The 207,437-nt window shown below is 72.0% G+C and carries 188 protein-coding genes, 4 tRNA genes and 1 riboswitch (1 of these 193 cut by a window edge); of the genes, 134 read left to right on the top strand and 58 right to left on the bottom strand.

The genetic code is table 11. From position 1 onward, the window contains the following. The 3 genes from PZ894_RS17930 to PZ894_RS17940 all read left to right on the top strand — a co-directional run. Positions 1 to 2,466, top strand: the 3' portion of a protein-coding gene (locus tag PZ894_RS17930) for a LuxR family transcriptional regulator (RefSeq protein ID WP_275746891.1). Its footprint begins 312 nt before the window's first position; the window shows 2,466 of its 2,778 coding nt (coding positions 313–2,778); its start codon lies off the left edge, out of view; the stop codon is at positions 2,464 to 2,466. A gap of 121 nt (positions 2,467 to 2,587) precedes the next feature. After that, positions 2,588 to 3,286 carry a sigma-70 family RNA polymerase sigma factor gene (locus PZ894_RS17935; protein WP_275746893.1) on the top strand — a complete coding sequence of 233 codons (699 nt, stop codon included), beginning with the start codon at positions 2,588 to 2,590 and terminating at the stop codon, positions 3,284 to 3,286. Between the two features lie 36 nt (positions 3,287 to 3,322). After that, the gene (locus PZ894_RS17940) at positions 3,323 to 6,139 is read left to right on the top strand and encodes an AAA family ATPase (protein ID WP_275746895.1); all 2,817 of its coding nucleotides are present in this window, start codon (positions 3,323 to 3,325) and stop codon (positions 6,137 to 6,139) included. Here PZ894_RS17940 and PZ894_RS17945 read toward each other — a convergent pair. Further along, positions 6,133 to 7,038 carry an alpha/beta hydrolase gene (locus PZ894_RS17945; protein ID WP_275746897.1) on the bottom strand — a complete coding sequence of 302 codons (906 nt, stop codon included), beginning with the start codon at positions 7,036 to 7,038 and terminating at the stop codon, positions 6,133 to 6,135. The genes PZ894_RS17940 and PZ894_RS17945 overlap by 7 nt on opposite strands. A gap of 108 nt (positions 7,039 to 7,146) precedes the next feature. Here PZ894_RS17945 and PZ894_RS17950 point away from each other — a divergent pair, with 108 nt between their 5' ends. The 3 genes from PZ894_RS17950 to PZ894_RS17960 all read left to right on the top strand — a co-directional run bounded on the left by PZ894_RS17950 (position 7,147) and on the right by PZ894_RS17960 (position 8,475). Then, a complete protein-coding gene (locus PZ894_RS17950; RefSeq protein ID WP_275746899.1) occupies positions 7,147 to 7,368 on the top strand; it encodes a hypothetical protein in 222 nt (73 codons plus the stop codon). Positions 7,369 to 7,444: 76 nt separating this feature from the next. Beyond that, positions 7,445 to 8,131: a sigma-70 family RNA polymerase sigma factor gene (locus PZ894_RS17955; protein ID WP_275746900.1), complete on the top strand. Its 687-nt coding sequence runs from the start codon at positions 7,445 to 7,447 to the stop codon at positions 8,129 to 8,131. Beyond that, positions 8,128 to 8,475: a DUF3040 domain-containing protein gene (locus tag PZ894_RS17960; RefSeq protein ID WP_275746901.1), complete on the top strand. Its 348-nt coding sequence runs from the start codon at positions 8,128 to 8,130 to the stop codon at positions 8,473 to 8,475. Before PZ894_RS17955 ends, PZ894_RS17960 begins: the two co-directional genes overlap by 4 nt. Here PZ894_RS17960 and PZ894_RS17965 read toward each other — a convergent pair whose 3' ends face one another. The 12 genes from PZ894_RS17965 to PZ894_RS18020 all read right to left on the bottom strand — a co-directional run bounded on the left by PZ894_RS17965 (position 8,476) and on the right by PZ894_RS18020 (position 20,284). Continuing rightward, a complete protein-coding gene (locus PZ894_RS17965) occupies positions 8,476 to 8,709 on the bottom strand; it encodes a hypothetical protein (RefSeq protein WP_275746902.1) in 234 nt (77 codons plus the stop codon). It abuts the gene before it with no gap. Next, a complete protein-coding gene (locus tag PZ894_RS17970; RefSeq protein ID WP_275746904.1) occupies positions 8,706 to 9,293 on the bottom strand; it encodes a nucleotidyltransferase domain-containing protein in 588 nt (195 codons plus the stop codon). Before PZ894_RS17970 ends, PZ894_RS17965 begins: the two co-directional genes overlap by 4 nt. A gap of 659 nt (positions 9,294 to 9,952) precedes the next feature. After that, positions 9,953 to 10,162 carry a hypothetical protein gene (locus PZ894_RS17975; RefSeq protein WP_275746906.1) on the bottom strand — a complete coding sequence of 70 codons (210 nt, stop codon included), beginning with the start codon at positions 10,160 to 10,162 and terminating at the stop codon, positions 9,953 to 9,955. 492 nt (positions 10,163 to 10,654) lie between these two features. Further along, on the bottom strand, positions 10,655 to 11,449 hold the full coding sequence (locus PZ894_RS17980; protein WP_275746907.1) for an MgtC/SapB family protein: 795 nt from the start codon (positions 11,447 to 11,449) through the stop codon (positions 10,655 to 10,657). Next, positions 11,446 to 12,327 (bottom strand): inositol monophosphatase family protein, encoded by an 882-nt coding sequence (locus PZ894_RS17985; protein WP_275746909.1) that lies wholly within the window; start codon positions 12,325 to 12,327, stop codon positions 11,446 to 11,448. The genes PZ894_RS17980 and PZ894_RS17985 overlap by 4 nt, the downstream gene beginning before the upstream one ends. Before the next feature lie 2 nt (positions 12,328 to 12,329). After that, positions 12,330 to 13,661 (bottom strand): phytase, encoded by a 1,332-nt coding sequence (locus PZ894_RS17990; protein WP_275746910.1) that lies wholly within the window; start codon positions 13,659 to 13,661, stop codon positions 12,330 to 12,332. Positions 13,662 to 13,774: 113 nt separating this feature from the next. Then, a complete protein-coding gene (iolD, locus tag PZ894_RS17995) occupies positions 13,775 to 15,676 on the bottom strand; it encodes a 3D-(3,5/4)-trihydroxycyclohexane-1,2-dione acylhydrolase (decyclizing) (protein WP_275746911.1) in 1,902 nt (633 codons plus the stop codon). Between the two features lie 2 nt (positions 15,677 to 15,678). Then, positions 15,679 to 16,551 (bottom strand): 5-deoxy-glucuronate isomerase, encoded by an 873-nt coding sequence (iolB, locus tag PZ894_RS18000; RefSeq protein WP_275746912.1) that lies wholly within the window; start codon positions 16,549 to 16,551, stop codon positions 15,679 to 15,681. Then, on the bottom strand, positions 16,548 to 17,429 hold the full coding sequence (locus tag PZ894_RS18005) for a hypothetical protein (protein WP_275746914.1): 882 nt from the start codon (positions 17,427 to 17,429) through the stop codon (positions 16,548 to 16,550). The genes iolB and PZ894_RS18005 overlap by 4 nt, the downstream gene beginning before the upstream one ends. Next, the gene (iolC, locus tag PZ894_RS18010) at positions 17,419 to 18,390 is read right to left on the bottom strand and encodes a 5-dehydro-2-deoxygluconokinase (RefSeq protein ID WP_275746915.1); all 972 of its coding nucleotides are present in this window, start codon (positions 18,388 to 18,390) and stop codon (positions 17,419 to 17,421) included. The genes PZ894_RS18005 and iolC overlap by 11 nt, the downstream gene beginning before the upstream one ends. Beyond that, the gene (locus PZ894_RS18015) at positions 18,387 to 19,286 is read right to left on the bottom strand and encodes a TIM barrel protein (protein ID WP_275746917.1); all 900 of its coding nucleotides are present in this window, start codon (positions 19,284 to 19,286) and stop codon (positions 18,387 to 18,389) included. The genes iolC and PZ894_RS18015 overlap by 4 nt, the downstream gene beginning before the upstream one ends. Continuing rightward, positions 19,283 to 20,284, bottom strand: a complete 1,002-nt coding sequence (locus PZ894_RS18020) for a Gfo/Idh/MocA family oxidoreductase (RefSeq protein WP_275746918.1) — start codon at positions 20,282 to 20,284, stop codon at positions 19,283 to 19,285. Before PZ894_RS18020 ends, PZ894_RS18015 begins: the two co-directional genes overlap by 4 nt. 108 nt (positions 20,285 to 20,392) lie before the next feature. On the opposite strand from PZ894_RS18020, the gene PZ894_RS18025 reads away from it, so the two are divergent. Continuing rightward, on the top strand, positions 20,393 to 21,130 hold the full coding sequence (locus tag PZ894_RS18025) for a GntR family transcriptional regulator (RefSeq protein WP_275746920.1): 738 nt from the start codon (positions 20,393 to 20,395) through the stop codon (positions 21,128 to 21,130). A gap of 16 nt (positions 21,131 to 21,146) precedes the next feature. On the opposite strand, the gene PZ894_RS18030 is transcribed toward PZ894_RS18025, so the two are convergent. From PZ894_RS18030 to PZ894_RS18055, 6 genes are all read right to left on the bottom strand, one after another. Continuing rightward, positions 21,147 to 21,935, bottom strand: a complete 789-nt coding sequence (locus PZ894_RS18030) for an HAD hydrolase family protein (RefSeq protein WP_275746921.1) — start codon at positions 21,933 to 21,935, stop codon at positions 21,147 to 21,149. A gap of 20 nt (positions 21,936 to 21,955) precedes the next feature. After that, the gene (locus PZ894_RS18035; RefSeq protein ID WP_275746922.1) at positions 21,956 to 22,813 is read right to left on the bottom strand and encodes an inositol monophosphatase family protein; all 858 of its coding nucleotides are present in this window, start codon (positions 22,811 to 22,813) and stop codon (positions 21,956 to 21,958) included. Continuing rightward, complete coding sequence (locus PZ894_RS18040; RefSeq protein ID WP_275746923.1) at positions 22,810 to 23,625, bottom strand: HAD-IA family hydrolase; 816 nt, start codon at positions 23,623 to 23,625, stop codon at positions 22,810 to 22,812. The genes PZ894_RS18035 and PZ894_RS18040 overlap by 4 nt, the downstream gene beginning before the upstream one ends. Further along, complete coding sequence (locus tag PZ894_RS18045; RefSeq protein ID WP_275746925.1) at positions 23,622 to 24,758, bottom strand: ABC transporter ATP-binding protein; 1,137 nt, start codon at positions 24,756 to 24,758, stop codon at positions 23,622 to 23,624. Before PZ894_RS18045 ends, PZ894_RS18040 begins: the two co-directional genes overlap by 4 nt. 12 nt (positions 24,759 to 24,770) lie before the next feature. Further along, positions 24,771 to 26,618 (bottom strand): iron ABC transporter permease, encoded by a 1,848-nt coding sequence (locus PZ894_RS18050; protein WP_275746927.1) that lies wholly within the window; start codon positions 26,616 to 26,618, stop codon positions 24,771 to 24,773. Positions 26,619 to 26,711: 93 nt separating this feature from the next. Next, complete coding sequence (locus PZ894_RS18055) at positions 26,712 to 27,863, bottom strand: ABC transporter substrate-binding protein (RefSeq protein WP_275746928.1); 1,152 nt, start codon at positions 27,861 to 27,863, stop codon at positions 26,712 to 26,714. 273 nt (positions 27,864 to 28,136) lie between these two features. Between PZ894_RS18055 and PZ894_RS18060 the strand changes: the two genes are divergently transcribed. After that, positions 28,137 to 29,639 carry a CoA-acylating methylmalonate-semialdehyde dehydrogenase gene (locus PZ894_RS18060; protein ID WP_275747178.1) on the top strand — a complete coding sequence of 501 codons (1,503 nt, stop codon included), beginning with the start codon at positions 28,137 to 28,139 and terminating at the stop codon, positions 29,637 to 29,639. Positions 29,640 to 29,992: 353 nt separating this feature from the next. On the opposite strand, the gene glnA is transcribed toward PZ894_RS18060, so the two are convergent. After that, positions 29,993 to 31,411: a type I glutamate--ammonia ligase gene (gene glnA, locus PZ894_RS18065; protein ID WP_275746929.1), complete on the bottom strand. Its 1,419-nt coding sequence runs from the start codon at positions 31,409 to 31,411 to the stop codon at positions 29,993 to 29,995. 186 nt (positions 31,412 to 31,597) lie between these two features. On the opposite strand from glnA, the gene PZ894_RS18070 reads away from it, so the two are divergent. Beyond that, positions 31,598 to 32,008 (top strand): RDD family protein, encoded by a 411-nt coding sequence (locus PZ894_RS18070; RefSeq protein WP_275746931.1) that lies wholly within the window; start codon positions 31,598 to 31,600, stop codon positions 32,006 to 32,008. Positions 32,009 to 32,083: 75 nt separating this feature from the next. After that, complete coding sequence (locus PZ894_RS18075) at positions 32,084 to 32,971, top strand: LppX_LprAFG lipoprotein (RefSeq protein WP_275746932.1); 888 nt, start codon at positions 32,084 to 32,086, stop codon at positions 32,969 to 32,971. Between the two features lie 15 nt (positions 32,972 to 32,986). On the opposite strand, the gene PZ894_RS18080 is transcribed toward PZ894_RS18075, so the two are convergent. The 5 genes from PZ894_RS18080 to lipB form a co-directional block, all read right to left on the bottom strand. Beyond that, on the bottom strand, positions 32,987 to 33,709 hold the full coding sequence (locus PZ894_RS18080; RefSeq protein ID WP_275746933.1) for a DUF4191 domain-containing protein: 723 nt from the start codon (positions 33,707 to 33,709) through the stop codon (positions 32,987 to 32,989). A 45-nt stretch (positions 33,710 to 33,754) separates the two neighbouring features. Further along, entirely contained in the window at positions 33,755 to 34,693 is a 939-nt protein-coding gene (lipA, locus tag PZ894_RS18085; RefSeq protein ID WP_275746934.1) for a lipoyl synthase, read from the bottom strand. Positions 34,694 to 34,737: 44 nt separating this feature from the next. Continuing rightward, on the bottom strand, positions 34,738 to 35,667 hold the full coding sequence (locus tag PZ894_RS18090; protein ID WP_275746935.1) for a hypothetical protein: 930 nt from the start codon (positions 35,665 to 35,667) through the stop codon (positions 34,738 to 34,740). Next, positions 35,664 to 36,587 (bottom strand): ATP-binding cassette domain-containing protein, encoded by a 924-nt coding sequence (locus tag PZ894_RS18095; protein ID WP_275746937.1) that lies wholly within the window; start codon positions 36,585 to 36,587, stop codon positions 35,664 to 35,666. Before PZ894_RS18095 ends, PZ894_RS18090 begins: the two co-directional genes overlap by 4 nt. 172 nt (positions 36,588 to 36,759) lie before the next feature. After that, a complete protein-coding gene (gene lipB, locus PZ894_RS18100) occupies positions 36,760 to 37,476 on the bottom strand; it encodes a lipoyl(octanoyl) transferase LipB (protein WP_275746939.1) in 717 nt (238 codons plus the stop codon). Positions 37,477 to 37,543: 67 nt separating this feature from the next. Here lipB and PZ894_RS18105 point away from each other — a divergent pair, with 67 nt between their 5' ends. Next, positions 37,544 to 38,011, top strand: a complete 468-nt coding sequence (locus tag PZ894_RS18105; RefSeq protein WP_275746941.1) for a hypothetical protein — start codon at positions 37,544 to 37,546, stop codon at positions 38,009 to 38,011. On the opposite strand, the gene PZ894_RS18110 is transcribed toward PZ894_RS18105, so the two are convergent. The 3 genes from PZ894_RS18110 to lpdA form a co-directional block, all read right to left on the bottom strand. Beyond that, on the bottom strand, positions 37,957 to 38,856 hold the full coding sequence (locus PZ894_RS18110; RefSeq protein ID WP_275746943.1) for a TIGR01777 family oxidoreductase: 900 nt from the start codon (positions 38,854 to 38,856) through the stop codon (positions 37,957 to 37,959). The two genes, PZ894_RS18105 and PZ894_RS18110, sit on opposite strands and share 55 nt — an antisense overlap. A 13-nt stretch (positions 38,857 to 38,869) precedes the next feature. Then, a complete protein-coding gene (gene sucB / locus PZ894_RS18115) occupies positions 38,870 to 40,648 on the bottom strand; it encodes a 2-oxoglutarate dehydrogenase, E2 component, dihydrolipoamide succinyltransferase (protein ID WP_275746944.1) in 1,779 nt (592 codons plus the stop codon). Positions 40,649 to 40,724: 76 nt separating this feature from the next. Next, positions 40,725 to 42,104 (bottom strand): dihydrolipoyl dehydrogenase, encoded by a 1,380-nt coding sequence (gene lpdA / locus PZ894_RS18120; protein WP_275746945.1) that lies wholly within the window; start codon positions 42,102 to 42,104, stop codon positions 40,725 to 40,727. A gap of 156 nt (positions 42,105 to 42,260) precedes the next feature. Between lpdA and PZ894_RS18125 the strand changes: the two genes are divergently transcribed. After that, complete coding sequence (locus PZ894_RS18125) at positions 42,261 to 42,587, top strand: hypothetical protein (protein WP_275746946.1); 327 nt, start codon at positions 42,261 to 42,263, stop codon at positions 42,585 to 42,587. Here PZ894_RS18125 and PZ894_RS18130 read toward each other — a convergent pair. Beyond that, positions 42,584 to 44,080 carry a leucyl aminopeptidase gene (locus PZ894_RS18130; protein WP_275746948.1) on the bottom strand — a complete coding sequence of 499 codons (1,497 nt, stop codon included), beginning with the start codon at positions 44,078 to 44,080 and terminating at the stop codon, positions 42,584 to 42,586. The genes PZ894_RS18125 and PZ894_RS18130 overlap by 4 nt on opposite strands. A gap of 54 nt (positions 44,081 to 44,134) precedes the next feature. On the opposite strand from PZ894_RS18130, the gene gcvT reads away from it, so the two are divergent. From gcvT to PZ894_RS18210, 16 genes are all read left to right on the top strand, one after another. Further along, positions 44,135 to 45,238, top strand: coding sequence for a glycine cleavage system aminomethyltransferase GcvT (gene gcvT / locus PZ894_RS18135; RefSeq protein WP_275746950.1), 1,104 nt, complete (start codon positions 44,135 to 44,137; stop codon positions 45,236 to 45,238). Between the two features lie 2 nt (positions 45,239 to 45,240). Further along, positions 45,241 to 45,498: a hypothetical protein gene (locus PZ894_RS18140; RefSeq protein WP_275746951.1), complete on the top strand. Its 258-nt coding sequence runs from the start codon at positions 45,241 to 45,243 to the stop codon at positions 45,496 to 45,498. A 33-nt stretch (positions 45,499 to 45,531) separates the two neighbouring features. Beyond that, positions 45,532 to 46,017 carry a sigma factor-like helix-turn-helix DNA-binding protein gene (locus tag PZ894_RS18145; RefSeq protein ID WP_275746953.1) on the top strand — a complete coding sequence of 162 codons (486 nt, stop codon included), beginning with the start codon at positions 45,532 to 45,534 and terminating at the stop codon, positions 46,015 to 46,017. Then, complete coding sequence (locus tag PZ894_RS18150; protein WP_275746955.1) at positions 46,014 to 47,090, top strand: hypothetical protein; 1,077 nt, start codon at positions 46,014 to 46,016, stop codon at positions 47,088 to 47,090. Before PZ894_RS18145 ends, PZ894_RS18150 begins: the two co-directional genes overlap by 4 nt. Before the next feature lie 29 nt (positions 47,091 to 47,119). Continuing rightward, complete coding sequence (locus tag PZ894_RS18155; RefSeq protein ID WP_275746957.1) at positions 47,120 to 47,935, top strand: PhzF family phenazine biosynthesis protein; 816 nt, start codon at positions 47,120 to 47,122, stop codon at positions 47,933 to 47,935. A 26-nt stretch (positions 47,936 to 47,961) separates the two neighbouring features. Further along, positions 47,962 to 48,771 carry a thymidylate synthase gene (locus tag PZ894_RS18160; RefSeq protein ID WP_275746958.1) on the top strand — a complete coding sequence of 270 codons (810 nt, stop codon included), beginning with the start codon at positions 47,962 to 47,964 and terminating at the stop codon, positions 48,769 to 48,771. A gap of 16 nt (positions 48,772 to 48,787) precedes the next feature. Next, positions 48,788 to 49,264 carry a dihydrofolate reductase gene (locus PZ894_RS18165; RefSeq protein WP_275746960.1) on the top strand — a complete coding sequence of 159 codons (477 nt, stop codon included), beginning with the start codon at positions 48,788 to 48,790 and terminating at the stop codon, positions 49,262 to 49,264. 31 nt (positions 49,265 to 49,295) lie between these two features. After that, positions 49,296 to 50,216 carry an LLM class F420-dependent oxidoreductase gene (locus PZ894_RS18170; protein WP_275746962.1) on the top strand — a complete coding sequence of 307 codons (921 nt, stop codon included), beginning with the start codon at positions 49,296 to 49,298 and terminating at the stop codon, positions 50,214 to 50,216. Between the two features lie 26 nt (positions 50,217 to 50,242). After that, complete coding sequence (gene dapA, locus PZ894_RS18175) at positions 50,243 to 51,142, top strand: 4-hydroxy-tetrahydrodipicolinate synthase (RefSeq protein WP_275746964.1); 900 nt, start codon at positions 50,243 to 50,245, stop codon at positions 51,140 to 51,142. Between the two features lie 67 nt (positions 51,143 to 51,209). Beyond that, the gene (locus PZ894_RS18180; RefSeq protein ID WP_275746966.1) at positions 51,210 to 52,895 is read left to right on the top strand and encodes a ribonuclease J; all 1,686 of its coding nucleotides are present in this window, start codon (positions 51,210 to 51,212) and stop codon (positions 52,893 to 52,895) included. Between the two features lie 199 nt (positions 52,896 to 53,094). Beyond that, positions 53,095 to 55,704 carry a DNA translocase FtsK gene (locus tag PZ894_RS18185; protein WP_275746968.1) on the top strand — a complete coding sequence of 870 codons (2,610 nt, stop codon included), beginning with the start codon at positions 53,095 to 53,097 and terminating at the stop codon, positions 55,702 to 55,704. Then, positions 55,701 to 57,353: a RodZ domain-containing protein gene (locus PZ894_RS18190; RefSeq protein WP_275746969.1), complete on the top strand. Its 1,653-nt coding sequence runs from the start codon at positions 55,701 to 55,703 to the stop codon at positions 57,351 to 57,353. Before PZ894_RS18185 ends, PZ894_RS18190 begins: the two co-directional genes overlap by 4 nt. A 54-nt stretch (positions 57,354 to 57,407) precedes the next feature. After that, complete coding sequence (gene rimO / locus PZ894_RS18195) at positions 57,408 to 58,817, top strand: 30S ribosomal protein S12 methylthiotransferase RimO (RefSeq protein WP_275746970.1); 1,410 nt, start codon at positions 57,408 to 57,410, stop codon at positions 58,815 to 58,817. A gap of 49 nt (positions 58,818 to 58,866) precedes the next feature. Beyond that, positions 58,867 to 59,478 carry a CDP-diacylglycerol--glycerol-3-phosphate 3-phosphatidyltransferase gene (gene pgsA, locus PZ894_RS18200; protein ID WP_275746971.1) on the top strand — a complete coding sequence of 204 codons (612 nt, stop codon included), beginning with the start codon at positions 58,867 to 58,869 and terminating at the stop codon, positions 59,476 to 59,478. A gap of 209 nt (positions 59,479 to 59,687) precedes the next feature. Beyond that, positions 59,688 to 65,348, top strand: coding sequence for an ExeM/NucH family extracellular endonuclease (locus PZ894_RS18205; protein ID WP_275746972.1), 5,661 nt, complete (start codon positions 59,688 to 59,690; stop codon positions 65,346 to 65,348). Positions 65,349 to 65,512: 164 nt separating this feature from the next. Next, entirely contained in the window at positions 65,513 to 67,807 is a 2,295-nt protein-coding gene (locus tag PZ894_RS18210; protein ID WP_275746973.1) for a bifunctional UDP-sugar hydrolase/5'-nucleotidase, read from the top strand. Positions 67,808 to 67,839: 32 nt separating this feature from the next. Here the strand turns inward: PZ894_RS18210 and PZ894_RS18215 are convergent, their stop codons facing one another. Then, a complete protein-coding gene (locus PZ894_RS18215) occupies positions 67,840 to 69,618 on the bottom strand; it encodes a glycoside hydrolase family 15 protein (protein WP_275746974.1) in 1,779 nt (592 codons plus the stop codon). Positions 69,619 to 69,643: 25 nt separating this feature from the next. Here PZ894_RS18215 and PZ894_RS18220 point away from each other — a divergent pair, with 25 nt between their 5' ends. Together PZ894_RS18220 and PZ894_RS18225 are read left to right on the top strand one after the other, a co-directional pair. Beyond that, positions 69,644 to 70,132: a CinA family protein gene (locus tag PZ894_RS18220; protein ID WP_275746976.1), complete on the top strand. Its 489-nt coding sequence runs from the start codon at positions 69,644 to 69,646 to the stop codon at positions 70,130 to 70,132. 41 nt (positions 70,133 to 70,173) lie between these two features. Next, positions 70,174 to 70,476, top strand: coding sequence for a helix-turn-helix transcriptional regulator (locus PZ894_RS18225; protein WP_275746978.1), 303 nt, complete (start codon positions 70,174 to 70,176; stop codon positions 70,474 to 70,476). A gap of 7 nt (positions 70,477 to 70,483) precedes the next feature. Here PZ894_RS18225 and PZ894_RS18230 read toward each other — a convergent pair whose 3' ends face one another. From PZ894_RS18230 to PZ894_RS18245, 4 genes are all read right to left on the bottom strand, one after another. Beyond that, complete coding sequence (locus PZ894_RS18230; protein WP_275746979.1) at positions 70,484 to 71,242, bottom strand: DNA-formamidopyrimidine glycosylase family protein; 759 nt, start codon at positions 71,240 to 71,242, stop codon at positions 70,484 to 70,486. After that, a complete protein-coding gene (locus PZ894_RS18235; protein WP_275746981.1) occupies positions 71,235 to 75,785 on the bottom strand; it encodes an ATP-dependent helicase in 4,551 nt (1,516 codons plus the stop codon). The genes PZ894_RS18230 and PZ894_RS18235 overlap by 8 nt, the downstream gene beginning before the upstream one ends. A gap of 63 nt (positions 75,786 to 75,848) precedes the next feature. Further along, the gene (locus tag PZ894_RS18240; RefSeq protein ID WP_275746982.1) at positions 75,849 to 77,357 is read right to left on the bottom strand and encodes a SulP family inorganic anion transporter; all 1,509 of its coding nucleotides are present in this window, start codon (positions 77,355 to 77,357) and stop codon (positions 75,849 to 75,851) included. 83 nt (positions 77,358 to 77,440) lie between these two features. Then, on the bottom strand, positions 77,441 to 79,678 hold the full coding sequence (locus tag PZ894_RS18245) for a lipase maturation factor family protein (RefSeq protein WP_275746984.1): 2,238 nt from the start codon (positions 79,676 to 79,678) through the stop codon (positions 77,441 to 77,443). Between the two features lie 100 nt (positions 79,679 to 79,778). Between PZ894_RS18245 and PZ894_RS18250 the strand changes: the two genes are divergently transcribed. Next, complete coding sequence (locus PZ894_RS18250; protein WP_275746986.1) at positions 79,779 to 80,141, top strand: HNH endonuclease signature motif containing protein; 363 nt, start codon at positions 79,779 to 79,781, stop codon at positions 80,139 to 80,141. Positions 80,142 to 80,207: 66 nt separating this feature from the next. Here PZ894_RS18250 and PZ894_RS18255 read toward each other — a convergent pair whose 3' ends face one another. Then, complete coding sequence (locus PZ894_RS18255; RefSeq protein WP_275746988.1) at positions 80,208 to 80,381, bottom strand: hypothetical protein; 174 nt, start codon at positions 80,379 to 80,381, stop codon at positions 80,208 to 80,210. 116 nt (positions 80,382 to 80,497) lie between these two features. After that, positions 80,498 to 81,139 (bottom strand): class I SAM-dependent methyltransferase, encoded by a 642-nt coding sequence (locus PZ894_RS18260; protein ID WP_275746989.1) that lies wholly within the window; start codon positions 81,137 to 81,139, stop codon positions 80,498 to 80,500. A gap of 145 nt (positions 81,140 to 81,284) precedes the next feature. Here PZ894_RS18260 and PZ894_RS18265 point away from each other — a divergent pair, with 145 nt between their 5' ends. From PZ894_RS18265 to PZ894_RS18285, 5 genes are all read left to right on the top strand, one after another. Beyond that, on the top strand, positions 81,285 to 81,788 hold the full coding sequence (locus PZ894_RS18265; protein WP_275746990.1) for a cupin domain-containing protein: 504 nt from the start codon (positions 81,285 to 81,287) through the stop codon (positions 81,786 to 81,788). A gap of 131 nt (positions 81,789 to 81,919) precedes the next feature. Beyond that, on the top strand, positions 81,920 to 82,834 hold the full coding sequence (locus PZ894_RS18270) for an ABC transporter ATP-binding protein (RefSeq protein WP_275747179.1): 915 nt from the start codon (positions 81,920 to 81,922) through the stop codon (positions 82,832 to 82,834). Then, complete coding sequence (locus PZ894_RS18275) at positions 82,834 to 83,637, top strand: ABC transporter permease (protein WP_275746993.1); 804 nt, start codon at positions 82,834 to 82,836, stop codon at positions 83,635 to 83,637. Before PZ894_RS18270 ends, PZ894_RS18275 begins: the two co-directional genes overlap by 1 nt. Then, a complete protein-coding gene (locus PZ894_RS18280) occupies positions 83,637 to 84,449 on the top strand; it encodes an ABC transporter permease (RefSeq protein WP_275746995.1) in 813 nt (270 codons plus the stop codon). The genes PZ894_RS18275 and PZ894_RS18280 overlap by 1 nt, the downstream gene beginning before the upstream one ends. Then, complete coding sequence (locus tag PZ894_RS18285; RefSeq protein ID WP_275746996.1) at positions 84,446 to 84,805, top strand: hypothetical protein; 360 nt, start codon at positions 84,446 to 84,448, stop codon at positions 84,803 to 84,805. The genes PZ894_RS18280 and PZ894_RS18285 overlap by 4 nt, the downstream gene beginning before the upstream one ends. Here the strand turns inward: PZ894_RS18285 and PZ894_RS18290 are convergent. Continuing rightward, complete coding sequence (locus PZ894_RS18290) at positions 84,789 to 85,295, bottom strand: GNAT family N-acetyltransferase (RefSeq protein WP_275746998.1); 507 nt, start codon at positions 85,293 to 85,295, stop codon at positions 84,789 to 84,791. The genes PZ894_RS18285 and PZ894_RS18290 overlap by 17 nt on opposite strands. A gap of 69 nt (positions 85,296 to 85,364) precedes the next feature. Here PZ894_RS18290 and PZ894_RS18295 point away from each other — a divergent pair, with 69 nt between their 5' ends. Genes PZ894_RS18295 through PZ894_RS18315 form a run of 5 tightly spaced genes read left to right on the top strand, consistent with a single transcriptional unit; the run spans position 85,365 to position 89,207 of the window. Further along, a complete protein-coding gene (locus PZ894_RS18295; RefSeq protein ID WP_275747000.1) occupies positions 85,365 to 85,919 on the top strand; it encodes a DinB family protein in 555 nt (184 codons plus the stop codon). After that, a complete protein-coding gene (locus PZ894_RS18300; protein ID WP_275747002.1) occupies positions 85,916 to 86,110 on the top strand; it encodes a DUF3046 domain-containing protein in 195 nt (64 codons plus the stop codon). Before PZ894_RS18295 ends, PZ894_RS18300 begins: the two co-directional genes overlap by 4 nt. Before the next feature lie 10 nt (positions 86,111 to 86,120). Further along, complete coding sequence (locus tag PZ894_RS18305) at positions 86,121 to 87,380, top strand: MFS transporter (protein ID WP_275747004.1); 1,260 nt, start codon at positions 86,121 to 86,123, stop codon at positions 87,378 to 87,380. A 4-nt stretch (positions 87,381 to 87,384) separates the two neighbouring features. Next, a complete protein-coding gene (locus PZ894_RS18310) occupies positions 87,385 to 88,173 on the top strand; it encodes an S-methyl-5'-thioadenosine phosphorylase (protein WP_275747006.1) in 789 nt (262 codons plus the stop codon). After that, on the top strand, positions 88,170 to 89,207 hold the full coding sequence (locus PZ894_RS18315; RefSeq protein ID WP_275747007.1) for an NAD-dependent epimerase/dehydratase family protein: 1,038 nt from the start codon (positions 88,170 to 88,172) through the stop codon (positions 89,205 to 89,207). Before PZ894_RS18310 ends, PZ894_RS18315 begins: the two co-directional genes overlap by 4 nt. 12 nt (positions 89,208 to 89,219) lie before the next feature. On the opposite strand, the gene PZ894_RS18320 is transcribed toward PZ894_RS18315, so the two are convergent. Both PZ894_RS18320 and PZ894_RS18325 read right to left on the bottom strand, forming a co-directional pair. Further along, positions 89,220 to 89,507 carry a hypothetical protein gene (locus tag PZ894_RS18320; RefSeq protein WP_275747010.1) on the bottom strand — a complete coding sequence of 96 codons (288 nt, stop codon included), beginning with the start codon at positions 89,505 to 89,507 and terminating at the stop codon, positions 89,220 to 89,222. 135 nt (positions 89,508 to 89,642) lie between these two features. Further along, positions 89,643 to 90,977: a hypothetical protein gene (locus PZ894_RS18325; protein ID WP_275747012.1), complete on the bottom strand. Its 1,335-nt coding sequence runs from the start codon at positions 90,975 to 90,977 to the stop codon at positions 89,643 to 89,645. Between the two features lie 101 nt (positions 90,978 to 91,078). On the opposite strand from PZ894_RS18325, the gene PZ894_RS18330 reads away from it, so the two are divergent. The 12 genes from PZ894_RS18330 (at position 91,079) to PZ894_RS18385 (ending at position 100,111) form a co-directional block, all read left to right on the top strand. Next, on the top strand, positions 91,079 to 91,738 hold the full coding sequence (locus tag PZ894_RS18330) for a glycosyltransferase family 2 protein (protein ID WP_275747013.1): 660 nt from the start codon (positions 91,079 to 91,081) through the stop codon (positions 91,736 to 91,738). Continuing rightward, positions 91,735 to 92,391 (top strand): DUF2064 domain-containing protein, encoded by a 657-nt coding sequence (locus PZ894_RS18335; RefSeq protein WP_275747015.1) that lies wholly within the window; start codon positions 91,735 to 91,737, stop codon positions 92,389 to 92,391. The genes PZ894_RS18330 and PZ894_RS18335 overlap by 4 nt, the downstream gene beginning before the upstream one ends. Next, positions 92,388 to 92,954, top strand: coding sequence for a class I SAM-dependent methyltransferase (locus PZ894_RS18340; protein WP_275747017.1), 567 nt, complete (start codon positions 92,388 to 92,390; stop codon positions 92,952 to 92,954). The genes PZ894_RS18335 and PZ894_RS18340 overlap by 4 nt, the downstream gene beginning before the upstream one ends. After that, entirely contained in the window at positions 92,951 to 94,102 is a 1,152-nt protein-coding gene (locus tag PZ894_RS18345; protein ID WP_275747019.1) for a molybdopterin-dependent oxidoreductase, read from the top strand. The genes PZ894_RS18340 and PZ894_RS18345 overlap by 4 nt, the downstream gene beginning before the upstream one ends. Continuing rightward, on the top strand, positions 94,099 to 94,509 hold the full coding sequence (locus PZ894_RS18350; protein WP_275747021.1) for a hypothetical protein: 411 nt from the start codon (positions 94,099 to 94,101) through the stop codon (positions 94,507 to 94,509). Before PZ894_RS18345 ends, PZ894_RS18350 begins: the two co-directional genes overlap by 4 nt. A gap of 2 nt (positions 94,510 to 94,511) precedes the next feature. After that, positions 94,512 to 95,195 (top strand): response regulator transcription factor, encoded by a 684-nt coding sequence (locus tag PZ894_RS18355; protein ID WP_275747023.1) that lies wholly within the window; start codon positions 94,512 to 94,514, stop codon positions 95,193 to 95,195. Then, positions 95,185 to 96,318, top strand: a complete 1,134-nt coding sequence (locus PZ894_RS18360; protein ID WP_275747025.1) for a HAMP domain-containing sensor histidine kinase — start codon at positions 95,185 to 95,187, stop codon at positions 96,316 to 96,318. Before PZ894_RS18355 ends, PZ894_RS18360 begins: the two co-directional genes overlap by 11 nt. A gap of 189 nt (positions 96,319 to 96,507) precedes the next feature. After that, complete coding sequence (recA, locus tag PZ894_RS18365; protein WP_275747027.1) at positions 96,508 to 97,560, top strand: recombinase RecA; 1,053 nt, start codon at positions 96,508 to 96,510, stop codon at positions 97,558 to 97,560. A gap of 3 nt (positions 97,561 to 97,563) precedes the next feature. Beyond that, positions 97,564 to 98,160: a regulatory protein RecX gene (locus PZ894_RS18370; protein WP_275747029.1), complete on the top strand. Its 597-nt coding sequence runs from the start codon at positions 97,564 to 97,566 to the stop codon at positions 98,158 to 98,160. A 70-nt stretch (positions 98,161 to 98,230) separates the two neighbouring features. Then, complete coding sequence (locus tag PZ894_RS18375; protein ID WP_275747031.1) at positions 98,231 to 98,932, top strand: GNAT family N-acetyltransferase; 702 nt, start codon at positions 98,231 to 98,233, stop codon at positions 98,930 to 98,932. Positions 98,933 to 98,939: 7 nt separating this feature from the next. Then, complete coding sequence (locus PZ894_RS18380; RefSeq protein WP_275747032.1) at positions 98,940 to 99,734, top strand: HipA family kinase; 795 nt, start codon at positions 98,940 to 98,942, stop codon at positions 99,732 to 99,734. After that, on the top strand, positions 99,731 to 100,111 hold the full coding sequence (locus tag PZ894_RS18385; RefSeq protein WP_275747033.1) for a DUF3037 domain-containing protein: 381 nt from the start codon (positions 99,731 to 99,733) through the stop codon (positions 100,109 to 100,111). The genes PZ894_RS18380 and PZ894_RS18385 overlap by 4 nt, the downstream gene beginning before the upstream one ends. Here PZ894_RS18385 and PZ894_RS18390 read toward each other — a convergent pair. The 9 genes from PZ894_RS18390 to PZ894_RS18430 all read right to left on the bottom strand — a co-directional run bounded on the left by PZ894_RS18390 (position 100,104) and on the right by PZ894_RS18430 (position 108,937). After that, positions 100,104 to 101,285 carry an acyl-CoA desaturase gene (locus PZ894_RS18390; RefSeq protein WP_275747035.1) on the bottom strand — a complete coding sequence of 394 codons (1,182 nt, stop codon included), beginning with the start codon at positions 101,283 to 101,285 and terminating at the stop codon, positions 100,104 to 100,106. The genes PZ894_RS18385 and PZ894_RS18390 overlap by 8 nt on opposite strands. A 42-nt stretch (positions 101,286 to 101,327) precedes the next feature. Then, the gene (locus PZ894_RS18395) at positions 101,328 to 102,005 is read right to left on the bottom strand and encodes a response regulator transcription factor (RefSeq protein WP_275747036.1); all 678 of its coding nucleotides are present in this window, start codon (positions 102,003 to 102,005) and stop codon (positions 101,328 to 101,330) included. Beyond that, positions 102,002 to 103,264 carry a histidine kinase gene (locus PZ894_RS18400; RefSeq protein ID WP_275747037.1) on the bottom strand — a complete coding sequence of 421 codons (1,263 nt, stop codon included), beginning with the start codon at positions 103,262 to 103,264 and terminating at the stop codon, positions 102,002 to 102,004. The genes PZ894_RS18395 and PZ894_RS18400 overlap by 4 nt, the downstream gene beginning before the upstream one ends. A 26-nt stretch (positions 103,265 to 103,290) precedes the next feature. Beyond that, positions 103,291 to 104,229 carry a D-alanine--D-alanine ligase gene (locus PZ894_RS18405; RefSeq protein ID WP_275747038.1) on the bottom strand — a complete coding sequence of 313 codons (939 nt, stop codon included), beginning with the start codon at positions 104,227 to 104,229 and terminating at the stop codon, positions 103,291 to 103,293. Continuing rightward, the gene (alr, locus tag PZ894_RS18410) at positions 104,226 to 105,374 is read right to left on the bottom strand and encodes an alanine racemase (RefSeq protein ID WP_275747040.1); all 1,149 of its coding nucleotides are present in this window, start codon (positions 105,372 to 105,374) and stop codon (positions 104,226 to 104,228) included. Before alr ends, PZ894_RS18405 begins: the two co-directional genes overlap by 4 nt. A 96-nt stretch (positions 105,375 to 105,470) precedes the next feature. Further along, positions 105,471 to 106,214, bottom strand: a complete 744-nt coding sequence (locus tag PZ894_RS18415; RefSeq protein WP_275747042.1) for a sirohydrochlorin chelatase — start codon at positions 106,212 to 106,214, stop codon at positions 105,471 to 105,473. A gap of 91 nt (positions 106,215 to 106,305) precedes the next feature. Next, entirely contained in the window at positions 106,306 to 107,052 is a 747-nt protein-coding gene (locus tag PZ894_RS18420) for a phosphoadenylyl-sulfate reductase (protein WP_275747044.1), read from the bottom strand. Continuing rightward, positions 107,049 to 107,213, bottom strand: a complete 165-nt coding sequence (locus tag PZ894_RS18425) for a hypothetical protein (RefSeq protein ID WP_275747045.1) — start codon at positions 107,211 to 107,213, stop codon at positions 107,049 to 107,051. Before PZ894_RS18425 ends, PZ894_RS18420 begins: the two co-directional genes overlap by 4 nt. Next, positions 107,210 to 108,937, bottom strand: a complete 1,728-nt coding sequence (locus PZ894_RS18430) for a nitrite/sulfite reductase (RefSeq protein ID WP_275747046.1) — start codon at positions 108,935 to 108,937, stop codon at positions 107,210 to 107,212. The genes PZ894_RS18425 and PZ894_RS18430 overlap by 4 nt, the downstream gene beginning before the upstream one ends. A gap of 409 nt (positions 108,938 to 109,346) precedes the next feature. On the opposite strand from PZ894_RS18430, the gene PZ894_RS18435 reads away from it, so the two are divergent. Continuing rightward, the gene (locus tag PZ894_RS18435) at positions 109,347 to 110,795 is read left to right on the top strand and encodes a glycine hydroxymethyltransferase (RefSeq protein WP_275747047.1); all 1,449 of its coding nucleotides are present in this window, start codon (positions 109,347 to 109,349) and stop codon (positions 110,793 to 110,795) included. Between the two features lie 29 nt (positions 110,796 to 110,824). On the opposite strand, the gene PZ894_RS18440 is transcribed toward PZ894_RS18435, so the two are convergent. The 3 genes from PZ894_RS18440 to PZ894_RS18450 form a co-directional block, all read right to left on the bottom strand. After that, complete coding sequence (locus tag PZ894_RS18440; protein WP_275747049.1) at positions 110,825 to 111,883, bottom strand: tartrate dehydrogenase; 1,059 nt, start codon at positions 111,881 to 111,883, stop codon at positions 110,825 to 110,827. 2 nt (positions 111,884 to 111,885) lie between these two features. Beyond that, positions 111,886 to 113,502: a DASS family sodium-coupled anion symporter gene (locus PZ894_RS18445; protein ID WP_275747051.1), complete on the bottom strand. Its 1,617-nt coding sequence runs from the start codon at positions 113,500 to 113,502 to the stop codon at positions 111,886 to 111,888. A gap of 86 nt (positions 113,503 to 113,588) precedes the next feature. After that, positions 113,589 to 115,229 (bottom strand): acyl-CoA dehydrogenase family protein, encoded by a 1,641-nt coding sequence (locus PZ894_RS18450; RefSeq protein WP_275747053.1) that lies wholly within the window; start codon positions 115,227 to 115,229, stop codon positions 113,589 to 113,591. Between the two features lie 17 nt (positions 115,230 to 115,246). Here PZ894_RS18450 and PZ894_RS18455 point away from each other — a divergent pair, with 17 nt between their 5' ends. Genes PZ894_RS18455 through PZ894_RS18465 form a run of 3 tightly spaced genes read left to right on the top strand, consistent with a single transcriptional unit; the run spans position 115,247 to position 119,446 of the window. Next, positions 115,247 to 116,239 carry a YihY/virulence factor BrkB family protein gene (locus tag PZ894_RS18455; protein ID WP_275747055.1) on the top strand — a complete coding sequence of 331 codons (993 nt, stop codon included), beginning with the start codon at positions 115,247 to 115,249 and terminating at the stop codon, positions 116,237 to 116,239. Between the two features lie 10 nt (positions 116,240 to 116,249). Continuing rightward, positions 116,250 to 117,356: a potassium channel protein gene (locus PZ894_RS18460; protein ID WP_275747057.1), complete on the top strand. Its 1,107-nt coding sequence runs from the start codon at positions 116,250 to 116,252 to the stop codon at positions 117,354 to 117,356. Between the two features lie 50 nt (positions 117,357 to 117,406). Next, positions 117,407 to 119,446 carry an ATP-binding protein gene (locus PZ894_RS18465; protein WP_275747058.1) on the top strand — a complete coding sequence of 680 codons (2,040 nt, stop codon included), beginning with the start codon at positions 117,407 to 117,409 and terminating at the stop codon, positions 119,444 to 119,446. Positions 119,447 to 119,459: 13 nt separating this feature from the next. Here PZ894_RS18465 and PZ894_RS18470 read toward each other — a convergent pair whose 3' ends face one another. From PZ894_RS18470 to PZ894_RS18485, 4 genes are all read right to left on the bottom strand, one after another. Further along, entirely contained in the window at positions 119,460 to 119,660 is a 201-nt protein-coding gene (locus PZ894_RS18470; RefSeq protein ID WP_275747060.1) for a hypothetical protein, read from the bottom strand. Between the two features lie 77 nt (positions 119,661 to 119,737). Next, positions 119,738 to 119,812 (bottom strand) — tRNA-Val (locus tag PZ894_RS18475). Between the two features lie 28 nt (positions 119,813 to 119,840). Then, positions 119,841 to 119,914: transfer RNA gene (locus PZ894_RS18480), tRNA-Cys, on the bottom strand. A 31-nt stretch (positions 119,915 to 119,945) separates the two neighbouring features. After that, positions 119,946 to 120,018, bottom strand: a tRNA-Gly gene (locus tag PZ894_RS18485). A 122-nt stretch (positions 120,019 to 120,140) separates the two neighbouring features. On the opposite strand from PZ894_RS18485, the gene PZ894_RS18490 reads away from it, so the two are divergent. Beyond that, positions 120,141 to 120,983 (top strand): aminotransferase class IV, encoded by an 843-nt coding sequence (locus PZ894_RS18490; RefSeq protein WP_275747061.1) that lies wholly within the window; start codon positions 120,141 to 120,143, stop codon positions 120,981 to 120,983. Here PZ894_RS18490 and PZ894_RS18495 read toward each other — a convergent pair. Beyond that, positions 120,961 to 121,389 (bottom strand): SsgA family sporulation/cell division regulator, encoded by a 429-nt coding sequence (locus tag PZ894_RS18495; RefSeq protein WP_275747062.1) that lies wholly within the window; start codon positions 121,387 to 121,389, stop codon positions 120,961 to 120,963. The genes PZ894_RS18490 and PZ894_RS18495 overlap by 23 nt on opposite strands. 103 nt (positions 121,390 to 121,492) lie before the next feature. On the opposite strand from PZ894_RS18495, the gene PZ894_RS18500 reads away from it, so the two are divergent. The 6 genes from PZ894_RS18500 (at position 121,493) to PZ894_RS18525 (ending at position 126,697) form a co-directional block, all read left to right on the top strand. Beyond that, positions 121,493 to 121,564: transfer RNA gene (locus PZ894_RS18500), tRNA-Val, on the top strand. A 67-nt stretch (positions 121,565 to 121,631) separates the two neighbouring features. Next, positions 121,632 to 122,270: a sulfotransferase family 2 domain-containing protein gene (locus tag PZ894_RS18505; protein WP_275747063.1), complete on the top strand. Its 639-nt coding sequence runs from the start codon at positions 121,632 to 121,634 to the stop codon at positions 122,268 to 122,270. Positions 122,271 to 122,371: 101 nt separating this feature from the next. Then, positions 122,372 to 124,369, top strand: coding sequence for a threonine--tRNA ligase (thrS, locus tag PZ894_RS18510; RefSeq protein WP_275747064.1), 1,998 nt, complete (start codon positions 122,372 to 122,374; stop codon positions 124,367 to 124,369). A gap of 2 nt (positions 124,370 to 124,371) precedes the next feature. Further along, positions 124,372 to 125,367: a hypothetical protein gene (locus PZ894_RS18515; RefSeq protein ID WP_275747065.1), complete on the top strand. Its 996-nt coding sequence runs from the start codon at positions 124,372 to 124,374 to the stop codon at positions 125,365 to 125,367. A 23-nt stretch (positions 125,368 to 125,390) separates the two neighbouring features. Continuing rightward, on the top strand, positions 125,391 to 125,915 hold the full coding sequence (locus PZ894_RS18520) for an HIT domain-containing protein (RefSeq protein ID WP_275747066.1): 525 nt from the start codon (positions 125,391 to 125,393) through the stop codon (positions 125,913 to 125,915). Beyond that, on the top strand, positions 125,912 to 126,697 hold the full coding sequence (locus tag PZ894_RS18525) for an inositol monophosphatase family protein (protein WP_275747067.1): 786 nt from the start codon (positions 125,912 to 125,914) through the stop codon (positions 126,695 to 126,697). Before PZ894_RS18520 ends, PZ894_RS18525 begins: the two co-directional genes overlap by 4 nt. A 7-nt stretch (positions 126,698 to 126,704) precedes the next feature. Here PZ894_RS18525 and xylA read toward each other — a convergent pair whose 3' ends face one another. Then, complete coding sequence (gene xylA / locus PZ894_RS18530) at positions 126,705 to 127,883, bottom strand: xylose isomerase (protein WP_275747069.1); 1,179 nt, start codon at positions 127,881 to 127,883, stop codon at positions 126,705 to 126,707. Between the two features lie 204 nt (positions 127,884 to 128,087). On the opposite strand from xylA, the gene PZ894_RS18535 reads away from it, so the two are divergent. The 16 genes from PZ894_RS18535 to PZ894_RS18610 all read left to right on the top strand — a co-directional run bounded on the left by PZ894_RS18535 (position 128,088) and on the right by PZ894_RS18610 (position 144,256). Then, positions 128,088 to 129,233 (top strand): substrate-binding domain-containing protein, encoded by a 1,146-nt coding sequence (locus tag PZ894_RS18535; protein ID WP_275747071.1) that lies wholly within the window; start codon positions 128,088 to 128,090, stop codon positions 129,231 to 129,233. A gap of 123 nt (positions 129,234 to 129,356) precedes the next feature. Next, complete coding sequence (locus PZ894_RS18540; RefSeq protein ID WP_275747073.1) at positions 129,357 to 130,169, top strand: ATP-binding cassette domain-containing protein; 813 nt, start codon at positions 129,357 to 129,359, stop codon at positions 130,167 to 130,169. Beyond that, positions 130,166 to 131,410: an ABC transporter permease gene (locus tag PZ894_RS18545; protein WP_275747074.1), complete on the top strand. Its 1,245-nt coding sequence runs from the start codon at positions 130,166 to 130,168 to the stop codon at positions 131,408 to 131,410. Before PZ894_RS18540 ends, PZ894_RS18545 begins: the two co-directional genes overlap by 4 nt. Before the next feature lie 4 nt (positions 131,411 to 131,414). Beyond that, positions 131,415 to 132,599, top strand: a complete 1,185-nt coding sequence (locus PZ894_RS18550; RefSeq protein ID WP_275747077.1) for an ROK family transcriptional regulator — start codon at positions 131,415 to 131,417, stop codon at positions 132,597 to 132,599. Positions 132,600 to 132,623: 24 nt separating this feature from the next. After that, a complete protein-coding gene (pgsA, locus tag PZ894_RS18555; RefSeq protein WP_275747078.1) occupies positions 132,624 to 133,244 on the top strand; it encodes a phosphatidylinositol phosphate synthase in 621 nt (206 codons plus the stop codon). A 2-nt stretch (positions 133,245 to 133,246) separates the two neighbouring features. Next, positions 133,247 to 134,164: a pyridoxal 5'-phosphate synthase lyase subunit PdxS gene (gene pdxS / locus PZ894_RS18560; protein ID WP_275747079.1), complete on the top strand. Its 918-nt coding sequence runs from the start codon at positions 133,247 to 133,249 to the stop codon at positions 134,162 to 134,164. After that, a complete protein-coding gene (gene pdxT, locus PZ894_RS18565) occupies positions 134,158 to 134,772 on the top strand; it encodes a pyridoxal 5'-phosphate synthase glutaminase subunit PdxT (protein ID WP_275747180.1) in 615 nt (204 codons plus the stop codon). The genes pdxS and pdxT overlap by 7 nt, the downstream gene beginning before the upstream one ends. 14 nt (positions 134,773 to 134,786) lie before the next feature. Further along, positions 134,787 to 135,566: a YebC/PmpR family DNA-binding transcriptional regulator gene (locus PZ894_RS18570; protein ID WP_275747081.1), complete on the top strand. Its 780-nt coding sequence runs from the start codon at positions 134,787 to 134,789 to the stop codon at positions 135,564 to 135,566. 100 nt (positions 135,567 to 135,666) lie between these two features. Continuing rightward, a complete protein-coding gene (gene ruvC, locus PZ894_RS18575) occupies positions 135,667 to 136,179 on the top strand; it encodes a crossover junction endodeoxyribonuclease RuvC (protein WP_275747181.1) in 513 nt (170 codons plus the stop codon). Continuing rightward, positions 136,176 to 136,772: a Holliday junction branch migration protein RuvA gene (ruvA, locus tag PZ894_RS18580; RefSeq protein ID WP_275747083.1), complete on the top strand. Its 597-nt coding sequence runs from the start codon at positions 136,176 to 136,178 to the stop codon at positions 136,770 to 136,772. The genes ruvC and ruvA overlap by 4 nt, the downstream gene beginning before the upstream one ends. Before the next feature lie 4 nt (positions 136,773 to 136,776). Further along, on the top strand, positions 136,777 to 137,886 hold the full coding sequence (ruvB, locus tag PZ894_RS18585; RefSeq protein ID WP_275747085.1) for a Holliday junction branch migration DNA helicase RuvB: 1,110 nt from the start codon (positions 136,777 to 136,779) through the stop codon (positions 137,884 to 137,886). Positions 137,887 to 138,014: 128 nt separating this feature from the next. Next, on the top strand, positions 138,015 to 138,365 hold the full coding sequence (yajC, locus tag PZ894_RS18590) for a preprotein translocase subunit YajC (RefSeq protein ID WP_275747087.1): 351 nt from the start codon (positions 138,015 to 138,017) through the stop codon (positions 138,363 to 138,365). A 1-nt stretch (position 138,366) separates the two neighbouring features. Next, the gene (secD, locus tag PZ894_RS18595; RefSeq protein WP_275747089.1) at positions 138,367 to 140,112 is read left to right on the top strand and encodes a protein translocase subunit SecD; all 1,746 of its coding nucleotides are present in this window, start codon (positions 138,367 to 138,369) and stop codon (positions 140,110 to 140,112) included. Then, a complete protein-coding gene (gene secF / locus PZ894_RS18600) occupies positions 140,112 to 141,368 on the top strand; it encodes a protein translocase subunit SecF (RefSeq protein WP_275747091.1) in 1,257 nt (418 codons plus the stop codon). The genes secD and secF overlap by 1 nt, the downstream gene beginning before the upstream one ends. 9 nt (positions 141,369 to 141,377) lie before the next feature. After that, positions 141,378 to 141,929, top strand: coding sequence for an adenine phosphoribosyltransferase (locus PZ894_RS18605; RefSeq protein ID WP_275747093.1), 552 nt, complete (start codon positions 141,378 to 141,380; stop codon positions 141,927 to 141,929). A gap of 95 nt (positions 141,930 to 142,024) precedes the next feature. After that, entirely contained in the window at positions 142,025 to 144,256 is a 2,232-nt protein-coding gene (locus PZ894_RS18610) for a bifunctional (p)ppGpp synthetase/guanosine-3',5'-bis(diphosphate) 3'-pyrophosphohydrolase (protein ID WP_275747182.1), read from the top strand. Between the two features lie 101 nt (positions 144,257 to 144,357). On the opposite strand, the gene PZ894_RS18615 is transcribed toward PZ894_RS18610, so the two are convergent. Beyond that, the gene (locus PZ894_RS18615; RefSeq protein ID WP_275747094.1) at positions 144,358 to 145,599 is read right to left on the bottom strand and encodes a DUF349 domain-containing protein; all 1,242 of its coding nucleotides are present in this window, start codon (positions 145,597 to 145,599) and stop codon (positions 144,358 to 144,360) included. A gap of 90 nt (positions 145,600 to 145,689) precedes the next feature. On the opposite strand from PZ894_RS18615, the gene PZ894_RS18620 reads away from it, so the two are divergent. The 54 genes from PZ894_RS18620 to ribH all read left to right on the top strand — a co-directional run bounded on the left by PZ894_RS18620 (position 145,690) and on the right by ribH (position 207,241). Further along, a complete protein-coding gene (locus PZ894_RS18620; RefSeq protein ID WP_275747096.1) occupies positions 145,690 to 146,361 on the top strand; it encodes an MBL fold metallo-hydrolase in 672 nt (223 codons plus the stop codon). 1 nt (position 146,362) lies between these two features. After that, entirely contained in the window at positions 146,363 to 147,715 is a 1,353-nt protein-coding gene (gene hisS, locus PZ894_RS18625; protein ID WP_275747098.1) for a histidine--tRNA ligase, read from the top strand. After that, positions 147,712 to 149,481 (top strand): aspartate--tRNA ligase, encoded by a 1,770-nt coding sequence (aspS, locus tag PZ894_RS18630; RefSeq protein ID WP_275747100.1) that lies wholly within the window; start codon positions 147,712 to 147,714, stop codon positions 149,479 to 149,481. Before hisS ends, aspS begins: the two co-directional genes overlap by 4 nt. Before the next feature lie 327 nt (positions 149,482 to 149,808). Continuing rightward, positions 149,809 to 150,825, top strand: a complete 1,017-nt coding sequence (locus PZ894_RS18635; RefSeq protein ID WP_275747102.1) for an ABC transporter permease — start codon at positions 149,809 to 149,811, stop codon at positions 150,823 to 150,825. 88 nt (positions 150,826 to 150,913) lie between these two features. After that, complete coding sequence (locus tag PZ894_RS18640; RefSeq protein ID WP_275747104.1) at positions 150,914 to 152,662, top strand: ABC transporter substrate-binding protein; 1,749 nt, start codon at positions 150,914 to 150,916, stop codon at positions 152,660 to 152,662. A gap of 187 nt (positions 152,663 to 152,849) precedes the next feature. Next, the gene (locus tag PZ894_RS18645) at positions 152,850 to 153,866 is read left to right on the top strand and encodes an ABC transporter permease (RefSeq protein WP_275747106.1); all 1,017 of its coding nucleotides are present in this window, start codon (positions 152,850 to 152,852) and stop codon (positions 153,864 to 153,866) included. 13 nt (positions 153,867 to 153,879) lie between these two features. Beyond that, complete coding sequence (locus PZ894_RS18650; protein WP_275747107.1) at positions 153,880 to 154,929, top strand: ABC transporter ATP-binding protein; 1,050 nt, start codon at positions 153,880 to 153,882, stop codon at positions 154,927 to 154,929. Then, positions 154,926 to 156,215, top strand: coding sequence for a dipeptide ABC transporter ATP-binding protein (locus PZ894_RS18655; protein WP_275747108.1), 1,290 nt, complete (start codon positions 154,926 to 154,928; stop codon positions 156,213 to 156,215). The genes PZ894_RS18650 and PZ894_RS18655 overlap by 4 nt, the downstream gene beginning before the upstream one ends. A gap of 29 nt (positions 156,216 to 156,244) precedes the next feature. Continuing rightward, on the top strand, positions 156,245 to 157,609 hold the full coding sequence (locus tag PZ894_RS18660) for a replication-associated recombination protein A (protein ID WP_275747111.1): 1,365 nt from the start codon (positions 156,245 to 156,247) through the stop codon (positions 157,607 to 157,609). 82 nt (positions 157,610 to 157,691) lie between these two features. Beyond that, positions 157,692 to 158,186 carry a hypothetical protein gene (locus PZ894_RS18665; protein ID WP_275747112.1) on the top strand — a complete coding sequence of 165 codons (495 nt, stop codon included), beginning with the start codon at positions 157,692 to 157,694 and terminating at the stop codon, positions 158,184 to 158,186. A gap of 70 nt (positions 158,187 to 158,256) precedes the next feature. Next, positions 158,257 to 158,559 (top strand): DUF6167 family protein, encoded by a 303-nt coding sequence (locus tag PZ894_RS18670; RefSeq protein ID WP_275747113.1) that lies wholly within the window; start codon positions 158,257 to 158,259, stop codon positions 158,557 to 158,559. Then, on the top strand, positions 158,559 to 161,231 hold the full coding sequence (alaS, locus tag PZ894_RS18675) for an alanine--tRNA ligase (RefSeq protein ID WP_275747114.1): 2,673 nt from the start codon (positions 158,559 to 158,561) through the stop codon (positions 161,229 to 161,231). Before PZ894_RS18670 ends, alaS begins: the two co-directional genes overlap by 1 nt. Positions 161,232 to 161,245: 14 nt before the next feature. Further along, complete coding sequence (ruvX, locus tag PZ894_RS18680; RefSeq protein ID WP_275747116.1) at positions 161,246 to 161,716, top strand: Holliday junction resolvase RuvX; 471 nt, start codon at positions 161,246 to 161,248, stop codon at positions 161,714 to 161,716. Next, positions 161,713 to 162,891 (top strand): endolytic transglycosylase MltG, encoded by a 1,179-nt coding sequence (mltG, locus tag PZ894_RS18685; RefSeq protein ID WP_275747118.1) that lies wholly within the window; start codon positions 161,713 to 161,715, stop codon positions 162,889 to 162,891. The genes ruvX and mltG overlap by 4 nt, the downstream gene beginning before the upstream one ends. An 11-nt stretch (positions 162,892 to 162,902) precedes the next feature. Further along, positions 162,903 to 163,718: a shikimate dehydrogenase gene (locus tag PZ894_RS18690; protein ID WP_275747120.1), complete on the top strand. Its 816-nt coding sequence runs from the start codon at positions 162,903 to 162,905 to the stop codon at positions 163,716 to 163,718. Beyond that, positions 163,715 to 164,425, top strand: coding sequence for an A24 family peptidase (locus PZ894_RS18695; RefSeq protein WP_275747122.1), 711 nt, complete (start codon positions 163,715 to 163,717; stop codon positions 164,423 to 164,425). The genes PZ894_RS18690 and PZ894_RS18695 overlap by 4 nt, the downstream gene beginning before the upstream one ends. Before the next feature lie 40 nt (positions 164,426 to 164,465). Further along, positions 164,466 to 165,644 carry a chorismate synthase gene (gene aroC / locus PZ894_RS18700; RefSeq protein ID WP_275747124.1) on the top strand — a complete coding sequence of 393 codons (1,179 nt, stop codon included), beginning with the start codon at positions 164,466 to 164,468 and terminating at the stop codon, positions 165,642 to 165,644. Continuing rightward, complete coding sequence (locus PZ894_RS18705) at positions 165,641 to 166,141, top strand: shikimate kinase (protein WP_275747126.1); 501 nt, start codon at positions 165,641 to 165,643, stop codon at positions 166,139 to 166,141. Before aroC ends, PZ894_RS18705 begins: the two co-directional genes overlap by 4 nt. Beyond that, positions 166,138 to 167,229, top strand: a complete 1,092-nt coding sequence (gene aroB / locus PZ894_RS18710) for a 3-dehydroquinate synthase (RefSeq protein WP_275747128.1) — start codon at positions 166,138 to 166,140, stop codon at positions 167,227 to 167,229. The genes PZ894_RS18705 and aroB overlap by 4 nt, the downstream gene beginning before the upstream one ends. Continuing rightward, on the top strand, positions 167,226 to 167,666 hold the full coding sequence (locus PZ894_RS18715) for a type II 3-dehydroquinate dehydratase (protein ID WP_275747129.1): 441 nt from the start codon (positions 167,226 to 167,228) through the stop codon (positions 167,664 to 167,666). The genes aroB and PZ894_RS18715 overlap by 4 nt, the downstream gene beginning before the upstream one ends. A gap of 205 nt (positions 167,667 to 167,871) precedes the next feature. After that, positions 167,872 to 168,435, top strand: a complete 564-nt coding sequence (gene efp / locus PZ894_RS18720) for an elongation factor P (protein WP_275747131.1) — start codon at positions 167,872 to 167,874, stop codon at positions 168,433 to 168,435. Beyond that, entirely contained in the window at positions 168,435 to 168,842 is a 408-nt protein-coding gene (gene nusB / locus PZ894_RS18725; RefSeq protein ID WP_275747133.1) for a transcription antitermination factor NusB, read from the top strand. The genes efp and nusB overlap by 1 nt, the downstream gene beginning before the upstream one ends. A 16-nt stretch (positions 168,843 to 168,858) precedes the next feature. After that, complete coding sequence (locus PZ894_RS18730) at positions 168,859 to 170,232, top strand: NAD(P)/FAD-dependent oxidoreductase (RefSeq protein ID WP_275747134.1); 1,374 nt, start codon at positions 168,859 to 168,861, stop codon at positions 170,230 to 170,232. Continuing rightward, a complete protein-coding gene (locus PZ894_RS18735; RefSeq protein ID WP_275747135.1) occupies positions 170,177 to 171,007 on the top strand; it encodes a DUF1206 domain-containing protein in 831 nt (276 codons plus the stop codon). The genes PZ894_RS18730 and PZ894_RS18735 overlap by 56 nt, the downstream gene beginning before the upstream one ends. Before the next feature lie 13 nt (positions 171,008 to 171,020). Then, positions 171,021 to 172,313, top strand: a complete 1,293-nt coding sequence (locus PZ894_RS18740) for an NAD(P)/FAD-dependent oxidoreductase (protein ID WP_275747136.1) — start codon at positions 171,021 to 171,023, stop codon at positions 172,311 to 172,313. Between the two features lie 80 nt (positions 172,314 to 172,393). Then, the gene (locus PZ894_RS18745) at positions 172,394 to 173,698 is read left to right on the top strand and encodes a hypothetical protein (protein WP_275747137.1); all 1,305 of its coding nucleotides are present in this window, start codon (positions 172,394 to 172,396) and stop codon (positions 173,696 to 173,698) included. A gap of 14 nt (positions 173,699 to 173,712) precedes the next feature. Then, on the top strand, positions 173,713 to 174,726 hold the full coding sequence (locus PZ894_RS18750) for an NADPH:quinone reductase (protein ID WP_275747139.1): 1,014 nt from the start codon (positions 173,713 to 173,715) through the stop codon (positions 174,724 to 174,726). A 61-nt stretch (positions 174,727 to 174,787) separates the two neighbouring features. Continuing rightward, a complete protein-coding gene (locus PZ894_RS18755; protein WP_275747140.1) occupies positions 174,788 to 174,964 on the top strand; it encodes a hypothetical protein in 177 nt (58 codons plus the stop codon). 91 nt (positions 174,965 to 175,055) lie between these two features. Next, a complete protein-coding gene (gene pyrR, locus PZ894_RS18760) occupies positions 175,056 to 175,652 on the top strand; it encodes a bifunctional pyr operon transcriptional regulator/uracil phosphoribosyltransferase PyrR (protein WP_275747141.1) in 597 nt (198 codons plus the stop codon). Beyond that, on the top strand, positions 175,649 to 176,590 hold the full coding sequence (locus PZ894_RS18765; RefSeq protein ID WP_275747142.1) for an aspartate carbamoyltransferase catalytic subunit: 942 nt from the start codon (positions 175,649 to 175,651) through the stop codon (positions 176,588 to 176,590). Before pyrR ends, PZ894_RS18765 begins: the two co-directional genes overlap by 4 nt. Then, positions 176,587 to 177,909: a dihydroorotase gene (locus PZ894_RS18770; RefSeq protein WP_275747143.1), complete on the top strand. Its 1,323-nt coding sequence runs from the start codon at positions 176,587 to 176,589 to the stop codon at positions 177,907 to 177,909. The genes PZ894_RS18765 and PZ894_RS18770 overlap by 4 nt, the downstream gene beginning before the upstream one ends. 137 nt (positions 177,910 to 178,046) lie before the next feature. After that, the gene (locus PZ894_RS18775) at positions 178,047 to 183,719 is read left to right on the top strand and encodes a peroxidase family protein (protein ID WP_275747145.1); all 5,673 of its coding nucleotides are present in this window, start codon (positions 178,047 to 178,049) and stop codon (positions 183,717 to 183,719) included. A gap of 191 nt (positions 183,720 to 183,910) precedes the next feature. Next, complete coding sequence (locus tag PZ894_RS18780; RefSeq protein ID WP_275747146.1) at positions 183,911 to 185,317, top strand: BTAD domain-containing putative transcriptional regulator; 1,407 nt, start codon at positions 183,911 to 183,913, stop codon at positions 185,315 to 185,317. A gap of 124 nt (positions 185,318 to 185,441) precedes the next feature. Further along, positions 185,442 to 186,686, top strand: coding sequence for a glutamine-hydrolyzing carbamoyl-phosphate synthase small subunit (carA, locus tag PZ894_RS18785; RefSeq protein WP_275747148.1), 1,245 nt, complete (start codon positions 185,442 to 185,444; stop codon positions 186,684 to 186,686). Continuing rightward, on the top strand, positions 186,686 to 189,997 hold the full coding sequence (carB, locus tag PZ894_RS18790; RefSeq protein ID WP_275747150.1) for a carbamoyl-phosphate synthase large subunit: 3,312 nt from the start codon (positions 186,686 to 186,688) through the stop codon (positions 189,995 to 189,997). Before carA ends, carB begins: the two co-directional genes overlap by 1 nt. Then, complete coding sequence (locus PZ894_RS18795) at positions 189,994 to 190,992, top strand: quinone-dependent dihydroorotate dehydrogenase (protein WP_275747152.1); 999 nt, start codon at positions 189,994 to 189,996, stop codon at positions 190,990 to 190,992. Before carB ends, PZ894_RS18795 begins: the two co-directional genes overlap by 4 nt. An 85-nt stretch (positions 190,993 to 191,077) precedes the next feature. Beyond that, positions 191,078 to 191,890: an orotidine-5'-phosphate decarboxylase gene (pyrF, locus tag PZ894_RS18800; RefSeq protein WP_275747153.1), complete on the top strand. Its 813-nt coding sequence runs from the start codon at positions 191,078 to 191,080 to the stop codon at positions 191,888 to 191,890. Continuing rightward, a complete protein-coding gene (locus PZ894_RS18805) occupies positions 191,887 to 192,318 on the top strand; it encodes a hypothetical protein (protein WP_275747155.1) in 432 nt (143 codons plus the stop codon). The genes pyrF and PZ894_RS18805 overlap by 4 nt, the downstream gene beginning before the upstream one ends. A 100-nt stretch (positions 192,319 to 192,418) precedes the next feature. After that, entirely contained in the window at positions 192,419 to 192,739 is a 321-nt protein-coding gene (gene mihF / locus PZ894_RS18810; protein WP_275747157.1) for an integration host factor, actinobacterial type, read from the top strand. Beyond that, positions 192,732 to 193,313, top strand: coding sequence for a guanylate kinase (gene gmk, locus PZ894_RS18815; protein WP_275747158.1), 582 nt, complete (start codon positions 192,732 to 192,734; stop codon positions 193,311 to 193,313). The genes mihF and gmk overlap by 8 nt, the downstream gene beginning before the upstream one ends. A 9-nt stretch (positions 193,314 to 193,322) precedes the next feature. Continuing rightward, positions 193,323 to 193,646, top strand: a complete 324-nt coding sequence (gene rpoZ, locus PZ894_RS18820) for a DNA-directed RNA polymerase subunit omega (protein ID WP_275747160.1) — start codon at positions 193,323 to 193,325, stop codon at positions 193,644 to 193,646. 15 nt (positions 193,647 to 193,661) lie between these two features. Further along, the gene (gene coaBC, locus PZ894_RS18825; RefSeq protein ID WP_275747183.1) at positions 193,662 to 194,867 is read left to right on the top strand and encodes a bifunctional phosphopantothenoylcysteine decarboxylase/phosphopantothenate--cysteine ligase CoaBC; all 1,206 of its coding nucleotides are present in this window, start codon (positions 193,662 to 193,664) and stop codon (positions 194,865 to 194,867) included. 85 nt (positions 194,868 to 194,952) lie between these two features. Then, positions 194,953 to 196,143, top strand: coding sequence for a methionine adenosyltransferase (gene metK / locus PZ894_RS18830; protein ID WP_275747162.1), 1,191 nt, complete (start codon positions 194,953 to 194,955; stop codon positions 196,141 to 196,143). An 87-nt stretch (positions 196,144 to 196,230) separates the two neighbouring features. After that, positions 196,231 to 198,258 carry a primosomal protein N' gene (locus tag PZ894_RS18835; protein ID WP_275747163.1) on the top strand — a complete coding sequence of 676 codons (2,028 nt, stop codon included), beginning with the start codon at positions 196,231 to 196,233 and terminating at the stop codon, positions 198,256 to 198,258. 13 nt (positions 198,259 to 198,271) lie between these two features. Then, a complete protein-coding gene (gene def / locus PZ894_RS18840; RefSeq protein WP_275747164.1) occupies positions 198,272 to 198,826 on the top strand; it encodes a peptide deformylase in 555 nt (184 codons plus the stop codon). Beyond that, positions 198,826 to 199,749: a methionyl-tRNA formyltransferase gene (gene fmt, locus PZ894_RS18845; RefSeq protein WP_275747165.1), complete on the top strand. Its 924-nt coding sequence runs from the start codon at positions 198,826 to 198,828 to the stop codon at positions 199,747 to 199,749. The genes def and fmt overlap by 1 nt, the downstream gene beginning before the upstream one ends. Beyond that, the gene (locus tag PZ894_RS18850; protein ID WP_275747167.1) at positions 199,746 to 201,074 is read left to right on the top strand and encodes a transcription antitermination factor NusB; all 1,329 of its coding nucleotides are present in this window, start codon (positions 199,746 to 199,748) and stop codon (positions 201,072 to 201,074) included. Before fmt ends, PZ894_RS18850 begins: the two co-directional genes overlap by 4 nt. A gap of 110 nt (positions 201,075 to 201,184) precedes the next feature. Further along, positions 201,185 to 202,177, top strand: coding sequence for a non-homologous end-joining DNA ligase (ligD, locus tag PZ894_RS18855; RefSeq protein WP_275747168.1), 993 nt, complete (start codon positions 201,185 to 201,187; stop codon positions 202,175 to 202,177). Between the two features lie 21 nt (positions 202,178 to 202,198). Beyond that, positions 202,199 to 202,867: a ribulose-phosphate 3-epimerase gene (rpe, locus tag PZ894_RS18860; protein ID WP_275747170.1), complete on the top strand. Its 669-nt coding sequence runs from the start codon at positions 202,199 to 202,201 to the stop codon at positions 202,865 to 202,867. A gap of 61 nt (positions 202,868 to 202,928) precedes the next feature. Continuing rightward, positions 202,929 to 203,086: riboswitch (FMN riboswitch) on the top strand. 73 nt (positions 203,087 to 203,159) lie between these two features. Continuing rightward, positions 203,160 to 204,203: a bifunctional diaminohydroxyphosphoribosylaminopyrimidine deaminase/5-amino-6-(5-phosphoribosylamino)uracil reductase RibD gene (gene ribD / locus PZ894_RS18865; RefSeq protein WP_275747171.1), complete on the top strand. Its 1,044-nt coding sequence runs from the start codon at positions 203,160 to 203,162 to the stop codon at positions 204,201 to 204,203. 1 nt (position 204,204) lies between these two features. Beyond that, the gene (locus PZ894_RS18870) at positions 204,205 to 204,816 is read left to right on the top strand and encodes a riboflavin synthase (RefSeq protein WP_275747173.1); all 612 of its coding nucleotides are present in this window, start codon (positions 204,205 to 204,207) and stop codon (positions 204,814 to 204,816) included. Then, complete coding sequence (gene pnuC / locus PZ894_RS18875) at positions 204,812 to 205,498, top strand: nicotinamide riboside transporter PnuC (RefSeq protein ID WP_275747184.1); 687 nt, start codon at positions 204,812 to 204,814, stop codon at positions 205,496 to 205,498. The genes PZ894_RS18870 and pnuC overlap by 5 nt, the downstream gene beginning before the upstream one ends. After that, positions 205,495 to 206,757 carry a bifunctional 3,4-dihydroxy-2-butanone-4-phosphate synthase/GTP cyclohydrolase II gene (locus PZ894_RS18880; RefSeq protein WP_275747174.1) on the top strand — a complete coding sequence of 421 codons (1,263 nt, stop codon included), beginning with the start codon at positions 205,495 to 205,497 and terminating at the stop codon, positions 206,755 to 206,757. The genes pnuC and PZ894_RS18880 overlap by 4 nt, the downstream gene beginning before the upstream one ends. Before the next feature lies 1 nt (position 206,758). Beyond that, entirely contained in the window at positions 206,759 to 207,241 is a 483-nt protein-coding gene (ribH, locus tag PZ894_RS18885) for a 6,7-dimethyl-8-ribityllumazine synthase (protein ID WP_275747175.1), read from the top strand. Positions 207,242 to 207,437: the final 196 nt, after the last annotated feature.

A 207,437-nucleotide genomic window follows, 5' to 3' on the forward strand; every position in this document is an offset into this window, starting at 1 on the left:
ATGGCCGCCGGTGACCCTCCGGATCGGTTCCTGGTCGGATTGGCGGTGCTGACCCTCCTCACTCGCGTCTCCGAGGCCCGACCGGTGCTGGTACTGGTCGACGATGCCCAGTGGCTCGACCAGATCTCGCGGCAGACGCTGGAGTTCGTGGCCCGACGACTGCTCGCCGAGGCCGTCGCGATCGTGTTCACCGTCCGGGATCCCGAGGGGGAGGGAGCGCTGACCGGGCTCCCCGAGATGCGGATCGGTGGCCTCGACGTGAGGGCGGCCGGCGAGCTGCTGGAGGCGGCCGCGGAGGGGCGCATGGACCCCCGTGTCCGCGACCGCCTCGTGGCCGAGACGCACGGCAATCCGCTGGCCCTTCTCGAGCTGTCCCGGGGCCGCAACGCGGCCGAGCTCGCCTACGGTCTCGACGCGACTGCACCTGTCTCGGTGATGACCCGGGTCGAGCAGGACTACCGGCGCCGCATCGCCGAACTGCCGGACCACACCCGGACCCTGTTGCTCCTGGCTGCCGCGGAGCCGGTGGGCGACGCCCAGCTCCTGATGAGCGCGGCCGACCTCCTCGGCATCACCCCAGAGGTCGCACCAGCCATGGAGGCGGGGCTCGTCGAGCTCGGCGAGACGCTGCGCTTCCGGCATCCGCTGGCGCGCTCAGCTGTCTACCACGAGGCCAGCGCCGAGCAGCGCCGAGCCGTGCACCGGGCGCTGAGCGAGGTCACGGACCCGGTCCTCGACCCGGACCGGCGAGCGTGGCACGCCGCGCAGGCCTCGGACGGTCCGGACGAGGAGGTGGCCGCCGGCCTCGAACAGGCCGCCGACCGCGCGCGCCAACGCGGTGGCTTGGCCGCCGAGGCGGTGCTGCTCGAGCGAGCAGCCGCTCTCACGCCCGATCCGTGGCTGCGTGGCCGCCGGGCGCTCTCCGCAGCCGAAGCACACTTCTCGGCCGCCGCCCCCCAGCAGGCCACGGAGTTGGCCGCGCTCGCCGACCTGTGCCCGCTCGATCCCCTCGACGGCGCGCGGCTCGCCCGGCTGCGCGGACGGATGCTGTTCGGACGCAGTCGCAGCGACGAGGCGGCGCCCCTCCTGCTCGACGCCGCGGCCCGCTTCGCCGTCGAGGATTCGCCGCTGGCGCGCGAGACCTATCTCGAGGCGATCAGCGCCACCGTCTTCGCCGGTCTGGTGCACGGACCGCACGGTGCGCGCGCCGTGGCCGTGGCCGCGCGGTCCTCGGGAGCGCCCTCCTCGAGGTCCGAGGCATTGGACCTGCTCCTCGACGGCGTTTCCACGCTACTCGCCGACGGCAACGAGCTGGGCGTACCGGCCTTGTCGCGAGCGTTCGAGCCGTTCGCCCACGAGGAGCTCGCCGGCCGGGACGCGGTGATGCGCTGGCTTTACGCGGTGCCGGTGGCGCTCGAGTCGTTCATCCATCATCGCTGGGATCTGCCCGCCTGGGACGTGTTGTCCGCCCGCGCGGTCCGCAAGGCACGCGACATCGGTGCGCTCAGTGTGCTGCCCTCGGCGCTGATCTACGCCGGCGGGGTCCAGGTTCACTACGGTGACTTCGCTGCCGCCGCCCGGATGATCGAGGAGGCCGACGCGATCTCCAGGGCGGCCGGCCAAGCACCGCATCGCTACGCCGCCCTGGTCCTCGCCGCGTGGCAGGGTGACGAGGATGCGGCGGCAGGGCTCTTCGAGGAGGCGCGGATCAGCGCCACCGAGCACGGCGAGGTCTCGCTGCTCGGGGTGACGAGCTACGTGCAGGGGGTTCTCTACAACGGTCTCACCCGCCACGAGGACGCACTCGTGGCCGCGCGAGCCGGCATCGAGCACGACGGCTACAACTTCACTGGGCTCTCACACGTCGAGCACATCGAAGCCGCGGTCCGGTGCGGCGAGCTCGCCGAGGCGCGCGAGTCGTATGACCGGCTGGTCCGACTCACGCGGACCGCCGACACGGGCTGGGCGCGTGGCGTCCAGGCGCGGTGCCTGGCACTGCTGTCCGACGATGCCCCAAAGGCCGAGCGCCTCTACCGGACCTCAATCGACGAGCTGAACCTCGACCGGCTGGCCGTGGAGGTGGCGCGCACCCACCTGATCTACGGCGAGTGGCTGCGGCGTGAGCGCCGTCGTGCCGACGCGCGCGAGCAGCTGCGCACCGCCCACCGCATGTTCGCAGGCATGGGGTCACAGGCGTTCGCCGAGCGGGCCCGGACAGAGTTGGCCGCCACCGGCGAACAGGTGCGTGCACGTCAGGCCGACCCGGCCGCGCCACTGACCACCCAGGAGGCGCAGATCGCCGCACTGGCGGCCACCGGGATGACGAACCCGCAGATCGCGGCTGAGCTGTTCCTCAGCCCGCACACCGTCGAGTGGCACCTCCGCAAGGTGTACACCAAGCTCGACATCGGCTCGCGACGCGAGCTCGCCGGGGCCCTCGCCGGGCACCGGGCGACCAACGCATAGTCCGCCGTCGTTTCGACCACGGTGCGTGGTCCACCCCCCCACGCGGTCACCACGCACTGACCACGGACTCTCGTGGCGCGAGGCGCCGTCCGGTGGATCCACGCTGGAGACATCGCACCGTTTGGGTGTCGTCCACGAAGAGGAGCCAACTGATGTCCACCCCAGGCCCGCAGGCACACCCCACACCGACGCGGACCTCGACGGGGCGCTCGAGGTCTTCCTCGCCGAGCGCACGCGCCTCTTCCGGGTCGCCCGGCGCGTCACCGGCGACATCGGCAGCGCCGAGGACGTGGTCCAGGAGGCGTGGATGCGGTGGCAGCGGACCGACCGCAGCGCCATCAGCAACCCAGCGGCGTTCCTGACCACAGCCACCACCCATCTCGCGATCAACGTCATCCAGTCCGCGCGCTACCGCCACGAGGCTCCCACGGACTCACCGGTTGCCACCCTGGTGGATGCACAGGACCCGACGCGGTTCGCGGAGCGGACCAGCGAGGTCGAGGAAACGCTGCATCTGCTGATGACCAGGCTGCGCCCGGCCGAGTTGGCGGCGTACGTGCTGCGCAGGGGCTTCGACTACCCCTACCGGGACATCGCAGCCCTGTTACACACCAGCGGCGCGAACGCACGCCAACTGGTACGTCGGGCCCAGCAACACCTCGACGGTGAGCGTGAGCAGGAGGTCTCCCCGGGCGCCCACGGCGAGCTCGTCGCCGCCTTCCTGGCGGCCGCGCGCCACGGAGACCTCACCGACCTGGAGCGGCTGCTGCAGGGTGCCGCCCGTTGCCCACATCGGCGCTCGCGGCTTCGGGTCGCGTGAGGTCCTGGTCCGCGACGAGGCCCTGGCCCACGCCCCGTGAGGCGGCTCGATCGGCACTATCGTATGGAGTCCGAAGTACCACGTGCCGTGATAGAGCCGCCCATGATCCCGCCCTTCTCGCCCGCAGCCCTGCTGGGTCGTGACCGCGAGTTGTCCGAGCTGCTCGCGCTCGTCCGGCAGGCTCGCGAGGGTCGGAGCGGCACGCTGGTCGTCACCGGTGGCGCGGGGATCGGCAAGACGGCGCTGCTCGACCGGCTGGCCGGCCTGGTCGGCCAGGGCGTGCGCGTCGTGCGCATGGTCGCTGCTGAGAGCGAGATGGAATTGACCTGTGCGGGTCTGCAGCTCCTGTGCGGCCCGCTCATGTCCTCGTCCGACGATCTTCCGGCGCCGGAGCGTGAGGCGCTGGAGTCCGCGTTCGGGCTGCGCGGCTCCGACGCGCCCAGTCCGCTCGTGCTGAGCCTCGCGGTGCGCGACCTGCTGACGCGCGCGGCCGGTGCCGGCGCCTTGCTCTGCGTCATCGATGACGCCCAGTGGCTCGACGACGTGTCCGCGCGGACGATCGCGTCGGTCGCCCGCAGACTGTCCGTCGAGAAGGTCGCGTTGGTGATGGCCAGTCGTCAGGAGGACCCTCGCTTCGACGACCTTCCCCACCTGGTCGTCGAGGGCCTGGCGGACCACGACGCGCGGGCGCTGCTCCGGGGCGCCCTGGCGGGCTCGATCGATGAGCGGGTCGCTGACCAATTGATCGTCGAGTCGCGCGGGAATCCGCTCGCCCTGCGAGAGCTTCCCCGGTCGCTGGGTCCATCGGAGCTCGCCGGCGGGTTCGCTCTGGCGAGCTCAATCCCGCTCGAGAGCCGTATCGAGCAGAGCCTGCTTGCCCAGCTGGAGCCGCTCCCCGCGCCGACCCGTACGCTGCTGCTGCTCGCTGCTGCCGACCCGACCGGCGACACAGGGCTGTTGTGGCGGGCGGGCGCCATCCTGGGCATCGCGCCCGAGAACCTGGACCTCGCTCAGCAGGCCGATGCGCTCGTGGTCTCGGGGCGGGTCAGCTTTCGGCACCCGCTGATCCGTTCCGCCGTGTACCGATCGGCAACACCGGCCGAGCGACGGGCAGTGCACGCCGCGCTGGCCGACGCAACCTACGAGGACAGGGACCCCGACCGACGCGCCTGGCACCGCGCCAGTGCGACGGTCGCACCGGACGAGGCGGTAGCCGGCGCTCTCGTGCGGTCGGCCGACCGCGCCCGGGCCCGGGGTGGGGTCGCGGCCAGCGCGGCATTCCTGGAGCGGGCGGCCGGGCTCACCCCCGATCCGGACGTGCGCGCCGATCGGATGCTCGCCGCGGCCGAGGCGAAGCTCGATGCCGGGGCAGCCGCGGACGCCCTCCGTCTCCTCGGCACCACCCGCGACCTGGCGACGCCGCTCCAGAAAGCCCTGGCGGGACGTCTGCGGGCGCGTGCCGAGTACGCGCTATGGAGGGATCGGAGCGCACCGCGCCACCTGCTCCGTGCGGCGCAGACCCTCGAGCCGCACGACGCACAAATGGCCCGGGACACCTACATGCTCGCCTTGACGGTCGCGATCTATGCGAGCCGGCTCGGCGAGCCCGGCGCGACCGAGGAGATCGCGCAAGCGGTCCTGGCGGCGACGGCCGGTGACCGGTCACCGACCGCGGGTGATCTCATCCTGCGCGGCCAAGCGTTGCTGTGCAGCGAGGGTCCTGCAGTTGCGCGTTCGACGGTGCGAAGGGCAATCACTGCCTTCCAGACCGAGCCGGTCGGCCCGAGCGACCTGCAACGGATGTGGATCGGCGGCCGCGCCGCGCAGGACGTGTGGGACGCCGACGGACTTCGCACCCTCGCTGAACGACAGGTGCAGGTGGCCCGCTCGACCGGGGTCCTGACGGTGCTGCCGATGGCGCTCAACCTCCTGATGGTGGTCCGGACCTTCGACGGCGACCTGGATGAGGCCGAGAGGATCTGCGACGAGATCGACGCCATGCTCCTCATCACGGGACACCCACTGCCGCCGTACGGGCGGATCTTCATCGCGGCCTACCGTGGTCGAGTGGAGGAGGTCGAGCGCCGGGCCGCCGAGCTCCGCGCCGACGCGCACGCTCGAGGAGAGGGTTATGCCCTCACCGTGGCGAACATGGCCGAGGCACTCGTCTACAACGGCGCCGGCCGCTACGACGAGGCGCTCGCATCTGCCCGGGGCGAGCTCCCCTATGCCCACGAGCTCGGCCATGCGATGCGCACCCTGCTCGAGCTCATCGAGGCGGCGTCCCGAGTCGGGGAGGGGACGCTGGCGGAGGAGGCGCTCGAGCAGCTCACGCGGGTGACGCCACCACAGGGTGAGAGCGACTGGGCCGACGCCTTCATGTCGCTGGCGCAGGCGCAACTGCGCGAAGGCGACGAGGCGGAGAGGCTCTACCGGCGGGCGATCGAGCTCTTCGACCGCATCCGCGTCCCGATGCTGCGGGGCCGCAGCCAGCTACTGTACGGCGAGATGCTGCGCCGGCAAGGGCGTCGGGTCGACGCCCGTGAGCAGCTCCGCGCGGCAGTCGACGTGCTGACGGCATGCGGAATGACGGGGTTCGCCGATCGGGCGCAGCGAGAACGGAATGCGACGGGAGAGAAGGTGCGCGCGCGGACCGCGACTACGCCCGACGCGCTCACCGAGCAGGAGCTCAACGTCGCCCGCCTAGCCCGAGAGGGCCTGACCAACCGCGAGATCGGCGCTCGACTCTTCATCAGCGCGCACACCGTCGACTGGCACCTGCGGAAGGTGTTCACCAAGCTCGCCATCAAATCGAGGAACGAGCTTCACGTCGCGCTGCCCGATCCTCACTGAGAGTCGGAGAGGTCGGCTACCGAGAGTACCGCCCTCGCGAACGCCTCGGGAGCCTCCTGCGGCAGGTTGTGCCCGGCGCGGGGCACGCGCTCGTGGCGCCGCGGTCCGGTGAAGACGTCGGTGTCCGGGACATCGACGGACACCGGGAAGTTCCCGTCCGCCTCCCCCTCGAGACTCACGGTCGGAACCCTGATGGACGGCCGAAGGGCGAGCGCCCGCTCGAGCTCTTCGTATCGCGGATCGCCTGGTACGTGCCCGAGCCGGTGCCGGTAGGAGTGCAGCACGACGTCGACGTAGTCCGGGTTCGCGAACGCCTCGGCAGCGCGGTCCAGCGTCTCCTGGTCGAAGTCCCACGCCGGGGAGTTCCGACGCCAAATGACCTCGGCGATCTCGCGACGGTGAGCGGTCAGCCCGGCCCGACCGCGCTCGGTGAGGAAGTAGTAGAAGTACCAGAACCCGGCCTCGAGGTCGGGCCGGATGGGTCGGCCGGCAGCCGCGATGTCCTGGATCAGGTACCCGTTGACGCTGACCAGCCCGGTCACCCTCTCGGGCCACAGGGCCGCGACCACGCACGCGGCCCGCCCGCCCCAGTCGTAGCCAGCGAGGACGGCGTCGGAAATGTCGAGCGCGTCGAGCAGGTCAAGCACGTCGGCCCCGAGGGCTGCCTGCTGCCCGGACCGAGGCGTCTCGCCGTCAAGGAAGCGCGTGGCGCCGTGGCCACGCAGGTGAGGCACGATTGTCCGGAACCCCAGCCCGGCCAGCCGTGGAGCGACCTCGACATAGCTGTGCACGTCATATGGGTAGCCGTGCAGCAGCACGACGGGTCGCCCGGATGCAGGTCCGATCTCGGCGTACGCGACGTCGAGGACCGGGGTGCGGGCGAACTTCAGGGGTGTCATGGCGATGTGTCCTGTCACGGTTCCGACGGTGATGCGGTCGTGAACTGCGACCGAGTGTCGAACCCCTGCGTGACAGTCGCCGGGTCGTGCCGGCGGGAGGCGTGAACCATGAACGAGAGCACGAACAACTGGCCCGGACCGAGCCCGCGACGCAGCACCAACGAGGTGCTCGCCGCGATCCGAGCCGATGTCGAGAACGAACTCGCCCACCTCGAGGCGAGTGCGGACCTCCCGAACGACGACGAGCCCGCGAGGGAGTACTTCGAGACTCGGATTCGCAGCCTACGGGACGCCACCGCTGCGCTCGAGCAGGCTCCCGAGGAGCGCTGAGCCGCGCCGACTGCCTGTCACGACAGCCGTCGCAGCGCGGTCGGTCTTGGCGACATCCCCCACGTAGGAGGCACGGATGAGCACCACGGAACGCGGCGCCCGGAACGCGGCACTGACCGCCCAACTCCAGCAAGCGGGCAACGCCGAGCGCGACGGCATCATCGACGCCCTCGTGCTGGGCAACCTCGACATTGCACGCTCCGTCGCTCGGCGATACGCCGGCAGGTCTGGGTTCGGGCAGGATCTCGAGCAGGTCGCCTCCTTGGCCCTCGTGCGCGCCGCCCAGGAGTTCGACCCCGCGCGGGGCCATGAGTTCCTCACGTACGCGATGCCGTGCGTGCGTGGCGCCGTCAAGCACTACTTCCGAGACTCGGCCTGGGTGGTGCGACCCCCACGCGACGTGCAGCAACACCACGTCGCCCACAGTGGCGTGACCGACCACGTCACGGACGGCGTCCAGGTCGAGAGCTGCTTCCGTCCGTGGAGCCTGGACGCTCCGATGCCGGGCGACGAAACCCCCCTCGGGGCGACGCTCGAGGACGACGCGGATCGGTCCTGGGAGAGGGCCGAGGACCGGCTGTGGCTCTGGCCGCAGCTGAGCAGTCTGCCACCGCGAGCGCAGCGCATCATCTTCCTGCGGTTCTTCGAGGACCGGACGCAGCAGCAGATCGCCGATGAACTGGGGATGACACAGTTCCACGTCTCCCGGCTGCTGTCCCGGCACCTGGCCGAACTGCGCGAGAAGATGGCTGAGGCAGCGTGAGGACCCGGGACGCCGTACCGATGTTGGACGACTGGGAGGCCCAAGAACTCGCGGCCATCGAGCGCGAGCTCAGCTCGGACCCCGCGCTCGTCCGCAGACTGGCCGGCCCGACTCGCCGCGAACGTCGCTGGTGCAGACTCGAGCGACGGTTCTACCCGCTTGGGTTCCTGCTCTGCGCGGTCGCCTACATGCTCATGGCGTTGGGCAGCGGTCAACTGCCACTTGTGCTCGAATCCGCTGCCGTCGGTCTCGCCGCCTGGGTCGTGCTCGAAGCCAGGGCCGTCGGCATACGTGAGTTCGTCGGAGCCGGTCTGCAAGGCATGGGGAGGTGGCTCCATGGGTGATCACCACACCACCCTGACGACTCCGTTCACTGGCCGCGCGACCGCGGACGAAGTTCTCGCCGGCGTCGACCTCTCAGGGACGATGGCGTCCTTGGCGCTGATGCCGGCATGGATGGCATCGCCTGCAGCGGGTGTCGCGCGCTCGAGGTCACGGTTGTCGTGAGCGGAGGCGAGATATTCCTGGGCCTTCTGCAGGAAGCTGCGTGCGTGGTTCTTGCTCTGCGCGCTCGTCATGAGGCGGCCCGGGATGGACGGGGCAGGCGGCCGAGGAGAGCGACGCCGTCGCGAAGGATCTCCGCGACGACAGGCTCGCGGGTTGCCGCGTCTTGGGAGAACTGCTCCGGAGTGAGGTGGAGGACGTCGCAGTTGTTGCCGAGCCGGGTGCGGACGCTGTCGGCGAGCGCGACGCGACCATCCCAGTCCTCGGGGCCGACGACGGCGAGGTCGATGTCGCTGTCGGCCTGGGCCTCGCCGCGCGCGGCCGAGCCGAAGAGGATGACGGCGTCGACGCCGCTCGCGGTCTCCGTGACGACGTGGGTCAGCATGGCGAGTGGGCTGGCGAGCAGGCGCAGGGGAGCGACGGCATCGTGGTGGTCGTTGATCCGGTGGACGCCCGCGCGGCCGACGGTCTCGGTGGTGATGATGCCGATCTGCTCCAGGTCCCGCAGCGCCTGCTGGACGGCGCCGAGGCTGTGACGGTCGCCGACCAGCGCGTGGACGCGGCGCCCGGTCAACGGCGCGCCGGTGCGCAGCAGGGCCGCGAGCACCGCGCCGCGGGCTCCTGGCATCAGCCCCCCGAAGGCCTCACCGAAGTTCACGTGAACAGAATAGTGATCATATGAGCGGCTGCCTAGTCAACGCACGTTGGTGCAGCAACGGCCCTCGCGGGTCGTCAGCAACCGTTCTGGTGGATCTCCTGCGGTATTTCTGCGGTATCTGGCCCGATTCGGGCCAGCGAGAAGGGCCTCCGACACTGCATCGCTGCAGGTCAGAGGCCCTTTTCTGGTTCTAAGGCGTCTCAGATGTCGTAGTACTGACTGACTGACCCGTGCTGACCTGCGCAAACGTCGAGATCCCCCGGAGGTTTGTACCGGGCTTGTAACGGACTAGCTCTTCGCGTAGGGCTCTTGCAGCGACGCGGTCCACCTAGATTCGGCTAGAAATCGCCCACTCTCTAGGTCCTACCGAGCGGCGGCACGCACCACTCACAGCAACAGTGGAGGCGGTGCTGACGCACAGGGGTCAGCGGCTGGTTTGGCCCCATGAGTGCAGCCAACCGCAAAGGATCGCGCTGACGCTCACCACGATGTGTGGCTTCCCGATGACCAGCGATGTGGAGTGCGTCGCGCTGGTGGAGAGAACCAATCCTGACCTGCGGTGACGCGTTCACAGGGCGATGGGAGCCGTGAGTCGTGGAGGTCTCTCCTCGAGAACCACCCCGTGGCGGCGCAGGACGTCGAGGAGCTCCTGGCGGTGCTCAACGACACGACGACCCGTCGGACCGGAAAGCGGTCCGCGGATCGGATGAGCCGTTGGAGCCATGGAAGAAGGGATTCGGCTCGAAGGAATCCAAGTTGAGCACTTGCCGCGCGACGTCGGCGAAACTGGTGAAGGAGTGCGCGTGCGCCAGTTGGCGCGCGAGACCCCTCGCGTCGATGTCGGCGAGCTCGGTCAGATGGTTCAGCATCGCGAACCCGTCGCCCTCCGGTCTCCGCGGCGGTGAACGACGGGACCGTGCAGCTCGCCGAGCCGCTGAGGCGAGAAGGTGCTCTTCATCCAGGAGGCGCGCCGGGGGCGGTTGACGCTGCGGCGCAGGACGACGAGTCCGCGGATACCGCGGGCGATCTCGCTCAGCTCGATCGCGAGGGAGCAGCACCGCACTCGGTATGTGCGACGGCTCAGCCATCGTCTGTCGGACCCCGAGGATCGGTGCTATGGCCGGACCAAAGGCGCCTGCGCAGGCTTTCTCAAACCGTTGTGAGAAGTTGCGCGATCAGCCGCTGCTTCGTGGCTCGGCGCGCCTGAGCTCGACCCGGCCGTTGGGCGGAACCGGACGCCCTCGGCTCGAAGGATGCCGGATGCCGTGGCGCCGTGGTAGGCGGCGCCCGGTGCGGCTGACGACGGGGCCTCCAGGCAGTACGCCTAACGGAGGAGTGCCCACCCGCCCCGAGCCCAGAGCTCAGTCGGCGACGTCGTCCGGGTCTCCGCCCCGGACGGTGATCAGTCCAGGGATGTCCGAGATCGACGCGATCAGCGTGCTGAAGGGCAGCTTGCCACGCAGCAGGAGCGTCACGCGCGTGCGGTTGTCGAGGGTCGCACGGCCGAAGCCCTCGTCCTCCTCGCGCAGACGCTCCTCACGGAGTACGTCGAGCCGGGATGCGGAGCTTCGGTCCACGGAGACGTCGGCGACGATGTACCCGTGCTCGGTGCATGTCGAGAGGACCCGGGCTAGTACGAGGTGGCCGGGTTCGTATGTGAGTGCCAGTTGCGTGGCGATGTCGCTGCCGGTCGGCAGCGTCCGTGCGACGTGGACCAGCCCGAAGGTGATCACGAAGTGCCCGATGGTGGCAGCCAGGGCGAGCACGTACAGGTGCGCGCCGCAGGCCATGCCGACCGCGCAGGTGACCCAGATGGTGGCTGCGGTTGTCAGTCCCCGCACGGCGTCCTTGCGCACGAAGATCAGTCCGCCACCGAGGAACCCGATGCCGGACACGATCTGTGCGGCGACCCGCGCCGGGTCGTATCGCGTGATGCCGTCGTACATCACGTCGGCGAATCCGTACTTGCTCACGAGCACGAACACGGCCGTCCCGAGCCCGACCAGGGTGTGGGTGCGCAGTCCGGCGCTCTTCTGGTGGTACTCCCGCTCCAGGCCGATCAGAGCGGACAGGCCGAGAGCCACCAGCAGATCGACCAGCTGCCACCAGGTGTTCGTTTCGATGCTGGATTCCAGGACGGTCAGGTAGGGGTTCATTCGTGGGAGAGCCCAGCTGGCAGTGCGATCCGGTCGGCCGAACGCGTCGGGTCGACCTGCTCGAGGATCGGCCCGTGTAGCCGACCGTTGCTGGCCACCATCGTGGTGTCACCGGGACGCCATTCGTCGCCGTCGTACGTCGTGACGGACCCGCCGGCCTCACGGACCAGGAGGGCGCCGACCGCCCAGTCCCACGGGCCATCGTCGTGCTCCCAGTAGCCGTCGAAGAGACCGCAGGCGACCCACGCCATATCGAGACCGGCGCACCCAAGGCGGCGGACGTCGCGTACCAGCGGGGTGATCCGGCCGAAGGCCGCGAGGTTGTTGCGCGCCGGGTTGACGGCTCGGTCGTAGGGGAAACCCGTCGATAGCACGGACTCGCTGAGCCGCGAGGTCGACGCCACGTGCACCCGCGTGCGACCGACGAAGCTGCCCCGGCCCGCTTGGGCCCAGTGGATCCGCCGGCGCACCACGTCTGCGGTGGCGCCGACGAGCATCCGCTCGCCGTCCCAGAAGCCGATGTTGCAGGCGAAGTGCGGGACGCCGCGGAAGTAGTTGGTCGTCCCGTCGACCGGGTCCAAGAACCAGGTGGGACGACGCAGATCCACGCCCGCCGAGAGGTCCGCGGACTCCTCGGCGACGATGGCGTGCATCGGGTAGACGGCCGCGATCCGCCTGCGCAGGAAGGCCTCCACGCGTAGGTCGGTCGCGGTCAACAGGTCAGCAGTGGAGCTCTTGGTGCGCGCCCGGGTGGGGCGGGCGGTACGCCGGATCCGCCGCGCGGCTTCCCGCGCCAGCTCGAGCGTGAACGCGCGCAGCGCGCGACGTTCCGACCGCTCCTGCGCCAGACTGGGCTGGCTTCCCCGGACGCGCACCATCCTCAGGACCCGGTGTTGATGGTCAGGTCGAGCGGGCGGGCGATCCGCTCCCAGCCGACGAACTTGAAGTTCGTCTTCTCGCGGGTCTCACCCTCGGAGTCGACCTCCTCGGGCGTGTCGTGCCCGTCGTGGGCGATGAACAGGCCGCGGTCGAAGCCGCCCAGGGACAGGTTGCTCACCGTCGAACCGTCGGACGACTCGACCTGGTCGTCGCCGAACCAGACCTCGAAGCTGCCCAGGAACTGGTGCCGGCCATCTCGCTCGTAGGCCACGAACGTGTTGTCGCCCTGGCTCGACGCCAGCAGGTAGCCGTCCTCGTCATCGTCGCCGTCGTAGTAGATCGACAGACCCTCGGCGTCGGCCGCGATGTGCTTGCCGCCGTAGCCCGGGTCCTGCGAGAAGTCGTGCAGGCACTCCTCCTCGACGGGGTCGTAGGTGTAGGGCACGCCGTACTCCCGGACCTTGTCGACGAGCGCGGGGCGGCCGCTGCCCAGCAGCGGGAAGGACCAGATGCCGACGTCCTCCTGGGCCGCGTATACGACCTGGGTGTCCCGGTCGATGACCATGCCCTCGACCTGCGGGCCGTCGCCGGGGTCCTCACAAGGGACCCAGGTCGTGCCGTTGGGCAGGGGGAAGGACTCGGGCAGCGTCACGGTGCGGACGGCCTGGTAGCTGACGCCGCTGGAGGTCGAGACGAGCCGGAAGATCCGCACGGCGCTGGTGTGCCGCTGGCTGACCGCGGCGTACACGCGGCCGGTGTCGGGGTCGAGCCAGGCCGCGAGGCCGTATGCGGTCTCCTGGTCGCGGACCTGCTCGCGCGTCGTGGCGAAGGCGTACGGCGCGTTGGGCGCGGTCACCTCGGTGAGCGGCTGCGCGGCGTGACCGTTGATGACGTAGGTGCGGATCAGGTCCGCGCCCCGGTCGCTGACGACCGCGAGGTCGACCCGGCTGCCGCCCAGTCGGGCGCCCTGCACGATGTCGACGTTGTTGAAGCGGCCGGGCTCGTCATCGGGGCCGGCGCCGGGCGGCACGGGTGCGGGAATGCTCTGCACGACCTGACCCTGGAGGTTGTAGACGTCGAGGCCGCCCTCCTTCTTCGTGCCCACGACCAGGCTGTGGCGCGAGTGCGCCCGGTCGGCCCAGATGGCCGGGTCGTCGCCGTTGGCATTGCCACCGGCCTCGTCGTCGTACAGGGCTGGCGTCTCGACGGTGGCCGCGGCCCGCACCGGCGCGGCCGATGCGTGATGGCGATGGCCGGCTGCGGCGGTAGGGGCGGCGAGCACGAGAGCGGTCAGGCTCAGTGCGACTGCCGGGACTACGACTGGACGGTTCATGTGTCCTCCGAGTGGGCGTGTTCTGGACGATCACTATGCACAGAGCCTTAGATAAGATGTCAAGACATATGGAGTTAAGAACGAACGTCTGGAAGACGAACGTGCGGCGACCCTCAGGTGCGCTGCTGACGCTTGCTGACCTCGTACGCCGCACGGGCCGCGCGGGTGGAGTCGAGCTCCGACACCTCGGCCACGGGGACCTCCCACCAGGCGTCGCTTGACGGTGCCGGCACCGAGGGGTCGGCAGGCACCCGGATGACCACCGGCCCGCCGACGTGCGCACGCGCCTCCTGCAAGGCTTCGCGGAGCTCGGGGATGGTGTCGGCACACAGCACCCGGGCGCCCAGGCTCGCGGCGTTCGCCGCGAGGTCGGTCGGGAGCACCTCGCCGGTGAGTCCGCCGGCCGCGGCGTCGCGGTAGCGGTACTGGGTGCCGAACCGCTGCGAGCCGAGGGACTCGGAGAGCGCACCGATCGAGCCGAACCCGTGGTTGTCGACGAGCACCACGATCAGTTTCACCTGCTCGGCGACGGCGGTGACGAGCTCCTGCGCCATCATCAGGTAGGAGCCGTCGCCGACGAGGACGAAGACCTCACGGTCCGGTGCCGCCATCTTGACCCCGAGGCCGCCGGCGATCTCGTAGCCCATGCACGAGTAGCCGTACTCGACGTGGTAGGTGCGCGGCAGCCGGGCGCGCCACAGCTTGTGCAGGTCGCCGGGCAGCGACCCGGCCGCACCGACCACCACGTCGCCGGGCTCGGCTGCCTCGTTGACGGCGCCGATGATCGCCGACTGCGCCGGCACCGGCCGGTGGTCGAGGTGGGTGGCCGCATCGACCACGCCGGCCCAGGCATGTGCGAGGCCGGAGTACTCGGCCCGATAGTCCGCCGACGCCCGCCAGCCCTCGAGGCGCTCCCGCAGGGCGTCGAGGATCAGACGGGCGTCGCCGACGACGGCCAGCCCGGTCTGCTTGACCGCGTCGGAGGCCGTGACGTTGATGTTCACGAAGCGGGTCTGAGCGTGGCCGAGTCCGGTGCCGGAGGCCGTCGTGAAGTCTGTGTAGCGCGTGCCGACGCCGATGATCAGGTCGGCCGAGCGCGCCACGGCGTTCGCCGCGGTGGTCCCGGTGGCGCCGACCGAACCCAGCGCCGCAGGGTGGTCGTGGGGGAGCGAGCCCTTGCCGGCCTGGGTGTCGGCGACGGGGATGCCGGTCGCGTCGACGAACTCGCGCAGGGCGTCGGTGGCATCGCTGTAGATGACGCCGCCGCCGGCGACGATCAGCGGGCGGGTCGCCGTGCGCACCAGCTCGAGCACGTCGGCCAGCGACGCGGGGTCGGGCGCTGGGCGGGCCACCCGCCAGACGCGGCGCTCGAAGAGGGAGACCGGCCAGTCGTAGGCCTCGGCCTGGACGTCTTGGGGCAGACAGATGGTCGCGGCGCCGGTCTCCGCCGGGTCGGTCAGGATCCGCATGGCGCCGAGCAGCGCGGACGGCAGCTGCTCGGGCCGGTCCACCCGGTCGAAGAACCGCGACAGCGGCCGGAAGGCGTCGTTGACCGTGACGTCGGGCCCCACGGGGTACTCCAGCTGCTGGAGCACCGGGTCGGCGGGACGGGTCGCGAACGTGTCGCTGGGCAGCAGCAGGACGGGGAGCCGGTTGATGCTGGCCAGGGCCGCGCCCGTCAGCATGTTGGTGGAGCCCGGTCCGACGGACGCCGTACAGGCCAGGGTGCTGAGGCGGTTGGTCATCCGTGCGTAGCCGATCGCGGCGTGCACCATGCCCTGCTCGTTGCGGGCCAGCCAGTACGGCATGGCGGCCGGGTCCTGCTGGTGGCTCTGCAGCAGCGCCTGGCCCAAGCCGGCGACGTTGCCGTGCCCGAAGATCCCGAAGCAGCCGGGCACGAGGCGGGTGACCTGGCCGTCACGCTCGCTGTGCTGCTGGCGCAGGAACTCCACCACGGCCTGGGCCACGGTGAGCCGGCGCGTCGTGCGGCCGGGTGAGACCTGGTGCTCCGTCATCGTCACGACCCCTCTCTCGGGTGTCCAGAACAGCGGTCGGTGTCGGCGAGCAGCCGCCCGTCGACCGGTGTGTGCTCCCACGTCTCCCGCAGCCAGCCGTGGTCGGGGTCGTCGACCACCCGCCACGCCCGCTCGGGGCCGGGCCCCGCCATCACGTTCAGGTAGTAGAGGTCGTGGCCCGGCGCGGCCATGGTCGGCCCGTGCCACCCGTGGGGCACGAGCACCACCTCGCCGCTGCGGACCTCGGTCAGTACGTCGATCTCGCGGTCGGCGTGGCCGTAGACCCGCTGGTAGGCGAGGCCCGGGGCGCCGCCGGGTCCGGCCGCGACCTCGTAGTAGTAGATCTCCTCGAGCTCGGTCTCGTCGGCGGTCGTGGCGTCGTGCTTGTGGGGCGGGTAGGACGACCAGTTGCCCGACGGCGTGACCACCTCGCAGACCATCAGCGTGTCGGCCTCGAGCTGCCCGGGCATGCAGAGCGCGTTGACGCGCCGGCTGCAGTTGCCGGCACCGCGCAGCTCGCTGGTCGTGCCGGCGGCCGGCACGTGGCGTAGCGGCAGCCGGCGGGCAGCCCGAGAGGTGGCGATCGCGACGCGGCCTCCGCCGCGAGCGATGACCCGGGCTCGGCTGCCCTCGGGCAGGTAGACGACGTCGGTCCGCTCGCAGTGCGGGCAGTCCCGACCCGCGAGGCGTACGTCGGTGCCGTCGCAGGCGACGTCGTAGGCCCCGGTGAGCGGCACCACCAGCGCCTCGCGGCCGTCGAGCACGAGCTCGTCGATGTCGCCGTCGTCGAGGTCGACGACCCGCAGCCCGGTGAAGCCCCACTGCGCCGACGCCGGGGTGACCTCGGCGACGACGTGGGCCGGCGTGCGGCTCATCGGACCAGGGAGACCGCGGAGTCGACCGCCGAGGCCACGTCGCCGTCGGGCGGGAAGAGCAGCGTCCGTCCGGCCACCAGTCCTCGTGCGGTGGGGTGCTCCAGCGCCGCGCGCCAGGTCTCGAAGGTCTTCGCCTGGTGGGAGCTGACGGGCCCGCCGAGGAGCAGCACCGGCAGGCTCGTGGCCGCGAGCACCTCCGCCATGCCCTCGACGACCGGGAGCTTCAGCCAGAGGTGGGCCGAGTTGCCGCCGAGGCCGGCGGCCACCGTGCAGGAGCGCACGACGGCGTCGGTCGACAGGTCGTTGCTGACCCGGCCGTCGATGCGCCGGGAGATGAACGGCTCGACCATGCTCATCAGGCCACGCTCGGCGAGCTCGGCGACCGCACGTCCGCACGCCTCCATCGTGGAGGCCGTCGCGGGGTCGTCGGGGTCGATCCGGAAGAGCATCTTGCCGCCCTGCCACCCGGCGCGCTCGATCTCGTCCGCGGAGCAGCCCGTGAAGCGGTCGTCGATCTCGAACGACGTGCCGGCGAGGCCGCCACGGTTCATCGAGCCGATCACCACCTTGTCCTCGAGAGCGCCGAGAAGCAGCAGGTCGTCGATCACGTCGGCGGTGCCGAGCACTCCGTCGACCCCGGGCCGGGCGAGCGCGACGCACAGCCGGCCCAGGAGATCGCGGCGGTCCGACATCGCCATCCGGTCGGGCCCGGCGCGAAGCGCGCCGCGCGCCGGATGGTCTGCGGCGATCAGCACCAGGCGCCCGTCCTCCGCGGTGCGGCGCTTGGGGCGTGACCGCGCTGCGGCGGCCTCCTCCACGCGCTCGGGGTGGAAGACCCGTGTCTCGACGAGGTCGGCCCACTGTCGGTCATCGAGCATGAACGCTCACCTCTTCTTCTCCCATGAGGCGACGTACCTCGTCGGTGGTCGGCATGGCGTCGGCGCACGCGACCTGGGTGGTCACGTGCGCGCCGGCCGCGTTGCAGAATGCGAGCAGCTCGGGCAGCTCCCACTCGTCGAGCAGTCCATGGCACAGGGCGCCCCCGAAGGAATCTCCCGCACCGAGGCCGTTGACGACCCGGACCGAGAGCGGCGGCTGTTCGACGATCTCCACGCCGCGTCGACTGCGTTGTGCGGCGAGCACGCCCTCCGGCCCGCGCTTCACGATCGCGAGCTCGACGCCGTGCTCGAGCAGGGCCAGGGCCGCGGCCTCGGGATCCGTCTCGCCCGTGGCGACGGCACACTCCTCCATGTTGCCGACGGCCACCGAGGCGTGGGCCAGGGCCTTCCGGTAGCGCTCGGTCGCCATCTCGGGGTCCGCCCAGAACATCGGTCGGTAGTCGAGGTCGAAGATCGTCCGGCCCGACTGTCGGCACTCCAGCGCGGCCATGGTGGCCGACAGGCTCGGCTCCTGGCTCAGCCCGGTGCCGGTGAACCAGAAGATCCGCGCGGCACCGATGGCAGCCAGGTCGAGGTCCGCGGGCCCGATGCCCAGATCGGGTGCTGCGTGGCGGTAGAAGTAGAGCGGGAACCGGTCCGGCGGGAACATCTCGCAGAACGTCACCGGGGTCTGCCCTCCGGCCTTGGTCTGCACGAACGAGTCGTCGACCCCGAAGCCGTGCAGCGCCCTGCAGACGAACTCCGCGAACGGATCGTCGCCGACGGCGGTCACGACGGCCGAGCGCCGGCCGTGCCGGGCCGCGGCGACGGCGACGTTGGTCGGCGACCCGCCGAGGTACTTGCCGAACGTCGTGACGTCGGCCAGTGAGACCCCGACCTCGTCCGGGTAGACGTCGACGCCGACCCGACCCATGGTGATGACGTCGAACCGCCCGGTCATGCCGCACCCAGCACGGAGACGAGATGCGCGAGGCTGCGGCGTACGTCGTCGATCGGGTCGGCCCGGTCCTCCGGTGCCTCGTCGAGCATCACGTCCTGCTCCAGCACGTACCAGCCCTGGTAGCCGACCGCCTCCAACGCCCCGACGATGCCGGGGATGTCGACGTCCCCGTCGCCGAGGGGTGTGTAGAGGCCGCGTCGGACCGCCTCGGCGTAGGTGAGGTCACCGCCGCGGACCAGCTCGGCCAGCCCCAGGCGGACGTCCTTGAGGTGCGCATGCACGATCCGGTCGGCGTGGTCGCGCGCCAGGGCCACCGGGTCGGAGCCCCCGACGAGCAGGTGTCCGGTGTCGAGGCAGAGCCCGATCTGCGATCGGGCGAGCACTCGGGCGACCTCGTCGGCCCGCTCCACCATCGTGCCGACGTGCGGGTGCAGGGAGGCCGTGATGCCGCGTGCAGCCGCCAACCGGTCGACGGCGTCGAGGTTCGCGAGCAGGCAGGCCCAGCCGTCGTCGTCCAGCTCGGGCCGGTCGTCGTAGCCGTCGAGCCCGGTGCTGGCCGCGAGCACGATGGCGTCCGCGCCGGCGGCCAGGCAGTCGTCCACGTAGCGGTCGGCCTCGGGGATCGGGTCGTGGGAGGGGTCGTGCAGCACCAGCGGGAGGAACCCCCCGACTGCGCGCAGCCCGTGGGCGTCCAGCAGCCGGGCCCGGTCCTGTGCCTCGGCAGGCAGGAATCCGTCGGGGCCGAACTCCGTGGCGGCGAGACCCAGCTCAGCCATCTGGGCCAGGACCACCTCGGGGTCGAGCTGCCAGCCCCAGCCCGGCACCTCGCACACGCCCCACGAGATCGGCGCGCCGGCGACGCGGGCTGCTCGCCCGTTCTTCTCAGCGGTGCTCACGCGCGCACCTCCGCCAGGCTCACGGGCCGACCCTTGGTCAGCGAGAGCTGGGCGGCCTCGGCGACGTAGAGCGCCTCGAGGGCGTCCTGCGGCCCGCAGGCCGGTGCCGCCGTGCCCGCGACGACGTCGAGGAAGCCCGCGACCTCGGCGTAGTACGCCGCTGCGAACCGCTCCTGAAACCCGCTCCAGGCGGGTTCCGAAGGCCGGGGAGCACCGGGCTCGACGGCGGCGAGCGGCGTGCGCTGGTCGAGGCCGACCGCGACCGAGTCGCGTTCGCCGAGGAGCTCGAGCCGGACGTCGTAGCCGGCGGCGTTCTGGCGGGCCAGCGACACCGAGCACATCGGCCCGTCCTCGAGTTCGAGCAGTGCGACGGCGGTGTCGACATCGCCGTACGTCGCGAACACCGGGTGCTGACGGGCAGAGCCGTGAGCGTAGACGCTGTGGACCTCGCGGCCCGTCACCCAGCGGATGACGTCGAAGTCGTGGACGCCGCAGTCGCGGAAGATCCCGCCAGACAGGGGGATGTACTGCTCCGGCGGGGGCGCAGGGTCGAGGGTGCAGGCGCGCACCGTGTGCACCGCGCCGAGCGCGTCCTCCTCGACGAGCGCGCGGGCCCTGCGGTAGCCGGCGTCGAACCTGCGCTGGAACCCGACCTGCACCGGCACCCCGCTGGACTCGCCCGCGCGCACGACCCGGAGCGTGCCGGCGACGTCGACGGCGAGCGGCTTCTCGCAGAGCACCGGGACCCGGTGCTCGATCGCCGCCAGCACCAGGCTCTCGTGGGCTGCCGTGGCGCTGCAGATCAGCAGGCCGTCGACCTGCTCGCGGAGGAGGTCGGCGACGGAGTCGACGGCGCGGGCGCCGACGTCGTGCGCCAGCGCCGTGGCTGCCGGCGCGTGCTGGTCGGTGACGACCAGCTCGTCGACGCGATCGAGTGCGACCAGCGAGCGCGCATGCACGCCCCCGATCCGTCCACAGCCCACGAGGCCAAGTCTCACGCTCACTCCTTCGTCGTCGGTCCCCGAAGTATCAAAGCGGGGTGTGCGCGGTGTCAAGCATTTGTCCGGACATACTTACGTATGAACAACTCTTGGTACGATGCTGCCGTGCCGCTTCCAGTGATCGACGTCGACCGGTCGAGCCCCATCCCGCTCTACTTCCAAGTTGCCGAGCAACTCGAGCGCGCCATCACCGAAGGCCGGCTCGCGCCGGGGGACCGCATCGACAACGAGATCACGATGGCTCAGCAGCTCGGTCTCTCCCGACCGACGATGCGGCAGGCCATCCAGGTGCTCGTCGACAAGGGACTCGTCGTGCGCAAGCGTGGCGTCGGGACCCAGGTGGTGCACGGGCAGATCCGGCGGTCCATCGAGCTCACCAGCCTCTACGACGACCTCGTCAGGGCTGGGAGCGTCCCGGAGACCACGGTGCTCAGCTTCGAGCGCTCCACGATCGACGCGGGGTCGGAGGAGCTCGTCCAGCTGCCCGACGGCACCGAGGTCTGGAGGTTCGAGCGGCTGCGCACGGTCGGCGGCAAGCCGCTCGCCCTGCTCTACAACGTGGTCCCGGTGTCGGTCGCCGACCTCTCGAGCGCATCGCTCGACAAGAGCGGCCTCTACCAGGCACTCCGCTCCGCCGGTGTGCACCTGCGGGTCGCCGACCAGCAGATCAGCGCCCGGGGCGCGACGACGCGCGAGGCTCGACTGCTGGAAGAGCGGAAGGGTGCACCCCTGCTGACGATGCGCCGCACGGCGTACGACGACGAAGGGCGCATCGTGGAGTTCGGCAGCCACGTCTATCGGCCGGAGCTCTACAGCTTCCAGATGACGCTGGTCGATCGCTGATCCTCCGCGCCGGCCATCAGTGCGATCGGCTCGCCGTCGCGCCGGAGATCGCCTCGACCGCGTCGGCGACAGCACCTGAAGCACAGGGTCCGACGACCAGATCGGCCGATGCCACCACGTCGGGATGGCCGTCGCCGACTGCGATGCCCAACCCCGCGACCTCGATCATCGGGATGTCGTTGGGGTTGTCGCCGATCGCTGCGACGTCCGCGAGGTCGACGCCCCGGTCCGCTGCGAGCCAACGGAGGGCGGTGCCCTTGGTGGCGTCCGCCGGTAGCACCTCGAGGTAGGTCGGCTCGGAGGCGACGACGACGAGCTCCGGGCAGACGGCGCGCACCCGGTCGGCCAGCGCGTCCATCGGCGGGGCCGGCACGATGAGCATCACCTTGGTGACCTCGGCATCGTCGGCGAGGGGGTCGTGCAGCAGCGCGATCCGATCTCGGCGGGCGTAGTCGGTGAGCGCAGGAGCGTCACGGACGACGATCGCCCGGTCGTCCACGAACGCGACGGCGCCGACGGTCGGCGGCAGGGTGGACAGCACGTCTCTGCGTAGCGTCGGCCAGGCGTCGCCGAGGGTCCTCGACAGCAGCACCTCGCCCGAGGCGGCGACCACCCGAGCGCCGTTGAAGAGGATCATCGGCGACTGCAGGCCCAGGGCCGCGTGGTAGCGCCGGGCCGACTCCTCGTTGCGTCCGGTGGCGACGATGCACTCGTGCTCGTCGTCGATCCAGGCGCGGATCGCCACCGCGGAGCGGTCGACCAGCTCCAGGTCGCGAGCGACCAGGGTGCCGTCGAGGTCGGTCACCAGCCACCGGTAGCCGCGGCTCACAGGGCCGTGTCCGCGACGCCGAGGGACAGCGGCATCTCCGCGACCAGGTCGTGGAGCAGCCGTGGGTTCAGGTCGGCCACGTGGGCGAGGTAGCCCGGCGCATCGATGTCACGGGCGGGCGTCGTGCCCGCCTCCCACAGCGGGAGGTAGGTCCCACCGGCCCGGCGCAGGAGCAGCTGTGCGGCGGCGACGTCCCAGGGGTTGACGCCCACGCCGAACGCCGCGTCGGCCCATCCCGCCGCGACGTGGGCGAGCGTGAGCGCGGCGCTGCCAACCCGGCGTACGGTCGCGTAGCCGTCGATCATCCGACCGAGTCGCTCGAGGGCCTCCGGCCCGTGGCTCTGGAGCAGGCGCGCGCTCGGATAGCTGGTGAGCAACAGCGCCCGCCGCTCCTCGGCGGCGCCACGGGACTGCAGCGGCTGGCCGTTGAGCCAGGCGCCGTCCGTGCTGGCGGTGAACATGTCGCCGGTCATCGGGTCGTGGACCGCGCCGGCGACGGGCTCACCGTCGACCACTGCGCCCACGGACACGCAGAAGAACGCCAGCCCGTTGGCGAAGTTGGCGGTGCCGTCGATCGGGTCGACGTACCACTCGACCTCGCCGGCGCCACCGGCACCGTCGGCGCCACCCTCCTCGCCGATCACGACACTGTGCGGCATCCGCCGCCGGATGACCTCGCGGATCACCTGCTCGGCCCTGCGGTCGTGCTCGGTGACCGGGTCGTGGTCGTCGCGCTTGTGCTCGACGGTCATGGGGGAGCGGAAGGCACGCCGCAGGTCGTCGGCGACGGACCTGGCCGCCTCCGCCGCCACGTCGACGGCCTGGTGAGCGAGCCGCTCGGCAGCCGCGGTCATGAGGCACCGCCCGTCGTGGTCGAGGCCAGCGACGAGGTCAGCATGGCCGTGAGCTCGGCGGGCTCCGCGACGACGGCGTCGGGCGTCTCGCGCACGGTGTAGGGCACGCGATAGGTGCTGCGTGCCTCCATCAGGATCGCTGCCCCCACACCCGCCCGGCGACCGGCGACGACGTCGCGGTCGAAGTTGTCGCCGACGTACCAGGTCTGGCCCGGCGCTACACCGAGGGCGCGGCACGCCATCCAGATCAGCTCCGGATTGGGCTTCCGCAGCCCGACCTCGTCGCTGTAGACCTGCAGCGCGAACCGGTGCGTGAGGTCGTGGTCGGCGATGAAGTCGCGGTGGACCACTCCGGCCAGCGCGTTGGACACGATGGCCACGGGGATGTCGCGCTCCTCGGCCGCCGCGAGCAGCTCGGGGATGCCGGGGCGCACGCGCCGCTCGCTGCGCCGCTCACCCATGAGCTGGCAGAGCCAGGTGGCGTGCGCGATGACGATCTCGCGGGCCTGGAGCGGCCAGTCGGCCGCGACGAACTCCCCCCAGAAGCGACGGTGCGTCATCTCCTCGGGGGCGGCCGGACGCGACATCGCGTCCTTCCACGCCTTGTCGGCCGCGCAGCCGGCAAGGAGGTCGATGAGGACGTCCTCGACGCTCAGCTCGAGGCAGCCTGCGGCCTCCAGCTGGCCGTGCACGATCTCGGCGACCTCGCGCGACCAGGTCTCGCGACGGGTCGTCTCCGCGACGACCCCGCCGAAGTCCAGCAGCAGTGCCTGCGGGGTGACGGTCGGTCGGACGCTGTCGGCGCCGCTCACCGGATCGCCTCGACCGGCTCGTCGCCCGCGACCCGCTCGTGCCGGGCGGTGAGCCGGACGCCGGCGTCGTCGAAGACGTGCAGCCGCTCCCGGGGCACCCAGGCGACGACCTCGTCGCCGACGCCACCGACGGGCGGCGTCGACGTCACGGCGAACATCTCTCCGCCCGGTCCGTCGAGCGACACGATCCACGTGGACCCGGTCGGCAGGACGGCCGTCACCGTGACGGGGAAGGCGAGGCAGCCCTCCGGCACCGCCAAGTGGTCGGCCGCGAGCATGATCGACTCCGGTCGGATGCCGATGGTGCCCGCCTGGACCGCGAGCTCGGGGTCGGTGGCCGCCACGAAGTCCCAGATGGCCGCCGCGCCCGGAGCCGTCTCGCGGTCGAGCATGCACATCGGCGGCGACCCGACGAACTCGGCCACGAACGTGTTCGCGGGGCGCTCGTAGATCTCCATCGGCGCGGCGAGCTGCTGCAGCTCGCCGTCCTTCATCACCGCGATGTGGGTCGCCATCGTCATCGCCTCGAGCTGGTCGTGCGTCACGAAGACGACCGTGTGGCCCAGCTCGGCGTGCAGGCGCTTGAGCTCGGTCCGCATCTCGAGGCGGAGCGCCGCATCGAGGTTCGAGAGCGGCTCGTCGAGCAGCAGCACGTCGGGGCTGACCGCCAGCATCCGAGCCAGGGAGACGCGCTGCTGCTGGCCTCCGGAGAGCTGGGCGGGGTAGCGGTCGGCGTACTCCTCGATGTGCAGCGCCCGCATCGCCTCCGCGACCCGGCGCTCGCGCTCGGGTCGCGAGCACTTGCGCAGGCGCAGGCCGAAGTCGACGTTGCGTCGGACGGTCAGGTGCGGCCAGAGCGCGTAGCTCTGGAAGACGAATCCCATCTCGCGCTTCTCGGGTGGCACGAACCGGCCCTGTGCGACGGAGTCCAGCACCCGGTCGCCGACGCGGATCTCACCGGCGTCTGGCTGTTCGAGCCCCGCGATCATCCGCAGGGTGGTCGTCTTGCCGCACCCGGACGGACCGAGGAGGCAGGTGAAGGAGCCGTCGGGCACCTCCAGGTGCAGGTTGCGAACGGCCAGCTGGCCGGCGACGTAGCTCTTCTGTACGCCGCTCAGCTCGATGGTCGGCATGTCAGTCCTTCCTCAGCCTTGCAGACCGGCAGCGAGGCTCGTGCCGGTGAGTCGTTGGGCGATGTAGGTCATGGTGAACGAGACGAATGCGATGACGAGCACGACGGCGTTGGCGAGCTGGGTGTAGCCGTACTCGACCAGGTCGACCGAGAGCGTCGTGAGCAGCTGGGTCCCGCTCGTGGCGAGCATGATCACCACCGACAGCTCCTTGATGCCCGAGATGAACGGCATCACGACACCGACGGCGAGCGACCCCTTCTGGATCGGCATCACCACGCGGGTCGTACGCCGCCACCAGCCGGCGCCGCAGACCTGGGCGGCCTCCTCCGGTTCCCGGCCCAGCTGCATCATCGCGCTGATGCCGGCCCGGGACGAGAACGGGAGCTGGTTGACCACCATGGCCAGCACCAGGATCGTGAACGTGCCGTACAGCGCCGGGATCGGGCCGCGGGGCACCGCGAAGAGGGAGAGGTACGCCGCGGCGAAGGCGATGCCGGGCACCAGGTAGGGCAGGAACGCCGCCTGGCGCAGGAAGCTCGACAGCCGGGTGCCGGCCAGGCGGACGACGACGTAGCCGACCAGCAGGCCGAGCACCGCGCAGATGATCGACGCCAGGCCGACGATGCGCACGCTGTTCCACGCAGCGGTGTAGAGCTCCTCGCTCACCAGGATCCCCTGCGGGAAGCCCACGCTGTCCAGGTCGTCGCCGATCCAGAAGTCGAGCGTGAAGTTGGAGAGCTCGAAGCGCCCGGGCACCACCATGATCGTGCTGAGGAAGAGGGTGCCGAGCGGCACCACCACGCACAGCGTGAACACGCCGGCCGCCGCGAGGAACGCGGGGAGTCGCCACCGGCCGAGCCGGTTGACGCGGCCCATCGCCCCCTTGCCGCCGATCGTCACGAAGCGCCGGTACTCACGCACCAGGCGTGCGTCGATCAGCAGGATGCTGACGCCGATCACGACGATGGTCGCGGCCAGCACGGCGCCGACGCCGGTCTGGCGGGAGTTGATGCTCTGGTAGAGCGAGGTCGCCAGCACGTTGTAGTCGACCGGGAGGCCGAGGATGTACGGCGTGCCGAACGTGCCGATCACCTTCGCGGTCACCAGCAGGATGGCCGACGTCAGCGCCGGTCGCACCAGTGGCAGCACGATCTTGCGGTTGATCGTCCGGCGCGGTGCGCCGAGGATGCGCGCCGAGTCCTCGAGCTGGGAGTCCAGCCGGCGCAGCGCGTTGCCCACGAGCAGGAGCACGAACGGGAAGTAGTGCATGCCGAGGGTGATGATGATCGGCACCCGGCCGTAGGCCAGCCAGTCCGGGGGAGTCGCCCCGAGGGCCTCCATCAGGCCGAGCTGTCCACCGACTCGCCGGTTCTTGAAGATCGTGAGCCAGGCCAGCGCGAACGTCCAGGAGGGCAGGATGTAGGGGACGACGAGCGCGGTGGCGAACCACTTGCGCCCGAACATGTCGGTGCGGGCCAGGAGCCACGCCATCGAGCCGCCGAGCAGGAGTGCGATGACCGTCGTGCCGACGACCACGACGAGCGTGTTGACCAACGGCTCCCAGAAGAGGAGCTCCGAGATCGGTGAGCGGAAGACGCGCCACAGATAGTAGGTCGTCCACTCCCCGGGATCCTTCTGCGCCCGCTGTTGGTCGCCGTACTGGACCTGCAGGCCGTCGATGACCAACGTGATGATCGGCACGACGACGAGGTAGGCAAGGACCGCCGTCAGCACGATGCCGATGGCCAGTGTCGGGTCGTGGCGCGCGACGTTCAGTCTGTAGCGCAGCCGGGCCACCCGCGACGGGCGGTCGGGCGGCTCCTGCGTCGCGTTCGGCCGTTCCCGGGCCTCGACGGACATGTTCACCTCTCGGGGGTTGGGCGCGCGAGGGCGCGCGATCGAACTCGAACGAGTGCTGCCCGGGACGGGCGACCCCGCCCCGGGCAGTCGCGGTCAGCCGGAGTAGCTCAGCCGCCAGAAGTCCTGCATGTCAGGACGGATCTGGCCGTTCGCCTGAGCCGTGTCGGTCCCGAAGACCAGCAGGTCCTCGAGGTACTCCGACACGCCGGACGGGTCGTCGGCAGCCAGCGGAACATCGCTGTTGCCGGAGATCTTGCCGTCGCTGACCTGGGGCTCGATGCCCTCGGCGGTCATCATGTAGTGGATCCAGAGCTTCGCCGAGTTCGGCGCTTCGGTGCCCGTGGCCATCACGATCGACTTCGGGTAGGCGTAGCCGACCCACGGGGAGACCTCACAGATCTCCAGCGCATAGTCCTTGTCCTCCAGGTCGCGGAACTTGGCGACGCTCATCAGACCGATCGGCGGGTCGTCCTGCCCGCGGACTCCGACGGACGCCACCAGCGTCTCCTCGTCGGCGAAGATCTTCGGCTGGTTCTCGCCGAGCCGCTTGATCCACTCCCACGCGGCGTTCTCCTCGCTGGTCTCAAGGGTCTCGTCGTACTGGGAGGCATAGGCGCCCTCGAGGTCGTCGGCACCGCGGATCGTGAGCTCGCTGAACCAGTCGGTCAGATCCGGCTCGTTGAGGGGGTCGCCCATGGCGAAGTTGCCCTGCCACTCGTCCTCGGTGAGTTCCCAAATGTTCGAGATGGGGCACTCATCGGGGTAGGTCTCATTGTTGTAGACAAACACGGACGGGCTGACGACGGCCACCAGCGGGTTCTTCTGCGGGATGGTGTCGGCGAGGTCCGGCGGGATCCAGTTGGTGGCGACTTCCTGGGGGAAGAGCTCGTTGACGATGCTCGCGATGTCCGAGATCACGGCGACGTCCACGGTGACGTTGTCGGCCTGCGCCTCGCGGATCATCTTCTCGACGGTGTCGGGGGCGTCGGACTTGATGCCCTCGGTCTCGATGCCGTACTTCTTCTCGAAGTTGGCCGCGATATCCTCCACTGCTCCCGTGCTGTCGTAGACGGTGAGCTTCTTGCCCTCCGCCTGCGCGGCCTCCACCAGCTCGTCCAGGTCGAAGTTCTGATCGATCTCGACCGTCGGACTGGCTGCCGACGTCTGTCCGGTCGCCTCGCTGCCCTCGTCCTCGCTGGACGGCGCACACGCGGCGAGTGTTGCTCCCGAGAGGGTGGCAGCCATCACGACCCCCGTGATGCGAATCCGTGCTCGTCTCATATGTCAGTTCCTCGTTCTCGGGTCACGAGCGCCAAGCAGAGACGGAGCCGGGTCCGAATCTCTCCTAGACACACCGCGACATGACGTGCCTCACACCTTCTAGCCACTCCGACCCTTTGTCAAGACATACGTACTAATGCACGCAGTGAGGTGGCCATCCGCGATGGAGACGAGTGCGCCGGCGAACACAGCGGTGTGTTATTGTCCGAATGTCAGGACAAAGATCGAAAGGACATCATGGCTGCCCTTGCTCGCGTCACCCACTACATTGACGGCTCTTCATGGGACGGTCCAGCTGAACGTTCGAGCACGATCTACAACCCGGCGACCGGCAGGGCCACGAGCGTCCTCGACCTGGCCGACTCCGACGTCGTGGATACCGCCGTGGCCTCGGCGAGGCGAGCGTGGCAGGACGGCTGGGGCACGATGTCGCTCACGAAGCGGACGAAGATTCTGTTCCGGTTCCACGAGCTGCTCGATCGCGACAAGGAGCGCATCGCCGCACTCATCACCGCCGAGCACGGCAAGGTTCTGGACGATGCCCTCGGCGAGGTCGTCCGCGGCCTTGAGGTGGTGGAGTTCGCGTGCGGCATCCCGCAGCTGCTCAAGGGCGGATTCAGCGTGAATGCCTCGACCAACGTTGACGTCTACTCCACCCGTCAGAGTCTGGGGGTGGTTGCCGTGATCTCGCCGTTCAACTTTCCCGCCATGGTCCCGCTCTGGTTCGTCCCGGTCGCCGTGGCCTGCGGCAACGCTGTCGTCGTCAAGCCGAGCGAGAAGGATCCCAGCGCCACCATCGCGCTTGCCGAGCTCTGGCGCGAGGCCGGCCTGCCGGACGGTGTCGTCAATGTTGTCAACGGGGACAGGGAGGCCGTGGACGCACTGATCGCCCATCCCGAAGTCAAGGCCGTGTCCTTCGTAGGCTCGACCCCGATCGCGAGGTACGTCTACGAGACGGCCACGGCGCATGGGAAGCGGGTCCAGGCGCTCGGTGGGGCGAAGAACCACATGCTCGTGCTCCCCGATGCCGACCTCGACCTGGCCGCTGACGCGGCGGTCAACGCCGGATTCGGATCCGCGGGGGAGCGGTGCATGGCGATCTCGGCGCTCGTCGTCGTCGACACCGTCGCGGATCGGCTTGTCCGCAAGATCAAGGAGCGCATGGGTGCGCTGCGGATCGGCGACGGCACGCGCGGATGCGACATGGGGCCACTGGTGACCAGCGAGCATCGAGACAGGGTCCGCTCGTATGTCGATGCCGGCGCCGAGGAAGGCGCTGAGTTGGTCGTCGACGGTCGCGTCGGCGTCTTCGACGCAGACGGTGACGGGTTCTTCTTGGCGCCGACGCTCTTCGACAAGGTCACGGCCGACATGTCGATCTACGCCGACGAGATCTTCGGCCCCGTGCTGTCGGTGCTCAGGGTTTCTTCCTACGAGGAAGGTCTCGACCTCATCAATGCCAACCCCTATGGCAACGGGACCGCGATCTTCACCAACGACGGCGGGGCCGCCCGCCGTTTCCAGAACGAGGTCGAGGTCGGGATGGTCGGTGTCAACGTCCCGATCCCGGTCCCGGTCGCCTACCACTCGTTCGGCGGCTGGAAGGACAGCCTCTTCGGTGACACGCACGCTTACGGCACCGAAGGTGTGCACTTCTTCACCCGCGGCAAGGTCGTCACCTCTCGCTGGCTCGGCCCCAGCCACGGTGGACTCGATCTCGGCTTCCCCGCACACGACTGAACCCGGGAAGCTGGACTGGCTCGGCCCGACCGCCCGTGTATCCGGGCCGACCGGACTGGCCGGGGCATCCAGCTCGCCGGCCGCATTCGGCCGCGCGTCCGTGCTCCCTGCCAGGCTCGAGCGGCGCATCTACGGTCGAACTTTGCGACACTCGGTCTTGGGCACCTCGGTGAGGACGACGGGTCGGCCAAGACCCCGCTGGACACGTACAGCCACCTGTGGCCGGACAGCGACGACAGCACGCGAGCCGCCATCAGCGCTGTGATGGCGGCTCGTGAGCTGGAACTTGCGGGCTCTGCGGACTGACGAGGGTCAGTAGAAGCGTTTTCCGCTGGTCAGAGGCCTAGTGGACTCTAGATGTCGTAGTAGAGCTCGAACTCGTGCGGGTGCGGGCGCAGCTGCACGGGGGCGATCTCGTTGGTGCGCTTGTAGTCGATCCAGGTCTCGATGAGGTCGGGCGTGAAGACGTTGCCGACGGTGAGGAAGTCGTGGTCGGCCTCGAGGGCGTCGAGGACAGCGCCCAGGGAGGTCGGGACCTGGTCGATCTCGGCCATCTCGTCCGGCGGGAGCTCGTAGATGTCCTTGTCGATCGGCGCGGGCGGCTCGACCTTGTTCTTGATGCCGTCGACACCGGCGAGCATCAGGGCCGAGAACGCGAGGTAGGGGTTCGCCGACGGGTCGGGGAAGCGGCACTCGACGCGCTTGGCCTTCGGGTTCGAGCCGGTGATCGGGATGCGGACCGAGGCCGAGCGGTTGCGCGAGGAGTAGACCAGCGAGATCGGGGCTTCGAAGCCCGGCACGAGCCGATGGTAGGAGTTCACCGAGGGGTTGGTGAACGCCAGCAGTGACGGGGCGTGCTTGAGGATGCCGCCGATGTACCAGCGCGCGAGGTCGGAGAGGCCGCCGTACCCGGTCTCGTCGTAGAACAGCGGGTCGCCGTCCTTCCAGAGCGACTGGTGGACGTGCATGCCCGAGCCGTTGTCGCCGAAGATCGGCTTCGGCATGAAGGTCACGGACTTGCCGGCCTCCCACGCGGTGTTCTTGATGAGGTACTTGAACTTCATCACGTCGTCGGCGGCCTTGAGCAGCGTGTCGAACCGGTAGTTGATCTCCGCCTGGCCCGCGGTGCCGACCTCGTGGTGGGAGCGCTCGACGAGGAGGCCGCACGCCTCGAGGTTCTTCACCATGTCGTCGCGCAGGTCGCCGTAGTGGTCGTACGGCGCGACCGGGAAGTAGCCGCCCTTGAAGCGGGTCTTGTAGCCGCGGTTGTCGCCCTCCTTGCCCGAGTTCCACCAGCCCTCGACGGAGTCGATGTGGTAGAAGCCCTCGTTGGCGGCGGTGGAGTAGCGGACGTTGTCGAAGATGTAGAACTCCGCCTCCGGCGCGAAGAACGCGGTGTCCGCGATGCCGGTGGTGTTCAGGTACGCGAGCGCCTTGCGCGCGATGTTGCGCGGGTCGCGGGAGTAGGCCTCGCCCGTGATCGGGTCGTGGATGAAGAAGCTCAGGTTCAGCGTCTTGGCGGTGCGGAACGGGTCGACGTACGCCGTGGACGGGTCCGGGAACAGCGCCATGTCGGACTCGTTGATCGCCTGGAAGCCGCGGATCGAGGACCCGTCGAAGGCGAGGCCGTCCTCGAAGACGGAGGCGTCGAACGACGACACGGGCACGGTGAAGTGCTGCTCGATACCGGGCAGGTCGACGAAGCGCACGTCGACCATCTCGACGCCCTCGTCTTTGATGAACTTGAGCAGCTCGTCGCTGTTCTGGAACATTCGTCCTCCTTGGCTGCCCGGGCGGGCGGCCGGCGTGGTGCGGGTAGACGACCGCAGCGACGCTGCCACGGGCGGATGTCCGGCAACGTATGCACGGGCAGTTTCTCGACCGTATCTGGTTTGTTTCCGGCATGTAACAGATGCCCGATGGCCGGTCAGGGACCGCCGCCGCCTACGCTGGCGCCCGTGTCAGCGCCCGACGTCCTTCCCTACGAGACCGCGTCCTGGGGGCGCCGCGCGCTCGCGCTCCTGGTCGACTGGTTCGCCTGCGTGGCGGCGGTCAGCCTCTTCACGCCGGTCTTCGGTACGACGGGCGGGACGGGCAGCTTCTGGACCCTGCTCGTCTTCGTCGTGGAGTCGGCGCTGCTGACCACGACGGTCGGCGGGTCGTTCGGCAAGATGCTGACCCGGCTGCGGACCGTCCGGGTCGACGGCGGCGGCCGACTCGACCCGTTGCGCTCGCTCGCCCGGGCCATCCTCGTGGCCCTCGTAATCCCACCGCTGGTGTTCCGGCCCGACCGGCGGGGCCTGCACGACCTCGCGGCGGGCACCGCGACGGTCACGCTCCAGGAGGCCGCCACCCGTCCGGGACAATAACCCGGCCGGAGGTTTCGGCATTTGGCCCCGGAGGAGATGCTGGACCCACCACCACCCGCTCCAGGAAGGCACGCCGTGATCGTCTCGACCACCGCCCGACGTACCCTCGCCGCCGCGGCCATCGCACCGCTGCTGCTCACCGGCTTCGCCGCCTGCGGCGACGACGGCGACGACTCGGGCTCCGGCGCCGACTCGGGCGGGAGCGCCGCCGGCTCGCTCATCCTCGCGGACCTCTCGGAGGGCGAGGAGGTCGCGCCCGACGAGTTCGTCGACACGGTCGCGGCGGGACTCGAGGAGTCCACGACCGCCCACATGGAGATGACGATGTCGATGGGCGAGCAGTTCTCGGCGGAGTCCGAGGGCGACCTCGACTACACGTCCGACCCGCCGTCCATGCAGATGTCGATGGACATCCCCGGCGTCGGCGACATGGAGATGGTCATGGTCGACGGGGTCATCTACATGAAGTCCGCGGCGATGAGCGGCGACAAGTACTGGAAGATCGACCTCTCCGACCCCGACAGCCCCCTGGGGAAGATGGGCTTCGACAAGCTGCTCGAGCAGTCCGACCCGGTCGGCGCGCTCGAGTCCATGAAGGACGGCATCGACACGGTCACCTTCGAGGGCAGCGAGGACGTCGACGGCCGCGAGCTCGACCACTACGAGCTGACGATCGACATGCAGAGCGCGATGGACACGCTGGGTGGCGACCTGCCGAGCGAGGCGACGAAGGCCATGCCCGAGTCGGTCACCTACGACCTGTGGCTGGACGACGAGGACCGGTTCGCGCAGATGCAGATGGAGACGCCGGTCATGGACCAGACCATGGACATGGAGATGTCCCTCGACGACTGGGGTCAGGACGTCTCCGTCGAGGCGCCGCCCGCCGACGAGATCACGGACATGCCCGACCTCGGCCAGATGATGGGCGGTACGTCGAGCGGCAGCGCGCTGGCGGGGTAGCGGCTGCCTCCCGGCTCACCGCCCGCGCATCTGCGAGCGCATGCCCTTCATGTTGGTCGGCACCGGGCCCTTGGGCAGCGGGATGTTGGACCGGTTGGCGTCGAGCGCCTTGAGCCGGTAGAGCACGTCGGTCATCTCGGCGGGCTTCACCTGGCGGCCGAGCTTCTGCACGTGGCGCGTCAGCTTGGGCAGCGGCACCTCGCCCTCGCCGTTCCCGCAGATCACCTCGTGGATCGGCACGTCGGCGGCGACCCGCTCGTGCTTGCGACGCTCGCTCAGCATCAGCTGGCGCAGCCGGCTGGCGTTGCCCTCGCCGACGAGCACGATGCCTGGAGGCCCGACCACGCGGTGCACGACGTCCTGCTGCTTGGTGAAGCCGATGACCGGCTCGGTCTTCCAGCTGCGGCCGCGGAGCATCCGCAGCGCCGCGGCGGCGGCGCCGGGCTGGCCCTCCATCTGGGAGTACGCCGCCTTCTGCGCGCGCCGGCCGAAGATGATCATCGCGAGCAGGGCCCCGAGCAGCACCGCGCCGACGACCGTGATGATGATGCCGAGCACGCCGCTGGTCGGCAGCAGCAGCCAGAAGATCGCGAAGCCGACCGCCGCGCCGAGGACGAACGACCCCAGGATCCACAGGCCCAGGCGCGGGTCGGACCGCTTGGCCATCCGGTAGGTCTCGACGAACTGCGCGCGCCGGCTCATCTTGTCCGCGTCGCCGGGCTTCGGGTCCTTCGCCATCGTGGGGTGCGCCTCGTTCTTCGGTGTCGGATTCGGGGGTGTGGATCAGGCGGTGGCGGCGCCCGCGCGGGCGTCCATCGCCTGACGGTACAGCCGACCGGCGCGGTACGACGAACGGACGAGCGGTCCGGAGAGCACGCCCGCGAAGCCGATCTGGTCGGCCTCGTCCTTGAGCTCCACGAACTCCTCGGGCTTCACCCAGCGCTCCACCGGGTGGTGCCGCACCGACGGGCGGAGGTACTGGGTGATGGTGACGAGCTCGCAACCCGCGTCGTACAGGTCGCGCAGCGCCTGGGAGACCTCCTCGCGGGTCTCGCCCATGCCCAGGATCAGGTTGGACTTGGTCACCAGCCCGAACTCGCGGGCCCGGGTCAGGACGTCGAGCGACCGCTCGTAGCGGAACGCCGGCCGGATCCGCTTGAAGATCCGGGGCACGGTCTCGACGTTGTGGGCGAGCACCTCGGGCCACGACTCGAAGACCTCGCGCAGCAATTCGGGCTTGCCGTTGAAGTCGGGGATCAGGTTTTCGACGCCCGTCTCCGGGTTCAGCTCGTGGATCGCGCGCACCGTCTCGGCGTACAGCCACGCGCCGCCGTCCTCGAGGTCGTCGCGCGCGACGCCGGTGATGGTCGCGTAGCGCAGCCCCATGGTCTGCACCGACTCGGCGACCCGGCGCGGCTCGTCGCGGTCGAGCGGCTGCGGCCTGCCGGTGTCGATCTGGCAGAAGTCGCAGCGGCGCGTGCACTGGTCGCCGCCGATGAGGAACGTCGCTTCCCGGTCCTCCCAGCACTCGAAGATGTTGGGACAGCCGGCTTCCTGGCACACGGTGTGCAGACCCTCGGACTTCACGAGACTCTGCAGGTGCTTGTACTCCGGACCCATCTTCGCGCGGGTCTTGATCCACTCCGGCTTGCGCTCGATCGGGGTCTCCGCGTTGCGCACCTCGAGCCGGAGGAGCTTGCGTCCTTCTGGGGCTAGCGTCACGTGGACCAACTGTACGCGCGCGGGGTTGCCGGACCCAGCCGGGATCAGGGCACGTCGCGGAGCCGGAACGACACCACCGAGGCCCCGACGGTCGCGACCAGGGCGACCCCGTAGTAGCCGATCCCGTGCCAGATCGGAAGGTCGCGCTCGGCGTAGTCGTTCCCGGCCTGCTCGTAGTACGTCGTGCCGTCCTTGACGATCGCGGCGACGTTCTTCTGCGGCTGCCACTGCTCGCCGATCCCCAGCACCGCGAGCACGATGCCGCCGGCCACGGACACACCGAAGAGCACCCCGACGGTCGCCACGGTGCTGCGGCCGAGCATGGTGAGCGCGTAGCCGCCGAGCGCCGCGGCGGCGGCGAACCCGGCCCCGCGCAGCCCGTAGAGCAGCGAGTCGGCCAGCGACCCGTCGAGCACCGGCAGGTCCCGGGCCTGCATGACGGCCCACAGTCCCAGCCAGTACGCCGTGCTCACGACGGCCGCGAGCGCGAAGGCCACGCCGGTGACCGCCAGCGCCTTCGCCGCCCAGAGCCGGCGGCGCCGCGACTCGAAGAGCAGCTGGTTGCTCATCGAGCCGCTGTTCCAGTCGTGGCCGACGAACGTCGTGCCGGCGAGCAGGAGCAGCGCGGTGAGGACCGCCACCACGCCCATCCCGGAGCCGCCGTTGCGCTCGCTCGCGAGACTGAGGGGCTGGCGGTAGGGCTGCCACCCGGACATGTTCCGGGTGCAGCGGGCCCGGATCCGCTCCGGGTCCTTCGTGCGGACGCCCCACTGCCGCGGATGCTCGACGCAGTCGGCGATCTGGTCCTCGACCTGCGAGTGGAACTCGGTGAGCTGCGCCTCCGAGAGAGGACGGGTCGACCACACCCGGGCGACGCCGATCAGGACCGGGATCACGATCGCGAGCACGAGCAGGGCGATCACGGCACGCCGCCAGCGCATCCGGGTCAGCTCGACCCGCGCCAGGGCGATCATCGCTCGCCTCCCAGCTCGGCGCCGGCGGTGAGCTCGAGGAAGACCGACTCGAGGTCGCGGCGCACCGGCGTCAGCCCGGTGAGCCAGATGCCGGCGCCGCCGAGGCTCCGGGTGACGTCGCCGGGCCGGTCGGTCTCGACGACGAGATCGTCGCCGACCGTGAAGCCCGACTCGCGCAGCACCCGGCGTGCGGCGTCGGGGTCCGGGACGTCGACGCGGTAGGTCGTGCTCGCCCCGACGAGCTCGTCGACCGGGCCGGAGGCCAGCATCCGGCCGTTGCCGATGATCGTTGCCGAGGTGCACACCTGCTGCACCTCGGCGAGGATGTGGGAGCTGAGCAGCACGGTCACCCCGGACGCGCCGAGCCCGCGGATCGTCTCGCGGATCTCGCGGATGCCGGCCGGGTCGAGGCCGTTGGTGGGCTCGTCGAGGATCAGCAGCTCGGGCTCCTTGAGGAGCGTGGCGGCGATGGCGAGCCGCTGCTTCATGCCGAGCGAGTAGGACTTGTAGCGGTCCCGGTCGCGGCCGGCCAGCCCCACGGTCTCGACGGCGGTGTCGACCCGGGAGTCGGGGGCGCCGATCGAGCGGGAGAGCAGCAGGAGGTTCTGTCGTCCCGAGAAGTGCGGCGAGAACTTCGGGCTCTCGACGACCGCGCCGACGCGGTCGATGACGGCCGGGAGCCGCTGCGGCACGGGCTCGCCGAAGAGCCGCATCGTGCCGGCGGTGGCGTGCGCGAGGCCGAGCAGCATCCGGATCGTGGTGGTCTTGCCGGAGCCGTTGGGGCCCAGGAAGCCGTGGACGCCGCCGGCGGGCACGGCCAGGTCGAGGTCCTGCACCGCGACGCGGAGCCCCCGCCGGGAGCGGAACTCCTTGCGGAGCCCGCTGGTCTCGATGACGTGGCTGGTGGGGGCGTCGGTCACCCGCCAGACCTTAGGGCGTGGCTCCCAATTCTGGCCTGCTACGCGCCGTCCATCACGCACCCTCGCTGCGTTGCCGTCGCTCGAAAGACGATTTGGGTATGCCTTCGCTCCGGCGCCTTGCGAGAGCACGCGCTGGACGACGCTCGCGACGGCCCCAATTGGGAGCCAGACCCTAGGGGGTCAGGATCTCGATCCGTGGGTGCTTCGCCGGATCGGGACGCGCGTCGTAGTCGGGCGTCGCGTCGTAGGGCTCCCAGGCGAGCAGCGTGCGCAGGTGGCGCTCGACGTACGGCGTGACCTCGGCGACCGTGACGTCGCGCTCGAGCTCGCGGCTGAGCGAGGTGACGCCGGCGTCGGAGATACCGCACGGGACGAACCGGTCGTACCACCCGAGGTCGACGTCGCAGTTGATCGCGAAGCCGTGCATGGTCACGCCGCGACTGACCCGCAGGCCGATGGCGGCGATCTTGCGCTCGGGGCCGCGCGAGTCCGCGCGGAGCCACACGCCGCTGCGACCGGGCACCCGCGCCGTCGTGACGCCGAGGTCGGCGCACGCCTGGATCAGCGCCTCCTCGACCCGGCGCACGTAGTCGACGACCTTGACGTGGTCGGGCAGCACGACGATCGGGTAGCCCACCAGCTGCCCCGGGCCGTGGAAGGTGATCTTGCCGCCGCGGTCGACGTCGATGACCGGCGCGCCGCCGGGGTCGAGCGGCCGCTCGTGCGGCTCGGTGCGCTTGCCCGCCGTGAACACGGGCGGGTGCTCCAGCAGCAGGACGGTGTCGCCCTGAGCGCCCTCGGCCACCCGCTGGTGCACCTGGCGCTGCAGGTCCCACGCGGCCAGGTAGTCGACGGTGCCGACGTCTTCGAGCTTCAGGCGGTCAGTCACGCGTCGAGCGTACTGCGGCTGTGGAGAGCCGCCGCCGGCGGACGCGAACGAGGGTAGGAGTGGAGCCATGAACCCGCTGCACCTGCTCCTGCCGGTCCTGCTGGCCGCGCCGACCCCACAGCCGGAGACAGCGGCCGCGACGGTGCTGCACGCATGGGACGAGCGGCGCGCGGAGGCCTGGGCCGCGGGTGACGTGGCGGCTCTCCGCTCGCTCTATGCCCCGGGGTCGGCCGCGGGACGCGCCGACGCGCGAATGCTGCACGAATGGCTGGCGCGCGGGCTGCGCGTCGAGGGGATGCAGATGCAGCTGCTGCGCGTCGACGTACGCCGCGGCGGCGACCGCCGGCTCGTGGTGCTGGTCGCGGACCGTCTCGTCGGGCCCGTCGCCGTCGGCCCCGGGGTGCGGGTGCCGCTGCCGCGCGACGAGGTGTCGACGCGGCGGCTGGTGCTGGTGCGGGCGGCTCGGCGGTGGCGCGTCGCTCAGGCGAGCCCCGCGCGGACGACCTCGTGGACCGTGCGGTCGCGGAAGGAGTAGTCCGCCGCCTCCAGGACGGTCGGCCGGGTGTCGATCGAGCCGAGCGCCTCGGGGGCGAGCCGGCCGGCCCCGAGCCGGACCGCGAACGCGGGCGCGACCAGGAAGGTACGACGGTGCAGGGCGCGCGCGAGCGCCTCGGTGAACTCCGCGTTCGTGGGCGTCCGGGGCGCGCAGAGGTTGACCGGGCCGCTGAGGTCGTCGCGCTCGACGAGGTGCGCGACCCCACCGACCCAGTCCCGCAGGCTCACCATCGGCATCCGCTGCCGGCCGTCGCCGACGCGCGCGCCGAGCCCGGCCAACGTGGCCAGCCGCAGCTGCTTGAGCGGCGCGGCGCGCCCGTCGATCACCGGGGCGGTGCGCAGGTGGCAGACCCGCGCTCCCGCCTCGACGGCCGGCGCCGCCGCGTCGTGCCACGCCCGGCACACGGTGGTCATGAAGGTCTCGCCGCGACTCTCGGACCGCTCGGTGACGGGTTCGCCGCCGTGGTCGCCGTACCAGCCGACGGCGTTGCCGGCGAGGAACGCCGGCCGGCGCTCACTCGCCGCGATCGCCTCGGCCAGCACCCGGGTGGTGGTGACCCGGCTCTCCCGCAGGCTGCGCGCCCAGCGCCCCGAGTGCGGATTGCCGAACGTGGGCGAGCCCGCCACGTTGACCACGACGTCCGCGGCCTCGATCACCTCGCGGTCGAAGGTGCCGGCGTACGGGTCCCACGTCGACTCGTCCGGAGCCGACGTCGGCCGCCTGGTCAGCGCGACCACCGCATGACCCCGGTCGACGAGCCCCTCGCTCAGGTGCCGCCCGAGGAAGCCGGAGGCGCCCGCGATCACGACGGACCGTCCGCTCATCGCGGGCCCTCGCTCAGATCTCGAACTGGCCGGCCTCGAGACGCTGCTTGACCTCCCGCAGGAACCGGCCCGCGTCGGCACCGTCGATCAGCTGGTGGTCGTAGGTCAGCGACAGGTAGACCATGTAGCGCACGGCGATGGTCTCGCCGAGGTTCGGGTCGTCGATGACCACCGGGCGCTTCACGACGGCGCCGGGGCCGAGGATCGCCACCTGGGGCTTGTTGATGATCGGGGTGTCGAAGAGCGCCCCGAAGCTGCCCAGGTTGGTGATCGTGAAGGTGCCGCCGGAGAGCTCGTCGGGGCCGATCTTGTTGGAGCGGGTGCGCTCGGCGACGTCGGCGATCTTCTTCGCGAGACCCGCCACCGACAGGTCGCCGGCGTCCTTGACCACCGGGGTCAGCAGGCCCTTCTCGGTGTCGACGGCGAACGCGACGTGCTCACGGTCGAAGTAGGTGACCTCGCCCGCCTCCATGTCGATGGTCGCGTTGAGCGCGGGGTGCTGCTTGAGCGCGTCGATCGCCGCCTTGGCGAAGAACGGCAGATAGGTGAGCTTCGCACCCTCGCGGGCCAGGAAGTCGTCCTTCACGGCCTCGCGCAGCCGGGCGATCTTGGTGACGTCGACCTCGACGACCTGGGTCAGCTGGGCCGAGGTCTGCAGCGACTCGCGCATCCGCTGGGCGATGATCTTGCGCAGCCGAGACACCTTCTCGGTCTTGCCGCGCAGCGGCGACGGCGACACCGGGACCGCCGCCGCAGGGGCAGCCGGTGCGGCAGCGGCGGCCGCAGAGGCCGCGGCCGGGGCAGCCGGGGGCGCCTGGCGGGCGTCGAGGACGTCCTGCTTGCGGATCCGACCACCGACACCGGTGCCCCGGACGGACGCCAGGTCGACACCGTGCTGCGCCGCGAGCTTGCGCACCAGCGGGGTCACGTAGCCCGGACCGCCCGCGTCGCCGGAGTCGCTGGCCGCCGGCGCGGAAGGCTTCGGCGCCTCGTGCTTCGGCTCCTCCCGGGCCGGCTCCGGCTCGGGCTGCTTCCCGGGCTCCGGCTCCTTCTCGGGCTCGGGCTCCTTCTCGGGCTCGGGCTCCTTCTCGGGCTCGGGCTCCGGCTGCTTCTCCTCGGCCGGCTCGTCGCCCTGGGCCGGCGCGGCGGAGGCGTCGCCGATCACGGCCAGCTCGGCGCCGACCTCGACGGTCTCGTCCTCCTGGACCTTGACCTCGAGCAGCGTCCCGGCCACCGGAGAGGGGATCTCGGTGTCGACCTTGTCGGTGGAGACCTCCAGCAGCGGCTCGTCGACCGCGACCTCGTCGCCGACCGACTTCAGCCAGCGGGTGACCGTGCCCTCGGTCACCGACTCGCCCAGCGCGGGCAGGGTGATGGACGTCCCGCCACCGCCGCCGGACGGCTTCGTCTCCGCCGCGGGCTTCTCGGCCTCCTCGGCCGCGGGTGCGGGCTCCTCGGCGGCCTCCGGCTCCTGGGCCTCCTGCTGCTCCGGCTCCGGCTGCGACTCCGGCTGCGCCGGCTCGCCGCCACCGCCGGACTCCCCGGTCGACTCGCCCTCGTCACCGATCACGGCGAGGACCGCGCCGACCTCGACGGTGTCGTCCTCGTTGGCCTTGATCTCGAGCAGCGTGCCCGCCACGGGCGAGGGGATCTCGGTGTCGACCTTGTCGGTGGAGACCTCCAGCAGCGGCTCGTCGACCGCCACCGTGTCGCCGACCTGCTTGAGCCAGCGGGTGACGGTGCCTTCGGTGACGGACTCGCCGAGTGCCGGGAGGTTGACTTCGGTGGCCATGGACTTCCTTCGCTTCGAGTGCTGAGTCTGTTGCTGAGTCTGTTGCTGAGTCTGTTGCCGGTCTGGGTCTGGTCTATCAGGCGTGCGCGTGCAGCGGCTTGCCCGCGAGCGCCAGGTGCGCCTCGCCGAGCGCCTCGTTCTGCGTGGGATGGGCGTGCACGAGCGGTGCCACGTCGTCGGCGTACGCCTCCCAGTTGTAGATCAGCTGGGCCTCGCCGATGAGCTCTCCGACCCGGTCGCCGACCAGGTGGACGCCGACCACCGGGCCGTCCTTGCGCCGGACCAGCTTCACGAAGCCCTGCGTCCTGAGGATCTGGCTCTTGCCGTTGCCGCCGAGGTCGTAGGTCACGGTCTCGATGCCGTCGTCGCCGTACGTCGTCGCCGCCGTCGCCTCGTCGAGGCCGACGGACGCGACCTCGGGGTGGGAGTAGGTGACCCGCGGGATGCCGGACTCGTTGATCGGCTGCGGGTCCAGACCCGCGATGTCCTCCGCGACGAAGATGCCCTGCTGGAAGCCGCGGTGCGCGAGCTGGAGGCCCGGGACGATGTCGCCGACGGCGTAGACGCCGTCGAGGTTGGTGCGGCAACGCTCGTCGGCGAGCACGAAGCCTCGGTCCATCGCCACGCCCTGCTCGTCGTAGCCCAGGCCCTCGGTGACCGGCCCGCGGCCGACGGCGACCAGCAGCAGCTCGGTCTCGATCGTGTCGCCCCCCTCGACGGTGACGACGACACCGGTGTCGGTGGTCTTCACGCTCTGGAAGGGCGTGCCGGTGCGGAACGCGATCTTCCGCTTGCGGAACGCTCGCTCGAGGGCCTTCGACGACGCCTCGTCCTCCGCGGCCAGGAGGCGGGGCAGCGCCTCGACGATGGTGACCTCGGCGCCGAAGCTGCGCCAGACGCTCGCGAACTCGCAGCCGATCACGCCGCCGCCGAGCACGACCACGGAGGCCGGCACCCGGTCGAGCCGTAGCGCCTGCTCGGAGGTGATCACCCGCTCGCCGTCGACCTCGAGGCCGGGCAGGCTCCGCGAGTAGGAGCCCGAGGCGAGCACCACGTGCCGACCCGTCCAGGCGCGACCGTCGACGGTGACCTCGCGCGGGCCGGTCAGCCGGCCGGCGCCCTCGACCACCGTGATGCCGCGGCCCTTGATCAGCCCGGTCAGGCCCTTGAACAGTCGCGAGACGACGCCGTCCTTGTAGGCGTTGACTCCCGTCATGTCGACGCCGTCGAGCGTCGCGCGGACGCCGAACTGCGCGGACTCGCGGGTCTGGTCGGCGACCTCCGCGGCGTGGAGCAGGGCCTTCGTCGGGATGCAGCCGACGTGCAGGCAGGTGCCGCCAAGGTCGCCCTTCTCGACGAGCCCGACGCTCAGCCCCAGCTGGGCGGCACGGAGGGCACAGGCGTAACCACCCGAGCCGGCGCCGAGGATGAGTACGTCAAAGTCGGGTTCGGCCACGTCCCCATCCTTGCACTTCCGAGCGGCCGGTCCACACCGCCCTCCTGCTACCGGAGGGTCACAACCGGCGCGGATCCTCGGCGCTGCGTGGGGAGTGTTGGCACACTTGACCCCATGTCATGGATGGACCGCTTTCGCCGGGGCTCGAAGGCGCGCATGAGCGCTCCCGCGCGCGATGCCTCGCGCACCGGCTCGACCCGCGTGCGCGCGTCGGACTCGATGGACACCGGGCACCTCTTCACCTGGGTCACCGAGCGTCGCGGCGTGGAGGGCTTCGTCGAGCCGCGGACGGCGGTCAGCGACGTGACGCTGCTCCTGGTCGCCCACGACGGCGAGTGGACGCGCCGCAGGGTGCCGTCGGCGAAGTGGGCCCACGACTTCTGCAACAAGCAGCACATCCCGTCCTACGACGCGGCCGTCGTCGGCATCCCGCAGCGGATGCGCGACTACAACCGCCGCAAGAAGCTCCAGGGCGAAGCCTAGGCCACCAGCGCCCGCGCGTAGTCGACGAGCGTGCCCACGGCGACGCCGGTGCCGCCACTGGTGACGTGGCCCCACGGGCCGCCGGAGTTGAACGACGGGCCGGCGATGTCGAGGTGTGCCCACGGCAGGCCGCCGGTGAACTCGCGGAGGAACGCCGCGGCGTAGAGGCCGCCGCCCCAGCGGATCCAGTCGTGCTGGGAGAGGTCGGCGATCTTGCTGCTGTGGATCCGCTCGTCCATCGCCTCGGGGATCGGCATCGGCCACATCTCCTCGCCGGCGGTCCCCGCGGCGGCGAGCACGTCGTCGACGACGTCGGGCGAGCCCATCACGCCCGCGACGCGGTCGCCGAGCGCGACGACCATGTGGCCGGTCAGCGTCGCCACGTCGATCAGCACGTCGGGGCGCCGCTCGGTCGCGCGGACGAGGGCGTCGGCGAGGATCAGCCGGCCCTCGGCGTCGGTGTTCTGGATCTCGACCGTCGTGCCGCCGTACTGCGTGAGGACGTCGCCCGGGCGCATCGCGCTGCCGGAGACCATGTTCTCCGCCATCGGCACGAACGTGCTGACCTTGATCGGCAGACCGAGGGTCGCGATCGCGTACGTCGCCTGCACGACGGCGGCAGCGCCCGCCATGTCGGACTTCATCTCGCCCATGCTCTGCGCCGGCTTGATGGTCAGGCCGCCGGAGTCGAACGTGATGCCCTTGCCGACCAGTGCCAGGTGGCGCTCCGCGCCGCGCGGGGAGTAGCTGAGCTCGACCAGCCGGGGCGGCGCGGCGGAGCCGCCGCCGACGCCGAGGATGCCACCGCAGCCCATCTCGGCGAGCGCCTGCTCGTCGTGGACCTTGATCGCGATCTTCGGGGCGCCGCGGCCCCTGGTCAGCTCCCTGGTCGCGGCGGCGACCGTGTCGGCGAACGCCGGCGGAGTCAGGTCTCCCGGCGGGACGTTCACCCAGTCGCGGGTCACGGCGACGGCGCGGGCGACGACCTGGGCCTCCTCGAACGCGGCGACGACCTCCTTGCGGCGCGCGGCCTCGCAGAGCACCACGACCTCGCCGGGGGCGGTGCTCTTCGACTCCTTCTTGTACGTCGTGAAGGTGTAGCCGCCCAGCACGTGCCCCTCGGTGACCGCCCGGACGAGCTCGGCGGAGCCGGCGGGGAGCGCGAGGCCGACGGACGCCGCGTTGCCGACCGATCGGGCCGCGACCCCGGCGGCGCGGCGTACGGCGGTCGCGTCGACCACCTTGCCGAGCCCGACCAGGACGAGCAGGGGTGAGCCGAGTGTGCCGGCGGTCGGGACCTTGACGGTCTCGCCGGTCTTACCGGTCACCCCGAGCGTCGCGAGGAGGGGACGCAGCTTGCGTCCGTAGGCCTTGCCGACGTCGGTCGCGCCGTCGGCGAGCTCGGGCCCCTTCGCGCCCTGCACCACGCCGACGACCACCGCCTCGCACCTGGTCTTGGCGGGGCTGGCGCTGCGCAAGGTGTACGTCGTCACCGGGGCAGGATAGTGCGCGACCCCGTCGATCCACGCTGAGGTAGGTTCCCGGACATGGCCGACCTGCTGCGCTCACCCCTCCACGACCGGCACGAGGCGCTGGGGGCCAAGTTCGCGGCGTTCGGTGGCTGGTCGATGCCGCTGGAGTACCCCACCGGCGTCGTCAAGGAGCACACCGCCGTCCGCGAGGCCGTCGGCATCTTCGACGTCAGCCACCTCGGCAAGGCGGTCGTCGCCGGCCCGGGGGCCGCCGACTTCGTCAACGCGACGCTCACCAACGACCTGGGCCGGATCGGGCCGGGCCAGGCGCAGTACACGCTGTGCTGCGACGACGAGACCGGCGGCATCGTCGACGACCTGATCGCCTACCTGTACGACGACGAGCGGGTGCTGCTGGTCCCGAACGCGGCCAACACCGCCGAGGTCGTGCGCCGGCTCGCCGCCGCCGCGCCGGAGGGTGTGAGCGTCACCGACGAGCACCGCGACCACGTCGTGCTCGCGGTGCAGGGCACGAGGTCCGACGAGGTGCTGGCCGCGGCCGGCTTCCCGGTCGGCCATGACTACATGTCGTTCGTCCTCGCCACGTTCGAGGGGGCAGACGTCGTGGTCTGCCGCACCGGCTACACCGGCGAGCGCGGTTACGAGCTGATCGCGCCGAACGCCGTGGCCGGTGCGCTCTGGGACGCGATCGTCGCGGCCGGTGCCGCGCACGGGATCGCGCCGTGCGGCCTGGGCGCGCGCGACACCCTGCGCACCGAGATGGGCTACCCGCTGCACGGGCAGGACATCGCGCCCGACGTCACCCCCAACGAGGGCCGGGTCGGTTGGGCCGTCGGCTGGAAGAAGGACGCGTTCTGGGGGCGCGACGTGCTGACCGCCGAGCGGGAAGCCGGACCGAAGCGTGTGCTGCGCGGCATCGTGGCCACCGGACGTGGCATCCCGCGCCCGCACATGACGGTCAGCCTGACCGCCGACGTGCCGGTCGGCGAGGTCACCTCCGGCACGTTCTCGCCCACGCTGCGCAAGGGCCTCGGCCTCGCGCTCGTCTCGTCCTCCGTCGCGCCCGACGCGGAGGTGGGCGTCGACGTCCGTGGCCGCCGCGAGATCTTCCAGCTGGTGAAGCCGCCGTTCCTCGACCCGTCCGTGCGGGAGGACTGACCGTGAACCTGCCCGAGCACCCGCCCACCTTCCGCTCGCCCAGCCCGGCCGAGCGGCCGTGGTGGTGGCGCCTGGAGACCGCCGCCGGCGCCGAGGTCGCCGTCGAGGGAGACCTCGCCGACCAGCGGTTCGCCAGCCAGGCCGACGCCGAGTCGTGGGTGGGGGAGATCTGGTCCGACCTCGCGGCCGTCGGCGTCGACGCCGTCACGCTCTTCGAGCACGAGCGGCAGGTCTACGGACCGATGTCGCTGCACGCCTGACCGCGGCACGCCCGATGGCGACATGATGTCGCCATGCCCGCGGACGACGCCGACTTCGCCGCCTACCTGACCGCTCGGTGGCCGGCGGTCGTCCGCACGCTGGTGCTGCTCGGCACCTCGCGCTCGGACGCGGAGAGCACCGGTCGAGAGGCCCTCGCGGGGTGCTACGGCTCGTGGCAGCGGGTCCGCCACGAGGACGACGTGGACGCGCACGTCTACCGCGCCGTCCTGTCGTCCTGGCGGCGCGGCCGCCGCCAGCGGATCGAGCCGAACGAGCCGACCGAGGCGACCGAGGCGAACGACCCGGCCGATCCGGTGCCGCTGCGCCGGGCGCTGCGGGCCGAGCTCGACCGGTTGCCCGTCGAGGAGCGCGAGGTGCTCGTGCTGCGGTTCGTCGCCGAGCTGGACGACGTCCAGGTGGCCGACGCGCTCGACGTGCCCCTGGAGGTGGCGCGCGACCGCCTGGCGGACGGGCTCGCGAGACTCGACCTCGACGCGTTGCAGGAGCTCGGCCCGTGACGCGCGAGCAGACGGCCGCGGACGTCTTCCGCCGGGCCGCCGCGTCGATCGAGGTGACGTCGGCGCCGCTGGCCGACGTCGTCGCCGTGGCACGGGCGAGGCGCGGCAGGCGGCGCCGGATCGCGATCGCCGGCGCGGCCGTGGCCGTGCTGGTCGTCGGTGGTGGCACCTGGCTGGCCGCGCGGTCGTCGCCGGAGTCCGACGAGCTCGCGCGGCTCGACGTGAAGCCCGCGCCGAACCCGGTCGACGTCGCGTGGTACGCCAACGGCCGCCTGCACCTCGACGAGATCAGCGTCGCGCTTCCGCAGCTGACCGGCATCGTGGAGGTCGACGGCGGCGCGGCGTACGTCGACGTCGACGGCACGGTCGGCTTCGTGTCGGCCGACGGCGACCACCGCCGGCTCGGCAGCTCGGATCCGGACACCCTGCTCGTCGGCTCCACCGAGACCGGCTGGGCCGCCTGGATCGAGCCCGGCCGCGCCCGGCTGGTCGTCCACGACGTCGGCACCGGCGAGGTCGTCGGCAGCAGGGACCTCGCGTCCGCGGACGCCCAGCTGATCGCGATCGACCAGCACCGCGTCTTCTACCGCGAGGCCGGCGACTCCTACGCCTGGACGCCCGGGGTGGAGAGTCCGGAACGCCTCGTCCGCCGAGGGCTCGTCGACGTCGAGTCCGCCACCCGGCTCTACCAGGAGGGGCGGCGGATCGTCATGGTGCAGTCGCTCTTCAGCGTCGAGTTCGCGCGACCGGGGCTCGGCGGCACGCTGTCCTCGGGCGGCACGTACGTGCTGACCCGGAGAGCGGACGGCGACGTCGCGCCGGTCGGCGATCCCTACCGGCCGCTGATGTACGATGCCCGCTCCGGCGACCGGATCCGCACCGGCGTCGGGCCCGGCGAGCTCGCGGTCGACGCGGCGTTCGGCGACAACAACACCGTCACCTACCTGGTCGCCCCGGCTGCCGACCTCGACGGCGACCCACTCCTGGTGCTGCGCAGCTGCACACTCGGCGGGGACTGCAACGACGTCGCCCCGGTGCCGACCGGCACAGACCGACCGCTGCTGGCGCACTGATCCGTGGACGCGGCGCTACTGTCCCCGGCATGCGCTTCAGCCAGGTCGACGTCTTCTCCAGCGAGCCGCTGCGCGGCAACCCGGTCGCGGTCGTGCACGACGCGGACGGTGTCAGCGACGAGCAGATGGCGGCGTTCGCGCGGTGGACCAACCTGTCCGAGACGACGTTCCTGCTCCCGCCGACCGACCCCGCTGCCGACTACCGGCTGCGGATCTGGACGCCGGGCGGCGAGCTGCCGTTCGCCGGGCACCCGACCCTCGGCAGCGCGCACGCGTGGCTCGAGGCGGGGGGAGCACCCGGCGGCGAGGACCTGGTCCAGGAGTGCGGAGCCGGCCTGGTGCGGATCCGCCGTCGAGACGGGCTCTCGTTCGCGGCACCCCCGCTGGTCCGGTCCGGGCCGGTCGACCCCGCCGACGTGACGCGGGCGTGCCGGGCGCTGGGGATCGCCGAGGCCGACGTCGTCGCGTCGGAGTGGATCGACAACGGGCCGGGCTGGCTGGGCGTCCTGCTCGCCGACGCCGCCGCGGTGCTCGCCCTCGAGCCCGACTGGGCGGCCTTCGGCGACCTGAAGATCGGCGTCGTCGGCCCGTACGACGAGGGCCCGCTCGCCGTGGAGCTCCGGGCGTTCTGCCCCGGCTACGGCATGCCGGAGGATCCGGTGACCGGCTCGCTCAACGCCGGGGTCGGCCAGTGGCTCGCCGGCGACCGCCTGCCCGCGTCGTACGTCGCGTCGCAGGGCACGGTCCTGCAGCGGGCCGGTCGGGTGCACGTGCTGCGGGAGGGGCAGGAGGTGTGGGTGGGCGGCGACACCCGGACCACCGTGACCGGCACCGTCGACCTCTGAGGTCCGGGGACGTCTAGGGTTGGGGCGTGCAGCAGTACCTCGACCTCCTCCGGCGCGTCCTCGACGACGGTGTCGAGAAGGGCGACCGCACGGGCACCGGCACGCGCTCGGTCTTCGGGCACCAGATGCGCTTCGACCTGGCGGCCGGGTTCCCCCTGGTCACGACGAAGAAGATCCACACACGCTCCGTCTTCGGCGAGCTGCTGTGGTTCCTGCGCGGCGACACCAACGTGAAGTGGCTGCAGGACCGCGGCATCACCATCTGGGACGAGTGGGCCGACGACGACGGCGACCTCGGGCCGGTCTACGGCTACCAGTGGCGGTCGTGGCCGACGCCCGACGGCCGGCACGTCGACCAGATCGCCGCCGTCGTCGACCAGATCCGGAGCAATCCCGACTCGCGCCGGCACCTCGTCTCCGCCTGGAACGTCGCGGACATCCCCGACATGGCGCTCGCGCCCTGCCACGCGCTCTTCCAGTTCTACGTGGCTCCCCAGGACGACGGGCCGGGCAGACTCAGCTGCCAGCTCTACCAGCGCTCCGCCGACGTCTTCCTCGGCGTGCCGTTCAACATCGCGTCGTACGCCCTGCTGACCCACATGGTCGCCCAGGTGACCGGCCTCGAGGTCGGCGACTTCGTCCACACGCTCGGCGACGCGCACCTCTACCTCAACCATCTCGACCAGGCGCGCCTCCAGCTGACCCGCTCGCCGCGGGCGCTGCCCACCCTGGTGCTGGATCCCTCGGTGACCGAGCTCGACGCCTTCGACCTCGAGCACATCGCCGTCGAGGGCTACGACCCGCACCCCGGCATCAAGGCCCCCATTGCCGTCTAGGGGTGGGAGTCGGGTCGTGCTCGTCGCCGCCGTCGCCCGCAACGGGGTGATCGGCAACGGCCCCGAGATCCCGTGGAGGCTGCCCGGGGAGCAGGCGTTCTTCAAGTCGTTCACCCTCGGCCACACCCTGGTGATGGGCCGCACGACGCACGAGTCGATCGGCCGGCCGCTCCCGGGCCGCACCACGATCGTGCTCACCCGCTCGCCCTCCTGGTCGGCGGCCGGCGTCCTCGTCGCGCACTCGGTCGAGGAGGCGCTCGACCTCGCCGACACGCTGCCGGCCGGAGCGCAGGTGATGGTCGCGGGCGGGGGAGAGGTGTACGCCGCCGCCCTTCCGCACGCGGACGAGCAGGTGCTGTCGCTGGTCGACCTCGAGCCCGAGGGCGACGCGTTCTACCCGTCGTACGACCCCGCGGAGTGGCTCGAGACCGCCCGCGAGACCCACGACGGCTACGACCGGGTCTTCCTGGTGCGGGCGGCCGACCGCCTGTAGGGCTCTTGGCCGACCCTGACAGGCTTGGCCCATGGAGCTGCGCGTCTTCACTGAACCCCAGCAGGGAGCCACGTACGACGACCTGGTCGCGGTCGCGAAGGAGGCCGAGTCGCTCGGGTTCGGGGCGTTCTTCCGCTCCGACCACTACCTCGGGATGGGCACCGACGGGCTGCCCGGGCCCAGCGACGCCTGGATCACGCTGGCCGGCATCGCGCGGGAGACCAGCACGATCCGGCTCGGGACGATGATGACCAGCGCGACGTTCCGGCTGCCCGGCCCGCTCGCGATCAGCGTGGCGAACGTCGACCAGATGTCGGGCGGACGCGTCGAGCTCGGCATCGGGGCGGGCTGGTTCACCGAGGAGCACACGGCGTACGGCATCCCCTTCCCGGACACCGGTGAGCGCTTCGACCGGCTCGAGGAGCAGCTCGCGATCATCACCGGGCTGTGGGCCACCGAGGGTGGCTTCGGCTTCGAGGGCGCCCACTACCAGGTCGCGGACAGCCCCGGGCTGCCGAAGCCGACCCAGTCCAAACCGCCGGTGCTCATCGGCGGGCTCGGCAGGAAGCGGACGCCGGAGCTGGCGGCGCGCCACGCCGACGAGTTCAACCTGCCGTTCGTCGACGTGGACACCACGAAGGCGCAGTTCGCCCGGGTGCGCGACGCCTGCGAGGCGCAGCAGCGCGACCCCGCGACCATGCGGTGGTCCAACGCGCTGGTCGTCTGCATCGGTGCCGACGAGGCCGAGGTCGAGCGCCGGGCCGCGGCGATCGGCCGCGACAAGGACGAGCTGCGTGAGAACGGCGTGGCCGGCACCCCGCAGGAGGCGATCGACAGGCTCCGGGCCTACGCCGACGCGGGCGCCGAGCGCGTCTACCTGCAGTTCCTCGACCTCGCCGACCTCGACCACCTGCGCCTCGTCGCCGCAGACGTCATGCCGCACGTCGGCTGAGGCACCGGAGCGATAGCCTTGTGCCCATGACCTCTGCCGCACCTGCTGCGCCGTTCGGACGCATGCTCACCGCCATGGCGACCGCGTTCGGTCCCGACGGGAGCCTCGACCTCGACGGTGTCCAGCGGGTGGCCAAGCACCTCGTCGCCACCGGTCACGACGGGCTCGTGGTCTCCGGCACGACCGGCGAGTCGCCGACCACGACCAAGGAGGAGGACGGCGAGATCCTCGCCGCCGTGCGCGCGGCGGTCGGCCCCGACATCACGCTGGTGGCCGGCGTCGGCACCAACGACACCGCCACCTCGACGTACCTCGCGCGCCAGGCCCGCGAGCGCGGGGCCGACGGCGTCCTGCTCGTCTCGCCGTACTACAACAAGCCGGGCCAGCGCGGCATCGTCCAGCACTTCCGCCAGGTGGTCGACGCCGCCGAGCTGCCGGTCATGCTCTACGACGTCCCTGGGCGCACGGGCAGCCAGATCGCGCTCGAGTCCTACGCCGAGATGATCGCGTGGGAGCCCGTCGTCGCGGTCAAGGACGCCGTCGGCGACATGCCGCGGGCGGCGAAGCTGGCACAGCTCGGGTACGCCGTCTACTCCGGCGACGACGTCAATACCCTCGGCTTCCTGACCCACGGCGCCTGCGGGCTCGTCTCGGTCGTCGGCCACGCTGCGGGCAAGGAGCTGGCGTCGATGATCAACACCTACCTCGCCGGCGACCACGCCGGCGCCCTCGAGACCTACCTGCGGCTGCTGCCGGCGTTCGAGGCCGTGATGGGCGTGCCCAACTACGGCGCCACCACGGCCAAGGCGTCGCTCGAGCTGCTCGGGGTCCTCGACAACCGCCGCGTCCGCTCACCGCTCGCCCCGCTCGACGACGACGAGGTCGCGGCGCTGCGGCAGGGGCTGGAAGCGGCGGGCCTGCTGTGAACACCCCACCAAGTTGCACGCTCCGCTCGCTGCGCTCGCTCCGCGCACAACTTGTCGGGGACCCCGCATGAGCCACCCGCACCCCGAGCTGTCCGCCCCCGGCCCGCTGCCGCAGGGAGGCCTGCGGGTCACCCCGCTCGGCGGGCTCGGCGAGGTCGGGCGCAACATGACCGCCTTCGAGTACGACGGGCGGCTGCTGCTCGTCGACTGCGGCGTGCTCTTCCCCGAGGACCACCAGCCCGGCATCGACCTCATCCTCCCGGACTGGTCCGCGATCCGCGACCGGCTCGGCGACGTCGAGGCGCTGGTGCTCACCCACGGTCACGAGGACCACATCGGCGCCACGCCGTACCTCCTCCGCGAACGCGGCGACATCCCGCTCGTCGGCTCCGAGCTCACGCTCGCGCTGCTCGGGTCCAAGCTCCGCGAGCACCGCCTCAAGGAGACCGTGCACCACGTGGTGAAGGAGGGCGACCGGCTGAGCTTCGGGCCGTTCCAGCTCGAGTTCGTCGCCGTCAACCACTCGATCCCCGACGCGCTCGCGGTCGCGATCCGCACCGGCGCCGGGATGGTGCTGCACACGGGCGACTTCAAGATGGACCAACTGCCGCTCGACGGGCGGATCACCGACCTGCGCGCGTTCGCGCGGCTGGGGGAGGAGGGCGTCGACCTCTTCCTCACCGACTCCACCAACGCCGAGACCCCCGGCTTCACGCCGGCGGAGAAGAAGATCACCCCAGTCATCGACCAGGTCTTCCGCGAGTCGAGCCAGCGCGTCATCGTCGCCTGCTTCGCCTCCCACGTGCACCGCGTGCAGCAGGTGCTCGACGCGGCGTACGCCCACGAGCGCCAGGTCGCGTACGTCGGGCGCTCGATGGTGCGCAACATGGGCATCGCCCGCGACCTGGGCTACCTCAAGGTGCCGCCGGCCACCCTCGTCGACACCAAGGACCTCGCCGACCTGCCGCCCGAGCGGCAGGTGCTGATCTCGACCGGCTCGCAGGGCGAGCCGATGAGCGCGCTGAGCCGGATCGCCCAGCGCAACCACCACTTCGTGCACATCGAGGAGAGCGACACCGTCCTGCTCGCGTCGAGCCTGATCCCGGGCAACGAGAACGCGGTCTACCGCGTGATCAACGGCCTGGCCCGCTGGGGTGCGCGGGTCGTGCACAAGGGCAACGCCATGGTGCACGTCTCCGGCCACGCCAGCGCCGGCGAGCTGCTCTACTGCTACAACATCGTCCAGCCCCGCAACGTGCTGCCGGTGCACGGCGAGATCCGGCACATGCTGGCGAACGCCGAGCTGGCCCGCGCGACCGGAGTCGAGAACGTCGTCATCGCCGAGGACGGCGTCGTCGTCGACCTCGTCGACGGGGTCGCGGCGATCGCCGGCAAGGTCGAGTGCGGCTACGTCTTCGTCGACGGCTCGTCGGTCGGCGACATCACCGAGTCCGACCTCAAGGACCGCCGGATCCTCGGCGAGGAGGGCTTCATCTCCGTGATCGTCGTGGTCGACTCGGTGAGCGGGAAGGTGGCCGCCGGCCCGGAGATCCACGCCCGCGGGTTCGCCGAGGACGACTCGACCTTCGACGAGATCAAGCAGCCGATCATCGACGCCCTCGACCGCGCGATCGCCGAGGGCACCACCGACGCCCACCAGCTCCAGCAGACGGTGCGCCGGGTGATCGGTCGCTGGGTGAGCAACACCCACCGCCGCCGACCGATGATCGTGCCGGTGGTCATCGAGGCCTGAGGATGGTCCGTTCGGGTCCATGCGGCGGTGGCTGCGGCTCGCTTCCACGACCCCGAAACGGTGCCTCTCCCACCGCCGCCCGGCACCAGCCGGCCAGTGGCGCACCTGGATCGCAGACCGGGCCCGCGCATCCGGGCTCCCAAGACACGCACTCCTGTGATGCGTGTGACGGGAGTGGCGCCTGCGTAGGGTGGTGACCATGGCGACCCGTACGTCTTCCCCGCCGGGGTCGCGGAGCAAGAGCACGTCCTCGACCTCCCGATCCCGGAGTACCGGCACCACCCGGTCCACGACGAGCCGGAGCACCGGCTCGTCGCGCAAGCCTGCCCCGCGCAAGCCTGCCCCGCGCAGCTCCAGCAAGGGCAAGTCGAAGACGGCGGCGAAGCGCCGTCCCGCCCCCCGGGCGGTGCGCAACGGGCCGGGTCCGATCTCCCGGCTCTTCACGGTCCTCTTCCGCGGCGTCGCGGCCGTCTGGCTCGCCGTCGCGCACGGGGTCGGAGCGGTCGCCCGCAGCATCGGCCACACCGCGCGGGAGCTCGAGCCGGACCACCGCCGCGACGGCGTCGGCCTCTTCCTGATGGGCGTCGCGGTCGTGGTGGCCGCCGCCGTCTGGTGGCAGCTGCCCGGCTCGGTCATGGACGGGGCGCGCACCGTCGTCCAGGGCTCGGTCGGCAAGGTCGGCTTCGTCGTGCCGCTGGCGCTGCTCTTCGTCGGCTGGCGCACCATGCGCGACCCCGAGCACACGGGCCCGGCCGGTCGTCAGGTCGTCGGCTGGACCTCGCTCGCCTTCGGCGTCCTCGGCATCGTCCAGATCGCCGAGGGCAACCCGCAGCCCAGCCTCGGCGACACCAGCGACCTGCGGACCGCCGGCGGCGCCGTCGGGTACGTCGTCGCCAGCCTGCTGCTCGACCTGATGCGGTCGGCGTACGTCGTGGTGCCGCTGCTGGCGCTGCTCGCGTTCTTCGGGGTGCTGATCATCACCGCGACGCCGCTCTACCAGGTGCCGCACCGGCTCGCGGAGGTCCGCGACCGGCTGCTGGGCCGCGAGCACGAGGACGAGGAGCCGGAGGCTCCCGCCCGCCGCGGCCGCCGCCCCCGGGCGTCGGAGGACGAGATCGACCCCGAGCGGGGCGATCCGGCGTACGACAGCCCGGTCCTGCAGGACCGGGAGCACCGCTTGCGCAAGAAGCGGCTCGAGACCACCGAGGACGGGCTCGACATCTTCGCGCCCGACGCGGAGACCGTCACCGACGCCCCCGCGGTCGAGGAGAAGGGAGAGCTCGAGCCGCCGCCGCACCAGCCGCTGCCGGTGCGCGCCGAGCAGCTCGCGCTCTCCGGCGACATCGTCTACACGCTGCCGGGCAGCGACGTACTCAAGCCGGGCTCGCCGCACAAGGCCCGTTCGAAGGCCAGCGACTCCGTGGTCGAGCGGCTCACCCAGGTGCTCGAGGAGTTCTCGATCGACGCCCAGGTCACCGGCTACACGCGCGGACCGACGGTCACGCGCTACGAGGTCGAGCTCGGGCCCGGCGTCAAGGTCGAGAAGATCACCAGCATCCAGAAGAACATCGCGTACGCCGTCGCCTCGGCCGACGTGCGGATCCTCAGCCCGATCCCCGGCAAGTCGGCGGTCGGTGTCGAGATCCCCAACCTGGACAAGGAGATCGTCTCCCTCGGCGACGTGCTGCGCTCCAACACGGCGCGCTCCGACCACCACCCGATGGTGGCCGGCCTCGGCAAGGACGTGGAGGGCGGCTTCGTCGTCGCCAACCTCGCGAAGATGCCGCACCTGCTGGTCGCGGGTGCCACCGGCTCCGGCAAGTCGTCGTTCATCAACTCGATGATCACCTCGATCCTGATGCGGTCGACGCCCGACGAGGTGCGGATGATCATGGTCGACCCGAAGCGGGTCGAGCTGAACGCCTACGAGGGCGTCCCGCACCTGATCACGCCGATCATCACCAACCCCAAGAAGGCCGCCGAGGCGCTCGCCTGGGTCGTGCGCGAGATGGACCTGCGCTACGACGACCTGGCGAACTTCGGGTTCCGCCACATCGACGACTTCAACAAGGCGGTCCGGGCCGGCAAGGTCGAGGTGCCGGCGGGCAGCGAGCGCCAGCTCGAGCCCTACCCCTACCTGCTGGTGATCGTCGACGAGCTCGCCGACCTGATGATGGTGGCGCCGCGCGACGTCGAGGACGCGGTCGTCCGCATCACCCAGCTCGCCCGCGCCGCCGGCATCCACCTGGTGCTGGCCACGCAGCGACCCAGCGTCGACGTCGTCACCGGCCTGATCAAGGCCAACGTGCCGTCGCGGCTGGCCTTCGCCACGTCCAGCCTCGCCGACAGCCGGGTCATCCTCGACCAGCCGGGCGCGGAGAAGCTGGTCGGCCAGGGCGACGGCCTCTTCCTGCCGATGGGCGCCTCGAAGCCCGCGCGCATCCAGGGCTCCTGGGTCACCGAGGCGGAGATCGCCCAGGTGGTCAAGCACTGCAAGGAGCAGCTGCAGCCGTCGTACCGCGAGGACGTCACCGCGCCCGCCGCCTCCAAGCGCGAGCTCGACGACGACATCGGCGACGACCTCGACCTGGTGATCCAGGCGGTCGAGCTGGTCGTCTCCACGCAGTTCGGCTCGACGTCGATGCTGCAGCGCAAGCTGCGGGTCGGCTTCGCGAAGGCCGGCCGGCTGATGGACATCCTCGAGAGCCGCGGCGTCGTCGGGCCCAGCGAGGGCTCGAAGGCGCGCGACGTGCTCGTGAAGCCCGACGAGATCGATGGCGTGATCGCGACCCTCCAGGGGGAGATGTGAGCAACCTCAGCACTGCGGACCTCGACCTGACCTACGACGGGCCGCCCGCCGCCGCCCCCGGCCCGGTCGAGGTGCGCCGCAACGGCGCCCTCGCGGGCGGGATCGGCGTCGTGGCGGCGGTCGTCGCGCTGGCCTACCTCACCCGCGCCCTCGGCGACGGCTCGTGGCTCGACTGGGTGCTCGCCCTCGCGATGGGCGCCGTCGCCGCGGTCTACCTCTCGGCCCTGCTCGACGCCCGCACCCCGCTCATGGTCGTCGACGACCAGGGCATCCGGGTGCGCAAGGGGCGGCGCTGGCACGGCTTCCGGTGGGAAGGCGTCGAGGTCCTCGAGCACCACCCCCGCGGTGGCGTGCTCCGGGATGGACGCCTGGTGCTGTTCGCCCGCGAGGCCGACCGCGAGTTCTCCGTGCCGCTCTCGCTCTCCACGTGGGTCGCAGGGGCCGGCGACGACCTGACGCTCGCGCTGGAGGCCCTGGCGGACCGCCCGGGCCAGGTGGTCGAGGTCGGAGTCGAGGCGGGCGACGAGCTCGACGACTCCGTGGAGGAGTGGGCCGAGGAGGAGTGGGGCGAGGAGGAGCCCGCCCACCCCGTGCTGCACGATCCGCGCCCGACCGTGGCGCGCGGCATCGACTTCCTCGCCGACCGCCTGCGGCGACGCCGGGACGCCGAGCCGGAACCCGTGCTCGAGACTGCGCTCGAGACCGGGCCCGAGCTGCCGAACGAGCCCGAGCCGACGGTGCCGTTGGTGGCCGCGAGCGCGACGCCGCTCCCGCTGCGCGTCCCGATCGGCGGCAGCCGCGTCGAGGTCCGCTTCGAGGGCGCCGCGGCGCTGCAGCCCGAGCCGGTCGACGACGACACCGCGGCCACGACCGCGCTGCCGGAGGCCGTCGAGCTGCGCCGCGAGCCCGACGCCCTGATCGTGGACCCCCTCGCCGAGCCGGTCGCCGAGCCGGTGGTCGGCCCGGCGCTGGCCGCCGCCCGCACCCGCCTCCACCTGACGGTCGACCAGCTCGCGGAGCGCACCCGCATCCGCCCGCACGTCATCGAGTCGATCGAGGTCGACGACTTCGGGCCCTGCGGCGGCGACTTCTACGCCCGCGGCCACCTGCGCACCCTCGCCCGCGTCCTCGGCGTCGACGCCGCCCCGCTGCTCGCGGCGTACGACGAGAGGTACGCCGACGCGCCGATCGACGCGCGCCGGGTGTTCGAGGCGGAGCTCGCGACCGGCGCGGACGGGCCGATCCGAAGCATGCGCGGCGGCCCGAACTGGTCGGTGCTGATCGCGGCCGTGATGGCGCTGGTCCTCGCGTGGTCCATCGCCCGGCTGATCATGGACAGCCCGGTCGAGCTCGGCAGCAAGCCGGTGCTCAACGGCTCGCCCGCACCGCAGGCGAAGCTCGGCGCCCCGGTGCCCGTCGTGCTCGACGCCGCGACCGGCGGCACCCACGTCGTGGTGCTCGACGGCGCGGGGGAGCAGGTCTTCAACGGCGATCTGGCGTTCGGCGAGAAGAAGTCGCTCAAGGCGGCCCCGCCGGTGCGCGTCCAGGCCTCCGACGGTGGCCTCCAGGTGACCCTCGACGGCCAGGAGCGCGGCCCCCTGGGCTCCGAGGGCCAGCCGGCGCAGAACACCTTCGCCGTCGACGACTGAGTCGGACGCGGCGTTTCGACGCGGTCACCGGTCGGTTGCGATACTCGGACGGACATGACGACCGACACGACTGCCCAGGACCGTGAGCTGCTCTCGGTCGCCATGGTGACCCTCGGGTGCGCCCGCAACGAGGTCGACTCCGAGGAGCTGGCGGGACGGCTCGAGAGCGGCGGCTTCCTCCTGGTCGCCGACCCCGCGGACGCCGACACGGTCGTGGTCAACACCTGCGGGTTCGTCGAGTCGGCGAAGAAGGACTCGGTCGACACGCTCCTCGACGCCGCGGACCTGAAGTCGACCGGCCGCACCCAGGCCGTCGTCGCGGTCGGCTGCATGGCGGAGAGGTACGGCAAGGAGCTCGCGGAGTCGCTGCCCGAGGCCGACGCGGTGCTCGGCTTCGACGACTACCCCGACATCGCCGCGCGGCTGCGGTCGATCGTCGCGGGTGAGGCCCACCAGGCCCACACTCCGCAGGATCGGCGCAGGCTGCTCCCGATCACCCCCGTCGAGCGTGCGCTGTCCACCGCGCCGGTGCCCGGGCACGCGTCGGGTCCAGCGAGCCTGCGTCGCCGACTCGACTCCGGCCCGACCGCCTCGCTGAAGCTCGCGAGCGGCTGCGACCGGCGCTGCTCCTTCTGCGCGATCCCGTCCTTCCGCGGCTCGTTCGTGAGCCGTCGGCCCTCGGACGTGCTGCAGGAGGCGCGCTGGCTGGGGGAGAACGGCGCGCGCGAGCTGTTCCTCGTGAGCGAGAACTCCACGTCGTACGGCAAGGACCTCGGCGACCTGCGCCTGCTCGAGATCCTGCTGCCCGAGCTGGCCTCGGTCGACGGCGTCGACCGGGTGCGGGTCTCCTACCTGCAGCCGGCGGAGACCCGCCCGGGGCTGATCGAGGCGATCGCGACGACGCCCGGCGTCACGCCGTACTTCGACCTGTCCTTCCAGCACGCCAGCGCCGAGGTGCTGCGCCGAATGCGTCGCTTCGGCGACCCCGACAGCTTCCTGGCGCTGCTCGACCAGATCCGCGCCCTCGCCCCGGAGGCCGGTGTCCGCAGCAACGTGATCGTCGGGTTCCCCGGCGAGACCGAGGACGACCTGCAGACGCTGTGCGACTTCCTGGTCGCCGCGCGGCTCGACGTCACCGGCGTCTTCGGCTACTCCGACGAGGACGGCACCGAGGCCGCGACGTACGACGCCAAGCTGGACGACGACGAGGTCCGTCGCCGCGCCGAGCACGTGACGGCGCTCGTGGAGGAGCTGACCAGTCAGCGGGCGGCCGAGCGCGTCGGCGAGACGGTCCAGGTCCTGGTCGAGAGCGTGGACGGGACCGTCGAGGGGCGGGCGGAGCACCAGGGCCCGGAGGTCGACGGCTCGACGTACCTGCTCGGCCGCACCGCGCAGGTGGGCGACCTGGTCCGCGCGGTCGTGGTCGAGTCCGAGGGCGCGGACCTCTACGCTCAGGCACTGTGAACACCCCACGAAAAGGCTCGCTTCGCTCGCTTTCCGCGGGGACCCCGGCATGAGCGAGGCCGCCCGGACGCAGCCCAGCAACTGGAACGTCCCCAACGTGCTGACGACGCTGCGGATCGTGCTCGTGCCGTTCTTCGCGTGGGCGCTCCTCGTCGACGACGGCGAGTCGATCACCTGGCGATGCGTGGCGTTCGCGATCTTCGTCGTCGCGATGATCACCGACAAGATCGACGGCGACCTCGCCCGCAAGCACAACCTGATCACGAACTTCGGCAAGATCGCCGACCCGATCGCCGACAAGGCGATCACCGGCATGGCGTTCATCGGCCTCTCGGTCGTCGGCGACGTCTGGTGGTGGGTCACGATCGTGGTGCTCGTGCGGGAGTGGAGCGTCACCCTGCTGCGGCTGTCGATCCTCAAGCGCATCGTCATCGCCGCGGCCGACCTCGGTAAGCTCAAGACCACCTTCCAGGCCGTCGCGCTCGCGACGCTCTGCCTGCCGCTGCGCGACCCCGACCTGGCCTCGTGGATGGAGGTGCCCGGGGAGGTGTTCTTCTACCTCGCCCAGGCGTGCCTGGCCATCGCAGTGGCTCTCACGCTCTGGTCGGGCTGGGAGTTCTACCGCGACGTGTGGAAGCAGCGGTCGACGCTGCGCTCGTGAGGGATCCGGGGCAGGATCACGCACTTTTTCGCCAGGAACTCCTCAACATCGCGTAATCGATGCCGATCTGTCACCGTTTGTTCCGCGGATTTGTTGCGCGAAGTGGAGGGTTCGGGTTTAGGTTTCCCGTCACCACGCTCCGCGCCGGAAGGCTTCCCGACGGCGCCGGTGGTTGCCGCCCACCGCCTCACGTTCGGAGAACGCCCCACATGTCTGGTTCCCGGAAGCGACTCGCCAGGGGCGCTGCCCTCGCCGTCGTCGCCAGTGGTCTGCTCCTCGTCCCCTCCGCTCCCGCGAGCGCCGTCACCGGCGTCTTCGTCAGCGAGATCCACTACGACAACCAGGGCACCGACAGCGGTGAGTTCGTCGAGGTGACCGCGCCGGCCGGCACCGACCTCGCCGGCTACCAGGTCGTCCTCTACAACGGCAGCAACGGCACCACCTACGACACCGACGCGCTGACCGGTGTCGTCACCGACCAGCAGGAGGGCTGGGGCACGGCCGTCCTCGACTACCCCTCGAACGGGATCCAGAACGGCGATCCCGACGGCGTGGCGCTGGTGAACGGCAGCGGCACGGTGGTGGAGTTCCTCTCCTACGACGGCGACCTGACCGCGACGAACGGTCCGGCCAACGGCCAGACCGCCACCGACATCGGAGTCGGCCAGACGAACTCGACCCCGGTCGGGCTGACCCTGCAGCGGCAGGCCGACGGCAGCTGGACCGGGCCCGCGGAGAGCACGAAGGGCGCCCCCAACGGCTACACGGCCGGTGATCCGGAGCCGACGGAGCTGGAGGCGGCCGCGCCGGCGGACCAGAGCGTCGAGGTCGACCTCCCGATCGCGGCGATCACCCTGACGGCCAGCGGCGGCACCGCGCCGTACACCTGGACGTCGACGGCGCTCCCGGAGGGCCTCGAGCTCGACGCGGCCGGCGGGGAGATCACCGGCACCCCGACGACCGTCGGCAGCACCGAGGTGACCGCCACCGTGACCGACTCCGCCAGCCCGGCGGCCTCCGTGGACGTGACGTTCGCGATCACGGTCACCGCCGCCCCCAGCGTGCGCGCGATCGCCGAGGTGCAGGGCACGGGCGCGCGCTCGCCGTTCGCCCCCGAGTCGGGCAACGGGCAGGGCGCCGAGGTGGTCACCGTGCGGGGCGTCGTCACGGCGATGTACCGCACCGGCGGACTCAACGGCATGTACGTGCAGACCGAGGGCACCGGCGGCGACGCCGAGGACACGACCCCCGGCGCGTCCGACGCGATCTTCGTCTATGGCGGCTCGAGCATGGGCGGCATCCCGTCCGGCATCGGCATCGGTGACTCGGTCCGGGTGAGCGGCCGGGTCAGCGAGTTCTACGACTCCACGCAGATCACGCCCGCCGGCGACGGCAGCGGGGTCCTCGAGCTCGCGAGCCCGCTGGCCGCGGTCGAGCCGCTGGCCGTCGCCTACCCGACGACCGACGCAGCACGGGAGGCCCTCGAGGGCACGCTCCTCGCGCCGACCGGCGAGTTCGTCGTGAGCAACTCCTACAGCACCAACCAGTACGCCGAGGTGGGGCTCGCCGCGACCGTCGAGGGCGTCTCGGGACCGCTGAAGCAGCCGACCGAGTACGTCGTGCCGAGCGACGACGCGGGGATCGCGGCCATCAAGGCCGAGAACCACGCCCGCGGCGTGGTGCTCGACGACGGCGCCTCCGTCAACTACATGGGCAACCAGGCCACCAAGGCGCTCCCGCTGCCCTACCTGACCAACGCCGACAACAGCCCCAACCCGATCAGGGTCGGTGCCGTCGCCACGCTGCAGTCACCGGTGGTCCTGGAGTGGCGCAACGACGTCTGGAAGTTCCAGCCGCGGTCGCAGGTGACGACCGACGGCGCCGACGTCGTGACGTTCACCGACACCCGCACCGGCAACCTGGTGCCCCAGGACGTCGGGGGCGACCTCGAGATCGCGACCTTCAACGTCCTCAACTACTTCAACACGACCGGCGAGGCCTACGTCGCGGCCGGCCCGCAGCAGGACCCGCCGGTCGACACGCACTGCACGTACTACACCGACCGGCAGAGCAACCGGATCGGCAACAACCAGTGCGGCACGCGTGGCCCCGGCATCGACCCGCCCAACGACGGTCGCGGCCCGCGTGGCGCGGCGACCGAGGCGAGCCTCGCCCGCCAGGAGGCGAAGCTGGTCCACACGATCAACGCGCTGGACGCCGACATCATCGGGCTGGAGGAGATCGAGAACTCGATCAAGCTCCCGGGCGAGGGCAACCGCGACGACGCCGTCGCGGGACTCGTCGCGATGCTCAACGACGCGACCGGTGAGCAGACCTGGGGCTACGCGAAGAGCCCGAGCGAGGCGCTGACGTCCGCGGCGATCGCGGAGCAGGACGTCATCCGCGCCGCGTTCATCTACAAGCGGGACGCGGTCGAGACCGTCGGTCAGTCCCGGATGCTCTTCGGGACGACGGAGTTCACCAACGCCCGCGAGCCGCTCGCCCAGGCGTTCAAGGCGAAGGGCGCTCCCGACAGCGACGCGTTCGCCGTCATCGTCAACCACTTCAAGTCCAAGGGCGACAACCAGTCCCCGGCGCCGCCGGCGACCGGTGACAACGCCAACGACACCGAGACCGGCGTCGGCGCCTTCAACGGCGACCGCACGCGCCAGGCGCAGCGCCTGGTGCAGTTCGCCGAGGACTTCGCCGCGGAGCGCGGGACCGAGGCGGTCTTCCTCGCCGGCGACTTCAACTCCTACACGATGGAGGACCCGATCAAGGTCCTGGAGGGCGGCGGCTTCGAGCTCATCGAGTCCGACGACCCGAGCGAGGAGTCCTACTCCTTCTCCGGGCTCTCCGGCTCCCTCGACCACGTGCTCGGCAACGCGGCCGCCATGGAGATGGTCCGCGGGGCCGACATCTGGGAGATCAACGCCAACGAGTCCGTGGCCTTCCAGTACAGCCGCTACAACTACAACGTCACCGACTTCTGGCAGCCGAACCTGCCGTTCGCGACGTCCGACCACAACCCCGAGATCGTCGGCGTCGACGTCCCCGACTTCACACCCGTGACCTACGACGAGGTGCAGGTCATCGGCACCAACGACTTCCACGGACGACTGCTGCCCGACGCCGGAAACGCCGCCGGTGCGGCGCCGTTCGCGACCGCGGTGAAGGAGCTGCGCGGCGACAACCCGAACTCGATCTTCGTCGCCGCGGGCGACCTGGTCGGAGCCTCGACGTTCGAGTCCTTCATCCAGGACGACGAGCCGACGATCGAGGCCCTGAATGCGATGGGTCTCGAGGTCTCGGCCGCCGGCAACCACGAGTTCGACCGTGGGTACGCCGACCTGGCCCACCGGATCCGGGGTCTCGCCGACTGGGAGTACCTCGCGGCGAACCTCGCCTACGACGACGCGATCCCCTCCGACGACCGGCTCGCCGAGACCTGGACGAAGACGATGCCGAACGGCACGAGGATCGGCTTCGTCGGTGCGGTCACCGAGGACCTGCCCGCGCTGGTCAACCCGGCGGGCATCGAGGGCGTCACGGTCACCGACGTCGTCGACGCGACCAACGAGGCAGCGGCCGCACTGCGGTCCGGCCCGGACGCCGTCGACCTGGTCATCCTGCTCGTCCACGAGGGCGCGCCGACGACCGACTGCACGTCGGCCAGCTTCACCGACCCGGCGACGGTCTGGGGCAACATCGTCCAGAACACGTCGGCCGACGTCGACGCGATCATCTCGGGCCACACCCACCTCGCCTACAACTGCCGCTACCCGGTGGCCGGCTGGAGCGGACGCCCGGTGACGAAGCGCCCGGTCGTCTCGGCGGGTCAGTACGGCACCAACCTCAACAAGCTCGTCTTCAAGTACGACGAGGCCACGGGCGAGCTCGCGGCGGTCACGCAGGAGGTCGTCGCGGCGGCCGGCGTCGGCCACGAGCCCGACCCCGCGGTCGACACGATCGTCGAGGCGGCGAAGGCCTACGCGGCGACCGAGGGCGCGAAGGTGCTGGGCAACATGGCGGGCTCGTTCCACCGCGCGTCGTACCTGCCCGAGGGCAACCCGGCCACCGAGAACCGCGGTGGCGAGTCCACCCTCGGCAACCAGGTCGCGGAGGTGCAGCGCTGGGCGACCCAGCAGGCGGGGATCGACACCGACCTCGCCTTCATGAACCCGGGTGGCCTGCGCGCCGACATGGAGGTCAACGAGGCGGGCGAGCTCACCTTCCGCGAGGCCGCCGACGTGCAGCCCTTCGCCAACACGCTGGTGAACATGAAGCTGACCGGCGCCCAGATCGAGACCGTCCTGGAGCAGCAGTGGCAGCGCAACGCCCAGGGCGGCGTGCCGTCGCGCCCGTTCCTGCGGCTCGGCGTCTCGCAGGGCTTCACCTACACCTACGAGCAGACCCCGGTGACGATCTCGGTGCCGAACGCGGCGCCGGTCGACACGTTCCGCGGCGAGGTCACCGGCATGTGGCTCGACGGTCAGCCGATCGATCCCGACGCGCCCTACTCCGTCACGGTCAACTCCTTCCTCGGGAGCGGTGGTGACAACTTCTGGGAGCTGGCCCACGGGACCGGCAAGGTCGACACCGGCAAGGTCGACCTCGAGGCCATGGTCGACTACATGAGGCAGTACGACGCCGACGCGCCGCTCCCGGTCGACTACAGCCAGCGCGCGGTCGAGGTCACGTTCCCGGCGGACGCGCCGACGGCGTACCTCCCCGGTGCGACGGTGGCGTTCGACGTCGCGTCGTGGGCGATGTCGGCGGCCGGCGACCGGACCGACACCGCCATCCAGGTCAAGCTGGGCGACGCGGTCCTCGGAACCGCCACCGTCGACAACACGGTGGGTGGGCGGCCCTACGACGACTGGGGCACGGCCTCGGTGGCGGTCGCGCTGCCCGCGGGCGTCGACGACGGACCGGCGACGCTGACCCTCGTCGGCGAGGACACCGGCACCGAGATCGCGGTCGCGATCCGGGTCGACGACGGGGTCGATCCGGCGGCGACCGTGGCGGCGGGACCGGACCGGACGATCACCTGGGACCAGGCGGCCTCGATCCCGGTGACGGTGACCGGCAACGACGGCACGCCGACCGGCGTGGTGCGGCTGCTGGAGGGCACCACCGAGCTCGCGAGCGCGCAGCTGGCCGAGGGAGCGGCGACCCTGTCGATCGCGCCGCGGACGCTCGAGCCCGGCGCCCACGACCTGCGGGTCGTGTACGACGGTCCCGGCTACCCCTCGGCCCACGACGAGCTCGTCCTGACCGTCGACAAGGCGGCCTCCGACGTCAGCGCCGACGACGTCACGCTCACCTACGGCAGAGCGGCGACCGTCACGGTGCGGGTGCCCGCGGGCGCCACGGGGACCGTCCGCCTCCTCGACGGCACGAAGCAGCTGGCCACGGGCACCGTGTCGAACGGGACGGCCACGCTCCGGCTCCCGGCCAGGTCCATCGCCCCGGGCACGAAGACGCTCACCGCGTCGTACACCGGAGACAGCCACTTCGCCGGAGGGTCGACCACCTTCAGCGTGCAGGTCGACAAGGCCGAGTCCAGGACCTGGGCCGCGGTGATCCCGGGCCGGGTCGAGGTCAAGAAGACCCGCGCGACCGTCCTGCTCGCGGTGACCACCCCCGCGGGGGTCATCGCCACCGGACGCGTCGACGTCGCGGTCCCCGGCCAGGGCACCGAGAGGGTCACCTTGTGGGCCGGCCTCGCCGCGCTGAGGCTGGACCGCTTCACCACCCTCGGGCCGAAGCGGATCGAGATCACCTACCGCGGCAACGATGTCCTGGAGTCGAGCTCCGAGACCGTGGTGGTCGACGTCGTGAAGCCGGGTCGGCGGCGACACCGGTAGCTCCACCGACACGTCGGCCCGTTCCCGCAGGTCCGGGGGACGGGCCGACGCACATCCCGAGAAGTGTTCCTCGAGCGGGTTATCTTGCTGGCCCACCTCGGTTCTATCGAAAGGTCATTCAGTTGCCTCGCAGATCTCGGACGGCCGGGGGCGCACGTGCCCTGGTGGCCGTCTCCTCCCTGGCCTTGGTGTCCGCCGGACTCACCCTCGTCGCGGCGGCCCCGGCCCAGGCAGCAACAACGGTCGACGTGACGATCCTGGCGACCAACGACTTCCACGGTCGCATCAAGGCCAACGGCGCCGAGGCCGGCGCGGCCGCGATCGCGACGTACGTCAAGAACGAGAAGGCCACCAACCCGCACACGGTCTTCGCCGCCGCGGGTGACCTGATCGGCGCCTCGACGTTCGAGTCGTTCATCGCCCACGACAAGCCGACGATCGACGCGCTCAACGAGGCGAGGCTCGACGTCTCGGCCGTCGGCAACCACGAGTTCGACAAGGGGTACGCCGACCTCGTCAACCGGGTGATGGCGCCCTACAACGCCACCACGAACCCCGAGGGCGGCGCCGGCTGGAAGTACGTCGGCGCCAACCTGGTCGAGCCCAACGGCGCCGATGCGATCAAGGCGTCGTGGATCGCTCCCTTCGCGGACGTGAAGGTCGGGTTCATCGGCGCGGTCACCGAGCACCTGCCCGAGCTGGTCTCGCCGGCGGGGATCCAGGGCCTCCAGGTGACCGACGTCGTCAACGCCGTGAACGCCGAGGCGACGGCGATGAAGGCCGCCGGCGCCGACGCGATCGTCCTGCTCGTGCACGAGGGCGCACCGAGCACCGACTGCGCCACGATGGCCAGCAACCCCGCCTCCGACTTCGGCAGCATCGTCACGGGCGTCAGCGCCGACGTGAACGCGATCGTCTCCGGGCACACCCACCTCGCCTACTCGTGCGACCTCGCGGGCCCCGGCGGCGTGAGCCGTCCGGTGGTCTCCGCCGGCCAGTACGGCTACAACCTCAACCGGCTCGACCTGACGATCGACACCGACGCCAACGCGGTGACCGCCGTCAACGCCGCCGACACCCGGATCGTGCCGCTCACGACCAAGAGCGGCGACACCTACACGCCGATCCCGCAGACCCAGCCCGCGGACCCGGCGACCAAGGCGATCGTCGACGCGGCCGTCGCCAACGCCGAGGTCAAGGGCGCGGCGCCGCTCGGCAAGATCTCGGGGGCGCTCTACCGGGCGTCGCGTCCGGTGGCGTCCGGCACCGGCACCGAGGAGAACCGCGGCGGCGAGTCCACGCTCGGCAACCTCGTCGCCGAGGCGCAGCGCTGGGCGACCCGGTCGGCGACGACCGGATCCGCGAAGATCGCGTTCATGAACCCCGGCGGCCTCCGCGCGGACATGCTCGGCAACAACGCCGGCGGCTACCCGGCCGTGCTGACCTACAAGCAGGCCGCGAACGTCCAGCCGTTCGCCAACACGCTGGTCAACATGAAGCTGACCGGAGCGCAGCTCCGCGCGGTCCTCGAGCAGCAGTGGCAGCCCGCCGGTGCGTCGCGGCCGTTCCTGCGGCTGGGCGTCTCCCAGGGCTTCACCTACACCTACGACCCCGCGACGAAGAAGGTCACGAACATGTGGCTGAAGGGGAAGCCGGTCGCGGACGCCACGGCGTACTCCGTCACGGTGAACTCCTTCCTCGCCTCGGGTGGCGACAACTTCGCGGCGTTCAAGGACGGAACCGAGCGTCGCGACACGGGTCAGACCGACCTCGAGGGCATGGTCGCGTTCATGGACGCCAAGGGCGGCGGCAAGGGGCTGCCGGTCAGCTACAAGCAGCGGGCCGTGGGCATCACGATGCCGACCGGCGCGCCGCGCGCCTACCGCGCCGGCGACACCCTCTCGTTCAAGGTGTCGTCGCTCGCCTACACCGGGGTCGGCGACGCGCACGACAAGCGCATCGACGTCACCCTGGGCAAGAAGAAGCTCGGCAAGGCCAAGGTCGTCAACACCGTCGCTCCCGGCGCGACCGACGACGAGGCCGGCACCGCCACGGTGTCGGTCAAGGTCCCGGGCGGCGTCAAGGCCGGTGTCCAGCGGGTCAAGCTCACCGGTGGCAAGACCCGGACCGCGGTCCTGGTGCCGGTGCGCTTCAAGGGCAACCGGCTCGCGTCGACGCTCAAGGCCAAGCTGCACCCGAAGAAGGTCGTCGTGCGCAAGGGCCGGGCGAAGGTCCGGGTGCACGTGCGTGCCGGCGGCGAGCCCGCGGTCGGCAAGGTGCGGATCCGCGCCGGGCACCGTCCCTACCTCGCCAAGCTGAACAAGAAGGGGGTCGCCACCTTCCGGCTGCTGCCCTTCAAGCAGGTCGAGAAGTTGAAGGTCAAGGTCGCGTTCCTGCGCACCGACGCCCTCAAGGGTGACCGCAAGGTGCTGACCCTGCGGGTCGTCCGCCGGAGGTAGTGCCTGCGCCTGGCCGGGGGCACGGCCCCCGGTCAGGCGTCGCGGGCCTCGGCGAGGTCGGCGGCCGCGTGCACCAGCGCGAGGTGGCTGAACGCCTGCGGGAAGTTGCCGATCATGCGCCTGCCGGCGGCGTCGTACTCCTCCGAGAGGAGGCCGACGTCGTTGGCGAGGTCGCAGACCCGGTCGAAGAGCGTGGTCGCGTCGTCGAGCCGACCGGCGCGGGCGTACGCCGAGGCCAGCCAGAAGGAGCAGGCGAGGAAGGGGTGCTCGTCGCCGGCGAGACCGTCGACCCCGGTGCCCGTCCGGTAGCGGAGCACCAGCCCGTCGCGCAGCAGCTCACGCTCGACGGCGTCGATCGTGCCGAGCATCCGGGGGTCGTCGCCGGCCACGATGCCGATCGACGGCAGCACCAACAGCGCCGCGTCGACGTGGGCGGCGCCGTAGTACTGCACGAACGTGTTCCGTCGCGCGTCGAACCCGCGCTCCAGCACCTCCGCGCGCACGGTGTCGCGCAGTCGCCGCCACTCGTCGACCGGGCCGTCGAGGTCGAACTCCTCGACGGCCCGGACGGCGCGGTCGAACGCCGCCCACACCATCGCCTGGGAGTGGGTGAAGCGGCGCTGCGGCCCGCGGATCTCCCACAGCCCGTGATCCTCGTCCTGCCAACCGGTCGCGAGGTGCTCGACGAGCGTGCGCTGCAGCGCCCATGCGTCCGCGTCGGCCGCACCGGTCGCGCGGCGGGTGTGCTCGAGGCCGATCATCACCTCGCCGACGACGTCGAGCTGGCGCTGGACGGCGGCCCCGTTGCCGATGCGGACGGGCGTCGAGCCGGCGTACCCCGGCAGGTGGGGTAGCGACACCTCGGTCAGGCGGCGTCCGCCGTCCACGGCGTACACGATCTGGAGGTCGTCGGGGTCCCCGGCGACCGCGCGCAGCAGCCAGGACCGCCACAGCTGGGCCTCGGCGACCTGGCCGGCCCGGACCAGGGCTCCGATCGTCAGCGCCGCGTCGCGCAGCCAGCAGAAGCGGTAGTCCCAGTTGCGCTCCCCGCCCGGGTCCTCGGGCAGGGACGTGGTGGGCGCGGCGACGATCCCGCCGGTCTCCTCATCGGTCAGCAGCCGCAGCGTGAGCAGCGAGCGGCGCACCAGGTCGGCGCGCGGCAGGTCCTCCCGGCAGCGGGCCGACCAGCGCTCACCCTCGCGCATGGAGGAGCTGACGAAGTCGGCGTCCGGGCCGACGCCGTCGAGTGGAGCCCACGACGGCAGCCAGGTCGTCGAGAACTCCATCTCGTCGCCGGCGGTGACCTCGAACTCGTCCACGTGACGTCGGTCCTCGGCGCCGGGCAGTCGAGGGCCGCGCAGCACCAGCCGGTCCGGCCCGCCGATCGCGGTGATCACCGGCTCGTCGCGCACGGTCTCGCGGCGTACCCACGGCACGACGGCGCCGTAGTCGAGCCGCACGGTCCACTCGTGACGCAGCCGGACGGTGCCGTGTACGCCGGCCACCCGGCGCACCAGGTCGGCGCGGCCGTCGCCACGGGGCATGGAGTCGGTGATCGTGACCTCGCCGGTGGCCGTCGTGAACGTCGTCTCCAGCACGGTCGACTCGCCGAGGTAGCGGCGGCGCACGTCGTAGTCGTCGACCGGGCACAGCTGCCAGTGTCCGTGCTCGTCTCCACCGAGGAGGCCGGCGAAGCAGGCCGGGGAGTCGAACCGCGGCAGGCACAGCCAGTCGACGGAGCCGTTGCGGCCGACGAGCGCGCCGCTGCGACGATCACCCACCAGGGCGTACTCAGCGATCGGCAGCGCCATGGTTGCTGACAGTAGCGTTTGTCCCGTGACGGATCTCGCAAAGCGTGTGCATCTGATCCTCCGTGGGTCGGGGAGCACCGTGGCGACCGCGGAGTCGCTGACCGGCGGACGGCTCGCAGTGGCGCTGACCGACACGCCGGGGGCGTCCGAGACGTTCCTCGGCGGCGTCGTGACCTACGCGACCGAGCTGAAGGCGTCGATCCTCCGGGTCGACCAGCAGGTCATCGACGAGCACGGTGTGGTGTCGCCGCAGTGCGCGAAGGCGATGGCATCGGGCGTGCGCGCGCTGACGGGCGCGACGTTCGGGCTGTCCACCACGGGGGTCGCCGGCCCGTCGGAGCAGGAGGGCAAGCCGCCGGGCACGGTCTTCGTCGGCATCGCCGGACCGGGCCTGCTGGAGGTCGTCGCCCTCGAGCTCAGCGGCAAGCGGCAGCAGGTCCAGGAGCGGACCTGTCTCGAGGCACTTGCGGCGTTCGAGGAGGTCTTGCGGCGGGAATCAACACCTCTCGGGTAGCGTTGCCCCCGACAGATCTCGGTACCGGAAGGAGGACCCGCATGGTGCTGCTGCGTCGAGTGCTCGGCGACGTGCTCCGCGACCTGCGCATGCAGCGCGGCATGACGCTGCGCGAGGTCTCCGCCGAGGCCCGGGTCAGCCTGGGCTACATCTCCGAGATCGAGCGCGGCCAGAAGGAGGCATCCTCCGAGCTGCTGGCCTCCCTGTGCGCCGCGCTCGACGTGCCGCTGTCCGACCTGCTGCGCGAGGCCTCCGACCTGGTGGCCGTCGACGAGGCCGCCGCGGCCCTCACCCGGATCCCGGTCGCCGCACCGGCCGCTCCGGTCGTCACCTCCGCCGCCTGATCGGGCCTCAGGGGGGCGCAGGCTGGCAGCTCGGGCACCAGTACGCCGTCCGCTCCCGGCCCGGAGCGCCGAACGCCGTGGTGGCGACACGGGTGCCGCAGCGGCGGCAGAGGCGTTGCCGGTAGACCCACATCCGACTGGAGCGCGACCACTCCTGGTCGAGCATCTGCCCGGCCCGGCGCACCATGCGCACCAGGTCGGGCACCTCGCGGACCGGCGCGGTCGGCGGCACCCCCATCACGAAGAGGACCTCGGCGGCGTAGATCGTGCCGATGCCCGCGAGCAGGGTCTGGTCGCGCAGCGCCTCGAACACGGGCCGATCCGGCACCGTTCGCAGCCGCCGCAAGGCCTCGTCCTCGTCCCACGCCGGGCCGAGCAGGTCGGGCCCGAGGTGTCCGACCACCTCCGGCTCCCGCTCGCAGGGCACCAGCTCGACGATCCCGAGCAGGTAGCCGACCGCCGTCGCCCCCTCGGTCTCGAGCACGACCCGGATCTCGGGCGACTGCCGGTTCCACGGCTTGCCGGCCTCGAACACCCGCCACGACCCGTCCATCTTGAGGTGGGTGTGGAGGGTGAGCGGGCCGCCGGCGGCGTCGACCCGGGTCAGCAGGTGCTTGCCCCGGGACACGGTCTCGACGACGGTCGCGCCGGCCAGGTCGGCGGTGGCGTGCCGCGGGACGCGGAAGTCACTGCGCGTCAGCACCGTGCCGTCGAGCGCCTTCGCGAGGCGCCGGGCGGTGCGCCGCACGGCGTCGCCCTCAGGCACCGCCGCTCCTGAGCCGGAGGCCGCGCGGGGTCGCGACGAACCCGGCCGACTGGAGCGCGTCGCGCAGCGGCGTCGACCCGCCACCGAGGAGCTGCTCCCCGTCGGCCTTCTCGACGGTGATCCGGCCGAGCGAGCCGCGCCGGGCGGCCTCGGCGAGCGTGGCGGCCGCCGGGCCGAGCCGGTCGGGCTCGTCGGACCAGGTGAGGAGGGTGCGCCCACCGCGCTCGACGTAGAGGGTCAGTCGGCCGTCGACGAGCACGACGATCGCGCCGGCCTTGCGACCCGGACGGTGACCGCTCCCGTCGGTCGAGCTCGTCGAGGCCGGCCAGGTGAGCGCGGCGCCGTACGGGTTGGCCGGGTCGGTCGCCGCCAGGGCCACCGCGGCGGGCTTGGCGTCGGCGGGGACCTCGGAGAACGTGCGCAGCCGGTCGACCGACCCCGCCGTGCCGAACTGGGCGGCGCCCAGCCCGTCGACGAAGTAGCCGCGCCGGCACCGGCCGGACTCCTCGAACGCCGACAGCACCTTGTAGACGGCCGCGAAGCCACCCGGCAGCCGTTCGCTCGCCACGGCACCGCGGGTCACGACGCCGTGCCGGTCGAGCAGTCGCTCGGCGACCGCGTGGGCGCGCCGCGTCGGGTCGGTGTCGACCGGCGGCAGCAGCGCCCACCGTCCCGCGGTCTCGGGCGGCCCGGTGCGGATCGGCGTCCGGGCCCGGGCCCCGGTGGTGCTGGACATCCGGACCCGCGGCGGCGGGCGACGGGTGCGATGCGTGGGGGTGCCACCGCGGGTCAGCGCGCGGAGCGGGGCGAGCGTGTCGTTGCTGATGCGACCCGCCCAGACCAGGTCCCACAGCGCAGCCGAGAGCGCGGCGTCGTCGGCGGCACCCACGGAGTCGGCGAGCTGGCGGAAGAACCACGCGCCCCCGGGCGCCAGCGCGTCGAGCACCGCCTGGTGGAGCTCTCCCGGGGATCCGACGCCGTGCTCGAAGGGCTCCGGCGACGGGAGGGTGAGCGGCGCCTGGTCGGCGGTGTGCAGCGAGACCCAGCCGTCGGCGCCGGGCAGCGACGCGTGGCCGGCCCAGACGACCTCCCCGGAGGCGGTGAGCTCGTCGAGGTACGACGGCTCGTAGTCGCGCACCCGCCCGGCCAGCACCAGCGGCTCGAGGGCGGAGGCAGGGACCGCGCAGCCGGCCAGCTGGTCGATCGCGGACAGCACGCCGTCGACGCCGCGCAGCCGACCGCCGACGTGCTGCCACGCCGGGAGGAAGCGTCCGAGCGTGTCGGGCTCGACCGGCTCGATCTCCTGCCGGAGCCGCGCGAGCGAGCGGCGGCGGAGCCGGCGGAGCACCTCGGCGTCGCACCACTCGGTGCCCGAGCCGGCCGGCCGGAACTCGCCGTCGAGCACCCGTCCCTGGGCGGCCAGCCGCTGCAACGTGTGCCTGACCACGGCCGCGCCCAGCCCGAGGCGCGCGGCCACGTCGTCGGCCGTGAACGGCCCGTGGGTGCGGGCATGTCTCGCGACGAGATCGGCGAGGGGGTCGTCGACGGGCTCGGCGAACGCGTCGGGAGTGCCGGGCGGGACGGGTACGCCGAGCCCGTCGCGCAGTCGCCCGACGTCCTCGACGGCCGCCCAGCGCTCGACACCGGCCATCCGGACCTCGACGGCCCGGCGGCTGTCGGCGAGCGCGCCGAGCCACGTCGCGACGTCGCCCCCGGGTGTCGAGCGCTCCGCGACCTCGTCCGTCGAGAGAGGCCCCAGCAGCCGGAGCAGGTCGGCGACCCCCTCGGCATCGCGCGCGCGCCGGTCGTCGGCGGTGCGCTGCAGCTCGGCCTCGACCTCGGCGAGCACCTCCGGGTCGAGCAGCTCGCGCAGCTCGGCCCGGCCGAGCAGCTCGGCGAGCAGTCCCTGGTCGAGTGCGAGCGCGGCGGCCCGGCGCTCGGCGATGGGGGAGTCGCCCTCGTACATGAACTGGGCGACGTACCCGAAGAGCAGCGTGCGTGCGAACGGCGACGGCTGGTGGGTCGCCACGTCGGCCACCCGCACCTCGCGCCGCTCGATGCCGCGCATCAGGGCGGTGAGCGAGGGCAGGTCGTAGACGTCCTGGAGACACTCGCGGACGGCCTCGAGGACGATCGGGAACGACGGGTACTGCGCCGCCACCTCGAGCAGCGCCGCCGAGCGCTGGCGCTGCTGCCACAGGGGCGAGCGGCGGCCGGGATCGCGCCGAGGGAGCAGCAGCGCGCGGGCGGCGCACTCCCGGAACCGCGAGGCGAAGAGGGCCGAGCCGCCCACCTCGCGGGTGACCAGCTCGTCGATCTCGTCGGGCTCGAAGACGACGACGTCGCCCCCGGGCGGCTCCGCCTCGGTGTCGGGGACGCGGATCACGATGCCGTCGTCGGACGCGACCGCCTGGCCGTCGACGCCGTACCTCTCGCGAAGCCGCGCGTTGATCGCCAGGGCCCAGGGGGCGTGCACGGGGACGCCGTACGGCGAGTGCACGACCAGCCGCCAGTCGCCGAGCTCGTCGCGGAACCGTTCGACGACCAGGGTCTGGTCGCTCGGCAGCAGGTTGGTGGCCTCGAGCTGCTCGTGGAGGTAGCCGACCAGGTTGCCCGCGGCGTACTCGTCGAGGCCGTCGACCCGGGCCCGCCCCTCCGCGCGCTCACGAGGGAGCGCCCCGAGCTCGCGGGTGAAGGCGCCGATGGCCCGGCCGAGCTCGGCGGGGCGGCCCAGGGCGTCGCCCTTCCAGAAAGGCAGCCGTCCGGGGATGCCCGGCGCGGGCGTCACCAGCACGCGGTCGTGGGTGATGTCCTCGATCCGCCAGCTCGTGGCGCCGAGGGAGAAGATGTCGCCGACTCGGGACTCGTAGACCATCTCCTCGTCGAGCTCGCCGACTCTGCGGCCCGTGCCCTCGCCCACGAGGTAGACGCCGAAGAGTCCGCGGTCGGGGATGGTGCCGCCGCTGGTGACCGCGAGCCGCTGGGAGCCGGGGCGGCCGGTGAGAGTGCCGGAGACGCGGTCCCAGACGACGCGCGGTCGGAGCTCCGCGAACTCGTCGGAGGGATAGCGGCCGCTGAGCAGGTCGAGCGTCGCGTCGTAGGCGCTGCGCGGGAGCTGGGTGAAGGGAGCGCTGCGCTTGACGAGGTCGTAGAGCTCGTCGACGTCCCACGCCTCGAGCGCGGTGGTGGCGACGACCTGCTGGGCCAGCACGTCGAGCGGGTTGGTCGGCACACGCAGCGCCTCGATCGCCCCGGTGCGCATCCGGTCGACCGCGACCGCGGTCTGGGCGAGGTCGCCGCGGTGCTTGGGGAAGAGCACGCCCCGTGAGACCTCGCCGACCTGGTGGCCGGCCCGGCCGACGCGCTGGAGCGCGCTCGCCACGCTCGGCGGGCTCTCGATCTGGACGACCAGGTCGACCGCCCCCATGTCGATGCCGAGCTCGAGGCTGCTGGTCGCAACGACGCAGGGGAGACGGCCGCGCTTGAGGTCGTCCTCGATCAGCGCCCGCTGCTCCTTCGACACCGACCCGTGGTGCGCCTTCGCGATGACCGTCTCCGCGCTGTGGCTCTGCCCGGACTGCGCCATCAGCTGCGCCGGGGGAGCGCCCTGCTCGAGCGCGGCACCGGCGCGCTCGGTCGCGATCTCGTTGAGCCGGGCGGTGAGCCGCTCGGCGAGCCGCCGGGAGTTGGCGAAGACGATCGTGGACCGGTGCTGCTCGACGAGGTCGACGACGCGCTCCTCGACGTGCGGCCAGAGGCTCTGCGCGCGCTGCGGGTCGTCGCCGTCCTCGTCGTATCCTTCGGGCGCGGTCATGTCCTCGACGGGGACGACAACGCGCAGGTCCCACCGCTTCTCGCTGGGCGGCGCGACGATCTCCACGGGCGTGGGGCCGCCGAGGAAGCGGGCGACCTCGTCGAGCGGCCGGACCGTCGCCGAGAGGCCGATGCGCTGCGCGGGGCGTTCGAGCAGCGCGTCGAGCCGCTCCAGGCTGACCGCGAGGTGGGCGCCGCGCTTGGTGCCCGCGACCGCGTGGACCTCGTCGAGGATCACGGTCTCGACCCCGCGCAGCGACTCGCGGGCCTGGCTGGTCAGCATCAGGAACAGCGACTCGGGCGTCGTGATCAGGATGTCCGGCGGGGTCGTGACGAGCTTGCGCCGGTCGGCCGCCGGAGTGTCGCCGGATCGTACGCCGACGGTCACGTCGGGCACCGGCCTGCCGAGCCGGTCGGCGGTGTGCCGGATGCCGGCCAGCGGCGCGCGGAGGTTGCGCTCGACGTCGACGCCGAGCGCCTTGAGGGGCGAGATGTAGAGGACCCGGCAGCGGCGCTGCTTGTCCTCGGGTGGCGCGGTCGTCATCAACCGGTCGAGGCTCCACAGGAACGCGCTGAGGGTCTTGCCGGAGCCGGTCGGCGCCACGACCAGCGCATGCCGACCCGCGCCGATCGCCTCCCAGGCGCCGGCCTGCGCGGGCGTCGGCTCGGCGAACGCCGCGCCGAACCAGGTGCGGGTGGGTTCGCTGAACCCCTGGAGCGGGTCGGTCACCCGACCATCCTCGCGCACGGCACCGACAGTGCCGGTGGGCGTCGGGCCGGCGTCAGGCCGGCGTCAGTGCCCGGTGAGGCGTCCGGTGAGCCGTTCGTGGCGGTCGGCGCTCGACGGGTTGAGGCCGGCGATGGTGACGGTCTTGCCCTTGCGCTCGTACTTGGTGGTGATGGCGTCGAGCGCGGCGACGGTGGAGGCGTCCCAGATGTGGGAGTCCGAGAGGTCGATGACGACGCGGTCGGGGTCGCCGACGTAGTCGAACTGGGTGTAGAGGTCGTTGGAGGAGGCGAAGAACAGCTCACCGGTGACGCGGTAGACCGCCGTCGCCCGGCCGTGCTCGTCCTCGAGGAGCTCGCGGTGGGTGTCGGTGAGGTGCGCGACCCGGCGGGCGAACAGCGTCATCGCCACCAGGACGCCCACGACGACGCCGATGGCGAGGTTGTGGGTGGCGACGGTGACGGCGACCGTCGCGACCATGACGGCGGTCTCGGACCTCGGCATCCTGCGCAGGGTCGTGGGGTGGATCGAGTGCCAGTCGAAGGTGCCGACCGACACCATGATCATCACCGCGACCAGGGCGGCCATGGGTATCCGGGAGACGGCGTCGCCGAACCCGACCACCAGGACGAGCAGGAACGTGCCGGCCAGGAAGGTGGAGATCCGGGTGCGTGCCCCGGACACCTTCACGTTGATCATGGTCTGGCCGATCATCGCGCAGCCGCCCATGCCTCCGAAGAAGCCGGTGACGACGTTCGCGGCGCCCTGGCCGAGCGCCTCGCGGGTCTTGTCCGAGTGGGTGTCGGTGATGTCGTCGACGAGCTTCGCGGTCAGCAGCGACTCGAGAAGGCCGACCAGGGCCATCGCCAGCGCGTAGGGCGCGATGGTCTGCAGCGTGCCGAGGTCGAGCGGCACGTCGGGGAGGAACCACGACGGCAGGGAGTCGGGCAGCTCGCCCTGGTCGCCGACGTCGGGCACGCCGACGGCCGAGACGAGGGTGAACGCCGTGAGGGCGACGATCGCGACCAACGGTGCGGGGATGACCCTGTTGAGGCGCGGGAAGGCGACGATGACGGCGATGCCGACGGCGATCATCGGGTAGACCGCCCACGGCACGTCGACCATGTGGTCGATCTGCGCCTCGAAGATGAGGATCGCGAGGGCGTTGACGAACCCGACCATGACCGACCGGGGGATGAAGCGCATCAGCCGCGCCACCCCCGCCGCCGCCAGCAGGACCTGGATGCCCCCACCCAGGAGCACCGTGGCGATGAGGTAGTCGTAGCCGTGGTCGCGCATGACCGGTGCGATGACCAGGGCCACGGCGCCGGTGGCGGCGGAGATCATCGCGGGGCGCCCGCCCAGGAACGAGATCGCGACGGCCATCGTGAACGACGCGAACAGCCCGACGCGGGGGTCGACACCGGCGATGATGGAGAACGAGATGGCCTCGGGGATGAGCGCGAGCGCGACGACCAGGCCGGCGAGGACCTCGGTGCGCAGCAGGCGTGGCGAGCGCAGCGTGGTGCGGACACTGCGGTCCGGCGCGTCCGAGACGTTCACGCTGGTGCTCATGGCAGGGGATCTCCGTTCACGTGCGGGACTCGGGACGCGCAACGGCAGCGTCGTCTCCGCAGGCGGACGTCCGGGGCGGAACTCTACCGTCCGCCGCGGAGCTCCGTGGCACGCAGGAACTCACGGACGAGCCGCGACCACCAGGAACCGGACTCCCGGCGTTCGCGACGCGTCGTGAACTCGTAGTGGTACAGCCGGGCCCGGACGAGCCGAGGCGGCTCGCCGTCGAACGGATCGGTGCGGAGCAGGCCGAGGGCGTCCCGGTCGCCCTCGAGCAGCCGCTGGGCGAGGACCGGCAGCCACGGCTCGGCGTACGCCGGCGAGATCGCGGCGAACCACATCAGCCAGTCCAGGCGCAGGTGGTACGGCGCGAACTGGCGCGGTCGACGGCGTACGTCGCCGGGCTTGCCGCGGAAGTCGTACTCCGCCCACGTCCCGCCGTCGCGTGAGCCCTCCAGCACGATCTCGTAGCGCGAGCGGGTGACGTGCCCGAACGCGCCGTAGGCGTTGACCAGGTGCCACCTGTTGAACGACGTGTTCATCCGCTGCCGCGAGGACAGCAGGTTGGCCACCGGCCAGTAGCTGAGGACGGCGACGCCGATCGTCACGAGCGCCACCACGGCGACGAACGGGAGCGGCGCGCTGCCGTCGTGCGCTCCGGAGCCGGGCAGCAGCGGGGCCAGCCACGAGTCCGGGAGGGCGGACAGCGCGAGGACGATCGTGAGCCAGTTCAGCCAGGCGAAGTTGCCGCTGGCGACCAGCCACAGCTGGGTCACGATCATCACTGCCGCGGCGACTCCTGCGACCGGCCGGGGGAGGAACAGCGCGAAGGGCACGACGAGCTGGGTGACGTGGTTGGCCAGCGTCTCGACCCGGTGCACCCGGCGGGGTAGGCGGTGGAAGTGCCAGCTGAAGGGGCCCGGCATCGGCTGGGTCTCGTGGTGGAAGTCCAGGCACGTCAGGTCGCGCCAGCACCGGTCCCCGCGCATCTTGATCAGCCCGGCTCCGAACTCGACGCGGAAGAGCAGCCAGCGCAGCAGGAGCAGCGTCAGCAGTGGCGGGCCGACCGAGTCGTTGCCGAGGAAGACCGCGAGGAACCCCGCCTCCAGCAGCAGCGACTCCCAGCCGAACCCGTACCACGTCTGCCCGACGTTGACGATGGACAGGTACAGCAGCCACAGCACGACCCAGACCAGCATCGCGGGCGCCAGAGGCAGCGCATCGGTCAGCCCGGCGATCGTTGCCGCCGACAGTGCGGCGCCGGTCCAGGCGACGCCCAGGAAGAACCGGTCCGAGTGGTGCAGGTGGAAGAGGCCGGGCGACCGGCGGAAGGACACTCGCTGGAGGTAGTCGCGCACAGGGGTCAGGCCGTGGTCATCGAGCAGACCGCGGTACTGCCGGGCGGCAGCCACGAACGCGACGAGGTAGACCACGGCCAGTGCCCGCTGGAAGAGCTCCCTGGCGAGCCAGCCCTGCTCGGCGACGAACCAGTCGGTCACCCGGTCCCGGTACCCGACCGTCCGTCCCTGGTCGCCCGCCTGGCGGGCCTGGACGGATCCGGGATCGCCGACGACGCCGAGCGGATCGACCTGATCCATGGGCTGGAACGGCTCAAGTGCGCGGCCGAGGCCGCCCAGGCCGGGCTGGCCGCGACCCTCGCCGGCGACCACGGGGTGGCCGCCCAGGTGGCGCTGGCGCGCCGCGAGTCCCCGCACCGCGGGTCCCGGCACCTCTCGCTGGCGCGGGTGCTGCCGGAGCTCCCGCACACCCGCGCCGCGTTCCGGGCGGGTCGGATCAGCGAGTGGCGGGCCACGACGATCGCCCGCGAGACCGCGTGCCTTTCGCGGGAGGACCGGACCACGGTGGACCGCGCGATCGCCGGTGACCCCGATGCGCTGGAGTCCTACTCCGACCGCGTGCTGCTCGGCGAGCTGCTCAAGCTCGCCGCCCGGCTCGACCCGGCCTCGGTCGCCGACCGTCGCCGCCGGGCGGAGTCCGAGCGGCGGGTGACCTCGCGACCCGCGCCGGACACGATGGGCTATCTGACCCTCCTCGCCCCGGTGGCTCAGGTCGTGGCCTGCGTCGCCGCCCTCACCGCCGTCGCGGACGCCGCCGTCGCGGCCGGTGACCCCCGCACCCGCAGCCAGCTGATGGCGGACCTGCTCGTCGAGCGCGTCACCGGCGCGGCCACCCACGACGCGCGTGACGGCCGCGGTCCGCGACCCGTGGCCCCGGTGTCGATCGGGCTGGTGATGCCCGCCGGCGCCCTGCTCCAGGCCGCTCACGACACCGCCCACGAAACCGGTCACCTCAGCGGTCACGGCCCCATCCCGGCCTCGCTCGCCCGGGAGCTTGTCGCCGACCACCTGGACTCCGGTGCCCCGCCTCTACTCCCACCCCACCACCGGGGAGCTGGTCGCCATGGATTCCCGGCAGCGGCTGTTCCGCGACTCGCTCCGCGAGTACCTCGACCTGCGCGACCAGTGGTGCCGCACTCCCTGGTGCGGTGCGCCGATCCGCCACCGCGACCACGTCACCGGCGCGGCGGACGGCGGCCAGACCACCGCCGCCGACGGGCAGGGCCTCTGCGAGGCCTGCAACTACACGAAGACCGCTCCCGGCTGGCGGGCCCGACCATCACCCGACCCCGCCAACGGCGCCCACACGGTGGTGACTACCACCCCGACCGGCCACACCTACACCTCACACGCCCCACCCCAGACCGCGGTCCGCGCCGCCGCCTACCAGCAGGTCGCCGTCGGCCGGTGGGTCCTCATCGCCTGAGCAAGCCCGCGACGCATCCGCGGCGGCACGGGCGCAACCGTCCGGCGGTGCGCGAGACCACGAACCTCAGTCGAAGTCGAAGATCGACCGTCCGCCAGAGAAGTGCAGCACGTAGCGGCACCGCCTGCAGATCATCAGCGTCATCTTGTGGGAGGTGAACCCCCACCTGGAGTCCTGTCGCGACGACTCGCGGTCGAACTCCGTGCCGTGGCACAGCGGGCACTGCAGCTGCGGCTCCATCATCTTCACCCTTCACACGCGCGACTGGCTCGGCTTGAGACACTACCGAGCCAGTCACCCTGCGCGGGCGACGGTCTGAGCGGAGCGCCGAGTGCGAGGCCGCGCCGACGGGCGGGTCAGGCGTCGTGGTGCGCGATGATGACAGCGCCCGGGACGTCCTCGTCCGGCCCGATGATCAGCTCGGCGTCGATCGTGAAGCCCGCGTCACGAAGCCAACCCTCGACCTTGCTCGGCGGTCGATGGTGACTGTCGACGTTGATGGGAAGACCCGTGTAGCCCTGGGAGGTGTGTCGCGTCTCGTCACCGACGTGGAAGCCGACCAGGAGCGGCCCCTGGGGTCGCAGCACGCGACGGAGCTGCTCGCACACGCCGGGCATCGCGTGATCGGGCACGTGAATGACGGACCAGAACGCGACGATGCCGGCGACCGAGTCCCCGGCGAGGTCGAGGTCCGTCATCGTCCCGACCTCGAAGCGCAGGTGTGGATAGTCGTGCCGCGCGACGGCGATCATCTCGGGCGCGAGATCGATGCCGAACACGTCCAGTCCGGCGTCGTGGAGATGGTTGGTCACGTACCCCGGCCCGCAGCCGATGTCGACGACCTGCCCACCTCCGACACCGCGCACGAGCTCGGCGAACAACGCCAGACTCGCGCGCAGGTAGGGGCTCGCCTCCAGCAGTCCACGAACCTCGTCGGCGTAGCCGGACGCGTCGGTGTCGTACGACGAGCGGGTCTCGGACAGCCAGGCCTCAGCCATGGGTGACACCGTAGTCCCAGAGGCCCCGCGTCGACCCGCACCGTGTGACCAACCCGCCGGGAGCTGCAGACGTCGCCGGCGCCGCATGGTGCGGCTCCCCGGAAGAGGGGATGTCCGACACCGGGGCACGATCCACGCTGGATCCATGACGCACCTGATCTCCGGACCGGTGGTCGGACCCGGTGACACCGAGGTCCTCGAGCACCTCGACATGCTGTGTCGGGTCGCGCTCTCCGGCAGTGACACCGGTGGCGCGTTCTCCCTGGTGGAGGAGCGGGCGCGACTCGGCGCCGGCACGCCGCGCCACGTGCACACGCGGGAGGCGGAGACGTTCATGGTGCTCGACGGAGCGCTCGAGGGCTGGTGTGACGGTACGGCGACCCTCGTCGAGGCGGGCAGCATGATCCACCTTCCGGCGGGACTGGAGCACGCCTTCCGCATCGCGTCGGAGACCGCCCACTTCTACATGCTGGTCACGCCGTCGGGGTTCGAGTCGTTCTTCAGGGCGACCGGACACGCGGCAGGAGTCCCGTTCGAGGGCGAGCTCCCGGTCCCCGCCCCGGTGCCGCCGGAGGCGGTGGCCCGGCTCCAGGAGGTGCTGGACCCGCTCGGCGTCACGGTCACCGGGCCGCCGCCGTTCGCGCCCTGACGTGGCCCGCCTGGACCGGTGGCCGCGAGTCTGCATGCGCCGCGACCTGTCGACACCGACGCTTAACCGGAGGCGAAATGTCGGAGCGGGGTCCTAGGGTTCGGACAGTGAGCACCGTCGACGCCGACTCCATGATCCACGCCTCGGGCGTGCGCAAGTCCTTCGGGAGCTTCGAGGCCGTGCGCGGCATCGACGTCGACGTACGCCGCGGCGAGGCGTTCGGCTTCCTCGGACCCAACGGGGCGGGCAAGTCGAGCACGATGCGCATGGTGGCGGCCGTCTCGCCGGTGAGCGCCGGCACGCTGCGGATCCTGGGGATGGATCCGGCGACCGACGGGCCGCGGATCCGCGCCCGCATCGGTGTCTGCCCTCAGGAGGACACCCTCGACACCGAGCTCACGGTGCGTGAGAACCTCTACATCTACGGCCGCTACTTCGGCCTCCCGCGCCGCGAGGTGCGCGAGCGCGTCGACGAGCTGCTGGAGTTCGTGCAGCTGACCGAGAAGGCCGGCGCCATGGTCGAGGACCTCTCCGGCGGCATGAAGCGCCGGTTGACGATCGCGCGCAGCCTGATCAACCGGCCCGAGGTGCTGCTGCTCGACGAGCCGACGACCGGCCTCGACCCCCAGGCCCGCCACGTCGTGTGGGACCGGCTGTTCCGGCTCCGTCAGCAGGGCGTCACGCTCGTGCTGACGAGCCACTACATGGACGAGGTCGAGCAGCTCTGCAGCCGCCTCGTCGTCATGGACAAGGGCGTGATCGTCGCCGAGGGCTCGCCGCTGGGACTGATCGGCGAGCACTCCACCCGCGAGGTCGCCGAGCTCCGCTTCGCGGTGGGGGAGAACGAGGCGGCCGCCAGCAAGGTCGAGGACCTCGCCGACCGGGTCGAGGTGCTGCCCGACCGGCTGCTGCTCTACACCGCCGACGGCGAGGAGACCGTCGCCAGGGTCCACGAGCGCGGTCTCGAGCCGGTGGCGACGCTGGTACGCCGCAGCACGCTGGAGGACGTCTTCCTGCGCCTCACCGGCCGGACGCTGGTCGACTGATGGCCGAGTCGACCGCACCCGCCAACGACCTTGCCGGCGCCGCCCGGCTGCTCGACTACTGGGCCATCGGCTACCGCCGCACCTGGAAGGGCACGGCGATCTCGTCGTTCGTCAACCCGCTCTTCTACGTGCTCGCGATGGGCGTGCTGCTGGGCGACTACATCAGCGGCGACCCCGGCCAGCTCGAGGGCGCCACGTCCTACCTCGCCTTCATCGCGCCCGGCCTCCTCGCCGGCCAGGCGATGCAGACGTCGTTCGGCGAGACGACCTACCCGGTCATGGGCATGATCAAGTGGCAGCGCGTCTACTACGCGATGACCGCCTCGCCGCTGAGCGTGAGGTCGGTGATCCTCGGCCACCTCGGCTTCGTGATGTTCCGGGTCGGGCTCACGTGCGGCGTGTTCGTCCTCGTGATGGCGCCGTTCGGGGTCTTCGAGACCGTGTGGGGCGCGGTCCTGGCGTTCCTCGTGCAGTTCCTCGTCGGGCTGGCCTTCGCCACCCCGATCTACGCCTTCTCGGCCGGGCTGAAGGACGAGAGCCCGTTCGCGCTCGTCTTCCGGCTCGGGATGATCCCGCTCTTCCTCTTCTCCGGGGCGTTCTTCCCGATCGACAACCTCGACCGCTGGATGCAGGTCCTCGCGCAGGCCACCCCGCTGTGGCACGGCGTCGACCTCACCCGGATGCTCACCCTCGACACGGTCGACGGGTCCGCCGCGCTCGTGCACGTCGCCTACCTCGTCGTCCTCGCCGCACTCGGCTGGCTCTGGGCCGTGCACCGCCTGAGCCGGAGGCTGATGTCCTGATGGCCCTCACCGCCACCGCCGTCGCGCACACCGCGGCCCGCCCCGTCAGCCCGGGAGAGGCCACCGGGCTGCTCGTCTACCGCAACTACCTGGCCTATCGCCGCGCCTGGTACATCTTCCTCACCGGCTTCCTCGAGCCGGTCTTCTACCTCTTCTCGATCGGCGTCGGCGTCGGCCAGCTGGTCACCGGGTTCGAGTTCAACGGCCAGGACATCCCGTACGCCGAGTTCGTCGCGCCGGGCATGCTCGCCGCCTCCGCGATGAACGGCTCCCTGCTCGACAGCACCTTCAACTTCTTCTTCAAGCTGAAGTACAACAAGCTGTTCGACCAGATGCTGGCCACGCCGCTGACCACCATGGACGTCGCTCGTGGCGAGCTCAGCTGGTCGCTGATGCGCGGCGGCCTCTACTCCGCGGGCTTCCTCGCCGTCATGGTCGCGATGGGGCTGGTGTCGTCCTGGTGGGCCGTCCTCGTCGTGCCCGCGGCGCTGCTCATCGGACTCGCCTTCGGCGGCGTCTGCATGGCGCTGACGACCTGGATGCGCTCCTGGCAGGACTTCGAGTGGGTGACGCTCGCGACCATGCCGATGTTCCTCTTCTCGGCGACGTTCTTCCCGGTCGAGGCCTACCCCTCCGCGATCCGCTGGCTCGTCGAGGTCACGCCGCTCTACCGTGGGGTCGTGCTCTGCCGCGAGCTCACGACCGGGACGTTGTCGTGGGGGAGTGCGTTCTCGGTCGTCTACCTGGTCGCCATGGGCGTGGTCGGCCTGCTCGTCGTCCGCCGCCGCCTCGACCGGCTGCTGCTCACGTGACCCGCCACGCCATGCCGCGGGCCAACCCGGTCGTCCGGGGCCTCCTGGCGGTCACGTTCACCCGGCCGCGGGTCGAGGTGTCGCGGAGCGCGCTCCTGGTGTCGATGGGCTGGGCGTTCCGGGCGGTCGTGCCGCGCGCGACGGTCACCGAGGTCGCCGCTGTGCCGTGGAGGCGGATGAGCATCGGCGCCCACGGCTGGCGCGGGCGCTGGCTGGTCAACACCGCCACCGGCCCGCTGGTCCGGGTGCGGGTCGACCCGGCCACGCCCGGGCGCGTCCTCGGCTTCCCGGTCCGGGTCCGCGAGCTCACGCTCAGCATCGACGACGTCGACGCCTTCCTCACCGATCTCCGCTGACGGTGAGCCTCCGCTCCCACAACTCGGTGTCGATCCACCGGTCGAACTTCCGGCCGACGTCGTGCAGCACCCCGGCCCGCTCGAAGCCGCAGGCGCGGTGCAGCGCCTGGCTGCCGGGGTTCGGGAGCGCGACCACGGCGACCACCGTGCGCACGCCGCCCGCACGCAGCCGCGAGAGCAGCTCGTCGTACAGCGCCCGCCCGATCCCGGAGCCGCGCGCTCCGGCCGCCAGGTAGATCGACGTCTCCCGCGTGTGCCGGTAGGCCGCCCGTGGCCGGTAGCTGCTCGAGTAGGCGTAGCCGATCACCACGCCGTCGCGCTCGGCCGCGAGCACGTGGTCACCCGGATGCGTCGAGGAGAGCCGCTCGTGCCAGTAGTCCGGCCCGGGCGGCTCGGTCGCGAAGGTCGAGATGCCGTGCTGCACCTCGTCGTCATAGATCGCGGCGATGTCGACGATGTCGTCCGGCAGCGCCGTGCGCACGAGAACCATGGCGCCATCTTCGCGGACCTTGTCCGGATCTCCCGCGACGTGGTCGGCCCGGGCTGGGAGGATGTGCCCATGAACGCCGAGACCATCGTCCCCGACACCAAGGACTGGACCTGGGTCCTCGACCGCAGCTGCCCGGAGTGCGGGTTCGACGCGTCGAGCGTGACGGTCGACCGGATCCCGGCCGTGATCCGCGACAACGCCACCACCTGGGAGGCCGTGCTCACGCTCGGCGACGCGGCGTCGCGGTCCGTCCCGACCACCTGGTCGCCGCTGGAGTACGCCTGCCACGTGCGCGACGTGCACCGCATCTTCGACGTGCGCGTGGCGATGATGCTCGACGAGGTCGACCCGCGGTTCCCCAACTGGGACCAGGACGAGGCCGCCGTCGAGGAGGGGTACGGCGAGCAGGTGCCGGCCACCGTCGCGACCGACCTGCTGGACGCCGCGGAGCGGGTGGCCGAGCGCTACGAGTCGGTGCCGCCCGGCGCGTGGAGCCGGCGCGGCTTCCGCAGCAACGGCAGCGAGTTCACGATCGAGACGATCGGCCTCTACCACCTGCACGACATCGTCCACCACGCCTGGGACGTGCGCGCCGCGGCCGAGCGCGCCACGCGGCCCGCATGAGACACACCGAGTTCTGGGCGCGGATGGACGACGCGCTCGGGCCGACGTACTCCCGCTCCTGGGCCGCCAGCGTCGTGATCCGCGAGCTCGGCGGGCGGACGGTGTCCGAGGCGCTGGACGCCGGCGTGCCGCCGAAGGAGATCTGGGCCGCCGTCTGGCGGGCCCTCGAGCTGCCGGCGAACAAGAAGTGAGCACGCCGGAGTGACGGCACCGACCCGCACCCTCCCGGACCTGGCGGCCGTCCAGCGGCGGACGGTGCGCACGCTCGTCATCGCCCAGGCCGTCGGTGCCATCGGCATCACGATCGGCATCGCCACCGCATCGCTGCTCGCGCGCGACCTCTCGGGCTCGGAGAGCCTGGCCGGGCTCGCCCAGACCTTCCAGGTGCTCGGCGCCGCCGTCGCGGCGTACCTGCTCGCCCGCCTGATGGCCCGGCGCGGCCGACGCGTCGGCCTCGGCGCGGGCTACCTCATCGGTGCGGCCGGTGCCCTGCTGGCCGTGCTCGCCGGTGTGCTGGACTCGATGCTGGTGCTGCTGGTCGGGGCCGTGCTGCTGGGTGCGACGACGGCGGCCAACAGCGGCGCGCGGTACGCCGCGACCGACCTCGCCGAGGACGCCCACAAGGGCCGGGCCCTCTCGACCGTCGTCTGGGCGACCACGATCGGGGCGGTCGCGGGCCCCAACCTGACCGGGCCCTCCGGCGCGTTCGCCGAGGCCGTCGGGATCCCGGAGCTGACGGGACCGTTCGCGCTCGGCAGCATCGGCATGCTGGCCGCGGCGCTGGTCGTGTGGGTGCTGCTGCGGCCCGACCCGCTGCTGCTCGCGCGCGAGGCGGCCGGCGTGGCGCCCGAGCCACCGCCCGGCACCGCGTGGTCGCGGGCGGTCGCCGCCGCCAGGGTCCAGCCGGTGCTGGCGTTCGCCGTGCTCGGCATGGCCTGCGCGCACGCCGCGATGGTCGGCGTGATGGTGATGTCGCCGCTGCACATGGAGCACGGGCACGCCGAGCTGCGGGTGATCGGGCTCGTCATCAGCCTGCACGTGCTCGGCATGTTCGCCTTCTCGCCGCTCGTGGGCATGCTCGCCGACCGTACGGGCCGGGCCACGGTGCTCGTCGAGGGTGCCGTCCTGCTGCTGGCGGCGATGCTGCTGTGTGCCGCCGCCCCGGAGGGCTCGTCGTGGCAGATGTTCGCCGGCCTCTTCCTGCTCGGCCTCGGCTGGTCGTTCGCCACGGTCGCCGCGTCGACGCTGATCGCCCAGCACGCGCCCCTCGACGCGCGCACCGACGTCCAGGGCGCCGCCGACCTGGTGATGGGGCTGACCGCGGCGGGTGCCGGGGGACTGGCCGGCGTGATCGTCGGGGTCTGGGGCTACCCCGAGCTCGCGGTCTGCTCGATCGGACTGGTCGCGCTCGTCGCCGTCGCCGGGCTCGGCGCCCGCGCCACCACGCGGATGGCAGTCTGAGCGCATGAGCATCGCTGACGTCGCCGTGATCGGCGGCACCGGCTTCTACTCGTTCCTCGACGACTACGACGAGCACGTGGTCGATACGCCGTACGGCGCGCCCTCGGCGCCCGTCGCGGTCGGAGAGCTCGCCGGGCGGAGGGTCGCGTTCCTGCCGCGACACGGCCCGCACCACGAGCATCCTCCGCACGCCATCCCCTACCGGGCGAACCTCTGGGCGCTGCGCGCGCTCGGCGTGCGCCAGGTGCTCGCGCCCTGCGCGGTCGGCGGGCTCGGCGACGGGGTCGCCCCCGGTGACGTCGTCGTCCCCGACCAGCTGGTCGACCGGACCGTCCGACGGGCCTCGTCGTACGTCGAGCGTGGGGCCGTCCACCTGCCGTTCGCCGACCCCTACTGCCCCCACGTCTCTGCCGCGGTCGCGGCCGCCGACGCCACGGTGAAGGCCGGGGGAGCGATGGTCGTCATCGAGGGGCCGCGCTTCTCCACCCGAGCGGAGTCGCGCCACTACGCCGAGCAGGGCTGGGCGCTGATCAACATGACCGGCGCCCCCGAGGCGGCGCTCGCCCGGGAGATGCGGATGTGCTACGCGGCGATCGCGCTCGTGACCGACATGGACGCCGGCGCCGACACGGGTGAGGGGGTGAGCCAGGCGGAGGTGTTCGCGCTGTTCCGGGCGAACCTCGACCGGCTCGGCGGCCTGCTCACCCGCACCGTCAAGGGGCTCCCGGACCCCGACGGCTGCGGTTGCTCGACGTGGGCCGACGGCATCGAGCTGACCTACGAGATCCCGTGAGGGTGCTGCTCACCGGCTCCGCCGGCTTCGTCGGCACGGCGATCGGCGGTGCCCTCGAGGCGGCCGGCCACGACGTCGTCCGGGTCGACCTGATGCTGCCGCAGGCGCACGGTGCGACCGCGCCGCCGCCCGGCACCCACCGGCTCGACGTCCGCGACGCCGGCTCGTGGGCCGGCGCACTCGACGGCGTCGACGCCGTCTGCCACCAGGCCGCCGTCGTCGGCGCCGGGGTGCGGGTCGGCGACCTGCCCGACTACGCCTCGCACAACGACCTCGGCACCGCCGCGCTGCTCGCCGCCATGCACGACGCCGGAGTCGACCGGCTGGTGCTCGCCTCGTCGATGGTCGTCTACGGCGAGGGCCGCTACACCTGCCCCACGCACGGCGACCAGGTCCCGCCGCCGCGCGCCCGTGAGGCGCTCGAGGCGGGCGACCTGGAGAACCACTGCCCGCGCTGCGGCGCCACGCTCGGCTGGGCGCTGGTCGACGAGTCGGCGCGGCTCGACCCGCGCTCGTCGTACGCCGCGAGCAAGGTCGCCCAGGAGCACTACACCTCCGCGTGGGTCCGCCAGGCCGACGCGTCGGCGGTCGCGCTGCGCTACCACAACGTCTACGGGCCCGGCATGCCGCGGGACACTCCGTACTCCGGCGTGGCCGCGATGTTCCGGTCGTCCCTCGAGCGCCGCGAGCGACCGCAGGTCTTCGAGGACGGCGGGCAGATGCGCGACTTCGTGCACGTCGCCGACGTCGCGCGCGCCAACGTGCTGGCGCTCGAGTCGGTGGTCGCCGGGCGACCTGGCCGGTTCGACGCCTACAACGTGTGCTCGGGGCGGCCGGTGAGCATCCTCGACGTCGCCCGGCTGGTCGGCGCGGGCTCGGGGATCGAGCCGGAGGTGACCGGCGGCTACCGGCTCGGTGACGTGCGGCACGTGGTCGCGTCACCGGGGCGGGCGCGGGGGGAGCTCGGCTTCGCGGCCGAGGTCACCCCCGGCCGCGGCCTGGTGGAGTTCGCGTCGGCGCCCCTGCGCGACTGAGCCGGCTCGGCGTCAGCGGGATCCGGCGGTGCTGTGGAAGTGCACCCGGCCGAAGGCGTCGAACTGCGCGTCGAGACGGGCGTCGCGCAGCGACTCCGCGGCCTCGGGCCCGAGGAAGAGCCGCGCGCCGTCGAGCTCGACGGCGCGTTCGTCGGCTCCGGGTGCGTCGGCGGGCTTCACGGTGAATCCGGAGTCGGCGCCGGCCGGGCGCCGGATGCGGAGACCTGCGGTGTCGGCGTACTGCGCCTGCTCCGGGATCATCCGGATGACGTCACGCGCCGCGTCGGTGAGGGTGAGCATGGGTGTCGCTCCTCCTTCGTTGCCGGGTGTGTGTCATCGGTCCCGTTCCCGGCGCCGGGCGCCAGCGCACGGGGTGGGCGCGCATCGTGACCAAGCGTTGCGGGGCTGTGACCGTTCCGTGACCTGGCGGCGGGGTCACCACGACGTGTAGAGCAGGTGCTGCACCACCAGCGCCCAGGCGAGCTGCAGCACCAGCCCCCAGCGCCGCCAGCGCTCGGGCAGCAGCGCCATCGAGAGCGTCAGCCACGGCACGAACGGCAGCCAGATCCGCTCCACCTCGGCCTTGCTCATCCGCGACAGGTCGGCGAGCACGATGCACGCACCGGCGGCCGCCACCAGCAGCACCACCACGCGATCGGCGCGGCGCCACGACGCGGCCGTCCGCGCGAGCCCGGCGCCCAGGAGCGGACCCGCGCTGACGAGGAGGGCGGCGAGGTCGGCCCACAGCCAGTACGCCGCGGGGCGGTCCGCCGCGATGCCGTCCCAGTAGCGCTCGCGCAGCACCGGGAACGCGTCCCACCACGCGAAGCCCCCCGCGGCGAACCCGAGGACCACCGCCAGCGCGACACCCGCGGCGATCGGCAGCGGACGCCAGGAGCGGGCCGCCACCAGCACGGCGACCGCGACGACGCCGAGCAGCGGCAGGCCGTAGGACATCATCACGCCGGCGCCGAGCAGCAGGCCCGCGACGGCGGACCACCCGAGCCGCCGACCACGGGACGACGCCGTCGCGGCGAGCGCGAGGCAGGCCAGCCCCCAGGCGCCGACGGCGGCGAAGAGGGCGTCCGCCGACACCGCCATGAAGACCGCGGCCGGGGTGAGCACCACGAACGGAGCCGCCCGGCGAGCGGACTCCTCCGCGCCCAGCGCGCGGAGCGCGACCAGCACGGCGAGCGCGGTGGTCGCGGCCGCCGCCGTCACCACGAGCCCGGCCGCGAACGATCCGCCGAGGCCGACCTTCACCAGGCCGACGAAGAAGAGCAGTGCGAGGGGCGGGTGGCCCGCCGGATGCGTGGGCCACGCGTCCGGCGCGTCGATCGGGATGCGGTCGACGTACCCGTGCAGCAGCGCCGACACGTCGGTCACGTCCCGCGCCGAGCTCAGGTACTCGTACTCGCCGCCGAGCACCCGCGAGATCCCGTCGCTGCCGTCGACGAATGCCAGCGACAGCAGCCAGGCCAGCCCCACGACGTACGACGTGAGCAGGAGCCGGCCCCACGGGAGACGACGGGCGAGCGCGGGGCCGAAACCGCCCGCGAGCGCGGCGAGCGCGACGGCCGGCAGCGTGCCGGGGCCCCACCACTTCGGCTCCCACAGGCCGTGCAGCGGCGGGATCTCGCGCGGCGACGCGCTGCGCGGCGCCCGCGGCCAGACCTCCCACCCGAGCCAGCGGGGGAGCACGAAGGCGGCCGCCACGAGCAGCAGCGCCGCCACGAGCCCGATCCAGGCTGCTCGGGCTCGCGTCGGCATGACCCCGACCCTAGGGTCGGGGCCAAGGGATCGGGCGGTCCGTCACCGTCTCGTAAGGGTTGAGCCGCCTGTGGGCGTCGGCGGCTGCCTACGTTCGAGGCATGGAGCCCGCCTGCGACCTCGTCCTCCCGTGTCGGGACGAGGCGGCCGCCCTCGAGCGGCTGCTGCCGAGGGTGCCCGAGGCGTTCGCGGTGGTGGTCGTCGACAACGGGTCCACCGACGACACGGCGGCCGTGGCGCGCCGACTGGGCGCCACCGTCGTGAGCGAGCGGCAGCCCGGGTACGGCGCCGCCGTGCACGCCGGGCTGCTGGCCGCCACCCGGCCGTACGTCGCGTTCATGGACGGCGACGACTCCTTCGACCCCGATGACCTGGCGCCGCTGCTCGCCGACGTCAGCGGGGGCGGCGCCGACCTCGCCGTCGGGCGCCGGCGGCCCGTGACGCGCGGCGCCTGGCCGTGGCACGCCCGCGCCGGCAACGCGCTGGTCGTGTGGTGGCTGCGCCGCCGGATCGGGCTCGACGTCCACGACATCGCACCCATCCGGGTCTGCCGCCGCGACGAACTACTGGTGCTCGATGTCCGCGACCGGAGGTTCGGGTACCCCGTGGAGCTGCTGCAGAAGGCCACGCTGGCCGGCTGGCGCGTCGTCGAGCGCGACGTGCCCTACCGACCGCGCGCCGCGGGCACCCGCTCGAAGGTGTCCGGGTCCGTGCTCGGCACGGTGCGCACGGCCCGTGACTTCTGGCGGGTGCTGACGTGAGCGGTGCGCGCGCACTCGTGGTGGCCAAGGCGCCGGTGCCGGGGCGGGTGAAGACCCGACTCGCCGCGGACGTGGGAGACGGCCCGGCCGCCGAGCTCGCCGCCGCGTCGCTGCTCGACACGATCGCCGCGTGCCGGGCGACGTTCGGCCCCGGCCGGTGCCTGCTGGCGCTGGCCGGCGACCTGGCGGACGCCGTACGCGGCGAGGAGATCACCCGGGCCCTGGCGGGGTGGGGCGTCGCGGCCCAGCGAGGCGCGACGTTCGCCGAGCGCCTCGTCAACGCCCACGTCGACCTCCCGGCGGGCGACCCCGTCGTCCAGGTCGGCATGGACACCCCGCAGCTGACGACCGAACACCTGCACGAGGTCGCCGACTGCCTCGACGTCCACGACGCCGTCCTCGGCCCGGCCGAGGACGGCGGCTGGTGGGTGCTCGGGCTGCGCGACCCGGCTCGAGCGGCGGCGCTCCACGACGTGCCGATGTCGACGCCGACGACCTACGACGACACGCGTGCGGCGCTGTGCGACGCCGGGCTCGACGTCGGCCGCGCGAGCATCCTGCGCGACGTCGACCGGATCGGTGACGCCGCAGCGGTCGCCGCCCTCGCCGCCGACGGCGAGTTCGCCCGCGTCTGGCGCGAGGTCGAGCCGTGAGCCGCCCGCTCGTCAGCCTGCGTCTGGAGCGGTGGGACCACCCGGTCGACGAGCACGACCGCGCCGTGCTGTCCCGATGTGCCGGACCCACGCTCGACGTCGGGTGCGGGCCGGGGCGGCTGACCGCGGCCCTCGCCGAGCGCGGCCACGTGGCGCTCGGCATCGACGTCGTGCGCGGTGCGGTGGGTCGCGCCGTCGACCGGGGCGGCTCGGCGCTCCAGCGCGACGTGTTCGGGTCGCTGCCCGGCGAGGGCCGTTGGGAGACCGTGCTGCTCGCCGACGGCAACCTCGGCATCGGCGGCGACCCGGTCACGCTGCTGCGGCGCCTGCGCGAGCTGCTCGACCCCCGCGGTCGGGTGGTCGCCGAGGTCGCGCCACCCGGGACGGCGTACGCCGACGGCTGGGCGACCCTGGAGTGCGGCGAGGATCGGCAGCAGGTGCGCTGGTCGGTGGTCGGTGCGGACGACATCGACGACATCGCGGCGCGTGCCGGACTCGCCGTCGTCGACCGGTTCCGCGCGGGCGCGCGCTGGTGCGTGGTGCTCGAGGAGCCGGCGTCGTGAGACTGCCCGACGAGCGCGACTTCCGGTCGCGGCTGCGCAGCGCTGCCGTCACGGCGCGCGTCGGGCTCTGGCTCGGCGTCTGCTTCCTGGTCTGCTTCGCCACCGGCCTGCTCAGCCACTACGCCCAGAACCCCGACCATCCGGTGACCTTCCCCGCCAGCCCGGCCTGGGGCTACCGGGTCACCCAGGGCCTGCACGTCCTCAGCGGGGCCGCCGCGGTGCCGCTGCTGCTCGTCAAGGTGTGGACGGTCTACCCCCGGCTCTTCCGGCGCCCCGCCCGAGGGACCGGCCGGCTGGTGCTCGACCTCCTCGAGCGCGGCTCCGTCGCGGTGCTGGTGGCCGCCGCCGTCTTCCAGCTCGCGACGGGGCTGGCCAACGCCACCACGTGGTACCCGTGGGCCTTCTCCTTCCGGGCCACCCACTACGCCCTCGCCTGGGTGGCGATCGGCGCCCTGCTGGTGCACGTCGCGGTCAAGCTCCCGGTGATCCGCGGGGTGCTCGGGGACGACGTCGACGGCACGTCGTACGACCGTCCCGCGGCGACCGAGCCCGGCATCCTCTCCCGGCGCGGGCTGCTCCGCACGACCTGGCTCGCGGCCGGCGTGGCCGTGCTCGCCAACGCCGGCAGCTCGGTGCCGCTGCTGCGGGACGTGTCGGTGCTCGGGGTCCGCTCCGGCGACGGTCCCGGGGGCGTCCCGATCAACAAGTCCGCGGTGGCCGCGGCGGTCACGGCCACCGCGACCCACCCCGATTGGCGGCTGTCGCTGCGCAACGGCGACCGGTCGCTCGACCTCTCCCGCGACGACCTGCTCGCCCAGCCGCAGCACGACTCCGAGCTGCCGATCGCGTGCGTCGAGGGGTGGAGCGCGAGCGGCCGGTGGCAGGGGGTACGGATCCGCGACCTGCTCGACCTCGTCGGCATCCCGCCGGGCAGTGACGTCGTGGTGACGTCGCTCCAGGAGTCCGGGCCCTACACGACCACGGTCCTGCACGCGAGCTTCGCCGACGACGACCGCACCCTGCTGGCACTGGGGCTCGAGGGCGAGACGCTCTCGCTCGACCACGGCTACCCGGCGCGGATCATCGCCCCGAACCGACCGGGCGTGCTGCAGACCAAGTGGGTCTCGCGGATCGAGGCACGCGCATGAACGCGGTGCGAGGCGCCGCCGGTGCGCTGGGCGTGCTGCTCGCGGCGTACGGCGCCTGGCTCCTGGTCAGCCGCGGTCACGACCTGCTGGACGTGGCCGTCTGGCTCACCGCCGGCGTCGTGCTGCACGACGGGGTGCTCGCGGTCGTCACCGTCGCGCTCGGCGCCCTGGCCGTCCGGCTGCTCCCGGCGCCGGCCCGTGCTCCCGCGGTGGTCGGCTTCGTCGTGCTCGGGTCGGCGACGCTGCTCGCCGTGCCGGTGCTCGGGCGCTTCGGCGCCCGTCCCGACAACCCGACGCTCCTCGACCGCGACTACACGTCCGGCTGGCTCGTGCTCGCCGGCCTCACCCTCGTGGCGGTGGTCGGCGCCGCCCTCGTACGCTCGCGACGTAGGCGCGGGGAGGGATGACGATGGCGCGGGTCCTGGTGGTCGACGACGACCGCACCGTGCGCGAGGTGGTCGTCTCCTACCTGCGCGCCCACGAGCACGAGGTGGTCGAGGTGGGCGACGGCGAGGCCGCGCTCCGCGCGATGCGCGAGACCCCGGCCGACCTCGTCGTGCTCGACCTGATGCTGCCCGGCATCGACGGCATCGAGGTGTGTCGGCGGCTGCGGCTGGCCGGGGACACGCCGGTGGTCATGCTGACGGCGCTCGGCGAGGAGACCGATCGGGTCATGGGCCTCGAGGTGGGGGCCGACGACTACGTCACCAAGCCGTTCAGCCCGCGGGAGCTGGCGCTGCGCGTCGACTCGGTGCTGCGACGCAGCAGCACGCCGCCCGCGCCGCGGCGGCTCGTCGACGGGGACGTGGTGGTCGAGGAGGCGGCACACACGGCGTACCGCGCCGGCGTGCCGCTGGCCCTGACGGGGCGCGAGTTCGACCTGCTCCGCTTCCTCGTCGCCCACCCGGGCACGGCGTACTCACGTGACGACCTGCTCCGCCACGTCTGGGGCTGGTCGATCGGCGACCAGTCCACGGTGACCGTGCACGTGCGCCGACTGAGGGAGAAAGTCGAGAAGGACCCGACCCACCCCGAGCGCCTCGTGACCGTGTGGGGCGTCGGCTACCGATGGGAGGCCGACGGTGTCGGTTGACGAGGTGAAGATCGTCCTCGTGGCGGCCGCGTGCGCGGTCGCGGTGGGCGTCGTGGGGCTCGTGGCCGCCTGGCTGGTGCGGCACCGGTCGATCCGGTGGCAGCTCGGGCTGATCGTCGTGGTCTCGATCGGGTCCGTGCTGGTCGGCGTGGTCGCGGTGTCGCGGATGATGTTCATCTCGCGCCACGACTGGCAGGTGGTCAGCCTGGTGGCAGCGGTCGCCGGCGCCGTCGCCTTCGTGGTCGCGCTGGCGCTCGGGATGGCGATCTCGCGCTGGTCCGAGGACCTGCGCCGGGGAGCGCGCACCCTCGACGCGCACGGGTCCTACGTCGCCGACCCGCGCGGGCCCAGCGAGCTCCAGGCGCTGTCGGAGGAGCTGGCCCGCACCAGCGAACGCCTCGAGGAGTCGCGGCTGCGCGAGGCCCGGCTGGAGGAGTCCCGCCGCGAGCTGGTCTCGTGGGTCTCCCACGACCTGCGCACGCCGCTGGCCGGGATGCGCGCGATGACGGAGGCGCTCGAGGACGGGATGGCGTCCGACCCGTCGCGGTACCACCGGCAGATCCGGGCCGAGGTGGACCGGATGGTGCGCATGGTCGATGACCTCTTCGAGCTCTCGCGGATCCACGCCGGGGTGCTCCGGATCAGCCCGGAGCCCGTCGTGCTCGGCGATCTCGTCAGCGAGGCGATCGCGGGCGCCGACCCGGTGGCCCGGGCGCACAGCGTCCGGCTGGCCGGCAGCGTCGAGGACGGCGTCCGCGTGACGGCCGATCCGGCGGGGCTGTCGCGGGTGGTCGGCAACCTGATCATGAACGCCATCCGGCACACCCCGGCCGACGGGTCGGTCGTGATCCACGGGCGAGCGACGTCCGACGGCGTCGAGGTCAGCGTCCGGGACCAGTGCGGTGGGCTGACGCCCGAGGAGATGACGCGCGTGTTCGACCTCGCGTGGCGCGGGGAGGGCGCGCGCACGCCGGTGCCCGACGACACCGGGGTGGGCGACCAGGGGGCGGGGCTGGGCCTGGCGATCGTGAAGGGGATCGTCGAGGCGCATCGCGGCGACGTACGCGTGGAGAACGTCGGGGCGCCGGCCGGGTGCCGCTTCCTGGTGCGGCTGCCGGTCTGAGGCGGCAACGGCGGCAACACGCCGGTCCCAATGCCCGCATCGAACAGGTGTTCGGGCTAGGTTGTCTCCACAGGCATGACGCGGACGAGGTTCTCCACAGGCGTCGGCGGCGCTGATCAGGCGTTGTCGGTGGCTCGCTCTAGCGTCGCCGACGTGCCTGGAACCCGACGAGAGACAAGGAAGCAACCCATGGCTGGTGGAGGAGACCGCGACAAGGCGCTCGACGCCGCGCTCGCGAACATCGAGCGGCAGTTCGGCAAGGGCTCGGTCATGCGCCTCGGCGACGAGACCCGTGCCCCCCTCGAGATCATCCCGACCGGATCGATCGCCCTCGACGTGGCGCTGGGCCTCGGTGGCCTGCCGCGCGGCCGCGTGGTCGAGATCTACGGTCCGGAGTCGTCGGGCAAGACGACGGTCGCCCTGCACGCGGTGGCCAACGCCCAGCGCGCCGGCGGCGTCGTGGCGTTCATCGACGCCGAGCACGCGCTCGACCCCGAGTACGCCAAGGCCCTCGGCGTCGACACCGACGCGCTGCTGGTCTCCCAGCCCGACTCGGGTGAGCAGGCGCTGGAGATCGCGGACATGCTGGTCCGCTCCGGCGCCCTCGACCTGATCGTCATCGACTCGGTGGCCGCGCTCGTGCCGCGCGCGGAGATCGAGGGCGAGATGGGCGACAGCCACGTCGGCCTCCAGGCCCGCCTGATGAGCCAGGCGCTGCGGAAGATGACCGGTGCGCTCAACAACTCGGGCACCACCGCGATCTTCATCAACCAGCTGCGCGAGAAGATCGGCGTGATGTTCGGCTCGCCCGAGACCACGACCGGTGGTCGGGCGCTGAAGTTCTACTCCTCGGTCCGCCTCGACGTGCGTCGCATCGAGACGCTCAAGGACGGCACCGACATGGTCGGCAACCGCACCCGCGTCAAGGTCGTGAAGAACAAGGTGGCCCCGCCGTTCAAGCAGGCCGAGTTCGACATCATGTACGGCAAGGGCATCAGCCGCGAGGGCGGCCTGATCGACGTCGGTGTCGAGGCGGGCCTCGTCCGCAAGGCGGGCGCCTGGTACACCTACGAGGGCGACCAGCTCGGCCAGGGCAAGGAGAACGCGCGCACCTTCCTGCGTGACAATCCCGACCTCGCCAACGAGCTGGAGAAGAAGATCCTCGAGAAGCTCGGCGTCGGCCCGCAGGTCGACCAGGAGGCTCCGCTCTCCGACGAGCCGATCGGCGTCGACTCCTTCTGATCGGTGGTTGAGGACAGGCCGCCGCCGGAGTGGCTGGGCGACGTCTCGGCCGGGGTGGACGCGTGGACCAGGCGGCCCCCCGAGGACACCGCAGCCCAGGTGCCGGAGGCCGACGCGGAGGCGGTCGCCCGCAAGATCCTGCTCGACCAGCTGACCGGGCAGGCGCGCAGCCGCAAGGAGCTCGCCGACAGGCTGGCGAAGAAGAACGTGCCGGGTGAGGTGGCGGCCCGGCTGCTCGACCGGTTCGAGGAGGTCGGGCTGGTCGACGACGCGGCGTTCGCGCGCTCCTGGGTCTCCTCCCGACAGCCCGGGAAGGGCCTGGCGACCAGGGCGCTGGCCCAGGAGCTGCGCCGCAAGGGGATCGACGACGAGGTCGCCCGCGAGGCGCTCGACGAGATCGACCCGGCCGACGAGGAGGAGGCCGCCCGCGCGCTCGTGCGTCGCAAGCTCCGCTCGCTCGGCCGGGTCGACGACGCCACCGCCACCCGGCGGCTGGTCGGCATGCTGGCCCGCAAGGGCTACGGCTCCGGGCTGTCCTTCGCCGTCGTCCGCGAGGAGCTGGCGGCCGCCGGTCGCGCCGAGCCGCCCGAAACTTTCTGACGGGTCGGCGTCGTGTCCGGTCGAGCCGCCTCGGGATGCGGGCGCCGGGGTGAGCCGACAGAATGCTCGGGTGTCGGAGCGCGTGGTGGTGCACGAGCGCGGACGCGACCTGAGCGGGGTCGTGCGGCCCGGGGAGCCGTGGGCGGCGGCGGCGCGGCGTACCTGCGCCAGCATCCACGCCGACCCGGTGCCGCGCGACCTCTCCGGGGAGGTCAAGGAGTTCGTGGTCGACCACGACACCCGGGTGTCCGTGCGCGCGATGACCCGCGGCGACCTGGGCGACCTCGTGCGCTGGCGGCGGTCCGCGCACGTGGCCCGCTGGTGGTCCTCCGAGGGCGAGCCGACCCCGGAGCGCATCGAGGCGCGCTACGGGCCGCGGATCGACGGGATGAGCCCCACCCGGATGTGGGTGGCGGAGGTCAACGGCCGTTCGGTCGGGTTCGTGCAGGACTATCGGATCGGTGACTATCCCGACTACGCCGTGCTCGGCCCCGACCCGGCGGCGATCGGCGTCGACTACGCGCTGGCCGAGGAGTGGAGCGGCCGCGGCCTGGGCGTGCGCGTGCTGTGGGCGTGGATGCTGCGCACCCGGCGGCGGTTCCCGGACGCGGGGACGTTCTTCGCCGCGCCGGACCACCGCAACGCCCCCTCGCTGCGGATGCTCGCGAAGGCCGGGTTCGAGGAGGGTGTCTGGTTCGACGAGCCGCAGGAGGACGGTGGCGTGGACACGGTCGTCGGCTGCTCGCTCGACGTACGACGGGTGCTGGGATGATCGCTGCGTGATCCCCACCGTCGGCGTGACCCGCTATGTCACACCACTCCGCGAGGGCGGCAGCCTGCCCGGCATCGTCGAAGGCGACGACCTCGGCACGTACGTCTGCAAGTTCCGCGGCGCCGGCCAGGGGCTGCGGGTGCTGGTCGCCGAGGTGATCGTCGGCGAGCTGGCTCGCCGCCTCGGGCTGCGTACGCCGCGGCTCGTCGCGCTCGAGCTCGACCCGGAGATCGCCCGCTACGAGGCCGACGAGGAGGTGCAGGACCTGCTCAACGCCAGCGCCGGCCTCAACCTCGGCGTCGACTTCCTGCCGGGTGCCTTCGGGTTCGACGGCGACCTCCCCCTCGGCGACGGCGTCGCGTCGACCGTGCTGTGGTTGGACGCGTTCACCGCGAACGTCGATCGGTCCTGGCGCAACCCGAACCTGCTGTTCTGGCACGGTGACCTGTGGGTCATCGACCACGGCGCCTGCCTCTACTTCCACCACGCCTGGTCGAGCGGGGCCCTGGTGAAGGAGGGCGGCCCCGCACGGTTCGCGCACCAGCCGTGGAGCCCGGCCGACCACGTGCTGCTGTCCCACGCCCACGACCTGCGGACGGCGGACGAGCGGATCCGCGCGCAGCTCGACGAGCAGACGTTCGCCGAGGTCCTCGCGCTGGTGCCGGACGGGTGGCTCGAGCCGGTGCCGGGCGCCGAGACGCCGGACGCAGTCCGCGCGGCGTACGTGCGCTTCCTGACCGCCCGCCTGGAGACCAGGCAGTGGCTGCCTGAGAAGGACCAGCCGGAGGTGGCGACGCGATGAGCAACCTCGCCTACCAGTACGTCGTGCTGCGCTGCGTCCCTCGCGTCGATCGTGAGGAGTTCGTCAACGTCGGCGTCGTCCTCTACTGCCACGCGACCGACTTCCTGCAGGCCGCCTGGCACGTGGACCGCGACCGGCTGGCCGCGCTCGACCCGGGGCTGGACCTCGACCAGGTCTGCGAGGCACTGGAGTTCGTCGAGGGCGTCTGTGCCGGCGACGCCCGTGGGGGAGCCGCGGCCGAGGCCTCGCTGAGCCAGCGCTTCGGCTTCGTCAAGGCCCCGCGCAGCACGGTGATCCAGCCCGGACCCGTCCACGGCGGGGTCACCGCCGATCCGGCCCGCCAGCTCGAGCACCTGCTCGAGCGGCTGGTCAGCTGACGGCGGGGAGCGCTCGCGGCCGGCGCGTCGCGGCCGCCAGGCGGCGCAGCTGGGGCACCAGGTTGCGGCGGTTGGTCTCGGCCATCCAGCCGTTGGGCAGCGAGAGCCGCACCACCTTGTGCCAGGCACTCGCGACCTGACGCACGAGCGGACGGGAGTTGTAGGGCAGGTCGAACCTGGCGAAGACCTGGCGCACCCGCGGGGCGATCTCCATGTAGCGGTTGCTCGGCAGGTCCGGGAAGATGTGGTGCTCGATCTGGTGGGACAGGTTGCCCGTGAGCGTGTGCAGCAGCCGCGAGCCGGAGATGTTGGCGGAGCCCAGCATCTGCCGGAGGTACCAGTGTCCGCGGGACTCGTTCTCGTCGAGCTGCTCCTGCTCGAAGGTGGCCACGCCCTCGGGGAAGTGGCCGCACATGATCACCGAGTGGCTCCACAGGTTGCGCAGCAGGTTGGCGGTCGCGTTGGCCGCCAGCGTCGAGCGCCACGCCGGTCCGGAGAGGGCGGGGTAGACGACGAAGTCCTTGCCGAGCTGGCGGCGCATCTTGGCCAGCGCGACCTTCACCTCGGCCTTCTTCTCCTCGGACATCGTCCGCTTGTCGCGGACGTGCTCGCCGAGGTCGAGGTCGAACATCGTGATGCCGTACTCGAAGATGCAGGCGGTCACGAAGTTCCACGCGGGCTGGACGAGGTAGCGGGGCTTCCACTCCTGGGCCTCGTCGACGCGCATGATGCCGTAGCCGAGGTCGTTGTCCTTGCCGACGATGTTCGTGTAGGTGTGGTGGATCTCGTTGTGGGAGTGCTTCCAGCCGTCGGCGGTCGAGGCGTTGTCCCACTCCCATGTCGTGGAGTGGATCTTGGGGTCGCGCATCCAGTCCCACTGGCCGTGCAGCACGTTGTGCCCGATCTCCATGTTGTCGAGCACCTTGGCCAGGGTGAGGCCGGCGGTGCCCGCGACCCACGCGAGCCGGTTGCGGCTGCCGAGCAGCACCACGCGGCTCCCGAGCTCGAGGACGCGCTGCACGCGGACGAGCCGGCGGATGTACGCCGCGTCGCGGGCGCCCCGCGAGTCGAGGACGTCCTGGCGGATGCGGTCCAGCTCGGTGCCGAGCAGGTCGACCTGCTCCTGGGTGAGCCCGCCGGGGGTGGTCACCGGACGCTCGAGTACTGCCGTCATTGCGTCAACGTACCCCGTGACGGGTTGCCGGATGAATCGTCGTCAGCGGGCGACGAGTCCGTGTTCGTGCGCGAACACCACGATCTGCACCCGGTCGCGCAGGCCCAGCTTGCGCAGGATCGCCCCGACGTGCGTCTTCACCGTCGACTCGCTCAGGAAGACCTCGCCGGCGATCTCCGTGTTCGACAGGCCCCTCGCGACCGCACCGAACACCTCGCGCTCCTTGCCGGTGAGCGAGAGGTACGGCGCGGGCGGGGCGGTCGGAGCCCGGAACTGGCTGTCGAGCAGCGTCGAGAGGTCCGCCGGGGCCAGCACCGCGTTGCCGGCGTGGACGGTCCGGATCGCGTCGCGCAGCATCACGGGCGTCGTCCCCTTCAGCAGGAAGCCGCTGGCGCCGTAGCGGATCGCCGCCGCGGCCCGGTCGTCGAGGTTGAAGGTCGTGAGCACGATGACCCGCACCGGCTCCTCCCGGCGCGCGGCGCGGTCGGGCAGGAAGATCTGCCGGGTCGCCTCGACCCCGTCCATCTCCGGCATCCGCACGTCCATGAGCACGACGTCGGGCGCGAGCTCGTCGACGAGGCGCACCGCGTCGACGCCGTCGGCGGCCGTGCCGACGACCTCCATGCCCTCCTGCGCGTCGACGATCACCCGGACGCCCTCACGGAAGAGCTCCTGGTCGTCGACGAGCAGCACCGAGATCGTCTTCGTGGGATGAGTCATCGCCGCGTCCTCACCGGCACCCATGCCGTGGCGGTGAAGGTCGGCGGATCGGTGCGTCGGCGTACGTCGAGCCGGCCGCCGACCGCGTCGAGCCGGCGGCGCATGCCGTCGATACCCTGACCGCCCGCCGCCGCTGGATCGGTCGGCGCGGCGGGATCGACGGGCAGCGCGATCGGTCGCGTCTCGTCGCCGCCGGGGCCGAGAGTGTTGCGAACCTCGATGCGCAGGTCACCCTCCCAGTGTCGTTCGACCAGGACGGGCCGGTCGCGCCGCCCGTGCTTGATCGCGTTGGTGAGCATCTCCTGCAGCACGCGGAAGGCGACGACCTCGAGCTCGGGCGGCATCGGCTGCGGGGCGCCCACCTCGGTCGTGACCACCTCGTGCCCGCTCGCGCGGACCCCGTCGACGAGGCTGTCGAGGTCGGTGGGTCGGGCGCGGGGCGCGACCCCCGAGGTGTTCACCGCCGTCGACGCGAGCACCTGGCGGACGTCGTCGAGGGAGCTGCGCGCGGAGGTCGCGATGTTCGCCATCGTCTGCTTGAGCCGCTGGGTGTCGGCGTCCTCGAGGTACTGCGCCGACTCCGCCTGGGCGAGGATCACCGCCAGGGAGTGTCCGACGACGTCGTGCACGTCGCGCGCGAGCTGTGCCTGCTCCTCGCGCAGGCGGGCGATCTCCTCGGCCTGGTCGCGCTCGGCCTCGGCGACGACCTGCGAGGCACGGGACTGATCGGCCCGCGCGGAGAAGCGCAGCGCCAGGCCGGCCAGCCAGGGCACGCCGAGCACGGCCATGCCGGCGACGGCGGCGGTGACCTGCCAGCGGTCCCCGAAGCGCGAGGTCTGCCGGATGAGCTCCCGGAAGCCGGCGGTGTCGAGCGCGGCGTAGAACACGCTGGAGTCGATCCAGTAGACGGTGATCACGGCCGCGAGCGGGATCGACAGCGCACTCAGCCAGACGGTGCCGAGGCTGCCCCAGCGTGCCGTGCCGAAGGCGACAGCCGCGATGGCCAGCTCGACCATCAGCAGCTGGGTGCCGGTGACGACCTGCAGCGCGCACACCACCCACACCACGGCGAGGGCCGCGGCCGGCAGTCGCCGGGACAGCGAGACCGCCAGCGCGATGCCGACGACGATGAGCAACAGGCCGGGGCGCGGGTCGTCGACGTAGTAGTAGGGATCGATGTTGAAGACCTCGAGCACGCCGACGAGCAGCACCAACAGCCCCGCGGCGACGTCGGGCCACCATCGCTGCCAGTGCCTCATGTCGCGAAGGCTAGTGGGTGCGCGGTTCAACGATGGGCGCCGCGGACGAGCTCGTCGAGCAGCTCCGGGTAGGAGAGCCCGGCCGCCGCGAACATCCGCGGCACCTGCGAGTGCTCGGTCATCCCGGGCACCGTGTTGACCTCGATGAGCACCGGGCCGGACCCGGTGAGGAAGAAGTCGATCCGCGCGACGCCCGAGCAGCCCAGGGCGTCGTACGCCGCGACGGCGGCGTCCTCCAGCGCCTTGGCCTCACTCTCGTCGAGGCGGGCGGGCACCCGGAAGTCCGCGTGACCGCCGTACTTCGCGCCGTGGTCGAAGAGGCCGTCGACCACGATCTCGAGCGCGGGCGCGGCGACCAGGGTCCCGTCGGCGCACCGCAGCACCGCGACGTCGATCTCGCGGCCGACGACCACGTCCTCGACCAGCACCCGTTCGTCGAGCGCCAGCGCGGCGTCGAGCGCCGGACGGAGGGCCTCGGGGGAGGACACCAGGCTGACGCCGAGGCTCGACCCCGCGGCCACCGGCTTCACGACGACCGGGTGCGACCACAGCAGGTGCGCGGCGGTCGTCCCCGTGACCAGCAGACCGGGTGCGGTCGCGATGCCGATCGCCTGGACCACCAGCTTGGTCGCCCACTTGTCCATCGCGAGGGCGCCGGGCCGCACCCCGGAGCCGACGTACGGCAGGCCCGCGAGCTCGCACAGGGCGGCCAGCGCGCCGTCCTCGCCGCGCGGGCCGTGGACGACGGGGAACACCACGTCGCACCCGCGCAGCACCTGGGCCGCGCCGCTGAGCCCGATCGGCCGCAGCCCCCGGTCGCGCCAGATGCCGTCGCGACCGATGGTGAGCGGCACGACGTCGTAGGCCGCGGGATCGAGCGCGGCCGCGACTGCCGCGGCGGAGGCGAGGGAGACGTCGTGCTCGCAGTTCTGCCCGCCCCCGACGACCGCCACCCGCGTCCTCACGGCAGGCTCCGCAGGCGCGCGAGAGCCGGCGCGTGGCGCTCGACGCGGGAGCCGATGCCGGTGACGACCTCGTGCTCGATGGTGTCCGCCCAGGCAGCCCACTCGGCGACCGTCGGCTCGTCCCGCGCTCCGGGGCCGAAGACCGTGACGGTCTCGCCCAGGTCGACGCCGCGGCCGCCGAGGTCGACGACCAGCTGATCCATCGAGATGCGTCCGACGACCGGACGGCGCGCGCCACGCACCTGCACCTCGGCCGTGCCGGACGCGACCCGGGGGAGACCGTCGGCGTACCCGAGCGGGACGAGCCCGAGGTACGTTGCGCGGGACGTGCGGTGGACGTGCCCGTAGCCGACGGGTGTGCCCGCGCGGACCCGCCGCACCTGCACGACCGGGGCGGTCAGGGTCATCGCGGCGCGCAGCGCGGTCGTGCGGGTGGGGTCGATGCCGACCAGGCCGGCGCCGACGCGGCTCATCGTGTGGTGCGCGCGAGGGTCGGTCAGGGTCGCCGAGGTGGCGGCGAGGTGGCGGAGACGCGGGCGCAGCCCGGCCGCGCGGGCCATCTCGATCGCCCACGCGAAGCGCGTCCGGCCGAGGGCGTTGCAGTCGTCGCCGGGATCGTCGGCACAGCCGAGATGGCCCATCACGCCGACGACCTCGACCTCGCCGCGCACCTCGGCCCGGCGAGCGGCGTGGCAGAGCCGCACCCACGTCGACGGGTCGGCCCCGTCGCGGGCCATCCCCGCGTCGACGTGGAGGTGGATCCGGTGGCGCCCGGGCGCGGCCGCGACCGCGGCCAGGTGCGGCAGGCTCGGCACCGCCACGTCGACGTCGCGGAGCGCGGCCTGCGCCCAGTCGGCGTCGGCCGGGTTGAGCCAGCTGAGGACCGGCGCGGCGAGTCCGGCGTCGCGCAGCCGCCACGCCTCCTCGAGGCTGGTGACACCGAGCCGGGTGGCACCGTGGGCGAGCGCCGTGCGGGCCACGTCGAGCGCGCCGTGGCCGAAGCCGTCGGCCTTGACGACCGCCATGAGCTCCCCGGCGGCGCGGTCGGCGAGGAGCCGGGTGTTCGCGGCGACCGCGGTCAGGTCGATCGTCAGGAGCGGGCGGCTGTGCGGAGCGGCGTACGTGCGTGCGGCAACCTGGGACATGCCGGAAACGCTAGGGACGCCCGCCCGTCACCCGCCTCCACCTGTGGTGCCGGTGGGCGGTCCTCGGGTGCCGAGTCGGCGGTACGCCCGACCGAGTCAGACGGGGACCAGCTCGACGGCGCCGACGGCGTACCGCGCCAGGATCGTCCGCGCCAGCTCCGGGTGAGCACCCAGCGGCTCGGACACCGCGACGGCGCCGGCCTCGAGCGCGAGCTCCGCGGCCCGGTCGGGCAGGAAGCCCGGCGCCAGGAACAGCGAGGCGACGGCGATGTGGCGACGGCCCTCCGAGCGGAAGGCGCGCACGGCCTCGCCGGTGGCGGGCGGCGTCGCGGAGGCGTAGGCCGCGGTCACGGGCAGCTTGTGCCGGGCCCCCCAGACCCGCGCGAGGCGGGCGACGGCCTGGTTGGCGAGCGGGTCGCTCGACCCGGCCGCGGCGAGCACCAGCGCGTCGAGCTCGCGCACCCGCGACGCCTTGAGGGCCTCGCGCATGCGGAGGTCGAGCACCTCGAGGAACTGCGCCTCCAGGCCGAGCACCGAGGTGGCCCGGATCTGCACGCCCTCGTGGCGCGCGGTCGCCGCGGCGATGGCGCCCGGGACGTCGACCTTGGCGTGGTAGGCCTCGGTGAGGAGGAGCGGCACGACGACGATCTCGTCGTGGCCCGCCTTCACGAGCCGGTCGACCACCGTCTGGAACGACGGCTTGGACAGCTCGAGGAACGCCGGCTCGACCTTGAGGTCGGGGCGCATGGCCTTGACCTCGCCGACGAGGGCCTTGATGGTGGCGGCGGACCGGGGATCACGGCTTCCGTGGGCCAGGGCCACCAGAGCAGGAGCAGTCATCACACTGCCTCCTTCGCTGTGCGTGTTGCTGATGCGGATGCGGGTCCGGCCACGCTGCCGGCCTGCGGGGTGCGGGTCCGTGTCGATCGGGTCATGAGTGGATCCCGCACTCGGTCTTGTTGGTGCCGGCCCAGCGGCCGCTGCGCGGGTCGTCGCCCGGGGCGACGCGGCGCGTGCACGGCCAGCAGCCGATCGACGGGTAGCCGTCGTAGACGAGCGGGTTCACGAGCACGCCGTTCTCGGCGATGTAGCGCTCCACCTGCTCGTCGCTCCACCGGGCGATCGGCGAGACCTTGACCTTCTGCTTCTTGGCGTCCCAGCCGATGACCGGCGCGATGATGCGGTTGTGCGTCTCCGCCCGGCGCAGGCCGGTCGCCCAGGCGTCGTAGCCGGCCAGCGCCTCGGCGAGCGGCCGCACCTTGCGCAGCGCGCAGCACCGGTCGGGGTCGGTCTTGTAGAGATCCTTGCCGTACGCCGCGTCCTGCTCGGCCACGGACTGCTCCGGCGTGATCGTGAGCAGGTTGACGGGCATGGTGGCCTCGACGGCGTCCCGGGTGCCGATGGTCTCGACGAAGTGGTAGCCGGTGTCGAGGAAGACCACGTCGATGCCCGGGGCGACCTTCGACGCGAGGTCGGCCAGCACGGCGTCGCCCATCGACGAGGTCACGCAGAAGCGCTCGCCGAACGTCGCGACCGCCCACTCGATGATGTGCTCCGCCGGCGCGAGCTCGAGCTCGGCGCCCCAGTGGGAGACGAGCTCGCGCAGCTCCTCGGGGGCACGCCCGTCGGTCTCGGTGGCGCGGTTGTTGCGGGCGGTGATCGTCGTGGCGGCGGTCATGAGGGGTCCCCGCGGAGGCCGGGGCGGAGGAGCCCGATGAACTTCAGGCTGAAGGCCCGCAGGCAGGCGCGGCACTCCCAGGCGCCGTGCGCCCCGTCGTGCGGGCGCAGGTCCTCCTCCCCGCAGTAGGGGCAGTGGAAGGGGACGGCGCGCTCGGTCATCCTGCGACCGCCTCCAGGGTCTTCTCGCCGCGCAGCAGCTCCTCGTCGGCCCGGACCACCCACCGGGCGAAGCTCTCCGTGGCGTCCGAGCGGTCGGCCAGGTAGTTGGTGACGATCGCGGTCACGTAGTCGTCGAGACCCGCACTGGTGACCTTGTGGGCGCGGAGCTTCTTGCCGAGCGTGTTGTGCAGCCCGATGCCGCCACCGAGGTGCACCTGGAAGCCCTCGACCTGGTGGCCGTCCTCGTCGAGCACGAGCTGGCCCTTGAGGCCGATGTCGGCGATCTGGGTGCGGGCGCAGGCGTTCGGGCAGCCGTTCACGTTGACGCTGATCGGCGTGTCGAGGGCGGGGAAGCGGCGCTCGAGCTCGTCGACGAGGTCGATGGCGCGCTGCTTGGTGTCGACGATCGCGAGCTTGCAGAACTCGATGCCCGTGCAGGCCATCGTCGACCGGCGCCACGTCGACGGCGTCGCCGAGAACCCGATCGCGTCCAGGTCGGCCACCAGCGCGTCGACCCGGTCCGGGGCGACGCCGAGCACCACGATCTTCTGGTACGCCGTGAGACGCGCACCGGCCGCGCCGTACCTCTCGACGAGCTCGCCGAGCGCGGTGAGGGCGGCGCCGTCGATCCGACCGACCGTCGGGGTGGCCCCGACGTAGAAGTTGCCGTCCTTCTGCTCGTGCACGCCGATGTGGTCGCCGTTGCGGGTGGCGTACTCCGGCGACGGGTTGCTGACCAGCGGCCTGCCGAGGTACTCGTTCTCGAGGACCTCGCGGAACTTCTCGACGCCCCAGTCGGCGACCAGGAACTTCAGGCGGGCCCGGGAGCGCAGCCGGCGGTAGCCGTAGTCGCGGAAGATGCCGACGACGCCCTCCCAGGCGTCGGCGACCTCGTCGAGCGGGATCCAGACCCCCATCCGCTGGGCCAGCATCGGGTTGGTGGAGAGCCCGCCGCCGACCCACAGGTCGAAGCCCGGGCCGTGCTCGGGGTGCACGACGCCCACGAACGAGACGTCGTTGATCTCCGGGGCGCCGTCGAGGCTGGGGTGACCGGAGACCGAGGTCTTGAACTTGCGCGGCAGGTTCGAGTAGTCGGGGTTGCCGATGTAGCGACGGCGGATCTCGGCGAGCGCCGAGGTGCCGTCGATCAGCTCGTCCTTGGCGACGCCGGCGACGGGGGAGCCGAGGAAGCCGCGGGGGCAGTCGCCGCAGGCCTCCAGCGTGTCCAGGCCGACGGCCTCGAGCCGGTCCCAGATCTCGGGCACGTCGACGATGTCGATCCAGTGGAACTGGATGTTCTGCCGGTCGGTGATGTCGGCGGTGCCGCGCGCGAACTCGGTCGAGATGCCGCCGAGCGTGCGCAGGGCGTCGGCGCCCAGCAGGTTGCCGTCGGAGCGGACCCGCATCATGAAGTAGCGGTCGTCGAGCTCCTCCTCGCCGAGCACCGCGGTCTTGCCGCCGTCGATGCCGGGTCGGCGCTGCGTGTAGAGGCCCATCCAGCGGAACCGGCCGCGCAGGTCGGCCGGGTCGATCGAGTCGAAGCCGCGCTTGGAGTAGATGTGGAGGATCCGGTCGCGGACGTTGAGCGGGTTGTCGTCCTTCTTGGACTGCTCGTTCTTGTTCAGCGGCTCGGTGTACCCGAGCGACCACTGGCCCTCGCCGCGCTTGGTGCGGGGGATCTCGGTGCGCTCGGGACGCTTGGCGGTGTAGCGGAGGTCCGACATGCGGGGGATTCCTTGACGGGAGGCGCAGGACTCTCGCTCCGGTGCGGGATCACGTCGTCGGGATCCTCGGCGGCCGGCGGGTCAGCTGCGCGGACTGGGCGGCTGGTCAGGCTCTGTCGTCAGGAGGGCCAACACATCATGCTGCGCGTGCGCCCGAAGTCCACGTGGCGTCGAACCACGAGGTAGGCGTGCGTCGCAGCGAAGCTCATGTCAAGGAGTCTCACGCTCCGGACTCCGGCCCCACAAGCCGGAATCTCGTGGTGTGAGATGACGATCCATGATGTGAGACGTTGGCGGCGATCTCCCGACGGGAGCCGACCGCGGCTGCGTTCCACGTCACACCGAACCACGCGATCGGCGCGGACATTCCTCCTCGATCCACGGCGGCGGACGACACTAGGCTGCGGTCATGAGCGACGACCGCACCTCCGCCCTCACCAGCAGCGCGTACCAGCAGGCCCTCGAGGTGATCGCCTCGGTCGAGCCGCGGATCGCCGAGGCCACGCGCCAGGAGCTCGTCGACCAGCGAGGTTCGCTCAAGCTGATCGCCAGCGAGAACTACGCCTCCCCGGCCGTGCTGCTCACCATGGGCACCTGGTTCAGCGACAAGTACGCCGAGGGCACGATCGGTCACCGCTTCTACGCCGGCTGCCAGAACGTCGACACCGTCGAGAGCGTCGCCGCCGAGCACGCGCGCGAGCTCTTCAGCGCGCCGTACGCCTATGTCCAGCCGCACTCCGGGATCGACGCCAACCTGGTGGCGTTCTGGTCGATCCTCGCCCACCGGGTCGAAACGCCGGCGCTGGAGAGGCTCGGGGCCAAGAACGTCAACGAGCTCACCGAGGAGGACTGGGAGGGCCTGCGCCACGAGCTCGGCAACCAGCGCCTGCTCGGCATGTCGCTCGACGCGGGCGGCCACCTCACCCACGGCTTCCGCCCGAACATCAGCGGCAAGATGTTCCACCAGCAGCAGTACGGCACCGACCCCGAGACCGGGCTGCTCGACTACGAGGCGGTCGCGGCGAAGGCGCGCGAGTTCAAGCCGCTCGTGATCGTGGCCGGCTACTCGGCCTACCCCCGGCGCGTGAACTTCGCGAAGATGCGCGAGATCGCCGACGAGGTCGGCGCGACCCTGATGGTCGACATGGCGCACTTCGCCGGGCTGGTCGCCGGCAAGGTCTTCACCGGCGACGAGGACCCGGTGCCGCACGCCCACGTCACCACCACGACGACGCACAAGTCGCTGCGGGGGCCGCGGGGCGGCATGGTGCTGGCGCAGGAGGAGTACGCCGCGGACGTCGACCGCGGCTGCCCGATGGTGCTCGGTGGCCCGCTGTCGCACGTGATGGCCGCGAAGGCCGTCGCCCTCGCCGAGGCGCGCCGGCTGGAGTTCCGCACCTACGCCCAGCAGATCGCCGACAACGCCCAGTCGCTTGCCGCCGGCTTCCTGTCGCGGGGTGCGAACCTGGTCACCGGCGGCACCGACAACCACCTCGTGCTGCTCGACGTCTCGTCGTTCGGCCTCACCGGCCGGCAGGCGGAGTCGGCGCTGCTCGATGCCGGCGTGGTCACCAATCGCAACTCGGTGCCGCGTGACCCGAACGGCGCCTGGTACACCTCCGGCATCCGGCTCGGCACCCCCGCGCTCACGACGCGCGGGTTCGGCCACGACGAGTTCGACGCCGTCGCGGAGCTGATCGTGCACGTCCTGCAGAACACCCAGCCGGGCACCACCAAGGACGGCAGGCCGTCGAGGGCGTCGTACACGCTCGGCGAGGGCGTGGCCGCCAAGGTCAAGGACGCCTCGGCCGAGATGCTCGACCGGCACCCGCTCTACCCCGGTCTCGACCTGGCCTGACGACGACCCGCCCGAAACTTTCGGGCGGGTCAGCGCCGCAGGTGGGCCACCAGGGCCTCCACCACGTCCGCGGTCCCGGCGGTGCCGCCGAGGTCGCGGGTGCGGGTGGTGGGATCGCGCAGGCTGCGGCGTACCCCGTCCATCAGGTGCGCGGCGGCCTCGGGATGGCCGAGGTGGTCGAGCATCATCACGGCCGACCAGACCGTGCCGATCGGGTTGGCGAGACCCTGCCCGGCGATGTCGGGCGCCGACCCGTGCACCGGCTCGAACATGGACGGGTGCTCCCGCGTCGGGTCGAGGTTCGCCGACGGGGCGATCCCGATGCTGCCCGCGACCGCGGCGGTGAGGTCGCTGAGGATGTCGCCGAAGAGGTTCGACGCGACGATCACGTCGAACCGCTCCGGCTCCAGCACCACCTTGGCGGCGAGCGCGTCGATCAGCTCCAGGTCCCACCGCACGTCGGGATGCTCGGCGGCTCGCTCGCGCACGACCTCGTCCCAGAAGGGCATCGTGTGCACGATGCCGTTGCTCTTCGTCGCCGAGGTCAGGTAGCCGCTGCGGCTGCGAGCCAGCCCGAAGGCGTGGTCGACGATGCGGGTGACCCCGGGCCGGGTGAAGACGGCCTCCTGCACGGCCATCTCGTCGGGGAAGCCGCGGTTGAGCCGGCCGCCGATCTCGGAGTACTCGCCCTCGACGTTCTCCCGCACCACGACGAGGTCGAGGTCGCCGGGCCGGAGGCGACGCAGGGGACTCTCCATGCCCTCGAAGAGCGCGATCGGGCGCTCGTTGACGTACTGCCGGAAGTGTCGGCGGATCGGGATCAGCAGCCCCCACAGCGACACGTGGTCGGGGACGCCGGGCCAGCCGACCGCGCCGAGCAGGATCGCGTCGTGCTCGGCGAGCCGGTCGAGGCCGTCGTCCGGCATCATCGTGCCGGTCTCGGCGTAGGTGCGGCACGACCAGTCGTGCTCGACGTACGCCAGGTCGAGGGCGTGCACGCCGGCGACCGCGTCGAGCACGGTGCGGGTCGCGGCCACCACCTCGGGACCGATGCCGTCTCCGGGGATCACCCCGATCTGGTGCGCCACGGTCAGACCAGCCCGATGGCGGCGGCCATCACCGGCACGAAGATCACGATGAGGATCGCGCCGATGACGTCGAAGGAGGCGCCGGTGCGGATCATCGTCGTGATCGGCACCGTGCCGGAGCCGTAGACGACGGCGTTCTGCGGGGTCGAGACCGGGAGCATGAACCCGAACGACGCCGCGAACGTGGCCGCCAGCGCCGGCACGAGCGGGTTGACGTCGGCCGCCATCGCGATCGGGATGACGATCGGCACGACCACCGCCGCGGACGCGGTGTTGCTGGTGGTCTCGGAGACCAGGATCGCCAGGATGACCGCGAAGACGGTGATCCACAGGACGCTCGAGAGGCCGAGGGCGTCGGAGGCGCCGTTGCCGAGGGTCTCGGCGAGACCGGTGTCGGCCAGCAGGCTGCCGAAGATGATGCCGGTGCCGAAGAGCACGACGGTGCCCCAGTCGATCTTCGCGGCGTCGCTCCACCGGAGGGTGAACTCGCGCTCCTCCCACTTCGTGGGGAGCACGAAGAGCAGCGAGGCGCCGAGCACCGCGACCACGCCCTCGTCGAGCCGGCCGCTGACGGTCTCGTAGGCGCTGGACTCCGTGCCGGCGGCCAGCGCGACGATGCCCGGCACGATCCAGAGCGTCACCGTGATGCCGAAGGCGATCAGCGTGTTGCGCTCGGCGATCGACATCCGGCCGAGCTTGGCCTTCTCCTCCCGGACGTAGTCGTCGACGCCCTCGAGGTGGCGGGTCTCCGGGCGGTTGAGGAGCAGGATGACGACGGCGAGCGCGACGAACATCAGCGCGCAGATGGGCAGCGCCATCAGCACCCAGTCGAGGAAGGCGATCCGCTCGCCGGTGGCCTCCTCGATCAGGCCGCGCCCGATCAGGTTGGGCGGGGAGCCGACCGGGGTGAGCAGCCCGCCGACGCTGGCGCCGTAGGCCAGCATCAGCATCAGCGCGGCCCCCACCCGCAGCCGGAGCGGATCGAAGTCCTCGGCGACCTCGCCGCGCGACTGCAGGAGCTTGGCGATCACCGTCAGGATGCCGATCGCCGTCGGCAGCAGCATCGCGACGGTCGCGGTGTTGGAGACGAACGCCGACAGGGCGCTGGTGATCAGCCCGAAGGCGATGACGACCCGGATCGTGGAGTTGCCGATCCCGGGCAGGTTGAGCACGAACATCGCGAAGCGTTGCGCCACACCGTGCTTGAGCATCGCCTGCGCGAGGATGAACGCGCCGATGAAGGTGAACACGGTCGAGGAGCCGAACGGCACCAGCGCCTCGTCGGCGGTGACCACGCCGAGCAGCACGATGGCGACGATGCCGATGAAGCCGCCGATCGGGATCGGCACCGCCTCGGTGATCCAGAGGACGATCACGCCGAGCAGCACCGCGGCCAGCTTGTGCTGCTGGTCCTCGAGGTCGAGGGGGAGCAGCAGGAAGACGATCGTCACGAGAGGGGCGAGCGCCAGCCCCACGGTGCGCCGCGCCTTCTCGAAGCGCTCCTCGCGCTCGGAGAGCTGCTGCTCGCCGAGGCTCCGGTAGGTGGCGTTGTCGAGGAACGCCCGGTCGACGTCGGTGCGACGCCCCCCGCCCTCGGTGTTGCGCTGCGTGGTCGACATCGGGCACCTCCGCCTGTGTGGTCTAGACCACACAGGGCCGTACCCGGCTGCGGTGCGGCGAAACCCTCGACCGCGTGGGCGGCGGATCAGACCACCGGTGTCGCGCGCTCCACGATCGCCCGCAGGTCGCCGCCGTCGAGGGTGCCGAAGACGCCGTCGTACGCCGTGCCGAGGCGCGAGGCGCAGAAGGAGTCGGCGACCTCGGCGGGGGAGTGCCGCACCAGCAGTGAGCCCTGCAGGCACAGGGCCATCCGCATGGCCAGCCGGCGCGCGTTGACCTCCAGCGACGCGGGCTCGCCCATCAGCGACCCGATGAGCGCGAGCGTGTCCTCGACCGCGCGGTCGAGGTGGGCGTCGCCACCCCGGGCCCGGCCGACCTCGGTGATCCAGGCGTCGAGCACCTCCGGCTCGCGGCCCAGCGCGCGGAGCACGTCGAGGGCGTTGACGTTGCCCGACCCCTCCCACACGGAGTTGAGCGGCGCCTCGCGGTAGAGCAGCGGCAGGCCCGACTCCTCGACGTACCCGTTGCCGCCGAGGCACTCCAGGGCCTCCGCCACGAGCGCGGGCGTGCGCTTGCAGACCCAGAACTTCGACAGCGGGAGCGCGATTCGGCGCAGCGCCGCCTCGTAGGGGTCGGCGATGCCGTCGACGGCGGCCGCGAGCCGGATCGCCAGGGCCGTCGCGGCCTCGGCCTCGATCGCCAGGTCGGCAAGCACGTTCCGCATCAGCGGCTTGTCGATCAGCGGCGAGCCGAACGCCGAGCGGTGCGCGGCGTGCCACGTGGCCTCGTTGACCGCGCGCCGCATCAGCGACGCCGAGCCGAGCACGCAGTCGAGCCGGGTCGCGGCGACCATCTCGATGATCGTGCGCACCCCGCGGCCCTCGTCGCCGAGGCGCCGCGCGACGGTGCCGTCGAGCTCGAGCTCCGACGACGCGTTCGACCGGTTGCCGAGCTTGTCCTTGAGGCGCACGACGTCGAGCCGGTTGCGGGTGCCGTCGGGGAGCACCCGCGGCACCACGAAGCACGTCACGCCGCCAGGAGCCTGGGCGAGCACGAGGAAGACGTCATTCATCGGCGCCGAGGTGAACCACTTGTGGCCGTGCAGGGTGTACTCGCCCTCCACGGAGGTACGCCGCGCCTCGGTGACGTTGGCGCGGACGTCGGAGCCGCCCTGCTTCTCGGTCATGCCCATCCCGGCGAGCGCGCCGAGCTTCTGCGAGGCGACCCGGAGGCCGGGGTCGTAGCGCAGCGACGCCAGCAGGGGCGTCCACTCCTTGGCGATCGCGTCGCCGCGGAGAGCCGGCACGGCGGCGTACGTCATCGAGATCGGGCACCCGTGGCCCGGCTCGGTGTGCGACCACGCCATGAAGCCGGCCGCGCGCCGCACGTGTGCGTGCGGGGAGTCCGACTCCCACGGCGCCGCGGCCAGGCCCTGCGACACCGCGCGGTCCATCAGCCAGTGCCACGAGGGGTGGAACTGCACCTCGTCGATCCGGTGCCCATAGCGGTCGTAGGGCGTCAACCGCGGGTGAAACTCGTTGGCGAGCATGCCGTGCTCGCGGGCCTCGGCCGTGCCGGCCAGCGCCCCGATGGGAGCCACGTCGTCGACGACCTCGGCGGTGGCGTGGCGGGTGATCGCCTCCACCAGCGCGGCGTCGCCCGTGACGATGTTGTGACCAACGAGCGGGGGCGCCTGGTTCGTGGCTACCCGGATGTCGGAACCCATGTGTCTACGGTAGGTCCATGCCCCCGGCGGAGCGCGCGCAGTCCCAGCAGCACGCGCCCTCGCGGACCCTCCAGGCGACCGTGGTCGAGTGGCTGCGGCGTACCCGTGCGGTGCTGTGGCGGCTTGTCGTCGCGACGGTGGGCTCGTGCCTGCGCTACCGGGTCACCGGGCTGGCGGCCGAGGCCGCCTTCTTCGCCGTGCTGTCGGTGCCGCCGCTGATCTTCGCGATGGCCGGTGCGATCGGATTCGTCACCGACCAGTTCAGCCCGGCCCAGGTCGCCGACGTGCGCACCGCGGTCATCGACCTCTCCGAGCAGGCGCTCACCGAGGGCGCGGTGCACAAGATCATCGAGCCCACGATCAACGACGTCCTCGAGGGCGGGCGCTTCGACGTGATCTCGCTCGGCTTCGTGCTCGCCCTGTGGTCGGGCTCGCGCGCGCTGCACGTCTTCGTCGACACCATCACGATCATGCACGGGCTCGGCGGGCAGCGGGGGATCGTCCGCGCCCGGGCACTCTCGTTCGTCCTCTACGTGGTGGCGATGGTGCTGGCCGTCTTCATGGTGCCGCTGGTGGTCGCCGGTCCCGACCTGGTCGAGCACTGGCTGCCGGAGCGCCTCGACCTCCTCGTGGCCTTCTACTGGCCGGTCGTCATCCTGATCAGCATCTGCTTCCTGGCGACGCTCTACCACGTCTCCGTGCCGGCGCGGACCAACTGGAGCTTCAACCTGCCGGGCGCGACGTTCACGCTCTTCTGCTGGATCGTCGGGTCCTACCTGCTGCGCTGGTTCCTGACCGTCACCGCGGCCGACTCGCGCTCGATCTACGGCCCGCTCGCCGCACCGATCGCCGTGCTGCTCTGGCTCTATCTGGTCTCGATCGCGGTGCTGATCGGGGCCGCCGTGAACGCGGCGTTCGACACGGTCTTCCCACAGTCCTCGACGATGCTGGCGCGGTCCGAGCTCGTGCAACGGCTGCGTCGCATCGGCTCGCGACCCGAGACGGACTAGATTCACGCGCGTGGCCGACGACTCCAACGACATCACCCAGGGCCGCACCCGGGGGAAGGTCTCCCTCCCCGACCCGGCGCGCTCGCCCTGGTGGGAGATGAGCCGCCGGCTGCTGCTGGCGGTCGGGATCCTCGTCGGCACCGTGCTGCTGGTCTACCTCGACCGCGCCGCCTACCGCGACGGCAACGACCCGGCCCACGACTACGCCGTCGACCTGGTCGACTCGATCTACTACACGACGGTCACGCTGAGCACGACCGGGTACGGCGACATCGCGCCGGTCGAGCCGCACGCCCGGTTGATCAACGCGTTCGTCATCACCCCGCTCCGCATCGCTTTCCTGGTGCTGCTGATCGGGACCACCCTGGAGGTGCTCGCCTCGCAGGGCCGCGAGCTGTTCCGCATCGCCCGCTGGAGGAAGCACATGGGATCCCACGTGGTCGTCATCGGCTACGGCACCAAGGGCCGGGCCGCCGTCGGCACCCTCGTCAACAACGGCCTCGACCGGGAGTCGATCGTCGTGGTCGACCCGGGCGCCGCTGCCCTCCAGGAGGCGCACGCCGACGGGCTCGCGGTCGTCACGGGCGACGCCACGCGTCGCGACGTGCTCCGCCGGGCCGGCGTCGGCGAGGCCGAGCAGGTGATCATCACGACCAACCGGGACGACTCCAACGTCCTCGCCACGCTCACCGTGCGTCAGCTGAACCGCGACGTGTGGATCGTCGTCGCGGCCCGCGAGCAGGAGAACGTGCCACTCATGCGCCAGTCCGGCGCCAACTCCGTCATCACCTCCTCCGATGCCGTGGGCCGGCTGCTGGGCCTCTCGTCGCTGTCGCCGATGCTCGGCCAGGTGATGGAGGACCTGCTGACCTACGGCGAGGGTCTCGAGGTCGCCGAGCGCGACCTGATCGTCTCCGAGGTCGGCAAGCAGCCCCAGCAGCTGCCCGACCAGGTCATCGCGGTCGTGCGCGACGAGCGCGTCTACCGCTACTTCGACCCCGTCGTCACCCAGCTCGCCCGCGGCGACCGACTGATCGTCGTACGCCCCGCGCGGGAGCTGCCGTGGGCGCCCCGCCCCGGCACCCACGACGAGGACTTCGCCACAGACGACGCCTGAATCGCGAGAACCGCACCACGCGGCGCGCGCCGCCCACTAGCCTGCGGGACGTGGGTGGGGGCCTGGGTGCCGGCGCGCTGCCGGACGTCCGGATGGGGCCGCGTGCGTATGTCGGCCTCGCCGGTGCTGTGTGCTTCGCGGTCGTCGTCGCCGCGTCGGCCCTGGTGACCCACCGCGACGACTTCGTCGGCTTCGGCTTCGGCGACCTGTGGCCCGCGGGCGGTCTGCCGATCGTGTGGCTGATGCTCCGCGGTGCGCGGGTGCCGTCGATCGACACCGTGCTGCTGGGCGCCGCGGCCCTCGCCGCCAACCTGATCGCCGGCGCCGACACCGACCTGGCGGCGGTCTTCGCGGTCGCGAACACCGTCCAGTGCTGGGTGGCCGTCCTCCTCCTGCGTCGGTGGTGTGGCGAGCTGTGGGGCTTCGGCGGGGAGCGCGCGATCTCCCGACCGCGCGACGTCGCCCGCCTGGGCGCGGCGCTCTGCCTCGCCACGGCGGTCGGTACGACGCTGGGCAGTGCCGCGGCGGCGTACCTGCCCGGCGCGGACGTCGCCCTCGAGCCCGTCGCGAGCGGACTGTGGTTCGGGCGCAACCTCGCGAGCGCCCTGATGGTGGTCGCCCTCGCCGTGCTGCTCGGCCATCGCCTGGCGAGCGCGCCGCCGCGTCCGTCCCTGCGCGGTGCGGACGCCCGGCCGGCCGAGCTGGTGGTCGCGATCCTCTTCACGATCGCGACGTACGGGCTGGCGTTCCGGTTCGACGAGCTCCCGCTCGCGTTCCCGCTGCTCGCGGCGACCGTCTGGTTCGGCGCGCGCTTCTCGACCCTGCTGAGCGCCGCACACTCCTTCGTCGTCGGCATCGCGACCGCACTGCTGACCCTGGGCGGCCTCGGCCCGTTCGCCGACGTCGCCGACACCGATCTCGGGTTCATGATCGCCCAGTTCTACGTCGCCACCATCGCCGTGACCGGGCTCGCGATCGCGACCGGCCGCGACGAGCGACAGGCGCTCGCCGACGACCTGCGCCAGGCCCAGGAGGACGCCGTCTACGAGGCGAGCATGCGCGCCGCCGTCATCGGATCGATGGTCGAGGGCGTGCTGGTGGTCGACGAGGCCGGCGAGCTCCTCGTCCGCAACGCCGCCGCGGGCCGGATCCTGGGACTCGGCGACGAGCTCGGCAGCGACGTGCAGTTCTCGCTGAGCAGCTGGACGCTCGACGGCGTGCAGCTGACCGACGACGAGCGCGCGACGACCCGCGCCCTGCGCGGCGAGACCGTCGAGGGCGAGCTGGTCGTCGTCCGCGTCGCCGACGTGGGCGAGCGGGTGCTCACGATCTCCGCCGTGCCGCTGCCCCGCGACGAGGCCCACCACCGGGCACGTGCCCTGCTGCTGCTCCGCGACACGACGACCGAGCACACCCACCGTGAGGAGCTCGCGGCCTTCGCCGGCGTGGTCGCCCACGACCTGCGCAACCCGCTGGCCGCGATCGACGGGTGGACGGAGATGATCGCCGACGAGCTCGACACCGGTCGGCTCGACACCGACCTGGCGCGCGAGTTCGTCTCCCGGGTGCGGTCGTCGTCGCGGCGGATGCGGGAGCTGATCCGCGACCTGCTCGCCCACGCGACCAGCGGGTCGCGCGCCCTCGCCGTCTCGCGCGTCGACGTCACCGCGATCGTGCACGAGGTCGCCTCCGCCCGCCACGTCGGCGGCCTCGTGAGCGCCGAGCCCGTGCCCGCCGTGCACGCCGACCCCGTCCTCGTCCGCCAGGTGCTCGACAACCTGATCGGCAACGCCGTCAAGTACGTCGCGCCGGGGGAGGAGCCCGAGATCGCCGTGCGCGGCAGGCGCGTCGACGCCCGCCTGGTCGCGGTCGAGGTCGTCGACCACGGCATCGGCGTACCTGCGGCGGACCGCGAGCGGATCTTCGACGAGTTCCACCGCGCGCACCACCGCGAGTACGAGGGCAGCGGCCTGGGCCTCTCGATCGTCCGCCGCATCGTGACCCGCCACGGCGGCACCATCGCGGCGCTGCCCAACCCCGCGGGCCAGGGCTCGGTCTTCCGCTTCACCCTCCCGGCGTACGACGCCTGAGCGGTGGGACCGGTCAGGCGGCTTCCTGCGAGAGGCCCGGGAGCGGGTGGTCGCGCGTGTCGCAGCCGTGCTCGCACGCACCGTGCGTCGGCATCCAGACCGCCGCCTCGTAGGGCTGCGCCGGGTCCGCGAGACCCTCGTAGGTCACGACCATCGAGCGCCGCCCGCAGGCGGGGCACCGGGTGACCTCGCAGCTGAGGAACTGGGCGTCCATGACCTTCGCATACCCGCCCGCTCCGCCGCTGACACCCCCGGGAGACGGAAAGAGGCCCTCGAGAGGGCCTCCACCGGTGGTGGGCGATACTGGGTTTGAACCAGTGACCTCTTCCGTGTCAAGGAAGCGCGCTACCGCTGCGCCAATCGCCCGGGTCTTGAGTTTGTCGGAGGGACTGCGTGGAGGTGGGTACGGGATTTGAACCCGTGTACACGGATTTGCAGTCCGTTGCCTCGCCTCTCGGCCAACCCACCATGGAGGCCAAACCAGGGAGAGACCTCTCCGAGCGGACGACGAGGCTCGAACTCGCGACCTCAACCTTGGCAAGGTTGCGCTCTACCAACTGAGCTACGTCCGCCTGCGCGTCCGGCCGGTCTCCCGGTCGGCGTGCGTGAGAACAGTAGCCGATGCCCCAGACCATGCAAAATCCAGGTCTGGACGGCGCGTTGCCCGTCATTTGGCGGGTCCTAGGGTGGCGGCATGCGTGCGTGGATGAACGGTGAGCTGCTGCCCGATGCGACCGCCCCGGCCCTCCTCGTCACCGACCACGGGCTGACCGTGGGCGACGGTGTGTTCGAGGCCGTCAAGGTGGTCGACGGGCTGCCCTTCGCGCTCGACCTCCACCTCGCGCGGCTCCAGCGGTCCGTCGACGGGCTCGGGCTCGCGGGCGTCGACCTCGACGACGTCCGCCGGGGGGTGTCGGCCGTGCTCGAGGGAGCCGATTTGCCGCTGGGACGGCTCCGCATCACGGTGACCGGCGGTCCGGCGCCGATGGGGTCGGGCCGCGGCGACGCCTCACCGACGGTGATCGTGGTCGCCGACGTCCTGAAGCGGTGGCCGGAGACGACGGCGGTGGTGACGGTCCCGTGGCCACGCAACGAGCGCGGGGCGCTCGCGGGGCTCAAGACGACGTCGTACGCCGAGAACGTGATCGCGCTCGCCGCGGCCCAGCGGCAGGGCGCCACCGAGGCGATCTTCGCCAACCTCGCGGGGCACCTGTGCGAGGGCACCGGGTCCAACGTCTTCTACGTCGTCGACGGTGAGCTGCGCACGCCGACCCTGGCGAGCGGCTGCCTCGCCGGCGTGACCCGGGGGCTCGTGCTCGAGTGGTGCGGCGGTCGCGAGGTCGACGAGCCGATCGAGGTCGTCGACGCGGCGAGCGAGGTGTTCCTGGTGTCCACCACCCGCGACGTGCAGGCGGTCGCGCGGTGGAACGGCCGCGAGCTGCCGGCGCCGGGTCCGGTCACTGCCGACGTCGCGGCGCTGTGGCGCCGCCGCGAGCCGGAGCTGTTGGGACCGTCTACTGGGTCTGCGAGCCGGTGAGGGACTCGACCAGCAGGTCGAGGTCGATCCGCTCCTCACCCCGTGGCACGACCGTGAGGGTGCGGGTGAGGAACGACCCCAGGTCTCGGGTGGAGAGCTGGGTGACGAGCCTGCCGTGCGGCGAGCTGAACTCCAGCACCACGGCCGCGCGGCCGTACTCGTCGATGCTCGGCCACGCGAGCACGTCGCCCTCGCCGGCGGGGTCGGTCATCCCGCTGAGCAGCAGGTCACGGCCGATCAGCCAGCGCACCGTCCCCGACGGCCTGCCGAACGTGAACTCGACCGCCCAGGGATCCGTCGGGTCGTAGGCGAGCAGGGCGGGCAGGTCGATGCTGCGGCCCCGCGCGTCGAGGCACTGGAGGGTGACGTCCTGGGAGAGACGACGCGGCATCGACTGCTGGTTCACGCCTAGGAGACGGGGCTCCGACGCAGGCGTGACGCGGAGAACGACGGGAATCCGGCCCGAATGTGGAGGACCCCTCGACGTAGGCTAGAGTCGGCGACCGCACGGGCGATTGGCGCAGTGGTAGCGCGCTTCGTTCACACCGAAGAGGTCACTGGTTCGAACCCAGTATCGCCCACCGATGCGCTCCACTCTGATCGACATCTGATCGGCGCCGGCTCGGCAACGCAAGCGAGGATGGGCCCATGACCTCGGACGTTCACGGCATCGTCACGCGGCCCGCGGCCAAGCGCTTCAGCCTGTCGGTCAGCGACCCGGGGCGCTTCGTCTACGTGCGCACCGCCAAGGTCGCGACCCGGTCGATCTCGGCGGCCTTCGACAGCCGACCCGACCTCGAGGTCGTCATGCACCGCGGCCGGCTGCGGCGCTGGCCGGAGGGCCCGCAGCGCCAGTACACGGCGTTCGGCTTCGTCCGGAACCCGTTCGCCAGGCTGGTCTCCTGCTGGCAGGACAAGGTGGTGGGCGAGGGGAGAGGCACGTCGCGGCCGACCGGCGTCGAGGGCGGGACGTTCGAGGAGTTCGTGACCGCGCTCGAGACGACCGACCTGCTCGTGACCAACCGGCACGTGAAGCCGCAGACCGCCACGCTGCCGCTGGACCGGCTCGCCTTCCTCGGGCGCATGGAGCGCCTCCAGGACGACTGGGAGCGGGTCTGCGGCCTGCTCGGCGTGGGCGACATCCCCCTGCCGCGGCAGAACGTCTCGGCGACGCCTCCCGAGCCGGTGCGGATCGGCCCGGGTCTCGGCGAGCGGATCGTGCGGCTCTACGCGCTCGACTTCCAGGTGTTCGGCTACGACACCGCGGTCCCCGAGAAGCTGCGCTGACGAACCCCCGCGGCCGGGAAACCGCCGCGCGAGGCCACGCCGCCGGTCGATACGATCGTCGGGACGCCCCGAGCGACGGGGCACACCGCGAAGGAGAAGCCGTGCCCGACCTCAAGATCGTCCTCGTCCACGCCGACGCGCGTGAGGACCGGACGGTCACGACGGGCACGAAGGCGTGGGAGCCGTTCGCCGAGGACCCCACCATCATCGCGGCGCGGGTCAACGGCCAGCTCAGGGACCTCTCCCACGAGCTCGCCGACGGCGACGCGGTCGAGGGCGTCGCCATCGACAGCGCGGACGGCCACGACATCCTGCGACACTCCACCGCGCACGTGATGGCGCAGGCCGTGCAGGAGCTCTTCCCCGAGGCGAAGCTCGGCATCGGCCCGCCGGTCGAGAACGGCTTCTACTACGACTTCGACGTCGAGACCCCGTTCGTCCCCGAGGACCTCGAGAAGATCGAGTCCCGGATGCGCAAGATCATCAAGGAGGGCCAGCGCTTCTCCCGTCGCGTCACCACCGACCACGACGCGATCGCCGAGCTCAAGGAGGAGCCCTACAAGCTCGAGCTGATCGGCCTGAAGGGCTCCGGCGCCTCGACCGGCTCGACCGCCGAGGCGGTCGAGGGCGCGAGCGTCGAGGTCGGCGCCGGCGAGCTGACCATCTACGACAACGTCCGACGCAACGGCGACGTGGCGTGGAGCGACCTGTGCCGCGGCCCGCACCTGCCGACGACCAAGCGGATCCCGGCGTTCAAGCTGATGCGCTCCGCCGCGGCGTACTGGCGCGGGGACGAGAAGAACAAGCAGCTGCAGCGCATCTACGGCACCGCGTGGGAGTCGAAGGAGGCGCTCGAGGCCCACCTGCACCGGATCGAGGAGGCCGAGCGCCGCGACCACCGCAAGCTCGGCCGCGACCTCGACCTCTTCAGCTTCCCCGACATGATCGGCCCGGGCCTCCCGGTCTTCCACCCGAAGGGTGGGGTGGTCAAGCGGGTGATGGAGGACTACGTCCGCGCGCGCCACATCGAGTCCGGCTTCCAGTACGTCGGGACGCCGCACATCGCCAAGGAGGAGCTCTTCTACACCTCCGGCCACCTGCCGTACTTCGCGGAGGGCATGTTCCCGCCGCTCGAGGCCGAGGGCCACGCCTACCGGCTCAAGGCGATGAACTGCCCCATGCACAACCTGATCTTCCGCTCGCGCGGCCGGTCCTACCGTGAGCTGCCGCTGCGGCTCTTCGAGTTCGGCACCGTCTACCGCGACGAGAAGTCGGGCGTGCTCCAGGGTCTCACCCGGGTCCGGATGATCACCCAGGACGACTCCCACTCCTATGTCACCCGCGAGCAGGCGCCCGGCGAGATCAAGCACCTGCTCGACTTCGTGCTCGGCCTGCTCAAGGACTTCGGGCTCGACGACTTCTACCTGGAGCTGTCGACGCGCGACGACGCGAAGGACAAGTTCATCGGCACCGACGAGCAGTGGGCCGAGGCGACGGCCGTCCTCGAGCAGGTCGCCACGGAGTCCGGCCTCGAGCTCGTGCCCGACCCGGGCGGAGCGGCCTACTACGGCCCGAAGATCTCGGTCCAGACCCGCGACGCGATCGGCCGGACCTGGCAGATGTCGACGATCCAGTACGACTTCAACCAGCCGCACCGGTTCGGGCTCGAGTACCAGGCCGCCGACGGCACCCGGCAGGAGCCGGTGATGATCCACTCGGCGAAGTTCGGTTCGATCGAAAGGTTCATCGGCGTGCTCGTCGAGCACTACGCCGGGGCGTTCCCCCCGTGGCTGGCGCCCGTGCAGGTGCAGGCGATCCCCGTGGCCGACGCGTTCGCCGACTACCTGCACGACGTGGCGGGACGGCTGCGCGCCCGCGGGCTGCGCGTCGAGGTCGACGACTCCGACGACCGGATGCAGAAGAAGATCCGCAACGCGCAGCTGCAGAAGGTGCCGTTCATGATGATCGCCGGCGGTGACGACGTCGCTGCGGGCGCCGTGTCGTTCCGCTACCGCGACGGTCGCCAGGACAACGGCGTACCCCTCGACGAGGCGATCCAGCGGGTGGTCGACGCGGTGGCCTCGCGCGAGCAGGTCTGATCGTGAAGCGGCCCGGCCCGGCCCTCGTGGCCGCGGCCGCGCTGCTGTCGGCGTGCTCGTCGGGCGGCTCCGACGGCGAGCCGACCGCGGAGCCCCTGGCCTCCGAGTCGGTGCCGTCCGTGCCGGTGCCGTCGACGGCGCGACCGACCGCGGTCGTGACGCCGACCGCCGACGCCGAGGCCGCACGCCTCCAGGCGCTCGCCCAGCTGGCCGAGGAGGAGGCCGCCGCGCTGCCGAGCGTCTCGCCGTCAGGGTCGGCTGCGGCGCCGACCCGGGGCGAGCCGGTCCTCGGTGCCGACATCGGCTGGCCGCAGTGCCCGAAGGGGATGGGCATCCCGGAACGGCCGACCCTGGGCCTGCCGATGCCGCTCCCCGAGGCGGAGTACGTCGTCGTCGGCCTCACCAACGGCCCGGGCTTCACCGCCAATCCGTGCCTGGCCGACCAGGTGGCCTGGATCCGGGAGCGACACCTCCTGGCGGCGGCGTACGCCGTCGTCAGCCAACCCGACGAGGCGGCGCTGGCCGAGCACGGCGTCCACGGGCCCTTCGACGCCGCCACGCCGCTCGGGGCGCTCGCGAACACCGGCTACCAGCAGGCGCTCGCCAACGTCGCGACCATGCGGGCCGCGGGCCTCGCGTCGCCGATCGTCTGGGTCGACGTCGAGCACGTGCCCGACTTCGAGTGGAGCGGCGACCCGGAGGCCAACGGGGCGGTCGTGCAGGGCGCGACGCGGGGCTACGCCGACGCCGGCTACGACGTCGGCGTCTACTCCACCCCGATCCTGTGGCGCGAGGTGGTCGGCGACCTCGCCCTCGGCCTGCCGGAGTGGCGGGCCGCCGGCCAGACCTCCCGTGAGGAGGCGCTGTCGCGCTGCGGCGAGGACTGGCAGATCCAGGGCGGCGACGCGACCCTGGGGCAATGGGTCGAGGATGGTCGCGACCACGACGTCACCTGCGCCGGCGTCACCGACCTGAGCGGGCTCTTCCAGCAGTACTGACGGCCACCCCTAGGGTTGGGACCATGAGCGATCCGGTCGGCCACGAGCGCGACGGCTTCGAGGGCTTCGACCGGCTGTGGACCCCGCACCGGATGGCGTACGTCGTGCCGAGCCCGCCGAGCGACGACCGCGGCTGCCCGTTCTGCGCGATGGGCGAGCAGTCGCCCGAGGAGAGCCTCGTCGTCCACCGGGGCGAGAGCTGCTTCGCCGTACTGAACCTGCATCCCTACAACCCCGGCCACATGATGGTGCTGCCACACCGGCACGTCGCCGAGCTCGAGGACCTCACGACCGACGAGGTGACCGAGCTGATGACGATGACCCAGGACGCGGTGAGGGTGCTGCGTCAGGTCAGCGGGCCGCACGCCTTCAACGTCGGCCTCAACCTCGGCGGCGTCGCCGGCGGCTCGCTGTCGCAGCACCTGCACCAGCATGTCGTGCCGCGGTGGTCGGGCGACGCGAACTTCATCACGGTGCTCGGCGCCACCAAGACCCTGCCGCAGCTGCTCGCCGACACGCGCGCGCTCGTCGCCGAGGCGTGGGCGTGAGTCTCCGGGACGACGCCGCGCTCGCGGCCCGGCTGGTGCGCGAGGCCGGCGGGCTCGCCCACCGGATGCGCGCCGCCGGGCTCGAGGCCGACACGAAGACCTCGATCTCCGACGTCGTGACCGCCGCCGACCACGCCGCGGAGCGGCAGGTCGTCGAGACGCTCGCCGCCGAGCGACCGGACGACGGGGTCCTCGGCGAGGAGGGCGCCTCCCGCCGCGGGACCTCCGGTCGGACCTGGGTCATCGACCCCGTCGACGGCACCTACAACTTCGTGGCCGGCCTGGACTGGTGGTGCTCCGCCCTCGCGCTCACCGACGGCGACGAGCTGGTGCTCGGCGCCGTGCACCACGCCGCCACGGGCCGCACGTTCGTCGGCGGACCCGGACTGCTGACCACCGTCGACGGCGTCCCACTGGCGCCGCTCGCGGACCGGCCGCTGGCCGAGTCGTGCCTGCTGACCTACCTCCACCCGCCGCTGCTGGACGACGACGTGGGTGCGGTCTTCCGCCGGATGGCCGGCGGCGCCGCCACGCTCCGCGTGATGGGGTCGGGGTCCATGGACGCTGTCTCGATCGCCGAGGGGCGGCTGCACGTGCTCTGCCAGCAGAGCGTGCCGCCGTGGGACGAGCTGCCCGGCGCGGCGCTCATCCGTGGCGTCGGTGGCGCTACCGCCCACGTCGAGGCCGGCGGCGTCACGTGGTACGCCGCCGGCGCCCCGACCGCGGTGGCCGACGTCGAGAACGCGCTGACCCGCCCGAAAGTTTCGGGCGGGTCAGCGTGATCGCGGGTCAGCGCACGCCGTAGAGGTGCTCGAGCGCGAGCTGGTCGAGGCGCTCGAAGGCCATGCCGCGCCGGGCGGCGGCCTCGGCGTCGAAGGACTCGGCGCGCAGGTCGGCGATCGTCTCGCCGGCGGCCAGGGACGGCTGGGCGAGCTGGTCGAGGCGCGCGTCGAGCAGGGCCTGCTGGACCTCCGGGTCGGCGCGGAACGCCTGCACCTTCGAGCGGAGGATGAGGTAGTTGCGCATGCAGGCACGCGCGGACTCCCACACGCCGTCGATGTCCTCGGTGCGCGGCGGCTTGTAGTCGAAGTGTCGCGGACCGTCGTAGCCGCCGTTCTCGACGATGTCGACGGTCCAGAAGGCGCCGCGCGCGTTGCCGGCGCCGAAGCGCAGGTCCTGGTCGTAGCGCGGACCGGTCTGGCCGTTGAGGTCGATGTGGAAGAGCTTGCCGTGCCACAGCGCCTGGGCCAGGCCGTGGGCGTAGTTGAGCGACGCCATCTCCTCGTGGCCGACCTCCGGGTTGAGCCCGACGAGCTCCGGGCGCTCGAGCTCGTTGATGAACGCCAGGGCGTGGCCGATCGTCGGCAACAGGATGTCGCCGCGGGGCTCGTTGGGCTTCGGCTCGATCGCGAAGCGCAGGCCGTAGCCCTGCTCCTCGGAGTAGGCGCCGAGGACGTCGAACGCCTCCTTGTAGCGGGCGAGCGCGTCCTTGACGTCCTTCGCGGCCCCGGACTCGGCGCCCTCGCGGCCGCCCCAGGCGACGAAGATCTTCGCCCCGAGCTCGGCGGCCAGGTCGATCTGGTCGGCGGCCTTGCGGATCGCGAAGCGGCGTACGTCGCGGTCGTTGTTCGTGAACCCGCCGTCGCGGAACGCCGCGTGCGAGAACAGGTTGGTCGTCACCATCGGTACGACGAGGCCGGTCTCCTCGAGTGCCTTGCGGAACGGCGCGAGGTGGCGCTCCTTCTCGGCGGGGGAGGCGTCGAAGGGGAAGACGTCGTTGTCGTGGAACGTGACGCCGTAGGCGCCCAGCTCGCTGAGCCGGTGGATCGCCTCGGCGGGGTCGAGCACGGGGCGCACGGCGCCGCCGAAGACGTCGACGCCCTGCCACCCGACCGTCCACAGCCCGAAGGAGAACCGGTCCTCGCGGGTCGGGGTGAAGTCGGTGGCGTCGGTGCTGCTGGAGCTCATCGGTCCCTCTGCTTCCATCACGATTCGGTCACGCGCGACCGCGCGAGCGCTTGGTTGGAACGTGCAACAAAACCCGCGTCCACAACCGCTTGCCGGGCCCTGTCGCGGTCAGTATGTTGTCCCGGACAACATATACCGTGATGGCCGTCACAGAACAGGGTCAGCCGACCGTGTTCGGTCGAGGGGGTCGCACGGGTCCCAGCCATGGAGGTCGAGGAAATGGTCAGGAACAAGGGTGCGCGGTTCGCGTCCCTGGTGGCGGTGGGAGTGCTGGCGTTCGGCGCCCTCGCCGCCTGCGGGGACGACTCGGACGGGGGAGACGACGGTGGGGGCGGAGGTGGCGGCGAGGCCGCCGGCAAGGTCGGCGTGATCCTGCCCGACACCACCACGTCACCGCGCTGGGAGGCCAATGACCGCCCCAGCCTCGAGGCGGCGTTCGAGGACGCCGGCGTCGAGTACGACATCCAGAACGCCGGCGGCGACACCGCCAAGTTCGGTCAGCTCTGCGACAGCATGATCAACGGCGGCGTCACCGTGCTGATGATCGTCAACCTGGACTCCGAGTCCGGCAAGGCGTGCCTCTCCAAGGCCGCGGACGCCGGCGTCCAGAGCATCGACTACGACCGGCTCACCCTCGGCGGCGGCGCGTCGTACTACGTGTCGTTCGACAACGTCGAGGTCGGCGGCCTGATGGGCTCGGGGCTGACGGCGTGCCTCGATGAGGCCGGCAAGACCAAGGCCAACATCATCTACATCAACGGCGACCCCAACGACAACAACGCCGCTCTCTTCAAGCAGGGCTACGAGGAGGCGCTCGCCGACAAGATCGACTCGGGCGACTACACCCTCGTCGGTGACCAGAGCGGCTTCTGGGACGCCAACAAGGCCGGTACGGCGTACGAGCAGCTGTACACGCAGAACAAGGGCAAGATCGACGGCGTGGTCTCGGCCAACGACACCATGGCCGGCGGCATCATCGCCCGGATGAAGGACCAGGGCGTCGCGGGCACCATCCCGGTCACCGGTCAGGACGCCTCCGTCGAGGGTCTGCAGAACGTGCTCGCGGGCAACCAGTGCGGCACGGTCTACAAGAACACCGACCTCGAGGCCAAGACCGCCTCCGACCTCGCGATCGCGCTGATCAACGGCGACGACGAGGGCGCTGCCGCCCTGGCGACCGGCTCCGTGCCGGACACCGAGACCGGCGAGGACGTGCCGTCCGCGCTGGCCACCCCGGTGTGGATCACCGCCGACAAGGTCCAGCAGGTCATCGACGACGGCTTCGCCGACCCGGCGGAGATCTGCGTCGACGAGTTCGCGAAGGCCTGCGAGAAGGCCGGCATCCAGTAGCACCCCGTGCTCGGGGGCCCGTTCCTGCGGGGGCGGGCCCTCGAGCCACCTTGCGTGCCCGGACGTCGGGTGACCGGTCCGGGTCGTCCACCATCGCCCCATCGTTGACGGAGGAGATCCGCTGTGTCCGTCCCAGCCACCGAACAGGCAGCACCGACGACGTCGGACCAGCCGCTGCTGAGCCTGCGGGGCATCCAGAAGAGCTTCGGCGCCGTGCACGTGCTCCGCGGTGTCGACCTCGACGTCCGGCCCGGTCACGTGACCGCGCTCGTCGGCGACAACGGCGCCGGCAAGAGCACGCTGATCAAGGGCATCGCCGGCATCCACGCCTTCGACGAGGGCGACTACCGCTTCGAGGGCCGGCCCGTGAAGGTCCACGGCCCCAAGGACGCCAACGCGCTCGGCATCGAGATCGTCTACCAGGACCTCGCGCTGTGCGACAACCTCGACGTGGTCCAGAACATGTTCCTCGGACGCGAGATCGGCCCCGGCGCCCGGCTCGACGAGACGTCCATGGAGACCCGCGCCCGGGAGACGCTCGACGGGCTCTCGGTGCGCACGCTGCAGTCGGTGCGCACGCACGTCTCGGCGCTCTCCGGCGGCCAGCGACAGACGGTCGCGATCGCCCGCGCCGTGCTCTGGAACTCGAAGGTCGTCATCCTCGACGAGCCGACCGCCGCGCTGGGCGTCGCCCAGACCGAGCAGGTGCTCAAGCTCGTGCGCCGGCTGGCCGACCGCGGCCTCGGCGTCGTGCTGATCAGCCACAACCTCAACGACGTCTTCGAGGTCGCCGACGACATCGCCGTCCTCTACCTCGGCCAGCTGGTGGCCCAGGTCCGCAAGGACGACGTCACCCGCGGCGAGGTGGTCGAGCTGATCACGACCGGCACGTCCGAGAAGCGCGGCGACGCCGCCACCGACGGAGAGATCCGATGAGCACGGCGACGACTCCTCCGGTGGAGCAGAGCAGCCTGGGCGGCATCGTCAGCGCGTACGTCGCGAAGGTCCGCGGCGGAGACGTCGGCTCGCTGCCGGCGATCCTCGGCCTGGTCGTGCTGGTGATCGTGTTCTCGGCGCTGCGGCCCGAGACGTTCACGACCGAGCTCAACTTCGCGAACCTGATCGGCCAGTCCGCCGGGGTCATGGTCATCGCGATGGGCCTGGTCTTCGTGCTGCTGCTCGGCGAGATCGACCTCTCCGCCGGCGTCACGGGGGGCACGGCGGCCGCCGTCCTCGGCGTCGTGATGACCGAGCAGGGTTGGAACGTCGTCCTCTCGCTCGTGATCGCGCTGCTGGCCGGCACCTTCATCGGCCTGGTGCTCGGCCTCTTCACCGCGAAGGTCGGCGTCCCGTCGTTCGTCGTGACGCTGGCGGCGTTCCTGGGCCTCCAGGGCGTCATGCTCCAGATCATCGGCGAGGGTGGCACGATCGGCTACCGCAACGACTTCGTCCTCAAGCTCAACAACGGGTCGATGCCGCTGTGGGCGGGCTGGGCGCTGGCGGCCGTGGTGGTCGTCGGCTACGGGCTGGCGACGTTCCTGTCCGGCCGGGCCCGCCGGCGCAACGGCCTCGTCGCGCAGCCGATGCTGCTCTGGGCGATGAAGACCGGCGCGCTGGCGATCGTGGTGCTGGCCGTCACGGCGTACCTCTCGGCGGAGCGCAGCCCGAACCCGACGCTGAAATCGCTCAAGGGCGTGCCCAACGTCGTGCTCGTGATCCTCGTCCTCGTCGTCGTGCTGGGCTACCTGCTGAGCCGCACCGCCTGGGGCCGGCACATCTATGCGGTCGGCGGCAACGCCGAGGCCGCTCGCCGGGCCGGCATCAACGTGGCGTGGATCAAGGTGTCGTGCTTCATGATGAGCTCGACGGTCGCCGCGCTCGGCGGCATCCTGCTCGCGAGCCGCAGCAACTCGGTCTCGCCGCAGACCGGTGGCAACGAGACCCTGCTGTACGCCGTGGGCGCGGCCGTCATCGGCGGCACCAGCCTCTTCGGCGGCAAGGGCCGGGTCACCGACGCCGTCATCGGCGGCCTGGTGATCGCGGTCGTCAGCAACGGCATGGGGCTGCTCAACCAGCCGGCCGGCGTCGTCTTCATCGTGACCGGGATCGTGCTGCTCGTCGCCGCGACGGTCGACGCCCTCAGCAGGCGCCGCGCCACCGCGACCGGACGGGTCTAGCCCGATGCCCACCCCCACCGGCGTCGGCGCCGAGGAGCTCCGGCGTGCGAACCTGCGCGTCATCCTCCAGACGGTGCACCGGCGCGGCCCCACGACGCGTGCCGTGCTCACGAAGGAGCTCGGGCTCAACCGGAGCACGATCGGCGCGCTGACCGGGGAGCTGCAGTCGCTCGGTCTGGTGACCGAGCGGACGGCGGTGGTGGGTGGGCGCGGACGGCCGTCGCACCTCGTGGTGCCGTGCGAGGACAACGTGGTGGTCGCGGCCGACGTCGGCGTCGACCGGATCGCGGTCGCGCTGGTCGGTCTCGGGGGACAGGTCCTGGACCGGCGCACCCGAGGGCACCAGCGCGGCGAGCACGACGTGGCGCACGTCGTGGACTCCGCCGCCCAGATGATCGAGGAGACCCTCGCGACGTCGCAGCACCGCCGGTGCCTCGGCGTCGGGGTCGCGGTGCCGGGGGCCGTGCGGGCCAGCGACGGAATGGTGCGGTTCGCGCCCAACCTCGGGTGGTACGACGAGCCCTTCACGGCGTTGCTCGCCGAGCGGCTGCAGCGGCCCATCTCCACGGGGAACGACGCGAACCTCGGCGTGCTCGCCGAGCACGTGCGTGGCGCGGCGGTCGGCTTCTCCGAGGTCGTCTACCTCAGCGCGAGCGTGGGCATCGGCGGCGGCTTCCTCGTCGGTGGACGCCCGCTGACCGGAGCGAGCGGGTACGCCGGCGAGGTCGGCCACATGCAGGTCGACTCCCAGGGACCGACGTGCCGCTGCGGCGCCGTGGGCTGCTGGGAGATGAAGGTCGGCGAGAACGTCCTGCTGCAGAACGCCGGCCGGCTCGCCGGCGGTGGCCCGGCCGCGGTGGCCGAGGTGATCGCGGCCGCCCGCGCGGGCGACGCGCGGGCCCAGGCGGCCGTCGACGACGTCGCGGACTGGTGCGGCGTCGGGATCCGGGCGATCGTCAACCTCTTCAACCCCGAGACCGTCGTACTCGGCGGCTGCCTCTCGCAGGTGTGGCGGGCGGCGGAGCCGCGGGTGCTCGACTCGTTCGAGCGCAGCAGCCTGATGTCACCACGGGCGGACACCACGATCCGCTCCGCCCGCCTCGGCGACGACTCGTCGCTCGTCGGTGCCGCCGAGCTGGCCTTCGAGCCGGTGCTCGACCACCCGCAGACCGTTCCGCAGGCCGTCTGAGCGGACCGGTAGCCTGCTGCCGCCATGATGGAACGTTTCCGCGCCTTCTGGACGAAGGTCATCTCGCCGGTCGCCAACCTGCTGATCCGACTCGGCGTCAGCCCCGACGCCGTGACCTTCGTCGGCACGCTCGGCGTGTGCGCGGGTGCGCTCGTCTTCTTCCCGCAGGGCATGCTGCTCACCGGCGTCCTGGTGATCACCGCCTTCGTGTTCAGCGACCTGATCGACGGCCACATGGCGCGGTCGACCGGTCGGGTCAGCAAGTTCGGGGCGTTCTGGGACTCGACGCTCGACCGGGTCGGCGACGGCGCGATCTTCATCGGCCTCGCGCTCTACTTCGCGTGGGAGGAGCCGAGCCGGCTCTACCTCGTGCTCAGCCTCGTCTGCCTGCTGATGGGCGCGGTCACGTCGTACGCCCGCTCGCGCGGCGAGACCCTCGGGTTCGACGTCAAGGTCGGGATCGCCGAGCGGGCCGACCGACTGGTCGCGATCCTGGTGATGACCGGCTTCAGCGCGATCTTCGACCTGCCGGTGCTGCTCTACATCGCCCTGTGGGCGCTCGCGGCCGCGTCGACGATCACCGTCGCCCAGCGCGTGTGGGTGGTCCGGAAGCAGGCCCTGGCCGACGCCGGCACTACCATCTGAGCATGGTCGAGAGCGCTCCCGAGAACAGCACCAGCACGTCCGGCACCGGCACCACCCGCGTCAAGCGCGGCATGGCCGAGATGCTGAAGGGCGGCGTGATCATGGACGTGGTCACGCCCGAGCAGGCGAAGATCGCCGAGGACGCGGGCGCGGTCGCCGTGATGGCGCTGGAGCGGGTGCCCGCCGACATCCGCGCGCAGGGCGGCGTCTCCCGGATGAGCGACCCCGACATGATCGACGGGATCATCGAGACGGTCTCGATCCCGGTGATGGCCAAGGCCCGGATCGGGCACTTCGCCGAGGCGCAGGTGCTGCAGTCGCTCGGCGTGGACTACATCGACGAGTCCGAGGTGCTGACGCCCGCGGACTACGACAACCACATCGACAAGTGGGCCTTCACGATCCCGTTCGTGTGCGGCGCGACCAACCTGGGCGAGGCGCTGCGGCGGATCACCGAGGGTGCGGCGATGATCCGCTCCAAGGGCGAGGCCGGCACCGGCGACGTCTCCAACGCCGTGACCCACATGCGCACGATCCGCAAGGAGATCCGCCGCCTCGGGGCGCTGGAGGGCGACGAGCTGTACGTCGCGGCCAAGGAGCTGCAGGCGCCCTACGACCTGGTCAAGGAGGTCGCCGAGAAGGGCAAGCTCCCCGTGGTGCTCTTCACCGCCGGCGGCATCGCGACCCCGGCCGACGCGGCGATGATGATGCAGCTCGGTGCCGAGGGCGTCTTCGTGGGGTCGGGCATCTTCAAGTCCGGCAACCCCGCCCATCGGGCCGAGGCGATCGTCAAGGCCACGACCTTCCACGACGACCCCGACGTGGTCGCCAAGGTCTCCCGCGGCCTCGGCGAGGCCATGGTCGGCATCAACGTCGAGGAGATCCCGCAGCCGCACCGGCTCGCCGAGCGGGGCTGGTGACGACCCCCACGAGGATCCCCACCGTCGGCGTCTTCGCGCTCCAGGGAGACGTCCGGGAGCACCTGCGGGTCCTGCGCGCGCTGGGGGTCGCGGCCCATACGGTACGGCGTACCTCCGAGCTCGACGCCTGCGACGGCCTCGTCGTCCCGGGCGGCGAGTCGACGACGATGGCGAAGCTCGCGCGCACCTTCGACGTCTACGAGCCGATCCGGCAGCGCATCAAGGAGGGCATGCCGGTCTTCGGCACCTGCGCCGGCATGATCATGCTCGCCGACCGGATACTCGACGGCGCCCCCGGCCAGGAGACCCTCGGTGGGCTCGACGCCACCGTCCGCCGCAACGCCTTCGGCCGCCAGGTCGACTCCTTCGAGGACGACCTGGCGTTCGCCGGGCTCGACGACCCGGTGCACGCGGTCTTCATCCGTGCTCCCTGGGTCGAGGAGGCCGGCGCGGGCGTCGAGGTGCTCGCCCGGGTGGGGGCCGGGCCGGCCGCGGGTAGGATCGTCGCCGTCCGACAGGGCCCGGTGATGGCGACGTCCTTCCACCCCGAGGTGGGTGGTGATACCCGGGTCCACCGGTTGTTCGTCGACCTGGTGCAACAGAGCTAGTAGAAGAGGGACGGATGTCTGGCCACTCCAAGTGGGCGACCACCAAGCACAAGAAGGCCGCGATCGACGCGAAGCGCGGCAAGCTGTTCGCGAAGCTCATCAAGAACATCGAGATCGCGGCCAAGATGGGCGGCCCCGACCCCTCCGGCAACCCCACGCTCTACGACGCCATCCAGAAGGCGAAGAAGCAGTCGGTGCCCAACAAGAACATCGACTCCGCGGTCAAGCGCGGCGGTGGTCTCGACGGCGGCGGCGTCGACTACGAGACGATCATGTACGAGGTCTACGGCCCCCAGGGCGTCGCGCTGCTGGTCGAGTGCCTCACCGACAACCGCAACCGCGCCGCGATGGAGGTCCGCACGGCGGTCACCCGCAACGGCGGCACCATGGCCGACCCCGGCTCGGTGTCCCGGCTCTTCACCCGCAAGGGCGTCGTGGTGGTCGGCAAGGAGCAGGAGCGTGCCGGCAAGCCGTGGGAGGTCAGCGAGGACGACGTGCTCGAGGCCACCCTCGACGCCGGCGCCGACGACGTCAGCGACCTCGGCGAGAGCTTCGAGGTGCAGACCGAGGCCTCCGACGTGGTCGCGGTGCGGACGGCGCTGCAGGCCGCCGGCATCGACTACGACTCCGCCGAGGTGCAGTTCGTGGCGACCATGGACATCCCCGTGGCCGAAGTCGACGTGGCGGGCAAGGTGTTCCGCCTGGTCGACGCCGTCGACGACCTCGACGACGTGCAGAACGTCTACAGCAACGCAGACATCCCCGACGAGGTCCTGGACTCCATCGACGCGTAGCGAGGACGCGACCGGCGTGTCGAGACCAGGTGGGACGAGCGTCGACCTTAACGTGGACACCGAACAGATGTTCGATGTGAAAGGTCGTCAGATGCGCGTGCTGGGGATCGACCCCGGGCTGACCCGCTGTGGCATGGGCGTGGTCGAGGGCTCGGTGGGGCGGCCACTGAGCCTGGTCGACGTCAACGTGCTGCGGACCTCGTCCGACCTGTCCGTGCCCGAGCGCCTGGTGACGATCGAGAAGGGCGTGGACGCCTGGCTCGACGAGTACCACCCGGACGCCGTGGCGGTCGAGCGCGTCTTCGCGCGCTCCGACGTCAGCACGGTGATGGGCACCGCGCAGGCCAGCGGCATCGCGATGGTCTGCGCGGCGCGGCGGGGGCTTCCGATCGCGCTGCACACGCCCAGCGAGGTGAAGGCGGCCGTCTCCGGCAACGGTCGCGCCGCCAAGGCCCAGGTCGGCGCGATGGTGACCCGCATCCTGCGGCTCGACGCGATGCCCCGGCCGGCCGACGCGGCGGACGCGCTGGCGCTGGCCATCACCCACATCTGGCGCGGTGGCGCCCAGGCCCGGATCGACGCGGCGATGGCCGCAGCGAGGAGTCGCACGTGATCGCGTTCGTCCGCGGCGAGGTCGCCGCGCTGACCCTCTCCAGCGCCGTGCTGGAGGTCGGGGGAGTGGGGCTGGAGCTGATGTGCACCCCCGGCACGCTCGCCACCCTGCGGCCCGGCGCCAAGGCCACCCTCGCGACCTCGATGGTCGTGCGCGAGGACTCCCTCACGCTCTTCGGCTTCGCCGACGACGACGAGAAGCAGACCTTCGAGCTCGTGCAGACCGCCTCCGGGGTCGGCCCGAAGGTCGCGCAGGCGATGGTCGCCGTGCTCAGCCCCGACGACCTGCGGGTCGCCATCGCCGGAGACGACGTCAAGACGCTGATGAAGGTGCCCGGCATCGGCCAGAAGGGCGCCCAGCGCATCATCCTCGAGCTCAAGGACCGCATCGGCGCCCCGACCGGTGGTCGTTCCGCCGCGGCGCCCGTGGCGTCCGCCCCGTGGCGCGACCAGGTGCACCAGGGCCTCGTCGGGCTGGGCTGGTCGGCCAAGGACGCGGAGAAGGCCGTCGACACGGTCGCGCACGAGGCGGGCGACGCCCCCGACGTCGCGGCCCTGCTGCGTGCCGCCCTCAGGACGCTGAGCAAGGCCTGAGGCCGTGCCCTTCCACGAGGACGAGATCGACGAGGCCGAGGCGACCCACCTGCGGTCCCTGACGGCGGGCGCGGCGCTCTCCGCAGAAGCACAGGGCGACGAGCGGGCCGTCGAGGCCGCGCTCCGCCCGAAGACGCTGGACGAGGTGGTCGGGCAGGTGCGCGTCCGCGACCAGCTCGGGCTGGTGCTGGAGGCCGCCCGACGCCGCGGCCGCGCCCCCGACCACGTGCTGCTGTCGGGGCCGCCCGGCCTCGGCAAGACCACGCTCGCGATGATCATCGCGAGCGAGATGGGCGCACCCCTGCGGCTGACCAGTGGCCCGGCGATCACCCACGCCGGCGACCTCGCCGCGATCCTCTCCGGCATGAACGAGGGCGACGTCCTCTTCGTCGACGAGATCCACCGGATGTCGCGGCCCGCCGAGGAGATGCTCTACATGGCGATGGAGGACTTCCGGGTCGACGTCGTCATCGGCAAGGGACCGGGCGCGACCGCGATCCCGCTCGACATCCCGCCGTTCACGCTCGTCGGCGCGACCACCAGGGCCGGGCTGCTGCCGGGCCCGCTGCGCGACCGCTTCGGCTTCACGGCGCACCTGGAGTTCTACGAGCCCGAGGAGCTCGACCTGATCGTGCAGCGCTCCGCACGGCTCCTCGAGGTCGACGTCGTCGACGACGGCACCGCCGAGATCGCCTCGCGCTCGCGCGGCACGCCCCGCATCGCCAACCGGCTGCTTCGCCGGGTCCGCGACTACGCCCAGGTCCGCGCCGACGGGGTCGTGACCCTCGCGGTCGCCCGGGCGGCGCTCGAGCTCTACGAGGTCGACCAGCTCGGCCTCGACCGGCTCGACCGCGCGGTGATCGACGTGCTCTGCCGCCGGTTCGGCGGAGGACCGGTCGGCATCTCCACGCTGGCCGTCGCGGTGGGCGAGGAGCGCGAGACCGTCGAGGAGGTCGCGGAGCCGTTCCTGGTCCGCAACGGCTTCCTGGCGCGTACGCCGCGCGGGCGGGTCGCCACGCCGGCCGCCTGGCAGCACCTCGGCCTGACGGCCCCCCCGGCGCCCGCCTTCGAGCCGGAGCCCGCCGCGGGCGACGCCACGCTCTTCGAGGACTGACACCGGCGCCCGGCCCGGGTGGCCCGGGGCGGATTGGTGAGGCGGGCCACCCCGCTGGTTACACTGGCGCGTCGGCCCGCCCGCTCTGGGTCGTGTGCCCCGAACAACGCTCGAGAGGTCAATTCGTCGTGGAGTTCCTGCCGCTCGTCGGCATCGTCCTGCTCTTCTGGCTCTTCATCATCCGCCCGGCCTCCAAGCGCCAGAAGGAACTCGGACGCATGCAGTCGTCGTTGTCCGAAGGTGACGAGGTCGTGCTGACGTCCGGCATCTTCGGCACCGTCAGCCATGTCGACGACGACCACCTCCGGGTGGTGATCGCCGACGGCGTCGACATCAAGGTCGCCCGGGGTGCCATCGGCAGCAAGGTGCAGCGTCCGGACGAAACGGATGAGGCGGACGAGGCGGACGACGCCGGTGACGAGCAGGCCGACACCGAGGCCGAGAACGGAAGGCCCGGCACCGGCCCGGAGGGGAACTGAGATGGCACGCAACGCAGCCGCGCACGCCGGGCGGACGCTGCTGATCTTCCTGCTCGGCGTCGCGGTGCTCTACGGCCTGGTCGCCCTCGGTGGCACCTGGAAGCCGGCCCTCGGGCTCGACCTCCAGGGCGGCACGCGGGTCACCATGACCGCGGAGGGCGACCCGTCGCAGGAGAACCTCGACACCGCCGCCCGGATCATCAACGACCGCGTCAACGGCACCGGCGTGAGCGAGGCCGAGGTCACCACCCAGGGCAACAACGTGATCATCGTCGAGATCCCCGGCGACACGTCCAACTCGCTGATCGACACGGTCAAGCGGCAGGCGCAGCTGCGGTTCCGCACCGTCGCGTGCACGAGCACCGCCCCGGGCCCGTGCGCCACCGCGACCGCGCCGGCCCCCACCAACCCGAACGCCAGCCCGAACGCCAGCCCCGACGCGGAGCCGGGATCCGGCGTGACGCTCCCCGCCGAGCCATCGCAGACGAAGAAGCCCGGCAAGAAGGGCACGGCGAAGAACCGCCCGGCGTTCGCGGCCGACGACACGGCGAGCGAGTCGCCCAGCCCCACCCAGTCGCCCACCCAGTCGCCCACCCAGTCGCCCACCCAGTCGCCCAGTGAGTCGCCGAGCGCGCCCGCCGACGCGAAGGGCGCGACGGCGCAGGAGGCGCTCGACTTCATCTCGAACCCGCCGCAGGAGGCCATCGACGCGTACGCCGCGTACACGTGCCCCACCGCGGAGCCGCCGAAGGACGACCCCACCACCTGGCTGGTCACCTGCGGCACCGAGGAGGACGCGGCGACCAAGTACCTCCTCTCGCCCGCCGCGATCGAGGGCACGGACCTGGAGGAGGCCTCGGCCGGCATCCCGCAGGGCGGCGTCGCCTGGCAGGTGAACCTCTCGCTCGGCGGCGACGGCAAGGACGTCTTCGCCGACCTGTCCGACGCGATGGCGGGCACCGAGCAGCAGTTCGCGGTCGTCCTCGACGGGCTCGTGATCTCGGCGCCGAACTTCGAGGGCCGGATCCCCGACGGCAACGCCCAGATCTCCGGCAACTTCACCAAGACCAGTGCCGAGAGCCTCGCCACGAGCCTGAAGTACGGATCGCTGCCGATCTCCTTCGAGGAGGAGGGCATCTCCACCGAGCAGATCGGCCCGTCGCTGGCGGGCAACCAGCTCTCCGCCGGACTGACGGCCGGTGCGCTCGGCCTGCTGCTGGTGATGGGCTACTGCCTCGTCTACTACCGCGGCCTGGGCCTCGTGGTGCTGATGTCCCTCGCCACTGCCGCGGCGATCACCTACGCCATGGTGCTGCTCCTGGGCAACACCGCCGGCTTCACCCTGACGCTCCCCGGCATCGCCGGCCTGATCATCGGGGTCGGGGTGACGGCGGACTCCTTCATCATCTTCTTCGAGCGGATCCGCGACGAGATGCGTGAGGGCAGGTCGATGCGGGTCGCGGTCGAGACCGGCTGGCGCCGGGCCCGCAAGACGCGCCTCGCCGCGAACGTCGTCTCGCTGCTCTCGGCGGCCGTGCTCTACCTCTTCGCCTCCGGCGTCGTGAAGGGCTTCGGCTTCGCGCTCGGCCTCTCGACGATGATCGACCTCGCGATCCTCTTCTGGTTCACCAAGCCGCTGGTGACCTACCTGGCACGCTTCACGTTCTTCAACGGCGGCGGCGAGCTCTCGGGCCTGAGCGCCAGCACGCTCGGCATCGACCGCGTCGCCACGGGAGGTAAGGCCTGATGGGCAAGTTCTCGCGGCTCGGCAACGACCTCTACCAGGGCCGGGAGTCCTTCGACTTCATCGGCAAGCGCGCCCTCTGGTACGCCATCTCCGGCACCCTCGTGGGCCTGGCGATCCTGGTGATCGTCATCAAGGGCCTCAACTTCGGCATCGAGTTCACCGGCGGCACGCAGTACCGCGTCGACGACCTGCCGGCGAGCGTGGCCACGCAGGACACCGTCGACGAGCTTCGCGACGCCATCGGTGACTCCAGCGTGGGCGCCGAGGCGCAGCCCACGGTCACGACCTCGGGCGACAGCGCGATCATCGTGCAGACCGAGGACCTCGACGTCGCCGGCGACCGGGAGATCCGGGGGATCATCGAGGACGTCACGGGCGCCGCCGAGGGCGACATCTCGAAGGACGAGATCGGCGCCAGCTGGGGGCGCGACGTCGCCAAGCGGGCGATCATCGGCGTCGGGATCTTCCTGGGGCTCGTGGTGCTCTTCATCTGGGGCTACTTCCGCGAGTGGAAGATGTCCGTGGCGGCGCTCATCGCCCTCTTCCACGACATCGCGCTGACCATCGGCATCTACGCGCTCTCCGGGTTCCCGGTCACGCCCGCGGCCGTCACCGGCCTGCTCGCGATCCTCGGCTTCTCGATGTACGACACGGTCGTCGTGTTCGACAAGATCCGCGAGAACACCCACGAGCTGCGCACCAGCCGGCAGAGCTACGCCGACGCGGCCAACCTCGCCGTCAACCAGACCCTGGTCCGCTCGGTCAACACCTCGATCGTGGCGCTCATCCCGATCGGCGCGATCCTCTACGTCAGCGCCGTGCAGCTGGGCGCGAGCTCGCTCAAGGACCTGGCCCTGGCGCAGTTCGTCGGCATGGCCGCCGGCGTCTTCTCGTCGGTCTTCATCGCGCCCCGCGCGCTGGTGCACATGAAGTCCACCGAGTCCGAGGTCAAGCTCGCGGAGCGGCGCGCCCGCGCCGCAGCCAAGCGTCACGCCGACCCCTACGCGTCCGTGCCGGTCTTCACCGAGGACATGCCGGTCCGCGAGGAGACCGGGCCGGTCGACGAGGCGGAGGGCGACCTGGAGGAGGGCGCCCCGGTGTCCCGTCCGGCGCCCAGCACCCAGGAGCCGCGTCGCCCCGAAGCCGCGGGCCGTGGCCGGGTCGCGCCGCCGGCGCGGGGCCCGGTCGAGCAGAGCAGGGCCTCGGGCCGTCAGCAGCCGACCCGTCAGACGAGGTCCAAGCGGGGGCGGAAGTGACCCCCGGCCATGGCTGAGCCCGGCTCCGACCTGGAGTCGGCGCTGGCGCTGATCGCGGACGTCCCCGACTTCCCCGAGCCCGGGATCCTCTTCAAGGACATCACCCCGCTCCTGGCCGACCACGCGGCGCTGCGGGCCGTGGTCGGAGCGCTGGCCGCCGTCGGTCGTGACGACGACGGGCGACCGGTGGTCGACAAGGTGCTCGGCATGGAGTCGCGCGGGTTCATCCTCGGGGCGCCGGTGGCCCTCGAGCTCGGCGTGGGCTTCGTGCCGGTGCGCAAGGCCGGCAAGCTCCCGCGCGCGACGTACGCCGTCTCCTACGCGCTGGAGTACGGCGAGGCCACGCTCGAGGTGCATCGGGACGCGGTGCGGCCCGGCGACCGGGTGCTGGTCGTCGACGACGTGCTCGCCACCGGCGGCACCGCCCGGGCGACGATGGACCTGGTCGAGAAGTGCGGCGCCGAGGTGCATGCCGTCGCCGTGCTCATGGAGCTGGGATTCCTGCCCGGTCGACGGGCCGTCGGCGACGACGTCGCGCTGACCACGCTGCTGACCGTCTGACGCCTAGACTGAAGCGCGTGACCGAGGAACGCACCGCACCGCCGGCCCCGGCCGGCCCGCGCCGTGCGTCCGAGCCGGGGCCGTCCACGCGCAGCATGCGGGCGCGGCTCGCCCGGATGGGCACCCGCGGCCAGAGTGCCAACCCGGTGCTCGAGCCGCTCTTCCGCGCGGTCCGCGCCAACCACCCGAAGGCCGACCTAGCGCTGCTGGAGCGCGCCTACCTGACCGCCGAGAAGCTGCACGGGACCCAGACCCGCAAGTCCGGCGATCCCTACATCACCCACCCGCTCGCGGTGACCACCATCCTCGCCGACATCGGCATGACCGAGCCGACGCTCGCCGCCGCACTGCTCCACGACACCGTCGAGGACACGCCGTACACGCTGGACCAGGTGCGCCACGACTTCGGTGAGGAGGTGGCTCAGCTCGTCGACGGCGTGACCAAGCTCGACAAGGTCAAGTACGGCGACTCCGCGCAGGCCGAGACGATCCGCAAGATGATCGTCGCGATGTCGCGCGACATCCGGGTGCTCGTCATCAAGCTCGCCGACCGGCTGCACAACATGCGCACGCTGCGCTACGTGCGGCAGGAGACCCAGGAGCGGGTCGCGCGCGAGACCCTCGACATCTACGCCCCGCTGGCCCACCGGCTGGGCATGAACACCATCAAGTGGGAGCTCGAGGACCTCGCGTTCGCGACGCTGCACCCCAAGATCTACGACGAGATCGTCCGGCTCGTCGCCGAGCGGGCGCCCTCGCGCGACCAGTTCCTCGCCGAGGTGATCGCCCAGGTCGAGAACGACCTGCGCGAGGCGAAGGTGAAGGCGACAGTCACCGGCCGCCCGAAGCACTACTACTCGATCTACCAGAAGATGATCGTCGGGGGCCGGGACTTCTCCGACATCTACGACCTGGTCGGCATCCGCGTGCTCGTCGAGAACGACCGTGACTGCTACACCGTGCTCGGCGTCCTGCACTCGCGGTGGAACCCGGTGCTCGGCCGGTTCAAGGACTACGTCGCGATGCCGAAGTTCAACATGTACCAGTCGCTGCACACGACGGTGATCGGTCCGCAGGGCAAGCCGGTCGAGCTGCAGATCCGGACGTACTCCATGCACCGCCGCGCCGAGTACGGCGTCGCCGCGCACTGGAAGTACAAGGAGGACAGCCGCGCCGGGCTCGACACCGACCGCTCCGCCGACGGCGACGACATGACCTGGGTGCGCCAGCTGCTGGACTGGCAGAACGAGGTCGAGGACCCGGGCGAGTTCCTCGAGTCCCTGCGCTTCGAGATCAACCGCGCCGAGGTCTACGTGTTCACCCCGCGTGGCGACGTGATCGCGCTGCCGACGGGCGCGACCCCGGTCGACTTCGCCTACGCCGTCCACACCGAGGTCGGCCACCACACGATCGGCGCCCGGGTCAACGGCCGCCTGGTGCCGCTCGAGTCCGCGCTCGAGAACGGCGACGTCGTCGAGGTCTTCACCTCCAAGTCGCCGACGGCCGGACCGTCCCGCGACTGGCTCGGCTTCGTGAAGTCGCCACGGGCCCGCTCGAAGATCCGGCAGTGGTTCACCAAGGAGCGGCGCGAGGAGGCGATCGACCGCGGCAAGGAGCAGATCGCCAAGCTGATGCGCAAGGAGGGACTGCCGCTCAAGCGGCTGATGTCCCACGAGGCGCTGACGCTGGCGGCGGTCCACTTCAAGCTCGCCGACGTGTCCGCGCTGTACGCCGCCGTCGGCGAGGGCAACCTGTCCGCGCAGGCCGTCGTACGCCGCGTGATCGACCTGCACGGCGGCGACGACGGGGCCGCGGAGGACCTCGCCGAGGGCGTCACCATCACGGGCCGCCGGTCGCGGTCGAAGGTCCAGCCGGGCGGCGACTCCGGTGTCATCGTCAAGGGTGCGCCCGACGTGTGGGTCAAGCTCGCCAAGTGCTGCACGCCGGTGCCGCCCGACCCGATCCTCGGGTTCGTCACCAAGGGCGGGGGAGTGTCGGTGCACCGCCGGTCGTGCACCAACGCCTCCAGCCTGAACTCGCAGCCGGAGCGACTCGTCGACGTCGAGTGGGCGCCGACGGGCCAGTCCAGCTTCCTCGTCAACATCCAGGTCGAGGCCCTCGACCGGGCCCGCCTGCTCTCCGACATCACGATGGCGCTCAGCGACGCCCACGTCGACATCCTCAGCGCCAACCTGTCGACCTCACGCGACCGGGTCGCCAAGAGCCGCTTCACCTTCGAGATGGCCGAGGCCAAGCACCTCGACACGGTGCTCAAGGCGGTGCGCTCGGTGCCGGGCGTCTTCGACGCCTACCGCGTCACGCAGTAACGGGTTGAGTCGGGACTTGTGACGGTTGAGTCGGGACTTCCGGTCGCAAGGCGACGGAAAGAACTCCCGACTCAACCGTCGAGAAGTCCCGACTCAACCCCTCAGCCGGAGTAGTCAGCCGAGGCGCGCCTGGCCATCTCGAGGAAGGAGCGGCGGGAGGCGAGGTTCTCCTCGAGCTCCTTGATCCGCTTCTCGTCGCCGCCGGCCCGGGCGTTGTCGAGGTCGGCCTCGAGCTGGGCGATGGCGGACTCGAGCTTGGTGACCATGTCGTCGGCGCGTGCGGACTTCTCCGGGTCGGAGCGCCGCCACTGCTCGTCCTCGACGCCGCGGATCTCCTGCTCGACGCGGCGGAAGCGCGCCTCGAGATCCTTCATCCGGTCGCGGGGCACCTTCCCGGCGGCGTCCCAGCGGTCGGCGAGGTCGCGGAAGGCGCGCTTGACGGCGTCGAGGTCGCCCTCGGACTGCAGCGCGGGGAGCAGCGCCTCGGCCTCGACCAGCAGCGCGTCCTTGACCTCCGCGTTGGCCGCGAACTGCTTGTCCTGCTCCGCCGCCGCGGCGTCGCGGGCGCCGAAGAAGGTGTCCTGGGCGCCGCGGAAGCGCTTCCACAGCGCCTCGTCGACGTCGCGCGGCGCGGGACCGGCGGCCTTCCACTGCCGCATCAGGTCGCGGTAGCGAGCGGCGGTCGCCCCGAAGTCGGTCGACGTCGCCATCGACTCCGCCTCGTCCGCGAGCCGCTCCTTGACGGCGCGGGCCGCGTCCCGCTTCTCGTGCTGCTCGGCGAAGTGTCCCTTGCGCCGCCGCGTGTACGCCGTGCGCGCTGTCGAGAAGCGCCGCCACAGCGCGTCGTCGGAGGAGCGGTCGATGCGGGGGAGCGCCTTCCACTCGTCGAGCAGCTCGCGCATCCGGTTGGCACCGTGCCGCCAGTCGGAGCCCTCGGCGAGGGCCTCGGCCTCGGCGACGATCCGCTCCTTGCCCGCGCGGGCCTCGGCGGAGCGCCGGGCGCGCTCGGCCTTGCGTGCCTCACGCTGCCGCTCGAGCAGGGGCGCCAGCGCGTCCAGCCGGGCGGTCAGCGCCGCCAGGTCACCCACCGCGTTGGCCGTCGCGACCTGGTCGTGGACGGTGCGCACCGACGTGGCGGCCTCCTCGGGCGACATCACCCCGCTGGCCACCCGCTTCTCCAGGAGCTCGACCTCGAACGCCAGTGCGTCGTACCGCTCGGTGAAGAACCCGAGCGCCTCCTCGGGCGAGCCCTCGGGGTACTGCCCCACGGAGCGCTCGCCGTCGGCGGTCTTCACGTACACGGTCCCGTCGTCGTCGACTCGACCCCACTGGTGACTGATCACGGCTCCATGCTAGTCAAGCCCGGCCGCTGCCCTGACCGGTCGCCCACCACCGGTGCGGCGTGGCGCGGGACGGCTCGATAGTCTGCCGGGGTGTTGATCGCCGGCTTCCCCGCAGGTCCCTGGGGCACCAACTGCTACGTCGCCGCGACCGGACCCGGCGCCGAGTGCGTGGTGATCGACCCGGGCAAGGACGCCGCGGCCGGCGTCGCCGAGGTCGTCCGCGAGCACCGGCTCAAGCCGGTCGCCGTGCTGGTGACCCACGGCCACGTCGACCACATGTGGTGCGTCGCCCCGGTCGCCGGCGCGTACGACGCGACCGCGTGGATCCACCCCTCCGACCGGCACCTGCTCACCGACCCGCTGGCCGGGCTGTCCCCGGAGTCCGCCGAGTTGCTGCTGGGTGGGCCGAGCCGGTGGGCCGAGCCCGACGACGTCCAGGAGCTCGAGGACGCCCAGGCGCTGGAGCTTGCCGGTCTGCGCTTCGTCGTCGACCACACCCCCGGGCACACCGGCGGATCGGTGACCTTCCGGACGCCGTACGCGCAGGAGGACGTCTCCGAGGTCATGTTCTCGGGCGACCTGCTCTTCGCCGGGTCGATCGGCCGCACCGACCTGCCGGGCGGCGACCACCCGACGATGCTGCAGAGTCTCAAGAGCAAGGTGCTTCCCCTCGCCGACGACGTCGTCGTGCTCCCGGGCCACGGCGAGCAGACGTCGATCGGCCGGGAGCGCGTGACCAACCCGTTCCTCCAGGACCTCTGAGATGCCCAGGCCCACCCCGCTGAGCGGGTTCCCCGAGCTGCTTCCTGCCGCCCGCGTGGTCGAGCGCGAGGTGATCGCCTCGCTGTCGCAGACCTTCGAGCTGCACGGCTTCGCCAACATCGAGACCCGGGTCGTGGAGCCGCTGGACCGGCTCGCCAAGGGCGGCGAGATCGACAAGGAGATCTACGTCCTGCGCCGCCTCCAGGCCGGTGACGACGAGGGCGACGCCGCCGACGACCGGGTGCTCGGGCTGCACTTCGACCTCACCGTGCCGTTCGCCCGCTACGTGCTCGAGCACGCCGGCCACCTGGAGTTCCCGTTCCGGCGCTTCCAGGTCCAGCCCGCGTGGCGGGGGGAGCGCCCGCAGGAGGGACGCTTCCGGCAGTTCACCCAGGCCGACGTCGACATCGTCGGCAGGGACGTGCTGCCGTTCCACCACGACGTCGAGGTGATGCGCGTGATGGTCGACGCCCTCGACGCGCTGCCCATCCCGCCGGTGAGCTTCCAGTTCAACAACCGCAAGCTGATCCAGGGCTTCTACCGCGGTCTCGGCGTCCCCGACGTCACCGCGGCGATCCGCACGATCGACAAGCTCGACAAGCTGCCCGCCGAGCGGGTCGCCGAGCTGCTGGTCGACGACGCCGGCGCGACGCCGGTGCAGGCGCAGCGCTGCCTCGAGCTCGCGACGATCCGGGTCCCCGACACCTCGTTCGTCGAGCAGGTGCGCGCGCTCGGCGTCGAGGACGAGCTCCTCGAGGAGGGCCTCGCCGAGCTCGCCGCGGTCGTCGAGGGCTGCGCGGCCGGCGGGCACCGCCACGTGACGGTCGAGGCCAACCTGCGCATCGCGCGAGGCCTGGACTACTACACCGGCACCGTGGTCGAGATCTTCATGGAGGGCTACGAGCGCCTGAAGTCCGTCGGCGGAGGAGGGCGGTACGACGCCCTCGCGTCCGACGGGCGCACGACCTACCCCGGCGTCGGCGTCTCGTTCGGCGTCTCCCGCACCCTGATCCCGCTGCTCGCCGACGGCGTGCTCGCCGGGAGCCGGCCGGTGCCGAGCGCCGTGCTGGTCGCCGTCGTCGACGAGGAGTCCCGCGGCGCCAGCCTCGCGGTCGCCGACGCCCTGCGCGCGCGGGGCATCCCCTGCGAGGTCGCGGCGAGCGCGCAGAAGTTCGGCAAGCAGATCCGGTACGCCGAGCGCCGGGGCATCCCCTTCGTGTGGTTCCCGGGCGCGGACGGCGACGAGGTCAAGGACATCCGGACGGGGGAGCAGGCCGCGGCGGATCCCGCCGCCTGGACGCCGCCCGCAGAGGACCTGCGACCGCAGGTCACGATCAAGGAGACAGAGCAGTGATCCGCACCCAGGACGCCGGCGCGCTCCGCGCCGACCACGTCGGCCAGACCGTCACCCTCGCGGGGTGGGTGGCCAACCGGCGCGACCACGGAGGAGTCGCGTTCATCGACCTTCGTGAGGCGAGTGGCGTCGTCCAGGTCGTGATCCGCGACGAGGCCGTCGCCCACCACCTGCGCGCCGAGTACTGCCTCAAGGTCACCGGCGAGGTCACCCGGCGCAAGGAGGGCAACGAGAACCCCAACCTCGCGACCGGCGAGATCGAGGTGGTCGCCAGCGACGTCGAGGTCCTCAGCGCGGCCGCGCCGCTGCCGTTCCCCATCAGCGACCACGTGGACGTCGGGGAGGAGGCGCGCCTGCGGCACCGCTACCTCGACCTGCGCCGTCGCGGCCCCGGCGACGCGATCCGGTTGCGCAGCAAGGTCAACAAGGCCGCGCGCGACGTGCTCGACCGGGACGGGTTCGTCGAGATCGAGACACCGACGCTCACCCGGTCGACGCCGGAGGGCGCCCGCGACTTCCTCGTGCCCGCCCGCCTCCAGCCCGGCAGCTGGTACGCCCTCCCGCAGAGCCCGCAGCTGTTCAAGCAGCTGCTCATGGTCGCCGGCATGGAGCGCTACTACCAGATCGCGCGCTGCTACCGCGACGAGGACTTCCGCGCCGACCGGCAGCCGGAGTTCACCCAGCTCGACATCGAGATGAGCTTCGTGGAGCAGGACGACGTCATCGCCGTCGCCGAGCGGGTTCTGGTCGCGCTGTGGCAGCTGATCGGCCACGACGTACCCGTGCCGCTGCCGCGGATGACGTACGCCGAGGCGATGGCCCGCTACGGCTCCGACAAGCCCGACCTGCGGATGGGCCAGGAGCTCGTCGAGTGCACCGAGTACTTCGCGGACACGCCGTTCCGCGTCTTCCAGGCGCCCTACGTCGGCGCCGTGGTGATGCCCGGGGGAGCGAGCCAGCCCCGCAAGCAGCTCGACGCCTGGCAGGAGTGGGCCAAGCAGCGCGGCGCCAAGGGCCTCGCCTACGTGCTCGTGCAGGAGGACGGGGAGCTCGGCGGCCCGGTCGCCAAGAACATCACCGACGAGGAGAAGGCCGGACTGGCGGCGCACGTGGGTGCCCGGCCGGGAGACTGCATCTTCTTCGCGGCCGGCCCGGTCAAGGCCAGCCGCGCGCTGCTCGGCGCGGCGCGCCTGGAGATCGGCCGTCGCTGCGGCCTGGTCGACGAGGACGCGTGGAGCTTCCTGTGGGTCGTCGACGCGCCGCTCTTCGAGCCCGCCGACGAGGCCACGGCCGCGGGTGACGTCGCGGTCGGCGGCGGCGCGTGGACCGCCGTGCACCACGCCTTCACCTCGCCGCAGGACCTGGAGACGTTCGACGGCGACCCGGGCAACGCCCTGGCGTGGGCCTACGACATCGTCTGCAACGGCAACGAGATCGGCGGCGGGTCGATCCGTATCCACCGCGACGACGTCCAGACGCGCGTGTTCGCGATCATGGGCATCGACGAGGCCGAGGCGCAGGAGAAGTTCGGCTTCCTCCTCGAGGCGTTCAAGTACGGCGCCCCGCCGCACGGTGGCATCGCCTTCGGCTGGGACCGGATCGTCGCGCTGCTCTCGCGCAGCGAGTCGATCCGCGACGTGATCGCGTTCCCGAAGTCCGGCGGCGGGTTCGACCCGCTCACGGCCGCGCCGGCGCCGATCACGCCGGAGCAGCGCAAGGAGGCGGGCGTCGACGCCGTACCCGCCACCGAGGAGCAGTCCGGGTAACGGACGCATCACGGATGACGGGCGTCCGGAAGTGGCCTGCGTCGCTCCCGCCACCGGGCCGCCGGACCGCGACCTGCAGGTTCTGTCGCGGAGTCGGCGAGGCGACGGAAGGAGCGCGGCCGGGGTGCCGTGAGGGCGCAGGGTGTCGCGCGAGACCGCCCTTCCGGCGAATACGCCAGGTGAACGCGTCGAGACCAGATCGTTACACGCCGAAGACCCGATGATGCGTGTGCGTCACATAGAGTCGCTGCGGTCGTCGACCAGCGGACCACTCGCAATCCGGGTGCCACGCCCGACGCCGGGCTCAACCGAGAAGACAGAGGTGCCATGACCGTTCAGGCCTCCAACCTGGAGAGCGAGCAGCTGCCGGACCCCTCCGGCGCCCCCGAAGGTGATGTCTCGAAGCTGGCCGGCAAGTCACCCACCCGGCTCGCGCTCGGTCGCTTCCGCCGCGACAAGCTGTCGATGGTGGCGTTCGTGGTCGTCGCGCTCTACATCCTCGCGGCGTTGTCGGCGCCGTTCCTGGTCAAGTTCGGGGTGCTCGACCCGACGAGCTTCAACCAGGAGCTGACCGACCCGTCGACCGGCGGCCTGCCGATCGGCAAGCTCGGTGGCATCAGCTGGGAGCACCCGCTCGGTGTCGAGCCGCAGACGGGCCGCGACGTGCTGTCGCGGGTCTGGTACGGCCTGACCTTCTCGCTGGCGATCGCGCTGACGGCGACGATCCTCGCGATCGTCTTCGGCGCCGTGCTCGGCATCATCGCCGGCTTCAGCGGCGGCTGGGTCGACGCGACCATCGGCCGCGCGATCGACCTGACGCTGTCGTTCCCGTCGACGCTGATGCTGCTGGCCCTCTCGAGCATCGGCATCCAGCTGATGGCCGACATCCTCCCAGGCACCTTCTCGGACCCGCTGCCCAACGGCGCGTACGTCGTCTTCGTGCTCGCCCTCTTCGGGTGGCCCGGCGTCGCGCGCATCATCCGCGGCCAGGTGTTGTCGGTGCGTGAGCGGGAGTTCGTCGACGCCGCGGTGCTGCTCGGCGCCTCGCGCCGGCGGATCTACTTCAAGGAGATACTGCCGAACCTGTGGGCGCCGATCCTGGTCGTGTTCACGCTGACCATGCCCGCCTACATCTCGGCCGAGGCGGCGCTGAGCTACCTCAACGTCGGCATCAAGCCGCCGACCCCGACGCTGGGCAACGTCCTGCGCAGCTCGATCAACTACTCGTCGGCCGACTTCATCTTCTTCTTCACCCCGGCCTTCCTGATCATGATCATCGTCGTGAGCTTCAACCTGCTCGGCGACGGCCTGCGCGACGCTCTCGACCCGAAGACGCACCGGTGAGGTCGCGTCCCACCCCCCACGATCTCGGCGGCACGGAGTCGCCGAAGGTGCCGCCGCTCCAGGCGCGACACACACTCAAGGAGAAGTAATGTTCAAGTATCGAAAGCGGGTGCTCGCTGCCTCCGCTGCGATCGCTCTCGCTGCCGGGCTGGCGGCGTGTGGCGGCGACGACGGCGGCGAGAGCAGCGACAACCCCACCGGCGACGCGGCGGCGACGGGTGAGGCTGGTGGCACGCTCAACTACCTCATCTACGCCCCGATCGAGCACGTGGACCCGCAGCGCATCTACGTGGGTCGCGACATCACCAACTTCAGCCGGACGGTCTACCGCCAGCTGGTGACGTTCCCGATCTCCACCGACCCCGAGGTCTCCAACACGCCGGTCCCCGACCTGGCGACGGACACCGGCACCTCCGAGCAGGGCGGCAAGGTCTGGTCCTTCACGGTCAAGGACGGCGTGAAGTGGGAGGACGGCCAGCCGATCACGTGCGAGGACTTCAAGTACGGCGCCTCGCGTGTGTTCGCCACGGACGTCATCACCGGTGGCCCGAACTACCTGCTGAGCTACCTGGACATCCCGACCGACGAGAAGACCGGCCTGCCGGCCTACAACGGTCCCTACAAGGGTGACGGCCAGGAGCTGTTCGACAAGGCCATCACCTGCGACGGCAACACCATCACGTACAACTTCAAGAAGCCGTGGCCGGACTTCCCGCTGGCCGTCGCGGGTCTGCACATGATGGACCCGTACCGCCAGGACAAGGACCAGGGCGACAAGTCCAACTTCCAGATCTTCTCCAACGGTCCCTACAAGCTCGAGGGCACCTGGTCGAAGAACAAGGGCGCGACGCTGGTCCGCAACGAGAACTACGACCCGGCCACCGACGACCCGGACAACATCCGCCGGGCGCTGCCGGAGTCGATCGTCTTCAACATCGGTCAGACCACCGAGACGATCTACGACCAGCTGATCGCCGACTCGGGCGACGCGCAGACGGCCGTCACCGGCCAGCGGGTCCCGCCGGCGTACTACAACCAGATCGAGGGTGCGGTCGCCGACCGCTCGTCGCTCCAGGCGTCGCCGTACGTCGACTACCTGGTGCCGAACTTCCGCAACATGACCGACCCGAAGGTCCGTGAGGCCCTCAAGGTCGCGACCAACGCGGAGGCCTGGATCAACGCCGGTGGTGGCGAGAAGGCCTACGCCCCCGCCGAGTCCATCGTGAACCCGGCCGTGGTCGGCTACCAGGACAACCCGGCGTTCTCGGGCCCCCAGGAGGGCGACCCGGAGGCCGCGAAGGCGCTCCTCGAGGAGGCCGGAGTCCAGACGCCGTTCCCGATCACCTTCACCTACCCGAGCTCGGAGACCGCTGACAAGCAGGCCGCCGCGCTGAAGGAGACCTGGGACGCCGCCGGCTTCGACGTGACCCTCGACGGCCTGGGTGACACCTACTACGACGTCATCCAGAAGCCCAACAAGGAGAGCGACGTGATCTGGGGCGGCTGGGGTGCCGACTGGCCCTCCGCCATCACCGTGACCCCGCCGCTGTTCGACAGCCGGATCAACCTGACCCAGAACTCCGACGGTCAGGACTACGGCGCCTACAAGAGCGACGAGTTCAACTCGCTCGTCGACCAGGCCCAGGAGGCCGGCACGCTCGAGGACCAGACCGCCGCCCTCCAGGAGGCCGACATCGTGCTCGGCCAGGATGTCGCCTACATCCCGCTGGAGATCGCGCAGTTCTACTTCCTCTACGGCTCCAAGGTGACCGGCTTCACCACCACGCCGGCCAGCTCGATGTACCCGGACCTGGGTGCCATCGGCGTGGAGTCCTGATCCACGAGTAGAACCCGCAACACCTCGCCGGGCGGTCGCACACGATGCGGCCGCCCGGCCTCGGGGTGGGGGTCCTCGTCGAGGGTTCCCTCACCCGCCACACCGCCCAGGGTGCATGCTGGGTCCAGCACCACAGTGCCGGCCCTGTCGCACCCGCCAGTTCTCGACCAGTCCGAGGTGGTCCCCGATGTACGCCTACGTGGTCCGACGCCTGTTCGTCGGCGTGATCATGCTGATCGCGATGAGCCTGGTGACGTTCGTCCTGTTCTTCGCGTCGCCGATCGACCCGGCGCGCTACGCGTGCGGGAAGAACTGCTCGCCGGAGCTGCGCGAGCAGACCCGCAACGCGCTCGGCTACGACAAGCCCGTCATCGTGCAGTGGACCGACTTCCTCAAGGGCATCGTCCAGGGGCGCGACTACCCCGACGACCCGGAGCTCCGCGCGGCCGCGCCCGAGCTCGTCACGCACTGCCCGGCCCCGTGCTTCGGCTACTCCGTCGTCAACACCAAGACGGTCAACGAGGAGATCAAGGAGGCCTTCCCGGTCTCGCTCTCGATCTCGGTCGCGGCCGTCGTGCTCTGGCTCTTCTTCGGCGTCCTGCTGGGGGTGATGGCCGCCATACGAAGAGGCACGATCGTCGACCGCGGGATCGTCGCGGCGGCGCTGGTCCTCTACGCGTTCCCCTCCTTCTTCATCGGCCTCTTCCTGCTGAAGTTCATCGCGATCAAGTGGGAGCTGGTCGACGTCCCGGTCTACACCACGATCGCCGAGGGTGGGATCGGCGGCTGGCTGTCGTCGTTGCTGCTGCCGGCGGTCACGCTCGCGATGCTCTACATGGCCGGCTACGTGCGGATGACCCGCGCCTTCGTGCTGGAGTCGATGACCGAGGACTACGTGCGCACGGCGCGCGCCAAGGGCCTACGCCAGAACAAGGTGCTCGTCAAGCACACGATGCGCGCGGCCCTGACCCCGCTCGTGACGCTGATCGGACTGGACTTCGCCGGCCTGATGGGCGGCGCGATCATCACCGAGACGGTCTTCAACTACAACGGCCTGGGCAAGCTCGCCTACGACGCCAACACCACGAACGATCTCCCGACGATCATCGGCCTCGTGCTGCTGCTCGGCACGTTCGTGATCCTGGCCAACATCATCGTCGACATGCTCTACGCCGTGATCGACCCGCGCGTGCGCGTGGGCTGAGGGGGATCCTGCAGTGGCATTTCTTTCTGTCCGTGACCTCAAGGTCCACTTCCCGACGGTCGACGGCGTCGTCAAGGCGACCGACGGCCTGTCCTTCGAGCTCGAGAAGGGCCGGACCCTCGGCATCGTGGGCGAGTCGGGCTCCGGCAAGTCGGTCTCGAGCTCGGCGATCCTGGGCCTGCACCGCAAGACGAGCGCCAAGGTCAGCGGCGAGATCCTGCTCGACGGCACCGACCTGCTCACGCTCTCCGACGAGCAGATGCGGCGGCGTCGCGGCAAGGACGTCGCGATGATCTTCCAGGACCCGCTCTCGGCGATGCACCCCTACTACTCGGTCGGCAACCAGATCGCCGAGGCCTACCGCGTCCACCACGACGTCAGCAAGAGGGCCGCGAAGGCCCGCGCCGTCGAGATGCTCGACCGGGTCGGCATCCCGCAGCCCGACCGGCGCGTGGACGACTACCCGCACCAGTTCTCCGGCGGCATGCGGCAGCGCGCCATGATCGCGATGGGGCTGATCAACAACCCGAGCCTGCTCATCGCCGACGAGCCGACCACCGCACTCGACGTCACCGTCCAGGCGCAGATCCTCGACCTGCTCCAGGATCTCCAGAAGGAGTTCGAGTCCGCGGTCATCATCATCACCCACGACCTCGGCGTCATCGCGGAGATGGCCGACGAGGTGCTGGTGATGTACGCCGGCCGAGCCGTCGAGTACGGCTCGGGCAACGAGATCCTCACCCACCCCGAGATGCCCTACACCTGGGGCCTGCTCTCCAGCGTGCCCGACGTCAGCGGCGACACCGACGCGCGGCTGATCCCGATCCCGGGCAACCCGCCGTCGCTGCTCAACCCGCCCTCCGGCTGCGCGTTCCACCCGCGCTGCCCGCACCGCGACAAGGTGCCCGGCGACCTGTGCTTCACCACGCTGCCCGAGCTGGCGCCCGGGACCCGGACCGAGACCCACCTCAAGCGGTGCCACCTCACCGACCCCGACGCCGTCTACGAGCGCGAGGTCCTGCCGGAGATCGCGCCGGACCTCGTCGAGGAGAGCCACTCATGAGCGACCGCACGAGCGACGAGCTGCCCGTGAGCGCGGGCATGCCGAACGACGACCCTCGGCCGCGGGGCGAGGACCCGGTCGACAGTGACGAGATCGACTACGTGGCGCCGCTCGAGGCGCACGCCGCCTCGGTGGCGGACCCGAACGCGAAGCCCATCCTCGAGGTCCGCGACCTCAAGATGTACTTCCCCGTGAAGTCCTCGGGCATCATCCGGCGCACGATCGGGCAGGTCCAGGCCGTCGACGGCGTGTCGTTCCAGGTGCCCGAGGGCGGCTCGCTCGGTCTCGTGGGTGAGTCGGGCTGTGGCAAGTCGACGACCGGTCGGCTGATCACGCGGCTCTACCAGCCCACCGGCGGCACCATCAACTTCGACGGTCGGGACATCTCGAAGACCAGCGCCCGGCAGCTCAAGCCGCTGCGGCGCGAGATCCAGATGATCTTCCAGGACCCCTACACGTCGCTGAACCCGCGGCACTCGGTGGGCTCGATCATCGGCGCACCGCTCGCGATCCACAAGGTCGTGCCCAGGGACAAGATCCTGCCGCGCGTCCAGGAGCTGCTGGACATCGTCGGCCTCAACCCCGAGCACTACAACCGCTACCCGCACGAGTTCTCCGGCGGCCAGCGCCAGCGCATCGGCATCGCCCGAGCGCTCACGCTGCAGCCCAAGGTCCTCGTCGCCGACGAGCCCGTCTCCGCGCTGGACGTGTCCATCCAGGCGCAGGTCATCAACCTGCTCCAGGACGTCCAGCGCGAGTTCAACATCGCGTTCCTCTTCGTCGCGCACGACCTCGCCGTGGTCCGGCACTTCTGCCCCGAGATCGCGGTCATGTACCTCGGCAAGATCGTCGAGATCGCGGACCGCGAGACGCTCTACAACCGGCCGAACCACCCCTACACCCAGGCCCTGCTGTCGGCCGTGCCCGACGTCAAGCAGGCCGCGGTCGGGGGTCGCCGCGAGCGGATCCGCCTCGAGGGCGACGTGCCCAGCCCGATCAACCCGCCCTCGGGTTGCCGGTTCCGCACCCGCTGCCCGATCGCCCAGGAGATCTGCGCCCGCGTGGAGCCCCCGCTGCTCCAGATCGGCCAGCGCCACAAGGTGGCCTGTCACTTCGCGGGCGAGCTCGGCAAGCACCCGGACCGGCCGGTGACGGCGCCGCTGCTGGGCGTCGACGACACCGGTGCCCCGGACCCGGGTGCCACGCCGTCGCCGCTGGCCGCCAACGAGCCGGGCTACTCGGACACGTGGTACGACCTCGAGCGCAAGACGATGGCCAGCGCCTGACCTGTCCGTCCACCTCGTAGGCTGAGCACGTGGACGAGGGACTCTTCGCCGCCCCCGGCGCCGGCTCCCGGCCCGGGGGCGGCGGCTCCCTGAACGCGAACACGCACGCGTCGGCGCCACTCGCCGTACGCATGCGTCCGCGCACCCTCGACGAGCTCGTCGGCCAGGAGCAGCTGCGGGCCCCCGGCTCGCCGCTGCGGCGGCTGGTCGAGGGCGACCAGCCGATGTCGCTGCTCCTCTGGGGGCCGCCGGGCACCGGGAAGACGACGATCGCGTCCATCGTCAGCCGGCAGACCGACCGTCGCTTCGTGGAGGTCTCCGCGGTCTCCGCCGGCGTGAAGGAGGTGCGGGCCGCGATCGACGCGGCCCGCGCCGAGCTCGTCGCCGGCGGTCGCGAGACGGTCCTCTTCGTCGACGAGGTCCACCGCTTCTCGAAGGCGCAGCAGGACGCGCTGCTCCCGGGCGTCGAGAACCGCTGGGTCACGCTGATCGCCGCGACCACGGAGAACCCGTTCTTCAGCGTCATCTCGCCGCTGCTGTCGCGCAGCCTGTTGCTCCGCCTCGAGTCGCTGACCGACGACGGCGTCCGCGCCGTGCTGGAGCAGGCGATCGGCGACGAGCGTGGCCTGGCCGGCGCGGTCAAGGTCGAGGAGGAGGCGCTCGAGCACCTCGTCCGGCTGGCCGGGGGCGACGCCCGCCGGTCGCTGACCTACCTGGAGGCGGCGTCCGGCGCGGCCGTGGCGCAGGGGCTGGACCGGGTCGACCTGGCCACGGCCGAGACCGCCGTCGACCGTGCGGCCGTGCGCTACGACCGCCAGGGCGACCAGCACTACGACGTCGTCAGCGCCTTCATCAAGTCCGTCCGCGGCTCCGACGCCGACGCCGCGCTGCACTACCTGGCCCGGATGATCGAGGCGGGGGAGGACCCCCGCTTCATCGCGCGGCGGCTGATGATCCTCGCCTCGGAGGACGTCGGGCTCGCCGACCCGACGGCGCTGCAGACCGCGGTCGCCGCCGCCCAGACCGTGCAGCTGATCGGCATGCCGGAGGCCCAGCTCACCCTCGCGCACGCGACCATCGCCCTCGCGGTCGCGCCGAAGTCGAACGCCGTGACGACCGCGATCGGCGCCGCGCTCGCCGACGTGCGCGCCGGCAGGATCGGGCAGGTGCCGCCGCACCTGCGCGACGCCCACTACGCGGGAGCGAAGAAGGTCGGCCACGGCGCGACCTACAAGTACAGCCACGACGAGCCCTTCGGCATCGCCGAGCAGCAGTACGCGCCCGACGCGGTGCTCGACCGCGAGTACTACCGGCCGACGTCCCTGGGCGCCGAGGCCGCGATCAAGGAGCGCTGGGAGCGGGTGCGGCGCCTGATCCGCGGCGAGCGAGGCTGACCCGCCCGAAACTTTCGGGCGGGTCGGCGTGAAGTTTCGGGCGGGTCAGCCTTTGCCGTGACGCGCGATAGGGTCGGGGACCATGCAGGACTGGATCGTGCCCACGGCGGCGGGGCTCCTTGCGCTGACCGCCCTGGCACTCGGTGTCGCGCTGGTGCGCGCCCGGTCCCGCACCGAGCGCGAGGTCGCGGCCGCGCGCGCCGAGACCGCCGTGCTGCGAGCCCAGCTCGACGAGCTCGAGCGGCGGATCTCGCGGCCGGCGCCACGCTCGTCGTCCCAATCCGAGTTCGTGATCACGAACCTCGGTGAACCGGAACCGGAGTCGGAGCCGACGACGCAGGTCGGCGGCGCGCTCTTCGCCGACCTCGTGCTGCGCGAGACCGTCGTGAAGGCCGCCGGTCTCGCCCATGGCGTACGCCGCGCGCTCGACGCCGAGACCCGCAACCGGATCCGCTTCGAGATGAGGCGCGAGGTCCGCCGCGCCCGCAAGCAGCGCAAGGTCGACACCCGGGAGGCCCGCCGCGAGTGGGAGGCCCGCCAGCGGGCCGGCCTCGACGGGGAGGGCTCGGCGGCATGAGCTCACCCCACGAAACTGCGGACTTCCCCCGCTCCGCTCCTCCAGTCCACACTTTCGCGGGGACCCCGGCATGAGGCGCGGGCTCTGGTTCGCGGCCGGAGCCGGCACCGCCATCTACGCGATGGTCCGGGGCAGGCGCGCGGCCGAGGCGTTCACCGTCGACGGCCTCAAGGACCGCCTCGGCGCCCTCGAGGTGGGGGCCCGGATGCTGCGCGACGAGGTCGCGCAGGGGCAGGCCGAGAAGGAATCGGAGTTGCGCGAGCGGCTCGGGCTCGTGCCTCATGGAACCCCCGAGCTCACCGGCGGTCGTCACAAGGCGGCCGGTCCGGTCCCGACGGGCTCGACCACCGATGGACAGGAAGGCAGCAACTGATGGAGACCGCGGAGATCCGCCGCCGGTTCGTGGCTCACTTCGAGTCGCACGGACACACGCCGGTGCCGTCCGCCTCGCTGCTGCTCGACGACCCGAACCTGCTCTTCGTCAACGCCGGCATGGTGCCGTTCAAGCCCTACTTCCTCGGACAGGAGAAGCCGCCCTACCCGCGCGCCACCAGTGTGCAGAAGTGCGTGCGCACCCCCGACATCGAGGATGTCGGCAAGACCACCCGGCACGGCACGTTCTTCGAGATGTGCGGCAACTTCTCCTTCGGCGACTACTTCAAGCAGGGCGCCATCGAGCTCGCCTGGGAGCTCGTCACCAAGCCGATCGCGGACGGCGGCTTCGGCTTCGAGGAGAGCCGGCTCTACCCCTCGATCCTCGACGGCGACGACGAGGCGCTCGGCCTCTGGAGGAGGATCACCGGGCTGCCGGACGAGCGGATCATCCGCCTCGGCCCCAAGGAGAACTACTGGTCGATGGGCGTCCCCGGGCCGGGGGGCCCGTGCTCGGAGATCCTTATCGACCGCGGGCCGGCGTACGGCCCCGACGGCGACTTCTCCGCCGAGGACCGCTACCTGGAGTTCTGGAACCTCGTCTTCATGCAGGACGAGCTGTCCGCGGTGCGGTCCAAGGAGGACTTCGACATCGCGGGCTCGCTGCCCAAGCGCAACATCGACACCGGCATGGGCCTCGAGCGCGTGGCGTTCATGCTCCAGGACGTCGACAACATGTACGAGATCGACGTGATGTTCCCGGTCATCGAGCGAGCGATGGCGCTCACCGGCCGCCGCTACGGCGCCGACCCCGAGGACGACGTCCGGTTCCGCGTGGTCGCCGACCACGTCCGCAGCTCGATGATGCTGATCGCCGACGGCGTCACCCCCGGCAACGAGGCGCGCGGCTACGTGCTGCGCCGGCTGCTGCGCCGCGCGGTCCGCTCCGTGCGTCTGCTCGGGTACGACGACCCCGCGCTGCCCGAGCTGCTGCCGATCAGCCGCGACAAGATGGGCGAGACCTACACCCAGCTGCACCAGGACTGGGAGCGGATCTCGACCGTCGCCTACGCCGAGGAGCAAGCCTTCCGGCAGACGCTGCGCGCCGGCACCCAGATCTTCGACCTCGCCACCACCGAGGTGAAGCAGTCCGGTGGCACCCAGCTCTCGGGCGACCGGGCGTTCGCGCTGCACGACACCTACGGGTTCCCGATCGACCTGACCCTCGAGATGGCGTCGGAGCAGGGGCTCTCCGTCGACGAGGAGGGCTTCCGCCGGCTCATGAACGAGCAGCGGCAGCGCGCCAAGGACGATGCGCGCTCGAAGAAGGGCCAGCACCGCGACGCCACGGCGTACCGCGAGGTCGCCGACTCGATGGGCCGCGCCGTGGAGTTCACCGGCTACGACCTGACGGTCGACGAGGGCACCGTGCGCGGCATCGTCTCCTCGGGCGGCGTGGTGGCGTCGGCCGGCCCCGGCGACGAGATCGAGCTGGTCCTCGACCGCACGCCCTTCTACGCCGAGGGCGGCGGCCAACTCGCCGACCAGGGCGTCATCGAGCTCGCCAACGGCGCGCGGCTCGAGGTGCACGACGTGCAGTCGCCGGTGACCGGCCTGATCGTGCACAAGGCCAGGGTCCTCGACGGCGAGGTGAGCGCCGGGCTCGGTGCGCACGCGCTCGTCGACCTCGAGCGGCGCCGATCGATCTCGCGCTCGCACACCGCGACCCACATGGTGCACAAGGCCTTCCGCGAAGCGCTCGGCGAGACCGCCACCCAGGCCGGCTCGGAGAACTCCCCGGGACGCTTCCGCTTCGACTTCTCCGCGACCGGTGCCGTCCCCGCGTCGGTGATGGCCGACGTCGAGGCGCGCGTCAACGAGGTCGTGCTCGAGGACCTCGCGGTCGAGGCCGAGGTCATGAGCCAGGCCGAGGCGGTGAGGTCGGGCGCGATGGCGCTCTTCGGCGAGAAGTACGGCGACCGCGTGCGGGTCGTCTCGGTCGGTGACTGGGCGCGCGAGCTCTGTGGTGGCACGCACGCCGGCAGCTCGGGCAAGCTCGGCGTCATCAAGCTGCTCGGCGAGTCGTCGATCGGCTCCGGCGTACGCCGGGTCGAGGCGCTGGTCGGCAGCGACGCCTACCGCTTCCTCGCCCGCGAGCACGTGCTGGTCAACCAGCTCTCCGAGGTGCTCAAGGTGCGCCCGGAGCAGCTGCCCGAGCGCGTCAACGACATCGTCGAGAAGCTGCGTGCCGCCGAGAAGGAGATCGAGAAGGTCCGCGTCGGGCAGCTGCTGGCCGCCGGTGGCGCGCTCGCCGCCGGCGCGGCGAAGGTCGGGCCGGTCAACCTGGTCGCCCACCGGGCCGACGGTGCGGGCGGGGGCGACGTGCGCACGCTCGCCCTCGACGTCCGCGGCCGGCTGCCGCAGGGTGAGCCGGGCGTCGTCGTGGTGATCGGTGCACTCGACGGCAAGGTCTCGGTGGTCGCCGCTCTCAACGACGAGGCCCGGGCCCGCGGCCTGAGCGCCAACGACCTGGTGCGCGCGGTGGGGCCGCTGGTCGGCGGCAAGGGCGGCGGCAAGGCCGACGTGGCGCAGGGCGGGGGCACCGACGCCTCCCGCCTCGACGAGGCCATGGCGGTCGTGACCGCCGAGGTCGGCCGCGTCGCGGCCGGCTGACGGACCCGGTCGCCATGCGCCACGGCGTACGCCTCGGCATCGACCCCGGGGACGCCCGCATCGGGGTCGCGCGCAGCGACCCGTCCGGGTTCCTCGCCACCCCCGTCGAGACCGTGCGCCGCGGCAAGGGCGACCTCGCCCGGATCGCGCGGATCCTCGCCGCCGAGCAGGAGGAGTCCACGGTCGTGGAGGTGGTGGTCGGCCTGCCCCGGTCGCTCTCCGGGGGCGAGGGGCCGGCCGCCCGGAAGGTGCGGGAGTTCGCGGCCGCACTGGCCCGGAGGGTCGCGCCCGTGCCGGTGCGACTGGTCGACGAGCGCATGACCACGCTTTCCGCGGAGGCTATGCTGCGCGACCAGGGCCGCAAGGGGGGCAAGCGGCGAGCCGTCGTCGACCAGGCTGCCGCCGTCCTCATCCTGCAGCACGCACTGGACGCCGAGCGCGCGACGGGGGACGCGCCGGGGGAGACGCTCGAGGAGACTTCATGACGGACGAGTACGACGCGGACCAGGGGTCCGCTCCGCTCATCGACGGGTCGTCGGACGACGGCACGCCGTACGAGCCCGGCCGTCGACGCTCGCGCAAGCGACGCAGCGTCCCGGGCTGCCTCGCCGTCATCGTCGCGCTGGCCGTCATCGTCGGCGGCTTCTACTTCGTCGTCACCTGGGGGATCGACAAGATCGGCGACCAGTTCTCCTCCGCGGACGACTACCCGGGTCCGGGCCACGGCAACGTCACGTTCCAGGTGCACAGCGGCGACACGGCCGCAGTCATGGGCCGCAACCTCAAGAGCGACGGCGTGGTCGCCTCGGTCGAGGCCTTCATCGACGCCGCCAACGCCGACCCGGAGTCCAACGGCATCCAGGCCGGCTACTTCCCGCTCAAGAAGGAGATGGCCGCCGCCGACGTCGTGGACGTCCTCGTCGACCCCTCGAACATGGTGAAGGACACCGTCACGTTCCCCGAGGGCCTGCGGGTCGTCGACATGGTCAAGATCCTCGCCGAGCAGACCGACTACTCGAAGAAGGACTTCGAGAAGGTCCTCGACAAGCCCGACAAGCTCGGACTGCCCGACTACGCGGACGGCAATCCCGAGGGCTACCTCTTCCCGGCGACCTACGACTTCGGTCCCGACGCCACTCCCGAGTCGATGCTGACCGACATGGTCGACCGGTGGAGGCAGGCGGCGGAGGACGCCGACCTCGAGGCGGCGGCCGCCGACCTCGGCTACACGCCGCAGGAGCTGATGACGGTCGCCAGCCTCGTCGAGGCCGAGGGGCGCGGCGACGACATGCCGAAGATCGCCCGCGCCATCTACAACCGGCTCCAGCCCGACAACACCGAGACCAACGGGCTGCTGCAGATCGACGCGACCGTCAACTACGCGCTCGGACGCAACCTCGGCGTCGCGCTGACCGAGGAGGACCTCGCGGTCGACTCGCCGTACAACACCCGCCTCTACCCGGGGCTGCCCCCGGGCCCGATCGAGGCTCCCGGCGACGACGCCATCAACGCGGCCCTCAACCCCGCCGAGGGCCCCTGGTACTACTGGGTGACGGTCAACCTCAAGACCGGCGAGACGAAGTTCGCCACCACGCTCGACGAGTTCAACGAGTACAAGGCCGAGTTCCTGCAGTACTGCGAGACCTCGGAAGCCTGCTGAGCGGGCGACCCATGCGCTGTGCCGTCCTGGGCGATCCGATCGCCCACTCGCTGTCGCCGGTCCTGCACCGCGCCGGGTACGCCGCCGCGGGGCTCACCGACGTCAGCTACGACTCCGTGCAGGTCGGCGAGGCCGCGCTCGCGGCGTACGTCGACGGCCTCGGTGCGCAGTGGCGCGGACTGTCGCTGACGATGCCGCTCAAGCGACTCGCGCTCGACCTCGCGCCGCGCGTGGCCGACCGGGCCCGGCTCGCGGGTGGCGCCAACACGCTGCTGCTCGAGCAGGGCAGGCCGGTGCTGGCCGACAACACCGACCTGCCCGGCGCGGCCGCCGCCGTCAGGGAGCGGTACGACGGCCCGGTCTCCGCGGTCACCGTGCTGGGCGGCGGGGCGACGGCGGCGTCGACCGGACTGGCGATGTGCGACCTCGGTGCGCGGAGGGTGCGGCTCCTCGCGCGGTCCGCCGACCGTGCCGCCGCCACCGCCGCGGCGGTGGCCGCCCATCCCGCTGCGCCGACGGTGGAGGTCGGCGCGCTCGCCGACGGTGTCGTCGACGGCGAGGTCGTCGTCTCCACGATCCCCTCCGAGGCCCAGAGCGCCGACCTGGTCGCCCGGGTCGCGGAGGCGCCGGTCGTCTTCGAGGCGCTCTACGACCCGTGGCCGACCCCGCTCGCGGCGTCGGCGGACGGCCGCGTGCTGGTCTCCGGACTCGACCTGCTCGTGCACCAGGCGGTGCTCCAGTTCGAGATGTTCACCGGCGTCCCCGCGCCGCTCGAGGAGATGCGGACGGCCGGTGAGACCGAGCTCCGGGCCAGGCACCACCCGTGAGCAGTGACCTGGCGGCGGCCGGGCTCGGCGCGGCCGCCTGCGGCGTGGGCGCGCTCGGTGTGCCGACCCTGATCTCGCGGATCCCGGAGCCCGCGTCCGCCGAGCCCGGCGACCCGCCCCGCTACGCACCGGTGGCCACCCGTCCGGGCCTGGCCCGAAGGGCCGTCGTCGTCGCCGCCGTCTGCGGTGCCGTCGTGGGCGCGTCCGTGGGGATGTCGTGGCCGCTGCTCTACCTGCTGCCGCTGGTGCCGGTCGCCGTCGCGCTCGGGATCGTCGACCTGCACACGCACCTGCTGCCGACGAGGGTCATCTGGCCGGCGCTGGCGGTCACGGCGGTCCTCGCGCTGGTCGCCGCGCTGCTCGACGACGACCTCGACGCCGTCGTCCGGGCGGCGATCTGCGGCGTCGTCCTGTTCGCGTGCTTCCACGCGCTCTGGTGGCTCCACCCGGCGGGGATGGGCTACGGCGACGTGCGGCTCTCCGCGCTGGTCGGCTTCGCTCTCGGCTACCTCGGCAGGCTCGAGCTCCTGGTGGGCGTGTACGCAGCGTTCGTCGTCTTCGCGCTGCTCGGTCTGGTCCGGGCGGTCGTCCGTCGCGACCGCGGGGCGCTGCGCACGGCGCTGCCCTTCGGGCCGTTCCTGCTCGGCGGCGCGCTGGTCGGGGTGGCCGTCGGCGGCTACGTCTGGTCGAGTCTCGTCTCCGGGTGACCGGGGCGTCGCGTCGTACCGACCGTGAAACACTGACCCCATGCTGCGCTGGCTGACCGCGGGCGAGTCCCACGGCCCCTCCCTGGTCGCGATCCTGGAGGGGCTGCCCGCCCACGTCCGGGTGACCTCCGACGACATCGCCGACGCCCTCGCGCGGCGGCGGCTGGGCTACGGCCGCGGCGCGCGGATGAAGTTCGAGCAGGACGAGGTCACCCTCGTCGGCGGCGTCCGCCACGGTGCGACCCAGGGCGGGCCGGTCGCCGTCGAGGTCGGCAACACCGAGTGGCCGAAGTGGGAGAGGGTGATGTCGGCCGACCCGGTCGACCCCGTCGAGCTCGAGGCGCTGGCCCGCAACGCGCCGCTCACCCGCCCGCGGCCGGGTCACGCCGACCTGGTCGGCATGCAGAAGTACGCCTTCGACGACGCGCGCCCGATCCTCGAGCGCGCCTCGGCGCGCGAGACCGCGGCCCGGGTCGCCCTCGGCCGGGTGGCGTCGAACTTCCTCGAGCAGGCGGTCGGCGCCCGCGTCGTATCCCACGTCATCGAGCTCGGCGGAGTCCGGGCGCCCGCCGGCAGCTGGCCCCGGCCCGACGACGTCGCGCGGCTCGACGACGACCCGGTGCGCTGCCTCGACCCCGACACCAGCAAGCTGATGGTCGAGCGCATCGACCAGGCCCACAAGGACGGCGACACGCTCGGCGGGGTCGTCGAGGTCGTCGTGCACGGCCTGCCGCCCGGCCTCGGGTCGCACGTGCACTGGGACCGCCGCCTCGACGCCCGCCTCGCCGGCGCGCTGATGGGCATCCAGGCGATCAAGGGAGTCGAGGTCGGTGACGGCTTCGAGCTCGCCGCGACCCCGGGGTCCCTCGCGCACGACGAGATCGTGCCGACGCCGGAGGGCATCCGGCGCGTGAGCGGCCGCTCCGGCGGCACCGAGGGCGGCATGACCACCGGGGAGATCCTCCGCGTCCGGGCCGCGATGAAGCCGATCGCCACCGTGCCGCGCGCGCTGCGCACCGTCGACGTCGCGACCGGCGAGGAGACCGTCGCCCACCACCAGCGCTCCGACGTCTGCGCGGTCCCGGCCGCGGGCATCGTCGCGGAGGCGATGGTCGCGCTGGTGCTGGCCGAGGCCGTGCTGGAGAAGTTCGGCGGCGACTCCGTGCAGGAGACCCGGCGCAACGCCGAGTCCTACCTCGACACGCTGCGCTACCGATGATCGTGCTCATCGGCCCGATGGGGGCGGGCAAGACCACGGTCGCCGGCCTGCTCGCCGAGCGCCTCGTCACGTCGGTGCGCGACACCGACCACGACGTCGAGGAGACCGCGGGTCGCAGCGTCTCCGAGATCTTCGTCGACGACGGCGAGGCGGCGTTCCGCGCCCTCGAGCGCGCCGCCGTGGCGGAGGCGATCGCCACCCACGACGGCGTGGTCGCGCTCGGCGGCGGCGCCGTGCTCGACGCCGGCACCCGCGAGCTGCTCGCCGGACACGACGTCGTCTTCCTCCGCGTCGGGCTCGCCGACGCCGTGAAGCGCGTCGGGCTCGGCACGTCGCGCCCCCTGCTGCTCGGCAACGTCCGCGGCCGCATCAAGGCCCTCCTCGACGAGCGCACCCCGGTCTACGAGTCGCTGGCCACGCTCGTGGTCGACACCGACGGCCGGCCGCCGCAGGAGATCGCGGACGAGATCGTCACCGCCCTGGCGGCCCGCCCGTGAGCGCGACCGTCATCCCCGTCGCCGGGCCCGAGCCGTACGACGTCGTGGTCGGCCACGGCGTGCTCGACCGGCTGCCGGGCCTGCTCGGCGCGGGCGTCACCCGGGTGGCGGTCGTGCACTCCGAGCGCCTGGACGCGAGCGAGGTGGCCGGCTCCCTGGCCGCGACGTACGACGTGCTCGACCTGCCGGTGCCCGACGGCGAGGCGGCGAAGACGGCCGCGACGGCGGCGGCCTGCTGGGAGGCGCTCGGCGCGGCCGGCTTCACGCGGTCGGACGCAGTGGTCACCTACGGCGGGGGAGCGACGACCGACCTGGGCGGCTTCGTGGCGGCCACCTGGCTGCGCGGCGTGCGGGTCGTGCACGTGCCGACCTCGCTGCTGGGGATGGTCGACGCGGCGGTGGGTGGCAAGACCGGCATCGACACCGGCGCCGGCAAGAACCTCGTCGGCTCCTTCCACGAGCCAGCCGGCGTGCTCTGCGACCTGGCGACGCTCGCGAGCCTGCCGAGGGAGGAGCTGGTCGCGGGCCTCGGCGAGGTCGTCAAGTGCGGCTTCATCGCCGACCCGGTGATCCTCGACGTCGTGGAGTCCACCGACCCGGCGGACCTGGCCGCCCGGTCCACGCAGCTGCGGGAGCTCGTCGAGCGTGCGATCCGCGTCAAGGCCGAGGTCGTCGCCGCCGACCTGAGGGAGACCGGGGGTGCCCACGGGCATCCCGGCCGCGAGGTGCTCAACTACGGCCACACCCTGGCCCACGCGATCGAGCGCACCGAGGACTACCGGGTCCGGCACGGCGAGGCCGTCGCGATCGGCTGCGTCTTCGTCGCTGAGGTCGCCGGTCGTGCCGGCCTGCTGGCGCCCGACGTGGTCGCGCGGCACCGCGCGGCCTTCGGGCGGGTGGGGCTGCCGACGACGTACGACGGCGCGCCGTTCGAGACGCTGCTCGCCGCCATGAAGGTCGACAAGAAGGCGCGCGGCACCCTGCTGCGACTGGTGGTGCTGCACGACCTCGCCCGTCCCGCCGTCCTCGCCGGACCGGACGAGGACCTGCTGCGCGCCGCCTACGCCGCGATCGGAGGGTCGTCATGACGGAGACCAGGAGCGTCCTGGTCCTCAACGGACCCAACCTCGGGCGGCTCGGCCGCCGCCAGCCGGAGATCTACGGCAGCACCACGCACGACGAGCTCGCGGACCTCTGCGTCGGCTGGGGCCGCGAGCTCGGCCTCGAGGTCGAGGTGCGACAGACCAACCACGAGGGCGAGATGCTCGACTGGCTCAACGCCGCCGCCGACGACGCCACGCCGGTCGTGCTCAACGCCGGCGCCTGGACCCACTACTCGTACGCGATCTTCGACGCCTGCGGTCAGCTGGTCGCCCCGCTGGTCGAGGTGCACATCTCCGACCCGCACCAGCGGCCGGAGGAGTTCCGGCACACGTCGGTGGTCACGCCGTACGCCACCGAGGTGATCGCCGGCCACGGCATCGACGGCTACCGGCTGGCCCTCGAGGTCGTCGCCCACGGTTGAGTCGGGACTTCCTGACACTCGAGTCGGGAGTTCTGACCACTCGAGTCGGGAGTTCCTGCTCGCTGGACGGCATCAAGTCCCGATTGAACCGTCAGAAGTCCCGATTCAACGCTCGACGGCGCTGCCGATAGACTCGTGCGTTGGCGCCTCCATCGGGGGGGCTGGCCCACGAACCCACCCGACGTACGAAGGCTGACACGCGCGCATGGCATCCACGAACGACCTCAAGAACGGCATGGTTCTCAACATCGACGGTCAGCTCTGGTCGGTCGTGGAGTTCCAGCACGTGAAGCCGGGCAAGGGACCCGCCTTCGTGCGCACCAAGCTGAAGAACGTCGAGTCCAACAAGACCGTCGACAAGACGTTCAACGCCGGCACCAAGGTCGACACCGCCACGGTCGACCGCCGCACGATGCAGTACCTCTACAACGACGGCTCGTCGTACGTCTTCATGGACGTCCAGTCCTACGAGCAGCTCGAGATCGCGCCCGAGATCGTCGGCAACGCGAAGAACTTCCTGCTCGAGAACCAGGACGCGATCGTCGCCACCAACGAGGGTCGCGTGCTCTTCATCGAGCTCCCCGCGTCGGTCGAGCTCCTGATCACCTTCACCGAGCCCGGCCTGGCCGGTGACTCCGCCACCGGCCGCACCAAGCCCGCGACGCTGGAGACCGGTCACGAGATCCAGGTCCCGCTGTTCATCAACCAGGGTGAGAAGGTCAAGGTCGACACGCGCGACTCGTCCTACCTGGGCCGCGTGAAGGGCTGATGGCCGCTCGCACCAAGGCGCGCAAGCGCGCGCTCGACGTCCTCTTCGCCGCCGACGTGCGCGGCGAGTCGGCGAGCGACGCGCTCGAGCGCGCGATCGCCGATGGTGAGAGCCCCACCAACGACTACACCGCCGTGCTGGTGCGCGGCGTGGAGGAGCGCCGGGCCCGTATCGACGAGGTGCTCTCGGAGTACGCCGAGGGCTGGACCCTCCAGCGCATGCCCGCCGTCGACCGCAACGTGCTGCGGCTCGGCGTCTGGGAGCTGCTGTACGCCGACGACGTGCCCGACGCGGTCGCCGTCAGCGAGGCGATGACGCTGGTCACCGAGCTGTCGACCGACGAGTCGCCCCAGTTCGTCAACGGCGTGCTGGGCGCCGTCCAGCGCAACAAGGCGACGCTCGCCTGACCCCTACGCTGAGTCCATGACTGAGCGTGAGGTGGACCTGGTCGTCATCGGCACCGGCCCGGGCGGTGAGGCGCTCGCCACCGGCGCCGCGAAGGCCGGGCTCGACGTGGTCGCCGTCGAGAAGCACCTCGTCGGAGGCGAGTGCCCCTACTACGGGTGCATCCCCACCAAGATGATGGTGCGCGGCAGCGACGTGGTCGCGGAGGTACGCCGGGCCGCCGCGGTCGCCGGCGAGGCGACGATCTCCCCGGCCTGGTCCGCGGTGGCGCGGCGCATCAACGAGGAGGCGACCACCGGCTGGGACGACTCGATCGCGTGGGACCGGCTGCTCGACGCGGGGGCGACGGTCCGCCACGGCGTCGCCCGGCTGACCGGCGTCGGCCGGGTGGCGGTCGACGTCGCCGGCGAGCTCCAGACCTTCACGGCGCGCCGGGGCGTGGTGCTCAACCCGGGCACCCGCCCCGCGATCCCGCCGATCGACGGGCTCGCGGACACGCCGTACTGGACCAACCGGGACGCCGTCCGCGCCACCGAGCTCCCCGGCTCCGTCGTGATCGTGGGCGGCGGAGCGATCGGCTGCGAGCTCGCGCAGGTGTTCGCGCGCTTCGGCGTCCGCGTGACCGTCGTCCAGCACGGCCTGCGGCTGCTCGCCGCCGACGAGCCGGAGGCGAGCGCGCTGGTGGCGGAGGCCTTCGCCGCCGAGGGCATCCGGGTGCTGACGGGGGTCGAGCCCCGGCGGGCGTCGTACGCAGACGGCTCGTTCACCCTCGACCTCGACACGGGAGAGCAGCTGAGCGCCGACAAGCTGCTGGTGGCCGCGGGCCGGACCCCGAACCTCGACGACCTCGGGCTCGAGACCGTCGGCCTCGACCCGGCGACCCGGGTGCTGGAGACCGACGAGCGGCTGCGCGTCCAGGAGCGGCTGTGGGCGATCGGCGACGTCACCGGCAAGGGCGCCTTCACCCACGTCTCGATGTACCAGTCGGCCGTCGCGCTGCGCGACGTGCTGGGGGAGGAGGGCGCCCCGGCGCGCTACCACGCGGTCCCGCACACGACGTTCACCGACCCGGAGGTCGGGGGTGTCGGGATGACCGAGCAGCAGGCCCGCGACGCCGGACTGTCCGTGCGCACGGGGCTGACCCGGCTGGAGCAGTCGTCGCGCGGTTTCACCCACGGCCCTGGTGGGCACGGCGTCATCAAGGTCGTCGAGGACGCCGACCGCGGGGTGCTCGTCGGCGCGACCGCGATGGGGCCGGCGGGCGGTGAGATCCTCGGCTTCCTGGCCGTCGCGGTCCACGCGGAGGTCCCGGTCGACACGCTCAGGACGATGATCTATGCCTACCCCACGTTCCACCGCGCGATCGAGTCGGCGCTCGCCGATCTCTCCTGACAGCGGCTGGATCGAGCACGTCGCACGCGTCGGACTCGTCGCCTACGCCGTCGTCTACCTGCTGATCGCCTGGCTGGCGATCCAGCTCGCCCTCGGCGACAGCGAGGGCAAGCCGTCGAGCAGCGGCGCGTTCCGCGAGCTGGCGCAGCAGCCCTTCGGCGACGTGCTGATCTGGGTGGTCGCCGTCGGGCTCTTCCTGCTCGCGGCCTGGCAGCTGCTCGAGGCCGCGGTCGGCCACCGCGACGAGGAGGGCGCCACGCGCGCCGGCAAGCGAGTGGCCTCGGTCGGCAAGGCCCTCGTCTACGTCGCCATCGGCGCCAGCGGAGTCAAGGTCGCGGTCGGCTCCGGGTCGTCCGGCCAGGGGGAGGAGACGTGGACCGCCCGGCTGATGAGCGCCCCCGCCGGACAGGTCCTCGTCGGGCTGGTGGCCCTGGGGATCATCGGCTTCGGGCTCGTCGAGATCTACCGCGCCTGGACCGACAAGCTCGCCGAGAAGCTCGACGCCGAGGGCCGCAGCGGCAGGTCCGGCACGGCCTACCTCGCCTTCGGCAAGATCGGCTACACCGCACGGGGCGTCGCGTTCGCCATCGTCGGCGGCCTCGTCGGCTACGCCGCCGTCACGCACGACGCGTCGAAGTCCGGTGGCCTCGACCAGGCGCTCATGGAGGTCCTCCAGCAGCCCTTCGGGCCCGCGCTGCTGTGTGCGATCGGCATCGGGCTCGCCTGCTTCGGGGTGTTCACGCTCGCCCAGGCGCGGCATCTCTCCGGCGACTGACAGGGTGGTCGGCATGACGGACCAGGTCGACGTGGTGGTGCTGGGCCTCGGGTCGGGGGGCGAGTACGCCGCGCGCAAGCTCGCCGAGGCGGGCCTGACGGTCGTCGGCGTCGAGCGCGACCTCGTGGGTGGCGAGTGCCCGTTCTGGGGCTGCACGCCCTCGAAGCTCCTGATCCACTCGGCCCAGCGCGGGCAGCCGTGGTCGCGCGCCGCGGATCGGATCCGCGAGGCCAACCACGACTGGAGCGACCACACCCACGCCGGCCCGCTGGAGGAGGCGGGCGTGCGGATCGTGCGCGGCCACGGGCGCCTGGCCGGCCCGGGGCGCGTCGAGGTGGCCGGCGCGACGTACGACGCCCGCCTCGGGGTGCTGCTCAACACGGGCACGGAGCCGTCGGTCCCCGACCTCGACGGGCTCGCCGGCACGCCGTACTGGACCAACCGCGACGTGATGCGGCAGACCGAGCCGCCCGAGACGCTGGCGGTCCTCGGCGCCGGGCCGATCGGGTGCGAGCTCGCCCAGGCGTTCGCGCGCTTCGGCACCCGGGTGACCATGCTCGAGATGCGTGACCGGATCCTCTGCCCGGAGGAGCCCGAGGCATGCGAGGTCGTCACCCAGGCGCTGCGCCGCGACCGCGTGGAGGTGCGCACCGGCGTCGAGGTGACCGGCGTCCGTCACGACGGCACGTTCGCGCTCGCGGTCGGTGACGACACCGTCGTCGCGGACCGGCTGCTGGTTGCCACCGGCCGCAGCATGCACCTCGCCGACATCGGGCTGGAGACTGTCGGGCTCGACCCGGGCGCCGACCACCTCGAGACCGACGAGCGGATGCGGGCGGGGGAGCGGCTGTGGGCGGTCGGCGACATCACCGGGCTGGGCGCCTACACCCACCTGTCGCTCTACCAGGCCCGGATCGCGGTGCGGGACCTGCTCGGGGAGGACGGCCCGTGGGCCGACCACCATGCGATCAGCCGGGTCACCTTCACCGACCCCGAGGTGGGTGCGGTCGGGATGACCGAGGAGCAGGCACGCGAGGGTGGCCTCCGGGTGGCGGTCGCCCGCGCCGACATCGCCGCCTCGAGCCGCGGATGGATCGCGGAGGCAGAGGGCGTCGTCAAGGTGGTCGCCGACGCCGACCGGGGCGTGCTGGTGGGCGGGACCGTCGCCGCGCCGTACGGCGGCGAGGTGGTCGGGCTGCTCACGGCCGCCGTGCACGCGGCGATCCCGGTGACGACGCTCCGGGAGATGCAGTACGCGTACCCGACGTTCCACCGGGCGATCGCCCGGGCCCTCGCCGACCTGTGACCCGAACGCGCGTGTGACTCATCTGTTTTGGGGGAAGGACGTTGGCTGTGCAGGACCGTCCTGCCGACGAGGGAGGAACGATGTCGCAGGAAGCATGGCGCTCCGGGGGCTCGCGACACGATGCCGACGACACCAGTGACCGGCTCTACACGCCGGACGACTTCGCGGCGTACGCCGCGCGGCGCGACGCCCGGCAGGGCGGCGCCGGCGGACGCGAGCCGTTGACGTACGGCGATCCGCTCACCGACGGCCCGGGCGACCCGCTGACGGACCCGCTGCCGGGTACCGAGACGCCGTCTCCCGGGTCGGAGATCGTCGCGCGGCCGACCACGCCGCCGCCGTCGTACCGCCCGGCGACGCCGCCGCCCGCGGCCCCGCCGCCGGCGCACGTGGGCCACCAGCCGGAGGCCGCGCCCGAGCCGGCCGCGGACGAGCCGGACCTGCGGCGCTTCATGTCCGCCACCGACTTCCTCGACCGCCGCGACGCCGACCAGGACCTCGGACCGGCGACCTGGGGCTGGCGGGGCGCGATGCGGCGCTGGACCGGCGGCCTGGTCAACCCGCGGATGGGCGCCGAGGAGCGCGGCTACCTCGAGGACCGCCGGCTGATCCAGCGCGACTTCGACGGGCCGCGCACGATCGCGTTCATCAACCCCAAGGGCGGCGCGGCCAAGACCACCGGCGTGCTCGCGGCGGGCTACACGTTCGGCACCGTCCGCGGTGGTGGCGTGGTCGCCTGGGACAACAACGAGACCCGCGGCACGCTCGGCATCCGCGGGACCCGCAGCGCCCACCGCAACACCACCCGGGAGCTGCTGGAGGACCTCGAGCGGTTCACCGACGTCTACCAGTCCCGCATCGGCGACCTCGGCGCGTTCGTGCGGTCGCAGGGCGACGCCCACTTCGACGTGCTCGCCTCCGACGAGCGCCCCGACGTGACCGGCACGATCCGGGCCCAGGACTTCGACGCCGTCCACAAGCTGCTCGAGCGCTTCTACCGGGTGATCCTGATCGACACCGGCAACAACATGCGCGCCGAGAACTGGCTCGCCGCCGCCGGCGCCGCCGACCTGCTCGTGGTCACCTCGACGGTCCGCGAGGACACCGGCTACAGCGGGCTGTGGATGCTCGACGCCCTCCAGGACGCCGGCTACCAGAACCTCAAGCACAAGACGGTCACGGTGCTCTCCGACCCGTCCGCGACGGTTGACAGCAAGCTCGCCGACGACCTGGTCGACGTCTACGAGCAGCGCACCCGCGGCGTCTACCGGGTGCCCTACGACCCGGCCCTCGTCGCCGGCTCCGTGGTGCCCTACTCGCAGCTGTCCCACCACACCCGGATGGAGTGGCTCAAGGCCTGCGCCGGGATGGCGGCGGCGCTGTAGGCCATGCTGTAGCCATGCGCGCAGTCGTCTACCGCGAGACCGGCCCGTCGAGCGTCCTCCAGGTCGTCGAGCGCGACCTGCCGGAGCCCGGACCCGGTGAGGTGCGGGTCCGCGTCGTCCGCGCCGGGGTCAACCCGACGGACTGGAAGTTCCGCGCCGGCATGATGAGCGGGTACGCCGAGGTCACGCCCGGCCACGACGGCGCCGGCGTCGTCGACGCGGTGGGCGACGGCGTCAGCGGGTTCGCGGTGGGGGACCGGGTGTGGCTCGTGCTGGCCCAGCACGGCCGGGCCCACGGCACGGCGGCGGAGCACACCGTCCAGCCGGCCGCGAACGTCGTACCCCTCCCCGAGGGCGTCGACTTCGACCTCGGCGCCAGCATCGGCGTGCCCGCCGTGACCGCGCACCGCGCGCTCACCGCCTCGGAGTTCGGCCCCGCGCGACTCGGCCCGGGTGCCCTCGACGGGCGGGTGGTGCTCGTCGCCGGGGGCGCGGGAGCGGTCGGCAACGCGGCCGTCCAGCTCGCGCGCTGGGCGGGCGCGACCGTGGTGGCGACCGTCAGCAGCGACGAGAAGGGCGCACTCGCCGTCGCGGCCGGCGCCCACCACACCGTCAACTACACGGTCGGCGACCCCGCCGACGCGATCCGGACCTTCGCGCCCGACGGCGTCGACATCGCCGTCGAGGTCGCGCCGGCCCAGAACGTCGACCTCGACCTCGACGTCGTCAAGGTGCACGGCCTGGTCTCGATCTACGCCAACAACGGCGGGGACCAGATGACCATGCCGCTGCGCGCGGCGTTCGGGAAGAACCTGCGCTTCCAGTTCGTGATCCTCTACACGCTCGACCCCGGCCTGCTCCGGGCCGCGGTCGACGACGTCGGCGCGGCGGTCGCCGACGGCGCCCTGCGGGTCGGCGACGCCGCGGGCCTCCCGCTGCACCACTACCCGCTCGAGGAGACGGCCGCGGCGCACGACGCGGTCGAGGGTGGCGTGGTCGGCAAGGTGCTGATCGACGTGACCGACTGACGACTCCACAAACGGACGGCGTCAGGTGGCGGCGTCGTGCGCCCTGGGGGACACTGACACCGTGAACGACGCGCAGACCTGGACCCTCATCGGGGGATTCTTCGCCCTGGTGGTGGCGATGATCGCCCTGGTCCTGCGCACCGTGCGGGCCGAGCTCTCGGTCGTGAACGTCAAACTCGACCACCTCGATCGCGACGTACAGGCCCTCACTGATCGGCTGATGCGCGGACGCGAGTGATCCGGGGAGGCCCGCGCGTTTGCTAGGCTCCGCCGCGCAAGACCTTTTTTAACGAGCCGTCCCGTGAGGCGGAGAAGGAGGTCCGAGGTCGTTGTCTGCGCACCCTCAGTCCAGCCCGTCGGCGTCGCCCGACGGGTCCCGCGTCGTCCTCGACGCCGGTGACATCCAGCGGGCGCTGACCCGCATCTCCCACGAGATCCTCGAGCGCAACAAGGGCGCCGACGACCTCGTCCTCCTGGGCATCCCGAGCCGCGGCGTCCCGCTCGCCCGCCGGATCGCCGAGCGGATCGCCTCCGTCGAGGGGTACGCCGTGCCGGTCGGGTCGCTCGACGTGACGATGTACCGCGACGACCTGCGCCTCAAGCCCGCGCGGGCGCTGCTGCCGACCGAGATCCCGCCGGGCGGCGTCGACGGCCGCACCGTCGTGCTGGTCGACGACGTGCTGTTCTCGGGCCGCACCATCCGCTCCGCGCTCGATGCGCTCAACGACATCGGCCGGCCGCGCGCGGTGCGGCTCGCGGTGCTCGTCGACCGCGGCCACCGGGAGCTGCCGATCCGCGCCGACTTCGTCGGCAAGAACCTGCCCACCTCGCTGGTCGAGCGGGTGAAGGTCACGCTCGCCGACGTCGACGACGTCGACGCGGTCACCATCCAGGGCGTCGCCGGCCAGGAGGTGGAGGCTCGGTGAAGCGCCACCTGCTCAGCGCGGGCGACCTCGGTCGCGACGACGCGGAGCTGATCCTGAGCACCGCCGCGGAGCTCCGCGAGCTCGCCGACCGGCCGATCAAGAAGCTGCCCGCGCTGCGCGGCCGCACCGTGGTCAACCTCTTCTTCGAGGACTCCACCCGCACCCGCATCTCCTTCGAGGCCGCGGCCAAGCGGCTGTCCGCGGACGTCATCAACTTCGCCGCCAAGGGCTCGAGCCTCTCCAAGGGCGAGAGCCTCAAGGACACCGCGCTGACCCTCGAGGCGATGGGCGCGGACGCGGTCGTCGTACGACACGGCGCCAGCGGCGCGCCCCACCGCCTCGCCCACTCGGGCTGGGTCCGCTCCAGCGTCGTCAACGCCGGCGACGGCACCCACGAGCACCCGACCCAGGCACTGCTCGACGCGTTCACGATGACACGGCACCTGGGCAGACTGGACGGGCGCCGGATCGCCGTCGTCGGCGACGTGCTGCACAGCCGGGTCGCCCGCTCCAACGCGCTGCTGCTGCACACGCTCGGCGCCGAGGTCACCCTGGTCGCGCCGCCCACCCTGCTGCCGGTCGGCGTCGAGACGTGGCCGGTGGAGGTGTCCTACGACCTCGACGCGGTGATCCCGAAGGCGGACGCCGTGATGATGCTGCGGGTCCAGCGGGAGCGCATGAACGGCGGGTTCTTCCCGACCGCGCGGGAGTACTCCCGGCGCTACGGCCTCGACGGGCGCCGGATGGCGACCCTCCAGGACCACACGATCGTCATGCACCCCGGGCCGATGGTCCGCGGCATGGAGATCACCGCGGACGTCGCCGACAGCGACCGGTCCGTGATCGTCGAGCAGGTCACCAACGGCGTCGCCGTCCGGATGGCCGTGCTCTACCTGCTTCTGGGCGGCAGCGCCCCCGCCGTCGGAGGAGACGAGTGAGCACTACCTATGTGATCAAGAACGTCGCCGTCCTCGGCGGGGAGCCGACCGACCTGCTGCTCCGGGACGGGATGATCGCCGGCATCGAGGAGCCCGGTGGTGTCGAGACAGGCGCCAGGGCGCCTTCCTCGACCACCGAGCTCGAGGTCGTCGACGCGACCGGGCTGATCGCGCTCCCCGGCCTCGTCGACCTGCACACCCACCTGCGCGAGCCGGGCCGCGAGGACGCCGAGACCGTCGAGACCGGCACCCACGCGGCCGCGCTCGGCGGCTTCACCGCCGTGCACGCGATGGCGAACACCGAGCCCGTCGCCGACACCGCGGGCGTCGTGGAGCAGGTCTGGCGCCTGGGTCGCGAGGCCGGCTACTGCGACGTCTTCCCGGTCGGCGCGGTCACCGTCGGCCTCCAGGGCGAGCGGCTCGCCGAGCTCGGTGCGATGGCCGACTCCGCGGCTCGGGTCCGGGTCTTCTCCGACGACGGCAAGTGCGTCAGCGACGCGGTGCTGATGCGCCGGGCGCTGGAGTACGTCAAGGCGTTCGACGGCGTCGTCGCCCAGCACGCCCAGGAGCCGCGGCTCACCGAGGGCGCGCAGATGAACGAGGGCGACCTCTCCGGACGGCTCGGGCTCGCCGGCTGGCCCGCGGTGGCCGAGGAGGCGATCATCGCCCGCGACGTGCTGCTCGCCGAGCACGTCGGGTCGCGGCTGCACGTCTGCCACGTCTCCACCGCCGGCTCGGTCGAGCTGATCCGCTGGGCGAAGGCCAAGGGCGTCCAGGTCACCGCTGAGGCCTGCCCGCACCACCTCCTGCTGACCGACGACCTGGCCGCGACGTACGACCCGATCTACAAGGTCAACCCGCCGCTGCGCACGGCCGCCGACGCGGAGGCGCTCCGGGCCGGGCTCGCCGACGGCACCATCGACATCGTCGCCACCGACCACGCGCCGCACCCCCACGAGGACAAGGACTGCGAGTGGGCGGCCGCCGCCTTCGGGATGCTGGGCCTCGAGACCGCGCTCTCGATCGTGCAGCAGACCATGGTCGACACCGGCAGCCTCGACTGGGCCGGGGTCGCCGAGCGGATGTCCCATGCCCCGGCGCGGATCGGTCGGGTCTCCGACCGGCACGGGCGTCCGGTCGCCGTCGGCGAGCCGGCCAACGTCGTGCTCTACGACCCGGCGGCCCGGCGCACGATCGAGCCGAGCGAGTCCGCCAGCCTGAGCCGCAACACGCCCTATCGAGGCATGGAGCTGCCGGGCCGCGTCGTGGCGACGTTCCTGCGCGGGCGGGCGACGGTGCTCGACGGCAAGCTCGCCTGACTGCGCTACTGACGCGGGCCGCCCGGCCCGCGCCGGGCGTTTTCACGAACCTGTGATGCCCCCTCCGGACACTCCTCTCACGGGCACGACCGGCCCGCAGCCGCGTGTCTGCGGCGAGCCAGTGAGGGGAGCTCATCATGAAGAGAGACGGCAGCAGCGCGGTGCGCATCCGGCGCCTGGCGCGACCGTGCGTGGGGGGACTCGTGGCGTTGGCCCTCGCCGTGGGTGGCGTCGGCCTGGCGACGGCGCCGGCCCGGGCGGCGACGGACGGTGATCCGGACTTCCTGCTGATCGAGGAGGACCTCGAGCACATCCTCAAGCAGATCCAGGTGGCCGAGGCCCACGCGGCCGGCAAGCGGCTGCTGTGCGACCAGCCGACCGACACCAGCGGCAAGTGCGTGACCGACCCGGCGCTGCCGGTCGGCCTGCGGACCGTCGACGGCTCGTTCAACAACCTCCTGCACCCGTCGTTCGGCTCCTCCGACCGGGCCTTCCCGCGGCTCCTGCCCTCGGTGTGGCGGCCCGGCGAGGCCGCCCCGCCCGGCGCCCCGCCCAACCCTGCGGGCGCGACCGACCCCTGCCAGGACGCGGCTCCGACCTGCTACGCGCAGACGTCCGGCTTCGTCTACGACACCGACCCGCGGACGATCAGCAACCTCATCGTCGACCAGTCGGAGGCCAACCCCGCCGCGCTCAACGCGTACGAGGCGTCGGTCGAGGCCGGGCAGCCGGCCACGCTGGAGGACGGCCAGGTCTTCATCCCCAACTCGACCGCCGACGAGGCGCTCTCGGCGCCGTTCAACGCCTGGTTCACCTTCTTCGGCCAGTTCTTCGACCACGGCCTCGACCTGGTCAACAAGGGCGGCAACGGCACGGTCGTCGTCCCGCTGCAGCCCGACGACCCGCTCATCGCCGGTGCGGACGGCGAGCTCGACACCGCCGACGACCTGCCCCCGTCGCGTCGCTTCCTGATGCTGACCCGGGCGACCCGGCTCCCGGGGCCGGACGGCACGATCGGCACGGCGGACGACCAGCACAACAACCAGACCACGCCGTTCATCGACCAGAACCAGACCTACACCTCGCACCCGTCGCACCAGGTGTTCCTGAGGGAGTACGAGCTGGTCGACGGCAAGCCGCACGCGACCGGGAGGCTGCTCGACGGCACCCTGCCCGACGGCTCGACCGGTGGCCTGCCGACCTGGAACGACGTCAAGGCCCAGGCCCGCGACCTGCTCGGCATCGAGCTGGTCGACACCGATGCGCTGAACGTGCCGATGCTGGCCACGGACCTCTACGGCAACTTCGTGCCCGGGCCGAACGGCTTCCCGCAGCTGATGACGGCCGGCGGGGCGGTGGAGGGAGCCGCCGGGGCCGGCGCGATCCCCACCGCGGACGCGATGCGCACCAACCACGCCTTCCTCGACGACATCGCCAACGGTGCGACGCCGGTGGAGAACTCCGATCCGAACGCGCCGCCCGGATACGACAACGTGGCGCTCGGCGAGCACTTCGTCACCGGTGACGGTCGCGGCAACGAGAACATCGGCCTGACCGCGGTGCACCACATCTTCCACTCCGAGCACAACCGGATGATCGGCGAGATCGAGGAGATCCTCGACAAGCCCGAGAACGCGGAGCTCAAGAAGGCCTTCCAGGGGCTCGACAACGACTACTCCGAGCTGCTCGGCGAGCGGCTGCCGTCCGGGCCCGAGGCCGACGACTGGTCCTACGAGGAGCGCCTCTTCCAGGCGGCCAAGTTCCCGACCGAGATGCAGTACCAGCACCTCGTGTTCGAGGAGTTCGCCCGCAAGGTGCAGCCCGCGATCGACGCCATCGTGCTGAACGAGAACAGCTACGACGCCACGATCAACCCGGCCATCAAGGCGGAGTTCGCGCACGTCGTCTACCGGTTCGGGCACTCGATGCTCACGGAGGAGATCGAGCGGAACCTGCCAGGGACGGACGTGGGGTCGGTGAGCCTGCTCGCCGGGTTCCTCAACCCGCGCTCCTATGACGACAACGGCACGCTCACCCCGGAGCAGGCCGCCGGCGCGATCGTCAACGGCACGACGAACCAGGTGGGCGGCCAGATCGACGAGTTCGTGATCGGCACCCTGCGCAACAACCTGCTCGGCCTGCCGCTGGACCTCGCGACCATCAACATCGCGCGCAGCCGGGACGCCGGTGTGCCGCCGCTCCAGGTCGCACGCAAGACGTTCTTCGACGAGAGCGGCGACCCGATGCTGGAGCCCTACAGCAGCTGGACCGACTTCGGGCTGAGCCTGAAGAACGGCGACAACTTCGGGCGTACGACGTCGTACCCGAACGCCTCGCTCGTGAACTTCGTGGCGGCCTACGGCACCCACCCGTCGATCACCGGTGTCGGCACGGTCGTCGGCAAGCGAGCGGCGGCGACGCTGCTCGTCAACGGCGGCGAGGGCGCGCCGGCCGACCGGGAGGCCTTCATGAACAGCACCGGCGGCTGGGCCGTCGCGGACGGCACCAACACCGGCCTGGAGAACGTCGACTTCTGGGTCGGCGGCCTGGCCGAGGCGCTGGAGCCGTTCGGCGGCATGCTCGGCTCGACGTTCAACTACGTCTTCGAGAAGCAGCTCGAGGACCTCCAGTTCGGCGACCGCTTCTACTACCTCTTCCGCAACCAGGGCAACCAGCTGTTCTCGGCGCTCGAGGGCAACTCGTTCGCCGGGCTCATCCAGCGCAACACCGACGCGTCGCTGCTGCCCGCGGACATCTTCGCCATCCAGGACCCGTTCATCGACCTGGAGAGCCTCCCCGACCCGCTGCCGGAGGGCCTGACCCAGGCACCCGACGGCACCTGGCGCTGGGACGGCGACGAGCACATCGAGATCCACGGCAACCGGACCGAGGCGGACCGGATCCGCGCCGGTCAGGGTGACGACGCGCTGTGGGGCTACGGCGGCGACGACCGCATCGAGGGTGGCTCCGGCAACGACTCACACGTCGGTGGGCAGGGTGACGACATCCTCACCGACACCTTCGGCGACGACAACATCAAGGGTGGGTTCGGCGACGACGCCATCAAGGCGGGTGCCGGCGACGACCTGGTGCTGGCCGGGCACGGTGCCGACTTCGTCACCACCGGCAACGACCTCAAGTCGGTCTTCGGCAGCACCGGGGACGACGTGATCATGGGCGGCAACGGCCGGGAGACGGTCTTCGCCGGCGAGGGTCACGACTGGCTGCAGGGTGGCGCGCACGCCGACCTGCTCCAGGGCGACAACGCCAACCAGTTCCAGAACAACCCCCACGGCGGGCACGACGTCGTCGACGGCGGGCCCGGCAACGACGACGTGGAGGGCGAGGGCGGCGACGACATCCTCATCGGACGCGGCGCCGGCACCGACCGGATGGAGGGCATGCACGGGTACGACTGGGTGACCTACCGCGGCGACGACAGCGGCGTGGACGTCGACCTGCTGTTCACGACGCTGCAGCGGCCGGACAACCAGGCGATCCGCGACCGGTTCGACCTGGTCGAGGCGATCTCGGGCGGTGGCGGCGACGACGTGCTGCGCGGCATGGGCAAGTCGGTCGACGACATCCCGGACGCCGACCTCGACTCGCACAAGCTGAGCCAGGCGTCCCTGGACCGCATCGCGGGGCTCGAGGCGATGCTCGACCCGGGCCACGTCCAGAACTACGCCGACCGGTTCATGCCGCAGGACGTCGGGTTCGACACCGACGGCGTCAGCAACCTGCTGATCGGCGGCTCGGGAAGCGACCTGTTCGAGAGCCGCGTCGGTGACGACTTCATCGACGGGGACGCCTACCTCGACGTCTACCTGGTCGCCGACGGCGTCCGGTACGACGACGCGGCCGACGCCCAGCTGCAGGCCGGCGTCTTCGACGGCACGATCGACCCGGGCAGCATCGACATCGTCCGCGAGATCGTGGTCGACCCGGACCAGACGGGCGTGCTCGACACGGCCGTGTTCAGCGCCAGCAGCGCCCAGTACACGATCCGGGACCTGGGCGACGGGTACTGGGAGGTTGCCCACAACCTCACGGAGGAGGAGGCCGAGGAGGCCGAGGGCCAGGACATCCTGCGCAACGTGGAGCTGGTCCGGTTCTCCAACGGCTGCTTCGTCCTCGCGACGATGGAGTCGTGCGGCGACTTCGGCAGCGCGGAGATCACCTACCCGGGTGCCGCTCCGGTCGAGGACCAGCCGGTGACCGGCACGGTGACGTTCGACAGCGAGGTCGTGGCCGATCCGCAGGACATCTCCTTCCGGTGGATGGCCACGGACTTCGAGGACGTCAACGGCCAGGCCGACTGGCTGACGGCCGAGGTCCAGTCGGTCGATCGCGACGCGGACTGCACCACCGTCGACGGCTCGCTCACCTGCAGCGTGCAGTTCCGGCCCGGTGATGCGGAGTTCGACACGGCGCTGCGCATCGAGGTCACCTTCCTCGACGGCGGCGTGCTGCGCTCGATCATCTCGCCGGTGACCACCGCCGGAGTGATCGGGGTCAACGACGCGCCGACATCTCCGGTGCTGAGCACCGACTCACCGGTCGTCGGCAGCCGGATCAGTGCCTCTGGCCTCGCCGACGACGACGGCCTCGAGGAGGCCGGGGAGACCATGCGGTGGCTGTGGCAGACCTCGGCCGACCTCGGTGGGCCGTGGACCACGGTCGCGGACAACCCGTTCAACATCAGGGGCTACATCCCGACCCCGGCACACGCCAACCGGTTCGTGCGCGTCGTCGCCAGCTACACCGACGACCACGGGACCGCGGAGGAGGCCGCGTCGGCTCCGGCGCCCAACCGGATCGCCGGCGACGGCAGCGCTCCCGCGGTGGTGCCACCGGCGGCCCCGAGCCTGCTGGCCGCACCGTCGGTGAGCCCCCAGGGCATCACCGTGAGCTGGCAGGCACCGGAGTTCGACGGCAACTCGGCGATCACCGGCTACCGGGTGACGGCACGGCGCGGCGGCGAGGTGGCCGCCCACCGCACCGTCGGGTCCGACCGGACCAGCATGGTGTTCACCGGCCTCGACCCCGGCGCGGCGTACCGGTTCTCCGTCGCGGCGCTCAACGCCGCCGGCGTCGGTCCGGAGTCCGGCGAGAGCGAGGCGGTCCGGCCCAGCGCGGACCCGGACCCCGGCCCGGGTGCGGGGACCGGCACCGGCACGGGGACCGGCACCGGGACCGGCACCGGCGCGGGTGCCGCACCGGGCACCGGTCCGGTGAACCGGCTCGCCACCGGCAGGCCGGCCGTCCGGTTCGCGGCTCGAGGCACGCTGCTCAAGGCCACCCGCGGCACCGTCGCCGACGGGAACGGCCTCGGCGACCTGGACTGGAGCTGGGAGCGGCGGACCCGCGCCGGCTGGGTCGCGCTGCCGGCCAGCGGCAGCAGGCTGCCGGTGACCGACCGGCTGCGCGGCCACCGGGTCCGCGCGGTGGCGGCGTTCTCGGACAGCGCCGGGTTCTCCGAGAGCCGGGTGTCCGCCGCGGTGAAGGTGCGGCGCACCGCTCCGGGTCGCCCGGGCGTGCGCGTGAAGCCCGGCAAGCGTGGCGGCGCCACGACCGTCCGGGCGGCCTGGACCGCACCGACCGCGACCGGCGGTCGGACCATCCGGGGCTACCGGGTGACGGTGGTGCGCGCCGCGAGCGGCAAGGCGGTCCGGAGCCGCCAGGTCGGGCCGGACCGGGGGATCCTCTCCTTCCGCCTGCCGGAAGGCACCTACCGAGTCCGCGTCAGCGCCTGGAGCAGGTCCGGTCGAGGGCTGGAGGCCGTCTCCGAGAGGGTGACCGCGCGGTGAGGTAGGTGACGAGAGGCACGCGGCCCGGACCGGTTCCCCCCTGGTCCGGGCCGTCGTGCTGTCTTGTCGGCGAGGATCGTCCAAATTTGGGGACCCGGTGCGGAAGACGCTGCGCGCACCACGTGATGAGTCGTGTAGTCGGACCACGGGGGACGAGTGTGGTCGGCCCCGGTCATCTGGCGGAGGTGCGCATGCCCGCGAGGCTCAACCTGCTGGGAACCATGGTGTTCGAGCGTCAGGACGGCGTCGTGGTCGACGCGGGCGCGGTGCCGACCGTGAAGGCGCTGGACCTGCTCCGTCTCCTGGTGGGCGCGCGGGGCTGGACGTGTGCGGACCACTACGTCGGGCAGCTCTGGCCGGCGGCCGACACCGGTCGTGGCCGGGGCAGCCTGCGCACCGCGATGGCACAGCTGCGCAAGGTCCTCGGCCCCGAGGTGCTGAGTCGGTCGGGCGACCTCATCGCGCTCGGTGAGGTCGGCAGCGACGTCGGTCGGCTTCGAGAGCTGTCCGAGCAGGCCGACCACGCCTGGCACTCGGGTCAGTGCCTCGAGGTCGTCACGCTGGTGCGCGAGGCGATGGAGACCTGCGGCGGGGACCTCGTCGTCTCCGGATCCTCCTGCGACGCCGTCTACGAGCTGCGCGACGAGCTCCGGGGACTGCGGCACCGGATGCTGCTGGACGGTGCCGCTGCCGCCGCTCGGCTGGGCTGGATGCGCGAGAGCCTCGAGATGGCGCACCTCGCGGACGGCCTGGGCCGGACGGAGGCGTCGGCGCGGGCACTCATGGTCGCGCACTCCGGCCTGGGCGAGACCCGGCTGGCGATCGACACCTTCGAGCGCCTGCGCGAGCAGCTCGCCGACGACTACGGGGTGCAGCCGTCGCCCCGGTCCCGCGCGCTCTACCTGCAGGTGGTGACCGCGGGGGAGCAGCAGCGGTGCACCCCCGCGGAGCACCACGCGGACCTGGTCGAGGAGGTCGCACGGGTCATCAGGTTCCTCGGTGCGGGCCCGGCGGCGAGCGGCATCGTGTGGCTGCTCGGCGAGCCCGGCTCGGGCCGCGGCACCGTCGCCCGGCAGGCGGCCCGGCTGGCCGAGAGCGCCTTCGGCCGGACCTCGGCCGCGGTCGAGGTGCTCCCCGAGATCGTCGACGTGGACGCGCTCGAGGCGCAGCGTCTGCGCCGCGAGGCCCGGGAGGACCAGTGCGTGCTCGTCGTCCCGATCCGCAGCGAGATCAACGACGCGGTCCGGGGCGGCGACGTGGTCGTCGAAGTCGGGCGACTCGGCCGCGTCGAGTTCCGCGCGCTGCTCAGCCAGCTGCTGCAGGACCGTGCGGCCCCGCCCCTGGAGGCGCGGCTGTGGACCACGTCGGGCGGGCTGGCCGGTCGGCTGTGCCGCACGGTGCGCCGACTCGTCCAGGACGGTGAGCTCGCCTGGACGCCGGACGGTGTCGACGTCGCCGTCCGCGGGGCGACCCGACGCCTGACGCGTCGCCAACGGGTCGGCACCGGGGTCCGGGCGATGTTCGCACCCGTGCTGGTCGACCTCGGCGGCTTCCTCTCCTCCGCCGAGTCCGCGCTGCTGCCGGTGCTCGCCGCCTGAGGCGCGCCGACGCGGCACCGCTCCGGCGAGACGACGCGCGTCCTGCGGCCGAGCCGCTGATAGCATCGGCGACGCTCGACATCCTTTAACGACCCGTCCCGTGAGGCGGAGAAGGAGGTACGGCGTGCCCCCGCATGCCCCTGACACCCCGGCTCGGTCGGGACCCGCGGTCCTGGTCCTCGAGGACGGCCGCACGTTCCACGGCGAGGCCTACGGCGCCGTCGGCGAGACGTACGGCGAGGCGGTCTTCAACACCGGCATGACCGGCTACCAGGAGACGCTCACCGACCCGTCCTACCACCGCCAGGTCGTCGTGATGACCGCGCCCCACGTCGGCAACACCGGCGTCAACGACGAGGACCCGGAGAGCGGGAGGATCTGGGTGGCGGGCTACGTGGTCCGCGACCCCGCGCGCCGCGCCTCCAGCTGGCGGTCGCGCCGCAGCCTCGACGACGCCCTGCGCGAGCAGGGGGTCGTCGGCATCTCCGGCATCGACACGCGCGCGCTCACCCGCCACCTGCGCGAGCGCGGCGCGATGCGGGTCGGCATCTCGTCGACCGGGGCCGACCCGGCGGCGCTGCTCGAACGGGTCAAGGCGTCCGTCGAGATGGCCGGCTCCGAGCTCGCCTCCGAGGTGTCGACGGGGGAGACCTACGTCGTCCCGGCCGTCGGCGAGAAGCGCTTCACCGTCGCCGCGCTCGACCTCGGCATCAAGTCCATGACGCCGCACCGGATGGCCGAGCGCGGCATCGAGGTGCACGTGCTGCCCGCCACCGCCACGCTCGACGAGGTCAAGGCGATCGACCCGGACGGCCTGTTCTACTCCAACGGCCCCGGCGACCCGGCCGCGACCACGCACCAGATCGAGGTGCTGCAGGGCGCCCTGGCCGAGGAGATCCCCTACTTCGGCATCTGCTTCGGCAACCAGCTCTTCGGCCGGGCGCTGGGCTTCGGCACCTACAAGCTCAAGTACGGCCACCGCGGCATCAACCAGCCCGTCATGGACCGCACCACCGGCAAGACCGAGGTCACCGCCCACAACCACGGCTTCGCCGTCGACGCCCCGCTCGACGGGTCGACGACCACGCCGTACGGCGAGGCGAGCGTCAGCCACGTCTGCCTCAACGACGACGTCGTCGAGGGGCTCGAGCTCCGCGACGCCGGCGGGAGGCTCAAGGGCTTCTCCGTCCAGTACCACCCGGAGGCCGCCGCCGGACCGCACGACGCGGCGTACCTCTTCGACCGGTTCGTCGACCTGATGGGTGGTGTCGAGACAGGCGCTAGCGCGCCTTCCTCAACCGACGTTCCGGTGGTTGAGGAGGTTGCGCAGCAACCGTCTCGAAACCACGTCGAGGGAGAGGGCGCCTGATGCCGAAGCGCGAGGACATCAAGTCCGTCATGGTCATCGGGTCCGGGCCGATCATCATCGGTCAGGCCTGCGAGTTCGACTACTCGGGCACCCAGGCCTGCCGCGTGCTCAAGGCCGAAGGCCTGCGGGTGATCCTGGTCAACTCCAACCCGGCCACGATCATGACCGACCCGGAGTTCGCCGACGCGACCTACGTCGAGCCGATCACCCCCGACTTCGTCGAGAAGGTGATCGCCCAGGAGCGTCCGGACGCGCTGCTCCCGACGCTGGGCGGCCAGACCGCGCTCAACGCCGCGATCGCGCTGCACGAGCGCGGCGTGCTCGAGAAGTACGGCGTCGAGATGATCGGCGCCAGCTTCGAGGCGATCCACCGCGGCGAGAACCGCGAGCTCTTCAACGCCATCGTCGACAAGGTCGGCGGCGAGGTGGCGCGCAGCTTCGTGTGCCACACGCTCGAGGACTGCGAGAAGGCCGTGACCGAGCTCGGCTACCCGGTCGTCGTGCGCCCGTCGTTCACCATGGGCGGCACCGGCTCCGGCATCGCCTACGACGAGGGCGACCTCGCGCGGATCGCCGGCGCCGGCCTGGCCGCCAGCCCGACCACCGAGGTGCTGATCGAGGAGTCGATCATCGGGTGGAAGGAGTACGAGCTGGAGGTGATGCGCGACAGGGCCGACAACGTCGTCATCGTCTGCTCGATCGAGAACCTCGACCCGATGGGCGTGCACACCGGCGACTCGATCACGGTCGCTCCCGCGATGACGCTCACCGACCGGGAGTACCAGCACCTGCGCGACCTCGCGATCGGCATCATCCGCGAGGTCGGCGTCGACACCGGCGGCTGCAACATCCAGTACGCCGTCAACCCCGTCGACGGGCGCGTGATCGTCATCGAGATGAACCCCCGCGTCTCCCGGTCGAGCGCGCTGGCCTCCAAGGCGACCGGCTTCCCGATCGCGAAGATCGCCGCGAAGGTCGCGATCGGCTACACGCTCGACGAGATCCCCAACGACATCACCACCCGGGAGGACGGGCAGAGCACGCCCGCGGCCTTCGAGCCGACGCTCGACTACGTCGTCGTGAAGGTCCCGCGGTTCGCGTTCGAGAAGTTCCCGGGGGCCGACCCGACCCTCACCACGCACATGAAGTCCGTCGGCGAGGCGATGGCGATCGGCCGCAACTTCACCGAGGCGCTCCAGAAGGCGCTGCGCTCGCTGGAGTCGAGGGACGCCCTGTTCGACTGGCACCAGGAGTGGGTCGAGCTCGACAAGGTCGCGCTGCTCGACGAGATCCGCACGCCGCATGACGGCCGGCTGCGCAAGGTGATGGACGCGATCCGCGCCGGAGCGAGCCCGGAGGAGGTCTTCGACTCGACGGGCATCGACCCGTGGTTCGTGGACCAGCTGATGCTGATCAACGAGATCGCCGCCGAGGTCACCGCCGCGCCCGAGCTGACCCCCGCGCTGCTGCGCAAGGCCAAGCGGCACGGCTTCTCCGACGTGCAGATCGGCAAGATCCGCGGCATGACGGCCGACGTCGTGCGCGGCGTCCGGCACGCGCTCGGCATCCGCCCGGTCTACAAGACCGTCGACACGTGCGCGGCCGAGTTCGCGGCGGCGACGCCCTACCACTACTCGTCATACGACGAGGAGAGCGAGATCGCCCCGCGCGAGAGACCCGCCGTGATCATCCTCGGCTCCGGCCCGAACCGGATCGGCCAGGGCATCGAGTTCGACTACTCGTGCGTGCACGCGTCGCTCGCGCTGTCGGCCGCCGGCTACGAGACCGTGATGGTCAACTGCAACCCCGAGACGGTGTCGACCGACTACGACACCTCCGATCGCCTGTACTTCGAGCCGCTGACCCTCGAGGACGTACTGGAGGTGGTGCATGCCGAGGAGCAGGCCGGGCCGGTCGCCGGGGTGATCTGCCAGCTCGGCGGGCAGACGCCGCTCGGGCTGGCGCAGGCGCTCAAGGACAACGGCGTCACGGTGGTCGGCACCTCCCCGGAGGCGATCCACCTGGCCGAGGAGCGCGGTGCGTTCGGCCGCGTGCTCGCGCGGGCCGGCCTCCCGGCGCCCAAGCACGGACTCGCGACCAGCTTCGCCGAGGCGCAGGGGGTCGCCGCCGAGATCGGCTACCCGGTGCTGGTGCGCCCGTCGTACGTCCTCGGCGGCCGCGGCATGGAGATCGTGTACGACGACGCGGCGCTCGAGGGCTACATCGAGCGGGCGACCGAGATCAGCCCCGAGCACCCGGTGCTGGTCGACCGGTTCATCGACGACGCGGTCGAGATCGACGTCGACGCGCTCTACGACGGCGAGGAGCTCTTCCTCGGCGGCGTGATGGAGCACATCGAGGAGGCCGGCATCCACTCCGGCGACTCGTCCTGCGCGCTGCCGCCGATCACGCTCGGTGACGCCGAGATCCGGCGGATCCGCGAGGCCACCGAGGCGATCGCCCGCGGGGTCGGCGTACGCGGGCTGCTGAACATCCAGTTCGCGCTCGGCTCCGACGTCCTCTACGTGCTCGAGGCCAACCCGAGGGCCAGCCGGACCGTCCCCTTCGTCTCCAAGGCGACCGCGACACCGCTGGCGAAGGCCGCGGCCCGCGTGATGATGGGGGAGTCGATCGCGGCGCTGCGCGCCGACGGCCTGCTGCCCGCGTCGGGGGACGGCGGCACGCTGCCGCCCGACCAGCCGATCGCGGTCAAGGAGGCCGTGATGCCGTTCAACCGGTTCCGCACGCCCGACGGCCGCCAGGTCGACACGGTGCTCGGTCCGGAGATGAAGTCGACCGGCGAGGTGATGGGATTCGACGCCGACTTCGGCACGGCGTTCGCGAAGGCGCAGGCCGGTGCGTTCGGGCCGCTCCCGACCGGTGGTCGGGTCTTCGTCTCGATGGCCAACCGCGACAAGCGCACGATGATCTTCCCGATCAAGGTTCTCGCCGACCACGGCTTCCAGATCCTCGCGACCCAGGGCACCGCCGAGGTCCTGCGCCGCAACGGCGTCGACGCCGCGATCGTGCGCAAGCACCACGAGGGCGTCGGCCCCCACGGCGAGCCGACCACGGTGCAGCTGATCCTCGACGGCGAGATCGACCTGGTCATCAACACCCCGCACGGGGTGAGCGCGGGCGGTGGCTCGACCCGCGCCGACGGCTACGACATCCGCACCGCCGCAGTGATGGCGAACATCCCGTGCGTCACGACCGTGCAGGGTCTCGGCGCGGCGGTCCAGGGCATCGAGGCGCTGGAGCGCGGCGACATCCGGGTGAGGTCGCTGCAGGACTGGGCGGCCCGACCATGATCTACCGCACCCTCTTCGACCACGGCCTGACCCGGACCGACGCCGAGCGGGCCCACCGCACCGCGTTCCGGGCGATCCGCGCGGCGCGGCCGGTCACCCGGCTCCGTCGTACGCCGGGCACGCCGGTGCACGCGATGGGGCTGACCTTCCCGAACGTGCTGGGGCTGGCGGCGGGCTTCGACAAGAACGCCGTGGGCATCGACGGCCTCGGCGCGCTGGGCTTCGGCCACGTCGAGATCGGCACCGTGACGGGGGAGGGACAGCCGGGCAACCCGCAGCCGCGGCTCTTCCGGCTCACCGAGGACCGTGCGGTCGTCAACCGGATGGGCTTCAACAACGACGGCGCCGAGGTGGTCGCGGCCCGGCTGAGAGCCCGCGGCCGCCGGCCCGGGCCGATCCTGGGGATCAACATCGGCAAGTCGAAGGTCGTCCCGGAGGACGACGCGGTCCGCGACTACGAGAAGTCCGCGCGACTGCTGACGCCGTACGCCGACTACCTGGTCGTCAACGTGAGCTCGCCGAACACGCCCGGCCTGCGCAACCTCCAGGCGGTGGAGAAGCTCGAGCCGATCCTCACCTCGGTGCAGAGGCTGGCCCTGGGCAAGCCGCTGCTCGTGAAGATCGCGCCCGACCTGGCCGACGACGACGTGCTCGACGTCGCCGACCTGGCGCTGGCGATCGGGTTGGACGGGATCATCGCCACCAACACGACGATCTCGCGCGACGGGCTGCGCACGCCGTCCTCGAAGGTCGAGGAGATCGGCGCCGGCGGCCTCTCCGGACGCCCGCTCACCGATCGCTCGCTCGAGGTGCTCCGGCTGCTGCGGGGCCGGGTCGGCCCCAACCTGTGTCTGATCGGCGTCGGCGGCATCACGACGATCGCGGACGCTCGCGCGCGCCTGGACGCGGGCGCCACGCTCCTGCAGGGCTACACCGCGTTCATCTACGAGGGCCCCTCCTGGCCCCGCCGGATCGTCCGAGGGGCGTCGGGGTGACGGCGCTCGCCGGCGGTGGCTCCTCCACCGCCTCGGACGCGGAGATCGGTGGATCTCCCATCGCACACTGGACCGAAGGAGCACCATGACGTTCGGCAACCGGTTCCACGCCGCACTGGCCGACCGCGGACCCTTCTGCGTCGGCATCGACCCGCACGCCGCGCTGCTGCACGAGTGGGGCCTCGGCGACGACGTGGCGGGGCTCGAGCGGCTCGCGCTGACGGTCGTCGAGGCGGTCGCGCCGTACGCCTCGGTCGTCAAGCCGCAGTCGGCCTTCTACGAGCGCTTCGGCAGTCGCGGGATCGCCGTCCTCGAGCGGGTGATCGCCGAGTCCCGGTCGGCCGGCGCCCTGGTCCTGCTCGACGTCAAGCGCGGCGACATCGGCTCGACCAGCCAGGCGTACGCCGACGCCTACCTCGACCAGAGCTCGCCACTCGCCAGCGACGCGATCACCGCCAGCCCCTACCTGGGCTTCGGGTCCCTGGACCCGATGATCGACACCGCCCGCAAGCACGACGCCGGGGTCTTCGTGCTGGCACTGACCTCCAACAAGGAGGGCCCCGAGGTCCAGCACGCCCGGGCCGACGGCGGCACCGTCGCCGGACGGGTGCTCGACCACCTGCGCCGCCTCAACGCCGACGCGACGCCTCTCGGCTCGTTCGGTGCCGTGATCGGTGCGACGATCGACGACAGCACCGAGGACTTCGCGTTCAACGGACCGATCCTCGCGCCGGGCTACGGCGCCCAGGGCGGCACCGCGGCCGACGTGCGCCGGATCTTCGGCGCCAGCGCGGCCGTCGTGACCCCCAGCTCCTCGCGCGAGGTGCTGCGACTCGGCCCCGACGTCGCTGCGCTGCGCGACGCCGTACGACGCACCAACGACGAGCTGCGCAGGTGAGGCGACTCCTCGTCCTGCTGCTGGCCGTGGTCCTGCTCGGCGGGTGCGGCGACGACGCCGACGACTACTGCGACGCGGTCGCCGACCGCCAGGAGGAGCTGAGCGAGGTCGTTGGTGCGGGGCAGCCCGACGCGCTCCTCCAGTCGCTCGACATCCTCCGCGAGCTCCAGGATCGGGCGCCGTCCGACATCTCCGACGAGTGGCAGCAGGTGGTCGGCAGCATCGAGGGCCTCCGCGACGCGCTCGACGACGCCGGTGTCGACGCCGCCGCGTACGACCCGCAGCACCCGCCCGCCGGCCTCGCCGCGGCGCAGAGGAAGGCCATCGCCGACGCGGCCACGCGACTCGGCAGCGCCGAGACCGCGCAGGCGCTGCAGGACCTCGACCAGCAGGCGCGCGACGTCTGCCACACACCGCTGACGCTCTGAGCGTCCCGATTGCTGGGGCGAGACGGTTCTGACTAGATTGACCACTTGATCGACGTGCTCTCGGCACCGTCACCCGACCTCGACCAGAAGGACCACGCTCGTGGCTCTGCCCCCGCTCACCCCCGAACAGCGCCAGGCGGCTCTCGACAAGGCCGCCGCCTCCCGGAGGGAGCGGGCCGAGGTCAAGAACCGGCTGAAGAACTCCGGTGCCTCGATCTCCGAGGTCATCGAGGAGGGCCAGCGCAACGAGGTGATCGGGAAGATGAAGGTCGTCGACCTGCTGCAGTCGATGCCCGGCCTCGGCAAGGTGCGCGCCCGTCAGCTGATGGAGAAGCTCGGGATCGCCGAGAGCCGCCGGGTCCGCGGGCTGGGCACCAAGCAGGTCGCGGCGCTCGAGAAGGAGTTCGCCTCGCGTGACTGACGAGGCGCGGCGGTCCCGGCTCGTCGTCCTCGCGGGACCCACCGCGGTCGGCAAGGGCACCGTGGCGGCCGACGTACGCCGGCGCCACCCGGAGGTCTGGCTGTCCGTCTCGGCCACGACGCGCGCGCCGCGACCGGGGGAGCAGGACGGCGTGCACTACTGGTTCGTCGACGACGCGCGGTTCGACGAGATGGTCGAGCGCGGCGAGCTCCTGGAGTGGGCCGTGGTCCACAAGGCGGCCCGCTACGGCACCCCGCGGCGACCGGTCGAGGAGGCACTGGCCGCGGGGCGCCCCGCGATGCTGGAGATCGACCTCCAGGGCGCCCGGCAGGTCCGCGCGTCGATGCCCGACGCGCTCTTCGTCTTCCTCAAGCCGCCGTCCTGGGAGGAGCTGGTGCGCCGCCTGGTCGGCCGCGGCACCGAGACCGAGGAGCAGCGGCAGCGGCGGCTCGAGACCGCCCGGGAGGAGCTGGCCGCCGAGGCCGAGTTCGACGTGAGCATCGTCAACCACGAAGTTCACGCTGCCGCCGAGGAGTTGGTAGCCTTGATGACGCAATCCCCGACCGATCAGTGAGGCTTCCGCGTGTCTGCCCCCAACATCGCCGCCGAGGGCGTCACCAACCCCTCGATCGACGACCTGCTCTCCAAGACCGACAGCAAGTACAAGCTGGTCCTGTTCAGCGCCAAGCGCGCCCGGCAGATCAACGCCTACTACTCGCAGCTCGGTGAGGGCCTGCTCGAGTACGTCGGCCCGCTCGTGGACACCCACGTGCAGGAGAAGCCGCTCTCGATCGCGCTCCGCGAGATCAACGACGACCTCCTGGTCTGCGAGGACATCGACCCCGCCGAGCTCGCCGCCGAGGAGGCCGCCGCCCAGGCCGCCGCCGCCGACGCCGGCGACGCCTGAGCAACGGGCACTTCCCTGAGCAGGGTCGTCCTCGGGGTCTCGGGCGGCATCGCGGCGTACAAGGCCTGCGAGCTGCTGCGGCTGCTCACCGAGTCCGGGCACGACGTCACGGTGGTCCCGACCGCCGCGGCGCTCGAGTTCGTGGGCGCGCCGACGTGGTCGGCGCTCTCGGGCAAGCCGGTCGCGACCGACGTCTGGACGGGCGTCCACGAGGTGCCGCACGTCCGCATCGGCCAGGAGGCCGACCTCGTCGTGGTCGCCCCGGCCACCGCCGACCTGCTGGCCCGGGCCGCGCACGGCCAGGCCGACGACCTGCTCACCAGCACCCTGCTGACCGCGCGCTGTCCGGTCGTCTTCGCGCCGGCGATGCACACCGAGATGTGGGAGCACCCCGCCACCCGCGCCAACGTCGCCACCCTGCGTGATCGCGGGGTCCTCGTGATCGAGCCCGCCGAGGGCCGGCTCACCGGCAAGGACACCGGCAAGGGCCGGTTGCCCGACCCCGACGAGATCTTCGAGGTCTGCCGCGAGGTCCTCGTGCGGGGTACGACGACTCTCGACCTGGCCGGTCGGCACGTCGTGGTGTCGGCGGGTGGCACCCGCGAGTACCTCGACCCGGTGCGCTACCTCGGCAACCGGTCCTCCGGCCTGCAGGGCTACGCGCTCGCACGCGCGGCGGCCGCCCGGGGCGCGGAGGTCACCCTGGTCGCCGCCAACGTGACGCTGCCCGACCCGGCCGGCGTCAAGGTCGTGCGCGTCGAGACCACGGCGCAGCTGCGCCAGGAGGTCGTCACCGCCGCGGCGTCCGCGGACGCGGTCGTCATGGCCGCCGCGCCCGCCGACTTCCGGCCGACCGCCGTCAGCGACGCCAAGATCAAGAAGGCGAGCGACGGCTCCGCCCCCGTCGTGGGGCTGACGCAGAACCCCGACATCCTCCTGGAGATCAGCACCGAGCGGGCTCGCCCCGGGCAGGTGATCGTCGGGTTCGCCGCCGAGACCGGCGACGACACCGGCTCGGTCCTCGACCTGGCTCGCGCCAAGCTCGCCCGCAAGGGCTGCGACCTGCTGGTCGTCAACGACGTCAGTGGGGGAGCCGTCTTCGGCAGCCCCGACAACGAGGCCGTCGTGCTGGCGGCCGACGGGGCCGCGGTCGACGTGCCCCGCGGCTCGAAGGCCGCCCTCGCCCACGTCATCTGGGACCAGGTCGCTGACCGACTCTGATGAGGGAGCCTGAGACTCCCATCCCGACATGCGGGACGCCGGATATGGTGTGCCCGAACCGCAACACCCACAGCTAGGAGCAGCAGTGACCGGACGTCTCTTCACGTCGGAGTCGGTGACCGAGGGGCACCCGGACAAGATCGCCGACCAGATCAGCGACTCGGTCCTCGACGCCATGCTCGAGCAGGATCCGCACAGCCGGGTGGCCGTCGAGACGCTGCTGACGACCGGCCTGGTGGTGGTCGCGGGCGAGGTCACCACGACCGGCTACGTCGACATCAAGCAGAAGGTCCGGGACAAGATCCTGGAGATCGGCTACGACTCCTCGCACAAGGGCTTCGACGGTGCGTCCTGCGGCGTCATGGTCGCGATCGGCGGCCAGTCCGGCGACATCGCGCAGGGTGTCGACACCGGACACGAGAGCCGCACCGGCTCGACCGACGCCATGGACAAGCAGGGCGCGGGCGACCAGGGCCTGATGTTCGGCTACGCCTGCGACGACACCGACGTGCTGATGCCGCTGCCGATCGTGATGGCCCAGCGCCTCGCGGAGCGCCTCACCTTCGTCCGCAAGGACGGCACGCTGCCCTACCTGCGTCCCGACGGGAAGACCCAGGTCACGATCGAGTACGGCGACGACAACCGGCCGGTGCGCGTCGACACCGTCGTGCTCTCCTCGCAGCACGACGACGACACGCAGCTCGACACACTCGAGGCCGACGTGAAGAAGCACGTCATCGACCCGGTGCTCGCGACCTTCGACCTGCCGTCGGACGGCTACCGCCTGCTGGTCAACCCGACCGGCCGCTTCGTCGTCGGCGGCCCGATGGGCGACGCCGGCCTGACCGGGCGCAAGATCATCGTCGACACCTACGGCGGCATGGCCCGCCACGGGGGCGGCGCCTTCTCGGGCAAGGACCCGTCGAAGGTCGACCGCTCCGCGGCGTACGCCATGCGATGGGTCGCCAAGAACGTCGTCGCCGCCGGCCTCGCGCGGCGTTGCGAGGTCCAGGTCGCCTACGCGATCGGGAAGGCGCAGCCGGTCGGCGTCTTCGTCGAGACCTTCGGCACCGGCACCGTGGCCGACGAGAGGATCCAGCAGGCCGTGCTCGAGGTCTTCGACCTCCGCCCGGCCGCGCTCATCCGCGACCTCGATCTCCTCCGCCCGATCTACGCCAAGACCGCGGCGTACGGTCACTTCGGCCGCGAGCTCCCCGAGTTCACCTGGGAGAGGACCGACCGCGCGGATGCGCTCAAGCGCGCCGCCGGCGTCTGAGCCCACCCGAACGCTGACCCGCCCGAAACTTTCGGGCGGGTCAGCGTCGTTGTGGGGCCGTCGACGCGCGCTGGTAGAACTTCGCCCATGGCCGACGACGAGCACCCCGAGCTCCTGCCCGGTCTCGCCCGGGCGGAGGTGAAGGCGTCGCAGGCGAAGGCCCGGGCGACCCGGGCACGCAAGGCCGCCGAGGCGGCGCCGGCGACGCTCGACCCGGTCGCCCGGGTGCTCGTGGACGTGCCGCTCGCGCACCTGGACCGGCCGTTCGACTACGCGGTGCCGGCGGCGATGGCCGACGCGGCGGTGCCGGGTGCGCGGGTGAAGGTGCGCTTCGCCGGACAGGACGTCGACGGCTTCGTCGTGGCCCGCGGCAGCGAGAGCGACCACACCGGTCGGCTCTCGCCGCTGCGGCGCGTCGTCAGCCCCGAGCCGGTGCTGCACCCGCAGATCGCGGCACTGGCCGGGGAGCTCGCCGAGAGGTACGCCGGGACGCGGTCCGACGTCCTGCGGCTCGCGATCCCCGCCCGGCACGCGACGACCGAGAAGGAGGCGTCGGCGCCCGCCGGGCCGTGGCACCACGAGCCCGCCGACGGGGAGGCCGCGTGGGCGGGCCATGAGCCGGCGGCCGCATTCCTGCGGCACCTGGCGGACGGCGGCAGTCCGCGCGCGGTCTGGGCGGCGGCGCCCGCCACCGACTGGCCGCTCCTCGTCGCGCACGCGGCCGCCGCGACGTACGCCTCGGGTCGCGGCGTCGTCGTCTGCGTCCCCGACGGCAAGGACGTCACGCGGGTCGACCGCGCGCTCACGGAGGTGCTCGGCGAGGGCCAGCACGTGACGCTCACCGCCGAGTCGGGACCCGCCCGGCGCTACCGCGACTTCCTGGCGCTCAGCCGCGGCGCCCGCCGGGTGGTCGTCGGCACGCGGGCCGCCGCCTTCGCGCCGGTCGCCGACCTCGGGCTCGTCGTCATCTGGGACGACGGCGACGACCTGCACGCCGAGCCGCGCGCGCCGTACCCCCACACCCGCGAGACGCTGCTGCTGCGCGCCGAGCGCGAGGGCGCGGGCGCGCTGATCGGCGGCTTCGTCCGCACGGTCGAGAGCGCCTACCTGCTCCGCACCGGCTGGGCCCGCGAGATCGGCCCCGACCGGGCCGAGGTGCGCCGCCGGCTCACCGTGACGATCGCGGGTGAGGAGACCCACCGCGACGTGCATGCCCGCGGCGCGCGCATCCCGCGCGAGGTGCACGTGGCCGTCCGCGAGGCCATCGAGGCGGGCCCGGTGCTGGTGCAGACCCCGCGGCTCGGCTACGTCAACGCGCTGGCGTGCGAGCGGTGCCGCACCCCCGCGCGGTGCACGACGTGCCAGGGACCGCTCGCGCTCACTGGGCCGGCCACGCCGCCGGCCTGCCGGTGGTGCGGCACCCCCGTCGAGGCCTGGGCGTGCGCGGAGTGCGGCCACCGCGGGCTGCGGGCGCCGGTCCTCGGCGACGCCCGCACCGCCGAAGAGCTGGGCCGGGCGCTGCCTGGCGTCCGGGTCCGCACCAGCTCCGGCGAATCGGTGCTGGCCACCGTGCCGACCACGAAGCAGGTCGTCGTGGCCACGCCGGGCGCCGAACCCGTGGCCGAGGGCGGGTACGCCGCCGTCGTGCTGCTCGACACCTGGCTGCTGCTCTCGCGCATCGACCTGCGCGCGGGCGAGGAGGCGCTGCGCCGGTGGGCCGACGCTGCCGCGCTGGTCCGGCCGGGCGGTCGGGTGCTCGCGGTCGGGGACCCCGCCCATCCCACGCTCCAGGCGCTGGTGCGCTGGGACCCCGCGGGGCACGCCGCGCGGGAGACCGACGAGCGGATCGCCGCCCACCTGCCGCCCGCGAGCCGGCTGGCCACGATCACCGGCGCAGCGGGCGCCGTCGACGACGCCGTGACCCTGCTGGCCGCTCCGCCGTCGGCCGAGGTGCTCGGGCCCGTCGATCTCGCCGACGGCGAGTGCCGCGTCGTCGTGCGCGTGCCGCGCGCCGAGGGCGTCGAGCTGTCCCGTGCACTCGGCGAGCTCCAGCGGGTCCGCTCAGCGCGCAAGCTCGACGCCGTCCGCGTGCAGGTGGATCCGCCCACCCTGTGAGCCCCTCCCTACTATGGGCGCCGTGCCCATCCAGCCCATCCGCCTCTTCGGCGACCCGGTCCTGCGCAAGCCCGCGATCGAGGTGGTCGACTTCGACAAGGAGCTGCGCCGCCTCGTCGAGGACCTCACCGACACGATGAGGGACGCGCCCGGAGCCGGCCTGGCCGCGCCGCAGATCGGCGTCGGGCTGCGCGTCTTCACGTGGTACGTCGACGGCGAGCTCGGCCACCTGGTCAACCCCCGGCTCTCGCTGTCGTCGGAGACCCAGCACGGCCCCGAGGGCTGCCTGTCGATCCCCGACCTGAGCTTCGACTGCACCCGGGCGCTGTCGGTGGTCGCCCACGGCTTCGACATGCACGGCGAGCCCGTCGTCGTCGAGGGCTCCGACCTGCTCGCGCGGGCGATCCAGCACGAGACCGACCACCTCGACGGCGTGCTGTTCGTCGACCGCCTCGACACCCAGGCCCGCAAGGCCGCGATGAAGGCGATCCGCGAGGCGGAGTGGTTCGGTCTCGAGCAGCCCACGGTCAAGGTCTCGCCCCACGCCACCAACGGCCTCGGCTTCTGATGCGCGTCGTCTTCGCCGGCACCCCCGAGGTCGCCGTCCCGGCCCTCGACGCGATCGCCGACTCGGCGCACGACCTCGTCGGCGTCGTCACCCGACCCGACGCCCCGGCGGGGCGCGGCCGCCGGCTGACGCCCAGCCCGGTGGCCCGGCGGGCGGAGGAGCTCGGCGTACCCGTCCTCAAGCCGGAGCACCCGCGCGACCCGGAGTTCCAGGCCGCGCTGCGGGCCCTCGAACCCGACTGCTGCCCGGTCGTCGCGTACGGCGCGCTGCTGCCGCAGTCCGCCCTCGAGATCCCGACGCACGGGTGGGTCAACCTGCACTTCTCCGTGCTGCCGTCGTGGCGCGGCGCCGCCCCGGTGCAGCACGCGATCTGGGCGGGCGACGAGGTGACCGGCGCGACGACGTTCCGCATCGTCAAGGAGCTCGACGCCGGCCCGACCTTCGGCGTGATGACCGAGCGCATCCGTCCGACCGACACCGCCGGCGACCTCCTCGAGCGACTCGCGGAGGGTGGCGCCGGGCTGCTCGTGGTCACGCTCGACGGTATCGGCGACGGCTCGCTCGAAGCGCGGCCGCAGCAGGCCGAGGGCGTCACCTTCGCCCCGAAGGTGCAGGTCGACGACGCACACGTCGACTGGACGCAGCCCGCGGTCGCGATCGACCGGCAGGTGCGCGCCTGCACGCCGGCGCCCGGGGCGTGGACGACGTACGACGGGGAGCGGGTCAAGCTCGGGCCGGTGACCCTCACCGACCTGCCGGTCCCGGCCGGGCGCCTCGAGGTCGGCAAGTCCGACGTCCTCGTCGGCACCGGCACCCACGCCGTGCGCCTCGGCGAGGTGAAGGGGTTCGGCAAGCGGCAGATGCCGGCCGCCGACTGGGCCCGCGGGCTGCGCCTGGAGAGCGGCGCGGTCCTCGGGACATGACCGGCCGCAGCCGCGTCGACCCCGCGCGCCTGGTCGCCTTCGAGGTGCTCAAGGCCGTGCGGGTCGACGACGCCTACACCAACCTCGTGCTGCCCTCCCTGCTGCGGCGGCACGCCCTCACCGGGCGCGACGCGGCGTTCGCGACCGAGCTCGCTGCGGGCACGATCCGCTGGCGGGGCCTCTACGACGCGGTGCTCGCCGCGTGCATCGACCGGCCGCTGGCGAAGGTCGAGGCGAAGGTGCTCGACGCGCTGCGGCTCGGCTGCCATCAGCTGCTCGCGATGCGGGTGCCGAGCCACGCCGCGATCAGCACCACGGTCGACCTTGTCCGTGACCGGGTGAGCGCGGGGGCCGCGGGCTTCGCGAACGCCGTGCTGCGCACGGTCTCCCAGCGCGACCGCGCGAGCTGGGTGGCCGAGGTGGCACCCGACCCGGCCACCGCCTTCAGCCACCCGGTCTGGGTCGTCGACCGCCTCCGGGAGGCGCTGGGCGACGACGCCGAGCTGCCCGCGCTGCTGGCCGCCGACAACGAGCCGCCGCGGGTCACGCTCGTCGCCCGGCCCGGTCGGGCGAGCCGGGACGAGCTGCCGGGGGAGCCGACCGCGCTCTCGCCGTACGCCGTCACGATGGCCGGCGGGGACCCGGGAGAGCTGCCGGCGGTCGCCGCCGGTCGGGCCGGGGTGCAGGACGAGGGGTCGCAGCTCGTCGCGATCGCCGCGGCCACCGCGCCCGTCGACGGTCGTGACTCCCGCTGGCTCGACCTGTGTGCCGGTCCCGGGGGCAAGGCCGCGCTGCTCGCCGCGCTCGCGGCCGAGCGCGGCGCCGGCCTCGTGGCCTCCGAGCGCCAGCCCCACCGCGCCGGGCTCGTGCGCGCCGCACTGCGCGGCGCCGACGGCGTCACGGCCGTGGTCGCCGCCGACGGCACAGCCGCGCCCTACCGGGCCGCCGCCTTCGACCGAGTGCTGGTCGACGCACCGTGCACCGGCCTCGGCGCCCTGCGCCGCCGGCCGGAGGCGCGCTGGCGGCGCCGCCCGGCCGACCTCGACCAGCTCGTGCCCCTCCAGCGCCGGCTCGTCGACGCTGCCCTCGACCTGACCCGGCCGGGTGGCATCGTCCTCTACGCCACCTGCTCGCCCGTGCTCGCCGAGACCCGCGGAATCGTCGAGGCCGTCCTGGCCGGCCGCGGCGACGTCACGCTCGACGACGCGGCCCCGCTGCTGCCGCAGGTGTCCGACGCCACCGGACCGCTTCCGGGGACGATCCAGCTCTGGCCGCACCGGCACGGCACGGACGCGATGTTCGTGGCGGTGCTCCGGCGTCGCTGACGCGCAGCCCAGTCGGAGGACGTGGCGCAGGTAGCGGCGACGCGCCGCACGGGCGGCTGGTCGAAGTCCATGTCCGAACCGTAGGCCGCGGCACCCCCTAGGGTGGCGGCATGCCCTCGAAGCCGCCGTCGGTCGAGATCGAGGTCGACGACCGGGTGGTGCGGGTCAGCAACCCCGACCGGGTCTACTTCCCTCCCACGAGATCCGGGGAGAGCGGGGCCACGAAGCTCGACCTGGTCGAGTACTACCTGGCCGTCGGACCCGGCATCGTCAACGCGCTCTTCGAGCGGCCCTGCATGCTGCACCGGTTCCCGAAGGGTCTCGCCGGCGACAAGGTGCACCAGAAGCGGCTGCCGGCCGGCGCGCCGCCGTGGGTGGAGACGGTGCGGCTGTACTTCCCCCGCTGGGGTCGCACCGCCGACGAGCTGTGCGTGACCGAGCTCGGCTCGGTGATCTGGGCGGTGCAGATGTCGACCGTCGAGTTCCACCCGTGGAACAGCCGACGCGAGGACACCGAGCGGCCCGACGAGTGGCGCATCGACCTCGACCCCGGCCCGCTGTGCGACTACGCGAACGTGCGACGCGTCGCCCACGTCGTCCACGAGGTGCTCGACGAGCTCGGCGTCGTCGGCTTCCCGAAGACCAGCGGCAGCAAGGGTCTCCACGTCTACGTGCGGATCCGGCCCGATCACGGCTTCAAGGACGTACGCCGCGCCGCGCACGCGTTCGCCCGTGAGGTCGAGCGCCGCGCCGGCGGCGACGTCGACCTCACGTGGTGGCGCAAGGACCGCGACCCGGCCACGGTCTTCGTCGACTACAACCAGAACACCCGCGACCACACCATCGCGGCGGCGTACTCGGTGCGCGGGCTGCCCGATGCCCGCGTCTCGACGCCGATCCGATGGGACGAGGTCGACGACGCCGACCCGCGCGACTTCACGATCTTCACCGTGCCCGACCGGTTCGCGGCGCTCGGCGACCTGCACGCCGACATCGACGACGGTGGCGGCAAGGGCGCCTACGACATCGCGCCGCTGCTGGAGTGGGCGGAGCGCGACGAGCGCGCGGGAGCGGAGACCCCGGCGGAGCCGGACGAGGAGTGAGCGGCCTCTAGACTCCCCGCCGTGGGCCACATCCAGATCACGCCGAGCATCCTCAACGCCGACTTCGCGCGGCTGGGGGAGGAGGTCGCCCGGATCGGCAGCGCCGACTGGGTGCACGTCGACGTCATGGACAACCACTTCGTGCCCAACCTGACCTTCGGGCCGGCGATGGTCGAGGCGCTCGCGCGGTCCACGGACGTCCCGCTCGACGCCCACCTGATGATCGAGGACGCCGACCGCGAGGCGATCGCGTACGTCGAGGCCGGCTGCGGCTCGGTCACCTTCCACGTCGAGGCCGCGAAGGCGCCGGTGCGCCTGGCCCGCGAGATCCGGGCCGCGGGCGCGCGGGCGTCGATGGCGCTCAAGCCGGCGACGCCGGTCGACCCCTTCGAGGACCTGCTCCCCGAGCTCGACATGCTGCTGATCATGACCGTGGAGCCCGGCTTCGGCGGCCAGAAGTTCCTCGACCTGTGCCTGCCGAAGATCCGCCGGGCCCGCGAGCTGATGTCCAGGCACGGCCTCGAGACCTGGCTCCAGGTCGACGGGGGTGTCAGCCTCGAGACCATCGAGCGCTGCGCCGAGGCCGGCGCCGACGTGTTCGTGGCCGGCTCGGCCGTCTACTCCGCCGACGACCCCGACCGGATGGTGGCCGAGCTCCGCGCGACGGCAGCGGCCGCGACGTCCGTGTGACGTGACCCACGGCGCCGTACGACGGGCGCTGTGGCACACTCGTCCCGACGAGCCAACATGCTCGCGTGCTCTGGGGTCGGTGAAATTCCGAGCCGGCGGTGACTGATCGATGCCTCCTCGCTTCGCTCAGAAGTCCGCGACCCGTTCGCAGCCAGCGATCGGTTGACCAGGTGGAACTCCTGGACCGACGGTCAAAGTCCGGATGGGAAGCGCACGCAGGTGTCGTCACGTACGTCGTACGTGACGACCCGTCCAGCCCCGGAGTCCGCGACCGGACACGAGGGGCCACCCGATGAGCACCACCGCAGCCGAGCGGGCCGCGATGCGGCGCGCGCTCGACCTCGCGGCGTCGCCCGGGCTGCCGCTCGGCCCCAACCCTCGCGTCGGCTGCGTCATCGTCGACGACCACGGCGAGACCGTCGCCGAGGGTCACCACCGTGGCGCCGGCACCCCGCACGCCGAGGCCGACGCGCTCGCCCGGGCTGGAGCCCGCGCGCGGGGAGCCACCGCCGTCGTCACGCTCGAGCCCTGCAACCACCACGGACGCACCGGCCCGTGCGCGCGGGCGCTGGTGGGGGCCGGCGTACGACGCGTCGTCTACGCCCAGTCCGACCCCAACCCGGCCGCCGCCGGCGGCGCAACGACCCTGCGGACTGCGGGGATCGAGGTCGAGTCGGGACTTCTGACGGTTGAATCGGGACTTCTGAACCGCGCCTGGACCTTCGGGATCGAGCACGGTCGCCCGTTCGTCACCTGGAAGTTCGCCACCACGCTCGACGGCCGAAGCGCCGCCCCCGATGGCACGAGCCGCTGGGTCAGCTCGCCGGCGGCGCGGCGCGACACCCACCGTCTGCGCGGACTGTGCGACGTGATGCTGGTCGGCACCAACACGGTTGCGGTCGACGATCCGCTGCTCACGGTCCGCGACGAGCGCGACCGGCCGCTGGAGCATCAGCCGCTGAGAGTCGTGATGGGGGAGCGTGACCTCGATCCCCGTCACCGGGTCTTCGCTCAGTCGTCCGCGGGCGACGCCGAGAGCCTGCACCTGCGGACCCGCGACCCGCAGAAGGCGCTCGCCGAGCTCTTCGACCGCGGACGCCGCCACGTCTTCCTCGAAGGCGGTCCCACCCTCGCGGCGGCCTTCCTCCGGGCCGGCCTGGTCGACGAGATCGTCGTCTACCTCGCGCCCATGCTGCTCGGCGCCGGCCGCTCAGCCGTGGCCGACCTCGGAATCAGCACCATCGCGGAGGCGTTGCGCCCTCGCGTGACCGACATCACCGTGCTGGAGGGAGACGAGCCCAACGTTCGTCTGACCCTCGTGCCTGGAGAGGACTGAGATGTTCACCGGAATCGTGGAGGAGCTCGGCACCGTCGCCGCGGTCGAGGACCAGGGCGACGCGATCCGCCTCGGCATCCGCGCGGCCACCGTGCTCGAGGACGTCGGCCTGGGCGACTCCATCGCCGTCAACGGCTGCTGCCTGACGGTCACGACGGTCGACGGAGACACCTGGACCGCCGACGTCATGCAGGAGACGCTCGACAAGACCAGCCTGCACGGCGTACGCCCCGGCGACCGCGTCAACCTCGAGCGCGCCGTCACCGCCGACAAGCGCCTCGGTGGACACATCGTCCAGGGCCACGTCGACGGCGTCGGCGAGGTCGTGAGCCGGACCCCCAGCGAGCACTGGGAGGTCGTCGAGATCTCGATGCCGGCCGAGCTCGGCCGCTACCTCGTCGACAAGGGCTCGGTCACCGTCGACGGCGTCAGCCTGACGGTCGTCGGGGCCGGCGACGACCGGTTCACCGTCAGCCTCATCCCCGAGACCCTCGCCCGCACCACGCTCGGCACCCGTCGACCCGGCGACCGCGTCAACCTCGAGGTCGACGTGATCGCCAAGTACGTCGAGCGGCTGATGGCGCATGCCGGGAAGGACGACCCCCGTGATTGAACAGAGCCTGGACTGGCTGCTCCACGGCACGATCACGGTCGGCGACGGCTACCTGTCGGTCCGCGAGGTGGTGGGCAACGTCTTCGGCCTCGCGAGCGCGCTGCTCGGCATGCGTCGGCTCGTCTGGGCCTGGCCGGTCGGGCTGGTCGGCAACGTCCTGCTCTTCACGGTGTTCGTCAGCGGCGAGCTCAGCGGAGCCGTCTCCGAGCCGCTGTGGGGCCAGGCCGGGCGCCAGGTCATGTTCGCCGCCGTGAGCGTCTACGGCTGGTGGCGCTGGCGGCAGTCGCGCGGCGCCGCCGACGGCGGGGCGATCAGCCCCCGCTGGGCGACCGCGGGCGAGCGGCTGCTGCTGCTCGGCCTGGCCGTGGTCGGGTACGCCGTCGCCTACGAGGTGCTCCAGCACATCGGGTCGTGGGGACCGGCCACCGAGGCGTGGATCCTCACCGGCTCGCTGCTCGCGACCTACGGCATGGCCCGCGGCTGGGTCGAGTTCTGGCTGGTGTGGGTCGCGGTCGACGTCGTGGGGGTGACCACGCTGGTCCGGGCCGGCTACTACCCGACGGCCGCGATGTACCTGTTCTACGGCGGCTTCTGCGTCGTCGGATTCCTCACCTGGTGGCGCATCGAGCGCCGCGCGGCCACGGCACCCGCCGCGGCGGCACACGAAGGAGCGGCAGCATGAGTCACGAGGTCCAGCACGTCGGGGTCCGCCTCGACACCGTCGAGCGGGCGATCGCCGACATCGCCGCAGGCAAGGCCGTCATCGTCGTCGACGACGAGACCCGCGAGAACGAGGGTGACATCATCTTCGCGGCCAGCAAGGCCACGCCGGAGCTGATGGCGTTCACGATCCGGCACAGCAGCGGCGTGATCTGCGTGCCGATGCCCGCCGACATGCTCGACCGGCTCGAGATCCCGCTGATGACGCCGCACAACCGCGACAAGATGCGGACGGCGTACACCATCTCGGTCGACGCCCGCGACGGCGTCACCACCGGCATCTCGGCCGCCGACCGCGCCCACACCGTGCGGGTGCTCGCCGACTCGGCCACGGAGCCGTGGGAGATCACCCGACCCGGCCACGTCTTCCCGCTGCGCTACCGGGAGGGCGGCGTCCTGGTGCGGCGGGGCCACACCGAGGCCGCCGTCGACCTCGCCACGCTCGCCGGCCTGACGCCGGCCGGGGTGCTCGTCGAGGTCGTCAACGACGACGGCACCATGAAGCGCGCCCCCGAGCTGCGCGAGTTCGCCGACGAGCACGGCCTGGCGATGATCTCCATCGACGACCTCGTGCGCTACCGACGCCGTCACGAGAACCTCGTCGACCGGGTCGCCGAGACCCGGCTGCCCACCCGGCACGGCGACTTCACGGCGTACGGCTATCGGATCACCGTCGACGACTCCGAGCACATCGCGCTCGTCCACGGCGACATCTCCGGAGACCAGCCGGTGCTCACGCGGGTCCACTCCGAGTGCCTGACCGGCGACGTGTTCGGCAGCGACCGCTGCGACTGCGGCCCGCAGCTGGAGGAGGCACTCGAGCGGATCGTCGCGGAGGGCCGCGGCGTCGTCGTCTACCTGCGCGGCCACGAGGGGCGGGGGATCGGGCTCGTCGCGAAGCTGCAGGCCTACCAGCTCCAGGACGGCGGCCGCGACACGGTCGACGCCAACCTCGATCTCGGCCTGCCCGCCGACGCCCGGCACTACGGCACCGCCACCCAGGTGCTGCGCGACCTCGGCGTGACGAGCGTCCGCCTGCTCACCAACAACCCCGACAAGGTCGAGAACCTCGAGGACTTCGGAGTCCACGTGGCGGCCCGGGTGCCCCTGACGCCGCACCCCAACGACCACAACATCGCCTACCTGCTCACCAAGCGCGACCGGATGGGTCACGACCTGCCCAACCTCGAGCTCGACCCCGACGTCAAGGACGGAGCCTGACATGGCCGGAGACGGAGCCCCGGAGACCGAGGTCTTCGACGCCAGCGGCCTGCGGGTGGCGATCGTCGCGGCGAGCTGGCACACCCAGGTGATGGACGGACTGATCCAGGGCGTCCAGCGCGCCCTCGCCGACTTCCGCGCCACCGGCGTCGTGCACCGGGTGCCGGGCACGTTCGAGCTGCCCGTCGTCGCGTCCGCCCTCGCGCAGCAGGGGTACGACGCGGTCGTCGCGCTGGGCGTGGTGATCCGCGGCGGCACCCCGCACTTCGACTACGTCTGCAACGCCGCCACCGACGGGCTCGTCCGCGTCGGGCTCGACCATACGGTCGCGATCGGCTTCGGCGTGCTCACGTGCGACAACGACGCCCAGGCGCTCGACCGCGCCGGACTCGCTCACTCGCGCGAGGACAAGGGCTACGAGGCCGCGTCGGCGGCGCTGCTCACCGCCCGGACCCTGCGCGAGCTCGGAGTGCGCACGCCGTAGGGTTGACCGCGTGAAGAGCACCCCACGGAATCGCGCGCTTCCCCCGCTGCGCTCCTCCAGTACACGATTTCGCAGGGACCCCGCGTGAAGAGCACCCCACGGACTCGCGCGCTTCCCCCGCTGCGCTCCTCCAGTGCACGATTTCGCAGGGACCCCGCGTGAAGACGTTCGACGATCTCTGGGCCGAGCTGAGCGA

The sequence above is a fragment of the Nocardioides sp. YIM 152315 genome (assembly GCF_029210375.1).
Classification (GTDB): domain Bacteria; phylum Actinomycetota; class Actinomycetes; order Propionibacteriales; family Nocardioidaceae; genus Nocardioides.

Bases quoted from the DNA above. Each gene is read 5' to 3' on its own strand.
- PZ894_RS17945 (WP_275746897.1), bottom strand. From the start codon at position 7,038: ATGACACCCCTGAAGTTCGCCCGCACCCCGGTCCTCGACGTCGCGTAC.
- PZ894_RS17950 (WP_275746899.1), top strand. From the start codon at position 7,147: ATGAACGAGAGCACGAACAACTGGCCCGGACCGAGCCCGCGACGCAGC.
- PZ894_RS17955 (WP_275746900.1), top strand. From the start codon at position 7,445: ATGAGCACCACGGAACGCGGCGCCCGGAACGCGGCACTGACCGCCCAA.
- PZ894_RS17965 (WP_275746902.1), bottom strand. From the start codon at position 8,709: ATGACGAGCGCGCAGAGCAAGAACCACGCACGCAGCTTCCTGCAGAAG.
- PZ894_RS17975 (WP_275746906.1), bottom strand. From the start codon at position 10,162: ATGCTGAACCATCTGACCGAGCTCGCCGACATCGACGCGAGGGGTCTC.
- PZ894_RS17980 (WP_275746907.1), bottom strand. From the start codon at position 11,449: ATGAACCCCTACCTGACCGTCCTGGAATCCAGCATCGAAACGAACACC.
- PZ894_RS17985 (WP_275746909.1), bottom strand. From the start codon at position 12,327: ATGGTGCGCGTCCGGGGAAGCCAGCCCAGTCTGGCGCAGGAGCGGTCG.
- PZ894_RS17990 (WP_275746910.1), bottom strand. From the start codon at position 13,661: ATGAACCGTCCAGTCGTAGTCCCGGCAGTCGCACTGAGCCTGACCGCT.
- iolD (WP_275746911.1), bottom strand. From the start codon at position 15,676: ATGACGGAGCACCAGGTCTCACCCGGCCGCACGACGCGCCGGCTCACC.
- iolB (WP_275746912.1), bottom strand. From the start codon at position 16,551: ATGAGCCGCACGCCGGCCCACGTCGTCGCCGAGGTCACCCCGGCGTCG.
- PZ894_RS18005 (WP_275746914.1), bottom strand. From the start codon at position 17,429: ATGCTCGATGACCGACAGTGGGCCGACCTCGTCGAGACACGGGTCTTC.
- iolC (WP_275746915.1), bottom strand. From the start codon at position 18,390: ATGACCGGGCGGTTCGACGTCATCACCATGGGTCGGGTCGGCGTCGAC.
- PZ894_RS18035 (WP_275746922.1), bottom strand. From the start codon at position 22,813: ATGACCGCGGCTGCCGAGCGGCTCGCTCACCAGGCCGTCGACGTGGCG.
- PZ894_RS18045 (WP_275746925.1), bottom strand. From the start codon at position 24,758: ATGCCGACCATCGAGCTGAGCGGCGTACAGAAGAGCTACGTCGCCGGC.
- PZ894_RS18050 (WP_275746927.1), bottom strand. From the start codon at position 26,618: ATGTCCGTCGAGGCCCGGGAACGGCCGAACGCGACGCAGGAGCCGCCC.
- PZ894_RS18055 (WP_275746928.1), bottom strand. From the start codon at position 27,863: ATGGCTGCCACCCTCTCGGGAGCAACACTCGCCGCGTGTGCGCCGTCC.
- PZ894_RS18060 (WP_275747178.1), top strand. From the start codon at position 28,137: ATGGCTGCCCTTGCTCGCGTCACCCACTACATTGACGGCTCTTCATGG.
- glnA (WP_275746929.1), bottom strand. From the start codon at position 31,411: ATGTTCCAGAACAGCGACGAGCTGCTCAAGTTCATCAAAGACGAGGGC.
- PZ894_RS18080 (WP_275746933.1), bottom strand. From the start codon at position 33,709: ATGGCGAAGGACCCGAAGCCCGGCGACGCGGACAAGATGAGCCGGCGC.
- PZ894_RS18090 (WP_275746935.1), bottom strand. From the start codon at position 35,667: ATGATCGCCCTGGCGCGGGTCGAGCTGACCCGGATGCGCTGGCGGCGT.
- PZ894_RS18105 (WP_275746941.1), top strand. From the start codon at position 37,544: ATGAACCCGCTGCACCTGCTCCTGCCGGTCCTGCTGGCCGCGCCGACC.
- PZ894_RS18110 (WP_275746943.1), bottom strand. From the start codon at position 38,856: ATGAGCGGACGGTCCGTCGTGATCGCGGGCGCCTCCGGCTTCCTCGGG.
- sucB (WP_275746944.1), bottom strand. From the start codon at position 40,648: ATGGCCACCGAAGTCAACCTCCCGGCACTCGGCGAGTCCGTCACCGAA.
- PZ894_RS18125 (WP_275746946.1), top strand. From the start codon at position 42,261: ATGAGCGCTCCCGCGCGCGATGCCTCGCGCACCGGCTCGACCCGCGTG.
- gcvT (WP_275746950.1), top strand. From the start codon at position 44,135: ATGGCCGACCTGCTGCGCTCACCCCTCCACGACCGGCACGAGGCGCTG.
- PZ894_RS18145 (WP_275746953.1), top strand. From the start codon at position 45,532: ATGCCCGCGGACGACGCCGACTTCGCCGCCTACCTGACCGCTCGGTGG.
- PZ894_RS18155 (WP_275746957.1), top strand. From the start codon at position 47,120: ATGCGCTTCAGCCAGGTCGACGTCTTCTCCAGCGAGCCGCTGCGCGGC.
- PZ894_RS18170 (WP_275746962.1), top strand. From the start codon at position 49,296: ATGGAGCTGCGCGTCTTCACTGAACCCCAGCAGGGAGCCACGTACGAC.
- dapA (WP_275746964.1), top strand. From the start codon at position 50,243: ATGACCTCTGCCGCACCTGCTGCGCCGTTCGGACGCATGCTCACCGCC.
- PZ894_RS18180 (WP_275746966.1), top strand. From the start codon at position 51,210: ATGAGCCACCCGCACCCCGAGCTGTCCGCCCCCGGCCCGCTGCCGCAG.
- PZ894_RS18185 (WP_275746968.1), top strand. From the start codon at position 53,095: ATGGCGACCCGTACGTCTTCCCCGCCGGGGTCGCGGAGCAAGAGCACG.
- rimO (WP_275746970.1), top strand. From the start codon at position 57,408: ATGACGACCGACACGACTGCCCAGGACCGTGAGCTGCTCTCGGTCGCC.
- pgsA (WP_275746971.1), top strand. From the start codon at position 58,867: ATGAGCGAGGCCGCCCGGACGCAGCCCAGCAACTGGAACGTCCCCAAC.
- PZ894_RS18205 (WP_275746972.1), top strand. From the start codon at position 59,688: ATGTCTGGTTCCCGGAAGCGACTCGCCAGGGGCGCTGCCCTCGCCGTC.
- PZ894_RS18215 (WP_275746974.1), bottom strand. From the start codon at position 69,618: ATGGCGCTGCCGATCGCTGAGTACGCCCTGGTGGGTGATCGTCGCAGC.
- PZ894_RS18225 (WP_275746978.1), top strand. From the start codon at position 70,174: ATGGTGCTGCTGCGTCGAGTGCTCGGCGACGTGCTCCGCGACCTGCGC.
- PZ894_RS18240 (WP_275746982.1), bottom strand. From the start codon at position 77,357: ATGAGCACCAGCGTGAACGTCTCGGACGCGCCGGACCGCAGTGTCCGC.
- PZ894_RS18250 (WP_275746986.1), top strand. From the start codon at position 79,779: ATGGATTCCCGGCAGCGGCTGTTCCGCGACTCGCTCCGCGAGTACCTC.
- PZ894_RS18255 (WP_275746988.1), bottom strand. From the start codon at position 80,381: ATGGAGCCGCAGCTGCAGTGCCCGCTGTGCCACGGCACGGAGTTCGAC.
- PZ894_RS18260 (WP_275746989.1), bottom strand. From the start codon at position 81,139: ATGGCTGAGGCCTGGCTGTCCGAGACCCGCTCGTCGTACGACACCGAC.
- PZ894_RS18265 (WP_275746990.1), top strand. From the start codon at position 81,285: ATGACGCACCTGATCTCCGGACCGGTGGTCGGACCCGGTGACACCGAG.
- PZ894_RS18270 (WP_275747179.1), top strand. From the start codon at position 81,920: ATGATCCACGCCTCGGGCGTGCGCAAGTCCTTCGGGAGCTTCGAGGCC.
- PZ894_RS18275 (WP_275746993.1), top strand. From the start codon at position 82,834: ATGGCCGAGTCGACCGCACCCGCCAACGACCTTGCCGGCGCCGCCCGG.
- PZ894_RS18280 (WP_275746995.1), top strand. From the start codon at position 83,637: ATGGCCCTCACCGCCACCGCCGTCGCGCACACCGCGGCCCGCCCCGTC.
- PZ894_RS18290 (WP_275746998.1), bottom strand. From the start codon at position 85,295: ATGGTTCTCGTGCGCACGGCGCTGCCGGACGACATCGTCGACATCGCC.
- PZ894_RS18295 (WP_275747000.1), top strand. From the start codon at position 85,365: ATGAACGCCGAGACCATCGTCCCCGACACCAAGGACTGGACCTGGGTC.
- PZ894_RS18300 (WP_275747002.1), top strand. From the start codon at position 85,916: ATGAGACACACCGAGTTCTGGGCGCGGATGGACGACGCGCTCGGGCCG.
- PZ894_RS18310 (WP_275747006.1), top strand. From the start codon at position 87,385: ATGAGCATCGCTGACGTCGCCGTGATCGGCGGCACCGGCTTCTACTCG.
- PZ894_RS18320 (WP_275747010.1), bottom strand. From the start codon at position 89,507: ATGCTCACCCTCACCGACGCGGCGCGTGACGTCATCCGGATGATCCCG.
- PZ894_RS18325 (WP_275747012.1), bottom strand. From the start codon at position 90,977: ATGCCGACGCGAGCCCGAGCAGCCTGGATCGGGCTCGTGGCGGCGCTG.
- PZ894_RS18330 (WP_275747013.1), top strand. From the start codon at position 91,079: ATGGAGCCCGCCTGCGACCTCGTCCTCCCGTGTCGGGACGAGGCGGCC.
- PZ894_RS18350 (WP_275747021.1), top strand. From the start codon at position 94,099: ATGAACGCGGTGCGAGGCGCCGCCGGTGCGCTGGGCGTGCTGCTCGCG.
- PZ894_RS18355 (WP_275747023.1), top strand. From the start codon at position 94,512: ATGGCGCGGGTCCTGGTGGTCGACGACGACCGCACCGTGCGCGAGGTG.
- recA (WP_275747027.1), top strand. From the start codon at position 96,508: ATGGCTGGTGGAGGAGACCGCGACAAGGCGCTCGACGCCGCGCTCGCG.
- PZ894_RS18385 (WP_275747033.1), top strand. From the start codon at position 99,731: ATGAGCAACCTCGCCTACCAGTACGTCGTGCTGCGCTGCGTCCCTCGC.
- PZ894_RS18390 (WP_275747035.1), bottom strand. From the start codon at position 101,285: ATGACGGCAGTACTCGAGCGTCCGGTGACCACCCCCGGCGGGCTCACC.
- PZ894_RS18395 (WP_275747036.1), bottom strand. From the start codon at position 102,005: ATGACTCATCCCACGAAGACGATCTCGGTGCTGCTCGTCGACGACCAG.
- PZ894_RS18400 (WP_275747037.1), bottom strand. From the start codon at position 103,264: ATGAGGCACTGGCAGCGATGGTGGCCCGACGTCGCCGCGGGGCTGTTG.
- alr (WP_275747040.1), bottom strand. From the start codon at position 105,374: ATGTCCCAGGTTGCCGCACGCACGTACGCCGCTCCGCACAGCCGCCCG.
- PZ894_RS18415 (WP_275747042.1), bottom strand. From the start codon at position 106,214: ATGACTGCTCCTGCTCTGGTGGCCCTGGCCCACGGAAGCCGTGATCCC.
- PZ894_RS18420 (WP_275747044.1), bottom strand. From the start codon at position 107,052: ATGACCGCCGCCACGACGATCACCGCCCGCAACAACCGCGCCACCGAG.
- PZ894_RS18425 (WP_275747045.1), bottom strand. From the start codon at position 107,213: ATGACCGAGCGCGCCGTCCCCTTCCACTGCCCCTACTGCGGGGAGGAG.
- PZ894_RS18430 (WP_275747046.1), bottom strand. From the start codon at position 108,937: ATGTCGGACCTCCGCTACACCGCCAAGCGTCCCGAGCGCACCGAGATC.
- PZ894_RS18435 (WP_275747047.1), top strand. From the start codon at position 109,347: ATGAGCGACGACCGCACCTCCGCCCTCACCAGCAGCGCGTACCAGCAG.
- PZ894_RS18445 (WP_275747051.1), bottom strand. From the start codon at position 113,502: ATGTCGACCACGCAGCGCAACACCGAGGGCGGGGGGCGTCGCACCGAC.
- PZ894_RS18450 (WP_275747053.1), bottom strand. From the start codon at position 115,229: ATGGGTTCCGACATCCGGGTAGCCACGAACCAGGCGCCCCCGCTCGTT.
- PZ894_RS18455 (WP_275747055.1), top strand. From the start codon at position 115,247: ATGCCCCCGGCGGAGCGCGCGCAGTCCCAGCAGCACGCGCCCTCGCGG.
- PZ894_RS18470 (WP_275747060.1), bottom strand. From the start codon at position 119,660: ATGGACGCCCAGTTCCTCAGCTGCGAGGTCACCCGGTGCCCCGCCTGC.
- PZ894_RS18490 (WP_275747061.1), top strand. From the start codon at position 120,141: ATGCGTGCGTGGATGAACGGTGAGCTGCTGCCCGATGCGACCGCCCCG.
- PZ894_RS18505 (WP_275747063.1), top strand. From the start codon at position 121,632: ATGACCTCGGACGTTCACGGCATCGTCACGCGGCCCGCGGCCAAGCGC.
- PZ894_RS18520 (WP_275747066.1), top strand. From the start codon at position 125,391: ATGAGCGATCCGGTCGGCCACGAGCGCGACGGCTTCGAGGGCTTCGAC.
- xylA (WP_275747069.1), bottom strand. From the start codon at position 127,883: ATGAGCTCCAGCAGCACCGACGCCACCGACTTCACCCCGACCCGCGAG.
- PZ894_RS18535 (WP_275747071.1), top strand. From the start codon at position 128,088: ATGGAGGTCGAGGAAATGGTCAGGAACAAGGGTGCGCGGTTCGCGTCC.
- PZ894_RS18545 (WP_275747074.1), top strand. From the start codon at position 130,166: ATGAGCACGGCGACGACTCCTCCGGTGGAGCAGAGCAGCCTGGGCGGC.
- PZ894_RS18550 (WP_275747077.1), top strand. From the start codon at position 131,415: ATGCCCACCCCCACCGGCGTCGGCGCCGAGGAGCTCCGGCGTGCGAAC.
- pgsA (WP_275747078.1), top strand. From the start codon at position 132,624: ATGATGGAACGTTTCCGCGCCTTCTGGACGAAGGTCATCTCGCCGGTC.
- pdxS (WP_275747079.1), top strand. From the start codon at position 133,247: ATGGTCGAGAGCGCTCCCGAGAACAGCACCAGCACGTCCGGCACCGGC.
- PZ894_RS18570 (WP_275747081.1), top strand. From the start codon at position 134,787: ATGTCTGGCCACTCCAAGTGGGCGACCACCAAGCACAAGAAGGCCGCG.
- secD (WP_275747089.1), top strand. From the start codon at position 138,367: ATGGCACGCAACGCAGCCGCGCACGCCGGGCGGACGCTGCTGATCTTC.
- secF (WP_275747091.1), top strand. From the start codon at position 140,112: ATGGGCAAGTTCTCGCGGCTCGGCAACGACCTCTACCAGGGCCGGGAG.
- PZ894_RS18605 (WP_275747093.1), top strand. From the start codon at position 141,378: ATGGCTGAGCCCGGCTCCGACCTGGAGTCGGCGCTGGCGCTGATCGCG.
- PZ894_RS18610 (WP_275747182.1), top strand. From the start codon at position 142,025: ATGCGGGCGCGGCTCGCCCGGATGGGCACCCGCGGCCAGAGTGCCAAC.
- hisS (WP_275747098.1), top strand. From the start codon at position 146,363: ATGCCCAGGCCCACCCCGCTGAGCGGGTTCCCCGAGCTGCTTCCTGCC.
- PZ894_RS18635 (WP_275747102.1), top strand. From the start codon at position 149,809: ATGACCGTTCAGGCCTCCAACCTGGAGAGCGAGCAGCTGCCGGACCCC.
- PZ894_RS18640 (WP_275747104.1), top strand. From the start codon at position 150,914: ATGTTCAAGTATCGAAAGCGGGTGCTCGCTGCCTCCGCTGCGATCGCT.
- PZ894_RS18645 (WP_275747106.1), top strand. From the start codon at position 152,850: ATGTACGCCTACGTGGTCCGACGCCTGTTCGTCGGCGTGATCATGCTG.
- PZ894_RS18655 (WP_275747108.1), top strand. From the start codon at position 154,926: ATGAGCGACCGCACGAGCGACGAGCTGCCCGTGAGCGCGGGCATGCCG.
- PZ894_RS18665 (WP_275747112.1), top strand. From the start codon at position 157,692: ATGCAGGACTGGATCGTGCCCACGGCGGCGGGGCTCCTTGCGCTGACC.
- PZ894_RS18670 (WP_275747113.1), top strand. From the start codon at position 158,257: ATGAGGCGCGGGCTCTGGTTCGCGGCCGGAGCCGGCACCGCCATCTAC.
- alaS (WP_275747114.1), top strand. From the start codon at position 158,559: ATGGAGACCGCGGAGATCCGCCGCCGGTTCGTGGCTCACTTCGAGTCG.
- ruvX (WP_275747116.1), top strand. From the start codon at position 161,246: ATGCGCCACGGCGTACGCCTCGGCATCGACCCCGGGGACGCCCGCATC.
- mltG (WP_275747118.1), top strand. From the start codon at position 161,713: ATGACGGACGAGTACGACGCGGACCAGGGGTCCGCTCCGCTCATCGAC.
- PZ894_RS18690 (WP_275747120.1), top strand. From the start codon at position 162,903: ATGCGCTGTGCCGTCCTGGGCGATCCGATCGCCCACTCGCTGTCGCCG.
- aroC (WP_275747124.1), top strand. From the start codon at position 164,466: ATGCTGCGCTGGCTGACCGCGGGCGAGTCCCACGGCCCCTCCCTGGTC.
- PZ894_RS18705 (WP_275747126.1), top strand. From the start codon at position 165,641: ATGATCGTGCTCATCGGCCCGATGGGGGCGGGCAAGACCACGGTCGCC.
- PZ894_RS18715 (WP_275747129.1), top strand. From the start codon at position 167,226: ATGACGGAGACCAGGAGCGTCCTGGTCCTCAACGGACCCAACCTCGGG.
- efp (WP_275747131.1), top strand. From the start codon at position 167,872: ATGGCATCCACGAACGACCTCAAGAACGGCATGGTTCTCAACATCGAC.
- nusB (WP_275747133.1), top strand. From the start codon at position 168,435: ATGGCCGCTCGCACCAAGGCGCGCAAGCGCGCGCTCGACGTCCTCTTC.
- PZ894_RS18730 (WP_275747134.1), top strand. From the start codon at position 168,859: ATGACTGAGCGTGAGGTGGACCTGGTCGTCATCGGCACCGGCCCGGGC.
- PZ894_RS18735 (WP_275747135.1), top strand. From the start codon at position 170,177: ATGCCTACCCCACGTTCCACCGCGCGATCGAGTCGGCGCTCGCCGATC.
- PZ894_RS18740 (WP_275747136.1), top strand. From the start codon at position 171,021: ATGACGGACCAGGTCGACGTGGTGGTGCTGGGCCTCGGGTCGGGGGGC.
- PZ894_RS18745 (WP_275747137.1), top strand. From the start codon at position 172,394: ATGTCGCAGGAAGCATGGCGCTCCGGGGGCTCGCGACACGATGCCGAC.
- PZ894_RS18750 (WP_275747139.1), top strand. From the start codon at position 173,713: ATGCGCGCAGTCGTCTACCGCGAGACCGGCCCGTCGAGCGTCCTCCAG.
- PZ894_RS18775 (WP_275747145.1), top strand. From the start codon at position 178,047: ATGAAGAGAGACGGCAGCAGCGCGGTGCGCATCCGGCGCCTGGCGCGA.
- PZ894_RS18780 (WP_275747146.1), top strand. From the start codon at position 183,911: ATGCCCGCGAGGCTCAACCTGCTGGGAACCATGGTGTTCGAGCGTCAG.
- carB (WP_275747150.1), top strand. From the start codon at position 186,686: ATGCCGAAGCGCGAGGACATCAAGTCCGTCATGGTCATCGGGTCCGGG.
- PZ894_RS18795 (WP_275747152.1), top strand. From the start codon at position 189,994: ATGATCTACCGCACCCTCTTCGACCACGGCCTGACCCGGACCGACGCC.
- pyrF (WP_275747153.1), top strand. From the start codon at position 191,078: ATGACGTTCGGCAACCGGTTCCACGCCGCACTGGCCGACCGCGGACCC.
- PZ894_RS18835 (WP_275747163.1), top strand. From the start codon at position 196,231: ATGGCCGACGACGAGCACCCCGAGCTCCTGCCCGGTCTCGCCCGGGCG.
- def (WP_275747164.1), top strand. From the start codon at position 198,272: ATGGGCGCCGTGCCCATCCAGCCCATCCGCCTCTTCGGCGACCCGGTC.
- fmt (WP_275747165.1), top strand. From the start codon at position 198,826: ATGCGCGTCGTCTTCGCCGGCACCCCCGAGGTCGCCGTCCCGGCCCTC.
- PZ894_RS18850 (WP_275747167.1), top strand. From the start codon at position 199,746: ATGACCGGCCGCAGCCGCGTCGACCCCGCGCGCCTGGTCGCCTTCGAG.
- ligD (WP_275747168.1), top strand. From the start codon at position 201,185: ATGCCCTCGAAGCCGCCGTCGGTCGAGATCGAGGTCGACGACCGGGTG.
- ribD (WP_275747171.1), top strand. From the start codon at position 203,160: ATGAGCACCACCGCAGCCGAGCGGGCCGCGATGCGGCGCGCGCTCGAC.
- PZ894_RS18870 (WP_275747173.1), top strand. From the start codon at position 204,205: ATGTTCACCGGAATCGTGGAGGAGCTCGGCACCGTCGCCGCGGTCGAG.
- PZ894_RS18880 (WP_275747174.1), top strand. From the start codon at position 205,495: ATGAGTCACGAGGTCCAGCACGTCGGGGTCCGCCTCGACACCGTCGAG.
- ribH (WP_275747175.1), top strand. From the start codon at position 206,759: ATGGCCGGAGACGGAGCCCCGGAGACCGAGGTCTTCGACGCCAGCGGC.